The following is a 230,686-nucleotide window of genomic DNA, read 5'->3' on the forward strand; positions in this document are numbered from 1 at the left end:
GCCGAGATTAAAAAAAAGCATGATATTCAGGCAGTTATTCTCAATGGTGAAAACTGTGCTGGTGACGGCCGCGGGATTACGCCTCGTAGTATGAAATTTTTTAAACACATTGGCGTTGATGTTGTTACGAGCGGTAATCATATTTTTCAAAAGAAAGATATTTACTCATATTTAACTGAGCATAAGGATCTTGTGCGGCCGCTTAATTTTCCAAGCGGTTGTCCTGGTTCTGGCGTCACAACATTTTCAGTTGATGGCGTTACGGTAGGGGTTATTAACGTTCAAGGCCGTGTTTTTATGCGTGAGTTGGTGAGCTGTCCATTTCGTGCAGTAGAATCAGCGCTGACTTTTTTACAATCGCGTACTAAAGTTATTCTTATTGATATGCATGCAGAAGCTACATCGGAAAAGCTTGGCCTTGCGTATTTTGTCGAAGGCAAAGTAAGTGCTGTTGTAGGTACGCATACCCATGTTCAAACAGCAGATGAACGTATTTTACCTGGTGGAACGGCGTATATTAGTGACCTTGGTATGTCCGGCGCTCTGCATTCTATGATTGGCATGAAGCGAGAAATCGTTATTCGACAAATGCTGACCCAGATGCCTGCAAAGTTTGAAGTTGAGACGGAAGGGCCTATGTGCATGACCGGCGCCATTATTGATATTGATTCAGAAACCGGCAAAGCGATACATATAGAACGCCTCAAAGTTATCGATGAAAATCTCAAAATCGACCACCAAGACTTAGGCGATAAGTAAATTATTTTAGGGGTGTAAATTCTGCACCCCTAACCTTTAAGCACGCACCCACTCGTAAAGCGGTGTATCGAAGGGCTTGGAGCCGCTGAATTATACTTTTTAACTTTTTTCTTTATTAATTAATTTAATTACTGATATAATTTTAATCATAAGAAGGGGAATCTCTATGAAATTATATTGTGTACTTGCTTTGGGGTTGTGTGTATTAATTAATAATCTGAGTGCTCAGGATGTAGTACATCGGCAGCTACAAGAGTCGCTTATTTCTGCGATACAAAAAAATGATAGCGCAGCTGTTTTGCAGCTTATTCAAAGTCGACTAGTATCTGTTAATGAACCTGACATAGTCATAATAGATGGTTATAAGTTGCAAGAGAAGCGGGTTACAATGCCGCTTATTTTTGCTATTAGGAAAGGCAATTCCGCTCTCGTTAAGATCCTACTTGACCACGGAGCTGATATTAATGGTATAAGCTATGAAGAAACGACGAAAAAAGGTCACAGTGAGCCAAGTTATCATAAAGAATTACATGCGTTTGAAGAAGCAAAAAAAATTGGCAATCAAGATATTATTAATCTGATTGCCAATAAACTTAATTGAGTTTTACCGACAAAATCACTTTTTTATTGGGTTTATATCAATTTCAAAGCCAACGGCATGCAAGACCGTTTTTAATGAAGCAAAGCGCGGGTTGCCTTTTTTAGAAAGCATTCGGTAAAGATTTTGTTTGTTTAAATGGGTCTCTTTTGATAAATCAGTGATGTTGCCTCCACGGGCCTCTAAGACATCACGCAGGGCCAATAAAAAAACACGTTCATCTTCATCGGTGAGTGCTGCTTTAAGATACGCAGCTGCTTCCTGGGGATCCTGAAGATTTTCTAATAAAAATTCTTGAAAGTCTCTATAGGTTACTTTTTTTCTTGTCATTTCACTGACTCCTTATAATTAAGCCAATACCGTTGAGCTTTAACTATGTCCTTATCTTGGGTCCTTTTATCTCCCCCGACTAATAAAACTATTATCGTATTGCCCTGTTTTCCAAAATATATTCGATAGCCGGAGCCATAATCAATTCTTAATTCCCAGACACCATCTGCCTGCTTGAGTAATTTACTGTCACCAAAATTTCCCAAACTAACTCGCTTTAATCTGGTGATAACAATTGATCTTGTCATCTTATCCAAATCAAGTAGCCATCGGGTAAACGGTTCTTTTCCAGTATTTGTTTTGTAGATAATGATTTTTGTTAAGCTCATATTATAATTTTAGCTTATAAGCTACTAAAATTCAAGATAGCCTTAAATTATTTAAAAAATTACACGCGCTGGAAGAAGCAAAAAAAATTGGCAACCAAGATATTATTAATCTGATTGCCAATAAAAATTAATTAAACAATATTATTGTTTTCTAAAAATGTGTAAAAATTCGTCATATGATATAGTGATTTTTTTTGAAGAAGTAACATATGTCGTAACTTCTTCTTCTAGTGGATCAAAATGTGCTATTAGTTCCGGTTTCTGTTTATTACGATGAAAATAATAAGCGTGATACTCGCCACTTGTGGTCACTTGCTTCAAAGGGTCGTGCGGCCAACCAGTATATAGTTGTTTATCCCAGCTTATTTGTTCACGTAACGGGTGATTGAGCCACCGTTGCTTGATTAAAAGATATTTTTCTTCTTTTTTTTCCAGCGCTTTTATTTTTTCTGGGAGCTGTTTTTTTATAGCTATTGCCGCGCTTTCATACATGCTTAATATGTTTACTGGCATTAATAATAATAAAAAAATATTTTTTGATTTTTTTGACATGGGATATCCTGTTAGATTTATTGATTTATATAATACTTGTTGTTAGTGTACATTTTTTATAGAAATAATCTCTGTTTTTATTATATTTCTGTAGAGTTTTTTGACGCTCTATCTGAATGCACTAAAAAACAAAGGCCACTTGATATCAGGTGGCCTTTGTTTTTTATATTTATATTCTATTTACTAAATTATTATTTTCTAAAAATAGCTAAAAACTCTTCGTAAGATGTACTCAATGCAGGTTGGTCATCGATATAAGTTATAACTGTTTTGGTTGTTGGTTCAAAGTGGGCTATTAATTTCGGTGCTCGGTTATCTTTTGGATGGTAATTTAAGTAATAATCACGAGACTCTGTGCTTACCATAATTATTTTTAATGGGTCATGCGTAAAGCCGGTAAGTAGTTGTTGTTGCCAGGCTTGTCTTATTGCTTCATTTGGATGATTAAACCAAATTGCCTTGATTGCTTGTTGTGTCTTTTGTTTTTCAAGTTTTTCTGCTTTTTTTTCATTGTTTGTATTTTTACGAGATGTTGGTGAATTTTTTGGCGACAGAGACACCAGAAAATTTTTAAAATTTTCCATGCAGATTATGTGCACTGGTATCAATAATAGAAATAAAAACTTTTTTAACATGATATATCCTATCGTTCGTGTAGATCAATAATATTCTTGTTATTATTGTACATTTTTTGTAAAAATAATCTCTGTTTTTTTAATTTCTTTTTTGTTATTTTTATTATTGGATAACAAACATGTGGGAATATATGGAATATGAATTACAACATTTAGAAAATCAACAACTCAAGCAAAGTCTAACAGCGCTGATAGAGAAATTTATTGCGTCACTTGACGTTGCGCCGAGCTCACGTATGACGTATCGCCGTTCATTGCATCAGTTTTTTATATGGTTTACGGCAAAAAAAATAAAAAGCCCTACGCGGGAGACTATTCTTGCCTATAAAGAGGCGCTTGATGCAAAAGGCCTCAGGCCGCCCACACGCTCTAGTTATCTGGTAGCTGTACGTAAGTTTTTTGAGTGGACAGAAGGCTTGATGCTCTATCCCAATATTGCGCGTGGTATTAAAGGCGCAAAGCGATCAACAAAAAGCCATCACAAAGACTCATTTTCACTTGATCAGGTGCAACGCATTTTTAATGCGATAGATATTTCGACGTTACAAGGTAAAAGAGATTTTGCCTTAATTAATCTTCTCGTAAGAACAGGGTTACGACTCATCGAAATATCTCGCGCTGATATTATTGATTTAGTGATAGAGGGTGACGAGGCGGTATTGTGGGTGCGCGGCAAGGGGCGTGACGGCAAAGATGATTTTGTGGTGTTAACACAGGAGACGCTTGATCCATTACTGATATACCTGCGTACACGAAAAGCAGGTAGCAAAAAAGATCCACTTTTTGGATCAGTGAGTGATAGAAATAATGGCAAGAGAATTACTACGTTTTCTTTATCTCGTTTAATAAAGCAGTATTTAAGAAAATCTGGACTTAATAGCAGGCGCTTAACTGCACACAGTTTACGCCACACGTTTGGCGTTTTATCTATTACTGCTGGGGCATCACTATACGAAGTGCAGTTGGCCATGCGACATAACGCTGCGGCCACGACAGAGCTATATCTTGGTGATATCGAAAGATCTAAGCGTATGGAAGCGGCTCCTGAACGAATGTTGAGCGCTTTGCTGCATGAAAAGGGTATAAAATAGTGCGCGCTCTATGTAACATGTGTGTATTACTTTGTTTTTCACACGCGCTATTTTTTGCGCAAGAAAAAATAGCGCAGCAAGAGCTGCAAACTATTGCGCGCGCTATTTGGCGCAATGAGTCAGGTTGTGATACAAAAAAATTATTGTGGTGGAATAAAGGTGAAGACTTTCTGTCCCTTGGGATTGGACATTTTATTTGGTACCCGCAAATGCACGTAACACATTTTAAAGAAATATTTCCTGAATTTATTGCCTATATGCGCAAAAAAAAGAGCAAGTTACCTGGCAAGATACAAGAACAAGCATGTCCATGGTCGTCTCGAGAAGAGTTCTTACGCGCACAGGTGGATGGTGCAACGCAAGAGTTACATGATTTTATTTATAGCACTATATCTGAACAAGCTGATTTTATGCTGATACAATTGCAAAAAACGCTTATAGATATACAAAAGCATGTTAATAAAAAACAAAAAAAAATAATACAAAAAAAAATAGATAGTCTTATGCTTATTCCCGCAGGCCGTTATGCGTTGCTCGATTATCTTAATTTTAAAGGGTCTGGCCTTGATAAACATGAGCAGTATGCTGGACAGGGATGGGGATTGTTGCAGGTGCTTATTGCTATGGATTCAAATGTGCACGATCCGGTGCAAGCTTTTTCTGCGGCGGCTCAGGAACGTTTACGGCTGCGCGTAGCCAATGCCCCGCGAGAACGGCATGAAGAGCGTTGGCTGAAGGGCTGGCTTAATAGAATTGCAACGTATAAGAATTTTATGTGAGGATCAAATCAAAATGTTGAAAATAGATAAAAACTTGATAAATGCGGCATTACATGCTCGTAATAATGCTCAATCACCATATTCAAAATACTCCGTTGGTGCTGCTGTTCAAAGTAAAAGCGGCGCAATATATGCCGGCTGCAATGTCGAACGTTGCAGCTATACTCAGACAACCCATGCAGAGCAAAATGCCATAGACAACATGATTGCTGCTGAAGGATCAGTAAAAATAGAACGCATTGTTATTGTTGCCGCTCCAGCGGATGTGCGATGTGCTCTTTCTGATTTTGAAAACTCAATAATTAATACCATTATGACCGGCGGGTGCTGCGGCCACTGCCTGCAAATTATCTGGGAAAATTGTTATAATGATACAGCTGTCGAAATATATTTTCTACGACAAGACGCAACAATTACCGCAACCACAATTGGCACATTATTGCCATACCCATTCGGCCCCTCAGACTTGGGTATTTATTACGGAGAGATTATATAAACAGTGAATATTATTCGAGGGGTTTATTATTGCGCTGCAATTTGTAATTTTTTGTGAACTAATAAGATTATCATTGATATTTTTATTAAAACAATTACTATTAAACAACGTTAAGTTAAAAGTCTTCTAGTCCAAATTTTAGAGATTAATAACATGCATAAAATAATGTGTACTATATTTTTATTTGTTTCGCATATAGCAAAACCGATGCATGAGCCCGACGAATATCTTAAAATAGTTGGTTTGTGTACGGGCGCTGCTGTTACGTATGGGATAACGGCCTGCCAAATAAGCATTCGTGTTTCGGTTGAACAATTTCATGATCAAGTTAATAAGCAAGCATTAAATCCTTCAGCCAAGAACTTGTTACGTTCTCTATCACCAACAAACGCCGGCATTCTATGGGGATTAGATACCTCATGGTGGATGGGGATTGTATTGGGAGCGCCTCTTGCTTTCACAGCTCGTTATGGTAGTTGGCCGCAAATTGGGGCATCGCAACTTATTATGCCTCTTGGCGTTGCCGTGGGAACTGTGGCAACGGTATCAGCTCTATCGGGCTGTGCAGCATTTGGACTTAAATCTTTTGCAAGCGCTGCTGAAAGGCAACCGCATGATACACAAGCACGCAATATGAATAAATCGATCGCAGTTGATAGGGCACACTCGATGGCCTATAAGACAGCAGTGGTTACTGGGATTGGGTTGTGTGGGTACGCTCTATATAAGCGTCATGCAATGTGTTAATTAATAAAATAAAATGAATAGAATAAAAATGCATAAAATAATTCTTACGACATGTTTGTTGGCTTCGCAGATGGCAAAACCGATGCATGAGTCAGGCGAATATCTTAAAATAGTTGGTTTATGTACGGGCGCTGCTGTTACGTATGGGATAACGGCAAATCAAATAGGTATTCGTGTTTCAGGTAAACAATTTCATGATCAAGTTAATAAGCGAGTATCAGATTTTTCACTCAAGAACTTGTTGCTTTTTGCATCACCAACAAAAACTGGCATTATGTGTGGGATGGGGCTTGCATTGGGCGCACCACTTGCTGTGGTATCTCGTTATGGTAGTTGGCCGCACATTGGAACATCGCAACTTGTTATGCCTCTTAGTCTGTCTTTTTTAACTATCGCAAGTATTGCCACACTTACCGGATTTTGCGTTGACGTCGATGATAGTATTAAACGCAGTTATGCTAGTAACAGGGTTGCTAATGGGCAGCTTCTGGTGCAGCAACGAACAAGCGAGGCACAAAAAGGGGCTCAATGTAAAAAATCTAATCAGGAGTTAAGCAAGTTTGAAGAAGAACGGCGCCAGCAGGGCTATAAGAAAGTCATTAATTCTGTTTATGACGCTTCTTTTATAACAGCTATTCCTGTGGTGCTAGGCTTATATGGATATGTCGCATACAAGCGTTATACAATGTGTTAATAAATTGACAATAAGAGCTCGATAAAACGCTTTTTAATAAGATGATTGTGCTTCATGCCGACATGGACGCAGTTGTCGCTCAAAGCGTGATTTAATGAGCCATCTTGATTTGCATAAATATCATGCGTCTGCAGGAATGGTATATTATAGAGCAAGCAAGCGGCGCGTAGCCTTTTATTAAGTAGACGTGTAATCGCAATTCTATCTTCTAGCGTTCCATAAAACGGCGTTTGTATATTATTGCATCTATCTGTTGGGGGTATAACTTCCATGACCATACAATAAATATTTTTATAAAGCGCTCTATTTTGATTGATTGTTTCTAGATAACGCATAATAAGCAGATCAATAATGTCATTGAGATCTCTCTTTTGTTCATCTCTCTGTTTGCCAATGTGACAACGAGCATCTATTTCTCCAAAAGTAAAAAGTGCAACGTCATTTTCTTGAACGCCATACTTACGGAGATTGAGTATTTGCAGTCCATCTTTGCCAACCCCATGCATTGTTTTGCCAATAATCCAATGTACTGAAAAGGGTATCTGTAGGTTATTGTAATCAAGTACGTATTCTCGTTGTCCATTATTACTAAAACACCAATTGGCATGGCTATCGCCAAAAACGTGTATATGTGGCATGTATGTACATGTGAATATGCTATGTAATAATAAATTAATATATAATAATTTTTTCATGAAAACTCCCACGTTATTACCCCTTTATTATATGATAGAGCAGTATGATACTCTACAGTATATATGTGTAATAGTTATAAAATAAAGAGATTTATGAGCGTACGCATCTTTTTGGTAGTATGCGCAATTGTGTTTTTTCTAAATGTTCACCGGCAAAGTCTATCTCTAGAGCATAGTTTTTTGCCGGGTTGCTTTTAATATTGATCGTGTCTTTTGCTAAGATATGATTTTTTTCGTGCGATATGGGGGTAGTTAGTTTGCAAGTAATAATATTATTATGGGTGTCACAAGCAATCGTTTTAAAATATACATCTTTGAGATGTGTGTTTATTTTAAGTTGTAAATTATGCGTTAATGGTACATAAAATTTTTTATATTGGCCGGCTTTAAGCCATGAAAACGGCCGTTGAAAGGTATATGCGGCGCTAAAAGGGGCTTTGTAGAGTAAAATTTTATTGGGAGTATTATTGGTTATATTTTTGAGAATTACGTGTGCATCTATTCTATTAAATACGCAGCTGAGTGATATTACAAAAATATATTTTTTCATATTTTTTTGCTTTCTTGTATATAGGCAATGATCGCATCGGCAATAATTTGAGCGAGCTTTTGTTTGTAAGCTGTCGATAGAAAATTTTTTTCAACTTCAGAATGAGTTATATAATCAAGTTCTATAAGTACAGCAGGGCAAGACAGGTTTCTTAAAACATTAAATCGGGCTTGTCGTATGCCGCGGTCTCGGATATTAAGATTACCCATGGTGCCCAACCAGTCCTGTTCTGTGTTATGGGCAAGCGCCTGATGAATGTATGCAGCTAAGATGTATGATCGTGTGGAAAACTTTTTTTCAAAGGGGATAAAAAGCTCAAAGCCTCGCATTGCTTTACTTCCAGAATTTGCATGAAGTGAAATTACTATATCAGGCTTCTGGTCTTTTATAATTTTAGATCGTTCTGTAAGATCTGTAGTGAGATGATGTGTATAAAAAACTTTTTCTTGAGCATCAGTTATAGCATCAGGATTAAAATGAGTGTTTTTATCAAGTTGCTTATTAAAATGCCGGTCTGTCGTTCGCGAATAAACAGGCGTTATGTTTCGCTTCTTCAGTAACGCACCTATGCGATGGGCAATATCAAGCGTTATGTCTTTTTCTAATAATTTTTTACTAAAACTGACGCATCCGTCGAATGCCCCGCCGTGACCAGGGTCCAATAAGACAGTAACGCCATAGCAATAGTTACTTATTATAAAAAATAAAAATATTTTACGCATATCTGCCCCTAGGTATACGTTACGCATGGTTATTTATTTAATTTAATAATAGCAATTATTTATATATTTTAACAAGAAAATAATTAATTTTTCTCACCAGCTCATCGGGGTGCCGTCGTAATTATAAAAAAATTGCTTAAGCGAAGATATCGTCTTTGAGGCGCTCTTTTCTATAACATTAATCATGCCTGACACGCTGGTATTTACTTCTATTTCAGCGTTTGGACCACCCATGGCTGTTTTAACATGACCAGGATGAAATAATAATGTCTTTACGCCGCCGTCATGTGTTTCTAAGGCAATCTTACTCATAATAATATTAAGGGCTGCTTTGCCGGCGCTATAAGCAAAAGTACTTTCCAGCTCTTTTCCCGTTGATAATATATAAGAAATGCTGCCCCGGCGGCTACTGATAGCCACCAACGTTTTTAAAGAACTGCTTGCTACATGATTCATAAAATGCTTGGTAACTAATAATGGACCGATAGCGTTAACAGTAAAGACTGCAATCATGGTATCAGCAGTAATATGTTCTAAGTCTTGATCGCTCCCAAAGATACCGGCGTTATTAATAAGAATATCAATTTTTTCATTAATGAGTTGCTGGGCAACTTGGGCAATATTATTCTCTTGAGTTATATCCATAGGAATACGTTTGATGTTTGGATAATTTTGAGCAAGCTCTTCGAGTTCGTGAGTATCTCCACCAGGGAGATAGGTAGCAAAAACCTTATACTTTTTATGAGCGTATTGTCGTACAAATTCTAAGCCAATACCTCTATTTGCTCCCGTAATCAACACTGAATATACCATGAAAAACCCCTTATTCTTAAGCATAATCGTTTTCTATGTCAACAATTCCTAATTTATTGACATAGAAAATATCAATTCCAATATTATAATGTCTGATAATTTTTGAAAGCTTCAATTTAAACAAAACACTTATATTTTGACATAAGAAACATCTTAGTTTTAAAGTTAATATTATATCAATAATCACTTTTTTCTTTCTTCTATACCTATAAATCTTTATGCATCATTTTTCTACACGCTTCAAAAAATACTCTAATATAATTTTATAATTTTTTAGTTAAAAAAATCAACACTATTAAGAATAATGCATTAAATTAAAAAGTCTGATAATTATAAAATTTATAAAAATACACATAAAAAACAAATTTAACTATAAATGGTGGTGAGTTGTTGTATCGATTAAAATATCAAGACATGACAAAAAGATTTGGCAAAACTCATTCTTGTTATCGTTTTTTTAAAAAAATTTTGATCAAAAATATTGAAAAAACGACCGCAAAAGTATTATTATATAATAGTCATCAATAAGTATTTTTGATCTAGGGGAAATATGAAAATTAGAATAATAATTTTATTGTCGCCAATCATGATCAATGCAAGTACGCTGCGCATAACTAATTTGGCAAAAACGCCAATAATCTTCGACTATCAAAGCGCAGGAAAAAAAGAGCTCAAGCCATTAGAAATTGGATCCAAGCAAGCAAGAAAAATTCGTCCGAGGCCCCACGGTATCAATACCGTTTCTTGGTCATATAAAATGCAAGCAAACAAAAATAACGCTACAACATATAGCGTCCCATTAGAAGTCTCGCCGATTAGAACGGGAGGCCGTTTGATTATATATGATGATGGTAAATATTATTATTCGATTGATAAAAAATATATGCAAGCAAGTTCTTTTTAAACCGTACCTAGAAAGGGGAATTCTATGTATAAACGTACTATACTATACAGCATCTTACTGATTGCACTGCAGATGCACGCACTACAAGTGCCATTTGCCGACGGAGCAATCATCATAACTCCTATTACTACTGCATCATGGGGAAGCGGATTTCAGGGAGAGATACAGATCGTTAATAATTCTTCTGCGTCTTGGAATAATTGGGGTTTTAGTTTTACACTCAATAATCAACTGACTAGTTTATGGGGTGCAAGTTTTTCTGTGCAACCAAATAATGTATACCTGGTCACCGCACCTTCTTGGCAAAGCACATTAATGGCGGGTGGCCAAACAAGTGTCGGCTTTGTAGCAACCGGTGCGTTGCACACACCACAAAATTTTATACTTACTGGAATTACTAATCCAACCGGCCCAACAGGCGCTACTGGAGTAACAGGTGCAACGGGCATAACCGGATCTACTGGCATAACTGGTGTTACCGGGTCTACTGGAGTCACCGGGCCTACCGGCAGCACCGGCGTAACAGGAAGTACGGGTGTGACTGGTACTACTGGCACAACAAGCGGGGCTTTTAAAGTTGTTGGTTATTTTCCAAACTGGGCAATATATAGAACACCGTCGGCGTTTAAACCTATTAATGTTAACGTACAATTGCTCACTCACTTAAATTATGCCTTTGGTAATTATGATACCAATGGGAATATTCTTCTTTTTGACTCATGGGCAGACACGGGATATACCGATGCATACACGTCATCGTCTCAGCCGTATGCGGGCAACTTTGGTCAACTATACAATATTAAACAGCAGCATCCACATCTAAAAACTATTCTCTCTGTCGGCGGCTGGACATTATCAAATAATTTTTCACCTATGGCGGCCAACCCACAAGCGCGCGCAAACTTTGTGCATAATTGTATAAAATTCTGCGAGCAATATTCATTTGATGGGATAGATATTGACTGGGAATATCCTGCGTACGCGCCACAAGGGGGCAATCCTCAGGATACCCAAAACTTTACGTCATTAATGCAAGAATTGGGAACTGCATTTAAAGCACATTCACCGCAACTTATTCTTACCTTTGCTGCACCTGCAGGCCCTTGGAATTATACAAATATTGAATTATCAAAAATTCATCCTTATGTTGATTGGATCAATATAATGGCGTACGATTATCATGGCCCTTGGGGAGACCCTACAACCGGCTTACTCTCACCACTCTATGCGCCAGACTCTGCTGATGCACTCTTAAATGGCGATAGCTGTATTAATTATTATCTGTCGCAGGGGGTGCCGGCATCAAAACTTGTTCTGGGGATGCCATTGTACGGAAGATCGTACGCTGGTGCCAACTCAACTCCGGACGGTCTCTTTAGTACGTATACAGGAGCTGGTCATGGAACGGTAGTGCAACTTCCAAATACATCAGAAGCCGGTGTTGTTTTCTTCTCTGATATAAAACAGCATTTACTTTCGACGTATAATCAATACTGGAACGCACTTGGCCAAGTGCCCTATCTTCATAATCCAGCAAATGCTGAGTTTATCAGTTATGAAAATGAAACATCATTGGGCATTAAGGCACAATATATAAAACAAAAAGGTCTTGGCGGCGCTATGGTCTGGGATTTGAGTAATGACACTATCCCTGCATTTGACGCCCTCACCGCTATTAATAATAATTTAAAGTAACTAAACACAAAGGGGAGCCGGAGGCTCCCCTTGCACTCATAATTTATATAGTTTTAAAAATCAATAATCGAAAACTTTAATCCAGGCTTACTCCCGGGTGTTTCATCGTGCATGGTATACGCAAAAATATCCGCGTCTTGATGATGATGGATTTTAAAGCCAAAAGGATGCTCAGGAATTGTATCAATATCGAGTACTTTTCCCAAAATTGATCCTGATCCAACAACTTTTACATGGGTAAGAACGGTACTACCGCTACTCGGAATAATCTCAAATTTTTTTGGCGGAATATTCATATGTACCGTTGTCGTCGCATCATCTCTGACAATAGTACAAACGGCATCAATAGAGTCAGACGTGTTATTATGAATATATGCAAAGACAGCAACGGCCCGCTGTACGCACAACAACAAATATAGTATTAACAATTTTTTCATGCTTACTCCCAATTATAACGTTTTGTTTTTTAACGTCGTTAATTATAGATTAATCACAAAAATATACCAACCATTAAAAATTAATTATTTTTATAATTATGATCTTGCCGCTTGAAACGTATCAACAAGTCAAAGACGCTTTGCAATAAAGAGAGAGTTGGCATTCACCAACTCTCTCTTCTGTAAAACAAGTACAAATATCTTTTTATTTTGCTTTTAAGTTTTCCAAATATTTTTTAAAATTCAAGAAATATTTTTTTTCGTTATGAAACTCAGGATCTGATTCTTCACGGAAACGAATCGAGTCTTCGATGCTCCCGTCAACATCATGAGAAAATTGGACGATTCCAACCTGACTTTCGTCTGTTTCAGCAGAGTATAAAATCAAGACTTTGTTGGTGCTGGCGGGAAGCGCAAGGTATTTATAATATATTTTATTATCTTCGTAATGCTTAAATGCCAATAGTGCAAAACAAAAATCTCCTATTTTCGACAAATGAAATTCTCTTGCGGGCAATTCCATCTCGTCACAATCATGATTAAATTCTACAAATGGTTGTTCTGACCTAGGAATGGATTTAAAATATTCAGAAATAAATTTCCGCTTAATAAACTCATAACGGGAAACATCATCAGAGTTATATTTATGATTTAAAATTGCTGGTACCCATTTTCCATAATTAGATTCAGGCAAAGCATTTTCTTCGCACAACTTCATTTCTTTTTCATTAACCAAATAAAATTTTTTAGCGGTCCGATTATAAAAAGTAACTTTTACCGTTTCTTCTTCTGTACAAGCCGAAATACTACTTAATAATAACGCTGATAATGTAGCCGTTTTTAAAATTAACTTTTTCATAATTTATAACCTTTTTTTAATATTCTAACTATTATACTTATATACTCTATGTTATATTTTTTCAAAAAATTGTCAAACTGCACTTTGCTAGGCTAGTGCATCCCTTGAAATGTTTTTACAGCCTTCCTGATACTCAGGGCGCTTAATGCGCCAATACCGGCATACATCCCAATCTTATAAGATGTTATAAATTTTCCAGAAATACATTTTTGCATCAATGTATTATCACTAGTATCATCCTTAGGATCTGCTTCAAAAAATAAATTTCCAGTTGGGCGCATATCGCGGAGGTGGTTAAGAGCTTCTAAACCACTCGTTACACATATTCCAAAAGATGCCCACTTTGTTAAAAAACTCGCCTGAGGAGAAATCGCAAAAGATTGCGCTGCGGACTGAAGAGTATAACAAAAAGCAAAGCCCGCTAAAGGACCCGCTGTCGTTACTAAAAAATCTTTCTTGACCGGCGTCCTTTGAGACTGTCCTGCAAATGTTGTATCACCATCAAGCAGTACTGGTTTTAAAATTTCACCCAGATATACTTCAACAGGGCCTATTGAGAGTTTTGCAGCTGATGATTTTCCAACTTCTGGCTCACCAATTGATATTTTTTCAACTTTTTTTCCAAATAAAAAACCGATTGAAACGTGTCCAAATTCATGAGCAAGTAAACCGAATGTACCAAGGACTCTGGCCCCCACGTATACACATCCCATCGCCAATAAAGCTTGAGGTATATTATTATAATCAACGCTCGCGTACGTTTGATTGCCAGCAAAAGAAAACATTGTTAGTAAAATAATTTTTTTCACAATTTCACCATTAATTTTTATATATTGTTTAACATTAATTATAATCGATTAATTCTATTTGCCAAATAGCTTATTATAATGCTCTACATAAGGCTGCATGGATGAATCGATAGCGTTTTCAGCGATACCTTTGCTCTTTAAAAACTCTTGTATATACATAATAGTGTCGGGAACTGATGGATGCTCGCTAGCGGCAGCCTTTTCAGGGGTTTCAAAGCCACGACTATGGCAAACTTGTAAGTACGCTAGACGTTCATAAATACCATCTGTTTTGTTGAGATTGTGCAGCAAAGAACAGGCTAGCAAATCAGCTTCTTTTTCTTGCACTCGCAATTCTTCCAGAGAAAGAGGCTTTTCATTTTTTATGGTCCAATGCTTAAGCGCAATATGAGAGCATTCATGAGCAAGTGCAAAAGACTTGCAACCTTGGTGTTGATCTTCATTAATCCATATATGCCATGCAGTGGCACACGTATTTTCTGATGCCTTTACTCGTATCAACCAGCGCAATGGAACATCCAATGTGTCTAAAAACTCCTGAGCAAGCATAGTTGCTTCTTCAGAAGCTGACGCCGTGCCTGATTTTTCTACTAGAGTAATGTAACTTTTATTAAAAATCATGTTAAAATACGGCATGTATTTTTGAATATTATCTTCTATAATTTGATCAGAAAGCCCTTTGTTCTTCAAAAATTCTTTCATATACTCAACGTTTTCTTGCAACGATGGATGATCATCAAGAGCCGCTTTTTCAGAGGTTTCCCAATTATTATCAACGCCAAATTGCAAATTGGCTATTCTTTGATAAATAGTTTCTATCTTATCTAAGTTATATAGTACGGTACACGCTAAAAGATCAGCTTCTTTTTCTTGTTCTCGTAACTGTTCTATAGAAAGCTCGTTACTATCATCATTTCTCTTATTATAATGATCTGCTGCAACGTGACCGGATTCATGCGCTACAACAAATTCTAATGGACCCAATATTCTATGATTAGTATTAATAAAAATGTCTTTATCAGTAGCATAACTCACGTCGTCAGTAAGCTGTACACTAACTTCTTGCCAGGCTGGATGATCAAGCTGTTGCAAAAACGTATGTACAGATGCCGTACAGGACTCTATAGTGTGAGGCGTAGCATGATAATAAGCGCTCTTTTTTTGATGAGTATACCAATGAGCACCTAAAGCCAAGCCTGTTAAACCGACCAGCACACCTAATAATATTTTTCTAGAATAATTATAAGAAATAACCATAGTAACTCTCCATTTTTTAATTTTTATTTGTATTTAATAACAAGTATATTACAATGAGAAATATTGTCAATTGAGGGCAAAATATATTGTGTAATATGGCAATACTCGTATACTAAATAAGACAGATAGAGAGATATATTTTCAGGGTTGCACAGTAAAGGTTATATGATTCTCGTTATTCTCATCAATGCACTTTTTTCATTAGTATTCCCATTAGGACAGATTGCCTTGCGCTCCTGTCCTCCTTTTTTTATCATCGGTTTGCGCATGCTCTTAGGAGGCACGCTTTTGCTTGGCTATTGGCTCCTGAGGGGCGAAAAACAAGCATTTACCAAAAGTTTTATATGGCATGTTTTTCTGCTCGGTGTTTTTAATATTTATCTCACTAATGCCTTTGAGTTTTGGGGCTTACAGTATATGACGAGCGCAAAAACCTGTTTTTTATATAACTTATCCCCCTTCTTTTCAGCATTCTTTGCCTATCTCCATTTTGGCGAAAGAATGACCTACAAAAAGTGGTTAGGTCTTGGCCTAAGCTTTGCAGGTTTTATTCCTATTATGCTCACACCATCCTGCGGAGAGCTCGATCTAACACGCGTAGGTTTTATATCAACCGCTGAACTTGCGCTCATTATAGCGACTATGGCAAGCGTGTATGGCTGGATCATTATGCAGGACATTGTTCGTCATAAGCAATGGGATAGTACCCTGGCCAATGGCCTCAGTATGGTCCTGGGCGGCTTATTATCGTATGGGCATTCTTTATTGAGCGAAGCCTGGAATCCCACTCCTGTACTCAGCTGGTGGCCATTTTTAGGGATCGTTATAGTCATAACCCTCATATCAAATATTTTCTGTTATAGCGCCTATGCCTACTCATTAAGGCGGTATACGGCAACCTTTATGGCCTTTAGCGGCCTCATGGGCCCATTCTTTGCGGCGTTATATGATTGGTTGTTCTTTGGCATCGCTGTTTCTGGTCATTTTTATATAGCAACTGTATTGGTAGCCGCCGGTGTTTATCTGTTTTACCATGAAGAATTACGACAAGGATACATGATTTCATGATACTCATATTACTCTTATACGCGCTCTGCGCCTCTACATTTACGATCTGTAAAGCCGTATTAATGTTTAGTAAGCCTATTTTTTACGTAGCGATACGCATGTTGATCGGCGGCTCCCTGCTCTATGGCTATTACATAGCTACTAATAGAAAAAAGCTAACTATCGATCCGCGCGATTGGGGGCTCTTTTTGCAGGTTATTATCTTCCATATTTATATTATTTATGTGTTAGATTTATGGGCTTTACAGTATATGACCAGTATAACGTCAGCATTTATCTATAATTTAACCCCCTTTATATCAGCTCTTTTTTCTTATTTTTGGTTTAATGAAAAAATTACCGGCAAAAAAGCTCTGGGATTAGCTCTGGGAGCCATTTCCCTGATACCTATCTTTTATCAATGCTCATGTTCAGCAGGGGCTTTGAGCTCCTATGGCTACTTTCCGTATATAGCAATGTTACTTGCGGCATCTTCAGGGGCTTATGGCTGGATTTTACTGAGAGAATTGATCAAAAACAGGCACTATTCCCCTATTATGGTCAATGGCCTTGGCATGCTCGGTGGCGGTGCCGCCGCCCTCTTTACCTCCTGGGGCTTTGAGCACTGGGATACCGTTGCCCCGGTCAGCAACCTATGGCCTTTCCTGCAACTCACCCTACTTATAGTAATCACCGGTAATATCTTCTTCTATAACCTCTATGGATACCTCTTAAAACGCTATACAGCAACGTTTTTAGCCTTTGCCGGCTTTACGTGCCCCCTCTTTGCCGCCCTCTTTGGCTGGCTGTTTTTAGGGGAGTCCATGAGCCTCGACCTGGCTTATTCAGGGATTTTGGTCTTTATCGGCCTCTATCTCTTCTATCAAGACGAGCTCTAAAAGCCGTATTTTAATTGACAAATAGAATATATATGATAAAATTATAATATATATTAAAAAAGCTTATTCTTGGGGGGTTTTATGAAGAAAAAGAATCTATTTTTAAATACACTCGCATTCTTAAGCCTTGCGGCCTATTCAACACAATCTTATGGCATGAATAATCAAGAGCTCTTGGCAACTATAGGCAAAGCAACGGCTTCTGTTGGCTTGGCTGGACTAGCTTATGCAAGTTTCGAGGTAGTCCATGAATTTGGACATGCTATTGCAAATAAAGCTCTTTTTAAAGAGCCATTAAATATTACATTATTTGATAATGGATCAACAAAACCGATAGCGAAAATAGGGGGAGTAAAATTACAATCGCTCAATATTCTTTCTTCTAAAAGTTACAACGAGCTCCGCATTGAGCATTCTGGGTATAAAGAAGGCATTGTAAGCTTGGCTGGACCCCTTTTTGGTATAGCATATGCAATGGCAATCTTTAAGTATTCGCAAGGTTCTATGATAAAACTGCCATTAGCTATTGCCGCGTTAGCATCTATAGGCGGCGAGATAATGAGCTTGTTGCCAATAACTATTGACGGAAATAGTCTTGACGGCCACAAGGCTGCACACAATATTTTTGGAATTTCTCATCAAACATTACATAAAATTTCTCATTATAAAAGGATATTACAAATAACAGCTACAATTGGCTTAGGCGTAGCGAGCTTCAAACCAGTAATTAATCTACTTGATCAATTAGATTAAGCCACAAAAACTAAATACCCTATCCCCTCTTTGCCGCCTCAGCCCCCATCTCTTCTATCAAGACCAGATTTTATTAAAATAATTCAAATTGACATAATTATAAAAATCTATACACTATATTATATAAGTAAAAATACATAATATTACTAAAAAAGAGGTTATAGATTATGAAGACAATACAAAAAACAATACTGGGTGCGCTTTTTATGGTACTTTGCGCTCCACAGACGAGCAGATCAATTGATATATCACCAGCAGAACTAGAAATTATAAAAATAGGTCTATGCGCTGGGAGTATTGCTTGCACCTATGGGTATTATCACTACGCAAACAAAATGCATGCAATGGAAGCGCTACAAGCTCCATTGGAAAGCAGTGTAAAATTTGAAAACCTTAAAAGAGACATCCCGACGCTCATAAAAATACTTCAAGATTGCTTTAATAATCCTTCGAAATACATATTACCCGCCTCACAACAGGATATTATTGTTGTGAAAGAAAAGACAATTTATGAACGTATTACGAGCTATTTTAAAAGCAATAATCAGCCTATAATAACCCCACAAACAATAATCCCTCAAGGCATTCTGCTTCACGGCGAACCAGGGACGGGTAAAACTGAACTTGTACGCGCCTTGGCCGGAGAAGGAATCCCTGTGTTTTATATGCCTGCAGCAGCACTTGCTGATAAATACATAGGAGAAACTGAAGCAAATCTGCGCAATCTCTATAAAAATGCAGAAAATTATGCCATAAATAACGGAATGCCATTTAGTATCGTCGTATTAGACGAAATAGATACCTATGGAAGACCTCGAGAAAATAATTCACAATCAAAGCATCAAAATGCGGTCATTAATCAACTGCTTACCCTTATGGACGGAGCGGGAATAGAAAAACGACGCGTAGTAACTATTGGTATTACTAACGTAGACCCCAAGGAACTGGATGAAGCGTTAACAAGACCAGGAAGATTTACGTATCATGTTAAACTTGAAAATCCTACTCAAGAAGAAAAAACAGAAATTTTGATGACAGCCTTAGAAAAAACGGGGTTTAAGTGTTCGGACGCATGCAATAAAGACCTAGCTGAACTTGAAATACAAGATTTATCAACGGCTACTTTTCCCGCAATCGCCCACACTGCAAACCTACTCACACGCTATCACGATAAAGATGTGATTTCTTCAACAATCTTTCAACAAGCGCTCGAGTTACACAGAATTGGGTCTTAAAAAAGTATAAATTACAATAAATAAGCGCAGGTTTTCACCTGCGCTTATTTATTATCTTCGCCTGCAGCCCTCTTCGGCCGGCTATCTATAATTTTAATTGACAATTGGTAATTTTATGCGATATTCTTATATAATGTATATGCTGATAAAATTAAACAGAGGTCGCTATGAAGAAAATAATATATAGTTTTGTTGGTTGTCTTTTGTTGTCATGTAATTATAGCGAATCGAGCTGGTGGAGCCCATCAACATGGTTTAGTTCTTCATCTGATAAGCTAGCCGCTGGAACAAGTATTGGCGTGGTTGGCCTACTTGCATTGGCTACGAAATTATATATTCAAAATCTTGCACTTCAAGAGCGACTTTCTGGTGAGGATTACATAATAGATACATTACAAGATTTCTTAAAAAACGAGTCTGTATTTGTATATATTAGACCTACTCAGCTTATGAATCAAAAAGACACGATGAACCACACGAGTATTTTAATGATTGAAAATTTAAAAGGTGGCGGCGTAATAAAAAGAGAAGAACCTGCTAATATTGATCCTAAAACGTTAAACGCTAGCGACTTTTTTCAATTTAAACTTAAAAATGAAAAAACATACAACTAAATTCTTGCTTAAGCGCAGATAAACTTCAATCGGCTTTACCCGCCCCTTATTTGCCGCCCTCTTTGGCTGGCTGTTTTTGGAGGAAGCCATGAGCCTCGACCTGACTTATTCAGGGGTTTGGTCTTTGTCGACCTGTACCCATTCTATCAAGACGAGTTATAAAATAGCCTTAACATTAACCATTTATCTGACAATAATTCAGTTTGACGATGTATGCAACCCATGTATTATATATACTATATGTATAAAAATTATAATTAATTAACAGCGGTTATAAATTATGAAGAATAGATTAAAACACACACTTTCAGCAATACTCGTGTCAGTAGCAATCATGCCATTACAAGCCACTGAAAACATTGGACAAAATTTGTTAAGCTGGGCTGACAGCTTTGCCTGGGACGCAATTTCCAATAGATTTAACGAAGCGCCATATAAAACAGTCATAGGCATCGCTTTATTGTGTGTCGGAGCAGGCTGTGCCATAAAATCAGGTACAATTCGCCAAAAAACGACTACAGAGATCAATTCGATTGATGAAATCATTAACACTACCAGTATCACGGCAAACCAAGCAACAACAGCTAGACAAAGGCAAAACGCTTCGTCACTCATTAACCAAGAGAATCTTAAATCATCTCCATTGAGAAAAAAGCTAGATGACATAATGACATCAGGATCAATATACGATTGGGTAGCTTTATTAGTAATACCGTCTGGGCTACAGCTCGCAACTGGACGCTCCATACCGCCCAATTTAACGCTCATGATGGGATACCCTTATCAATTCAGATCATAATAATAAGATTGTAGATACAGAATTGAGCATTGGTTTATTAAAAATACAGGTTGCTATTTTTCAAATATTTTGTAGCCTATTATAGATATAAAAAAATACTTGAAAAATTTACAAATTTTACATCCATGAAAAAAATAATAACAATCTTTCTCTTATTGACTTTATGTGTTCCGCGTGTGACTAAAACAATAGGCGCACTATCTACCTTAGAAAATTTTATTGCTAGCCATAAAGAAACAATTTCTCTCGGCATAAGCCTTACGATGCTCACTCTGAGTGGCATGGTAGCCTACAAAACGCTGTGGAAACCAGAGGTAAAAATCAAAACGCGCGTCATCAAACCTTTAGAAAGCGACAGAACATTTGAGAGTCTTAATAGAACGATTCCTCAAGAAATTAAGGATCTTCTTGATAACTTTAAAAATCCATTACTATATACCGATACCACAGGCAATAAATTGCTTCCTGAAAATTGTCTTCTTTACGGTGAACCAGGGACTGGTAAAACTGAACTTGTACGCGCCTTGGCCGGGGAAGGGGTGCCTGTATTTTATAAGCCTTTTGTAGAACTTTCAAACGAAAAAGTAGGAAGAACAGAAGAATATCTGCGCGAGCTCTATAAAGCCGCAGAAAATCATGCTATTAAAAACAAGCTCCCTTTTTGCGTGGTTGCGCTTGATGAAATAGATGTTTACGGACTGAGCCGAGACCATTTTTCTGGATCAGATGGACATCACTACGACACCCTCACTCAACTTCTTACACTGTTAGACGGAGCAATAAAGCAAAGATACGTGGTGACTATTGGAATTACGAACAGGTTACCTCGTCAATTGGATCCCGCTTTGATACGATCGGGAAGACTTGGAAATCATATTAAAATAAAGGCGGCCAGCTCAAGTGATAATGTAAAAATTTTGGAAGAACGGCTTAAAGCTAAAGGGCTTAAGCGCACCCAATCAGCCATTGATCTTTTAGAGCAATTTAAAAACGAAACGCCTGAACGTGGTCTAGGAAAACGCATAACAAGTATGACGGCTGCCGATATAAACTCTTTCTGTAATAGGCTGCATCTACGAACAATTGCGAGTCGTTCCGAAACGATTTCTTCGTCAATTATGGGAGAAGTACTCTCTCAATATGATAAAGGTTTTAAGGATCCTGAATAGCGTATTTTTTAACTCATTGACTTATTATTGAATATTTATACTCTTAAGTACGCGTTATACATATTTAATAAAATTTTCAGAAAGTCACGGCATAAAAATGCTAAAAAGAATACTGCTAATAATAGTACTATCAGGAGCGATTGCGCCAGCGCACACAACTCAGCCCGTAGATTTTATTGTAGCATGCGGCATGTCATTTGCTTTAATAGGATTGATAAATATTGCGGACTTAACCTCGTTGTGTTTTTATAAAGAAGAAATGAATTTGTATAAAAAATGGTATAAAACACTTCATAAAGAAGCTCTTATAATTGATCAAGAAATAAACAGATTAAGAGCGCAGGCAGGTGATCCCCAAATAAACAACGCTATTACCGCATGCGCCTCACAATCAGAACAAAATAACAATTTATACAATGCTATATTGAAATTATATAATCCCGAACTTACCGCTTTAACATTTAAAGCAGCAAGCTATGATTGGGAAAACAGTGTTAATTATGCTCAATCTAAAACATTGCATATTGCAGCAAGCAATATAAAAAAATTGGCAAAAGATTTGCATAAGACTCAGTACAAGCATATTGATGATGATTACGCTTGGTATATCATGATTCCAAGCAGATGCTGGCGCTCAAGGATACGCAAAATTGATAAAAAAATAAATAAGCTGCATGAAAATAAAAACAAAATATCTCAAGATATAGAAAAAGCAAAAGAGGATAATAGACAAAAAATAGAAGATAATAATATAGCGAAAACAGAATTTTTTAATAAACATAAAGCTGACAATATACCATATCCTATCTTTATATCTAGTTTAACTCTAGACGCAAACGCAATGCACTTTAAATCAAACGAGATAACAAAGCGCACAAAACATATAGATATGCATATGCAGTTTCTTCAAGAGCACAAACAATTTCTGCGTAAAAAGCAGCGTTTTGATTTTGCATGCACAATAATATTTGTGCCCAGCTGCGCACTTTTATTAAGTATGCTTTCTAATTGACTTATTATTGAATATTTATACCATTAAGTGTGATTATGCATATTTAAAAAAAACTTTCAGAAAGTCACGGCATAAAAATGCTAAAAAGAATACTGTTAATAATAGTACTATCAGGAGCGATTGCGCCAGCGCATGCAACTCAGCCCGTAGATTTTATTATAGCATGCGGCAGGTCATTTGCTTTAATAGGATTGATAAATATTGCGGACTTAACCTCGTTGTGTTTTTATAAAGAAGAAATGAATTTGTATAAAAAATGGTATAAAACACTTCATAAAGAAGCTCTTATAATTGATCAAGAAATAAACAGATTAAGAGCGCAGGCAGGTGATCCCCAAATAAACAACGCTATTACCGCATGCGCCTCACAATCAGAACAAAATAACAATTTATACAATGCTATATTGAAATTATATAATCCCGAACTTACCGCTTTAACATTTAAAGCAGCAAGCTATGATTGGGAAAACAGTGTTAATTATGCTCAATCTAAAACATTGCATATTGCAGCAAGCAATATAAAAAAATTGGCAAAAGATTTGCATAAGACTCAGTACAAGCATATTGATGATGATTACGCTTGGTATATCATGATTCCAAGCAGATGCTGGCGCTCAAGGATACGCAAAATTGATAAAAAAATAAATAAACTGCATAAAAATAAAAACAAAATATCTCAAGATATAGAAGAAGCAAAAGAAGATAATAATATAGCGAAAACAGAATTTTTTAATGAACATGCAGCTGACAATATATCTAATTTAACTCTAGACGCAAACGCAACACACTTTGGATCAAACGAGATAACAAAGCGCACAAAACATATAGATATGCATATGCAGTTTCTTCAAGAGCGCAAACAATTTCTGTGTAAAAAGCAGCGTTTTGATTTTGTAGGCACAATAATATTTGTGCCCAGCTGCGCACTTTTATTAAGCATGCTTTCTAATTGACTTATTATTGAACATTTATACCATTAAGCGTGTATTTATACATATTTAAAAAAACTTTCAAAAAATCAAAGCGAAAATGCTAAAAAAAATACTGCTAATAATAGTACTATCAGGAGTGATTGCGCCAGCGCATGCAACTCATGGGACAAGAACAAGCTGGCTGGCCACTGCAGGCAATTTCTGGAATAAACTACCACCATCAACAAAAGATTCGTATATTTTAGGTATGCGCATAGGATCAGGCTCAGGAATAATCATAGGAGCGTTATGCATTGGAGGTTATTACGCGATTACATGTACCGAAAGATTTGATATTATAGCAGATGCAAGCGCGGCATGCGTCATGACTTCGCCATTATTAATAATCCCAAGTGTAATTACGCCATTGTTTTTTTATAAACAAGACAAAACTTTCTATGAAAATCGATACAAACAGATTCACCAAGAAGCTCAATGCATTGATGCAAAAATACGTGAATTGCAAACAACCATGCATCATCAACCTCAACCGCATATAAAAATAATTACTGATCGCAGCACTACACCTGACATAGATAAATTATATACCGAGTTAATTTCATTGTGGACCACTGCAGCTTCTTTACGTATGGATATAAAATACTCTCAAACGGCATCAGAATATGCGTTGCTTGAAAAAACAAAAACTTTGTGCATTGCTGCAGAAAACAATATAAACGCTGTAAAAAATTTATATCACGATGATTATTATAATAAGAGCATACTTAATGCTAGCTTTACATGGCGCCTAAAGACACGATCAATCGAAAAAGATATACGCGATAATAATGAAAAAACAAGAAAATATTCTGAAAAAATTAATCAAATGCGTGCAAATTACGCTGGAATTATCAGAGCTCAAGGCATCAAAGCATGTGATAACCTCGCATGTGATAACCTCATACGCACTTCTCAAGCAAATGCACGTCATCTAAGAACAGAAGCGTTAGCTGGGCGTACAGATTCTTTAAAAAGTAACGCAGATTATCTACAAGAGCAAAAAAAACTGCTCCATAAAAAAGCGAATTTTAGCTTTGGATGTGAACTTGTCGCAACCGCAACAATGGCCTACTGCGGCTATGCGATTTTTTTGGGGGGTCATGGAAAACATAGCTACATGCCGATCGTAGCCTGTAGGATATATAAAAGCTTGCATATACCCTATAAAGATGCTTTACTGAATAATAAAATAAAATAAATAAGACTAACCTAGATTTTTAATGAAGGGGTGCAGATGATACTTCTTTTTATTATAAATCTTCTGAGCGCATTAAACTTTTCTCTCAGCAAATACGCACTTGCATATATCGATCCCGTGCTCTTTTTCATAGTAAGAACGGTGACAGGGGGAGCGCTCTGCGCCCTGTACTATTATTATATGAGCACAGAAAAAGCAATTATGACAAAATATCTTGTTGGAATGCTGGTCATGATCGGTGCTTTGAACGTTTACGCGGCCAATTTATTACAATTGCAGTCACTAACAACCATACCATCGTCACGGGCATGCTTACTTTTTAATACAGCGCCGTTTATTGTTGTTGTTCTTAACTATTTTTTATTGGGCACCAAAATATCATATATGAAAATAATGGGGCTTGTATGCGGCTGGATTGGTTTATTGATTACCGTTGGTGGGGACTTTGCCGTAAGCCAAACCATATGCGCAGGAGACTGGTTTATTCTGGCTGCAGCACTTGCAACATCGATTAGCGCATTAATTATGGAAAGAGCACTCACGACTCATCCCATCTCTACAGCATATTTTAACGCCTTTATTTTTTTATGTGGCGGCTCTTTTGCTGTTATGTATCCCGGGCTTTCTCTTTCAACGTGCATATCAATAAAAAGCATGTCTTTTTATATATTATTGGTGATTGCTCTTGTCATGGGCACCACTATAACCACTGCATTACTCTATACACATCTTTTACGTAAATATAGCGCGGCGTTTGTTTTGTTTACCGGCTTTACAGCGCCCTTATTCGCGGCGCTCTTTGATTGGAGCTTTTTCGGTCATACCGTAGCGTATACATTCCCAATCTCGTTATTATGCATTGCTATCGGGTTATATCTTTTTTATAAAGCAGATTCTTGATTTTTTAGCATAACAATATAGAAACTGATATCTATACAAAGATATCAGGAGAATTTTATGTGTTTTTCGGCAAGTGCAAGCTTTACGGCGGCAACGCTCTTAGGAGCAATTGGATATATTTCTTATACGCTGATAAAAAAACGCAGTCATAGTATGCTTGCAAGCGTACCGGTATTATTTTCTTTACAACAAGCAATAGAGGGCTTTATTTGGCTCAACCCAAACAATACATTGTTGCCATATGCGTATTTATTTTTTGCATTTGCGATATGGCCAACCTGGATACCACTCTGCTTTTTTGTTTTCCCACCACCGCGCGCAACAAAAAAGATTATCCAATGGCTTGTTTATGCCGGTATTATGCTATCTTGTTTATTGGCCTATTTATTGTACGTATACGGAGCACATGCACACATAATAGGCAATCATATTCATTATGTTGAAGCCTACCCCAAAAGCTACATTACTGAATTGGCGATAGATTCTTGGTATTTAGCGGTGACCGTTCTTCCATTTTTCTTAATGCACAATATATATATTGCTTGTATGGGAGGGTTAGTTTTGACATCGTGCATGATAACGGTACTAGCGTGGCATTTTCATTTTGCATCATTGTGGTGTTTTTATGCAGCCCTGATAAGCTCATGCGTACCCATAATACTTATTAAAAAACATAACACAAGAGCATAACATGATTAAAAAAACTCTTTTATATATGATATTATTTATTCTTAATACTTCTTATGCAATGGAATGGACCGAAACAAAAAAGATCGTTTCATTTTTATGGCCATGGGAAACCAACTACACAAAAAAAAGCATCTTGGATCTTATTGGCCATAATACTGTCCATTGTATTCATTTAAGTGAAAAGAAAAAATTAATTTACGCAGTTAAAACACACAACATGACTATAACAGCCGAATTTAGTCCGCATCCCAAGCCTGACATTTCAGGATATATAAAATACCATCATGATGATAATATCATATGGCATAGGATATCAAATTCCATAAAATTATGGACGCTGCTTGACAAGCTGTATAAGAACCAAAATACAAATACGCGTATTCACGTGGTAGAATCACAAAAATGCTTATACCACGTTACCGGAGATGATACAATAACAATGAAGTTACCTGAATAATAGCGATGTAGTATAAAGTTTGTTACAATGTAACCATAGATATTTTGTTAAAAGAAAGAATTTTATGAATACATTGCCAAATATCCACACACAATTTTCAGAATGGTACTTAGAAGTTATCAGCAAAGCAGAATTATCTGACAATGCCCCCGTCAAAGGCTGCATTGTTATACGCCCCTATGGCTATGCTCTCTGGGAAAATATCCAAAAAGTTCTCGACAAAAAAATAAAAGACACCGGACATTCTAATGCTGCGTTCCCCTTATTAATTCCTCAGTCATTTTTACAAAAAGAAGCACAACACGTAGCAGGATTTTCTCCAGAGCTTGCGGTTGTTACGCACGCTGGCGGCAAAGAACTTGAAGAGCCACTAGTAGTACGACCAACATCAGAAACTATCATCCATTATATGTTTGCAAAATGGCTGCGCTCATGGAGAGACCTCCCTATAAAAATCAATCAATGGTGCAGTGTTGTACGCTGGGAAATGCGCACTCGCCCATTCTTAAGAACAACAGAATTTTGGTGGCAAGAAGGCCATACCGCTCATGAAACAGCAGAAGAAGCGCGGGAAGAAGTCGCTACCATGCTGAATGCGTATGTTGATCTTGTTGAAAATTATTTAGCAATTCCTGTGGTAGCCGGAACAAAATCAGACACCGAGCGTTTTGCAGGCGCAGATCTAACATGCACCATCGAAGGACTTATGCAAGACGGAAAAGCTTTGCAAATGGGGACTTCTCATATGATATCTCAAAGTTTTGCAAAGGCGTTTGATATGAAATTTCAGGATAGACAAGGTAATCAAGCTTATCCTTATTTAACCAGCTGGGGCGTAACAACGCGTTTGATTGGCGCTATTATCATGGTGCACGGCGACCAAAAAGGGCTTGTATTACCACCAGCCATTGCTCCTCTACAAATAGTTATTATTCCTATTATAAAAGCAGCAACAAAAGAATTGGTGTTGCAAAAAGTACAGCAACTATATCAAGAACTTTCTCAAGAATTTCGTGTCATTATTGATGCAGATGAATCAGAAACTCCCGGTGCAAAGTTTTACCGTTGGGAGTTGAAAGGCGTTCCATTAAGAATAGAAATTGGGGCTCGTGATATCGAACAACAACAAGTCGTTATAAGTTCACGTGTGCATGGCACAAAGTCTATGTGTAAAAATAATGTGCTACAAGAATTTATACGTGAACAGCTTTCCACTATTCAAAAAGATATGTTAGAAAAGGCACGTGAGCGCCGGGCTTCGATGTGGCATATTCGTGAAAAGCTTGAAGACTTTAAAGATTTATTAGAGCAGCATGGTGGATTTTATCAAACCGGCTGGTGCAGAAGCATTGAATGTGAAGATGCGATTAAGTCACATAAGGCTACGATCCGTTGCGTTCTTACGGTTCACACACAGAAACACTGTTGCAATTGCAATCAAGAAAGTCCTGGCGATATTTTGATTGCCAAAGCTTATTAATAAAAATAAGAAAGAAAATCATGAAAAAATTAGTACTACTCACAGCATTATTAACAATATCTTTCTATAATGCATGCATGGAAAACACAAACAATTCATATATTTGTTACAAAACAGAATTAATGCGTATTGCTGTACAAAATACTACCACAACTCGCAACTATCTTGCTCATGGAACTTTAACGCTTGATGATGTTGATAAAGACAATAAAAACCTTCTTGACCTTGCGCTTCAATATAGAAATAATAAGTTGTCAGAAATTCTTTCCAATTACAACATGGTGACGCAAGAAACTAAAGACATAAGAAATAGATTACTTCATGAAGCAGCGCAAGATGTTAATCGTTTAAAAGAATGTATTGCTCATGAAACTATAAATTTTGATAGTGTTGATCTTAACAACGACAACCTATTGCATCTTGCAGTTCAGTACAAGAAAATCGAGATCATAAATTATATGAAAAGAAATGTGCCCACCCAAGAATTTGAGCGCATAAAAGCACAAGTAAATAATCAAGGTATGACCGCGCGCGATCTTATTATTACGGATAGCAGTAAAGAGCAATTATGAAAAAAATATTAATACTGGCAACAGTGATAGCTATCTGTTGCACGCAAAAAAATCATTCGATGAATCTTGAAACAAAAGAAGATGCAATTAATTTTGTTTTAAGCAACAATCCCGCTCTCACCGACCAGTCAACGATGGTAACCGATGAAGAATTAATCGCCACACTGCGGGTCATGGAATTGAAAAATATGCGTGCAATCGCGCAAGACGCGTCATTATTATCGAGTTATTTCGACAATCAAACGGTGAGCTTATTTAAAAGTCGCGATGATAATGGTAATTCAATTTTGCACTTAGCATTGCAATGTGAAAACGTACTCGGTGTTGCAAAAATAGGACAAATATTACGCAATGGATGGGCTCGCGCACCAGAAAGATATAAAAAACTTGTTCGCGAAAGCATTGTCCGTCTTATACAAGCAAAAAATAAACAAAATGATATGTTTTCATCACCAGAAATAGTTAAAGAATATGAAAGCGCTATAAGAAAAGTATAATTTCTGGTATATTCTTTTCTGTTATACTAAGAAAATAGAGATCGTGTACTAATATTTTTACGGATGTGTTGCATGGAAAAAAAATTTTATATCGAGCAAAAATCATTATTAGGCCTTTTAGCATCAATGCAGCCAATTTGCGCCAAAAGAACAACTCTTGATGCAACAACATACATACTTTTTCATATTGGACATCGTGAATTAATTCTTAAAAGCACCGATCTTGAAATCAGTTTACAGGCAAATTGTTCGTTGGAAAACAGCACGCTCACAGAACCAGAATCTTTTTTAGTAGGCGGAAAACGCATCTTTGATATCGTAAAAGAACTTGATGGTATTATAGAATGCACACTTAATAATAATCAGCTTTTATTGCGTTCCGGAGCTGTAGCGCTCGATCTTAATATAAAAGACGATAGCGAGTTTCCTCCATTTCCAGAACGAATAGAAAATATCATGGATCTTAATGCTTTACAATTAAAAAACATGCTCGACAGCGTTGCATTTTTAATTCCAAGCAATAATACAAATCCGGCCCTTAATGCTTTACTTATGGAAATAGCTCCTTCTGTGCTGACGATGACCACCACTGATGGCCATTGCCTCGCCCAGGCTCGATTAAACCAAGATACGGTTACTCAAAATCAACAATGGCTTCTTCCCAAAAGAGCAATTTTTGAATTAAAAAAGATTCTAGAATCAGCCAATGATTCTGTCGTATTCTTAGGAACATGTGGAAGACAACTTGTTTTTTCTGGCGATTTTTTTAATTTTTTTACAAAACTTGTCAGCGATCCATTTCCCCAATACGCCAGCATATTAGACAAGACATCGTTTATACCTGCAACAATCGATAAAACACAATTTACAAAAACATTAAGACGATCGACCTGTTTATTGTCTGGAAATTTTTTGGCTACTAATTTTGGTTTTTCTCATAATGCTTTACGCGTGTCTATTAATAACAAAGAAGTAGGAAAGCTTGATGAAGAAATTCCAATGATTGGATTTGATACAGAGCCTCTTACTATGAGATTTTATGCGCCGTATCTTCTCAATGGAATACAAGCGTTTAATCAAGAAAAAATAACATTTTTTCTTAAAAATGGAACAAAGCCGATTATTTTCGAATCATCTGCGGATGCTATTTCTCTAACATATATCGTTATGCCCGTATCATCACAAACAACGTAATATCGTGCTTTTAAAGTCTGTTTTTCTCAAAAACTTTCGTTGCTTTACAGCGTATCAAATTGCACTCGAAAGCCCATTTATCCTTTTGTCGGGAAAAAATGGATCAGGCAAAACGTCAGTTATAGAAGCATTGCATTACGCTTGCTATTTAACCTCGTTTAGGACGCATCAACCCAAAGATATGATAGCCTTTGGCGAGGAGACCTGTTTTATAAAAATTGAAGGCATATCAGAAGAATATGATTGGACCATTCAGGCTGGTTTTGATAAAAAAAAAAGATCCATAAAAGTAAATAATACAGCCGCAACTTCATATAAAGATCTTATAGATACCTACCGGGTTATTAGCATTATGGAAGATGATTTGCAATTTATTCATGGGTCCCCCGACTATCGACGACAACTCATTAACCAGCTCCTCATACTACTGGACCCTTCTTTATATAGTGTGTTAAAGAAATATCGCACTATTTTGGAACAAAGAAACGCTGCATTAGAATCAGGCATGCAAGATCCTATTTTATATGATGTGTGGACAATGCAACTGTGGGAATTGACAAAAACTCTTCATGAGCACCGAATACATCTAATCGATAAACTCCAATTAATAATGCAGGATTTTGTAGGTTGCTTTTTCGATGATAGGTATTTATTTTCTCTGCATTATATTACCAAACGCTACAAAATAACATCATCTTACAACAATTTTTTAGAAGAAAATAAAGCACTATTACAACAGGAGCGTCTCTATAAAAGGTCACTTTTTGGAGCACATCTTGACGATATAACCCTTCTTTTTCACGATAAAATTTCTAAGCAGTTCGCATCTCGCGGTCAACAAAAACTGTTGGTAGTACTCCTCAAGCTTGCTCATCACAAGATAATTAACAAGAGCTCTCTGATCCTGGTAGACGATTTCATAACTGATTTTGACGACACAACAATCGCTCTACTCTTACAGCTTTTCACCTCCCTCAAAAGCCAGCTCATCATTACCACGCCTTCACTATCAAAGGCAGAAAGCATCATAAAAACCTACAATCCCCTACAAATCAACCTTTCAAATACTTCTCATGGTAATTAATAGCTCCAAAACATACAAAAATAAGCTATTTTTATAGGGATAAAATTTGACTTTTATTAAATTTCATTCATACTGATTATCAGTTAGTTAAATTTTGGCAATTAATACAGCATATCAGTAGATAACATTTTATACAGATATTCAGATTGCAACTATTTTCTAGCAATTTTACACAGGCTTCATTACTACTCTCCTTTTTTCCATCGCATTGACTTCGGTCAATGCGATGGTTATTTTTTTATTACCCTTTTTATTTCTTTAAAATTTAAACCTGCGGGGTGTTGACCTTCCGTAGTCCCGAGCAGCGCGAGGGGCAAGGCAAGAAAAACACCCCGCAGGTAATAACAAAACAGCCAGGACCGTGCAATTATGCGACACTTGATATAGGAGAGCAAATTTTATACTATTTTCGCTTGCCATGCGCCGCATAGGGCAATTGCTACAGCATCGGTTAAATCAAGATTTTTACCTACAACAAGCGATGGAAAAAGCGCCGCAACAACGCGAGCGACCTGTGCCTTATCTGCACCGCCATACCCCGTTAACGCCAATTTAACCTGGCATGGCGCAAATTCATGCAGCTGCATGCCAAACTGGGCGCTCAATAAATAAACAATACCGCGCAAATATCCCAATTTGAGAAAATTTTGAGCATTTTTACCCAAAAAAGGAGTCTCCAATGCGATATGCGTAACACCACAAGAAGTAATTTTCTCGGTAAAAAAAGCATGAAATAATAAAATACGCTCATGCACAGGAAGAGAAGAAGACATTTTAAGGACCCCGGCATCAATAAGCTTCAAACGATGGTGCGCATGCTCCACAAGCCCGAAACCAGAAACAGCTAGCCCAGGATCAATCCCCAAAACAATCATAAACAACACTACTCATCAAAATCTTCAAATAACGTAAGCTCTCTTTGGAAATTAAGAAAAACCGTTCCCGTTGGACCATTACGCTGCTTACCAATAATAAGCTCCGCCAAAGAAGGATTTTCAACATCAGGATTATACACTACATCACGATACAAAAACATTATAAGATCGGCGTCCTGCTCAATAGCTCCGGATTCACGCAAATCAGACAAGAGCGGCCGCTTGTCAAAACGACCATCAACCGCACGAGATAACTGAGAAAGAGCCACAATAGGAATGCCTAACTCTTTAGCCAAAGCCTTTAAAGATCGAGAAATTTCAGAAACTTCCTGATGCCTATTTTCATGCCTATTATGCGAATGAATAAGCTGTAAATAATCGATCACCAAAAATTGAAGGTTATGCTCAACCTTTAATTTACGCGCCTTGGCACGTATATCCATAATGCTCTGCATAGCACTATCATCGATAAAAAGCTTCAACTCTGCTAAATAGCCAGCAACTCGCGTAAGCTCAAGCCACTCATCAGAATTAATAGTCGCATTTCTAATATTTTGATGATTTACCCGCGATTGCGTAGATAACAATCGCAACATGAGCTGCTCTCCACCCATTTCTAATGAAAAAAAACCAACAGTCATCCCGTTCTGGGCTGCATGTTGTGCAATATTAAGCGCAAGCCCCGTTTTACCCATAGACGGCCGAGCCGCCAAAACAATCAAATCGCCCTTTTGAAATCCACTCGTCATTTCATCAAGCTTCTTATAACCAGAAGGAATACCCGTAATGCCACGACTATGACTTTTTATTTCAGAAAGGTGTTGGAATGTTTTTTTAAGCCAAATAGTTAACTGAACAAAAGACTGTTGCGTTCTCTTCTGGGAAATCTGCAAAATCGTCTTTTCAGCCTCATCAAGAACTGCCTCAACCTCACGCTCATCCTGACTGTAACACCGAGTTATAATATGCATCGCAGAACCAATAAGTTCACGCAGAACAGATTTTTCTTTAATAATCTGCGCATGCTGCTCAATCATACCAATAACGGCTATGTCTTCCTGCAACGACAGTAAATATACAAGCCCACCAATCTCATTAAGAAGGTCCCGCTTAATAAGCTCATCTTGAACAGTAATAATATCAACACGCTTACTACTGCGAACCAATGCAATAAACGCTTCGAAAATATATTGATGCGCTGGACTATAAAAATCATGCGGAACAAGAAGCTCCGCAACTACACCAATGTGCGCATCGTTAAGCAATAACGAGCCCAACACCGCGCGCTCAGCATCATTATTAAAAGGTAAGTTTTTGCCCAGAACATGCTCAGAATCAACATGCTGCCGAGGATAATTATGCTGTTTTTTATACATGATGTTATAAAATTATTCTCCAACAATCTTAACTTTTACGGTCGGCCTCAATTGTGAGGAAAGTTTTATAACTACCTCGTGCACACCTTGTGATTTGATAGATTTATCAAACTCAACCTGACTTTTAGAAATAGAAACTCCCTTTTGAGCGAGAAGATCAACAATTTCATGAGCACTGATAGCACCATAAAGCTTGTTATTATCATGAAGCTTTTTTTTCAAAATAAGATCCAATGATCTTATTTTTTCAGCAAGCATCGAGGTCTTTGTGGCAATCACTTCGTTGCGTTTTTCGACAACCTTAATTCTATTGGCGAAAGACGATTCATTCTCAGCTGTTACAACAACGGCCAGTTTCCTAGGAAACAAAAAATTTGCCGCGTAACCATCAGAAACATTAATAATCTCTCCGGCAATGCCAACTTTTTCAACATCTTTAAGTAAAAAAACTTTCATACATCAATCCCGATAAAGCATTTTATATATATTTCATTGATAAGTGTAAAACAAATTAAAAAAATCTTCCAGAAGAACCCCTAATCTGTTACAGTATAGTTACACTCCTAAATAATCCAACTGCCAACAAATCCATTAATAAAAACAAATACCTATGAACATAATTTGGCAAGAATTTCTTAAAATCGTACGCGAAGAAGCTGGAAGCAGAGTTGTAGAAACATGGTTCAAGGCTGTTTCCCTATTAAAATGGGACGAACACAAAAAAACCGTGTATCTTATTGCGCCCAACAATTATGTTCAGCAATGGATCAAAAATCATTATCTAGAACTCATAAAAAAACATCTTGGACGCTTGCTTAACGAAAACACCATAACAATAGTATTTACCGAGTCTCTACAGCCAGCTATTATGAGTCCCGCAAGTGAACAGCCGGAAACACTCATCTATAAGCCAGCTCAATCACTTATGGTAAAGCAGCCGTATAGTAGCAACACGCATACAACTAGTCTCAAAACAATAAAACCTCGATCATTATCTATTAACTCTATCTATCTCTTTGATACATTTATTGTGGGACCAAATAACACCCTAGCATTTTCAGCTGCGCATGCTGTTGCAGAAAAACCGGGCAAATTATATAATCCACTTTTTATTTATGGCGCATCTGGTTTAGGCAAAACGCACCTATTGCACGCAATAGGCAATCACATACAAAAATCATTTAAAAAAATAAACATTCTCTACCAATCTGCCGATAGATTTGTTCATGAATTTATTAACGCGATACGATTTGATAAAATAAATCACTTCGAAGCAAAATACAAAGATCTTGATTTACTGTTGGTTGACGACATTCAATTTATTTCCAACAAAGAACAAACGCAGGAAGCTTTTTTTCATATTTTCAACATGCTCCATCAAGCGCAAAAACAAATCGTATTTACCAGCGACACATTGCCATGCGATATTGCCGGCCTGGCTGAGCGCATGAAATCACGCCTTGAAGGTGGCCTTATAGCCGACATACAAATTCCACAGTACGAAACAAAAATAGCGATTCTCAAACAAAAAGCAGAAAAAAATAACGAGTGCCTATCAGATGAAGTAGCGCATTACATAGCAACCTACCCCTTTTATAACATTAGGGAACTTGAAGGAGCACTTATTCGCATCAGCGCCTATGCATCATTAACGCATCAACCAATAACAAAAGATCTTGCGCATAAAGTGCTCATAAAAAAACAGGACGACAAAAAAAGTATCGATTTACAAAAAATCATGCACCATATCGCTCGCCATTTTAACTACACACAACAAGAACTAAAATCTGCAAAACGCAATAAAGATCTTGTCATGGCGCGCCACATCGCGATGTATTTCATGAAAAAACTCACGCATCATTCACTCAAAGAAATCAGCGCATTCTTAGACCGCTCTGACCACTCAACCGTCATCCACGCTTTTGACAAAATAGAAAGCTGCCGACAAGTCGACAACAATCTCTGCCAAACCCTCACGCAGATAGAAAAAGAAATAGTCACATAAATTACTAAGATTTCTTTTTCTTATACTCTGCCAATTCTTTTTCTACATCTTTTACTACGGCATTCATGCTTTTTATGCCAAGCTTTTTTAAATAATTTACATTTTCTTGCATAGAAAGCTCTTTATGGAGAGCAATAAGCATATCCGCATATAATTCACCAAATTTATCAAAGCTTAACTTTTCAGCAAAAGGCTTAAACAATGGGTGATGCTTTACAAAATAAGCGTTATTAATATTTCTAAACCAACATTCAATCAAGTACATGCATTTCAGTGAATTTTCTATGCCTTCTTTTTTTGTTTTTGGCGTATCTTCAGGATGCTCTTTTCCCCGCCTTTCTGTTTTTTCAAAATCTTTTTTATAGTCTGGTAATTGATCAATGTTATGTTTTTTTATCCATGATTCGATAGCTTTTCTTTCCCATAACTACTCATAAAGCCCCTGCACCTGGTCCGCATATTTTTCAGCCGATGCTTTTTCTTTTATTACAGGTAAGAATTCTTCAAATTCAGATATTTTCAATACAGGCTTACCTTCGATTACAAGAAGGACGTCATCAAATGGAATCATCATGTATTCTTTTTTATCGCTATTGCATCCGGCTAACATAAGAATCATCAGCACTATTATCACACTACTAGCTTTATTAATCTTCATTCGCATCTCCTATTTTAATAAAAATATATGCAAGCCGTTTTTATAGACGTGCAATTAAGCAGCATATTATGATCTCTGTATGCTATACAAAAAAAGAAAATATATCTTATTACTTGTATACTTCTGTTTTAGTTGGCAAGAGCTGCGCAATATGCAGGCTGCGCCGCTGGTCATTTCTGCATTACCGCAGATTACGCGCGTTATTATCGCCGCACTTGCCTACTATAAACTACACAATACGCCAACCCAATACCCACTACACGCACAACAAACTACCCACCCTTCTATCAACCCAAGTTGTAGCGCTGCGCCCACACTCACAAAAACACCAGAAATCTGTTTTAACACAGCAGTAAACAATTCTAGCAAAACTGCGCCAGCACCCTCTTATAACCCACAAACCATATTAGGCGGGTTGGTAAGCAGCATAAATTTTTCATCCCATATTAATAACCCACATCCCACGCATGCCCGTATGGGCACACCCTACTACGCACGCGTGAATATTAATACTGTTGATGCGTACGAACACAACCAACTGCGCATTAACCAGCAACAAACCCGCATCATACGCTTATACAAATCTGCTGGGCAATTAGATTATCTGCAGCAACAAGCAATCGACATATGCAATAACCTGTTATTACTCACAAGTTCTAGCGTAGATGGCATACAAGCGCGCCTTGCGCTACCACACCTTCGCCTTATATTACCCATTGACGACAACAACCTACATGATGCACAAGAAAAAATAGCCTATTTTGCTTGCCATAAAGACGGCAGCTTGCGAGCACAGCTTTCAGACAAACAAGCTTATTACATAGCACGCGCTATCATTAAATTTGTAGAAACAACATACGGCAAACAAGCGGCCGATTATTATCTTAATCAAGCGATTGCACATACTATTCCCGGCTTTGATTATGTTGCGCACCCACAAAAATACACCAACACCCTGCGTAAAAAAATATCACATATGACGCATGTTATCGCGCCCCGCCGCCGCATTTATCAAGACATTATACGCAATGCATTCAATCAAGATCTTCAACAAATTATACAACTCTGCGCCGAACAAAATTTCACCGCCGCCCATGCGCATGTTCAAAAATATTCAAAAAATCAGCCCCATCAATTTAACGTAGCGCAATCAATCTATCGGTATCATGCGCCACAGGCCCTCACCGCTGGAGGTGATCCAAAAAATCACAAAAGCAATGCGTTTTACAATAAAGAAATAGAACACGAGAACCAGAAAAGATTTTCTATTATCAAAAGATATGCGCAATTTCCTGATACAACAATATTAGACGGTCTTGATGATGAATCAATAACACTCGCACAAACATTACAAAAATATTACTCACAAGCTCTACAAGAAGACAATAAAGAAAAACAACAGGAAATAGAATCAATACTCGATACTCTACAAGAGATCGTTCATGGTTTTAGTGATGAAATTGCGCAGCAAGGCATAAGTGCAATACAAAATCTACCTCAGAATATGGCTGCCGGTTGCGTTCTTAATGCAGTCGCCACGGTAATTGCGCCGCAATTTTCTGTCATAGCGCGAATCGCTGTTAATAGCGGCATAATGCTTTCTCATGGTAAAAATTTTATTGAAGATATTATCATGCTGGGCTATGCAGCAATTAATCATCAACCATATCAAGTTGGCAGAGCTCTTGCTTATGCGACCATCGATGGCGGAGAAACGTTACGAGCATTCAATGGCTTGCACACACTTAAAAAAGCACATTATTCAGACAATTCTGGCCATAAAAATGGTGGTTCTTCAAAGCCTAAATCACAAAATACAAACCCCACAACCATTCAATGGACCAATCATAAGCACAAACATTCCCCTCAGAAAAACTTAAACTGGAAAGAAATAGTGCAGTATACAAAATATGGTGATGCAAAATATAAACATGAAGTAAATATTGAAGCTACAGAAAGATTTGCCTGGGAAAAGGGCGTGACAGTTAATAATGGCAAAACATGGAAAGTAATGAAATTTGATCATACCATTGGAGCAAAAAATGGCATTGAGACTCCCTATATGCGAGTAGAAATAAGTGCAAATACAATCCATGGACATCCAATTACACCAGCAGAATACAAGGATCTTACAAAATGAATCGATTTAATAGTGATTTTTTAAAAGATATTGACCTGAAAAAATATAAGGTCACCTACGATGATTTTTACATAGATCCTATACGATCTTTTGAACAGCAAAAATGGTCATTCAAAGAAGATATTTTGCAGTTGGAATTTGATGATTATACGATTGATGTTGGCTGGTATCCAGAATTTAACCCCAATGGATATTTTAAAATTAGAGTGATAAAAGATTATGATTGGGACAATCCGCTCTATAATAAAAAGACTCACAGCTTAAAAACAATGAAGAAGTACCTGCAAGAAGCTATAGATTTTACAAATAATATAACAATGGCTTAAAAAAATTTTTCAGTTTTTAATGCTCCTTAAAGTGACCAATAAGAATCTCAATAATTTTGAACAAGTGAATGACATGAAGAATGAGTCGATAAAAAACAATACTACTCAAAACCAAGATTTTTTATTTGAAGAAATTAACAAACTTTTTTCCAAAATAAAAATTTGTTTACATTATAAAGATGCAGATATTTATTTTGACCAGTTACTAGCAATACAAGAAATGCTGGGATCATTAGTATTTAAATATGATATAAAAATATTACCGTCTTTAAGAAAATTTGTAAGAGATTGTGAACGATTAGATGATGACGATGTACGCAAATGGCTTTTTAATGAGCTAAAAAGCAATCAATATTCTTTAAAATAAGCTCAAAGTCAGATACAACTATATCCAGCAGCTTATTATCAAGGACAGGCATGTATATACTGAAGCTAGGCAAAGTAAAACCAACTCTATGTTCTTACAAAGTAATATATTCAAATTTTCATAATTTAGACCTACTATTCTTATTTCTGGAAGACTTTGGGCATCCATCAGGATTAGAACACGTTAGTGATTTTTTACATGATTCATCTAAAGACTCATTGACAGGCAATTCCTGTACAGCTGATAAAACAAAAAAAAATACATTACGTATCTCTTTTTCATTTGATAATAATAATGATGATGACGATGCATATTTGGAAATCGAGCCTCATGCCTTACTCAAAATAATTGATTTATATATCAAAACTATAAAAATGTGCCCCAAAGAAATTATTATAACATTTAACAGTTCCCAAAATGATACAACTGTCGAGAGCATTCAATAGCCCTAAATGAGGTACATAAAGATAAAAAATGAATACAGCAATATGGACAAAATCAACAACAAATTCTTACTTTACAAAAAAATTATCAGACCTATCTGACTTATATGGCAAATTAGATTTGTTGAGAATTTTTTTGAATGATATTAATTCAATGGGCTGCGATTTTGATTTTTTTAAAAATATCATTTTAAAAGAACAAAGAATAACGCTCAATGTATGTTCATTAGATCATGAAAATAAAATGATACTAATTACGTATATTTATTCAAAAGGCCCAAACAATAAATTCTATATCCATGAACAGGAGCTCACAAAAGTTGTCAATGAATGGATGATTTTATCTGACAAAGAAGTTGAAGAAATCATGGCGACCGAAGATCATGGCATTTTTACGTTACAAGAAAATACTCAGGGTTAATACATGCATAAATGCGCAATTCTCCCAGAAGTTGCTCAACTGATACAAGAAAGCAGTGAAAAGAATTCGTGTGCACCTTTGGAAAAAGCCGAAAAAATAATCGAAAATTATCTTAAAGATAATCAGCACGATACAGACATGTGGTTTAACCTAGCCCTTGTAGTCAACAAGACACCCCTTGCAGATTTCTTGGAAACAATCGATTGCGTAAAAATGATTCTTTCATATGATCCGCAGAATGCGTATGCCGCGCTCCTACTCACCGCCATGAAAAAGCATCATATGGCTGTCGATGATGAATGTCTAAAAATATTAAATGCAATTAAAACAAACGATCTTGAATTATTAGCTATGATAGAATTTGCCAAATCATGGTGTTATGAATTTAATAACAACGATAATTATTGGAAACATATCAAAATATCCATTGATTTGTGGAAAAAACACACTGCACATTTTTTATCAAACATTTCATGCAATAATAAAGAACAAAATCTTAGCGAACGAATAAAAGCTAATTTATACGTTATTTGTGACAATATAACGTATCCCTATGACCCACTAAGTGTCGAATATTTCTTAACCGAGTTCATAAGAATCCCCATCAATAAGTTTTTATAAATGCATAATTACAAAACTTCCCAATCAACATTATTATGATAAGCTATTCACCCATGTAACAACAAAGCGCAGGAGATGGGATATGCAACACGCAATTATCAAAAAAGCTTTTTACTTTATGAGGCATGGCACTACCGAATGGAATATTAAAAAAATTTGCCAAGGGCAAGCAGACGTTCCACTACATGCCATAGGCGTAGAAGAAGCTCATAACGCCATCATCACTCAGCATGACATAACCGATGTTTTCTATAGCCCCTTACAAAGAACAGTTGAAACAACAAGAATTGTGACACAGCATATGACCTGTCCAAAAAGGGAGATGATCGATATTAAAGCACGACATTTTGGAGACTTAGAAGGCAAACCGTGGGTAATAAGTAGCGAAGAACTTGCCAAAACATATAAAACATTTGAACCGACTAACGGAGAGCTGTGGCTGCAATTTTCTACCAGAGTATTACAAGGCATCAATGCCGGACTTGCTCGCAGCGAATGCCCGCTTTTCATTGCGCACAGCGAAGTATTCAGAGCCATCGTAGATGCATTAGACATTGAATACTGCTCTATTAATAATTGCGACTTAATAAAGTTTATTCCAACGAATACCCTGAATAACAGCTGGAAAGCGATACACCATAAGAAGGATTTTGAATAGCAGGTTGATACTCATCAATAAGTCTTTGTATCCGATCTAACGTTGCTAAAGCATATCCTCCTTCGTCATCAAACTGGATCGATATATTTTTTTCAGCATGCAAACGAGATTAAGTTAAGACCTATATTATTTTTTTGATTTTTTATCAAAGCTATAGAGAGCTGAGTATAGCAAATCATATTCATTTTCTATTTCCTCGGCATTCAGATTAATTTCTTTTGCTACCCCTATCATATGATGATGAAAAAACCAACTATCGTTTGGAATTTTAGGTTTGATTTGATGGCAATAGTCATTAAGCGCCTTGTTAGTTCTATCAATTTCACTCGATCTGTTTTTATAAATATTCATACAATAAAAGCGCGTATTTAATGCTTTGCAATGGCGCGCCAACTCGTTATGTGGACTATCTGTTGCAGAAAGGCATGCCTGTCTAACTTTGCTATTAACGGTCAGAATGGACAGATGTTTAGTTTCAATTTTTCTATAACTTTGTTTTTGCTGTGCGAACGACGTAGAGTTGGTTTCTTCACTATTGGATAACAACGTCGAACTTACACTTATTATAATTACAAGAATTATTGTTTTTATCATATCAGTTACCTCAATTTTGAAAATTATTTTATGTTTTTTGCGACCACTAAAAATTCTAAAACAAGCATTAAGTAAAATCAATCCTTATACACGTGCGGAACAAATTAGTTAGCACATTGCAATATCGGGAATTGGACATTTGTGAACGGCGCGGCGATCGCGCTTGCTGCGCCCATAACAATCTTTCAAAAATTTTCGTGTTAACTTACAATACCACGAAAAGTAACTATCGAACGCAAGTTTATCTTTAAGCCCAACCATCGTGGGAAAATGTTCCGTATCAACAAGCACAATCTTTTTTGTGTCATATTCGATCATAAAATTATCAATGTGCGGATCAACCCTATTACCTAAAAATTGCGACAACTGTATTCCCAACCTACGATTTGCTTTATTAATAAGTCGTAACGATCCGTCACTTTTAATCTCATCACATACTATAGCGTACACGGATGGCAATGAAATTTTTTGATAATCACAGGCTCCAATATTTTTCCCCTCTATCGTAAACCAACGATTATTGACCGGTTGCCAAAACCACTTTCTTGGCGTATCAATATGCTCTGACCAATAAGGATCACTTTTTATATGACAACGAATAATTTCCAAATTTTTAACACGCGTAAAGCCGGACATATAACGATTAATACCACCACCCATGATAAAAAAAAACACCGGCTCAATGCCTTTGGAAAATGGCTGCACAAATGATGATGGAGATTCTATAAAAAGTTTTACCACGAAAGGATATTTCTTAAATTTCAAAACAATAAGGCCGCAATTAAGCTCAAAATTAAAATCACGGCGCTTTAATATAATAAAATCATCAAACGTTGCCCGAGTTACTCGATTTTTTTCTAAATCTTTAATCAATTTTTCAAGAAGATCTTTTAAAACAGAACCTGCAACCATTTCATGATTTTTATTACGAAATGCAATGGTGGCATCTGGCAACATATGATCCAAAAAAAAATCTTTTTCAAATTTTTTAAAAAGAGCAACTTCTTCTAAATGAGAACTTTTCAAAACATACCGCTCATACCCATCAACCCAGGAAACAGTAATTTCTGGTAAAAACATATCAATCGGTCGATGCGGACTCCGACCCATTAGCTCAAAACATACAGAAAAAAATAAACATATCATATGCTTCAGATACATACCCCTACTCTCCTCAACTAATTTTGATATATACTACCCAAACAAATAAAAATCAAGATTGATTTTTATTTGTTTTCTTTGTTAGTATTGAAAAGGGCGGGATGTTTTAAACCAAAAAGGGTTGAGTAATGAAAAAAAACACTATATCTCATCGCCATAACCAATTATTGCAATGCCTAACATGCCTGCCAAGAAGAATGCTATCTGTTCATGGTAATGAAAATACCACAGAATTTGTTCTTCATGATCTTTGCAATAAAGATTGCTTAAACATAAAAAAGGCTGCCTATTTTGTAGATAATCCAGATTTCAACTGCTTCAAAGGAGTTGCAGGATTTAACGAAGCTGAATCATATCCAGACAACAAAAGCTGGGACAAACCAGAACATTTTACACAATTTATGAAACAATGCCCCTTCAACCAATCAGTGAGAAATATCAATGGCACCAGCCCACACCTAACAGCAACCGACAAACAAGAGTTCATGAATAATCTTGCTCAGAAACTATCATTCTCACAACCACACTATTTTACCTGGGATATGAAACATAACAATCATGGCATGCTTATTTTTGAATCTAATAACCCTGAAGAAGAGATAGAAGAAGATTTTGTACAAACATTCTGCATTTTAGGTTTTTGCCCTATTTTTTAAGAAAACTCTTGAAAATAGCCCTTATTTTATGCTACTTTTGTAGATATAAACACTATTAGCAATAAAATAAAAGGGGCGGGTAATTATATGAAATTACAAAAAAAACAGGCTAAAAAGCACTCAAAAAAAGAACATCTTCAGGATCACGAAAAAAATGATAATTTTGCCGATCATAATACTCGTGACAAGAAGATACAAGAGCAAAAACTGACCAAGGGTAAATTTTTCGGTAAAAGATGGTTTCCTTTCGGAAATGGCTAATACTCTATACCTGTAATAAAGCCTCTAAACCTGGCATCGGCGATTTACCGATATAGGCAAGTGTTGAGCCACCGCCTGTGGAGCAGTAACTTACCGTATTTTGCAAGCCAAAATGAGCAAGTGCCGCAACAGAATCCCCGCCTGATACGATTGAGCGCGGCGCGTCCTGCATGGCAATAAATATTTTTTTGAGCGGTTCAAGCGTTTCTTGACGGGCAATGTCGCCCACCATTCCATTATAAAACACTGTTTTTGCCTGTCGTATATACGCAACAAATAATGCACACGTACGGGGGCCTATAGTTATTGGACGCATATCGGCGTCAAATATATAATCTTCTGGTAAAACAATGGCAATGTTTTTTTGTTGCGCGGCATGCATAATTACTTCAGCTTCTTCCGAAACAGCCGGACACAGTAACAATGTTGATACGTTACCCTGCATAATCAAATTTTTTATATACACTATTTTTTCTTGCCCTTTACCGCCACCGATAATAACTACAAAAGGCTGTTCTGGCTTATCTCTTAAAGATTCAAGAGCTGCAAGTTCTTGCCCAACAAGAAGACCAAATACTTTTTTTTCCGGTGCAAAAAATTGAGGCACGAGTGTTAATGAGCTATCACTACGATGCAAGGCTCCCCAAGCGTCATTTACATAATATTCTATTGTATTAACAAGCAGTTGCGCAAAATGATAATCACCCGAACGCTCACCGGCATAAAATCTCAAATTTTCTAACATAAGTAATGTACGGCCATCCTGTCTCACCAATGGGTAATTGCCAATTTCTGTAACAAAATGAACAGTATAGGAACGATCTCTGAACCACTGGGCAACAATATCCATAGAATAAGCAGCATCATAGCCGTGAGGCCTTCCGCGATGGGACGCGATGACGGGAACTGCATTACGTTTCAGCAAATAGTCTATAGTTGGCAACAAGCGTGTTATACGAAAATCATTAATAATTTTTTTATCAGCTACAGGAACGTTAAGATCTGCACGTACAAATACAAGTTTATTTGCAATAATATCATGCTCAAACATTTAGATCTCCTGCTTAAAAATATCCGCTATTGAAATAGTCCTAATTCTACGCAGGGGCAATACTACTGCTATAAACCCAACAACAATAATAGTCGTAAAAATCAAGACAACATCCCCCATATCAATATGAGCAGGAACATAACTTACATAATAAATATCGGGCAATGCAATAAGTTTATACGTATCAATTAAATAGCTCACCATCCAGGCCACTGCAACACCAACAACACTAGAAATAATGCAAATCCCCATGCCAATCATCATAAATACCGCATGAATATCGTTATCCGCCATACCCATACTCTTAAGAATAGCTATATCAATTTTCTTGTACGTAACGTACATAAAAAGTAACGCGACAATAGTCATGCTCGCAATTAACATAATTAATACGAGAATAATAAACATGGCATATTTTTCCAAAACAAGTGCCGCCAAAAGCGCTGGGTATAAGTCTTTCCATGAAAAAACATTCAAATCAGTACGTTGTTTCAAGAAATCAATAACACGAACGGCGTCAGCACCCTTTTTAAGCTTAATTCCACACGTGCTTACGCCCGCTTCTGGGAACATGCGCTTAAACAGATCGAATGAACAATAGATTAATCGAGCATCAAGCTCTTCTATTCCTGTTGTAAAAATGCCCCCAATAGCACTATTAATTTTTTCAAAATTTTTACCGGTTTCACTATCAGATGGATGATACATAATCGTTACAACATCATGCTCTCCAACCCCGAGCTCCTGTGCCTGCAATTTACCGATAAGAATGCGATTATCTTGTAATAAACTTTCAAATGATACCGCTGATTGCTTATGCATAATCATATTTTTTAAATCTGTAACATGCATTTCCGATGACGGATCAATTGCCGTCACAAGACATGGAGAAGAAATGTCTTGCACTTCTGATTGTAAAAGAGCATGAGCTGTCGCATACGGAGTTATTGCTTGAATAGATTCACCAAATTCTTGCAGAGCCATGGTCGACAATTTTGCAAAATCTATTTCAACTGATGCTGGCGCACGAATAGTAATATCAGGATGAATGCCCTGCATTCTTCGCTGCGTTTCATATTCAAACCCATTCATGATTGCCATAATTAACGCGAGTGCACCACTTGCCACAAAGATACTCACGCAGCACATTATTATCATGAGCGAGATGGTCTTCTCCTGAGCTCGTAACCGCAAAAAAGAAATAGCTAATAACAGAGAAACTTTTTTCATTATATGTTATTCGTATTGGTGATTATGTAGTGTATATATAGACATAGTATATAGAAGTCACAAAAAATATAGTAGGGATTGCCCATGAAAAACATTACTCTTGCCATAGGATCTGATCATAGAGGTTTTCTTCTCAAAAATTTTTTATTACAACAAGGGCATTTTGAAAATTATACAATTACCTGGATTGATTATGGGTGCACTTCACTCGAACGAACAGATTACCCAATTTATGCCAAAAAAGTATGCGAAGCTATAATTTCTCAAACAGCAGACTTAGGCATTTTACTATGCGGCAATGGCGTTGGAATGACCATTGCCGCAAATCGTTATAAAAAAATATACGCTGCTCTTGTATGGAACTCGTTGATTGCTGTCACATCGAAAGAAGATGACAACAGCAATATTATCTGCATGCCCAGCGACTACATCACGGAGCATGAGGCATGCACGATCATACATGCCTGGCTCAACGCATCGTTCAAACAAGGCCGATATTTAGAAAGGCTCAAGCTCATCGATTAATTAACGCTATAATTACCAAAGGTAATATCAACTGATAATTGTTGCAATTTTTCGATATTTTTTTGCAAGAAAGTTTTTATTTCTTGAGAACATATGCTCACAATATCCCACGCTTCGCGCATTTTTTCTTCTTTCATTTTTTTAGTCAGTGAATCAACTGACGCACCATTACAAGCAATAGCGAAAGCAATGTCAAATGCGCGTTGCTTACCTTTTTGTAAAACATCATAAGAATATGTTCTGATAACAAGTTCTTGAGCAACAGAAGCCGCGCAAGCAATTTTACACTGCGCAAAAAGCATATCACGGGTTACTACTTTTTGTTCATCATGTTCATTATACGTAAAAATTTTATACGTCGTATCATCTATACCAGCCCATATAACTTTTTTGCCCGCAGCTTCACATGCAAGCAACTCACCCGCACATGCACTGGCAAGAAAAATGATATCTTCTTGTGAGATATCAGACTTACAACCGGACAAATGACGTACTGTTCGGTTAATTATTTTTTCAACGTGATCTTTAGAAAATGGTTCATGTGATGCTTGTGCCAACTGCGCCGCATCTTTTAACAATGTATATATATCTAATTCTGTTAAACCCGATGTTGCTCCTGCGATATAATCACACAAAACATCATCATGCATTTTTTTAGTATTTTTTAGCAGCTCTTGTATAAGAGACAAGCGCTGTGTATACGACAATTTTTTTGCGGGAAAATGGCACACACCAGAACAATGCATAGCCGAATCTTTTTTTGCCACCAGCTTTCCGCAATACGCATATATATCTTGAACGTCACGCTTTATAAACGGCAACAACAACGTCATGGGTGATATTTTGAATAATGTGTCTTCAAAATCAATTTTTACTATACCTTCAGCATATTTTAACGGCGTAGCAATAAGCCCATCATTAAATTTTGTCTTTTTCTTGCCTAATGCAACAATAACGGCACTTTCATCATCGCTCGGCTTAGGAAACTCTTTATTCTTGACGCCACCAATTACTGAACGAATTTTTTTAGCAGTAGTTTTAAGACCAGGAATAGATATTTTTTCTACGTCTTCATCGGTTTTAATATAAATCCAGTACGTAAAAGCAGCCGCGTAGGGCAATGCTCTTTTGACAACAGCATCAACATGATAATCATGCAGCACGTTGCGTGCGTCAGAAAAATATCTCGCGAGCATGTTAGGTTGCTGATTAACAGAATCATTAACAAGCTCAACACGCCTATTGATATACATCAACATGTCGTATGCTATAGGCAATGTCATAACGCCCGTACCGTCTATACGTACATTTTCAAGAGACTCAACAAAAAGCGTGCCGCGCCCATCAACACTTTTTGCAACAGCTTCTACAACGCAATACGCACAATTAACAAAATAGAAAAGAGATTTTTCATCATATTCATCACGCACATTCTCAAAAACATCCGTAAGCACCGTCCGCATCATAGCAAGATGACACTTGGCACAATCATGAACCACATCAGAAACAGCTACCTTTGCTATCACATTGTGCAGTAATGCATCAATAGAACGAGCTTGCCTTTCAGCAAGCTCGACAACATCCTCAAATTCATAATTTTCTACGGCAAAACAAGGTACCGCAAATAAAACAGTCATAAGCACAGAAGAAAGTAATTTCATAAAAGCTCCTCATAAATTTAAAATTATGAAGAACATGATACTGTGCTTATTTCCGATGGTCAATAGATATTACGCAATAAGCGCTTTAATCTCATCAACACGCAACATCGTCTTTTCTTCCAGCGCTACAACAATACGCTTAAGCACTTCTTTTTTCTGTGTGAAAAGCTTAATCATATCGCGTTCACACGCACGCACCATTTCTAGTGCCTGATCTTTAATAATATCTTTTTGTTTATCAGAAAGATCCGCAAAATTAAGACCCTGTAGCAAAATATTTTGCGCAAGCAACAATGCCCGTTGCCTATCTTTTTTCTTATATGCAGAAACAGAACCATTAAGCACCTGCTGCGCAGCAAAACCTGCTACCAATATTTTGCACAGATTTTTCTTCTCTTCTATAGTTTCCGCAGCAACTACTTCATAGTTTTTCCACGTGAAGATCGCGCCAAATCTCGGCTTATACTGTCTTTTAATATCTTTATTTTCTGTCTTTACCTGCCAATCATACACTTCACGCGGTGCAGTTGTATATCCCTGAAGAGTGACCGACTCTAAATTAACTGACGTTGCAAAAAGTGAATAAGCCAGTGCCTTACCACCCTGATATGTAGCAACAATATTTTTTTCCACATCCATTACAGGAACATCTTTTTTAAGCTTTCTCACCACTTCATTAAGTGCTTGGTACAGATGTTCAAAGGTAACGCCTTCGCCCTGATTTTTTGCCACAAATGCAGCACGCTCAAACAATTTATTAAGAGAGCTAAATGAGCAACCTTCTGTTAAATGCGCAAGAAGCTCAAAATCAATCCCAGTAGTGTTGATAGCTGATTTTTTACACAATTCTTCAAGCAAGTTTCTTCGCTGTTCAAATGTCGGATTATGAAATTGAACTACTTCAAATCTTCCATCACGCATTAATGCAGGATCAAGAAGATCTGGCCTGTTCGTTGCACCCAGAATAAATATTTGATGATCGGGATCATTGTCTTTATCAAGCTTATCAAGCTCCATGAGAAACTCTGATAGTCGCTTGGTATTACCCTGTACTTGTAATTGAAGCAAGTGAAATTCATCAATATATACAACACATGGCGCATTAAAACGTGCATAATACATAATAAATTCAACAGGATTTTCTTGACCTTGTAGCATAAAGTGAGAAATTTCTAAAAACTTAACTTTCTTCTGTTCATTATTTTCAGAAATTTCATTTACTGACCCGGCAAATGCCTTCGCAAAAAAGCTTTTACCCGTACCTGATGGACCCGTTAACAACAAAGCCTTATTCATTTTCATGCCGGAAAACACAAACTTTTTAGGATCCATAACAAAGGTCAAAATATTATTAAATTTATTGAGCTGACTATCAAACCCTTTAAAAAAGCCGTCTTTCAAGGTTACATCATCTATAACACGCCCAACAACTCCGTCATACCCTAACGGCGCGCCTTTTAAAAAGCTATGCACTTTATTTTGAGCACGTGTTAATTTTTCGCTAATTTGCGGCCACGGCCAATATTTATTTGATTGATGCCATACATCTTGAGCTTTTAAATACGCTAACCATGCAGATCCTGCGAGAACCAAACGATCAAAATTACCACCTAATTCTGATGCAAAATATTTATGCGGATCAACAGGTTCTAATACTTTAATTTTAACAGGCTCTTTATTAATTATTTCATCAACATAATTGCCATCGAACATCATATACGGCTTCTTGCTAACGACCTTACTAAAAGTATCGATCATAGTGTCTTGCGCGCCACCAAGACCAACGGTTTCTAAAGCAGAACGTGGGGTTACATAGAGTAATGTAGCGGCGCCAAAACCAACAAGAGCGGCATTGCCAACCCAAGAGCCAAATTTATACCGACTATTAAGAGAGCTTACCGTGTTAAACGTTTTGTTAATAAAATTTTGACCAATACCATTAGCAGCATTTTGAAGCTCGCCCAATGCTCTATCAACATGCCCAATATACTCAAACATCATTTCTTCCGAAATTTCATCAGGAACATAGCGCGCCTTAAGCGTTTCTCGAGACATATCAGGCAGCTCGTTCAAATTTGATGCAATAACAAACGTCAGTCGTTGGGCAAATTGCTTAGTTTCAGCAAAAATTTCTACAAGCTTCACGTCTGTTAAGGGCGAATACGGGGAATTTTTGATTTCGGTTAATACCTCAGAACAATGCTTAAGCCATGCACGAGCAGCTTGTCCATCTTGCGGCTTAAGTTTATTATTATTGATTAATTGCGCACAGTGTTGAACAATCGCCTGAGTCTGATCCAATTTTTGCATAGCAATAGCGTACAGTTCATTAAGCCGTGATGTCGTAGAAAGAAGCTCAGTACTTGAAGCACCAGCTTTCTCAGCGCTCAGAGCCAGTGAAAACGTGCCGCTTATAGCAAAAAAGAGAGCAATGCTCATATATTTACGTAAAAAAATCATATAAAACCCCACAGAAATAATATTTCAAAAAAAATAATTTATACTCATAGTACTTATGACTTGATAAAGTATAGTATAAATTATTAAGCTAATTTGTCAAAAAAAATAATCTGTCTATTCAAATTGAAATAATACAGGGTGAGATCTCACAATAGTTGTATAAGAAGATGTTCTTAGTTATAATCGTGTAAAAAGATACACATTTTTACCCAAATGGCATTACTATGTATAATAAAAACATTATTTTAACAGCACTGATCGCATGCACTACTCTTATCATTGGCTATATTGGTATAACCATACATCGCAGGCAATCGGGGCATACTTCTACCCCGGCACATTATTCCCTCAAAACATTGGCTACCCATAACAACATTATTCCCCTTGCAATTATAGGTTCCGGCCCCGCAGGATTATCGGCAGCCCTCTACGGAGCACGCGGAAAGATCCATACCATCGTATTTGAAGGCAAACAACCTGGTGGTCAGCTCACGACTACATCATACGTCGAAAACTGGCCTGGAATCTCAAAAACCCTCGGAACCGACATTATTAAAGGGTTGCGCAAGCAGGCTCAAGAATGCGGCGCTTTATGCGTACCGGAGACCATCAAACAGGTAAATTTTTCAAGCTGGCCATTTGTCCTCACCCTAGAAGACAAGAGCACCGTACATGCAGCCACTGTTGTTATTGCAACGGGAGCAACGCCAAAAAAACTCGGGGTTCCTGGAGAACAAGAATACTGGGGTAAAGGAGTAACAACCTGCGCTATTTGCGACGCACCGTTCTTCAAAAACAACAATGTCATCGTTGTCGGCGGCGGAGACTCTGCCATAGAAGAAGCCCTTCAACTTGCCCCATATGTCAAACAAGCCACAATCTTTGTCAGATCATCGCAGATGCGAGCATCTGCTGCTATGCAAGAACATCTTAAAGATGCTGCCAATATCAACATACGATATAACGTTAAAATAACCGCCATAAAAGGTGACGATAAATTTGTCCATAGCGTAGATATAGAAGAGAATGGCACAGCATCAACGATGCCGATCGATGGCGTATTTTTAGCAATCGGACATGAACCTAATACAACGCTCTTCACGCCATATATAGCCGTTGATACCAATGGGTACATTACACTGAGCACCGCAACACAAGCAACATCGATTCCTGGTATTTTTGCAGCCGGAGACGTTGCAGATCATCGCTATCGACAAGCGGGCGTTGCCAGCGGAGATGGTATTAAAGCGGCCCTTGATGCAAGCGAATTCTTGCGCGCTTTGGGATATAATGCTGATTTTGAAAAAGAGTATCTCAATAAATTTTACACACCACTCAGTCTTAATACCAAAAAATTACAAAAAATAGGTACTAACGATGAATTCACCAAAGAAGTCACAGAATCACCGCTGCCGGTCGTTTTAGATTTTTATACCGACTACTGCCCTTCTTGCCTACAAATGCTCCCCACCGTGGAAGCTATCGCGCAAGAGCTTGAGGGCAAGATAAAATTTCTTAAAGTAAACGCGCTCGAATTTAATGAACTTGCGGAAAAGCTTGAGGTCCCGACCGTTCCAACATTAGTCGTTATGAGCAAAGGGGCCATTGTAGGCAGAACGCATGATGTTATGAATAAACAAGAATTATTACACTTCGTGAATCAATTTATACAAGCATAATTAACAATATTATTTCAATTTGAATAACAAATAAGTTATACTCGGGGTAAGAGATATTTTTTGATTACCCTGAGGGCTTATGAAAAACATAGCTTATATATATATAATTATTCAGGTCTGCGCGCTGCATGCACAACCAGAGCAATGGACGCATCAGGATTATCTAAAATACAGATCTAACCCTCAAGTAAAGGCTTTTTTAGATACTATTGCTTACGCAGAGGGCACGCTTAACGAACATGGGTATAATGCACGATACCCCGGCCTCTCTTTTGCGTCATTTAAGGATCATCCCAGAATCGTTAGTTGTGCGCCGTACAAAGGCAAAGATCTGTGCGCCACGGCAGCAGGCCGCTATATGATTTTAGCAAGAACCTGGGATAGAATAGCCCCTATTATTAAGGCAACACATTTTAGCCCCCTTAATCAAGACAAGGCGGCGCTAGAACTTATTCGAGAAGCTCATGCACTTCAAGATATTATTCGGGGGAATTTTAATAGAGCGGTTCAAAAACTTAATAAAATATGGGCGACGTTCCCCGGAGCTCCCTATGGGCAGCCAACAAAAGCACTCAGCGATCTCAAAAAAATCTATTACAATCGACTCAAACAGTATTTGCCATAATTTTTATTGCAAATAAGAATTTATTTTTTGTACAATTAATAGTGTAAATATTCTCAAAAAAAATTATCATCGAGCTAACATTATGCTACGCACCCTATTAACAGCATTTATTATTATCACGTACACAACACTACAGGGACATGTAATACTTCCTAATTTTACTCTTGCCGCTCAAAAAACAGATATTAATCAAGAAAACAGCAAGTCGACCAGCAAATATATTAAGGGGATAGAAAAACATATTACATTTACAGCGCACAAAGACGGTAATAGCACATCAACCATATTACGCAATGGCATATTGATCATTAAGCCAGGAGCAAAAGCTACCATTCTTATGTGTCATGGCTTTATGTGTGATAAAACAGACACGCAATTTTTAAGAAATATATTTGAACAATACAATACCATGACCTTTGATTTTAGAGGGCACGGTGAAAACACGCAAGGGCAATGTTGTTCCTTAGGCAGAGATGAAGCCTATGACGTTATAGGCGCCGTGCGCTTTATAAAATCACAACCAGGATTAACGCACCTACCGCTCATCGTATATGGATTTTCTATGGGATCAGCCGCTTCTATACGAGCGCAATCATTAGACAAAACGTTATTTGATGGAGCGATTTTAGATTGCCCCTTTGACTCGACTGAAAATGTACTTGCCCGCAGCATAGAAAAGTTAAAAATATCATTTTTTGGCCACGAAATAACATTACCGGCACGCGTACAATCATTTTTTCATAAATATGCATACAACCACTACGTTCAATCCATGTTGAAATTTTTATTAAAGGCTGTCGCGCATATGGATGCAACACCCATCAATACGTGTATCAAGCACGTTGACCCACATGAAGATATCAAAAAAATCACCGTCCCCGTTTTAATTATCGGATGTATTAATGATGACAAAGTCCCCCAGGAGGCTGTTGAATCTGTTTATGCGGGAGCTGCTGGCTATAAAAGGTTATGGATAACTAACGGACGCCATCATTTTGATTCCTACTTTTTTAACCCAGAAAAATATACCTACAAAGTTCAAAAATTTATAGAAAATATTATTACCAAACAATATCAACAAAAAATTCAACAAAAAATCCTCAAAGACCCTAACTTGTCAGGAACGGCATGAAAAAAATAATAAAAATACTCTATATCCTATGCGCGCTTGCTCTCCCGACACACATTTTCGCAAAAAAATGCTGTAAAAAAGAACAAAAAAAACGTACTGACTGCTTGTATATACGACCACATCACGTCTATCAAAGCAATTACTTCGGGCAACGATTTCCTGGATATTATGATCCATTTTGGTATTCATGGCCTGGATATTATGAGCATGGATATCCATATTATGGCAGAGGCGGCGTTGGATTTGGATTTGCCGTAGGCGTATAATTTTTAATTATCATAATGTATGCTAAAATAAACCGCATAAACATATTATTATAAGGGAAAGCACATACTATTATGATAACTATAAAAATTTCGGCAAAGCCGTTATACGACATAGACACTCAGGGATATATTATTCCTCGCGAGCACAATTTTGACAGTACACATGACAAGCTCATTCAATCACTCAAAACTTTTTTTCCACCGCTCGAAGAAGTACTTTCTCAGCGAGGATTTACCGGCGCTGCAGGAGCAACCTGTGCACTCGCCATTAATCACAACAATAGACCTGTTTATCTTATATTTGTTGGATTAGGCTCTTCAAAAAAATCACATGAAGACAAAATTGAACAGTATCGGAGGGCCCTTGGCCAGGCACAACGCGCTGCAGAGGGTCTTAAAATAACAGAACTAGCACTCGACATGCCCGATAGTCATTGGTTTAATATTACCAATTACACACTGGCCAAAGAAACCATTATTACGCTTACTATGGCAAGCTACCATTTTGATGAGTTTATCACCGATGAGTCACGCAAGCTTCCGGAAAATTATACGGTAACACTCGTAGCTCCAGAACTACTGCATGATGAAATTAAAATCGGTATAGAACACGGAACGCGCATTGGATTTGCAGTTAATCAGGCCCGCTATTGGTGTGACCTGCCGCCGGTCGTTTTAACACCAACTGCACTCGCCAATCATGCTGCACGTGTAGCAAAAGCACACAATCTCAAGATCACCATTTTTACTGAAGATGAAATTATTAAACAAGGCATGGGCGGCATAGAAGCTGTTGCAAAAGGCTCTGACCAAGAAGCCCGCATGGTTGTTATAGAATACACAACTGATCATCCTAACGCGCCAACCATTGGTCTTGTGGGCAAAGGGATAACCTTCGACTCAGGCGGTTTAAGCATTAAGCCTGCAGCTGGTATGGAAACCATGAAAGATGACATGGCCGGTGCCGCAGCTGTCATATCAACTATGGAAGCCCTTGCGCACTTAAAGCCTCAAGTTAATATTATAGCCGTTGCCCCTATTACCGAAAACTTAATAAGTGGGCATGCTACCAAACCTGGCGATATTATACGCTTTTATAATGGCAAAACAGCAGAAGTTAAAAATACCGATGCCGAAGGTCGACTTATTTTGGCCGACGCTTTATCGTATGCAGTTAAGCATTATAAACTCGATGCCATCATTAATATTGCAACCTTAACTGGTTCATGCGCGTACGCGCTTGGCCCTTTCTTTGCGGGACTCATGAGTCAGCATCCAGATTTGGCACATAAGCTCTTGGAATCATCACGTCGCTCTGGAGATCGTCTCTGGGAATTGCCGTTCCATGATGATTATAAGATTGCTGTAAGATCTGACGTTGCTGATTTGTGCAATCAGGGCAGCAACAAATATCGTGCTGGCGCTATCACTGCAGGATTTTTCTTGCAGAATTTTGTTGGTGATGTGCCTTGGGCCCATCTTGACGTTGCCGGCACTTCATTTGACGTACCTGATAGAAGCTACTTCCGCCACGGCGCAACCGGTTTTGGCGTCCGCTTATTTATCGATTTAGTTATGAATTGGAACGCATAACACTCTAAACATGTAATTAGATTATTATCAGGGAGAGCACACGCTCTCCCTTCTGTGTATCTTTTATTTAAAAAACAAGCTATCTGAAAAACTTTATATATATTAAAATATATATGCGTTAAAAATATTTTTTCAAAATATCAACATAGACACACATCATGAATTCTATAAGAAAAAAAAGCATTACACTCTTAGTAACGTTATCGATCACCTTACCAAATTATGCCGCCAGCGACTTTTTTAGCAGCTGGGCATCAAGTCTTTACACAAACCTTTATCAACCAGTTTCTATGGACTCCCATACGCTTGGAACATTTATTGATATATGCATCATTGGAATACCAGTAGTCATTAGCATCCCGCTCATAGGATGCGTAATTTGGCAACATCGTAGGATAAATAAGTTAGACAAAGCGTTGCAAGAGCAAAATAAAATACAATCTACCATACTTGAAACTAATACAGAGATAATCGCAACGCTCAAATCATTCAAGGAAAACATAGACCCAATTGATACTTTTGAACACAGCGACACTTCCACTATGTTTCAAGAATTAAGAAAACAACGCCTTGCCGATGATCAAGATTTTGAAACTAAAATGAAAGAGCTTCTGGCTACAAGTAATAGCTCTAGCAAAAAATTAATCGCATTAGAAGAAAATCATAAAAAATTAGAATTACAGCTTAATACGTCGACATCATATTTTCATCAAGAATCAAATAACGCCAAAAAAATTTATAACGGCCTTATCATCCCAAGCTTAGACATAGTAGAGCAGTTAACTGAGCGTTGCAACGCTATCGAGCAATATTGCGAAAACTTCAATAAACAATTAAAAATTATTGAAAAAACTTTAATAAACGAGCAAGAAGCATTACGTACAATGCAAAAAATACTAAAACTGACGTAGTGAACAAGTCATAATTTTTAAAATATTTTTACAAAAAACGAATTATATATCATGAAACTATTATCTTTTGCAAAATACAAATACTTATCACTGCTTCTTACAATCCCATGCTATTCGATGGATTATAGCAATAAATTACATGAAATAATAACAAGAATATCACCAATAATCGCTGTAGAATTGATAAGTTTCTATATATTACCATATGCTCTTCAGCATTTTACTCCTATAAAAAATAAGCTATTTTCAATGAGCACTCCGTCGACAAACAACAACTCAGATCCACAAGAAGATAAAAAAATTTTAGAAAATTTTATACAGGAATTGAGTCCAATACTTCCTATTCCCATTGAGAAGATCACCATACAACCAATCGATGATCCGATGAATAGTAAGTGTCAAACATTAGCGAATGATACCGCAATACTTTATTTATCCCCGCTAAGCACAAAAAACGATAACGATTTTGTCATATATCATGAAATTGGGCATCTAAGAAAAAATTTTGCTAATTTAGAAGCGACCCGCAGATTTAAAAAATACAAAGATAGACAATATCGCATACGCATGAACCTTTTGGGCATCAGCGCAAGCCTACTGTTTCTTGACAAACCCATGCTATCATGCGCCACAACATTACTAGCATTTTATATAAAATACGCTCACGCACATGCTAATCAGTTATTAGAAATTGATGCAGATTTATTTGCCTGCTCGCATGTACTAAACTTAAAAGATGGGCAGCAAAAAATACAAAATTGTTGCAATATGTTAAAAAAACCTCTCGAAATAGGACCGGTAAGCCATCCGCCATGTGACTATCGTATTAAATATATACAAGAACATACAAACAACCCTACCCACATTCCACAACCAAAAATTACCTTAAAGGCTTTAATAGCTTCTACTTATTAAATATCGCTTTTTTGTGAGCGGGCGCAGTTGATAATAACACCGACCATGCACAAATTGGCAATAAGGGCAGATTTGCCGTAGCTAATAAATGGCAAGCCGAGCCCTTTGGTCGGCAAAAGCCCACTCGCAACAGAAATATTGATGCCCGCCTGCAGCGTAATTAATACCACAAAACCAAGTATCACATAACAAGCAAAAAGATCTTTAACCGACATTGCTAGACGAAAGCCCGTGTACAAAAAAGCGAGATATAAGAATATAATAGAAAAGGCCCCGAAAAATCCTGTTTCTTCAGCTATAATAGAAAAAATAAAATCCGTATGCTGCATCGGTAAATAAAAAAACTTTTGCTTAGACTGCGCAATACCAACACCCCAAAAGCCTCCGGATCCTATGGCAATCAATGATTGAATAATCTGAAAGCCAGCACCCTGCGGGTCATTCCATGGATTTAGAAAAGTAACAATTCTCTTAAATCTGTATGGCTTAATATAAATTAACAGCGCAGTAATCGGCACGGCAGGCAAGACGGTCGCAGCCAAGTACGCCCATTTAATACGCGCAATAACAAAGATGATACACGTCGTTGCACACAACGTAACCATTTGACCAAAATCCGGTTGTAATAATAATACAAGCGCTGAGCATGCAAGCATAATAATAATAGGTAAATAACCGTACACAAAAGAATGTAACGTATATTCTTTTTTTGTCAGATATGATGCTAAATATATAATAAAACCACATTTTAAAAGTTCACTCGGCTGAAACAAAAAACCACACAGGTGTAACCAACGGCTTGACCCATGGATACGCACAGAAAAAAAAGAAACAAATGTTAATGCTGTTAGACCAAGCGTGCACAAAAAAAACAAGAACGCGTAGCGTTCTATATAATCACACGGTATGCGCATGCATACAAGCAGACCAATAATCCCCAAAAATAATCCTACGATCTGCTTTTTCAAAAAATAATCCGCGCTGCCACATTTTTCTAAAGCAAACGCGGAACTAGAAGAATAAATAAATACGAGGCCAATAATAATCAGAATTGCGATAATACTCACAAAAACATAGACAATTTTTTCTTGCTTCATGTTTTCCATTTTTATGATGTAAAAAACTAATATACACCGTAAAAAATAGAGCACACAACCGTCAATGATTACTCATATCAAAAGAATTAACTAATCGCTTAAAAGCATTACCGCGCTCTACATAATTTTTATATAAATCAAAGCTTGCTCCGCCGGGAGAAAAGAGAACATTAACGCGTTGTTGCTTGCAAGAACGAATATAATCAAAAACAGATTCGAGCGTAGAAAAGCTGCGCGCTCGTATATGTGCAGCTTGTGCTGCAGCGTACAATATATCAGCTTCCCCACCGTAACAAATAATCTCAGTAACATGTGGCGCAAACCATGACATAAATACCCTTCTATCTAATCCCTCACTGACACCACCAAGAATAAGTAGTATAGGCACTGCAGGCTCAAGCTGCTTAAGCTTGGCAACTGCCGCTTGCGTAGCAACCATCATGGTTGATTTTGAATCATTATAAAAAGTAATATCACATGATTGAGCAACATATTCTAATCTGTGCGACGGCAATGCTATCGCTTGAGCATGAGAAAGTATTGCATCAAGCTTATATCCCAAAACATCTAATGCGGCTGCCATAATAAGCCAGTTAATACGATATGACGTAGTGGGCACCTGCGCCGCAGATAAGACAATACTATATGTGTTATGTACACGGCGCATTATAGAGCCTGACTCATCAAAAAAATACAGCGTATCTTCAGGGCGCACGTCTTGAGCAGCAAGCTCTGCTTCAGAAAAAAATGAAAGTTTTTGCACAGGATTCTTCGCATAAACCTGCGGCGCATACTCAGCGGGTAACAACGCATGTTGATGAGACTTTTGATGAGCAAATAAGTTATATTTCGCTGCAAAATATTGTTCCAGCGTATCATGCCGATCAAGATGCTTAGGGTACAGATTTGTCAAAATGGCAAGATCGGGCGCAAAAAGTATTGAACGTTCAAGTTGAAAGCTAGAAAGTTCAAGAACTATCACATCAAGCGCAGACAAGTGGGTTACAACGTCCAACAGAGCATCGCCAATATTGCCTGCTGCGCACGCACGTCTATCTGATTTTTTTAACAACTCTGTTATGCAATGGGTTATCGTTGTTTTGCCTAACGTGCCGGTGATGCCTATTAATTGGGGCGTACTTGACGCTTCGCTGCAAGCACGCACAAAAAGATCCAACTCGGCAACAAACTTATATTGATAATGGACATAATTTCTGAGGTCTATACCAGGACTTGGAATAATATAATCGCATTCCTGCAAAAATTGCTCCAAGGGCAAAAAACAAACCGCATTTTCCTCTAAATAATCTTGATCAGGCAGACTTAATTGTTTACCGTCAGTAACTAAAAAGGACCATGGTGCTACACCCTTTATAGTCAAAAGATAACGCAGCACAGATTTGCCCACAACACCAAATCCCCATACGCCGATTTTTTTATTTTTTTGCATATACACTCTATAATTCTATATACTAGTAACATTAATAAGTATAATAATTGGCCCTATAAAGTCGAGCGCACATGCCTGATACACACAAAGAACAGACCACTATCAGTTACAAAGATACACTCAATCTGCCGCACACGGATTTCCCCCTGCGCCCTGCTTCGGCATCCGATGACCCGCTCTTACTAGAACGTTGGAAGTCAGACAATCTGTATGACCAAGCAATGGTACATAATCAGGGCAAAGAAAAGTTTATTTTGCACGACGGCCCTCCTTATGCCAATGGTCACATTCACTTAGGACATGCTTATAATAAAATCTTGAAAGATATTACGACAAAATCTCGCAGAATGCTCGGCTACCATGTCCCCGTAACACCAGGCTGGGACTGCCATGGATTACCTATCGAACATAAAGTATCTCAAGAAAATCCAGGCGCAACTCCCTATGAGCTCAAAAAAAAATGTAGGACGTACGCACAGCAGTGGGTAGACATTCAACGAGAAGATTTTAAAAAACTCGGCGTCATTATGGACTGGGAACACCCATACATAACCATGGCACCCACCTATGAAGCAAAAACAGTAGAAGCTTTTGGCGTACTGGTTCAAAAAAATACGATAGAACGCAAAAATAAAACCGTCGCTTGGTGTCCGTCCTGCGCAACAACGCTTGCTTCCGCAGAAATTGAATATCAAGATCGCAAAGATCCATCACTCTACGTTCTTTTTAAAATGCAAGAAGCAGATGCTCGCAAACTTTTTCCGACTATTGCAGAACCTCTGTATTTTGTCGTTTGGACAACAACTCCTTGGACGCTCCCACTCAACAGAGCGCTCATGATCAAGCCGGGAGCTGATTATGTTGTAGCAGATATGAATGGCAAACATATTATTGTCGCTGCTGCGCGTATTGATGCTATAGTCCAGCAATTAAAAACTGAAAAAAAAGTTATACAAACTTTTTCAGCAGAAACACTTACGCAATCACACGCCGAACATCCATTTATAGAAAAGCTTATTGTACCTATTATTACCGATGATTCAGTAGGGCTTGAAGATGGTACCGCCATTGTGCATTGTGCACCCGGCTGCGGACCAATCGATTATGAAGTTGGCGTTAAGCACAATCTCGAAATTTTTTCTCCGGTCAGCCCACAGGGCGCATACACTCACGGTATCATGCCACAAGAATTAATAAACATGCCGGTGAGCGATGGACAAATTTGGGTAATAAAAAAATTACACGAGTTGGGTAACCTTTTTTACAAAACCTCCATTAATCACAGTTATCCACACTGCTGGAGATGCCACAATGGTCTTATTTTTAGAGCAACACGGCAATGGTTCTTCAATTTACAACAAGATAACATCAAACAAAAAGCACTTGACGCGGTTAATACTATTACTTTTATTCCGGAACATGGAAAAAGTTTTCTAAAGGCAACGTTAGAAAATAGGTGGGAATGGTGCCTCTCGCGCCAACGCTCATGGGGTGTGCCAATTCCTGCATTACTTTGCATGCATTGTGATTATACCTATACCAATCAAGATTTTATTAATAACGTCGCCCAGCATATTGCACAAGAAGGCATAGAATATTGGGATCGCGTTACGCTTGAAGAATTAGCACCGAAAGACCTCACCTGCCCTACATGCGAGCTTAATGAATTCAGAAAAGAAACTGATATTTTAGATGTATGGTTCGACTCCGGCATTAGCCATTATGCGGTACTATATAATAATAGCGCACAACAATTTCCTGCAGATTTATATCTTGAAGGTATTGATCAACACCGAGGTTGGTTCCAAAGTTCATTACTCACTGCTATGGTTCTTGAACAACAACCACCTATGAAAACAATCATGACTCATGGTTTTACCGTTGATGAAAAAGGACAAAAAATGTCCAAATCATTAGGTAACGTTGTTGCACCACAAGATATTATTAAAACATTGGGAACTGACGGTTTGCGTATGTGGGTTGCAAGTATTGGCCATCAAGGGGACGCTGTTGTATCTGATACGCTCATTAAAAATGTAGGTGAAGTATATAGAAAAATACGCAATACCTGTCGAGCAATGCTCATGAACTTGTACGATTATGATCACACACAAGATGCAATCGCTTATGATAAGCTTTCACCAATAGATGCGTATGCCGTATTTATGGTAGAACAACTAGAACGCACCGTTATCGAACAATACAAACAAAATAATTTTACGGGTGTTTTTCATGAACTTGCAGATTATTGCACAACACACGTCAGCGCTTTGTACGTGGAAGTAACAAAAGATAGATTATATTGCGATACAGCAGATAGCCACACTCGCAGATCAACGCAAACAGCTCTGTGGTACATGCTCGATACGCTGACGCATTTAGTAGCACCGATTATGTCATTTACCGCTGAATTTATTTCAGATTTTTACCAAAAAAATAAAACAAGTTCTATACACTTACAAAGCTTTGCACAGTGTCAATTATCAAGCGCAATTCCAGACAAACAAGTATATATAACTACATGGGAAACATTGCTCGCTATACGCTCTGCGGTGTTAAAAGCAATAGAACCACATCGAGCACAGGGTCTTATCAAGCAATCGCTTGAGGCACGCGTGGACATATCTGTTGATGATTCTCTTGTTAACTACGAATTAATTAAAAATTTTATTAATCAGCTTACGCCTGATCAGCAACAAGAGTTTTGGAAAGACTTTTTTGTTGTCTCTCAGGTTAATCTTGCATTAACAAAAAATAATGTTCTTTCTGAATCAGGGCTTGCAGGGGTATCAATCAATGTCAGTCATGCAGAAGGCGTTAAATGCCCTCGCTGCTGGCGATGGGAAAAAACAGAAAACGCAGCCGGCCTCTGCCAACGCTGCGCACAAATTGTAGAGCAGTTATAAAACACCCTTCGATACAAAATTTCTTCGAAATTTCACTCAGGGCGAGCGGCATCGACAGCTTCTCGCTCATGGTGAGTGCCGCTCGCAGAGCGGTGTATCGAACCATGCGATTACATTATTTTATTTCGTTGCATACTATGCACGGCTTGCCATTATGATCAAGATACAATGTATTAAGTAATGCTTTATCATACTCTTTTGAAAGCAATACATTATGCGCATGAGGTTTGGCTCGTAATGTATTGCGACACAATCGATAATAATCACCCACACTATTTTGATTTTGTATATCAGAAGCTACAATAACATCTGGGTAACTTATATTATTACGCGTTATATAATCACAATAACTGGTAACGGTATCATGCACAGTCACCGCAATATGAGCGAATGGAAAAATTTTTTTCACATAGCGCACAAATTGCTGTGTAGCAAGTTCCATCTGCGCACAAGAGAGTTCTATTGCTCTTTGATTTTCAACACTATAATCACATGTCGGGTTAACAAGTTTCAATCTATCTATAAGCGTATTCATATCAACTGCACGCTCTGGACATATTTCACGCGTATAGCCCAATAAATCATGTAAAACCGTAACACAATCTTTAAATTGTATATCAATAAGATGCACCTCAATATGCGCATTTGGTTTTTTATAGAGAGCTTTAGTCAAAATTACTAAATCTTGAAATAAACCAGCACCGGCATACCTTACATATCGGGCAACCTCTTGCTCTGATAATCTTTTTGAAAGTGCGCAAATAGCATTGTTTTCAAACGCAATTCGATCTTTTGATCGATAGAATTTATGCAATTCACACTCATTTAATAAAAAAGCAGGACACTCTTTTTCAAAATTTTTAATATTTTTTTGAATAGCCTCAGCAATACTTTCTGTCTGCGTACGCACTATGATGACATTTTTTTTATAACGCTCATATACCACACGAATATCTTCTAACGCTTGACATGGATCATACAGTACTTTTTTAAAAAACCTTTGCTCCTGGCTCTCATACAGAGCATGTGCCACTTTTAATTTTTTGCTGTTATAAATTGCCTGTGGAATAATAGCCCGTTGCGCATTACTAATAAGAGAGCACTTTATAAGCTCGACATAAGAAGAATTGCGCTCCATTGCCGTCAGTGAAAAAAACAGCAGAAAAAGAATATGCGACACTACAGATATTTTCATACACCAACCTCTTTTTATACCAAAAACCGTACATGATCATCACACATTAGCCATGTTCACCGCTTTTTTCAAGACAAAAAAAGGCCTGCTCATCTCTGAACAGACCTACAAATATAATGCTAATATCAATCAAACAGGCAATCTATTTATTTATTATATGAGATAATTCCCGGACCTTACCATTTTTTATACAGACAGACTCAATCAAGGCGTTGCTATCATTTTTGGTAAAAGCACAATTATACATTTCTGGCTTACACGTTACAAGATGCTTACACAGACTGACAAACTCAACACCCTCTTCTCCGCCCGTATCACCAGCAACAAATACATCGGGAAGTTGTAATTTATTTCTTACACCATATATACAATAATTTAATGCGGAACTGTGAACACTCAAAGAAAGAGTTGCCTGAGGAAATGTTGTTCTTAGATAACGCAAAAATTGATGAATCCCCGACTCTATCGATGAAATAGTTTCTTCAATATTTAGTGTATCTTTTTGCTGTATTTGCCTAACGCTCATTTTTCGATAAAACTCAACACAATCAATATAATCATTTAATTGTATTTTTGGTGATTTTCGAAGAATCGTGCGAATTTTTTCATAAGACTCAAATAACGGATCAATAGCATCTATATGTATACGAGCGTCTGGTTTTTTATCCAAAGCTTGACACAAAATTACTAAATCTTGAAAGAACAGACTAGGGCCATACATCGCGTATCGCACAGAACGTTTTGGTGATATTTTTTTTACAAGAGCATTAGATACACACTTTGCATAATAAGTTCGATACTCGGGATTAATACTTCTCGTCAAAAAACATGTTACATTTTCGCATTCTCTTAAAAAGAAAAGCGGCGATTTTTCTTCAAATTCTTTTATTAATTTCCGTGCATCATTAATAAACTCGTCAGGATTGCACTGCGTCATTAATGACGCAGCGTTAAAAAACTGGTCACGTGTTTCTGAGATATTTTTTAATACAATTTTCTGATCAGACAATAAGTCATTCAATATGCGCTTATTTCGCTGATTATCATTCATTGCCATGAGTGAAGAAATTGAAAAAATGATTGTCAATAAGGGCATATACATTTTCATATTTTTGGCCTCTTGCTAGATGTATATTTAAAAAAATTAATAATTCCGTTAAAATATACAGTATTCGCAAAAATTTTCAATTGTAAAAATTAAACATAAACAACAGATAGGCCTGCTCATCTCTGAACAGGCCTATCTATTTATAAATTTATGAAATAACTTATTTTATTTCTTCAGAATGTACCGACAACTTACCATTGCTTATGGATAACGTATCAAGAGAAGCTTTATCTGATGCTTTTTTAGAGAGCAAAAGATTATACGCATGGGGCTTAATTCTCAACATATTGAAACATAATTTATTATAATCATTATAACCACTGTCCGAATCTATGTCAGCAGCAAAAATCATATCAGGAGCTTCCCTACGCATCGTCTTTGCATATTGATTACAATAATTCACTATAGAACTGTGCACACTGACTGAAATAGCAGCTTGTGAAAAATTATTTTTCAATTGACGCGTAAATTGTTCAATAAAAAGAGTACCTATACGAGGATTATGAGAGAATTCTTCCTCATGTACAGCTCCCAATAGCTCTGGTTTAAAGAGCGTATCGATAAGATCTATTTTAAGCTGAGCACACGGCTTTTTAGATAAAGCTTTTGATAAAATTCTGAAATCAGAAAGTAAACCGCCGCTACCATAACTCAGACATCGAATTAATGTATCGTTTGATAGTTTATCTGAAAGCGCATTAGCTACACGATCTTCAAAAGCAGCTCTATATCGCGGGTTGTTCGATCTTCTCAAGAGACATGATTCAGCAGCACATTCTGTTAATAAAAAAAAGGTACACTCTTTTTCAAAATCTTGAACAACCTGTCGGTGCGTAGTTTCATTAAAATCAGCTCCATACTTACTCATTTCAGCTGAAAAATTCTTACGTATCTGCTTCATCTCTGCTAATAACCCCTGCGGATCCTCTAACAATCGAGCCAAATTTTTTTCAGCTTGAAGCTTATGTGCAGTATTATCTTCTAAGCTCTGAATGCCCCCACTATTCATAGGACATTCTGCAAGCGCAGAATCATTTTCCATCGCTATGAGCGAAGAAATAGAAAAAATAACACTTAATAACAGTATGCTTACTTTCATGCGACAACCTTTAAATCGATTTATATTTAAAAAAATCTATAATAACTTATATATATTACCATATTAGTATAAAATTTCAATTGTGAAAATTAAACACATACAAAGAAAGCCTACTCATCTCTGAACAGGCCTGTAGAATAATTTATAAATCTATATATGTTATTTTATTTCTTCGGATGATATCTCAAGCGTATTATTATGTATACGTAGGGTATTAAGCATCGCTTTATTATTACTTCTCACAAGTATTTTATTATACAAATTCGGCTTAGCTATTAACCCTTCACGACACAATTGATAATAATCACCAATACTGTTTTGATCAGGATTAGACTCATCTTGTATATCAGCACCAACAATAACATCAGGACTATCAAGACGCTTTCGTGAAACATAATCGCAATACGTAGCTACAGTCCCATGCACATTAACTGCAAGGCGCGCACGTGGAAACGTTGTTTTCAATTGACGTACAAATTGTTTAATGAAAGGCTCTATACGCACAATATCGGCCGCTATTATTTTTCGAGCGCGAGAAGTCTCCTGAAATTCAGGATTAACCTCTTTCAACACACGCATAAAATTATTCGGATCAATACTATAATCCAATTTTACTTCACGTGTATTATCCAAAACATCTCGCATTGACATATAAGGCATAAATTTTGCATCAATAAGATGTATATCAATCTGCGCATCTGGTTTTTCATGCAATGCTTTGGACAAAACAACCAAATCTTGGAACAAGCCTCCACTGGCACAACTTGCATACTGAGTCAGCTTATTTGCTGATAATATTTTTAAGAGAGCACCAACTACATGCTTTTCATAAGCAGCTCTATTCTTTGGTTCATGAGATCTACTCAATATACAACCTCGCGAAGAATCTTCTTGATCACATTCCCCTAAGAAAAAAATAGGGCATTCTTTTTCAAACTGTGTAATAATTTTTTGCATGAGTTCACTAACATTATTATTTTTGGCATCACTCGTATGCAATTCATTACAACATTGATGATATACTTTATACGCATACTGTAACGCAACCTGCGGATTAGTCAGTAACGCATGTAATATCTTTTCTTCTTGAGTTTTTTGAAGCACAATCAACGCTTCTGCGTTTGGAATATTACGAGCTTCATGAAAAATCACACCCCGCTGTAGCTTATTACCCATTGCACAACATTTTGCCAGCGCAGTATAGGCAGTATTACGCTCCATCGCAGTGAGCGAAAAAATCGAAAAAACAACACTCAATAACAATACATTTATTTTCATACATAAGCTTTCTGTACATTGTATATCTAAAAAAATATTATATAGACCTATAACCGTATCATATTCATCCGATCTTTCAATTGTGAAAATTAAAAAATTTTATTACGATAATGTGATATAGTAAATTTTTCATTAATGAAAGTATGTTTTATGAACACAATTAATAAGCTTATTTTGGCAATTTTTTTTATGAGCATAATCACGCACAATGACACCAAGTGCGATACGCCTACTACCGAAAAAGATATCAAAGAAATTGAAAATATGAGCACAGAAGAACTCAAAGAATTATGTGCTACAGAATTCTGGGAAAAATATGAAGCTATGCTTTTCAAACTATCACGAGAAGCGTGCGAACGAGAAAAGCAACGGCACATGCGCAAAGCACAGGAGCGTGAAGATTATTGGATGGCACACGCTCTTCAAAAAGAAGAAGACGCGCTAGCCAATGCCAATAACGGCACCACCCCTATCTCATTCCCGCCACCAAGCCTATAAAGTTTTATAAGTTCTTGGACAAAAAGATAAGATCTGCATCAAGAGTGATTAAGCTTTTTTGCAATGGCATACTTGTTCTCGTTGCGCCCCCAAAAAAACGGGAGACCCGTTTTTTGAGATTTGTAAACCAACTTAATGATTTTTGATGCTCTTGCACTAACGCAATACTTTCTGGAGCGCTGGTTTTCTGCTGCTGTAAACAATTTAAAACTGATTGGTTTTTATTATTTTTCACAAAGCTATTTGCACCAGATTTTAATAATAATTTAACTATTTCAGGATATTGTCCCGCATAAAACAATGCCGTTTGCCCAAGGTTATCACGAGCATTAACCCGAGCCCCATGCTTGAGTAAAAATTCCGTCGATTCCAAAAACCCCTTACGAGCAGCGGCACTTAAAAGAGTTTGATTATGAACATCAGAAACCCAATCAATAAAATTGCAAAATGTTTTATCAGCCTTTTTAAAAAACGCAGCGAAATGTTCGAGCATTTCTGTGTCTGAATTATAATCCCATAACAATTTAAATTCCCGCAGTATATCTGATTCAGGTGCTATAATGTTGATTAATTGCTTTCTCCATTTCTCATAACACTCCAATGAAGTCTTAGAACTTTCTATAAGAGACTTTATGCGTAATTAAATTTACTTGAAATAGCCTCTGGAAAAAAACGTGCGCAAAGTCGCTCATGGTGAGTGATTTGTTTTTTTATTTCGCCAGGAACCTTCGATACATCCGATCCTATGGGATCGCCACTGAGGGCGAGCGAAATTATAAAATTTTCTTTGACGATCTTTTTGCAGCATCTTTAGTGAAAAAATGAATATCGTATATAAAATCTACGCATTTTTTGATAGTTTTCTTATCATCTTCGAGTAGCACAAACCGCTGAAAGTGATAAGAATGCGTCATCGATAAACTCGCGTAACAATACAAGATTATACATATAATACGCTTCATACAGATACCCCGCGGTTACGCAATCTCTATTAACTACATTAAACTCTGCATCAAAAGAGACAATTCTGCGTTTAATCTGCTAAGATCTTTTTCAAAAGATGTTGCAACTTTTTGCTCAATTAAAATGATGCTTTTGGGATCAGTATATTGTGATTGCTTGAAATGTTCTAAAACTGATACATTGTTATCATCTCGTGCAGAACGATCTGCGCCAAATTGAAGCAGCAACTCGACTATTTTAGGATGGGGACCGGCAAAAAAAAGTGGTGTCTGTCCAGAAAGATTACGTACATTAACGCGTGCACCATGCTCAAGTAAAAATTTTGTTGATTCAGCAAGCCTCCTAATAACGGTTAAAACTAAAAGAGAAAAACTATCATTTATAGGCTGTTCAATAAAATTGGCAAATGTTTTATCCGTCTTCTTAAAAAACGTACGCAGTTTTTCAACGACCGCTTCATCTGAACCCGTGGTAATATCGGTAAAAAATGCTGCATATTCCTTCATTATATCGGAGTCAGGCAATACAAGGTTAATAAAAGGCTTATTTCCCGCCTTGTTATACCGATTCAGCGATACGCTTGGCTTTTCTACAAAGTAATTCCATGCTCTAGGTAATAATTGAAGAGACATTGCAGACCCAGACTCTGATCCTATGTCAGTTAAAAGCGTATATTCAAAATAATCTATCAAACGGCTGGAGACTTTTTCGCAATGAGCTCCTCCGGCATATACAATACTATGTTCTTTTGATGTGCTCAGTATATTAATAAGAAATTCAAAATCGGTTAAACGTACCCTCAAAGGCAGAAGCACCCGCTCAACATCAAAACCTTCATATGGAGGAAATTTATTTAAATGCTCCACAAGATCACGAACAATACACGATGGTTGACATGATGGCAAAACAGTATTCAAGAGAGGCCTAATTTTTGTTTTATAATCATGTAAAATAAAAGCAGACCAATAATCTCTTATCTCAATCCGATGTGTTTTATTAGAAATTTTTTGTATACGACAATAAGGATGATCAGAATCACTACTACAAGGAGACGTTGTGCCAAAAAGTTCATCTAACGATGCTATAACATCTACTATTTTATTAACATAAGTCTTATCCATAAAATCACTAAAATATTTTCTTCTATAGGTATCAGAGTTAGTAAAAGTCAGCCAATGAACACCCTCTTGAAGCTCTTGTAAAAACGTCTTCCCACCATAATCTATAAATTGAGCTTCAATATTAGGAATCGATTCAAAAAATGTGGCGTGTTCCCATAAAAGATCAACAGGCTCACCCGCTTCCCTATCCAACGTTCTTAATGCGCCAAGCAGCGTCCGCTCTCCTGTTGATAATAATGCTTGTTCTTCTGGCTTCAGCACGCCCTTTTTGACCATCTTTTTTGAGGGCCTTTTCGCAGAATCTTTTGTAAATGCATGATAATCATAAATAAAATCCACACAATGTTTGATAGTTTTTTTATCATTTTCAAGCCGCACAAGCCGCTGAAAGCGATAGGGAAATGGCATAAGAGTACAAGAAAACAACAGGATACTAATAACGCAAAAAAACTGCTTCACGACTACTCTCCCCTGCATATATTTCACTAGAGAAGACTCTTATTAATCAATGTAAGGGCGTCCCAGGATGGACGGATGTCGCCGCCGAGCTCCCAGAGCATAGCGCCGCCGAGCTTATTTTTTTTGATATAGTCTGTTTTTATAGCGAGAGATTTATTATTATCATAGCTGACAAATTCTTTACTCACCGGGTCATGCAAGTACGGCACCTGAGCAAGAACATCCCAATATGATGTATATTTTTTTGCCAAATTTTGTTCAATATCATAATAAAAATAAACACCTGCTTCTGCCGTTGTCCCTTTGCCCGGACCAGAAAAAGTACTATTAAGCCCATCTGGTGTTGAATTTGCTTGAGCAAATGATCTGCCATACAATGCAAGTCCTAAAACTAACTTTTGAGCAGGCACACCATGACTTAGATAATAAGAAATTATCGCATCGACCGTAAGTGTATCTGCAGCAACTCCATACAATGGCGCGTTATGCCCTGTTTTTTTATCCCATGGACCATGAAAATCGTAAGCCATAACATTAATCCAATCAACATAGTTATGAATTCTTTCAATCTCCATATTCACCAAGTGTTGCGTGCTTGCCGGTGCCGCAATGGTAACCAATAGTTGCGGACTATGCGCCTTGGCCGCAGTATATAATTCTTGCAGCAGTAAGGTATAATTTTGCTTATCAATAGCCCGCCCTTGATGTTCGGCAAAACCTGGAAATTCCCAATCAATATCGACACCATCAAAGTTATACGTATCGCAAAAAGCTATACAACTTTTTACAAAATTGGAACGAGTCTGTGCATTTTCTGCCATGACAGAAAAATTATTAGATAATGACCAACCGCCTACTGAAAAAAGCGTTTTGATATGCGGATTTTTTGTTTTAAGCTCAAAAAGCTCTCTAAAATTGCCATAATACGGCTGCTGAATGTTCCAATTTGATCGATAATCCGTGTCCGCCCAAGAATCAAAAAGCTTAAGCGCGCCGGATATATCATAATTAACGAATGCATAATTAATGTGTGTCAGCAAGCTTGCATTAATATCATGAGGCTTAAACGCTGGATTTCTGTACATTGCCCAATTTGGATAATAACCAACTATTTTATACTGCGCTTGCATAGTGCCGATAAGGCATAAAATAGACAGCAAATAGAATATATTATGCTTCATACCAAGACCCCTAATAATAAATATAATTTTATAATTATATAACTATTATAGAATAATAAATTTAGATACGCTTTATCAATATTTTATTTATTTTTCAATGAGTCAAACTAGTGGATTACCTGTCTTTCATTTAAATATGCTTATATTTTGATTGTCTCTGTAAAAGCAATTCAGCTTCTTGTTTTATCTCGGTACGATCTAGATCAGTTAATGTCAAGCCTTTAGGATCATCAAACTCAAAAATTTTATTTTGCTCAACTTGTGATAAAAAAAATCTAAGATCTTTAATCATATTGCCATCACCAATAAATTGTAATACAGCTCGACCATTATTTCTGATTATTTGTATAGCCATGCAAGAACTCTCCTGTAGAAAAATTATATTGTGCTATTAATTTTTTTTAGATTATTAACGGTATAATAGTTAAAATAATTCCCACGCTTGAAAAAAAATAAAATAAAACATTGTCCCAATATTCAGGCCACGAATTACCGCTCCATGTTTGACAACCCCACCCCAATTTGCCATATAAAGCAGTCGCCTCAAAAACAATACCAAAAATTTGCATAATCTTTAGCGCTTTTTCTGAAAAATAAATTTGTCCATTTAATAACATTACAGTTATATAAATTATACTAATCAAAACAATTGCCCATATAAATGCTTTTAAATATGACCAAAATACCTTATAGTACATAATATCCCTATAGTTTATTAATCTAAAATATTCATACAATCAACACTTTTCAACACAACCTGATTAATCTCCCTCTCAGATTTTGACGCTTTAATAAAAGTAAATTTACCTCTTTCATCTATACGTCCTACATCAAAACCTAATCGATCAAGTATCTCTTTGAAGAGATTAATATCTTTTATTCTAGCAGTTGGTTCGCAAATCCAAAGATGCCCATCCAGTTTTAAGCAACGTTTAGCTTCTTTTAGATAATCAACAAAATTTGTACCCATTAATGATAATGAGAAAATTGCCGCATCTAAAGATAAATCCCCAAGTGGAACTTGTTTCATATCACATGCAATAACATTTTCATTAATAGCTATATGATCAAAAGAATGAACTTGATTTGTAAGTTCTTGCGCTAAAAAAGCTTTTCCGCAACCAAAGTCACCTATTACAAGATGGGGACGGGCTTTGCACCACTTTATAGCCTCTTTATATGGAATCACTTCCCATTCTTTTCTAGCTTCCCCATATTTTTCATGATATTCGTACCATGCTTGAGGATTATTCATGAATCTTTTATTCGTATCTTGACTTGTTTCTTTGTTTATCTGCTGATTCATTCTGATAATATCACCAATTTTTCTTATTGCATTTTTTTGCAAATCACTTGAAAATGTAGTTGAAATCTGTTGGCGTTCTACTTCATGAATCTCTCCACGCTGTAACCGTTCAATCCATTTTTTATAATCTTGTAGCGCCTGTTCTTTTGTTCTTAAATGACCTTCAGATATTCCGCCATCAATTGCGGCGTCAGCAATTGATTTTTTAAATAGTATGCGCTTCCATCTTGATTCACACCACGAGCGTTTTGTATTATTGTCAACTACATAAGGCAATGGGATAATTACATCAACAGTATCTTTTTTTTGCCCCTGCCTATAAATTCTACCAATTAATTGTTTATATTCAGCACTAGTCCACGGCAAAGAATTAATAATTAATCTATTGCAAACATCTTGAAGCCCATCAACACCCGTGCCTATGCAGCTTGAAGCAATTAAAATATCGGCATCCCCCTTTATGAATTTATCTAAGTCATCTTTAATATCACCAGTAAATATGGCAACTCTCCAGCCATATTTTTCAATCGCTGTTTGCAAAATATGTAAAATATTTTGAATATAGTGCGTATAAACAATAGTTTTTGGTTGTAAGTTTTTAAGAATAAAGGGAATTTTTAATTTGGTAAAAAATTCCTCATGATCAACTATTGAGTGCAATGAACTTTGTTTTATTTCTTTGCTACAATCTATAGGTTCTAATCTCTCATTGAGTTTATATGAATAATTAGGAACCATTCGGATGCCATGAGTAATAAATTTTTGATATAACGATATACAATTTGAAGGCGTTGCTCTTGTATCCAAATCATTATATTGAACGCCTGTAACCAATTCAATTAGTGTTTTACCCTCATATAGATTATTAAGAACTGGAGTCGCCGACATTCCTAAAACACATATATCCATATTTTTTATTACAGCTTCAGATAAGAATGCTGCGATTCTTTGCTTCCTCCAAGATTGACTCCTTTCCTCTCTTTGTTTGGCATAGTGAATTTCATCAATAATTACAAAATCAATCTTATTTTTTTCCAAAAAATCTTCTAATTTTTGTTTAGAAGTAGCCTGTTGGAAGAATTCATAATTTAAAATTAAATATTTATTATCACTGTTAACTGCAGAATCTTTAATCTTTGTATCTTTAACAAAAATAACACTGTCAGGATATGCCATTTTAATATTTTTTATCCATGTATCAATAACATTGTTTGGACAACAAATTACTGTCAATTTTGCATCGATTACTCTACTTGCCAAAATAGCAGCTATTGTTTTGCCAGTACCGGTTTCAGACCAATTACCAATTCTCTTTCTAGTTTTTACAAGATATGCCGTATAGCGCTGCATAAGATCGGGGGCATAAGTAAAGCCATATCCCGACGGAATAATTAAATTCTTTGTGACCTTATAACTATTTTTGAATAATTTTGTAACTTCTTGAGCGTATAGATTATCACTATTATAATGCTGCGCTAATTGCCTAATAGCTTCAGCTTCATCAATAAAGGCATGTTGCCAAATTTTTGCATTAGCACTTTTAATAAAAAAATCCACTGCTTCACTATCAAGATTCGCATAAATTTTACCATTTAAAGTCGCCAAAACATCTTTGGTCTCAATAATGCGCAATTCATTACAACGAACATCAATATCATTTTCAGATAATACATATGCAGCATTTAGCAAATAACCATCTTCACTCTCTAATGTTACCATTGGGTCATTAATAAATTTATTAACTAATGAATCTTCATGGTTAACAAATTTTTCTAATTCTTCTTTAGGAAACCTTCCGGTCTTAAGAGCTTGAACAAAAGAACGCCCCTTATTACTACTTCCAATTTCAAGTAATCCATTTTGTTGAAAAAGAACATATAGCTCAGCCTCTGTAAAGGTTTCTATATAAGGCAAAATAGCAGCAACAAATAATCGAATATTCTCAATGGTCCAACCACTACTGCAAAATGGACAATTTGTCCCTCCAACTCTATGGGAAATTGCTGTTTTCCAACGGTGCTCTTTATTTTTTGCACACGCCCACCAGGCTTTTTTGTTAGAAAATGGAGTAAAATCATAAGGGCTTGTTGTATTTTTTGCATAATCCCATTCAGAATTTAAGTTTTCATATAAATCCCCTAAAGATTTTCCATTACTTACCTTACCACCTCTGTTTGTACAATATGGGCACCCATTACCTTTATTACGGTTATCAACGGTAGATTGCCACTCATGAGCAGAATCAATTGAGCAAATCCACCAAACTATTTGCCTTGCTGAAGCATGAATTTTAGTCGGATCTAAAGCACCGTTTTTCGTAGGATGAAATTCTTTGCTTAAATCTGGTCGCTTGCAAGCAAGTGACCGCTCTTTTGATAATTTTTTCCCATAACAATAAGGACAACGACTGCCTGAAATGGTACGATGATATATTTTGGTTTCATACTCATGTCCTTTTTCGCAAAGCCACCAGGCATATTTATTTGAACCATAGGTAATTCGTTCTAACGTTAAAATATTTTTTGTCGGATGCCATTCTAAAACTAGTTCTGGGTGAGATTTTACCAAATAAATTCTTTTATTCATTTGCTTTCATTCTCATACATAAAGGACATGCTTGTTTTAATTGAGCGGAAAATTCTTCTTCTGTGTATCTCTTATACTTTAAAAAATTAATTTTGAATTCTTTTATCATACTTAAAGCAGAGGCTTCCCATTCATGACTTTCAACTTTTGAACACTTCCACCAAACTTTTTTCCTACTGGTAGGAGTTATATCATTGGGTACCATGGGGCTATTTTTAATAGCATGCCACTGCTCTGCAAGTGTTGGATTAGTTGTAGCGATAGAATTAAGTCGTAGAGGCTTCTCGCATTTTAACTCGGGTAAAAGACTGCGCCGAAGAGGCACAATCTCCATTTGGAACCCCAAGTTATTTAAAATTGTCAAAAATACATCAAGATGTGGATTACCATGAGGCGCTAAAATTTTATACAAACTTTCGCGATTAAGCCCAGTTTTTCCTGCTAATTGCGCAAGCCCACCCTGTGCTATGGCAACGTTGTAAAGGGCAAAAAGAAAATCTTCTTGTCCAAGCGCTACCGTAGAATTAAGATATTCTAATGCCTCTTGTTGATCACGAAGCGATTCAATAGTTTCATACATAAAATCTCCTTATTAGTTTTAAGCAATGCGTAAAAAAACATAAACGAAATTGTATATTATTTTTTGACAATGTCAATGTGTAGCAAGTTGGCTACAAAATAATATGCGACTCGTTTTTTTATTTCGCCACTACCCTTCGATACATCGATCCTATCGGATCGCCACTCAGGATGAGCGAAATTATAAAATTTTCTTTTGCTCGTTATGCATAAGATCGCCAATGCTTTTCTCAGGTTGCCCGCCATTTAAGAACAAGATATACTAATAAAATACCGACAAATTATCTTAAAGGATTCTATCCATGGAACATACACCAAAGAATGCTGTTACGCTCGAAAAAATTGTTGCCCTCTGCAAACGCCGAGGATTCATTTTCCCCTCCAATGAAATTTATGGCGGGCTGAATGGCGTGTACGATATTGGACATTTGGGCACTGCGCTCAAAAATAAAATACGTGCCGCTTGGACAAAAAACATAGAATCATTTGCTTCATCATATCAATCAGAAATTCTTTTTTTAGAAGGCGCACTGTTAGGCACAGAAGCGTTATGGGAAGCTTCTGGACACGTCAGTAATTTTCATGACCCTATGGTCGACTGCCTCACCTGTAAACACCGCTATCGTTCAGACGATATCAATTTAAATGGCGCCTGTCCTCATTGCGGTAACAAAACATGGAGTGCGGTTCGCGAATTTAACATGATGTTCAAAACAGAACTGGGAGCTACAGCTGGCTTATCATCAACAGCTTATTTACGACCAGAAACAGCGCAATCGATTTTTATTAATTTCAAAAATATTTATTCAAGCAGTCGCATAAAAATACCCTGCGGCATCGCCCAAATTGGTAAAGCATTTAGAAATGAGATTACCCCGAAACAGTTCATATTTAGAATGCGGGAATTTGAACAAATGGAAATAGAATGGTTTTGCCAGGAACAAGACGCTCAAAGATTTTTTGAGGCATGGTGCGATCAACGCTGTGCATTTTATAAAACCATAGGTATTAATCCTGATAATATTCGCGTACGCGCACATGAAAAAGAAGAACTTTCGCACTATTCTCGTGGAACATCTGATGTGGAATATCGTTTTCCTTTTGGCTGGAAAGAGCTCGAAGGCATTGCCAACCGAGGCAACTTTGATTTAGCACAACACAGTACTTTTTCAGGCAAAGACCTTTCCGTTTTTGATGAAGCATCAAAAACATCTTATATTCCTCATGTTGTAGAATGTTCGGTGGGCGTTGATCGTCTTTTTTTAACTATATTATGCGATGCATATGCCGAAGAAGAAGTCGATGGAGAAGTACGAACAGTATTACGCCTCAAGCCTTCATTAGCACCGGTTCCTGCGGCATTTTTTCCGCTTACTAAGCAACAAGAAGAACCTATGAAAAAAATCTATGCTGCATTACGCGCAAAAAATTATGCCTATGCATATGATGTATCAGGATCAATAGGTAAACGTTATCGCAGATTTGACGAGATTGGTACGCCAGTTTGCTTCACCTATGATTTTGACAGCGCTCAAGATAATTGCGTAACGGCACGTCATCGTGATACCATGGTTCAAGAACGTATTTCTATAGATAATATAGAAAAATATATTATTGATATCCTCCAAAAATAAGTACTTATGAAAAAATTATATAATTGGGCCGGCAAACAGGTATCTTCTCCCTACGCTACGTGGATTTTTGCACTTCTCGTGTTCACTGAGGGCTTTTTTTTCATGCCCGTAAATACACTTCTCGTGCTTTTTTGTTTAGAAAAAAGAAACAAAGCCTTGCTCTATGCACTACTTGCAACAATAGCATCCATACTTGGCGGACTGTTCGGCTATTATATTGGATCACTGTTATGGAGTACACTCGGCGCCCGTATTGTTTCTTTTCTGATTTCTGAAGATGCATTCAACAAAGCACTCGCTCAATACAAGTCCTATCATTTATGGGGAATTATTGTTTCAAGTTTTTTACCCATACCCTATAAACTCATAACGTTAACGTCAGGTTTTTGCCGTTTACCCCTTGGTGTTTTTACTTTAGGAATCACCATTGGCAGAACGGTACGTTTTTTTCTTATAGGAACAGCGTTGTACATTTGGGGTGATTATATAAAAGAGATTATTGATCGCTATTTTTATTTCATACTAGCCCTCGGACTGCTTATACTTTTTGTAAGCTGGTGGGCTATTCATTAAAGGCTTATGCAACAGGAGATATTATGCCATTGCGTCGCTCTTTTTTTACATCACCGGGCCGGATATTGTTAAGCTCAATTCTTATAACGATATCCACGGGAGCAGCATTGTTGGCATTGCCTTGGGCCCAAAAAACATCACATAATCTGATCGATCTTATTTTTACAGCAACTTCCGCAACGTGTGTCACAGGATTACTGACGATCCCTATCCATGAATTTACCCTTTTTGGGCATGCAATTATTTTAGTGCTTATGCAAATCGGAGGATTAGGACTTGTCACCATTGCCGTTTTTTTTATATCTTTATTTGTTGACATCGGATTAAATACGCAGAATATTACCGGTCAAATTTTAGAAATAGACTCTTGGAAACGAAGTAAAAAAACCTTATTTTTTATTATCACATTTACTCTTGTTGTCGAATTTTTGGCAACTATTATTATTTATTACACACTTGATACTACCTATGATCATCCACTGTTTTTATCATTTTTTCATGCAGTTTCCGCATTCTGCAGCGCAGGATTTACCATTTTCCCGCATCCCTTTACTCAATTTTCGACACATATGCCATTTTTATCAATCACCATACTACTTATGTTGATTGGTGAAGTGGGATTTATTACGTGGCAAGAGCTTTTGACTTATGCACAAGCATTAAAAAACAAGCGCTATTTTAAAATCAGCTTACACACAAGACTGGTCCTCATAACAACAACGCTCATTATTATTATTTCGACATCAATTCTCGCACTCACTGAATATGGTATATTTTCGAGCGGATCGGTCATACATGATGGGATCAATAGTATTTTTAATGCACTTTCTTATAGAAGCACTGGATTTTCAACGCTCAATATACTTCAAGTTGGTAATGCAACGTTATTACTTATTATCGCTTTATCATTTATTGGCTCATCACCTGGATCAACGGGAAGTGGTATAAAAACAACCACGTTTGCGCTTCTTATTGCTGCAATAAAAACAGTTATATTAGGTCGGCACGTCGTTGATATTAAAGGCCGTCAAATACCAAATGATCAAATCTTTAAAGCTATGTCTATATTCTCACTAGGAATCGGCCTTATTGGCTGCTCTGCATTTTGCCTTTTTTTGACGGATAATAGCTGGAGTTTTATTGAAATTTTTTTTGAATCAAGTTCCGCGTTCACCAATCTTGGACTTTCATTGGGCATAACCCCACATCTTTCTGTTATAGGAAAAATTATTCTGATAATCAGTATGATAATGGGACGAATTGGAACTCTCACGCTCATACTAGCATTACGGTGGCGACAGGATAAAGTACAATTTAATTATCCTGAAGAACGCGTCATGATCGGATAACATATTCAGTAAAAAGTAATTATAGAGGTACAAATATGAAATTTTGTGTTATTGGAGTAGGTCGTTTGGGATATCATGTTGCTACAACACTTGCAGATCACGGCATGGACGTACTTGCTATTGATAGTAATGAGGCAATTATTGCATCGATAAAAGATAAAGTTACACAAGCAATTTGTTTACGTATTAATGATGAAGAATCACTGCGTAGCGTTGGCATAGAATATATAGACACCGTTATTGTCGCCATGGGTGAAAATTTTGCTCAATCAATTTTGGTTACGGCATTACTCAAACAAAATCTCAAAATACCTACGGTCATTGCACGCTCAATCAGCGAAATTCATAAAGATATTTTGACTTTGATCGGCGCAGACCAAGTACTTTTGCCAGAAAAAGAAATGGGAATACGCCTTGCCGATAGCCTCAGTCTCCCGTTTAGCACTTTACGCAGAATAACACCTCAATTTTCTATCAGCCAAATAAAAGCGCCCAAAAAATTTGCAGGCAAAACTATTAAAGAAATTTCTCTACAAAAAAATTATCACGTCATGTGCATAGGTCAAAAAATAGACGATGAGATCAAAGAAATAACCCAGGACTATATTTTTAATGAAAAAGATATTCTACTCTTTTCCGGCAACAACGCCGCTTTAGAAAAAATCTCAAAATTATAAAAGCGCCTACGATGTTATCATCAAAATATTCCTCGTTTTTCTAAATGCGCTTCACCGTCATAAGCTACCTGTATTTCAATAGTAGTTATATTACTATCAACTTCTACAGATGATATATGATTATTTTTTGCAAAATGAGCATATAAAACAGGATCTTTTGATCGAGAAAACGGATTATGCGGTGTAAAAATAACCGATCCTATACGATCTATACTACTATCAAAATAATAGTGATCCCTGGGCTTCAAATCAATTTTTTTTGGCTCATAGCCCCGATATTTTAGGTAAACAGTCGCCGTCACCGGATAATCTGTATTATTATACAGCCGCATAGTAGCGGCACTCAAATATCCACCAAAAAAAATTACCAGCAACAACAATATCGCTTTCATTTTTACTCCTTTCAAAATACTCAATTAACATATATTAATTCTAATATATATATTATTTAAATAGCAAATAAATTATATCTAAATAATTTAATAATAATAATTACAACCTAACACAACCTCTCATGAAAATATTGCTATTTTTCAATTTAATATATATAATTATAAATAATAATATATATTATAATTTATTAAAAAGCAGGGGCTCATATTATGAATAAATATCAAAAAAAAATTATAGCAATATTTTTTGTACAAATAATTTATTCGATGGAACAAGGGCAATTACAGATCCCTTCGCTTAAGAACATATCTCTCCAATCTATTGCTCGCCAAATTATAAGCAACAAATCATATTTGACAGCACATGATTATAAAACAATACCAGCATCATTTAATCTGCCAATGCAACTTCAAGATGAATTGCGAGAAACGCTCTTTATCGCAACAAATAAAGCTCATATATCTCCAGAAAAGCTTGATATATTCCTATCTACTATTTCTGATAACGGAATTAGTAATAATTTTGCATCTTATGTAATACAAAAAACCCAAGACAATCTCTTTTATATTGATTTTACTGAACTGACACGTGTTTTGAATAAATATTCTAATATGTCAGCAGCCTTACATAATGGATTTTTAAAATTTATTGAATCACAAAGCGATAATGAGCTATTTAAAAAAACTGTTGGTAAAGATACAAGCTTGTTTAAGCAACTTCCTTTTAATTATTTGGTGGCAATTGCTTCAAGTATGAGCGCAGAAAATATTCTGAATACGAAATTACTATATAAAGCTGAATTTGATGGAATAAATTATCGATACTTCTTCAGGAACACTATAAGTAACCATACGTTGGATAATACTAACAAAACATTGTTTCGACTTAATCAATTTATCGAGAACCTTACAACCGACGCCGTTCCTAAAGAACTTAAGTCTTTATTATTAAAATATCATGCAGAATTAGTAGATAAATATAACGGCACAGTTCGTGCGTTTATACATGAAACGAACAGACGATCTATTTCTTAAAGACAGTAGTGGTTATTAAAAACATCGAGGCTTATTTGAAAAAAATAGAGAGAGGCGATTTTTTGAACCGCCTCTCTCTGCAAGATTTTTATAGAAAAACTAGATTTTTTCTATACGAACAATCGTCTTTTGTTGACGGTGTCCCTTTTTACGACGTACTTTTTTACGGCGTTTAAACATAAACGCTATAATTTTTGGTCCTCGCATATGTTTAACGATAGACGCTTTAATAGGCGTATCGAGAAACGGAGTACCTATTTCTACGTTGCTTGGATCTAATTTTCTTAAAAGAACATCGGTGAAGATAATCTCAGACCCAACGTCTCCTACAAGCTTTTCCAACTCAACTGTTTTACCTTCTATAGCTTGGTATTGCTTGCCACCGCTTTGAAAAATGGCATAACGGTCAAATACAATATCATGTTTCATGAAAAAAAATCCTTAAAAAGGTATGCTATTTTATTAAATACGAATATTTTCAATAGTAACAAAACATACGTTTTTGTCTAGGCCTCGTATTAATTTGCCCAAAAATGATCTTTTTGGCACACTTATAGGTATAGAAAAGGTATATACTCTTAAAATTCAAGGAATATTATGGCAAAGATCAGCCTAGAACTCATACAACAACTCCGTGAAAAGACCGGCGTCGGCATGATGGATTGCAAAAAAGCACTCGAAGAAGCCAACGGCGATATCGAAACAGCCATTGACCTTTTACGTAAAAAAGGTGCTGCGGTAGCCGAAAAACGCTCCGGCAATGTCACTGCTGAAGGTCTCGTTCACGCCTACATACACCCAGGCGCACGCGTTGGGGTTATGTTAGAAATCAACTGCGAAACGGACTTTGTTGCCCGCACCCCAGCAGTTCAGCAATTTGCACAAGATATTTGCATGCATATCGCAGCCTTTAGTCCAAAATATATCAAGCCTGATGAAGTTGATCCTCAACTCATAGAACGAGAAAAAGCTATTTTTATAGAACAAATGGCCGCAGCCAATAAGCCTGCTGCTGTTATCGAACAAATCCTTAAGGGCAAAATTGAAAAATTATATGATGAAGTGTGTCTTATGAGACAAGCCTTTGTCAAAAACGACAAGCTCAAAGTTGATGATATTCTCAAAGAGCTTATTGCAAAAATGGGCGAAAATATCAAAATAAAACGTTTTGTCCGCTTTGAAATTGGTGCATAAGCAATGTCCCTTACCATAATATTACTGAAATTATCAGGCCAGGCATGCGCATCTGGCGATCTTATTCGCTCGCTTGCTCGTCAGATAAAAGCTCTCTCAAGCACACACCTTTTTGGCGTTGTAGTAGGAGGCGGTAATTTTTTTAGAGGGTCTCGCGACGGCAAGCAATTGGGCATGACCACGCAAGCAAGCCATCAAACCGGTATGCTAGCAACCATGGTCAATGGGCTTATCATTGATGATTTATGGACACAAGAAGGTGTTGCAACGCATCTCTTGTGCGCCATCGACTGTCCAGTAGCCGGAGACCCAATTGAGCATCGCAAAATTAGGAACGCTCTCGATAATAATACATGCATAATATTCACCGGCGGTACAGGAAACCCCTACTTTACTACAGATACTAACGCGGTTATTAGGGCCTTACAAATAAATGCCCATGAATTATGGAAAATAACGCTCGTGGATGGCATTTACGATAAAGACCCTGCTATCTATTCTGACGCGCGATTTTTACCACAAGTTGACTATCGTTATGCTTTAGATCATAACTTGGGTATTGTAGATGCTACGGCATTGGTGATGGCACAAGAGCATGAACTACCTATTCGTGTTTTTTCGATGAACGAACCTGACGCATTACTACAAGCGGCAACGAATGTACAATTTGGCAGTATACTAACTCACAAGGAATTATAATGATAAAATTTGATTATGTAGAAGGCTCAAATACAAAAGGCTTTGAAAAAAGCATTGAAACCGAAATGTCTACACATATAGCACACTTTGAAAAAGAACTTATCAAAATTCGCACAGGGCGATCTCACACATCAATGATCGAAGATATCAAAGTATCCTGTTACGGCAATATGATGCCTCTCAAAGATCTTGCTGCATTAACAGCGCCTGACGTTCAATTGCTGGTTATTCAGCCATGGGACAAATCCATTATGCCTGAAATCGAAAAAGCTATATCGCTCTCAGATTTAGGCGTTACGCCACTTAATGACGGTAATGTTATTAGAATTCAGTTGCCACGCATGAGCAGCAATCGTCGTGATGAACTTGCAAAAATGTTGCACAAAAAGCTTGAAGAATGTAAAATAAGCATCCGTAATGTTCGTAAAGAATTTCACAATCTTATTCGCGATGCAGAAAAAGGCAAAAGGGTTTCAGAAGACTCAAGCCGACGTCTACAAGACATCCTGCAAAAGATTACAGACAAATTTATTGAAAATTCTGATAAATTAAGCATAAAAAAAGAGGAAGAAATAAAATCTTTGTGATATACTTACATGTATAAAGATTTTATTGATATGAACTTTGACATTCCTTAATGGGCTGCTAGCTTAATGGTAGAGCAACAGACTCTTAATCTGCAGGTTCTTGGTTCGACTCCAAGGCAGCCCACCACCAAAATAGTTGCAAGAGTGGCGAAACTGGCAGACGCGCTGGACTTAGGATCCAGTCCCGAAAGGGGTGGGGGTTCGAGTCCCTTCTCTTGCACCATATATAACAAAAAAAGGAATGTCGTATGGTTCATACCGAAAATAATCTTACCTTTTCTCTCACAACTCAACCGCATCCAAGCATCGAAATTATCATACCGCAGCAACGTGTTGCCGCGATGTACCAAAAAATGCTCTATGATCAACAGGTCACTGCGCGAACCGCCGGATTCACTCAAGGCACAGTGCCCATCGCCTATGTTGAATGCACCTTCAAACACCATATTATAGAATATCTTAAAGAATTTTTCTTTTACTACAGCATCTCCAATTTTTTATTCAAACAAAGAATAGATCAAAAACTAATTCTAGCAGGAGAACCGATTCTAAAAAGTATCACATTAGACCCACATACGGATGCGTCTTTTGTCTTTGATATCATTTTAGTTAATCCACAAGCAAAAAATGATTGGAAAAAATTATTATTCAAGGCACCTGAAAGAAAAAATTATAAAGATCTTGATCGCCAAGTAGAATCTTTTATCAAAGAAGAAACCGAAAAATCACATAAAAACGTTTCGACCGAGGTACAAATTGGTGATTGGGTATGCATAGCATTTCACATTGTAAATGAACAAAACGTCCTCTTGATACCATCAGAAGATCATTTTATGTGGGTTAAAGTAGGAGATGAAGAATCAGATGAAGAAATTCATGCATTATTATTACATAAAAATGTTGGGGATACTTTTCTTACCAATAATGAATTACTCCAAAATTATATAAGTCCACATCTTGATACTACGTACACATTTTCTCTCACAATTATCCAAATTATACCAGCACTATTTTTTTCATTCGATCATTTTAAGCGTCATTTTAAGATAAAAAACAATAAAGAAATGCATTTAAAATTAATAGAAGTATTTTCATGTCGCAATGACATCACCCAACGGCGAGAAACGGTCGAATCTGCACTCAAATTATTGCTTAATAATTATCATATTCCGCTTGAAGAGGCTTCGATCGAAAAGCAAAAAGAACAAGTCTTAGACCTTGTTCATCTTAATCCTGATTATCATGTATACAAAGCCCAACCTGATTTCAAAAATAAAATATGGCAACTTGCAGTCAAGCAACTTAAAGAAGCGATTATTATAGACTATCTTGCCCAACAAGAACAGATAATGGTTACTGAAGATGACGTTGCAAGTTACCTTAATTTAATTAAAAAACCAAGAACAAAAGAGTTTGTTTATTTTGATATAACTCCATGGAAAATGGGTGGCAAAGACAGGATTATAGCGCACGATGTGTTACGCCAGCTCTGTTTACGAGAAAAAACATTAAATCACGTGTTGCATCATTTAACAAAAAAGTAATACATCTATACACTTAATATAAAAATTATATATAAAATTACTTTATATTAAGGCGTACTTGTATGAAAACAACAGAAAATCTTATTATTATTGGTTCCGGCCCAGCAGCTCTTACCGCAGCAATTTACGCATCACGATCAGCGCTTAGCCCGATCATTATTGAAGGACAAAACCCTGGAGGGCAACTGATGGGAACATCATTTGTAGAAAATTGGCCCGGAAATGTAAAGATTTATGGACCGGAACTCATGAATAATTTAAGACAGCATGCTACAGCCTTTGGCACACGTTTTGTAGCTGGTATGGTTACCAACGTACATTTCGAAAAAAACATGCATACGTTAACGCTCCATAACGGCTCAACATATACAACAAAGGCACTCATTATTGCAACTGGTGCGACACCAAAACGTTTGGGGTGCCTAGGAGAAGCAGAATACTGGGGCAGAGGCGTAACAACCTGTGCAGTATGTGACGGGGCATTTTACAAAGACAAACCGGTGCTTATTATTGGTGGCGGAGACACTGCACTTGAAGACGCATCATTCATGACCAACTATACCAACGATATTACCATTGTTCATATTCTTGATCAGCTAACCGGGTCTCACGCCATGCAACAACGGGTGCTCAATAATCCTGCAATAAAAATCATATATTCAAGTACCGTTACCGGCTTTGAAGGTGATGGTAATCACGTAACGCATGCCCTTATTACTGATAAAAAAACGAATACAACAAACAAACACGCCTTCAGCGCCGCTTTTGTGGCAATCGGGCTTCAGCCAAACACAGGGATTTTTAAAGATAAACTAGAACTTGATAAATACGGCTATATTATTCATAAAGAACATACTCAGACATCCGTTTCTGGTGTTTTTGCCGCGGGCGATGTTGTGGATTATCGCTACCGCCAAGCTATAACCTCCGCTGGCTCCGGCTGCATGGCCGCCCTCGACGCCGAGCGATACTTAAAAAGCCAGGAATGACGCCGAAAAATTGCATATTGCAATATAAAAATATACAATAATATTATTACAATTAAATATATTATTTCTCGGGAATAATTTTTTGAAAATATTTACATCGTACAAAATTATAATTCTGCTCATATTCACCCTCTGCGCAGCTGAGGCTCAAGCATTCAGCTTCAATCCATTTCATTACATTGGTTTATGGTGGAAGCCGATTATAAAACAACAAAAAGGCTATACTTTCACAACAACGTCTGAGGGTAAAATTGATATAGCAAGATCATTAGAAAATAATGAAAGTTTTCATACGGCAGAGTTTAATACAGAAGTACAAGGTATTCCTTTTCAAGGTTTTATAAGCGCAATAGGTGCGTACGAAGAAATACAAAAAACACAAGTAGCAAGCGAGTGGGATGAAAAAAAACATGGCCTTGCCGAAATTATACAAGAAAGTAAGCAATCCAAATTACCGACAGAAGCACGATGGTATTTTAGCCCTCACGGCACAATGGCACGTTATTACGCTCAACATCTTCCTGTAAACATTGCAACCCAATTGAAAAGCTGGAGTTTTTTCTTTAAATCAAGCAGGCCATTCCAATCAAATGCTCGAAAAAATCTATACATTATGGATGCATTACAAAACGCCTTTACGGCTACAGACAATGAATTCACAAAAAAGCACCTGATTGACGTTAAAAAAAGGCTGGATTCAGCATTCCCATTAGTTAGTGCCTCCCCACCAAAATACAAACTGGGGATAAGACACTTTGCATTAATATTTATATACCAAAATAATGTTGTATACTCCGCATATGGAAAAAACATAGATACAAAAGTTATAGATGAAAATAATAACATTTTATGCGATTCAGTAGAATCTGATGAGGCTGGGCGTAAAATGCGAATACAATTTATACCAAAAAACAAACTACCACGCGTGGTATTTCATAATATTCCAGGCGACGAGATGAGGAAAAATACTATATCAAATTTATACTTAAATAAAGAATTATATACGCAAGATCAGGTACAAGAATTTGAAAAAACCTTTGAGGCTTTTTCAAGCGATCAAAAAGTTTTTTTTTCAACGGCGGTTATTCAAAAAAAATAAGGCGGCTTACAAAATGATGGTATCACATAAAACCATAATCATGCTCATGCTCACCCTCGGCGCGGCCGAGTCTGAAGCATTCAGCTTCAACCCGTTTCCATATATTTATGGTCTTTTAACGTCATTAAGAAGCAAAAAGGAAACATATATCTTGATCAACCCACAAGAGAACCCAAACGGCCAGGCTGACTTTTTTAGCCATGACGACACCTTCAGCAGTCATTACAGTTTTTCTACGCCAAGAGGTGATTTCACAGGATTTGTTATCACCACCGCACAAAAAAATGTATATAATAATAGGCTCAATGCTATCAACTGGAAAACTGACTCAACAAATCCTGATGTCGTATTTATTACAGACCAACAAAAAATAGACACCGGCAAAACCATGGCGCAATTAATAGGAAACAATTTGCCGAATGATATGCTATCAGAATTACATAGTTGGCGAGCCTATCTGCCATTCACTTCAATGGACGGCCATGTTAAGCGAGCTGCTATAAAAAACGTATCTCAGGCGAAAGACGATATGGAAAAAATTTTTAATAAATTAAAAGTTCAATCAATCTACAGTTCGACAGGTGCAAAACTACCGGAAGTTTGTACTGCTGGCCTCATGTTCACTCATAAAGATAAACTTATATGCGCAATAATATATCTCAGGGCAAAGAATTTGCTCAAGGAGCCTAATTTCTTTAATACCGATGGTAATAACAACAACTTAAGCCTTGATCCCCTTGTAAAAAAAATAGACGACGAGTATGAAATGAAAATTCTATCATTGCCTCAAAAAAGCACACCGAGAATAATAATACATAATTTCCAATCTTCGAAATTCGAGCCCGCCATGCAACAAAATAGCATAGCTGATACTATAGAAGCCTATGCAACCAAGTATTACAACAGACAAATGAGCGAGCGCACAGTCGGCCTCAGTAGTATATTGAGTGATGAGTTCAAAAAAAGCTATGCGGATCAGTACTTTGTCTTTGCAACGCAATTGATCAAAAAGCCAACAAACTCCCTAAAATAATGTTCATACCTTATAAAACTATAATTGGGCTCATGTTCACCCTCTGTGCAGCTGAGTCCAATGCCGTGAGCTATAACCCATTTACCTATATCTACAGCTTATTGACTTACTTTCGAACAAAAAAAGAAACGTATGTGTTCGTTAACCCAGAACAAACGCAAGAATCTACTGCTCCATTTTATGACATTATGAGCAATAATGGTCATAACGCTTATGGCTTTACAGCAAACACAATGTCCGCTCAAGGTTTTTTTGTCACTGATCGAAATGTAACACCAATAGTCAATCAGGCAACAGCTTCACAATGGAATTCTACAAAACATGGGATTGCCGAATTCGTGCAAGAAGCGTCAATTGCGAGCCCTGATCGCCTATGCTATAAACTCAATGCTGATAAAACTATGGCGCGATATATGGCAACACATTTACCACACAATGTAGCAGCAGAATTACGCAGCTGGAGGGCATTTTTTTGGCCAACTCCTATACGTGAACATATCCAAAAAGCCTTTATCAAAACAAAAAAAGATACAGAGAACCACCTGAAAAGAGTTGGCCGTTTATTAGATGATACGTTAGATACAAATAATACTATTATGCCACAACTATATGCTGCAGGATTAATCTTTTCCTACAAAAATCAATGCGTGTGCACAACTCATACTTTTGCCTCTAACAAGATCTCTCTTAATGTATCTTGCACCGGGAACAAGAATATAAGCCGTAAAGAACAATCATGTTTATTAATACCTCAAGACAGCGAACCTGCTTTAAAAATAGCGGTTACGCTTGCACAACAAACCCTAGACCAAGAGCCAAGTCCGTTCTTTGTCTTTGCAACGCACCTGGTCAAAAAAAAGACAACAATTCCCTAAAATAATAGGGTAGTTGGCAAAAAGTTAAATTTGGCTTAAACTATATAAAGTTAACGTATTTTATCCCAGTAAGGATGCATCATGTCAGTAACTTTCAAATTAAAAAGAAAAAAACGTAATAGAAAACACGGTTTTTTAGCAAGAATGGCTACCAAAGACGGTAGAGCTATCATCAACCGTCGTCGTGCTAAAGGCAGAAAAAAACTGACCGTCAGCGAAGAATAAATACAATGCCCCGTATAGTAAGGCGCATGACGCTCTGGTCCAAGAGAGAAATTCAGAAACTTTTTAGGACCTCCAAGCGGCTGCTACACCATCCGGGGCTTGATATTAAAATAGCCCCTCGTTCAGGCGATATCGGCAGACTCTTAGTAGTCATCTCCAGGAAAGTTGGATCCGCGCCGCAAAGAAACCTTATCAGAAGACGAATAAAAGCCATTTTTTATGAAAATAAGTTATTTGAAAAAGGGTTCGATTGGATATTTTTTACAAAGCCTGCGGCCACTGCGCTGACCTATTCCGATATGCACGGTCTTATAGATCACATTCTCACGCAGTTGCCCACCTCATCATCGCCCTTATAAAAACCCTCAGACCCCTCATCGGCCCCGCCGGCTGCTGCCGTTACCCCATTACATGTACGGCGTTTGCACAGCAGGAACTTATCAATAAATCTTTTTTTATCGCACTTTATAACATAACAGTTCGGCTTCTCAGCTGCAGCCCCCTACCAGAAATGCTACTCATTGCACGATACAGCGTAAGCGTATGCCTGAGAATCAAGCCGTGAAAGTTTTTCTATAAAGCTTCTTTTTTGATCAGGAGTGGCACATTGTATTGCGCGCCCTAAATACTTCTGAACCATATTGTAATCAGTAAGATGATATGACAATAAACGCTCAACCCCTCTTTCAAATAACAGATGCTGCTCTTCTAGAGAAAAAGTATAGGCAGTTGAAAGAAGGAAATCATGTAATTTTTGCAGATCACCATAGTCTGAAAAAGTATCAAAAAAATAAACTATTTTTTGTAAAAAATTATGATAATTATTAATAGAATTGTATAAATCAAGTAATTTTAAACAACAGTCGGCTGTAGAATTAAGTGTCATAACATGCTCAAGAACACCTATCGCCTCAATAAAACGATCCTTCTTTTGATAGGTATCTGCCGCACGCATATAGCATTCAACTGATTTGGTGTCATGAAAAGCCTGCAACAAGTCCCCCTCAAGCTGTGCGGAAAAAGCCTCATCCGGAAAAGAATGAGCCAAAAGGCGATACATATACAAAGCGCGTTCTTTTTCTTTACGAACAACAAACTCTGCTAATTTAAACCATGCAACATTATATTTTTCTGATGAAAACTGCGTCATTATCTACCTTTATATCATAGTGCCAAGAACACAAAAAAATTATCTGTATTTCAACATTAATATAACCTAAAAATAATTAAAAGATTTAGTTTTTTTAAGACAGGTATAAAATCAAGATAAGAAAAAGATGGTGCCGGGAGACGGAATTGAACCATCGACACAAAGCTCTTCAGGCTTCTGCTCTACCACTGAGCTACCCCGGCGTAATAACATGGAAATAGACTAAACTTTTATAATATTTTGTCAATAAAAACCCGCAATATTTTGCATAAATCTGGTTGCTAATACGAAGAGTGTTTGATAATATGAAGCTGTATGCATCTGCTTATCATTATACAAGAGCGCTTCATGAATAATTTAGAAGAATTACTACACAGTATTACACATGACTACTTTATTGAGCTAGAAAAGGCTCAAACAATGGAACAGTTAGAATTAGTACGAGTGTCCTATCTGGGACGCCAGGGTAAAATAGCCGCACTTATGGGTCTTTTAAAGAATATCCCCGCGGAACAAAAAAGCGTATTCGGGCCGCTCTGTAACAAGCTTAAACAGGACGCGCTCAATGGTTACACTGTAAAACAAGAAACATTTCTTAACCAAGAAATAGCACAACAACAACAACGACAAGAACATTTTGACGTTACGGCGTATTATCCTCATACACAGGGATCTTTACATCCATATACTCATATTATCGAAGAAATAGAAACTATTTTTATGTCTATGGGATTTGAAATAGCAACGGGTCCAGAAGTAGAAACTGATAGCATTAATTTTGAAGCACTTAATATTCCTAAAGATCATCCGGCGCGTGACATGCACGATACTTTTTGGTTTGACGTCCCTCATATGCTTTTACGAACACATACATCAACGGTACAGGTGCATGCGATGCTTAACAAACGTCCCCCTTTAGCTTTAATAGCTCCGGGAAGATGTTATAGACATGAAGCGACTGATGCATCCCATGATATTATGTTTATGCAATGCGAAGGACTGCTTATCGATAAAAATATATCACTTGCTCACCTACTCAGTACTACAAAATCATTTTTACAGGCTATTTTTAATAAAAAAGATCTAAAAACTCGCTACAGACCAGGATTCTTCCCATTTGTTGAACCCGGATTAGAAATCGATATGTCCTGCCCATTTTGTACGCATGGCTGTTCAACGTGCAAAAAAACGGGTTGGATCGAAATTTGCGGCGCGGGACTCATTCATCCAAATGTACTACAATATTGCAACATAGACCCAGAACATTATAGCGGATTCGCCTTTGGATTTGGGTTAACACGCTTAGTAATGCTCAAGTATGGGATTAATGACATTCGCCTTTTACATTCGGCAGAGCTCGAATTTCTTAAGCAATTTTGAAATCTCGTATAAGCAAATTTTTTTAAAAAAAGGAGATATTCATGGACATAATCAAAGCAATTATTCCCGCAGCTGGATGCGGTCGACGATTTTTACCATATACAAAATCTGTCCCTAAAGAAATGTTGCCCCTCATAGATAAACCAGCAATTCAACATAGTATAGAAGAAGGCATTGCATCTGAAATTTTAAATTTTATTATTATTACCTCTCGCGGCAAAGAAACGCTTGCAAATCATTTTGACAACTATCCAGAACTTGAGAACATCATCAAGACTGCTGGAAAAAATTCTTCCCTCCATAGTCTTGATCGTATTTCTCGGACAGCAAACTTTAGCTATGTACGCCAACCAGAACCACTTGGTTTGGGTCACGCGGTTCTTATGGCAAAGCATTCCATTGCTAAAGAACACTTTGGCATTATGTTGCCGGATGATATTATTATCGGTAAAAATCCTGGCCTCGGACAACTTATTCGCATTGCACGACAAGAAAAAGCCAGTGTCGTTGCTGTACAAGAGGTGCCGCGCGAATGCATATCTTCATATGGCGTTATTGGTATTAAAAAACAGATTACACCAAATTTATTTCAGGTATCTCACATTGTTGAAAAGCCTCAACAAAAAGACGCTCCATCTAATCTTGCCGTCATTGGTCGCTACGTTTTGTCACACAAAATTTTTGCATCACTTGAAGAGATTAATACCTATAATAATCAAGAATTACAGCTAAGTGATGGAATAAGCCATATGATTCATAACAATGAACGCGTTTTTGCCTATAAAATACAAGGGACACGTTATGATATCGGGACGCCAATTGGTTGGTTAAAAGCTGTGATAGGATACTCGCTGCAGGACCCTACGTACGCACCCCATATACAAAAATTTTTAAACGAATTATCGACGACAGACTCGTTTTTGTATAATCCTGCAAAAACCATCGAACACATTCTTTAAATATTTTTCAAATAAAAATTATATTGTTTTTTAAAAAAATAATATATTACACTATATGTATAACTGGGAGCATTATGAAATATGGTGGCATAATTATTTTTTTAATCAGCTCATATATGTATGGCGCTGTCGGGTGCAAAGATATTAGCAAGCATGGATATCGCTGCAATGACGGTGACGAAATATGCTGCAATGCCTACGATTATAAAATGTTGCACTTTGTTCCATGCCCATGCCCTTGCAACAATTATACAGCTATGTATACCCGCGGCCGCTGCTCTAACTGCCTACATTATAATGTCCCGGAAGAACTCGTCATTCAATGGGAAATATGAAAAAGATACTTTTTATTATTTTTGCTTATAGCAGCTATAATTTTACTTTTATTGATAATTTTACTGTTCTTGAAAAAAACCTACAAGATTTAACTGCTAACTTGCAAGCGTATCCAACTTTTGCAGCCTGGAAGTATGTCTGTGACAACAACAAATACCCCGCAACACCACTTAACTTTGAAGAATTCAAAAAAACTATCACAGATTTTTGTGAATTACAAAACAAAATGCTTAACGCAGGACCATGGCTTGATACACAACCAACTTTCTTAGAAATTAAGCACACTGTAACGGGATTTCACCCATGGATAGAAAAAAAAGTTCTTCCAGCCGGCGTGCAATTACTTTTTCATGCTGATATCCATGGCGATAGTGTATCTTTGCTGAAATATTTGCTTGTATACGTTGATCTTGAAAGCGATTTTAAATTGAGTAACCCCAACCAGTACTTTATCTTTTTAGGCGACTATAGTGATCGCGGTATGGCGGGAGCAGAAGTATTATATACCCTATTGCGTCTCAAATTAGCAAATCCTGATCACGTCATACTCTTGCGCGGCAATCATGAAGATGTTGCAATAAATGAAAGCTATGGATTTTTAGATGAGCTCAAAGAAAAATTTAAAGCTATAAAGCTGAGAGATTTTTCAAAAGTACTTAACACCTGTTATTCCTACATGCCCGTAGCACTTTTTCTTGGGATAAAAAATACAAACGCAAACTATATAAACTACCTGCTCTGCTGCCACGGCGGCCTCGAGATCGGCTACCAACCACAAAAATTGCTAGAATCACCAAATAAAAACAGCTATCAATTAATTACATCACTTAGTCCCATTGCAACGATACAACAAATACCAGAACTGATTAAAGCCCCTGGTGAATATTTTTCCCAAAATTTTTACGAAAGTGATCCTGCAACAGAAAATAGTATACAAAAACTCACACAAACACTACCCAAAAAAGATAAACTTAAAGAGCCCGCAGACATTGGTTTCTTGTGGTCAGACTTTGAAGTCGATCAAAAAAAACCTCTTTTATATAGCAGTAAACGCGGCGCGGGGCTGATATACGGCAAAAATATTACCGAAGCATTGCTCGAATCTTACGGAAGCGCAGACTATTCTGTTGTCGGTATCATGCGAGGCCACCAACAATCGGGAAGCCAAACACCCATGATGCACAGTATCTTGGCAAATAAAGGGGTGAGCACATTATGGCAAAACCAAAATCCCAAAGCCCTCCCCAAGATTAACTTGTATAAAAATATTGTCTGCACATTTAACGTCACTCCAGAAATATACGGCGCGGGACGCTTTGATTACGATACTCACGGCATAGTAATCACATCAAACGAGCCCTTCGCTCAATGGAAATTTGAAATCAAAAATTTAAAACGCTAAAAATTTATTTTTTATCAGCTATGCGCAATAAAAATGGGATAATAGCGTCGGCATTGAGCGATAAAGAATCTATTTTTTCATCTATCAAAAACTGTGCCATTTCGGGATAATCGGACGGAGCCTGTCCACAAATTCCGATTGGTTTATGCGCCTCATGTGCGCCGGCAATTGCCCATTGTATCATTTTTTTTACCGCGGGATCACGTTCATCAAAAAGCTGGACTAAAGATGTAGAATCACGATCAACGCCTAACGTGAGCTGCGTAAGATCATTAGAGCCTATCGAAAATCCATCGAACAAAGCAGAAAATTCTTTGATCAAAATAACATTCGATGGGATCTCGACCATCATATATAATTCAAGATTATTAACACCACGTGAAAGGCCATAGGATGCCATCTTATCTATCACGCGTTCAGCCTCAGAAACTGTTCTGACAAAAGGGATCATGATTTTAATATTGTCAAAACCCATTATTGTTCGTGCGTGTACCAATGCAGCACATTCAAGCTCAAAGGCCGGAGCATACGCCGCATCGGTGTATCGAGCAGCACCGCGCATACCAAGCATTGGGTTCTCTTCTACATGTTCAAAAAAAGACCCGCCAATAAAATTACGATATTCATTAGTTTTAAAATCACTTAAACGAACAATAACCTGCCGCGGATAAAATGCTGATGCAATCATGCCAAGAGCTTGAGATAATCGTTCAATAAAAAATGCACGATTACTTGCGTAACCTGCGGTCATAGTACTGATAGTTTGTCTTGTTTTATTATCAAGTTTTTCTGGTTGTATAAGAGCCATGGGATGTATCCCGATCATGTGGGTAATAATAAACTCTAATCGCGCAAGCCCAACGCCCTGAGTCGGTAAAAATGATGTTTTGAAAGCACTATCAGGATCAGCAAGATTAACCAATAATGGCATTTGTGATCTCAGCCCCTTATAAGAAACAGTATCTGTATGATATACAAGTACACCATCATAAATACTGCCTACAGAACCGTTACTACAATCAAGTGTAATTTTTTGGCCATTTTTAATAGTACTTGTGCCATGCTCCGTACCAACAACTGCCGTCAGCCCAAGCTCTCTGCTGACAATAGCAGCATGACATGTCCTACCTCCAAAATCTGTCACGATACCCACTGCCTTTTTCATATACGGTACCCAATCGGGATTGGTCATCGTCGTAACCAAAATATCACCAGCCTGCAGCATACTCACATCAGAAAAATTTTTTATAACCCGTGCCGTTCCGGTGACAATTTTTTGTCCAATCGCCTGACCAGACACCAGCAATTTTGCCGTATGATCATCCAAAGTATAATAAGCAATATCTGCGCCACCCTGCTCATGAACATGTACGGTTTCTGGGCGCGCTTGTACAATATATAATTTATTATCACGACCATCTAACGCCCACTCTATATCCAGTGGGGTCCACGCACCATGCATGTCAGAAAAGTATTTTTCAAGAATAATTGCCTGTCGGGCAAGTTCAAAAACTTGTTCATCTGACAACGAATACGTGTTTTGTAATGCTACTGGCGTAACTTCTTGCACAACACCACCATTATGACCATACACCATTCGCGTTGCTTTTGATCCAAGCGTTTTTTTAATTAAAGGCTTATATCCCTTACTCAACATGCGCTTATCAATACAAAATTCATCAGGATTAACAGCACCACTGACCACGCTCTCCCCCAAGCCATACGATGCATTAATGAGAACAACGTCTTTAAAACCTGTTTCTGTATCCAGCGTAAACATAACACCGGATGATCCGAGATCAGACCGAACCATTTTTTGCACACCAACAGATATGCCAATTTCATATTCGTTAATTTTTTTTTCGATTCTATAAGCAATGGAACGATCAGTAAAAAGTGATATACATGCTTTATGATAGGCATCCACAACTGCCTGAGCACCAACAATGTTAACAAATGTTTCTTGTTGTCCTGCAAATGAAGCTGATGCGGAATCTTCTGCAGTAGCAGAAGATCTTACAGCCACATCACAACTATCTACGCCATATTTTTGAGAAAGCTCCTGATAGGCCTGAAAAATTTCTTGCATCAACTCATGCGGTATCTGTGCCTGCGCAACAAGAGTTCTTATTTTTGTTCCCACCTCATGAACGTGATCAAGATTCTTGTGAACACTGTTAATAAGATTATGAATTTCCATCGTAAGATTGTTTTTTTCAAGAAGCAACCGATATCCATCAACGGTAATAGCAAAACCATCTGGAATGCACATGGATGATGGCACGTACTGAATCATCTGTCCCAATGCCGCATTTTTTCCGCCAACAATTTTGACATCTTTTAATGAAATTTGATTGAAAAATTTTATATACATCATATATAGTTTACTCTATAAAAAACGTGGTAAAGAACATAACTCAAGGATACCTATGTATACTACCCTACAAAAAAACGTATTATTGTCCACAATACTTTGCCTCTTATGTCTCCACGGCAACATTTTTCTTCAAGAACCAGATACGACAGAAAAAAATAACATTAAAAAGTATATTCCAAAAAAATTCGATTTTTCGCCACTTACATTTTTAAGCGAACAACAAAAGCAAGAGCATTATGTTTTATACACAAAATATGTCGAAAAGCTTAATGAAATAAGAAGTAAATTGCCACAAGCGCAACGTGCACCGGGGCCAACATATTCAGAATTTCGCTCACTCAAAATAGCAGAAACATTCGCGCTCAATGGCGCTCTCCTGCACGAACTTTATTTTGAAAATATTATTGGCAAAAAAAACAAAAAAATAAATAGTAACCTAAAGCGCCTTATTCTCGAAAACTTTGACTCCATAGAAGAATATCTTAAAGATCTCAAAGACTGCGCTGCCTGTACGCGAGGTTGGGCGATTACAGGATTTTCACTCCACGAAAATGCGATTTATAACTTTGTTTTAGATGCCCACAACGAAACCGTTCCCGCCATGACCATTCCGCTCGTTGTGATCGACGCCTATGAACACGCTTACATGATAGATTTTGGCATTGATCGAGCAACCTATCTCAATGAAGTATTTGCACATTTACAATGGGACATTATAGAAAAACGTATCAGTAATTATTCAAGATTAACAATATCATTAAAAGACTGATCGTCTTCTTCTTCTTTGACTTCTTCAGGAACAAAATCTTGCTCCTGCTGCTGCAATGATGCATCAAAAAATTCTTTAATCGCATCACAAATATCCCTGGGCAAACCAACCATATAGGTTACGTCATACGACACATACTCTCCTATTATTTCTGATAAGGCATTATTATTTGGATTATATGCGATAACAACTAACACATCCCCATCATGCTCATATGGAATAAAAATATTCCGGAGCATAACATCTTTTGGAAACATTTTTACAATATTATGGTCAAAAAAAAGACCAACGACGTCTATCGCTGGCACCTGGTATAATTCAGAAAGCGCTTCGAGCAAATGCTCCTTTGAAATAAGCGATTCTTCTAATAAAAAATCTTCAAAGGCAATTTCAGATTGCGCCTCAAAATTTTTCTTCAAAACACTAATTTCTGAACTCTTAAATAGATTGTTCTTTTCAAAAATAGCGCACAATGCGTCCACAGTATTGGTAAATGCTTTCATAATCAAACTCTCCTCTTTGCATGATTATAAAATACTTCTTTACGTAATGAGAATAGTTGTATAAAATTTGTAGGATTTTTTATTTTTATTATAGGTAACAAAAATGATACTTTTTATTATATGTTTTTTTATCGCACCATACTCATACATAAACGCCATGCAAGAAGTCCATGTCTTGCACATCACATTCCCTGGACAAGAACCTATGAAAACTCAACTCTTTAGTTCGCAAAAAACAAAAGAAGTCTTTTTATGTCCATTTGACGATTCATGTTCAGACAAAACACAGCATAATAAAGAAGCATTATTACAACACATAAAGAAAGTGCATAAATTCGATGCTCAATTTCTAAAAAAATCAATAAATTTCTAATCAACCAACCCAAAAGCCCTGATAAAATTAAGCACGGAGATAAGATAATTTAACTATATAATGGCTGTTTTTTACGTTCTTGCTGTTCATGTTCACGCAGGGCATCAAGAATATCATCAAGATTTCCTTCCATAATCATGTCCAACTTTTTCAGAGTAAGCTCAACCGTATGATCGGTAACGCGATTTTGAGGGAAATTATACGTACGAACTTTTTCGGAACGCATACCGGTACCAACAAGCTGTTTTCTCTTTTGACTCATCTCCGATTCATGCTTTTCTTTTTGAGCAGAAACTAATCGGGAAAGTAATACCTTTAATGCTTTTTCTTTATTTTTGTGTTGCGACCGTTCATCCTGACATGTCACCACAAGTCCCGTCGGAAGATGGGTAATACGAACGGCAGAATCGGTTGTATTGACGTGCTGCCCACCAGCACCACCTGCACGATAAACGTCAATACGCAAATCAGCTGGAGAGACAGTAGCCGCTTCAATGTCATCGGCCTCGGGCAACACAGCAATGGTGGCCGTAGAAGTATGGATTCGACCAGCGGTTTCTGTAGCAGGAACCCGCTGCACCCGATGAACGCCCGACTCAAATTTGAGATTGCCGTATACATTATTACCCTGAATATGAATAACAACTTCGCGAAACCCCCCAAGATCAGTCCCACTGGAACTCATGATAGTTGTCTTCCAGTTTTTCTTAAGAGCACACAGGGTGTACATCCTCAGCAAATCACCTACAAACAACGCCGCCTCTTGGCCTCCCGTTCCAGCCCTTATTTCAACAAGTGCGTCACGTTTATCAAGAGGATCCGGCGGATACATCAATATATCCAACGACTGACGGGCATAAGCAAGCTCTTTATCTAACGTTGCCAGCTCTTCATTGAATAACGTGGTCATTTCAGGATCTATGTTAAGAGCCGCTTGCTCTCGCAACACAGAGTAGTGCCCCTCAAGCCGCACAATTTCCTGATGCTTATTAAGTAATGTCGAAAGCGTTGAAAGCTCTTTTTGCACCACATGGCGTTGAGACGCTTCAATCGATGTTGAAATAAGCTGTTCATTCAGCTCATCATAACGCTTTTGTAATGAACTCCATAAAGAATCAGTCACGCGTGCCACTCAATACTTTTAAGCTTTGTTGCCTTTTTTATACTTCTTTTCAAACTTTTCAATACGACCAGCCGTATCAACAAATTTGGTTGCGCCGGTAAAAAACGGGTGACAATTCGAACATAGAGTCACGCGTATATCTGGACGGGTTGATTCAGTGGTGAATTCCTTGCCACAAGCGCAATGTGCGTTAATAGCATACACTTCTGGTTGAAGATTTTTTTTCATCTTTTTTATCCTTACATAAAATTTTATTCTATTTAAATATACATGAAAATGAGTAATCAGTAAAGGCCGTTCGCCTACTTTTCGAGGGCAAGCGCTCGCAATTCTCGATTTAGGAAATAACTCAGAATAATTCTGATAACCACGAGAATAACCAAAATGCCCACATTATAATAATCTGGCCTCAAGACCGAGCCTATAATATCAGCTCCCACCAAAAATTCTAGGCCAAGTATAATACTATTGCCAAACTGTAATCTAATTTGATTTAACGTGTATAAACCTTTACCAAACAACAAGAGCACGAAGTGGTATATCCCATAGAAAGCTCCTTCAGTGATAACAGCAACGCCCATGAGAGTAATAACTTCGCGAATAAAGAGTAACCAAGAATCAATCAACATAGATATCTCCAGTAAAAATATTTACTTTTTGACTATATCATAAAATATTGGTTATTTTCAAAGATTTTAGCAATCCCGATCAATAAAATTGACATATATTGAAGAGAAAATTTAAAATACCATTAATTATTGACTATCTTGTTAAAATACCTAGGGGTGATATATGAGATATATTATGGCGCTACTATGCTTTATGTCATTAATTACCCATAAGGCGGCCAATTCTATGAGCACCATAGAAGAACCTGGCCCGATTACCGGTATTCTCATGATAAATTCTTATGAAAAAAGAATGTGCTACGCTGGTGAGTTTTTCGCTCAGCCCATCGAACAAGCGCTCAACATACATATTGCACCGTCAGAGCCGGTTGTAGAGATCATAGCTATGAGTAAAAAAACAGAAATTAATACTCTTGATTATGCTGCTCGCTGGACAGGAAATAAACACTTTCAATCATTCGGCAACCTGCCGCATTTGCTACCGCTATCAATAATAGATAAAAAAGAAGGGGAAGTTATTAAAATTATTGTTTGGGGGAAGGCTGTAGAGCTCATGTGCCAGCAAAAAAGTTTTCAAAAACAAGACACCTTTGAAAACGCGCTCGATAATTTAAAGGAACTTTTTATGCACCAACCAAGTTTTCATATGCAGGACAAAAAATTACTGATCGATGCACGTATTATTGTAAAAGATAACAATATATACAGCAATGGTCCCAATGGGTACAAAATAACAAACAGGGAGACCAATACATGAACTACTCAAGAATAGTATATTTTCTCGTGATTACGCATAACACAGTCTACACTATGGACACGCCTGAGGAACCAACGATCCCTCACCCAATTAGCGGAATCATCATGATTAATAGTTACAAAAAAAATATTCACTATGCAGGAAAAGATTTTGCTCAATCTATCAAAGAAATCTTCAATATTGACATCCCACCCACAGAAGCAATTGTCGATGTTATTATTGTTAATAAAAAAACAGAAGACACGCCACTTAATTATGCAACCCATTGGGCAGCCGTCAAAAACCCTCTTTTGCAAAAACGTTTACCATCATGGCTACCAATTTCCATGATAGATACAAAAGAAGGAGACATTATACGGCTTACCGCATGGGGTAAAACTATCGAGCTGACGTGCCAACAACAATGCTTCGAACTACCAAATAATTTTGAAACGGAAATCGAAAATTTCAAAAAACGATGTAATCAAATAATGTAATTATTTTAAAGCATCTTGCTCTATGCTATCTATGGAAAGTTCATCATCATACATTATAGGGGCGGTATTGACTTTAATCTGCTGCGCAAGATATCTTTTAATCATAACAGACTCATCACTGATGTTATTTTTTGCAAGCTCACACGCCCAATTGAAAATAATAATTTTGTGATCCTGTTTAACATCTTTCAACCCATTAATATGCCGAGCGCATGCTATAACAGGAGCGAATTTACATTGCGCACTTGTCATATATAACGCATCAATGCTTTTTTGAGACGATTCCCCTTTTAAAAAAAGACTTATTTTTCCAGCATGTGAAGTTTTAATAATATTTTGATCATCTACGGACATAACCCTATGTTCATCGTACAAAACAAGCACCGGACGCGTATTGCCCTTACCCGTTTCCATGCCATGACAGGTAGTCATTACCAACAACATAACCAACGCCACAGTTTTTTTTGCATAAGCCATTATAATTCTTTCAATTTATTGTAAATACATTACACGTGAAATGCATACCTGAACTACCCGCCACCAAAAAAGCAAAGGCTATTTTAACCGCGCTATTTTTTTTCATTGCATAAAACCCTGTAATATATTTTATTAATTTGCATGACAATGGTATCAAATTTTATTTCACGTGGCAAAGCATTTTAATAATAATAAAAGCATTGCAATACATAGATGAGTAGCGTAAAATGCATATTAACTAAAAAATTTAATCTTTATTCTATTGGAGAGTGCGTGAAGCAAACTCAGCATGGTACTATAATACTGCTTAATGGCGTTTCGTCTTCTGGAAAATCTGCGATTATACATGCATTACACGCATCACATAAAAATATAAAAATTCTTAAAGTTGATGATTGGTTTCCTGATATTTTAAAAAATGTAGCTCAAGAGCATGGCTGGCAAGAAAATTCAAACATTTGCCCGTGGCTCTATTTACATACAGCAACAACAGAGCAAACCGGGAAATATTATTTTGATGTAGAATTACGAGAAAAATTATTTAATAATTCTCACAAACTTTACGAGCAGGCAAAAAATTTTGCCTCAGAAGGACAGAATGTCATTATGGATACGGTTCTAGAATATGAAAAAGAATACACGCGGTTTGATAATTTTTTTCGCAACGAAAAAGTAATAAAAATATTGGTGTACTGCCCATTAGATATTTTGTTACAACGGGTAGAACAACGTAATGCATGTGGCATAGTCTCAGAACAAAGAACTGCGTTTCAATCTTTTGAACAATTCCCAGCGCTTTTCAAATTGCAAGAACATGCGCATGAACCTGTTCTCGACATCGTAAAAAGCACCGTAATAAAACAGGCTCTAGAAAAAGCTATCCAAGATTTAATAAAAAATACTATCGCAGCCCCCTATTTACCAAAACTGGACGAATTCAGAAAAAAATTCTCACAACAATTTAAACTTGATGAACAAGAAACAATTACATTGGTTCCAAGACACGCCTACAATCTTATTCTCAATAGCTATCACAACTCCCCCCAACAATCCGCGCAAAAAATATTGGAAATAGTTGATTTAAAAAACAACTTTTAAATAATAACGGCCCGACAATTAATAACTTCTATTTTATGGATAACAACGCCTGAAATATTTTTATTAATTTACAAGATTCTTGCGCATTCAATGCGTCAAAAAAAAGCGTATCGGCCTGTTCAACTGCGGGCAATGCCAACGTTAATTTTTCAAATCCACCTGGCGTTAATAACGGGCTTTTGCTTCTTTCATTTAATGAACGCACGCGCTTAATGAGTTTTTTTGCTTCCAAACCACGTAATACTTGCGATGTTGTATTAGGATCTAAGCCAGCAGATCTACTAATATCTATTTGAGCAACACGTTCATTATTTTTTGTTAACCAACCAGTGGTAGCCAAAACAACAAACTGCGGATGCGTTAGGTCAAAAACTTTTAACGTCTCTTCTATTTTACTCCGCCAGTGCATACTCACCCTCCATAGCAAATATCCTGGGCTTTGCTCCGGAGCCTCATATATAGTTAATTTTTCCATACCAACTTTATTTTTCAATATTTACTCCCATGTTAGCAGCAAGTAACAAAAAATCATGCTCAGGAATTTCAAACAATCCATATCTAAAAACAAACCCCCAATGACTCTTGTTTTTAATAAAAGAAAGTGTATCGATTAAAGGCTCTATTGCAACATCCCGCGCCGGCACAAAATCAACATCACGCCGCCACGGGATAAAATCATCACTCATTTTAAATAGATACGGTTCTTTATCTTTAATCTTACCTATCGCTGTAAACGCACGACAAGGCTGCTTCTCGCCAAAAATCTCTGTCGGCGAATAATATATAATCCAATCACCCGACTTCATTCTTTTCAACGGCGCCTGCTTGCCGTGACACACCTGTGCAATACCCGATTGTATGCCTTTTTTAACATGTTCTCTACTTGCAACACCGACCCAATATTTTGTCATTATTTCCTCACACCGCATAACATTTTAATTAATCATACGTATAAGTATAATATGCATACGTATAATTTCAAGCTATTTTGATATTAATTGACAAATTTAAATATAATTGTATAATTATACTTACTTATATAATTAAAAATTAAATTACAGGACTAGCAGTATGAAATATCTAGCTTTTTTAATAACACTCTTTACTCTTCAATTTCCATGCCTAGTGCTAGCTACTGCAAGCGATATTGGCTTTGCTGAAGCACAGGGCCGCAGACCGACCATGGAAGACGCTCATTGCGTTGCCATACAGACTCATATTGCCTTTTTTGGCCTCTATGATGGACATGGCGGTAGAAACGTGGCTGATTTTGCCGCACAGCACCTGCATAAAAATATGTTTGCGGCGTTACAAGCTGGAAATCACATGCATAATGCACTCGAAGCTGGTTTTGTAAAAACACATAAAGATCTTGATGCGGCATCATTTAACTCGCGAACACAGGGATGTACCGCAATTGCCGCGGTTCTTACTGATGGAAAAATATATGTAGCCAATGCAGGCGACTCACGAGCAATCATATGCAGAGCCGGTAAAGCTATTGCTCTTTCAGATGACCACAAGCCCAACAGACCTGATGAGCAAGCACGCATTCAAAAACTTGGGGGAAAAGTAATCGTAAAGGGCGTTCCGCGCGTAAATGGAAGACTTGCCATTTCGCGAGCATTGGGAGATAAAGCTCTGAATCCGTATGTTATACCCAATCCAGAAATTCGTGAACAAATAATAACGACTGACGATGATTTTTTACTTATCGCATGTGATGGCGTATGGGACGTTCTTGATAATCAAGCGGCTATTACTATCACAAAAACAGCTCTCAATAATAACCCAGGCGATTTCAACAGAGCTGCCGATACGTTAAAAAATGAGGCTTTACGTCGCGGCAGCACTGATAATGTGAGCGTAATGGTTATTAACCTAAAAAATTATCGCCCCTATTCTTCGTAATATTCGCCGTCATAATAATTATCATCGTAATCACCATCATAATAGTCATAACCATCACGAGCAAGAGCCGCGCCGCCCATAACACCCAGCCCAACACCAAGTCCTAGACCGGCACCATAACCGCCATAGCCATATCCGCCGCGACCATAGCCACCATGCCCATAACCGCCATGACCGTATCCACCGTGACCACCACCATGACCGCCGCCATGGCCACCACCACCGCGTGCCGATACGTATGATACAGAAAGCACTATCGCTATGCATAGTAAGATTTTTTTCATATCCATCTCCCTTATTATTATTTATATATTCTATTATTTATTATTTTACCGAGAAATCGGCTTAAAAAGCAAGATTTAATTGTGATTTAAAATTAAACATTAGTATACTTATAAGGTATAGTGATACAATAAAAAAGAGATTCCCAATGAAAAAATTATTACCCATTATCTTAACCAGCCTTTGTCTATACACACATATTGATAGCTATAACTTACATGATAAACAAGCATTTGATTATCTTATAAAAAGGCCAACTTATTTTTCAAAAGCAAAAATAGAAATCCCAGTAGATTTATCTTTTGACAGCCTAAAAACATGGATCGCTAAAAATTAATATGAAAAAATTATCACAGGATTTTATTGCGAATATGAGCGGCCCGGCATTAGACAAAGTTAAAGTCACATTTGCAGATGTAATTGATGTTAACAAGTACCCTTTTTCTCTACCGATCATTAAGAATTTACAAGAAATAGAATTTCCCACACAAGTTACTTTTTTCATTGGAGAAAACGGCTCTGGCAAATCAACCATACTTGAAGCAATCGCCTATAAGGCTGGTTTTGGTATCGAAGGTGGCAGTAAAAACATCAACTTTGCCACAACACATCAAAACGCTTACAACGGTACACAAAATCTTGCTGATGCCTTTACGCTTTCGTGGCGCAGCAAACCCGCCAATCAAAATGGTTATTTTTTTAGGGCCGAAAGCTTTTTTAATATAGCCAATTATATTGATGAACTAGCCAAAGAAGATTTTAAAGCTTACGCCTCATATGGCGGAAAATCATTACACGCCCAATCACATGGCGAAAGTTTTCTGGCATTTTTTAATAACCGTCTTGGTGACGGTGGTTTTTTTATTTTGGATGAACCGGAAGCAGCCTTATCACCCCAACGGCAATTATCATTGCTTGCCATCATGCATAAAATCTGCAAAAATCCCCATTCTCAATTTATTATCGCAACACACTCACCGATACTGTTGGCATACCCCAATGCAACCATTTATTCTTGCGATTCAGATACGTTAACCAAAATTGCATATACTGATGCGCAACATTATAAAATTACAAAACAGTTCTTAGATAATCCAGACCGCTATTTACATCATTTATTTGAAGATTAGCCTATAACATAGGCACCTCTACTACTTTTCAACTTTTTTTATTGCTTCAACTTAAATCAAACCTATATCATAAAAAATATGTAAAAATTTTTTTACGCTTTTTTAGGGAAAAATAATGATGTACATCAAAAAAATACTCTATTTTTTATCACTACATTTCATATTTTTTTGCCATATGATCGCCGCGCCTCGTGTATACATAATTGGAGATAGTCATTCCAATTGGGGTTTTAGCAATATGGGGCAAACAGAATACATTTTTACTTATAATGACGTAACAAAAATACCATTTTCTATTCATTGGACAGCATCAAAAACTATACGCGACGTTATAACTCAAGGATTGGATATCACTCAATATGGGGCTCGAGAAAATGATATCGCTCTCTTTACTTTTGGTGAAGTAGATGTGCGACACTACAGCATTGACAAAGAAAGAGAAAATAAAAATTTTGATAAAGTTCTTGATTCTCTTGTTGCAAACTATATTGCAATAATTAATCAGAATAAAAAACGTTATAACAACTTTCACTGCATCATAATGGAAGTCATGCCGCCAGTATCTAACCCCGGTTTTTATGGACCACTTGCAGATAGAATTTCAATAACACATGCATTAAACAAAAAATTAAGCGAAGCTTGCAGGATACACGATATACTCTTTTTGCGGCTACATGATCTTTATGCAAATCCAGATGGCTCACTCAATTCTGCCCTATCCGACGGCTGCGTTCATATTAATATGAATCACAATTTACCCCTCAGACGCCGTTTAATAGAATTGTTATTAGAATCAAAAATTAACGTACACTGATCTATTTATGCCATGTATTATAAGCAAGCACGCCACCAACAGCCGCAGCGCTTATGATGCCCAAACCTATTGCACATTTTTGCTGAGACTGACCAGATTTACCATACGCCTCAATGTCTTGCTCCACCTTTGGTATTACCTTGTCCGAAAAATAAGTAATTTGCTCTGTAAATATTTTTAACTCTGGCCCTTGAAAACCTTCATCAGAACCCTGCGAGCAAGACGCAATTTTATAGGGGCTTTTACCCGTACCATATGCATGGCTTGCAACTGTTTTTAAAATCCTCATGCGACTTTCTGAGCTAACATGAGAAATTTTTGATCCAAGAAAATAGATCAGATCAATATAATTTAATATTGTTTTATCGTTTATCTTCGTAAAAACACCTGATAAAATAGACACATCAACCGCCTCACAATTTTTTCTCAAATCGCTTATGAATATCGGCTTGTACAAATCCAATTGGAGTAGGTCAGTACCTCGATCGCCTAAATTTTTTTTTAAGTCCAATACGGATATTTTATCTTCGTTGAAAATTGCTACTTTCGCAGTACCGGAAGACCACAAATACCCACTCACTCCCAGCCCAATAGTGCCCAAAAATAACGCGCCAGTTTGCATGGGAGAAAAGGGCATGTCATGAAACCAAGATTGCCCAAAAGATGGACAGGGCACGCTTAAAAAAATAAATAGTGCAATTTTATAGGTACGCATATTGTTCCAATACAATTAATGTTAATACAATCTATCATAAGCAAGCACGCCACCAACAGCTGCAGCACTTATGGCGCCCAAACCTAGCGCCCAATTCTGTTGAGAAAAACCCGCTTTACGACAGGCTTTAATATCTTGCTCAACCTTTGGTATTACTTTGTCCGAAAAATGAGTAATTTGCTCCTTAAAGCTTTTGAACTCTAACTTTTGAAAACCGCTATCAGAACTCCGTGAGCAAGACGCAATTTCATAGGGATTGCTATATGTGACATAATATGTATGTGACGCCATCGCTCGCGCAACCCTAACACGAGCCTCTTTTTTGTATTTTTCGACCAGCCTTGATTCAAGAAAAAGCATTGTCTCGCCCCAAGATAATGTTTCATTTTTTTTAATTTTTTCTTCAATAGTCTTATCCGCCAGCCAAGCCTTGCTCAGTATCCCATAAATAAACCTATGAAAGAGCTCTTTTGAACATTTTTTCTTAATTTTTTCTAATTGAGGCGCATAAGTGTTATCATGAACAATATCAACTAATTTCAGATCAGACTTTAAATCGCTCAGCAAATCTTCATCCATCACATCTGCATCATAGTCGGTACAACTGTTTATTTTTTCAGCACCGGAAGACCACAAATACCCACTCACTCCCAGCCCAATAGTGCCCAAAAATAACGCGCCAGTTTGCATGGGAGAAAAGGGCATGTCATGAAACCAAGATTGCCCAAAAGATGGGCTCGGCACGCTTAACAAAATAGATAATGCTATTGTATATGTACGCATATTGTTCCAAGTAAAAAATGTGTGTATTAAATAAAAAAACTGGCTCGCGCCAGCTGTAATTATACTATTCAGTATAAAGATTTTTTTGAAATTGCGCCCGCCAGGCGTAGTTCGAAGAACGAAGCGTGGCGGGAATGATGGGACTCGAACCCACGACCTTCCGCGTGACAGGCGGACGCTCTAACCAGCTGAGCTACATCCCCAAAAATTTTTCTTCTGACTACTTCTCTGCCTGGGTGACAGAAAAATATGGCTCTGTGAAATAGCCGCCGAGTCGACACGCTTTGCTCAGGACGAGCGCGGCGCCGAAACTTGGCTCCTCGGGCAGGATTCGAACCTGCGACCTAACGATTAACAGTCGTGTGCTCTACCGCTGAGCTACCGAGGAATACTTGGTGGGCGGTGCAGGATTCGAACCTGCGACCCCCAGTTTGTAAGACTGATGCTCTGCCAGCTGAGCTAACCGCCCCCCTGTAAACTAATTACAAGATGCTTAAATTGTAATTAAAGCTTCACAAAATGTCAAAAAATTTATGATAGGTTACTATCTTTTTATAAATAAAGATATACTTAACTCTGTAAAACAGACTTACGCTATAACCCTGGAGTCATAAAGCATGGCAAAAATAGCTGATTACCTCAAAAATATTTTCTACCTGCTGATCATAGTTCAATTAGTCCCTCTTCTTTTTATGGTTATAAAAAAGCAATATAACAACGTTATGAACCCCAAAACAAAAGTTGCTGTTATCACAATAAAAGGGACCGTCGACAATGCGAGCCAATATACAAAGCATTTACAAAAATATTTTAAAGATAAAGAAATAAAAGCACTCTTATTAAAAATAGATTCACCAGGAGGAACAGCAGGAACAGCTCAAACTATTTTTAATGAAATAAAAGAGCTTAAAAAAGAATTCCCCAAGCCAATTGTCAGCCTGGTTGAAAATAGCTGCGCCTCAGGAGCATATTATATCGCCTGCGCCACCGACACCATTATTGCACCGGCATCATCATTTATCGGCAGCATTGGGGTCTATATTACACAACCAAATTTTAAAGAGTTTATAGAACAATTTAAAATTCATTATAGCGTTACTCAAAGCGGCATGTATAAAACAGTTGGAGATCCCCTTTTAGCACCAACCACTGAAGGCCAAGCGTTATTACAAGAACTCACTCATGATACGTATCAACAATTTATTAGTGATGTAGCAGAATGCAGGCATATACCGTTGCAATCCAACAAAGAATGGGCTGATGGTAAAATATTTACTGGAAGACAAGCACTTGGACTCAAGCTCATAGACAAACTAGGATGTTTTTCAACAACAGAAAAAATAATTAAAGAAAAAGCATGCATAACAACTGAGATAGAATGGATTAAACCATCAAAGCCGTCTCCACTCACAACGCTTTTCGGCGGAGATGATCAAGATGGTCAATCATATCTCGAGACTACATTAAATACCGTATATAGTTGGGTTACCAGCAAACTAGATATTGCAATAGTATAAAAATTAAGGGGGCAAAGCCCCCTTAGTTAATTACTTTTTTTCACAGATGGCGCATGGTTATTAAGATGCGCATACAATGGCCACCGTTTTTTATCTTTACTCAACATGTGTCGCTTTAAAATATACCCAACTTCAGGGTCTATATCTTTAAATTGCATACAAAGACATGTTGCTACGTGTGGATGAGCAGTAGTATCAACCATAGCCTTAAGCGACTGATGCACAAGAAGCATTAAAAAACTACACAATAAAATATATGCCTTCATACAAGCGATCCTCATTTTTTATATACAAGCGAACAAACTGAAATTGAACGAACATCAATCAGGGGCTCAATTTCAACAACATAACTAAATTCATTAAGTTTATACGATTTAATACGACCAAGCCCAAAGCCATGGGGGAAAATAAGACCGTCTCCTTTAGAAATTATCATATCTCCAACTTCAAGATTATTAAGATGGCTTACAAAAGTAAATGCAGTTGCATTAAATTCATGCAGGCCTTCATGAATTCCCTGAGCATGAGTTTTGGCGCACACGGCAGCAATCTTACAACTTGGATCAGTAATCAAAATTATTTTACAATAGTAGGGATACACCTCAACTACGCGCCCGAGCAAACAATTATTGTGAACAGCCACCATGTCAACCTTAACGCCTGCATGGTGCCCCTTATCAAGCAGCAAATAATGCATATTTTGAGAAAAATTTTGTACGATAACATGCGCCTGTACAACATTTTCTTGGGAATATCGCTGCTCATATTCATACAATTCTTTATAATCTTCTAAATAAAGAGCAGTTGACACCAAGGCTATATTTTCTGCTAATAAAGCAGAATTGTCCTGACGATACTTATCAATAATTGTTGTTAACTCATCTATTGTTTTACGATTTTCAAGCATTTTTTTAATAGGTTTAATAACATGATGCTCACACATAATAACGGGGAATAAGATATATGAAGTTACATGCTCGACAGTTCCTGGTCTCAGGACAAACAATCTGCTCGCAGCAAAAAAAATAATACTACCGATAAGAAACATACGTAAAGAAATTAAAGAGTTTTGTTGATAAGCCATTACAATTCTTTTCTGAGTAAAAATAAAAAAATAGTTTAATTATAATACCACAGACCACTAAAAATCCATAGCAACTCGTACACCACAAGAACCAAGATCATGAACAATGTCGCATGAAAATCGACTATCCATAAATGATTGAGTAACGCGTAAAGCGGAAACGCCATAAATAATACCCAATCCAGCACCTGCAATAAGTTGCGAAGTAAAATGACGATTAGCTGATGCAAAATTAACAAAAATGCCTCCAGCAAAAATCCCTAAAGGAATCCCCCACGATAATCCCATAGATAAACCGAACAAAGTTGCAGCATATGCGGCTTCCATCATATGTCCTGAAGGGCATCCGCCATACGCCTTTTTAGAAGGGTCAAAATATTGATTTCTTGGTCGCAAGCAAGCATTTGTTTTAAATAATTTAAGAACTTTTTTACCAACCCATGTAAGCGGTAAAGAAATTGCAAACACTTGTGCTGTTGTTTGTAATTTCTTATTACAAGGATAAAAACTCAATGCAGAAAGCGCTATAAGCTCTACGGTTAATCCATGATTAGCGCAATGATAACACCATCGCGGCAATTGCTTTACATTATAATGATGTCGCGGACAATAAAAACAACGGTGCACTTTTTTATCAACAACCCGCCCAATAATATACGGTGGTGCAAGCGCCGCCATAATTTTAAGCGTGTCTTTAGTAAAAATATCAATCGTAAAATCAAGCATCGTTGAGGGTATTTTTTGCAAAGGCATGCAGATGGAAGGCTCCGAGCCCTCAAGCAAAAAACAATACATTACACAAAATGTCCAAAAATAAAGCAGTTTTTTACGTACGTCCATACCCCTGCCCCCTATAGTTCCCCCCTAGAGCATACTTAATTACGCAAAATAGATGCAATATTTGAATATTATTTTTAATAATTTTAGAATAATATTTCTAGATTTTTATTAATTAAAAAAAGCGTGACCACCAAATACATGTCTCATGAGAGCAATCAATTTAGTGGCAAAAGAGCCACCTGTTTTTAGTGAATCTTCTCGAATTTTAACCGCCTGCGCAATAAGAGAAGCTGCAATGTGCCGTTCTTGCGCTTCTTCGACAGTCCATTTTCCGGTACCATGTTGACCAACCTTACCTGAAACAGATATAAGATATTGATCTTTGTTAAGCTCTTGAGATATAAGCGATAGAAGATATGAACGAATAAGAGCCCCATGCATCCACGCGTCACTAATGTGAGCGATATCAAGATTATTATAATAACCATTGCGCAAAATATCGAAGCCTTCGCCATAGGCCTGCAAAAGAGCGTATTCTATCCCATTATGTACCATCTTTACATAATGACCAGCGCCCGATGGACCGCAATATACATAGCCATCTTGAGCAGCTAGTGCTGCAAAAATAGGCAGACAATACGTAAAACTATCTAATTGACCACCAACCATAAGAGAAAAGCCTTCTTCGCATCCTAATTGGCCGCCAGAAACACCACAATCTACAAATTGTATACGTTGTTTCTGCAAGTACTCGTATCTTCTTATAGAATCTTTATAGTGGCTATTGCCACCATCAATAATAATAGTATTATGCAACCCAAGAGCTATAACCTGTCCCACTATTACATCAACCGCTTCTCCGGCAGGGAGCATTAACCAGATTATATCTACGTTATTTTTAATCATCTCTTCAAATGAAATTACCTGTTTAAAATGCTTCACAAATTCAGGTATTTCGACACGTGTGGGAGCAATATCATAACCAACAACATCATAACCCGCACGTAACAAACGTGTTGATAAAAGCTTCCCCATCGTACCCAACCCGACCATACCAATGCGTGATATTTTTTTCATATATGATCTTTCATCATGTCATAGGCAGCTACAGGGCCTAGAGAACCCTTTTTATATGTGTGTAGGGGCAATTGCATTCGCTTAACTTCATCGATAATATTCCATTGATATTCGATTTCATTAAAACTCACCGTGCTAGAACGATCTCCCCGTAATACCTTATCAAGTAAAAGCTCATAAGCTTGCGGCGTATACGGGCCAAATAAGCACGTATAACAAAATTCTAAAGGAACGCGTACCGTCTCATCATTTATACCAGGCTTTTTCGCATTAACTGTTAACACAAAACCTTCATCAGGAAAAATACGAATAGTAAGAACATTAGGCATACACAACTGGTTACTATTAAATAAACAGGCATGTTGTTCTTTGAAAAATATATTAATCTCGGTTTCTTTACGCGTAAGGCACTTGCCGGTGACAAGATACACAGGAACTTTTTGCCAAATACTGGTATCTATCACTATCTTAAGCGCCGCAAACGTTTCTGTTGTTGAATGCGCGTGTACATCTTGCTCATCCAAATACCCGTCATATTGACCTATAACCGCCTGCACCACACGCATATTTTGTAATATTTTCGTTTTATACGCATGCAATGTTGCACTATCAAGATTTTCAGGTTTTTCCATAGTGATAAGCGCAGCAAGCTGTAATAAATGATTTTGCATAACATCTTTTAATGCACCGTATCGATCATAATACTTACCACGATGTTCAATCGAAGCGGACTCATTAAGTGTTACTACAATACGATGTATATAATTATTATTCCACAATGGCTCAAAAATAGCATTTGCAGAACGCAAAACAAGAATATTATTCACTAATTCTCGTGTTAAATAATGATCGATATAATAAATTTGCTCTGCACTCAAAAAAGCCGTTATACCGTCATTTATTGCCCGGGCGGACACTACATCCCATCCCAATGGTTTTTCAAAAACAACCCGATGCAATATATTTTTTGAGCAAATTAAACGAGCATGAACACTGTTTTTAACAATAGAACAAAAAAGATCTGAAGGCGTGGCGCAATACACAACTCTTTGTTGATCGCAACCAAAAATATGTTCACACTGATCAACAAATTGAGATAACTGCGCGTACGTATCACTACTTGCAATATCACACTGATAATAGAAAAAACTTCTTACAAGTTCATCAAATGTTACTTGATGAAGCTCTTTTATATAAGCTCGAGCGTGAGACAAAATTTCTATTGCTGTGGTTTTTTGATCAGCAACGCCAATAATCAATAATTTTTTCTTTTTTTTAATAAGTTCATATACTGCAGGCAATAAGAGCCTCACTGACAAATCGCCCGTTACACCAAAAACAATAATAGTTTGAACAGCCATAAGCATCTTTCTGATAAAGATATACTTATGAAACCTATCAATAGGTTACCTCTTTTTACAAGAATTTATTAAGAACGCCGGTGCCGGTTATCTACATGAAGAGGCATTTCATTATTTTCTACAGAATGATCGTAAAAATCACGTAAATCCTGCGCTAATTCTGGATACGCCTTCTCAATAGTCATTACTTTACGACAATAACGAACATCGATCATTTTTCGCTTCCGTTCGTCTATAAGATGCCAATTATTATCACCACCATCTAAGACACCACGACAAAAAGCCTGTGTTAAAACAGCGGATCGCAATTCGTGATTAGCATAAGCTTTTTTATTTTTTTTCAAATAATCCCTCACCCAATAAATACCAGGCCCTCGTATATTCGCAGCAATATATAGACTAACATGAGGCTGATTATCAAAAAATTTTTGAGCCAATATATCGATCATATTGATCAAAAATTTTGATTGCGACATGCCAAATTTTTGCTCCATAAGTACTTGCGCAATTACATTATGCTTTTTGCTAGTCGCACCAAAATGCATAATATCTGTACATATATCAATTTTTTTTGGCGTACCACTTTGTGATGGAACATCTCCCACAAAATATGTTTTACCATTCTTATTATCTACCGAAATTTGCAATAAATTCCCTGCAATAAGATAGATAATTTCTGATGGCAATGCATCAAAATCGCTCATACCAAATAAACAGTTTCCAGAAAAACAACAGACTATGATTAGTTTTCTTATCACAACAACCATCCTTTAATTAAAATTATTTCACAATTATTTAAATGGTACTTATGTTTTGATACTAAACAAAAAACATCAGTTGTCAATTATTATGGCAACCTTTTATATCATTATACAACTGTTGCAATTCTGTAAATATTTTTTTTGAGCGATCATCCTTCATGCGCTTCAGGCACCAATTACCATCAACACGCGACTCTATAACATGATACACTTCTATCCCTTTTTTCATGCGCCATAATCCGGCCTGCAAGCGAGACGTATTATCGAAATAAAGATTATAGATACAATAATTTTCACGATCAGTTACCTGAGCAATAGAAACCGGCTTACGCTGATTCATACAAAAGACGCTCGCTGTATGACCACTACATAACAGAAAAAAAATATTTAACATTACTTTCATGATAAACCTCTACTTTTTAATCAACAAGACGCGCTAAACCCTTTGCTCTACTTTTTTCAAACATATATCTGAAAAAATACAATGCCGCTACAAGATAGATACTATTCAATATCATTGCCTGTGCAAAAAAAGTCCATACTATTGTCCCATCAATGACAAAAACCCTTAACATCTTGAACGTATATGCCATAGGCAAGCACAAGGCAATTTTTTGCATAATCATGGGCAAAATATCAAGGCTATACGTAACGCCACTCAATGGCATAAATAAAAATCCCATCATATATACAAGCGTCTGTATGCGTGCGCCATAATACACTAAAATAGCAGCCGCCAAAAATCCCATCGCAAGACCAGAAGCAAACAAAGAAATAATGAGTGGTACAAGCACCCACCCCAAATTAAAAAGTACAAATGAATTCACCAACCACGCGAAACAACCAACATAACCCACCACAAAAATTGTCATGACAAATGCCAAAACTACACTTGATGACATCCATTCTGCCAAGGTAACAGGACTTGCAAACAAATTATTCATATTGTGCGACCAAATTTCTTCCAGCATACTGCCAGAAATTTCTAAATTAACTCTCACAATAATTTGCCACAAAACTATACCGGCAATAACGACCGTTTCGAGCTCAGCTGTCATGACGCCAATATTTTTTAACCATACTGATGTAAAGCCAAATATGACAAGATCTATAAGCGGCCAATAAAATATATTACTCAATTTTCCAAAGTCTCGTGGAATCTGCATTAAATGCCGCAATACAATAGCGCTGATACGATACCATTCCATAATAACTAAACCTTTTTAACAATATGTAAAAAATAATCTTCTAATGTCGGCTTTTCTATCGCAATATGTTCATAGGCGATACCATTATGAGCCAAATGCATTAACAACTGAGCAATCTTGTGCTCATCAACAAAGATTTCAACAATGGTATCAGTAATAATATGCGCCCAATTATTTTCTTGCATAGTAGCCACGACTCGCTGCATATCACCAGCAATAATCAATCGAACTCGTGCTTGAGAAATCGTTGATGCAAGCTTTTCTGGTGTATCCTGTGCAATAATAGCGCCATTTTTTAGCACAAGCACTCGGTCGCACATTTCTGTCACCTCATCCATATTATGAGAGGTTAATAAAACAGAAATGCCATGTTCTTTTTGCTGTTCTAGAATAAATTTTCTTACATCAATTGCAATATCGGGGTCTAATGCAGCCGTTGGCTCATCAAGTAACACTATTTTAGGCTGGGTTACAAAAGCCTTGACCAACATAACGCGCGTTATTTGCCCCGCAGATAATGCACCCATTTCACGATGCCGAATATCCCACATACCAAACAACGTTAACAATTTTTTGCAGCCATCATATCGCTGTGCATAAGACAGCCCATATAATCTTCCATAAATATCAAGATTTTCCCATATGGTTAAACGAGGTGGCAATTTAACATACGTACTCGCATAAGAAACATACTTTAAAATTTCTGATCTATGCATAAAAAAATCTTTACCAAAATAAAAAATACGACCACTTGTTGGCGTAAGCGTACTCAGCAACATAGTAATAATAGTAGTCTTGCCGGCGCCATTGGGCCCTAATAAACCTAATATCTCGCCTGATTTTATATCAAACGAGATATTATTCACCGCTATAAACCCGTCGGCATATTTTTTTGTCAAACCCTGCACTGTCAATAAACTCATAGTATTCCCTAAAAAACAACAAAAAAAATGCCACGATAAATTTTATCATGGCACTACAATATAGACAAATTAACCATCAAAAAGCTTACGCAATCAAAGCTGGACCTGCTGGCGTAAGTCCCAGCAATATCACAGGAAGATTTGCCAACAAGTACCCTCCTGCAGGAATAGATGCAATACCACCTATTATTTCAAATGCTAGCTGAGTTTTCCTAAGCGCTTTGCTCGCCGAATTATATACATGAATAGCGTGCGGACTATCATATATAACACTGGATTGGATATCTGACCATTCGATATCAGGATTAACCCCGGCAACAAGTTTTACCCCATCAGAACCAACTTCAGAAAAAGTAAGTAGATATATACCACGAAATCCTGTATTAAAATCGTCATCCTTATCTGGATACAGCGTCATCGACTTTTTAACTTTATACAAATTCAATAATTCTGCACCAGGAATACCCTGTTTATACTTCAGCACCAACTGCTTAATTTTCTCTTTGGCTTCGTCATTAAGCGTATCCTCTCTCAATTCAACCTTAATAACACCCTTAGAGTTATTTTTTATATTTAACTTTGCCGACTCAAGTAAATGTGTGCAACAACACATTATTATGAGCAGAATAACATGTATCATTTAAAGCTTTTTACGCACTGCAAGGTCCAACATAACACCCGGCAAAGCAACAGGAAAGACGGCTCCGCCTATGATTTCCAGCGCAACACCGGCTTTTCTCAAAGCTTTGGTCGCCGAATTATATACCTTAATAGACGTCGGACTATTATATATAACGCTTGACTGAACATCAGACCATTCAATATCAGGGTTAATGCCGGCAACAAGCTTTACTACAGGGGTATCAATTTTTTCACCCCTGGCAATTTTATTGATTCTATCCGTATCAACTTCAGAAAAAGTAAGTAAATATATACCACGAAATCCTGTATTAAAATCGTCATCCTTACCTGGATACAGCGTCATCGACTGTTTAACTTTATACAAACTCAATAATTCCTCACTAGGAATCCCTCTTGTATACGCCAGCACCAACTGCTTAATTTTCTCTTTTGCTTCGTCATTAAGCGTATCCTCTCTCAATTCAACCTTAATGACACCCTTGGAGTTATTTTTTATATTTAACTTTGCCGACTCAAGTAGGCTTGCCCATAGACTAAACCCGATTAACAATAACAAAATCTTCTTATTCATACACTTCTCCACGATTATACAGTTACTACCTATAATTAATATTAATTTATATCTGCAATAAAAGTCAATAAAAAGACGGGGCTAGCTATTATCTTTGGTGAGCAATGCCTGTAGTTTTTCATACAGTTCAAAATATTTTAAATGTATGGTAAATAAAGTACACCCAAACGCATTTTTAGCAATTAATGACGCATTATCATACGCCCATGATAATTGGTGTATCTCAAAAATTGCTTCTTCACAAAAATTTTTTATGACAACAATGGTTTGCATCTTTTCTATATCAACTATATATAGGTTACAACCTTCATCGTTTGTACCATATGCTACATATTTGCTACAAGGAGAAAATGCCGCATACCTAATTTTTTTTTCAGACTCAATTACAGCAAAAGATTTTAAAAGATCTTGCTTAATACTATAAAGAGCAAGCCCATTTTTAGTAGCGCAAGCAATAAGATTTTTTTTATCACTGACAAAAAACTCCATATCAATATTCAAAGAAAATGAACGTTTTTTTCCATCGTTATCAATAACAATCAAACAATTATCTGTCCAACTGGCAAAAGAACGTTCTATAAAACCAATCCCACCAGCTAAAGAAACAATATTATCCATAAAATAACTACCTTCTGCGTGTTTATGCAGCATATTAGTTATGGATGAATCTATATTATACTTTTCAACCATTGCAGGATTCATAAAAAAGCAATCGCGTCCATTAATCATAGTTGCTTTACAATGCTTGTCATATTTAAAAATACGATTTCCACTATGACGATCTATAACATGACCCATGACGCCTGAACCGTCAACATACGTCACATATCTATTATCACTTGATACACAACTTTCCGGTATACTATAGTTATCGTCATAAATAATCTTTGGATAATGATGTGAATTTTTAACATAACAACATTTTCTACTAATCGGCAATTGAAATTGCTCGCATTGTATATATCCCAACATTGCGATTGATAATTTTTCGATAATATGCGCAGGTAGGACCTTAAGCTCATCTAGATAATTTTGAGTTTCTGCACTATGCACATTAAGAACATTATCATTGACTAACTCAAGATCACCTATTATGTTATGCGCCACGGCAGCTATAGATACATCAAAAAGAGATTTCGGTTGAAAACTGCCACATTCAACTATGTGTATTGTCGCTAATAAAAAGCATGTTAGTATCATCATTTTACCATCAACGCCAGCATTTTTTTATACAATTTTAAATCTATGGTAAAAATCTTTCTTAGCCCATCTTCAACAATTAATGATGCATTATCATTCGCCCATGATAACCGAACTATAGGAAAAGTATTTTTTTTACAGACTGTTATAACAGCAATAGTTTGCTTACTTTTTATATCAACAATATATACATTACCATCAGTCTTATCTGTACCATATGCTACATAGTTGCTACAGGGCGAAAAAGTAATTGATGCAATACTTTTATTCGGCACAATAGTTGCCACAGGCTGCAAAAGATCTTGTGTAAGCTTATAAACAGAAAGCACACCATTGGCAACCAAGGCAATGAGATTTTTCTTATCACTTATAAATAAATCATCATCAACAGCTACATGAAATGCTTTCGCACTTCCATCTTTATCGACAATAATCAAACTATTATTATTTGTATAATAGTGAAAAGAACGCTCTATAATGCCAATCCCATCGCCTACAGAAATAATTTTATCTCTAAAAAAACTAGTTTTTGCCTGCTCATATACGGTATTACGTATGCGTGAGTCTATATTATACTTTTCAACAGTTTTAAAATTCATAAAAAAGCAATCGTGGCCATTAATCATAACTGCTTTACAAGCGTCGTACGTAAAAATATAATCTCCGCTCATCAGATCTATCACATAACCTTTATCGCAATTACCCCGAAAAATAAAGTACTTATGATCATTCGACATACAACCATCATAGATAGTATGAGCTTTTAGCGCACTTATTATTTTATCATTTTTAATTTTTATATCATAAGCAGAAATACTTTTACTGTAGAGATCTCTAAATAAATCATCACAAACAAGCGCCTTGTTATCGAGAGTTATTACACGGCAAAGCTCTTTGGGCGACAATTGTCCCAACGCTGCAATTGATAATTTTCTGATAATATCTGCAGGTAATATCTTGAGCCCATCTATATATTCTTGAGCTTCTGTACTATCCAGATCAAGAACATTATTATTAGCTCGCTCAAGATCTCTTATTATTTTTTGTGTCGCAGGACGCAAACACATATCAACAAGAGATTTCGGTTGAAAACTGCCACAATTAACTATATTTACTGACAATACCAGTACAATAAAACGCATTCCAAACCCCTGAAAATTATTCAGCAAACTGTTCTGGATATTTGGTATGCCATGACGCGCTTTGTTCGTAAGCATGAGCAGTCTGATATATCAAACTTTCAGAAAAATCTGGGCCGATCAATTGAAACCCTAATGGCATATTATTAATAAATCCACAGGGCAACGATATAGCTGGCATGCCAACAAGATTCACCGGTGCGGTAAAATAATCCTGAAGATCCATTTGTAACCTATTTTCATTAAAAGCTCCAAACTTAAATGCCGTAGTAGGAGTTGTTGGCGCAAAGAGAAGATCAACATTCTTAAATGCTTCAACAAATTCTGCCCGCATAATACACTGCACTTTTTTGGCACTTTGGTAATATTGATCAGCATGACCTGCCGATAACACATAGTTGCCAATAAAAATTCGTCGTTTTACCTCGGAGCCAAAACCTTGCTGGCGCGTCAACGCATACACATCAGAAAGAGAATCCGCTTCAGGCGAACGATACCCATAGCGCACCCCATCAAATCGAGATAAATTTGAAGCGGCTTCAGCCCTACTCAACATAAAATACACCGCCGCACCATAATCCATAGTCGGTAATGACAGATGTACTATCTCAGCACCAAGCTGTTCAAACTGCTTGAGCGTATTATTAAAAAGAATAAGAGCTTCCGGATCTATACCCTCTGCATTAAGTGCGTTATCAATAACGCCAATTTTTAGATTTTTTTTAAGAGCTCCCGTTAACATACCAGTACGATATATATCAACAGGATCTTTATGCGACGTTGCGTCTAATGAATCATGTCCCGCTATAGCGGAAAGAACAATCGCATTGTCCTCAACCGTTCGCGTCATAACACCAATTTGGTCAATCGAAGAACAATACGCCACAAGCCCATATCGTGAGAGTAACCCGTATGTAGGTTTCATACCCACAATACCACAAAATGCCGCTGGCTGACGAACAGACCCACCTGTTTCTGACCCCAATGCCCACGGAATAAGCCCCGCAGCAACTGCAGCGGCAGAACCGCCACTCGAACCACCGGGGACACAATCAGAATTCCATGGATTAACCGTTTTTTTGAAAGCTGATGTTTCGGTTGAGCTGCCCATTGCAAACTCATCCATATTAGCACGCCCCATTAATACAGCGCCGTGCTCTTTAAGTTTTTTAACAACCGTAGCATCATAAGGAGCAACAAAATTTTCCAAAATTTTAGACGCACAGGTCAACTTTCTACCCTGCTGACAAATATTATCTTTGATCAAGCCCGGCACCCCCGACAAAATACTATCAGTATGTATCGTTGGCATTACTGTTTCTTTATCAAAAAGCTCCAATGCCGACCCAACTTTGCTATCATATTTTTCAAATCGAGCATAGAAAAAATCTCTCAACTCTATAAAAGAAATTTCTTTTTTTACCAATTTTTCATGTAATGTCTTTAAAGGTGAAAATGCGAGTTTCATAAAAAAAGCGTCCTATTATTTAATAATTTTTGGAACTACGAAAAAATTTTCTTCAGAGAGGGGAGCCTGTTCAATCAAAACATGCGATTCATAAGCCACGACACTATCAGGTCGAGTAACATTTTTAGTTTTGTTATCAAGTGCACATTCTCCATACGAGTGCGCAATTGCTTGCAAGCCTGAAGCATATGTTAACACTGAATCGAGATCATGAATTAGTTGACCCACTTCAGCATCAGACAGATTTATTTGTGATGTCTGTGCTAATTTTAAAATTTCTTCCCTTGTAATTTTTGACATGCCCTATTCCAGATTCTTTGATATGTAACTGATATTTCCATGCTTGTCCGCTCAGTCGATAATAATAAATAATGCTCATGATCCCATTATTAAGGTAAAATGATCCATAAATAAGAACAAACTTAAGCATTCCATGTAACGGCAGAAGAGAAATTGCGTATGAAACAGGAAAGAAAAACCCCAAACACACAACAAGCCTAACTACCATTACCGTCTTTACATCACCCGCACCGCGCAATGCGGCGGACAGAATTAATTGTAGCAAATCGCAAAAAACAAGTACACTCACCAGAGGAAAGGCTTGTGATGCAAAGGCAGTAAATACGCCTTTTTTATCAAAACATTGTATAACGCACGATGGCCACAGGCAAAAGATAAGCATAATCGCAAACATCATAAGAATAGAGATAATTATTATTTTTTTTATATTGGCGATAATACCCTGCCAATTTTTCTTACTATAATCATTGCTTACCAAAAACGTGATAATTTGAGCACACGCAATAGCAGGAACAAATGCTAACTGCTCCATATCTTTTATAACAGTAAAACTTGCCAAAATCATCTTTCCCATAGGCGCTATCAACATCGCTAACCATATTTTTGCCGCTGCTAACGTAGCCTTATCAATAATAACCGGCCAACTGAGATATATAATATTCACAGCCAATGCCATATCGAGCGATTCATATAGGCCTATACTATATTTTCTCATATCTTTATCCCAAACGATATACGCCACTGCAGAACACAGCATAACCGCATACTGAATAATAGAAGCACAGGCTGATCCCTGTAATTTCATTTCAGGAAATCCCCAAGCTCCAAAGATCAAAACATAATCAAAAAAAATAAATATGCCGCTCCCAAACAAGAAAAGCATCATAGGAACACGCGTATTCTTAATGCCACGCATAAACCCGATAAGAGCAAAATACATAAATGCAAAAAAGATACTGACCGCACGAAGCCTCAAAAAGGATGCTCCATGACGCATGATTTTTTCAGGAACATTATACAACCCATATATCTGGTATGCCGAAAAATAAATAACCAACGATATACAAGCACCCAAAAAAAAAGTAACCCATAATGCCGTGATGACAGTCCGGCCCACTGCACGATAATCCTGTAATCCATTATAATGACCTGAGATAACTAAGGTCCCAACAGAAAGCCCCTCTGCTATCTTGATGATAAAATGCATCAGCGTACTCGTTATTCCCTGTGTCGCATACAAAGAGGTCGACTGTAAATGAGCAATAAATGTTGCATCAATAAAATTAAGGAGAGAAGAAAACAATAATGCTGTTACAAATTCAGGAATAAAATAACGTAAAAGCGTACTATAGGATTCACCAAAAGATATCCGATCATTATTCATAAACCACGCAACTTCCGTTAATTTTTAAAAATAACATGCAAACAGCTTATCCTATAGTAATTTATTTACAATAGTTAAAGCATTACTTGTTTATAAAAAAAATAAACTTTCTATGTTTATTTTTTATCGTATATGATACTTCTTTTTCAAAAAAAGGCTTCTCCACGGGCCCCAATTCATAATGAGTAGACGCCCAATACGCCAATCGAGCATTTTTGTATACGCATGACGGTTTAAACATTCTTACCAATTCATCCGGATGCAATGATGCTCGAGAACAAAACAATTGTGCATCATAGTGAGTTTTTCTCAAAAAAGTACGCCAGTCATCCATAGATGTTTCACACTTATCAAGCGACAAGCTCGCAATAACATCCTGCAAAAAGCCAATCTTTTTCTGAGAAACTTCGATCAAAACGAGCGACAGATGCGGATATTTAATTTTCAAGGGAATTCCAGGAAATCCAGCACCCGTTCCAACATCAACAATCGTGTGTAATGCGTGCATATCAATTGCGCTACCAATCATCAAAGAATCGGTAAAATGGTACGCAATAACCGAGGAAAGTTCTGTTATTGCGGTAATATTAAAAAGCTCATGGACGGACATAATCTTTTCATAATATATTTTGAATTGATTAAGTTGTTCGTGCGATAAATTATGTGCTTGACGAAAACTTTCCCATATAGACATAGCGCCCCTTCTCGAGCATTCTAAGGTTCATTTTTTTTGAATTATAGCTCTCTCAATAGTATATATGTTAAAATGTGGAGCATCAAAGATGTCGCATTACTCAGAGGTTTTTTGCCATGAAACACATTAACGCTCTATCACCCACAATCATATTTTTAATTTTTTTTTACATACACGGTTCACAAGATATACAAAAAACAATCACCCCTCACATTATAACAATATTTATAAAACCATCAGACACCATGCCAACTAACACACCCGTTGATAAAAAACTTAATAAACCAGGCACCATCAACCGCACTATTATTAAACATCATTTAAAAACATTCCATAACAAAGGAGTATACGCAACATATGCAGGATTCGTTACCCATTCTGATAACAATGGCCAAATTATTTTTCCACGAAAACATGAAAAAAATGAGATGATCTATGTACTTACCCAAAAAATCAAACCCGTTATACTCCAAGGAAACACCGTGAACTATTTTATCGCCACTCCTCAAGCGGATGTCGCGTATTTTAAAGCAGAACAATTATTTGATGAACATAAAAAAATATATTATTGGCATGTAGCGCAACAGCCAGTTCCAGACAATAGAATAATTCCACCACTATCTCTTCATTTTTTTGTCAAACCTGAACATATGGTTATCCCTGAAGGAGATTTTGTTGCCGACAACAATCCAAACCTGTTATTACCAACAGTATATACCACAAAAGATATAACCATAGGAACAAATAGCCTGCTCTTTTTAAAAATAAGCAAGTTTTTTTCTCCTATAAAATTCGCCTATAATTACACTACAGAAAGATATGCGTTACGTATAAGGTCATAAGAATAAGAGCATTATACTTTGCATGGCCAAAAATGGTGGTATACTCATAAAATACATTGGTTTTTCTAATTTTTTGAAAAGGATATTGCGATATGAAATTACAAATCGCTTTTGACTTGCTAGAACTTGATAAAGCCCTTCTTATAGCTCATGAAATAGAAGACTATACAGATATTCTTGAAGTCGGCTCACTCCTTATTTACAAATATGGTGATACAGCAGTCAAACAGTTCAGACAGTCATTTCCCAACAAAATTATTCTCGCTGACGCAAAAATTGCTGATCGAGGTAAGGAAGTTGTAACTATTTTTGCACAAGCCGGAGCGGATTGGGTAACGGTTATGGCAGGTACAGGAAGAAATGTTATACATACAGCATGCGCAACAGCACATGATCTCGGAAAAAAGGTAATGCTCGATCTTTTAGACACAAGCTCTCTCGGACAATCAGCATTAGAAGCAAAAAGTCTTGGAGTCGATGCGCTTCTTTTTCACAAGCCTTCCGACGATGACGCACAGCTCACCTTCCTTGATCGATGGGACATGGTACGAGAAAATACACAGTTGCCTATTTTTATTTCGGCACCTATAACACGTGAAAATATTCACGAACTTATTGCCATTAATCCCACAGGAATCATCATCAGCAAAGCGATAACCAATGCTGATAATCCACAAGAAGAGGCTCGTTATTTTCACAAACTAATTGTTTAAATTATTTTTTTTGTTGTTCAAATAAAGTAAAAATTTCCTGAACAGATGTAGTTTCCTCAGGCGACTTATCAGACCGATAACCGATAAACCGAGGAAACCGCAATGCAAAGCCCAAATTTTGACCGCTCTTTCCAGCAGTATGTACAGGTGAAATAGTAATTTCATCTGCGCGAACAACACACACCAGGCTCGGCGCTACCCAAACATCGGGAGCAAGGTGCGGATCGCATACAACATTATGCAGCTGAGCTTTAAGCGCAATCTTATCACATTTTGCTTTTAACTCATGCCAATCGACGTCTTTCATACCAGTTCCGACTTTTGCAAGCGTCTCAAAACAGTCCTTATGTTTATTATAAACACCAACCAAAAATGCTCCTATACCAAACGCTGATCGCTTACCACTGCCATAATAGTATCCCAAAACAACCACATCTATGGTGTCTAAAAGAGTTCGCGATGCATGATATTTTAACTTTATCCAATTAAAGTTACGTTTTCCTGGCTGATAATGTGATGATGGTTTTTTTACAACAACACCCTCAAGCCCTGCGTTAATATTTTCTAAAAAATATTTTTCAAGCGCATCGGCAGACTCAACAGAACGCTCCGAAATAACACTGATTACTTCAGAAAATTGCGAAGAGACAATATGCAACATAGTATCACGACGCGTTGTATGCGCCTTATTCAACAAAGACTCGCCATCATGATACAAAATATCAAATAAAAAAAGCTTAAGTGGTAGTTGTTGCGCAACTTCTTCTACATCATGTTTTCTTTTTCGCTTAACCGTTTCTTGAAACGGCACAAAGCTTTGCGTATTTTCGTCATACACAATAGCCTCTCCCTCAACGATTAACGTTTGCACATTAATTTTATCAAAAGCTGCTACCAAATCAGGAAACATGTCTGACATATCACTCAAATTGCGTGAATAAAACCATCGTTTTTTACTGCCATTTCTATTATCACAATGAATTTGCAATCTAAATCCATCCAGTTTTGGCTGTACGGCACATGGTCCAATTTTCTCGAAAATATCTTGAGCAGTTGGGAGGCGCTCCGCCGCCGCTGGGCGTATAGGAATGCCAATAATAATAGACACATCATCTAATGCCGCTGCCCCCTTTTCTTTGAGAAGAGCGGTGATAAGACCAATATCTGCGCATACATTATACGCATGCTCAATACGCTCATGCAGTGACTTGCTTCCCGTAAGCATCCATGATAACGCATCAATAATGGTCATGTCAGAAAAGCCAAGCCGCAAATTGCCTAAGACAACGCGCACAATATATTGGGCAGAAAGTGCATCAACTGATGCCAAGAGCGTATATAAAAATTCTGATTTTTCTTCTTGGGATCCCGCTCCACCCATATTTTCTAAGAGCTCTAAATTATTATAGACAGATAAGAGGGTTGCGCTATGTTCATGCTCATGCTGATAATAGTGACCAACTACGGTTCCAAGATCACCACTTTTTTGCATAAGCTCATCAATATAGGCAACATCAGATGTTAATAAACGCGCAATGACACGGGTAACCAACTTATCAGCCATATTAAATTGATTGCCCTTATACGGTGCACGCAACAGACCAAGCGACAAATAACTAATAATCTGCGCCTCATGCGCCGTTGCTTTATCAAAAAGCTCCGCTAATAACTTTGTTATCGCCGTACGAGAAGACTCTGCATTAATACGTTCAAAATAATCTGCTACTGTTTTAAATTTCATATCGCCACGCCCGTTATTTTAAAAAAAACAAATATCTTTATAACGTAGCAAAGATTACTCAAAATGCAGAGCGCTTTTTTATGGCGTTGTTGTTTTTTTGCACGCTAATTTATGCTGCGACCAGTCAGTTTTTTGGCAAGCAACGGAGCAATAATACGCTCTTTTACACACCGTGCATTTTTTTGTTGACGTTGCACCACAACCAGAGCACATGGTAAAAAATTCATAAATAGGCGCTACAAATGTTGGCGAAATGTTTTTTGGATATTCAATATGAGCTAAATCATCAACCTTAAGACCTGCTTTTAAATTTCTGCTTACAAAAACATCTTTAAAACCCATGGTCATTAGATTGGTTTCTAACTTCTGAGCGTGCAAACCACCAGCATACACTATCACATTATCAGTAGCCGAGCTGTTCTTAATAACTTTATCCAATAAAGTTAGATCAAGCATAACGCTTTGCGCCGCTGTAAGAGTAACGAACATATCTGTTTTTTCTTGCAAAAACATATTCCCAACAATATCAAGAAAATGTGTTGCTGTAGAAAATTTAGGTTTTTTAACGATATGTGCAAGCATGTTTTTTGCCACATCATAGACTTTTAATTGTTCAGTAAAATCTTTTTGAAGGCTGTCATCAAAATGCGTAATTATTTGTTGTGATTCCTGCATTTTACTATCAAGATTTTTAAGATAATTATCAACAGTAACATCATAAAAAGATGCTGGGAAATTATATTTTTGCGCTACAGCATCTTGAAATTGTTGTGTTTGCAAAACAATATCACGTATCCAAAAATCAGCATCGGTACGCTTATCAAATGTTTGATATTCTGTAAAATTTTGCTGCCAATTGTAAGCAAGAGCTTTTTTTATAGGTATATGAATAGTATCATTCCCCGCTACTCCAAAAATAGGAGAGTTTACCGGGTGCTCAACATAAAATGTTTTTTCCGGTCCATTTTTCTGCAACCGCTCTAATAACGTTTCTATTTCTTTACCATGAGCACGAGTAATACCATCTTCTTGTTCCATATCATGCTTATCAAACATGATAGCAACTTTCTTGGAGCCATTTTCAAGACCCGTAAAACCAACCACCACGCAACATGTCGGTGTTGTTACCACTAAAAAACAATACAAACCTACAATAGAAAATATTTTAGTTATCATCGCCATAAACAAGCTTTCGTATAATTTTTAGTAAAATGCTATTACAGTGTAATAACATACCAGAAATAATTTTCCTGACCATTTTATTGCCTTGTAATTACCAAAAAATTTAAACTTACTTGTGCAATTGTATTATTTTGAGAAAAGGGGAAATATGTACAAGAAAAATATATTCTATTGTCTCATGCTTGCAGCAGTGCAAGCACAAGCGGCGCAGCTGCCGTTTGCTGACGGATCAATCGCACTCACCTATACAATGACATCATCGTGGGGGAGTGGATTTCAGGGACAAATACAAGTCACTAATAATTCTTCTAGCGCGTGGAATAACTGGAGCTTGAGTTTTACACTTAACGACCAGATCACGAGCCTGTGGAATGCAAATTATACCGCACAAGCCAACAATACCTATATTATTACTGCACCTTCTTGGCAAACGACATTAGCTGCAGGCGCTCAAGTCACCATAGGTTTTGTAGCAAACGGCGCTCTTAATACACCGCAAAATTTTGCACTTATCGGCGCAACCGGCCCTACCGGCAGCACGGGTGTAACGGGTCCTACCGGCGCGACCGGTGTTACCGGAACCACGGGCACCACAGGAACAACTGGAGTTACCGGGCCAACGGGCAACACGGGGGCAACAGGCGCCGCACAAAATGCACCGGCAATGCCCTCGGTTTCTGTACAACAAGATTGGAGTACATCAGCAGGCAAAAATTACATTGTATCCTGGAACATTTATTACGGAATAAAAGCAACGCAATGGCAACTGAGTGAAAATGGGGTTGTTATTTATTCTGCGCCAATTACAGCAGGAGATACCAGCTCGCAACAAACAGCATCTTATACGGTTACCAATAGAATGTATGGTATTTACACATATACAGTAACCGTAAGCAATAGCGCAGGATCAACCATAAGTGCTCCCGTGAGTTATGTTGCCGGCGGCGCAAGTAAAATTGCCATCACAGAATTAGATCACAACCAACAGGCATATCAAGCAACTATTAATCAAACAGCAGCAACAACATTTACGCTCAATACCGTTGGTACAAGCAGTCCATCATATACCTTGGCAACAAATAATCCCAATATTATTTCTTACCAGCTTACGACCCCAACAACCATCAGCGTTACTGGATTAAAAGCCGGAAGAGCATGCTTACGCATTACAGAAAATGCAACCGGACAAGTGCGTTATCTTGGCGTTCGGGTACGCAATGCAAATGGAACACTTCCAGGCCTTCCATCATATCTTTCTGTCGGTTCCGTCAGCGAAGATACCCCTGCTGCTTTAACATTTTGGCAAACCTTTGGAACAGGCGCTACCAATAGATACGCTGACATACGCTATATTTATATCAACGGTGGACCGTATATTGGCTGGAGGACATGGACGTCGGTCGATGGCGGACGAGCAATCGATTACATTAATAACAGTAAAAAACTAGGAATTATACCATTCTTTGTATACTACAATATTCCCGCTGGCGGAGAAAGTTATTACACCGACCTACAAAATGTTCAAGATGCAACCTACATGCAAGACTATTTTAAAGATCTGCAATTTTTCTTGAATATTGTAAAAACGCAAGGCGGCGATGAAACCGTTGGCATTGTGCTAGAACCAGACTTTATTGGCTATCTCATGCAAAACTCCAACGGAAATAACCCAACTCCAACATCACAGATTATGGCACACACTGATTCCGCATACACCAGCGGCGTCCTGAATGCATCAGTCGACCCGGCATTCCCCAATACGGTACAAGGGCTTGTGCAAGCAATCAACTATACCATCAAAAAATATGCGCCGAATGCTCTTTTTGGATGGGAAGTAAGTTTATGGGCATCACCAGGACTCACAACAAGCATAGGCTCTATGGGACTCATACGTATAACCGATACACTCGGCTATCAAGCGGGCAGAACAGCAATAGCTTCAGAAACAAACGCCATTGCGCAATATTATCAGAATAGCGGTATAAGTTCATACGGTGCATCATTTGTGGTGATGGACAAATATGGGCTCGATGCAGGATCAAGCTCTCCTGCCAATCCGGCACAATCAACCTGGTTCTGGAACGCTGATCACTGGCAGAATTACATACTTTTTGCAAACACGATGCACAATTTCTTCTCATTGCCCATGGTACTCTGGCAAATACCCGTAGGCCATATTAATACAACGCAACAATCTGATCCCTACAACGCAGGCGGCTATCCAGTACTTAATAACACCAGCACGCATTATGAAGACTCTGCACCAACCTTTATGCTGGGTGATACATTTAATCCAGGCGCAACACGTTTAAATTATTTTGCAACAAACCAATATGGCGACCCATTGATAACAACATCAGGAAGTAATATAACCTGGGGGCCACACATGCAAGAATTAGCGCAAAATGGAGTAGCGTCTGTACTCTTTGGAGCAGGAGTAGGCGATAGCACCCAAGGCTGCGCCAATCCTCCAACAGACGGCTACTGGTGGATTGCTCAAGTGCAAAAATATTTGCAAGCACCAGCACCACTGGCATCGTAAAAGCACAACATACAGCAAATAGGGCGGGTTTCCCCGCCCTTATTAATTAAATTTCTTCTCAGCAAAATATTTTTGAGGATTTTGTAGTTGCGTCTGCATATCTAATGCCTTATCATCAGGCTCATCTGATGATTCTACACTATACCTACCATCGGCGGCACTCGTAATCTTAAACTTTAATTTCAGCTTAGGAACAAACGTATAAGAAATGTCTTTACTCCATACATCTTCTTCAATCTGCTCAGGAGATAATTTATAACAATCTTGTGCAATATATTCTTTATATTCTTGTGGCTCATATTTCTTAAAAAGAGTAATATTTTGTTTCGCAAATAGCGCCTCCTGATACTTTTTTTGTACTACGTCAACGCACGCCATCTCATCCGCTTTAATCTTTCCCCGCACATTAAACCTAGTAGTAAAAAGCACATGATCGTAATAGAAATACTTATTCCCATTTAATTTTTGATAATATGACCCATCATTAATATACATATATAACTGTATTCTATCTGGATGTTTTTCTTTACATGCATTATAAACACGCATAACATGATGCGCATCCGTAGGACCCACGCAATTATTCATCATAATAACACCGCCACCGTTAACAACCTTTTGTAGATAGCTCGAAAGGCCTGCGTTATTTTCCGGCTTAATTTTTTCTCCAACAGTTGCAAACGTTACTTGCTCTTTTATACCATTCTTAATGGCCTTACCAAAAGTGGTATATTCAATGCCCTGCGTTATGTTTTTATAAAACGGATCAATATTAATACATTTGCATTCCCCTGGATACGTTTCTGCAAAATTTTTCATAAATGTTGGATACGCTTGCCAATCATCATGGCGGCTATGTGACCCAATACCCATGTAAACAATTTTTTCACCCTTATACGTCAGCGCTTCAGAAAGGCTCATAAGCCCCCTTTTGCGAAGCTGGGATCGTGCAAAAGAAGCCTTTACTCCTTCGCCTAACATACCTATGCCGCAACCAAGCATCAGAACAGTTATTAATTTTGCCGCCACGTTATTATCGTCATTGGCGCGAATCATGGGCGAAAACGTAACGCAAAAAACAATCAAACTCATCATTAAGTATTTAATATTCATAAAAACCCCACCCTTAAGTTATAACTATATAGTATATATTTTATAATATATTTTCAATTTGTCAAATATAAGAGGTGGGCATGAACGTGAAAATGGGTGGCGATGGGCGACTACTCGTGCATTACTCATGCTCAGGAGCAGCTTCAATCAAACGCTAAAACTATCTTGAGCGCATTGTCGATTGCAGCAAGCGTATCTTTTTCACAGGTGCCAATTTTGCCGACAAGCCTGGATTTATCAATGGTTCTTATTTGATCGACAAGAATTTTACCTTGTTTATCTTTGACGGTTATGGCGACTTCGAAAGGAAATATCCGCGATACGCTGCTCGTAATAGGCACAACAATAACTCTACTCGAAGCTTCATTGCCCGCGTTATTAGAAATAATAACTGCCGGCCGAGTCTTTGCTATTTCTGATCCGGCAACCAGGTCCAATGCAACCCAATAAATATCACCCCTTTTTGGAAATTTACTCATTCCCAACCCTCTATGTCCAACGACTGCCAATCATCGATAGTTTTTGAACGATCAGGGTCCTTTTCTGCCTGGGCATAGGCTTTTTTGAGGGCATGCGTCTTTTCTTCTAAGGCCTTCTGTAAAGTGGCGGAAACAAAGGCGCTTAATTGCTTTCTACCAACGAGCGCATGCAATAGCTCGTTGACTTCCACCGGTATCGAAAACGTTACGTTTACTTTTTTCATATGGTACTCCTCTATCTTTAATACTATCAAAAGCCAATACCTATTGTCTATTGTGCCAATAACTATTGCCCACCGCCTCCGATTGACTTTTATTCAATTACTAGTATAATTAACATTAGAAATAAAATACTATTTTAAAGATTATAAAAATGGGGATAAAAACATGAAAAAAAATCTTATAAAATTACTCGCCGTTATAGTAATCGCGGGCCAAGCGCAGACGACGCTATCTTATGATTGGGGCATGTTCGGGCAGGGAACTGCGCATTTTTTCTCAAAAGCCTATAATAATACCATTGGCGACCTATCAGGCTATCAACAAGCGGGTATTGCTGCAGGTATCGCAACTATTTTGGTAGGCGGCTGCGGCTTTTTTATCTATAAAAAAGCACTATCCTCAAATAATTACCAATCGGAAAAAGAAGCAAAAAATCAAGCCTCACAAGACTGCGAGAATTTAAAAATTGAAACCGGAAAATCAAAAAACCCAAGAATATGGGGATTAACAAATAACTATAATTACACCAACGAAAACAATCAGCGCGAATATTATCAGCTAAAAGCCTATAGACTCAGGAACGAACTTGCTACACATATCTCGCTCGACCAATACCTTCACGACAAACCCATGAAAAAAATATCACGCTACACTTTTTATCATGACACTAGAGCCATGTTTTATAACTAACAAAACAGCTATTATAAATAGGATAAAAAATGAAAAAAAACCTTATAAAATTACTCGCCGTTATAGTAATCGCAGGCCAAGCACAGACGACGCTATCTTATGATTGGGGCGATTATATCAAACCATTAGGCATTGCCACTGCAATGTTATTAACTAGTGGCGTTAACGTATACGGTTTCATAAAATCTAAGAGCGTCATGGAATCTAAAAATGCCGCCTATCTGGAGGCAACAAACCATTATAAGGCGTCTATGGAGAATATTGCAAATGGCACTATTGACCTTGACAAGCCTGGCGAGGATCCCTCTCAATATCAAAAAAGGTTTAATTATTCGGGTCTATTTTCAACCAAATATTTTCTTGTAAAATCAGCTCTATACCAGCATGAAGGGGAAAAAAAAGTCGCCCGACAGTTTTTTTAGACGAAAATAACGTTCATAAAAATGAAGAATATTATTGCGACAACCAATGGAAAAAAATTATGACATCGGAGGCCGATGCAGAAAAACTAGCTAGTTTAGAGTACTGTCATTTGAAAAGTAAAATTGAAAACTTAGATAAATCAATAGAAACGTCCTCGAAAACGCAGTATTATTACATCAACGAAAATAATCAGACTGAACGTTACGAGATAGACTGCGAAGGATTCAAGAACCTTAATATCACTTCGATTAAGCTCCTACAACACGATTCCAACAAATATACCTATTACAAAAAACTAGAGTTCTTTGAGCATGCAACTGATAAAAAACGATGGACTGAGTTTCGAAACAACTAATAAAAATAGCTTATAAATAGGATAAAAAATGAAAAAGAATCTTATAAAATTACTCGCCGTTATAGTAATTGCGGGCCAAGCACAGACGACGTTACCTTATGACTGGGGCATGTTCGGACAGGGAACTGCGCATTTTTTCTCAAGGGCCTATCATAATACCATTGGCGACTTACCGGGCTATCAACAAGCGGGCATTACTGCAGGTATCGCAACTATTTTGGTAGGCGGCTGCGGCTTTTTTATCTATAAAAGAGTACTATCCTCAAATCATTACCGATCGGAAACAGAAGCAAAAACTCAAGCCGCTACAAGCACGCCCGTTACCAAAAAAACATCGAAAGCAGAGGCAGAAGCTGCAGCTCAGAAAAAGTATGATAATTTGAAAGGTGAAATTCAAAAATTAGATGAACCAATAGAAAAAAACTTGAACCCGAGATATGATTACACCAACGAAAATAATCAGACCGAATATTATGAGGTAGCAGCCATAGGATTAAAGAAAAGTAATTGGACCATGATCTCGCTCTTCCAACGCTATTCCGAAGAATCTATCAATAGCATAAAACAAAACACCTTTAACCATGCAACTAAACTATGGTCAAATGGTAAAGATAATTAACAAAAACAGCTATTAAAAAGAGATAAAACAAACATGAATAAAAATCTTATAAAATTACTCGCCGTTATAGTAATAGCAGGCCAAGCGCAGACGACGCTATCTTATGATTGGGGCATGTTCGGACAGGGAACTGCTCATTTTTTCTCAAGGTCCTATGGTAATACCTTTGGCGACCTATCAGGCTATCAAATAGCGAGTATTATTGGCGTTGCCGTTTTCACGGTAACAACAGGAGACATGTTTTCTAGAGCCTGGTCATCTGCAAAGGAAAAAGCAAAAAATGAACAACAAAATCCTGCTCCATCGATACCATCAGAAGAGCAAACACCACAGACAAGCTCATGGTCAATCACAGAAGAAAAAGCTAAAAAAACAGCTGAAACACGTCTTGCTACACTAAGGATGAATGGTATTGGATCAGACGATTCCATGACGATAGACTTTCCATTTGGAAAAAAAATGGAAAAAGCGCCATATGGTCATTTTACAATTATAAGAAAAAAAACAGGCGACAATATAGAACTATCTTTAGAGCGCCACGACGGCAACCAGTCGTTCATCGAAAAACAATATTAATAGCAAAAGAAAGCTATTCTACTTCAACTAAAGTTTGGAGTGATGCTATACCAGAGAAAAAGAACTAAAATTCTCAATACTATTTACCCAGGATAAAAACATGAATAAAAACCTTATAAAATTACTCGCCGTTATAATAATCGCTGGCCAAGCGCAGACGACGCTATCTTATGATTGGAGCATGTTCGGGCAGGGAACTGCGCATTTTTTCTCAAGAGCCTATAATAATACCATTGGCAGCTTATCCGTTAATCAACAAATATTAAGCGTCGCCACTATTGTTATTGGAATAACTGGAGCCGTTATAATCAATGAAAAATTTAAAACGCTAGAACAACGCGTTAGCAATGTTGAAGATAAAGAAGCGTGTAGAAAAGGGAAGAAAAAATTTCATGCATTAATTACAAAAAACCTGGAGAAGACCACTGCAGAGGCGTGGCTTGAATTATCCAAAAAATTTAATAAGACACATCCGGTATATACAATGGAAGTAGTAGAAACAACAGAATACAAAGAAAAAATAACGACTTCAAATTACTCAAGCCTAGCGGTGGACTTGTATAAAAAACAGCCAGAAAAAACATGGGTAGCCGGTTATTTTTATAGTGGTACACAGAGTACATGGAAAAAAACTGAAAAAAAATAAACGTAAAATAATTTTTAATTAGGCGCGGGCTTTTATAAGGCATATGGTATATGAATCCTATCAACATCGCATTAGCAATCTATACATTAGAAAAAGAATTAGAACGTGAGCTGCAATTCCGCAACATTTCTTTTGAAAAACACGACAGATTATATTTTTTAAACACCAATTACTGTCCGTTGTTTGCTCAAGTAACATGGATCAATTGCCAAACACTATCTATTACATCTATTGGCGATGGCATCAAAAAGCTAAAAGCGCTTGGCAAAAACTGGTCCCTTTTCAGCATTGATCATCACAGGCGAGCGCAGCTTATTCAAGATGGGTTATATAAGATCAAAAACACGCCCACTGCATTTTTAGAAGCCGAACCAAAGCATTCTATGGGCGGCTGGACACTGCTTAATGCCAATACTATTATATGCTCCTCTCACACAACATCACGTTATCCGTTAGGAAAAATAGAATTCATAGAAAATAAAAAAGTACCACCATCACGAGCATACTTAAAATTATGGGAATTTTTTACAGTACACTGCCCGCCACCGGCTCCGCATACAAAGGTTATTGATATGGGCGCGTGCCCCGGCGGCTGGAGCTGGGTACTTTCTCAATTAAACCTTGATGTTGTAAGCGTCGATAAGGCGCCACTTGATGCTAACATTGCACAAGCATCAAATATAACGTTCTTACAAGAAAGCGCATTTGGCCTTGATCCTAAAAAAATTGAACATGCGGAATGGTTATTTTCTGATATCATTTGTTATCCTGAACGCTTGCTTGCATTAATTAACAAATGGAGAAAAGAGAGTACTGTACAACATTTTGTATGCACTATTAAATTTCAAAACGAAGCAGATTTTAAAATTATTGATGAATTTTTAAAAATACCACAGAGCAAAATGGTCCATTTATACCATAATAAGCATGAAGTCATGTGGTGGCTATCTCATTAAAATTAACTTTGCCCATTACTCTACCTTGATCAGAAAAACCCCTCTCATTGACTAATTACAAAATAACGTCATAATTATTATTAGAAATAAAAGCCAATACGATATATATTTTAAGCAGGATAAAAATGAAAAAAAATCTCACAAAGCTACTTATCGTTATATTGATAGCAGGACAAGCACAGACAGCACTGCCCTACAATTGGGACATGTTCAACCAATCAACTTCTCATCTTCTTTCAAATACCTATAATATACTGAGCAATCCATTCGCTCAAAAAATATGTATTTGCCTAGCGGGAGCCAGTCTTGCTGTTCATTCTTATAACATGCAACAAGAGCTAAACTCTTTGAAGACGGCGACGGATAAGCAAAAGCAAGAAGAAAGCGCCCAAAAAGAAAATGTTGAAGAAAAGTTTAAAGCGATGAAAAAAAAAATTAAGGTACTTGAAAAATTTAAAGCAAAAATTAAATTTGAGCGCTTGATCTCTTATTTTATGAAGCAATCCATTGAGCAAACAGAAGATTCTATGAAAAATAATGCAAAAATAAACAATTTTAATACAAACAACCCAGGCTTCATAATACAGCCACAGCAAAGCAATCTAATGGTCTTCACGGATGGTAAGAAGAATATTCCGGGGCTCCAGGTAGCATTATACGAAAAGAGCGAACACAATCCCAGCGGTAGATCCGATAACCATATAATGGCCTATGTCGTCCTAAACAAAGGAACAAACGAATGGTCAAAGATTAAAAGAGTCAAAAATTAGGAATCAAAATGAAAAAAAATCTCACAAGACTACTTATTATTGTATTGATAGCAGGACAAGCACAGATAGCCTTGCCCTACAATTGGGACATGTTCAGCCAATCAACTTCTCATTTTTTTTCAAATATCTATGGCAACTTATCAATGACTCAACAAATAGGCGTTCTAGTGTTTTTAGGAGGCTTTGGAGTCGCAGGAGGAGGGGCGGCAAGAAGGTTTATATACCAAAAAATAACCCGTAAAAATGCTCCTCAAACGCAAACATCAAACCAACAGCCCGTTTATCAAAAAAATCAAGAAGAAACCGTAAACACAAAAGCAGAAATTCCGGTCGAAAACACCAACTTTAATACAGACGCCCCGCTCGTTCCTCAAGAAATTCAAACACAAACGCCGGTCAGAAACATTTCTTCTCTTATAGATACAGAGAATCTTTCTACTCAAACGCAAACATCAACCTCACCGAGCGTTTTTGAAGAAAATCAAGAACGCTCGCAATTACTCAAGCAGAAAAGCAGTTCGACACAATTTTTTTCCCAGGAAATACATTCCAAGAAACGCAAATTTGAACAAACCATAGAAGCAAAAACACCGATAGATACGGGGAATCTTTCTCAAGAAACTCAATTTGAAATCACAGAAGCAGAAATGCTGAACAGAGCTCAAAAGTGCTACGCTACATTAAAAAATACTCTGGGAGAACCAGACTTCAACGCAAGCGAATTCGTTTTTCCTTTTGGATTACGCAAGGGGTATGCATATTTTGATCATTTTATAGTTTCAGCAGCGAAGGTCCCTTTGGAACCAAAAGCTATAACCGATAGCAAAGATATATTTAAACGATGGATATCGTTAATCATGTATACTCCGACACGGAATGAGGCTGAGCACCCCGTACAAGCTGGTTATACAAAACCCTCCACGACGATTGTTTATGAAAGTTATGACATGAGCTCTAAAACATGGGAGCGTATTGAGCAAAAAACAAAATAAAGTTCTTCATAATAAAAAGAAGCCAACAGGATCAACATGAAAAAAAATATCACAAGACTAGTTATTATTGTATTAATAGCTGGACAAGTACAGACAGCATTGCCCTACGATTGGGACATATTCAGCCAATCAGCTTCTCATCTTCTTTCAAATACCTATAATATACTGAGCAATCCATTCGCTCAAAAAATATGTATCTGCCTGGCGGGAGTCGGTCTTGTTGCTCATTCTTATAAAATGCAAAAAGAGCTAAACTCTTTGAAGACGGCGACGGCGCCTCAACCAAAGCCCCAAGAAAGCACCCCTGGCGTTAATAGTGATCAAATAGAAGCGTTACAAAGCAATATTAAAGAGCTTCGGACTATTACAGCTACCTTGAAAAAATCTCAAGAAGAATCTGAGGCTCGCCTACAAACGCATCAAGAACAACTTGGACAACAATTTACTCAGAAAAAAGATTATGACAATAAAATAGAAGCGCTACAAAGCAATATTAAAGAGCTTCTTCAGGCTACTGCAACTACCTTGCAAAAATCTCAGGAAGAATCTGAGGCTCGCCTACAAAACCGTCAAGAGCAACTTAAACAATCGCTACCAGAGGAGCTACAAAAAATTAATGCTGCGGCGTTGGTCGCACAGAACACCTTGCAAGTATTGCAAGATATTCAGTCTGCTACAGATGCCAAAACTAACGAAGAAGGTCCGCAGAATCTTAAAAAAAAGGTTGAACAATTAACTCAGGACCTGGTTGCTTTCCAAAAAGGAAACCTAGATACATTTCAACGCTACCAAGAAAACTTACAACAATTTATATCTACTACAAATGAGCAAATTAGAACATTAATACAACGGACTGAGAACAATCAAAAGAATATTGAAGACAACGGCAAAAGGATTATGGTCCTTGAAAAATTTAAAGCAAAAATTGAATTGAGGTCCTATATTTCTCATTTTCAGAATAATCCCACGGAAATAAAAACGCTTATTGAAAATAATGAAAAAATAAATAAATTCAATAATAAGAACCCTCGCTTTATACTACTATCAAGTCAAAATAATCAAGTCACCTTAAATAATCCGATTATTCAAGGTGTTTCGTTAGCATTGTACGAAAGAAACGAGCACAATCCCAGCGGTAGGTCCGATGACTATATAATGTCCTATATCGTTCTAAACACAGAAACAAACAAGCAAGAATGGTCAAGGGTTAAAATAAACAAAAATAAGAAATCAACATGAAAAAAAATATCACAAGACTAGTTATTATTGTATTAATAGCTGGACAAGTACAGACAGCCCTCTCCTACAATTATTGGGCCATAACGCATACGACGTTCTCGTGTGCTTACCAAAAGGCATTTGGCAGTTGGTCAAATGAACAGATAGCCCTCGGCGTTGTAGTGGCGGTCTCTTGTTGCGGATTTTATCGTCTTCAAAAGCAGATTAAGACATTAACACAAAAAATCCAAGCTCAAGAAGAAAATATTTCGCAAGCAAATTTGGATATCGAGGATCTTAAAGCCCTCAATCATCTTGGCATTTGCATTAAGACATCGCTTGATAAGTCTCTAGAATCTGTCTTCGAGACATTTAAAAAGACTTACGGCGAAACTCACAGTGTTAGCAGAGGAATGGATGATTCTTATTATATTTTCAATTTAATAAGAACCGTTCCTGCCGTTACTACAGGTGATCCCACTAGAGCATCTTACTATACCAAAAAGAATTCATGAAAAAGAGCGCGGCGGGCTTTGAAAGCCCGCCGCGCTACAATAAATCAGAAATTGTCAGCAACACGCACGAGCAAAGCGACGATAATAATCCCATGCGGATATAAACGTAAAAAAAAGCGCTAATATTAAAAGAGCAAGCTCTATACGATTCCATCCATCGGCAAGTCCATAGTGCTGATAGGGATTAAGAATAATAAAAAAAATAAGCATCATCTGAACGGCCGTTTTTATTTTACCCAAGTATGATACCGGCACAGAAAAATTATGAGATAAGGCAATTTCACGCAAGCTCATCACAAAAAACTCACGACCAATAATAATAATCACCCACAAAAAATATATCTTGTGAACAACCACCAACGCAATTAACGTAGAAAAAACTAAAAACTTATCCGCAAGCGGATCCAAAAGCCGTCCCCACATCGTCTCCAACTGATACCGACGCGCCAAATACCCGTCAAAAAAATCAGTGATACTAAAAACAAAAAAAGCTGCCGCCAACAGTATGTTAATAAAAAAAACATTGCTTGGAAGAAAGGCAACTAATAAAATCGGTAAAAAAAGTGGTGCGACAATGAGTCTAACAAGAGTAAGTAATAATGGAATATGCATTACGACTCGATATATGTGTTTGATATGGTGGCGACGCAGGGATTCGAACCCCGGACCTACGGATTATGATTCCGCCGCTCTAACCAACTGAGCTACGTCGCCTAATATAATTTCAATTAAATTTTTAATGTACGAATGTTGAGATTATTAATCATAAAACTAAAAATTGTTTTCAGCAATATTAATCCCGTGATCAATGTAGATATTATACCAATTATCATAGTAACTGCAAATCCTTGAATGGGACCTGCCCCCAATTTATACAACACAACAGCAACAATAAAGTGTGTAATATTCGCATCAAGAATAACAGCAGTCGCCCCTGAGAAACCAGTATCTACCGCTTTGCGCAACGAAGCGCCACTCGCTAATTCTTCACGAATTCTTTCATAAATAAGGATCGAAGCATCGATAGCCATACCAATAGTCAAAATGATACCAGCAATTCCGGGCAATGTTAACGTGGCGCCCAACATTGCGAGCATAAATAATATCAAAAGAAGATTGTATATTAAAACGATAAACGCGAATAATCCTGCAACTTTGTATACAAGAACGCTGAATGCCAGCAAGAGCGTTAATGCAACTACACACGCCATTAAACCCTGCTTGATAGATTCTTGACCCAATGATGGACCAATATGACGCTCTTCTTCAAAAGTAACGGGAGCAACAAAAGCACCTGATTTTAATAACATCGCAAGTTCTTGAGCCTCTGCGGGAGTAAAATCTCCAGTAATTTCACCCTGCGTACTAATAGCAGATTGCAGAGTAGGAGCAGTAATAACAAGCCCATCAACAATAATTGCGACACGTCGACCCAAATTATTACTCGAAAGTTCATAAAATTTTTCTCCACCTTCTGGCTTGAAGACAAATTTTACAACAGGCTCCGTACCAAAACGCCCGCCGGCTGGATCCATTTGAGCATCTTTTAATAATCTACCAGTCAAATCAGTGTATTGAGGAACAAGGTACACTTCTCCACGATTTCCACGCTTAGAAGCACCACGAACAACGGTAAAACCATCCGGAATCATACCACTATGGCGCGCTAATAAATGCTCTTCGCTATCTGCCGCATCTTCCACAAGTTTTAATTCAAGCAACGCAGCTTTTCCTATCATTGCTTTTGCTTGCTGAGGATTATGAACGTTAGGCAATTCTACAATGATGGAAGATTCACCTTGCGCAGCAATAGTAATTTCTCCAACCCCAAATTTGTCCAAACGTGTGCGTAAAACATTAATATTTCCTTGAACAGCATCATGCTTAAGAGTAGTGATCGCCTGAGAAGACAATTGAACCGTGACAGCAAGACCATTTCTTGAAACTTCTAATCTACTGTCATAAGCCATTATTGCAGCCTCAACGTCACGCGCTTGAGCCTCTGACAAGCAAGAAATAAAGGCCGAACTATCTACTATTTTATAAACAGGAAGCTCGCTATAATTTTTTTTGATTTGTGTAAAAACAGCCTGAACTTTTTCGGCCAATTCATTTTCAATGGCCTTGTCGATTTTTACTTCAAGAGTAATGTAGGTACCACCTACTAAATCTATACCGAAATTGATAAACTTTTTAAGATGTACAATAAAGTAAATGCCAAGAATGCTAATCAAAAACCATACCGACAAACTTGAAAAAAGAAAACGCCTTAATGATGATGTCATTGCCAATTTCCCTGTATTTTTAATTTTTTTTACTACGCTCTTACATGATAATTTATTTGGTGCGGAAGAAGGGACTCGAACCCCCACGGGATTTCTCCCACAGCCACCTCAAGGCTGCGTGTCTACCAGTTTCACCACCCCCGCACATCGTCTAAGATAGGCATCATAATATCATATAGATCTATCTTTATCAAATTTATTTCAATATATTTTATTTTTTAAAAAGACCCCAAACATACATAATTGCTTCATATATTTTATGAAAGGGAATAGTTATATAGGTAACAAAAGTTGCCCACCAAGAATATTTTTGCGCAACAGGCTCTTGAGGAGCAATCTTACCAGTTGATGCAGCTTCCTGTTTTTTTGCTTGCTCTTCTTGCGTCTCGATGATAATCAAAACACCTTTATCTGATAAAGCTTTAACTGATTGCGATATCTTCTCTTTATACTCTGCAACAATCTTTTCAATGCTTGAAAGATACTGAGAAAAATCACGAGTAATATACAAAATAATTGCATCGATATTATTATTATGCCCCTGCATTTCAAAAAACAATTTTTCTGCTAATGCGTCATTTAAAACTTCAGCAATTTCATCATAATTATTCCATGCTTTCTGACCAAAAGAAGTACAAAGATCCATTTGTTCGGATGCTATAGACAAAGCCTTATCAAGAGACACATCAAGCTCCTGTATAAATGCTATGTCTGCTTGCAAATCTTCAAGGATCTTTTTTAATTCTTTGTAGCTATCAAGCTCTTTCTTTTGCTCAATCAAAATATCCTTTTTAGACTCAAGTTGCACAATTTTATCGACATATTCTGCAATTCTTGAGGCAATAAGATTATCTGATAGGCGAAGTTCATGTAAAAAAGAATTAATATTTTTGTCTAAATCTGTCCGCTGAGCAACAACTTTTTTAAATGCCTGAGTTGCATGATCAACTTTTTCACGAATTGCCTCATGCAATGGTCCAGCCTCTTTAAGAATTTGTCGTTTAAAGTACCAATTACCGCGTTGATCACTCACCGTAGTAGTAACGCCTTCATCTTCCAGTAATTGACTTTGCCTCTCCCACTGCAAAGCGCCATCAGTAGGCGCAATCGCCACAGCAGAAAGATTATCTTGCTGCTGTGGAACATCAAGCCCCGTATACGTTGTTATGTTATATGAAAAAAAGCACACTGCACCAACTCTAAGAAAAAAAGTTCGTTTCATAACATCCTTTTATACATCACAATATAACTGAAAGCTCTTTAAGCTCATCCATTAAAGCCATTGAAAGCTCTTTTGCTTCTGGAGAAACATAACTCCACCTAACACCTGAATCAACATGAATTAATGCAGAACGATCAACATTAATATCAATAATATCTATTCTCACAACATTCATTAATGGATGCACATTTGAAGGAGCTCGCACAACGCCCGCTCTACCCAAAATACTGTATGCCACATTATTTTCATCCAAAAAACACAGCATGACTTTCTTTTGCCATACCATGTTATGATATCCGGTATAGTCTTTATGTATAGATATCAAAATACTTTCAACGCCCTTAGGATAAACCCATTGCAACGGCGTTGTATGAGGAAGACCTTTTTCAGAAAAGGTTGCCAATACTGCAACAGTTTTTTCAGCTTCCAAAACAGCTATTAAATCTTCTGGTAATTTTATTCCAACATGTTTTGCCATGTATTTATTCCTTTGCTCATAAATTGTATTATAAAACCATTGAAAGTCTCAATATGACTTCATTTTCAACTGCTAAACCTGCCATCGTTAATTGCGCATAACCATCTATATAGCGCAATAATGACATGTCATATAAAACCGCTAGTGCATCACTACACTTATTTTGTTGGTCCACCGTAAATTCTTCAAATAATGAATTAATACAAACACCCCTTTTTTGCCGAAGTCCCAACATTAACTTTTCCAACGTACGTTGCTTATTCGTTAGTGTTTCATAGAATAAGGTAATATCATTACCTTGTTCAATACTCTGACAATAATTCATTAAATTTTTTTGATTTTGAAACCTTGAAGTTCCATCAAAAGAACAGGCTCCAAGGCCAAATCCCTTATATGGTTTATAATTCCAATACTGTTGATTATGAATAGATTCGTGCCCTGGCCGAGCAAAATTTGAAACCTCATACTGATAAAATCCACTATCTTGCAAATAATTAATTGTCCACATATATAATTCAACAACAGCTTCATCTGAAGGGAGCGAAACATGATTTTGATGGACCTTAAAATATAAAGGCGTATCCTCATGAATCGTTAAAAAATAAATAGAAATATGTTGAATAGGCCACGCAACAACACACGACAACATATTTTTCCATTCATCGGCACTGACATCTGGCAACCCCAAAATCATATCTATGGAAATACGAGAAAACAATGGACTTGCCATATCGAGAAGCTGCTCAACGTCAGCAAGCGACTGATGTCTATTTAATTTTTTAAGAACATCATCTTTAAGACTTTGAACTCCTATACTCAAACGATTGACCCCACACTGCTTCCACGCCTGCAACTTTTCTAACGTTACCGTTCCAGGATTTACCTCCATGCTAATTTCTGCCTGAGGCGACACAATAAACTCTTTATTAAGGCGATCAAACAAGTCAAGCAGCAAAGGTACGGGATACGTACTAGGAGTACCGCCGCCCAAAAAAATGGTATTGATAGTATTCTTTATTGCATGCTCATCGCTAAATTTTTCAATTTCTCTACACAGCACATCATGATAACGTTCCATAAAGTGATCATGCGATGCAAGCGCAACAAACGGACAAAAATGACACTTATAAGGACAAAACGGCCAATGAATATACAACGACTCTATCGGCAATACATTATTAAAATTCACACATTTTCCATAGTTATAGAGAAGGTATAGTTACCTGAATAAGACAAAGAGCTCGCTCGACATCCTTTGCAATATCACACGACACGTATTCATCAGAACTAACACCACCCCCAAATTTAACCGCAACAGCATTATCAATAAGAAAGCGCGCCTCACTCATAACAGCGTCCTCTTTAACAAGAAAAGACAAATAGAGAAAAAGCTCAGATTCTGTTTTATTGTAAACATCTTTGTTATACCGAATAGAAACATATTTTTTAAGAATATTTATTAATTCTTCATAACATTTTTTCTTGTCATGAATAATATATAATCGTTTTAATTGTTTACTCGCAACAATCCAGGGACGATTATAATACCTTTTATACCACATATATCCAATTATACCTATAATAATAACAGTGGCTATAGACAATCCAATAATTACAAAAAAGGTACTGTTGGTTTCCGGACGCCAAACATCAAAAATATCATCATAGTTCATACGCATTACCCTTAATAAGCCCTGTGTCGCAAAAAATACACCAATCGCTCCCAAGAATATGTTGTAGAGACAGCATCGAAACAGGCAATGCCATGTCTTTTAAAAAAAAGATCTTGTTCGCCATACAAAGCTGCTATATGTTCAGCAACCCGTATCCCCTCACGCTGGGTCATTGATGGAATAGTTACATCCAGCTCAGAATCCACAAGATCTATACATGCATCCATATGAAAAAATTTTTCTTTAACATCGCCTATACGAACAGCAACCACTTCATGAAACCGCGACAGCGTTGCTAAGGCGCTTTGATAAGATTCATCTAAAAAATCAGAAACAATAATGACCAGACTATCATTTTTTTGAATCGCCATAGAATGTTTAACAACTTTATCAAGCGAAGCCGATAGTTTATAATGGACACGATAATTAAACAGAATATTCAATAGGAACGGTAGGTGAGATCCGTGAGAACGAGGCCTAATTACAACAGGCTCATCATCCCTATAAATAATTAAACCAACGGCATCGTTGTTATAAACGGCCGAAGCTGCAATAATACCTGCAACCTGTGCTGCAATATTATATTTAAGAAAACCATGCGAACCATAAAAAAGCGATGCCGATCCATCGACAAGCACCAAGACCGTTCTATTAAAATCTTCTCTGTATTTTTTAACCAAAATAGAATCTGTCCTCACAGAACTATTCCAATCAATAGCCCGAACATCATCCCCAACCTGATATTCACGTAATTCATCAAATTCAAGGCCAGAACCATGTCGACGATTAACATAACCGCCCAATTGATTACCGCACAATAATCGGCGGGCAAAAAGCTCAAAGCGCGCAACAGAACAAATTTGACCTATCGGCAACATAGCTAAATTCCACATGTAACAGAACGTAAAACCTCCGGCAATGCGATTGTACCGTCAGCTTGTTGATACGTCTCCATCAAGGCAACCATTAATCGCGGCAAGGCTAATGATGATGCATTCAGCGTGTGTACTAATTGTGTTTTATCTTGCGCATGCGGCCGATACCTTATTGCACTACGACGAGCCTGAAAATCGGTACAGTTACTCGCAGAAGAGACTTCCTTATATTCATTTTGACCGGGCATCCACACTTCAATATCGTATGTTTTTGCCGAAGAAAATGAGCAATCTTGGGCGGCCAAAAGACTTACGCGATAATGTAATCCCAATTTTTTAAGAATAGTCTCAGCGCAATCAATCATATAATCAAGCTCATTCATCGAATTTTCTGGCGTTGTAATAGAATATAGTTCAAGTTTTTCAAATTGATGCACTCGAATAAGACCACGTTCGGTTGATCCATACCCACCAGCCTCACGTCTAAAGCAACTGGTCCAAGCAGTCATTCTCGCTGGCAAATCCTGCGACGCGAAAATAGTATCACGATGCAAATAAGCGAGATTAACTTCCGCTGTCGGCGTTAAATAAAGATTATCAGCAGTAACAGAATACACTTCATCTTTAAAGCGCGGAAAATTCCCCGCACCCGCTAATACTTCTTCTTTAACAAGATAGGGCGGCAAAACAGGTTTAAAGCCAAAACTCATATTATTATTAAACATAAACATAGACAGAGCATACATGAGCCGAACAGCATCGTTCTTATAAACAACAAAATTTGAGCCGCTCATGTGAGCAGCCTTATCAAAATCAAACCAGCCTAACGCCTCACCTAATTCAACATGATTTTTCACTGCAAAATTAAAATGCGGCTTTTCGCCACTCGTTCTCACTACCAGATTTGATTCTTTCCCACCCTCAGGAATAGAACTATCAATCAAATTTGCACATCGCAGATATAAGTGCTTAAATTCTTCTTCGGCGACCTTTAATCCTGCCTCACATTCTTTAAGTTGTTCACCTATAAGCTTTGACTGATCGCGCAATTCTTGCGTAACACCAGCACTTGCCTTACGAGCAAGTTCATTTTTTTCAGACCTAAGCTGGTCAACCTGCAATTTAAATTTTCTCACATGAGCATCAAGCTCTGCAAGCCTCTTGCCATCAAACGATGGATCTTTTTTATGTATACATGCAATAACAGCTTGAGTATCTTCTCTTAATAATGCAAGATCGATCATGCCCAGCTCCACAAAAAATAATTTTAAGAATAATTTTAATACTATACTTTGTAAGTATATCAAAAAAACAATGAAGGCCAATGCTACAGTATGGTATATTGTCAAAAATAATAGTTAAAAAACAAGATATAGGAATAATATGAAGCGTCTAATTTCTCTACTGGCTCTCTTACTATCAATAACTATAATTGGCATGGAGCATACCCCCCCAAAAAATTACACAATCACACTCAACTCTGCAGAAAACGAAAAAACCATTGTGGTACAAAAAGAACACTTAGAACAGATACCCGTTTTTGAAGAAATGCTCAAAGATTTACCTGCTCACAATAATCACATAAACATAGAAAATGCTGTTTCTGAAACTGAATTACTCACGCTCGTGCATTATCTAGAACAAACATCGTCCTACAATAAACATATAAACGAACTACATGATGACGCGCACGTTCTCCATAAATTCGAACTCACAGAACCATTAAATACTGTCGTAAATTATATTGCACGACGCATAGCAAAAAAGAAAAGACTGCCGACACATGGTCTGCATTGTTACGCAACTTTTCAAGACAATTCTCGTATCAACATACTCATTGCTGGGGCGCTGCACAACAACCATCTCCCCGCTTTCAAAGACCACATAACTCAACAAAGCCCATTAACGCAATTAACACATGTGAGCGACCTTATCTTTACATCACTTGCAACAACGTCCGATGCGTCACAAATTCTGTGCACAACTTACGCCCCACACAAACCGCCCTGCATACTATTCAAAAACAAACAATTCACCTATGGCGGCAATATACAGAGCAACAGCGTCGCGGTTCTACAAGACAATAAATTTACATTCGCCCGAGGCAATAAAATATACGTATATAATGAGCAAGAACTACCACAACTATTATACGCCATAGACGACGCCGTTTTCATAGACAAAATAATTACCACGCCAAATAAAGAAACAATAATCGCAAAAGGAAATAATGTTGGCAGCTTCAACATCTATGACGTTAATGCAAAAAAAGAGTGTACTATTTTTTCCAATGAAGCAGTAAATAATATAACCGCCTCAAACACCGTGATAGCAACATGCAATCTAAATACAATAACTTTACGAAATACAGCATCAGGATTTCTTCAAAAAAAAATCATATGGAAAAATATACATGCACTTGTTTTGAATGATAACAACAAACTTGTTATTGCGGGAGCAGAGGGGCTAATTAACACATTAGATATACAGTCAGGACGCACAATTTCTTCTTTTGGCAAAGAACAGGGGCCATTTACACGTTTATTATTAACGCCTGATGATAAAAAACTGATCGCTCTTGCAAGCAACAATACTGTTCATGTATTTGATTCCCAGGCAGGCAAGCTTATATGCACCATGCCCAATATCGAGCAGCGCATTAAAGACTTTGCATGGGCAGATAATGCCCATGAGTTAATCTTGATGTCAGATAATAGAATACATGCATGGGATCTGTCCGCAATAAAAAAAATTGCTACAGCATCTTTGCCTGATCTCGTAAAAAATATGAAAAATACGGAGAACTCATGAAGCTCATAACACTAATGCTTAGCATCACTCCCATGGCCATTTATACCATGAAAAAACCCGAAGAGCATCAAACAATTATCGTACATATTACTGATGGACCTCATCAAAAAAAATATTTTTTCAATAAAAAAGATTTAGAAAAATCAGAAGTGTTTAATAATTTACTCAGCGATACACATTCAGAAAATGCAACCATAGCACTGGATAATAGTGTTACACCTTTTGAAATGGAAATACTAAAACAATACTTAAATGATCATGAAAAAAAATATAAAAATATAATAGAATACGTTAAATCTCTTATTGTTTTTGATAAATTTGGATTATCTAACATACATGAAGAGTGCGCTATTTTAACACAATTAATATTATCAACACTGGAACTCAAAAAAAAGCATAGGTTTATAAAAAAAAGCGAACAAACTAAAATTCTTTATAATTTACTCACACAACAGAACGAGATCACTGCACTCATCGAAGACAATCTCAGGAAAAATTTTCGCCCCTCATTCATAGATTACATGTCACATAACATAGCGACTCCCGCATCACACATATCAATAACACCAGACACTTCGGTAGACGCATCCAATCAGCTTTTATTTACCAATACAAGTATTTACGCACTTAATAAATATTTAACTAAAAAACAAGATTTACATTATCTCAATTGCGTCCTATGTAAACTTATGAACGATAAAAAATCTTTAATTATTGTAAGATCACATAACCAATCAAGACAACATTCAATCAGCGAGCTCAAAAAAATCACTCAGTACGCTCATTATTGTAAAACAAAACACCTATCTTTTCTCAATCAACGGCCTACTCAACTCGCACTTACATCCTACGACAACCCCCTCATCAACTATGGGGATCGATTAGAACTGCACAATAGAACGACAAATGATATTATTGAAACAAAAATGCTCACCGGCTCTCCAATCTCGATGGTATCACCCTTAGAAAATAACGCCTGTATAATAACGGCGGACAATGCCCTATATAAAATAAATTTTAACAATAAAAAAACAACATACATCGACAATGCGCACAATATGACCATGTTTACAACAACATCTCACGGGAAGAAAATTATTGGAGCAAGCCCTTCTTTGATAACAATATGGCATCTTAAAAAATTTCGCCCACCAGTACATATCACTCCACGCAACAAAATATACAGTATTGCTACAACACCTAATAATAAAAAATTACTTATCGGAACAGAAGAAACTATTGAAATTTATAATTTAAAAACGGCAGAACTTCTCACAACTCTTAATCACGGTCCAACACAATCTTATATTAAAGACATTATAATTACCCCAAATGGGCAAAAAATTATTTCACTCACTGAGCATACATTGTATGTATGGGACGTTATTACATGTGCAAAAGAAGGAATATTCAAAAAATTTACCGAACAAATATCGTATGCTTAATACGCAAAAAAAGCCGCCGAGGCGGCTTTTAGGTAAAAGCTTTTAAAAGATCATCTATGTTATGATTTAACGAGGCGAATCATTTCTTTAAGATTTTTACCAGGTTTAAATTTTGGCACGTGAGTTTCTGGAAGATCGATACGTTCTTTGGTTGCAGGATTAATCCCTTTACGTGCAGGACGATGCGCTACAGTAAAAGTGCCAAATCCGGACCATTGAAGTTTATCACCTTTTTTTAATGCTCTCACAACAATTCGTGTAAGCGCATCTAAAACACGGGTAATATCTTTCTTGCTAAACGTTGTCTCTTCGCTGAGCGAGTTAATCAACTCAGTTTTATTCATAAAATACTCCTTAAAAAAATTGGTATATTGATTGTACACTGCTTGATCATATTAATATTGCAATTAATCGTATGACCTGTACAATATACTAATTTTATTTATTAGTTTGTCAAATTTTTGTTGCAAAAAAATAACATACAAAAGGATTTTTAATGTTCATAGATACACACTGTCACATCAATATTATAATCAAAAAAGATTTTGATACGTACATTACATCGGAAGATTTTCAAAAATCAAAAAAAATTATAGAAGAAGCTGAAAAAAAATCGGTGGCAAAAATTATTAACGTTGCAACCAGTCTCATAGAAAGTTTAAACTCCATACACCTTGCAGTTGCCTACCCTCAAATATACGCAACTGTCGGCATCCACCCAAACGATTGCACCGAAAATTGGCAACAAGATTTTAATGAAATTAAAAAATTAGTACAAGAAAAAGAAAAAAATAAAATTCATGGTATAGGAGAATGCGGGCTCGATTTTCATTATCCAGATTATACTATTCAACGACAAAAAGATGCATTTAAGGCTCATATCGAATTGGCACTTGAACATAATCTTGCACTCGTTGTGCACACACGCGATGCAGGCGAAGAAACGTTGCGCAGTCTTGAAGAGTTTAAAAACTCTCCACTCAGAGGCGTCATACACTGTTTTTCAGAAACATTATTATTTGCAGAATATGCCATTAATAATAATTTTTTATTAGGTATCGGCGGAACAGTAACGTATCCCAAAAACAATACTCTACGTGAAGTTGTTAAAGCGGTAGACGTTAACAATATAGTACTAGAAACAGACGCGCCATTCTTACCACCGCAATCACTCCGTGGCAAACAAAATCACCCGCAAAATATCCCATTAATCGCAGAATATATAGCGCAGTTATGCAACACAAGCTTAGAAAACGTCGCGCGCACAACAACTGATAATGCAATCAAGCTCTTTAATCTGCCTGGATAACTAGTTTATGAATTATATTCATCAAAAAGTTTTTTCTTTTGTTGATCAAATAATGTTACATATTGTTTGGTAAGTGTAGAATTAAGCGCAATTGGCTTAAAATAATCTATGGTGAGCCGATAACCCTTATCGCCAACCATGTAAAATAATTCTGATGTTTTTTGAAAAGAATATTTAGCGGGGGTAGAACTATTTGCAAATACCATAACATCATGCGCACCAACTGGATTATATACATTATTAACATGATCAATTAAAAATACTTTTGAGGACTCAAGTTCAAAAATCCTATTAAAATATCCAAACAATCTACTCATAAAATCATCGACATTTTCCTTTTCATCGGTCAATAAGACCCCTTTAATATAATGCCACTGTTTTGGAATGCTCGATGCAATAATATGATTTAAACCTGAAAAACTAAGCGTTTTATTTATGAATGGCTTATCAACTACAAATGCCTCTGATGCTACTTTTATTGCGTCTATAGATTTTTTGCCTAGTTTTTCTTGTTGTAATGTTTGCGTAGCGAGCTCAATCAAATTTTCTATTTTCATAACATTAAATCGAGTATCACCGGGCCATCGTATTTGTAATATGTTATTTGGTGAAAGTATTTTATATGTTTTATCAGTCGTGTTAAATGCAAGGGCTTGCAGCATAACACCGGCGCTCAAACCTAGTTGATTACGTGATGTAGTGCACAATGGCATAGTTCTCATATTTTCAAAAAAATCATATATGATTTCAGAAGATGGAATACCATGAAATGGAGTGTCTGTAATGCCTGCAAGTATAATAGGAAAGCTGTACATATCAGGATTCCCATTCGTTTCATATGCCTTTAGAAGCCATTCACTGCCAGCGTAGCATGTTGAATATAACAAAATATTTGTTGTTACTTCTTTTTCTAAAAATTGTAACAACTTTTTAAATTCAACATACGGCATACCAGCAATAATACTTAAGGAGCAAAATCCCTCAGGCCCACCTCCATGGCCATTAACCACAATATTCCATGCATAATCAGCATTCAAAAGCGTTTTTAATAGGGTTACCAAAGATGAATATATATTAAACTTTCCAAAAATGCCTTTAGCAATGCCTTTTACTGGGTCTAGGTAACCTGGTTGCAAAATAAGAGGATCAATAATTTTGGCGCCATTCTTGATATTGAAGCCAAGAGTTTTGTCATCAATATTGAATTGTTTTTTCCATTTTTCAGGAATACACAGAAGATAGTTTCCAAATTGATAATATTGAAAATCAAGCGCATTAAACCAATTTTTTAACGCCTGATCTTGGCGCTTAAAAAGCCGCTTCCAAATCGATAATTCAACCAAAAATGGCACAGATTCTGCGCTTAAGATACGCCTTAAATAAGTTATTTGGAACTCATTAGCCTCTATAAATCCAAACAATTCGACTGATTCATTGCCATGAATATCAGGAAGAATAATTAAATCGCGTTGGTTTTTTGCTGGTTGCAGACACTCTTGTGCAGACAGGCTACACACTATGAAAACCGTAAAGAAGTATAAAAAAAATTTTTTATACATATAGTCTCCAGCATAAATTATACTAATTTAAAATATAAATATATATTAGAATATCTTTACAGATAAAATCAATATTGTTTAATCTGCCTGGATAAAAGTGAGCGCGGACTCCCAATCAGTTTGAGCGATTTCGAGTGATTTTTTAATTTCTAAAAGGCGTGCGACGGCTTTATTGTATTCTTCCGTTCCGTACGTTGCCGCAGAAAGCTTATCTTGAATACGCCGCTCATCGTGCTCATATTTATTAATAGCACGTTCAAGATCAACAACTTTTTTTCGCATAGCAATTTTATCTGCTGATTCACCACAAGGCGATGTCTTTTTTAATGGCGTAGTACTTGTAGATGTGCGTTCTTGAGAAAGTTGCATACGCTGGGCTGCGCAAAATTCTTCATACGTACCCAAATAACTACGAGCTCCTGTTGGTGTTAATTCAACAATACGCGTCGCAAGCCTGTTTACAAAGTGGGCATCGTGCGAGACAAACAATATCGTCCCCTGATAGGCCAAAAGCGCCTGACACAAAATGTCTTTAATATATAAATCAAGGTGATTTGTTGGTTCATCTAATATAAAAAAATTTGCATTCTTCAGGAGCATTTTGGTCATGGCAACGCGGTTTTTTTCACCACCACTTAAAACATCAATTTTTTTATGCACATCGTCACCACTAAATAAAAAAGATCCTAACATTTTTCTTATTTCAGACTCTTTTTGCAAAGGGCATGCATCAGACACTTCTTGTAAAATAGTTTTTTTAGGGTTAAGAACATCTGCCTGATTCTGTTCAAAAAAAGCTTGTTGCACATTATGTCCAAATTGTATCGTACCAGCTGTCGGCTTATAAGTTCCCATAAAACAATTAAGTAATGTAGTTTTCCCAACGCCATTTGCAGCAACGAGCGCCACCCGTTCACCACGCTGAATTTCTCCAGAAACAGAATTGAAAAGTTCTTTTTCATTAAATCCATAAGCAATATTATTAAACGTCAAAATAACTGCTCCTGGTCGTTGTGGCACCAAAAACTGGAAGTTAACAACCGGCAACGGCGGCTCAACTTCGACTAAAGTAATACGTTCTACTTGCTTTATTAACGCCTGAGCTTGGCGAGCGCGAGTACCCGCCCTAAATTGCTCAATCGTTGCTTGCTTTTGAGCAATTTCTCGTTCTTGCCGAGCTCTCGTTGAACAGGCAATGTCCTGTTGATTCTTTTTTTCTTGCAGATACGCCTGCAAATTACCTCGATAATATTTACCCCGGCCCCGCTCTATTTCAAAAATAGTGGTACATGCTTTTTCAAGATACATCCTGTCGTGACTCACGAGCAAAAAACCCTGCCTCATAGAATGCAATTTGCGCAAAAACCATTGCTGCGTCACAATATCAAGGTGGTTGGTCGGTTCATCAAACAGAAACATATCCGCATCAGTCAATAATAATTTTGCCAATGCAAGCCGCATCTTCCAACCAGTACTGAGCTCAGACACTGATTTTTCAATCATATTGGGTGTAAACCCAAGCCCCGTCAGTACGGCATTAGTTTCTTTAACTGCTGCCGGCTGATCGAATTCTTGGGCCTTTAATTGTAGATCAGAATAATCATCTAATAATTCAGGAGTACATTCCTGCCGAGTAATCAATTCTTCTATATGCTGTATTTTTTTATGTATCTCAGAAATATCGGCAAATGCAGAAAATGCTTCGTCAAAGACATTAAGGGTTGATGCAAGAATCTCTTCTTGTGGTAAATAGGCTATACGCGCACCCTTTTCGATGCTTATTCGTCCTTCTGTCGGCTTAATAACCCCGGCGATAACCTTAAGCAACGTCGACTTCCCAGCGCCATTGCGCCCTATGACTCCAACTTTATCCCCCGCCTGGAACACGCAATTCACGTCTTCAAAGATCTTAGCAATGCCCAAATCGAGCGTAATATTTTGTAACTGTATCATTAAATTCTCTCGTAAAAATCATATAAAATTATACGCTTAGTATAATTGATATCACCAAAATTGTCTATTATGATTTAACCACGTATATTTTTTAAATACGTAGTAATAGGCTATTTATACGTCAAGAGCGATTTGTTTGATTTAAAGGTTAATCTAATGCTTCCATCGAGTTACTTATTTCGGTTTTTGATGAGATCTTGTATCGACAATCAACATAAGCCTCCACTATTTTATGCAACAGGGTTGCAGCGGAAGACATGTGAAATGAAGAGGGGTCTTTTTGTGTCCAATCAAAAATCGGATACCGCATAACTAAGCGATCATCAAAATAATCTGAATTAGCCAAGGGAACGATAAGGTTCGAAATAGCTTCTTGATCAATAAAACGAAGAATCTCTGTACTGCCCGGAAGGCGTTTACTATATGGTTGAGATACTAAAAAATTAAAGTCTTTAGGGAAATGACTTTTGGCCACTTCCTCAAAAGAAAGCATACTATTAGCATGATGTGGAAATTCCAAAATGAAAGTATGCGTTTTTTTAGATACAGGGGTATTTTTTTTCCAACCTAGGGTCTTTGAAAGTATGCGTTTCTTAGATTCGTTGGAAGTATCTTTTTTCAAATCTAAATCTAATGTATCAAGATATTTTTTGTAGATGTTTACTTCTTCAAGAGATGGGGTTTTCCATCTCTTGAAACGATCATGCTGGAGATCGTACTCAAAAAAGCCTGATGAAAATGCTATAAAATCATACTGAGTGTCATGCACTCCTTGCACCTCATCTATTAATTTCATCATCGCCACAAGCCACGCTGGTGACTGACCTAAAGAAAAAACTTTATACTTATCACTTGGATGTTTTTCTTTCATATATGATTTGGTTTTTATAGCAATATCAAATAATGTATCCAACGCACACTCTGACAACAAGGGATGGATTTCTTGATCAGATATTACTAATGCACTTTTATATATTTCAGAAGCAAATTCTTTAAGTATTTTGGTTGCACATGATGAACACTGAGGAACTGGCAACTGCGACATGGCAAATACAGAATAATGTAAGCAAGTCGTCATTACTATTAATAAGTATTTCATATAAGAATTTTTAATAAACATAGATAGTCCTAAAATTTAATCATAATTATCACTAATAATACCGTATGAGTAATAAAACAGTCAATATTTATAGAAATAAAAAACCCCCTTAATTTTCAGAAGAAGATAAGGGGGATTTTGGTGTTTTTTTAAAAAAACTAGTTATTGTTTTTTATTTGTTCTTCGAGCTCTTTAATTTTCTGATCGTATGCGCTCAAATTTTTCTTAGACCCTTCTAGAAAAGCATGCATTTCTTGGCAATTATTAATCGATTTTTTAAAAAATATTTTTCGCAAAAAAGGATATTCACCATCCGTACGACACCCATTGGCGAAATAATGTACCAAGATCACAACCTGCACTTTTTCTTGTACCTGTCTTTCAGCCTTGAGATCAGATAATGCTTTTTCCTGAGGGTTATTCGAATAACTGGCTTGCTGCATAGCATGGCCGTAACCTACGGCTATTATTGTCATAAGACTTAAAATAATTACTTTTTTCATGATAGCCCCATTTTTTTAGTTAAACATGCTTAGACAAAGCATTTGTTTATTAAATTTATCTTGAGTTTTCTCAACTTCAAGCTCTTTAGTTTTCTGATCATACGTGCGTAAATTTTTCTTAGCTTCGAGCTTACCTTCGAGCGCTTTAATCCGCTGCTCGACTTCGCATAAATCTTCCTTATTCTTTTCACGCTCTTGTTGGAACGCTTCTTTATTGTAGTGGTACCAATAGAAACAGGAGGAGCCAATGCAATTGGTATCTAAGGATGTACGGGCTAAAAGTAAACGGCGTCTCAGTTTTTGCATTTCTAATTCATGCTCCAAAAAAGACTCTGTTTCTATTTTTTCGCTTGCTTCTTTAATCGCAATCTGATCCGCCTTTATTGAGCAATGACATTTCTTTACATCCCGAGATCTCGATTCATTCTTCTTTTTTTCATGTAAAAATATTTGCATCGTAAGATCCATTGCGCCGACGTGTGAAAATTGGCTCAATAACAGTATAATTGACAATATTGATATACTTTTTTTCATAGTTTTTACCTTGTTTTTATATTTTTATCAGCTACTAATATTAGTTTATCAGACTAATAATAATTGTCAATCAGAAATTTAATGTCACTTGCTAGCCAAAATGCCCTAAAAATGGCCCAATGCGCTCGATTTTTATTGATAAGCTGTGTGGCGTTTCTAGCAAAATTGATTAAAGGGGCTAAAAACAGCGTTTTTATGCTTATTTACTCCATTTTTCAGTAGATCAATTTTCATCGATAAAATCTATATTACGAAATTGTCGACACGCAAGTGCATTGTAAACCACTTGATAGCCAGATACTGGATGAACATACGAAAAATAAGGAGCAGGAGGCCAACTTTGATGCGTCTGTGCAAATAAATTCGGAAGCAAATAAGGCTCAGAATCTCTCACGACATCAGAATTATCAGTTTCAAGAATAGTCTTTAAAAGGTATAAATCATGCTTTCGATCATTTTCTAATTTTTTAACAAGCTCTGCAGACATACTTTGCACCTCAATAAAGGCTTTTTCTATTGCGATTATTCCTGCTGCAAAAATACACAATTGCGTTGTGCCATAACTAACAAATTTTGTATTTGAATGATAATGCATAACATTCACCACACCATCTCCATAATGAACACTATTTGCAATAGTAATAACATTTGTATGCGTAAGAATCTGGCTCAAAAAATGATTAAGAATATTTACACCTATGAGCTCCCCGACACGGCTTTGCAACAACATCAATCTTCCTTTTTTAGACCTAAAAAGAAAATCATGACAATAATCAACAAAATACTTATCAATAAATTGCCTAAAAATACCGTTAGTGGAATCTTCCATAGAAACTGAAGGGATGAAAATAAGTATCAAAAATAAACCAATAAAACTTTTTTTACTCAACATGCGACTACTCAACTCTTTTAAACTTAATTTAACGCATCATTTTTTTAAAACCAAAATCGAGCCAGATGTGACTTATTGCACCAACCAAAAAGAAAAATGCATCTTTAATCACAGCATCGACTAAATGTGGGGAAAAAAGCGCCGTCCCAATAATAATAGAACCCAAAACTGCAACTACAAACGTAATATTGTGCGTTAACCCTCGATGCTTAACCATAAGCGGAACGCATGAAAAGAGTGCTAATAACGCAAGAATATAAAATTTTTTTTGAGCAATAACAAAACACACCATCACAAATAAAATGCGATAAAAAATTTTCTGCCCTTTACTTTTTATATCTATATCAGGGAACAAGCCACCAAGAATAGTACAGAGTAACCACTCTGCATGATATGATAACGGTAAATAACAGAGCGAAAATATAAAAATGGTAATAGTATACGCGCAGAAAGATCCTAATAAATGGCCTTTATATGACGGCATATCTTATACCTCAAGCTTCATCCATGAAATACCGGGATAATAAAAACGCAAAATACCTTTATAATCCCAACCTTCAGCAACCATCGTACGCGCACCCCATTGGCACATGCCCAAATGATGCCCATACCCCTTGCCAGAAATAACAATCTTGTGCGACTTTTTTGAAATAGAAAAACACAAACTTTTTATTTCACCAAACAATGAGTATATTTTTTTTCCCGAAAGATTAATCGATACAGCAGGCGCGGTCGTAATAACTATATTTTGAACAATTCCCGCTTTGTCTTTTGCATTAATAACAACATCTTTTATGGTAATTTTTTTCTGTGGCTCAATACGCTCGCCAAAAACTTTTGCGGTATACTCAACTCGCCAAGAATATAATTTAGAATTTTTACAATACGTACATGGATATGAACGCGCAAGATACGGCGCTCCCACAAAGTCAATCCCATGTAACCCAGCCGGAATCACACCACCACAACACGCATCATACATCGCTACAATGGGTTTTTTCTTATAGGTCATAATGATGCCACACGTCTCAGTAACAGCTTGACGGACGTGATGACACGTGTGCGTACCTTTATAAGTTTGATGTATGTTGGTATTTTTTATATCATACCAACGCTTAACACGTGATTTTTTATGAGCAGAACGCGCCTCTATAACCTTTGCCACAACGTACGTTCTGCACGTGATTGCAAATGCTTTATTAACTTCAATAGGCCAACCTGGCCAGCTTTCCCATCGTAACACTGAATAAACATAATCCTCTATATGGAGCGAATTAATGAGATAACAGTCTTTTTGATCTTTAATAATAATAAATGACCCATCATACGTATTATCTTCAAACGTTATGTGGCCCTCTAATGGGCTCAAAATAACACCGCTACGTGATAATTTTTTATTATTAATATAGATATTATTGGCATCAATTTTTATAGTAATAATAGAAGAAGCTATTTCCATTTTTACAGAACGATCTAAATCGGTAATTAAAAAACCACTCGGTGATGTAAGCTGAAAAATATTTCCCGAACAATTTTTATATTCTGCTAACAAAACACGTACTTTTCCATCAAAAGAATATAGAGAAAAACTACTATACAGTAAAAGTATCGTAAAAAAACGTATCATAAAAAACTTATTCATAAGATTCTGCCGAACAAAGTGTATAAAATTCTTGAGGTACAGGTAATTTTTTATCAATTCCCAAATTTGCCAATTTATCAGCAACGCCATTATCCTTCCTCATAACATGCCGTACTGCATAATTAATACCTTCCAATCTGGCTTTTACACACGTATACAACTTAAAAAGGCTTTCATTTTTAATTTTATACTCCCCAATCAACTGCTTAACCATAAGCTCAGAATCAGCATTAATTAAAAGTATGTCATCAGGCCCCATATGTCGCTGTGCAAAAAAAACACCCAATAAAAGAGCAAAATATTCCGCTTGATTATTTGTTTTAATGCCCAAAAAAAAGCCCTGCTTAACAACAGGAACATCATTCTTTAATAAATAAACTCCAGCACCAGACAAACCTGGATTATGGCGGGATGCTCCATCAACATACAGATGCCACCGATGCGACTGTTTTTTTATTGTCATAATTCGTCATTCATAGTGTATATAAAAACCTAAAACAATCTTTGCACTGAATTAATTTGTGCCGCTTTATTGCAGCAACATCATTGAGAGGTACTTTGTAAAAACAGCCACTACAACTATTATTATCAAGATCAAGAGGAACAACAGGATTTTCAACTTTTAACTTCATCGCATCATATTTTTCACGCCATTCTAAGGGAACGCGCGCTTCATATGTAACGCGTTGTGACATAAGCGATTGTGCTTCTTGATCAAGAAGCACAATGTCGCTATTTTTTTCATGCACTAATAAAGAAAAATTAATCTGATCATGCTCAAATTTATTTTTACATTCGTCGTATTCGCTCTCTGCCTGTTCATAAATAGATACAAGCTTGAGCAGTTCATCTTCAATATGATCTATTTTTTTTGTTATATCATCAAGCTGCGCGCAAGCCGCCATATATTCACGTGGATTTGAAACGTGCTCAAGCGACGCCCTCTTCACACGTTCTTTATCGCGCAAGCTAGAAATTTCTGATTCTTTAGAATCCATGTCTCTTTTTAATGCGAAATAGCGGGCACGTGCCGCTTCAAGTTTTTCTTTTTTTTCATCAAAAGCATGTTGCGCCAGGCGCAGATCGTCATTTAGCTTATCGCGCTTAACAACCAACGTATGTACCGCCTGATCGAGCTTAATTAAATCGATAAATAAAAAAAAAGGGTTTCCCTCTTTCATAGATAAGCTTTCTTCAATGACCATGTCTTCTCCTCAAGTATGGTGGGCCCACCAGGATTTGAACCTGGGACCTCTCGGTTATGAGCCGATTGCTCTGACCAGCTGAGCTATGGGCCCTTACTGTAAAAGAAATAACATGCAACAATAGTAAATAAATTTTATTAAATTGTCTAGCCAATCAACATTTTTTATCACAACAACATAAAAATTATATAAAAATACAAAATAGATATACATATCTACCAGTTATTACTATTAATGCTATTATTATACTAAAATTACCAACTATTATAATAATGAGACTTACATGACTTATCGCTCGCTCATATATATTTTTATAATCACTCACATTGCAAGCATTTTTTGCTACATCCCCTTCAATCCCATTTTGACACTTGGAGGGGCAGGCTATGAATGGAAAGGGGCGAGGCCGGGTATTGTTGGATGGCTCGAAGTACCGGGCTATGAACCAAAATATGTATTGACAATACAACGCACATCAGGAGAATATGAGTACGTACACCCACATAATTTCGATGAACAGTTGCCCCAAGGCCTCTTTGTTTGGCACGATGACTGGAAAAAACTGAATACATTACCAGAATTTGAAAAGCTCCCGCTGGGTGATTTAGATAATTTTACATGTGATGCAGCAATTTTAAGGGACTGTAACCCAAGTTTTTTTTCACATTTACCGGCTCAAATAAACAGCAAAAAGGCAACATTTACGTTGACTTATGATGAAGCAACCAAGGAAACAATGTGGATTAAAAAAAATTCTTTTTTGGATGATATATTCCACAAAGAAAATATATTATTCAAACCTAGGAACGATGCGCATCCCTCTACAGAGGTCAAAAATTTGTTTACATGGCACCAAGAGGATGCAGAACAGGGACGCCTCTTCCGCCCTGGTGCTTTTCACAAGCTGATGGGCTGCACTGAGCCATACTTTAAGAAAATAACCCGGGGAAAGCTCCCTCACTCATTATTCCCGATGCACTGGGAGATAGCTGATCCAGAAAAAAAGGCGGAGCTACTCAAACAATTTCCAGGCAGAGTTGCTATACCGAAGCCAGAAACCTTTAAAATTATTATATTAAAAGAGCTGTATGAACAATATGAGTCACAATTAACATCAAAGAAACAAGGTTCAATCAGCATCATTGACGGATATGATATCCTTAAAGCCGACCCAAGCAATATAGAATCAAGAAAACAAACTGACATACGTTTTTTGCAAGCAACACATCCCAATGCCGCATATCAATACGCTTCAAACCTTAATGGTCTTGAAGGTGGAGTCGGGGATCCTACTCATTACATTGAGTCTATGATGTATCGTCCTGCGCAAGGAGAAGAAGGATGCATTGCGACCATAGGATCAGCATTTACGCGCAAGTATTTAATTCACAATAAAGAGCATATCAATATCTTAAAACACGTCGTCGATAAAGATGGAAAACAGAAAGTTGATGTAAATAGCGTTGGACGCATTACAAAAATAACAACCCCTCTTACAGAGGACGACATACCCAATATAGGGATCGGATGGCACGAAAATGTTATGGTAACAAGCGGATATGCTCATGGCTACACACTCAAAATGGCCGACACTCCCTATTCAAAACATGCATTTGCTGGATTTGAACAAATAGATTCACAGGATCCGCGCGTACAATATTTGTACGGCACCGGCAGCGTTGCGCCCGATCGAGACCCACTTTATATATATAATAGCGTAATCAAAGAGCCAATTATCATCAATCAAGTATTAACCGCTGCGCTTGACGTAAATCAGCGAAACATAGACTCAATGAAGAGTAACAACGACATTGCACAAAATATTGCAAAATTATTACAAATAAGCGCCTATCAAGGCACAATTTTAAAAGCTATTGTTAATCATGAGAAAAATCTCTTCTTAACATTAGTCGGCGCTGGAGCATTTCAAAATAAACTTGAATGGATAAATGAGGCACTAGAATCATCATTTACGGTCAATGGCAAAAAATTTCGCCTTATTGATGCCATTCACCAGTCTGGACTTAATGTAAAGGTCGTCATACATCATGACCCACGATCTGATCGCACCAAAGGCGACGATGAAATCAACAAATTTATTGCACGAGTAACTGCGCTAGAAGGCCCTCTGGTAAAGCTTGGAGGAACCGCACGGCATTATAGCAGGCTACAAGCCAAACTCCCTATCCCCTATACCCCCTATAAAAATAGCTTTATAAGCCCACAAGAAAGCATTATTCATCAAATCGCACAAGAAGAGAGCGTATGCACCCATGAAGAAGAAGTACAGGGACGCCACCAACAGGCGCTTCTTACTTTATTCAAAAAATTCGAACCTAGAGGCCTCTTAAGCCAAATTCACCTTACTAAACCTTGAAGTATCTTAGCGTCCCTTAATTATAATAAATCATTGCTATTTGAAATAATAATATGCGATACTTAATAGTGTAAGTACTTACAAAATGTAAAATTAAGTTACAAACATTAATTAAGGAGACTTTTTATGAAAAAGTTATTATTTACACTCGTTATTGGTGCTGCTGGTTTGGTTGCGGTAAGTGAACTTTCAGCTAATCGTTGCGGTAGATGTCCAAGAGAAAAAACAGTTTGTGGTCCTAAGGTATGTAATACCAAGTACATTAACCACCCGATCCCTACTTTGAAGTGCGTTAAGGAAGTAGAAGTTGCAGCTCCATGTAGCTTAGAAAAGATTGTTGAGACATCTTATATAGCTAAATGTGACGGCGATTACCACGAAAAAGCTGAGTAATCTGTCTGTAAGTTAAGTTATACTTATCTTACAAGCAATCAATTTACTCGATTGTTAGTATAAAGTTACACCCTCAACCTTACACGTTGAGGGTGTACAATAAAAAGTCTTTTATGCGCTGGGAGTAGCCCCATTCGTTATCGTACCAGGCGAGTATTTTGCCAGAATTATTATTAACGTGCACAAGCGCAGTATCTATGATAAGTGATGAGGGATTACCACGATAATCACAAGAAACGAGCTCTTCATCTGAAAGCGTAAGTATATTTTTAAACTTACCTTCAGAAGCTGTGTTAAATACGCTTAAAAGCTCTGCTTGGGAGCTTTTTTTGTGTGAATAATAGATAAGGTCAAGTAACGATACATCGGCCACAGGAACACGAATAGATACCCCAGAAACTTTATTTTTAAGCCCAGGTAAAACGACGCCGATCATTTCTGAAGCACCCGTTGAACTTGGAATCATATTAAGCCCGGCCGCTCGCGATGAGCGTATATTTTTTGCCTGCGCATCAACATCAAGTAAATGCTGAGAGTTGGTGTAAGCGTGCACCGCAGTAAAATACGCTTGTTCTATCGTTACATAATCATCGATAATTTTAAGAAGCGGCAAAAGAGCGTTGCTGGTACAGCTTCCCAAAGAAACAATTACCTGATTTTTATATTCCTGCTCATTTACCCCCATAATGATAGAAATATCAGCATCAGAAGACGGCGCCGTAATTAATACTTTTTTAGCCCCACTCGTAATATGCTCTACAGCTTTTTCACGGCACGCATAATGCCCCGAAGCTTCTATAACCCAATCGACTTTTAACGCAGCCCAGGGCAATTTTTGGGCATCTAATTCAGAAAAAAGCGTTATCTCGTGCCCATCAATGATTAATGTGTTTTCACGGCACTCAACAGAACCCTGATACGTCCCCATAATAGTGTCATATTTGACCATATACGCCATGGTTTTTATATCTGCCTTGCCAATATTAATAGCGATAATTTTTATTTTATTATCAAGACGACCCGGCTGAATAAGTGTTCTCAAAAAGCTTTTCCCAATACGACCAAAGCCATTAATTGCTATGCGCAACATACCCATCTCCTGTATTAAAAAATGCTGCATATAAAACATCCTGATCAAGCGACCCCTTAAGGGCCTCACAGACATCATACTTTATTTGTTCTAATAAATCAGGATGGCGTGACTCACAACGAATACTTATAACAGCTTGGGTATTGGATGGCCTAATAATACTCCATCCACAAGGAGTCACTATTCTAATACCATCAATAAATGAAAGCTCTGCATCTTTTTTAGCCTGATAATATCGTTCGCATGCTTCAATAACGACATGCTTTTGATCTTCTGGGCAGGATACACGTATTTCATCGGTAGCATATATTGCTGGGAATTCACTCACCATCTCATCAAGCGATAGACCTGTCGAATGCATGATATCAATAAGTCTCAGGGCAGCATATATACCATCGTCGTAACCAAAATAACGATCATTAAAAAAGAAATGCCCACTCAACTCACCGGCAAGAAGCGCTTTATATTTTTGCATGCCCTTCTTTATAAGCGAATGGCCCGATGGTGAAACATAGGGAATACCACCCCACTGTATCAATAAGTCCGGAACAATTTGTGAGCATTTTATATCATACACAACAGCTGCATTATTATAATATTTTAATACATCTTTACTAAAAACAGCCAAAAGAATATCCCCCAAAATCAATTTACCAGAAGCGGTTATAGCAGCCATTCTATCGCAATCACCATCAAACCCGATACCCAATTCAAGCTTATGTATGACAACATGCTGCCGCAGGTCACGCATATTCTCTTCTATAACCGGATCTGCCGGATGCACGGGAACAGCTACAACATCTTCGTACAAGCGATGAGTTCCATGCCAGCCAAATGCACTGATAAGATCGGGCACTATTGCACCAGCCGTACCATTCGCACAATCGAAAGCTACTGATATAGTAATATTTTTAAGATGAGCAAAATGTTCTACAAGCCAATTAACATACAACCCATTGGCATCAATAACACTAACAACGCCTGCAATATTACTTATTATTTTACTTTGATTAAGATATAGCCGGTATATGTCTTGAAGGGCTTCTTCAGATAAAGACTCTTTCCCCAAGCATATTTTTAAGCCGTTATACTCCGGTCCATTATGAGATGCCGTGATCATAATACCCGCATCATACGCCTGAGTGTGCATCATAAAGTACATAACAGGCGTTGGACTGACCCCGATAAAAACAACATCCAAACCGCTATCGGACAATGCCTGAATAAGATGATTTTTAATAATCTCTGAATGAGAACGACCATCCATACCAACTACTACTTTTTTACAGATGGGAAGCTGCTGCAAAAAATAAAGGGCAATTGATTGCCCGAGCGCATACGCCTCTTCTAGTATAAAATCTTCGTTTATCTTACCTCTAATGTCATATTTTCTAAATATTGAACTTTTCATACCACCCTCTCTTTTCTCAATAAAATTGATACCTGTTTTTTAAAACATATATCTACAAAATGCAAGATTTTTATATTTTTTATATAAACATTGAAATTTACATAAAATAACTGGTATTATTTAATTGTAATTTGAAATATTTTATTATATGGCGTTCATGATGAAAAAAAATTTTTTTATTATTACAATACCCCTCATGGCTGTAATAGCATTACATTTTATATGCACACATGGTCAATTTAATCTACTATCAAGCTATAAAAAAACGATACGCATTTCTAATCAATCACCCGATCAGGTATTTATTGCTATTAAAACGCGCGGGTCATGTGAAAACGTATGCAGGAGCGGTAAAAGCGGTCCTCCATGCTACATTCCAACGGGATGCTGCGACACCACCGTCATTCCAGCTGGTAGAACAAAGTCACTCCCAAAATATCAAGACGATGCCGTTATCCTGCTAGCATTTCCACAGGTCGGAGGTGCATATTTCGCAAATACCAGCGAATCTTCTATCACATTTCCTGATGATTTTGAACAAACACAGAGCGCCATGGAATGCTCCGGTGACTGGGCAGGCTGGACGAGCTAAACAGCTGTTTGTAAAAAAATAAAAAAGTAGCTACAGTAATAATACTATGATTCCACTAAAAATTAGTATTAAAAATTTCTTGAGCTACGGATACCCAGCGCAAACGATCGATTTCGAACCATATCAACTCATGTGTTTATCCGGTAAAAATGGCCACGGCAAATCGGCACTTTTAGATGCAATAACCTGGGCATTATGGGGACAAGCACGCAAAATTTCTGGCACCGTTAAAGCTGACGAAGGGCTTGTTCGACTAGGACAAAACAACATGTCCGTCACACTTGATTTTATCTGCAACAATACAACCTATCGCGCCAAGCGAGAATTTACTTTAAGTACTAATAAGTCTTACACCAATGTTGAATTTGGCATATTAGACGCATCGGGAACATATAAATCACTGACTGATAAAACTATTCGGACCACACAAGAAAAAATTGAAAAAATTATCGGCCTTAATTTTGAAACATTTGTTAATTCTATTTTTTTACGACAAGGCCAATCACACGAATTTTCAAAAAAATCACCCAAAGAGCGCAAAGATATATTATGCTCAATTTTAGGACTAGAACAGTTTGAATCAATCAAAAGACGCATTTTAGATGCAACAAAAATATATACGCATGAAAAAGAATACTTGGATAAGACAAATACCAGAATTATTCAAGAAATTGAGCATGCCCCAAGTATCACCGCGTCCTATCAAACAACATGTGATACGCTCGCGATAATTATTACTCATGAACATACGAGCAATAAACAACTTGAGCTGTTAGATCAAGAGAAAAAAAAGCTTGACCAAGAATATTCTCAACATCAGTTATTAATTGCACAACACGCATCACTTCTCAAACAAGTACACGAAATAAAAAAATATATATCCCAAGAAAGTACGCATTGGCGGCGCTTGCATCACAAAAAAATAACCGCTCAAGGCTATTCCGCCGATACACTTTTTTTGCTTGAAAAAGAATTTTATGCATTGCAAGAACAATATGCGCAACGCATTAGCCTGCAAGCACAAGTAATGCATACACAGCAGGCACTTAATAAACTTACTACTGAGTTGAATACACTACATATGCGTACAATAGCAAGCATAGAAAACACTATTTCTGGCCATAAATTAAATGCAAATACGCTTGCACAAAAGAGCACTGATTATCAAGAAAAATACGCACAACTGTGCCAGCAAGAAACCGAATATGCACAAAAAAAAGCAATACTAGAAAATGCACTTAAAAATTCTGTTGCCCATCAACAGAAGCTTATTATCGAAGAACAACAATACGAAAAAAGAAAAAATTATTATCACAAATTTACGACCAAGTTGACGTCTTTACGCGAACAAGTGACAACGCAAAATACTCAAAAACACAGCATCAACCAACAATCGAACTGTCCTCTCTGCACACAAGAACTTAACCCATTACTACAGCAAACCGTACTTAATCATTTTGCACAACAGGAAGCGCTTTCACATCATCACATAACACGCCTATCGAGCATATTAACGCACTTAAAAGAGTTACTACTCGAACAACGCACACGCATAGAAGCACTCAAAAAAGAACAGCATAATCATATTGCCTATACAACCCAATATACTGCGCTGCTAGAACAAATAGCGCTACTTGCTGAACAAAAAAAGAACACCCACAAAAATATACAAGAACTATTGACCAAAATAGCAGATACTCAAAAACAGCTGCAAGACGCTATCACGCTCACAACAACAACAGAATCACAATATGAGCACACAACAAAAAATAACCCCGACTATCAAAAATTAGCGCTTGCAATAAGCGAGCTCGAACAAAAAATAACCGCGCTCAGTTTTGATCAAGTTCACTACGAACATATAAAAGTGCAATACGACAAAGCGAATATTTATCGCACAGAATATAATAACTTACAAAAAGAATTACACGGGCAAGAGCATAGACGCATCGCGATTCGCGCATCAATAGAACAATGCAAAATGCATGCATTAGAATTAAAAAAATTAGCCCAACTTATTAGCAATTCGACAATACAAGAGCGCATGACGCACATAGAAGACTTGTGCGCAGAACACAAACGAACACTCAATAAGCTCAGCGAACAAAAAAATGGCGTTCTCCAGCAAAAAGGCAGACTCGAACAACAGCAAGCAATAATCGCAAAATATCAAGAAGAATTAGGCATTAATCAAAAGCGTCTATTAGAACTTGAGCAACAATTAGATAATCTGCAGGTATTGGCACAAGCTGTTGGAAAAGAAGGCATTCAAGCGCTTTTAATAGAAAATGCTCTTCCAGAACTTGAACATGATGCCAACGCATTACTCAGCAAATTAACCGAAAATCAAGCACAAATACACATCGAGTCACTTAAAGATTTAAAAAATGGTGGCATCAAAGAAACCCTCATTATCAATATATCTGACGCTATGGGCATTCGCCCCTATGAACTTTTTTCTGGGGGAGAAGCCTTTAGAATAGACTTTGCCCTGCGCATCGCGCTTTCTCAACTGCTCGCCCGCAGAGCTGGCACTTCATTACAAACACTCATTATTGATGAAGGCTTTGGCTCACAAGATGAAGAAGGCCTCGCCCACATCATGGACGCCCTGCATAAAATCCAAGATAATTTTTCAAAAATTATTATTGTCTCCCACCTCGCTTCTATGAAAGACCAATTCCCTACGCAGTTCTTTGTCCACAAAGGCCCCCACGGCAGCACCGTTAATGTTATTCACCAGGGATAACAACAACCCCCAAATATATATTTGACAATGTATACACATTGTATATACTAGATTAAGTATTTTATTATAATTCTGTATAATCCTGGGGGGATTTATGTTAAAAAAACTCGTTAAATACGGTAATAGCAATGCTCTTGTTTTCGATAAGGCAATTTTGGAATTGCTCAATATTAGTGAAGGCTCAGTACTCAAAATAAGAACCGATGGTGTATCACTCATACTGACGCCGCATGTTCAGCAAAAAAATATCGAAGAAAAAATCAGTCCAACCATCACACATATAGACGCAGTGCAGGATAGCGTCATCGATTGCATAATAAAACAGTATAATTTATCGCCCCAAAATAGAGACGCGCTCATCAAAGAATTAAAAGAGTTATACGCACAAAGAAAAGCGCTCATTGAAAAAACATGGCCAGCCTATCGTGATTTTGCACAAAAAAAAGAAGCTTTGTTGCAAAAATATAATGTGACCTACTCACCAGAATTTCATGAAGAATGTGTTACATTACAAAATAGTCTTATCCCAGAAATAGCAAAAATCGAAGATCAACTCCTCAATTTTGAAAAAAATCATAATTTAAATAACGCACAAGCAATCATGCGCCCAGATATGACGCTTAAACAAACGATACATGCTGAATCTATGGAAAAATTAAAAGGTGCCTACGCCGATCTTGCCAAAAAGCATGCTGAAGCAAGAACGCAACTTGCATCAATGGCAGAAAATCCTGATGCTATCCATGAACTCCAATTGATGACTGAAAAATCTGGCGGCAACCTCAACGTAGGAACACTAGAATACGCCACAGCCTATAATGAGATACGCTATAAATATGCGCCGAAAGCACGCGCTATGGATGAAGAAATGACACGTGTCGCCAAAGAAATATTATGTGGAAAATCTGCATAATTTCTATATAATAAGTATTAAAATGCAAAAAACAGCTGTGGAGGAAACCGTGAAAATATTTAAATCTATTTCTATTTTACACATATTACTAGTAAGTTTTAGCATATCGGCTATGGGCCCGATTATTGAAAGATACAATAAAGCACGTGATGGCGAAGCAATACAAAAAATATTGAAAGATAATTACGAGACATTAACCTATGAATTCCTCGGTCAGCCTGAAGGCACAACAAACAAATACTTAGAAAGCTCTAAATTTATAACTGACGTTATACGCATTGATGGTAAAACTATTGGCTTTGTTAATTATATCGCCTACAACGGCACTTTCTGCACGTTTCATATAGGACGATATGGCATGATACATCTTATTGGTATTGATACAGATTATCAGCATAATGGCTATGGAGAAATGCTGCTTGATCATGCCCTTGCAACGCTTAAACAAGAAAATACGCCTATCATATTTCTCGCCGTTAAAACCGACAATGTTAAAGCTCGAAGTTTATATGAAAAGAAAAATTTTTCGTGCAATCTACCGCCAGCGGCTCAAAGCCATACGCCACAACTCTTCTATAGCCTTACAGTCGAGGTTCCGGCTGATCAACTTCCTCAAGGGAATTTTGTTCAACGTTATCCAAAAACATGCCTAGGCATTACAATAATTGGAATAGGAGCTTATATGTATGCAACCCATTGGCTCAAAAGCGCGCTCCATGTTTAAACAATTAGTATTAATCGCAGCGATCACTCATACATGCATGAGCGCACATTCTCCGCTTATGCAAGCAGTAGAAGATCAAGATTTTAAAAAAATAGAAGCATTATCAAAAAATACAATACTTACTGCAACAGAAAAGGCACAACTCATACAAAAAGCGCAAGCGATTGCAGAAGATTGTGAGCATAATGCATGGTTATCAAGCGAGTCAAAAAAAGCTTTATTAGCAGTAGCCTGCGTCTGCCTCATTGGTATTGGCCTTGCATTCCTAGGACAGGGCAGCCAGATAATAATGCTCTATGATCGAATAAAAGAAATATCTTTCTGGCAAGAAATAATAAAGCTCTCAACTGAATACAAATATTACTTTGCAGCATGCTTTTTAGGAGCAGGGGTGAGTTTTGCCGCGGCGATAGTATGTGGCGCAGAAAACATGTCTGGTTACTACACCGATCGACATAATTATATAAGAAATTATATAAGAAACTTATAAACAGAAAATATAGTAAGAAATTGCTTAATTGTGCATAGCTGTCATAATTATGCGCTAGATAGCATTATATCAAAAACTAAATCACGGGAGAGACCATGATCATCTCAAAAAAACTAGTAACAGCGCTTTTTATCGCGATAGCAGCTGCACATACTCATGCAGCAGATCCGGTAGTGGCCGATTACAGCTCCGGCAAAAATAAAATCACAAGTATTATGTCTCATGAAGAAACGGGCGTATCAGCATATAACAAAGAACATATTGCATATGCCGATACAGAAAATATTTCAAACGACTTAAATATTCCAGAAATAGCCAACTTTTTTGACTGCAAAACATTAATTGGGCAATCTTTTATAGCAGAAACGCTTAAACATCCTGTTAGCCCCCAAGACAAAAACTCTGTCCTTGCCAACAGACAAAATGCTATCAGAGCTTTAGTAGAAAATCCTGAGTTGAAAAAAGAAGTCGAACAACTTATCGAAGCTGCTTATCAAGAAGAACAAGAAGTTGTTAAATTGATGTCTGATTTTTTCAAGGGCCAAACGTGTCCTGAGTTACAACAACTAGAAGTGATCAAAAAACAAACTCCAAAAATGTACCCTATCTATGAATTTTTCTATTTAAATCCCACGGGCAACATAATAGGAACAGCTTACAACTTAACAAATTTCACAGGATATTTTATTGGAACCTGTTTGGCGGGTAAAACAATCTATCAATCTGCCAGGGCAGGCATTGACTATTTTGAACCAGCAAAAGGCGTACTCGGTTGTGGATTAGTGAGCAGCTTATTCGCATATAACTTGCATAAAGATTATTCGTTAGCATCAGGCAAGCGCGTAAAAATGCATGCGCTTAATTGCATGATCGCGATAGCAGAAAAATTGGACGCCCTCTGCGTAAAGCACAATATCAAGAATCAATTTACCGTAAGCGCAATCAAAGATCCAAACGCGCTGGAATTAATGCAAGCATTAAAGCATCCAAGATATCAAAATAAAAAAGCACTCTTGTTCATGACGCCAATGGTGCATACATTTCTGTATAAAGTGTACCAACAAGAAAAGCATCTTGCAGGCGTGCTCGCTTCTATTGCAGAAATGGACGCTTATAATGCAATAGCAACCAAAATCATAGAATCTAACACAACAAACAATAAACTATGCTTTGTTACTTTTGTAGACGATGCACAACCAGTTGTACGCGCTCAAAAATTCTGGAATCTTTTGGTCAAAAATGCAGTTCCAAATAATATCTCAGAACAAAAAAACATAATTTTGACCGGGCCAAATGCTGGTGGTAAAACGACAGCAATTAGAGCAATACTACAAAATATTGTACTTGGCCAAACATTTGGTGTAGCCGCCGCAGAAACATTCGAAGCAACTATGTTTGACGTCGTACATTCTTACCTCAATATTTCTGATAATATTTTGAACGGGCTTTCATTATTTGCATCAGAAGTAAAACGAGCACAGGATATTTTGCAAACTATCAAAACATTGCAACCAGATACAAAATTTTTCTTTGCACTTGACGAACTCTTTACCGGCACCGTCGCCGAAGATGGCGAAGCATGCGCATATGAATTTGTAAAAAGAATAGCAGCTCTTGATAACGTTCAATTTATCTATGCAACGCACTTTAATAAGCTCAAAGAATTGGGCAAAGCCAGCCCATTGTGCGCTAACTACAAAGTTGATGCCCCTATAAAGAATGCTGACGACAAACTGGTATATCCATTTACGCTCAGTCCGGGCGCAAGCAATGCCAGAGTCGCCTTAGACATTGCGCGAGAAGCTCAGTTATTTGCTTAAATTACTCCTGGGGGCCGATTTTGGCCCCCAGTTTCTTGTTTTTATTGAAAAATATACTATTTGTGATATAATTCAATATTGATAGAAAAAAATAAGTATTTTTATAAAAAATACAGTTTGAAAAATTTAAATTTTTGGGAGATTGTTATGAAAACAAACAAAATCATTCTTATCGCAGCTATGCTTGGCTACGCAACAGCAGCCCAATCATCATATACAACAACTGTGACAACTATAGTTGGCGCAACTCCCATGAGCGACTCGACTCTTCATTGGGGCGTGAGCTTATTCCCATCGATAGCAACTATCATGGCAACATTTTCGATGGATAGCCTCATACGCAGCATCCATGGCGCCGCACCAGTTAAACCAGAAACGCAAGCGCTTTTTGATGCTCAAGCACAAAAATTAGGCCTTACCTGCACCGTATATCGCTTCAGGCAAGACATGGCGGAGGCGATTTTGAATCGATCTGGAATAACACACCTCAACGTTCGCGATTGTATATGGATTAACGAAGCATACTTTGATGCAACAAGTGCTGATGAAAAAAATATGGTCATCGCCCTAACTATCGCACATGCTAAAAATAAAAAAACTATTCAAACCGTATGTGCAGCGATTATAGCACCGATTATTACAGAATTAGTAAGTGAAAAACTTGGCGAATTTTGCAATAAAAATATTAACCATGTCGCATACTATGCTGCTACCTGGTGCGTTACAAAAGCCACTGCAAATATGCTCATGCTTATGTTTTTTTCTCATCAAACTCAAAAAAGTATCGTTACTGATGCCGCTAAAATATTGGGCGACACCAAGCTTTTAAAAGAGTATTACCAAAAGCTTTATGACCAATCTGGCTTAAGCGTGTACAAAAAAGCTCTGTCAACACTTGATGCTATCGCACAAACAACATCTACAGCACAGGCATAAAAACTTATTGACGGTGGGCTTTATCAAGAATATGATTCTTGCGTAAAAATTCCACCGCTTCAAATCCTGCTTGAGCAGCGGTACCTGTTGCCGTACTCACTTGCCTAAATTTACTATCAGCAACATCTCCTGCGGCGAAAACGCCTGGAACTGATGTTTGCTGACTACGCGTACCAAGATAAATATAACCGTCATGAGCTAACTGTATATGATCTTTAAAAAGTTCTGAATTAGGGTTATGTCCGATAGCGACAAAAACGCCATCGCAGGGGAAGAATGAAATGTCGCCCGTTGCACCGTCTTTAATCTCTAGACCCGTAACATTTTGTCCGTCGCCAATAATTTTAAGCACCTCTTTATTATATTCTATGCTCACATTGTCATACCCGCGTATACGTTCTTGCATATGATGCATTGCACGCATACGACTTTTACGAACAAAAATAGTAATATGCTGAGCGTAAGGAATATTGAGAGCGTGTTCAATGGCGGAGTCCCCACCACCAATAATCGCAACTTTTTTATCTGTGTACAAAAAACCATCACATACTGCGCATGAAGAAACACCCATACCCCAATAATGTGATTCACCGGGAATACCAAGTCTGCGCGGCGCTGATCCGGTTGCAATGATCACAGAATAAGCCTGTATTTTTTTATCGAAATCTAATGTGAGCACAAATGGCCAACTAGAAAAATCCATATCGGTAACCGATCCCTCTAAAAATTCCGCCCCTGCAGACCGTGCCTGTTCCTCCATTTTTTTGATAATATCTATGCCTGGCAACACATCAACTGCCGGAACATTTTCTACAGCGCTTGCACCCGTCAACTGCCCTCCGGGCTTTGGTCCTGCTACAATCAATGTTTCATACCCCAATCGCGCCGCCTGTATAGCCGCCGTCAAACCAGCTGGGCCGGAACCGATAACGACTATGGGTATAACGGCCTGTTCTTGCACAGCCGCATGCGCAGAAAGTATGTTGATAAAGATAACAGCTACAAGCAATAAATAATTTTTCATAAGAGCACTTCTTTCCTGGTAAGTAGATATATAATTATTATAGCGATAACACACAACAAAAAACAATTCCAAAATATAGCACCCAGAAAAAACTATCTATAGACAAATGTTGATTATTTTTTTTAACATATTTTATACTTGAAATAAATAAAGCCTAGGATATACAAGGGGGTGCTATGTCAAAATATTTTTTTATACTTGCCTATTTAGGCAGCGCAATGCATCTTTTTTCCATGGACAACCTAGAAAAACAATTTTTTAAATGGGCTAAAAATGGAAAACCTGACGATCTAGAAACGTTTATTGATAGGGTTGATATTAACAGTAGAAAACCAGGAACTCACGAAACTCCTTTAATTGTTGCAGCGTATAATGGACACGAACAAAATGTAAAAAAATTACTAGAAATACCAGAAACAGAAGTTGATGCGCAGGATGTATTTGGAGACACAGCACTTCACAATGCAGTCAATTGGCATTATATTCGTCATCAAAAAACGATGCTCCGATTATTAGGAGCCGGCATAGATTTTTCTATAAAAAATAACAATAGAAAAACGGCGTTCGAGACACTTTTAGCACAACCACAAATATATCAAAAATTATTTAATCTCACCCGCGAGGATTATAGGCAGATGGTCAATGTCTTCGAAAGATATCTTTCTGCAGAAAGCATGTGCTATCGCTGTTGTGTCTGCGGAGAAAATATAGATGATTCAACCCGCTTTCAACTACTGTGCGGCCACAATCAATTTCATACTCATTGCATAACGCATATGAATGATGCCGCAAAATGCCCCATCTGCGACGAATTCAATCTCTCCCTCAACCCATAAATTCACTTATTCAAGCACTAATTTTGATAATTGTTATACTGAAAAAATTACTTTATTTTCAAAATTCAATACACACACAGGTAATGACTATGACACGACAAAAATTTCCGAGAGTTGGAGTTGGGGTCTTGGTAATACAAGACAACAAGCTCCTGCTCGCCAAGCGTAAAAATGCTCATGGTGTAGGCACATGGTCGCCGCCGGGTGGGCATCTAGAATTTGGAGAAACCGTAGAGCACTGCGCAGCGCGGGAACTGTTTGAAGAAACTGGATTAATAGCCGATAGCATAGAGACATTGTCCTGGGTGAACACTATTTTCGAGCAAGAACAGAAGCATTACATTACTATTTTTACACTTGTGACGCAGTTTTCCGGCTCGCCGGAAATTAAAGAACCGGACAAGGCTGAATTCTGGAAATGGTTTGATATTAATCAATTACCAGAACCATTATTTGCCCCCGTCGCAACATTCTTCGAACAGAAAAAAATTAACAATCTACAAGCATATAAATAATATAAAAAAAATAATTACGTACAATCAAATTAGACACTGCAATGTATTCCTGTTAGAATAGCAAAAAAAATAAAACAAATAACAAAGACAGGATTGCTATGTGTAAAAATACTCTACATATGTATTTAATTTCAGTTTTATATTCGTCATCTTTCTACGCATTATATTCGATGGAAGAAAAAAAATATTTTAATAATGCCGTCGAATCAGCCCTCCAGATAAGTACAATTACTCACGATATAGATGATAAAATAAAAAATATTACCAAGCTTAAAAACATTAATGATAATATTAAGCTTGATGAATTTAATCATATTTACACATTAGAACTTAAATCGAAAGTTGCCGATATCATCAGCGCGCAAACTGGATTTATTATTAATGATTCTTCAGACGCTTTTCTCATGCATCAACTGTCGCATTGTCTCATAACGTCGCAAAATAAAGTTACCGCACTTACTCAATGGCAAAAAATTAAAGGTACGCATAAGAATTATCACAATACTATACATGCCATTTTAGCATTGCCACATGAGTACATACACAACATGTACAACCACACACAAGATTTTTGTAAAGGTTCAGAAATAAGCATCATCAATGATGTAATTTCTAGAATATACAGTAATTATGGACATACATGGAATGATGATTACGAAATAAAGCAAACGGCTCATCCATCAAGATCTTTACATGCATTGCGAACCAAAGGATTACGGATCACACTAGATACAAGTAAAATACCGGCAATAAAAAAAATAGCCCAAATCAATCCTTTTTGCCCCATCTTGGAACAAATAAAAAATGAAAGATGTATAACAATCAATGGCTTTAAAAATTCAAAAGCATCTTTACCCATTCATGATAGCTTTGACCATTTTTGGACCTATGATTTATTAGAAAAAAATGGAATTTTAAAAAAATATGCCGATTTTTTACAAAAAGTGGGCAATCCGCACACTACCGATATGTTTAGCAGAGAAGGTGAATTAATCGCGTCTGCTGCTTATGAATATAGATTTTCTTATTTGGCGCAATCATATCATTCTATTATTAATTATGATCAATTAATTGAATTATTTAAAAATAATAACAATTTAACAAATAATCAAAAAGAAGCGTACGCTACGCTCATGTATAACAAAAATAATGAAAATTTTACTCAATATTTATCAAAAGTTATCAGTGGAATACACATTGAACTCATGGAACAACGCAGAAAACATGGCTTTATAAAAATATTAGATAAAAATTTTAAGCCGATTGATATTTTGCAAACACTCGATCTTGAATATATATCACTCATAATAGATATACATAAAGCGCTCAATAATGAAAAAAATAACGCATTTTATGCTTTATATAGTATAATGCTTATTTTTGAAGAATATCTGCATCAAGTAACTCATGCTGCAGCGGATAAAGACTTGATAATAACGCTCAAAGACATAGAAAAATATGATATTAAAAAAAGTAGCTTATCGCGTGAAAAAATATCATGGTTAAAAGAAAATATTGGATCACTTGCAACGAGAAAAACGATGTGCAACCAAAAATTTCACAATGAAAGAACACTGGCACATGAACATAGAATATGAACTACGTTACTACGCTATAAATAAACAAGAGATCATTAAACGATTACAAGAAATTTCGGCAGAATTGTATGAAACTGAATTTCTTATGAAAAGAAAAGTATACCATCTAGCTCCAGGCAAATGGCTACGGGTACGTGAAGAGCATGATGCGATAACAATCACCTTAAAACAAATAACTGATTCTGCCGCCATTGATGGAACGCAAGAAATAGAAATTGATATACACGACAAAGCACATACAGATATTAAGCAAGTCTTTTATCTGTTCGATAATATGGGTTTTGCATCATCGTGTTATCAAGAAAATTATAGAGAAACCTGGAAGCTGGACAGAGTCAAAGTAACCATAGATAGATGGCCGGGACTCGATACGCTAGTAGAAATAGAAGGCCCCAACGCAGAAAGCGTCCATGATGTGTCAGTTGCTTTGCAATTAGAAGAAAAAAGCACCTGTAATACTACAGATGGTGCCATAAAAAATAATTTTAAAGGCAGCATTGCAGATATATATCAACACGTCTATAACATATCGCTAGAACAATTTCATGAGATTAAGCATGTATCCTTCGACGCAGTAGACAAGCTTTTTTTGTAGCCGTTCCATAACAGCGTATGAAAACTATTATGCCCTGCATCATGCCCCAATGTAACGGTAGTAACTCCTGTATTCGCCTTACGCAACCGCTCAATAAATAAAGCGTCGTCACGATTACTCAAAATCTCATCGGGCACTTGAAAATGAAGAAAAATAGTAAGATGCATATCTTGTAAATCTTTCAGCACATCGATAGGGCGCATATTATTAAGAACATATCGCTCAGCAATAATAGAAAAATCTCGTGAAACGCCACGCAGTGCCATAACCTCTTCCCAAGATTTTAATGGGCAATCAAGAATAACATGCCCTGCTTCCACCGCTGTTAATATTTTTTTCTTAATTTCAGTAACAATGCCAATATTCTGTAACTCTTGATTATACTTTGTCCCATATAATATACTCAACAAATTAATAATCGCTCCACCGCCAGCAGAAAAGCCATACAGATTAACGGATGGTACCTGCGCATCAATAACGCATAATTTAAGTATATATAGGAGTGGGAGAATTTCTTGTATACTGCCAAACGTACTCTTTTTGGGATCATACGGCCGAGCATGTAGATTGTAATCAGGAAAGTTAAAACTCATAATATGATCAGACAGTACATGATATGAATTAATAGAACGCCCTATTTGATTACTGGCGCCGTACCCATGACAACAAATCGTCACCCCTGCTGTGTCTTTTTTACTTGGAATCAGCATAACGCCTAAGTCATAAGAAAAGATTTTTTCTCTTTTAGCCTGCTGCACAACCTTTTCCAAAACGTCTCTACGCACCTGCCCACTATTCGCCATCACCAAAAACACCCCAACAATACTACATTTTTTTATATTCATACTTTTCTCTTGCAATACGTACAAAAATAATAGCGCCGAAGTATTATTATAAATTTTTTTTGATAACAAACGCACTACTTTTCATTCACAATTTGGTTAATACAATTAAGCCAGTCATTCCAAGCGGCTGGATCAGCCGTCCTGTTATCCTGTAATAACTGCAAGTCGCCAAGTAATGCCCCTATATCATCCGACAAAGTTTTTTCATAATAATTTTCCAAAAATTTTCTCATAACATTAAAAGCTTGCAACTTTGTTAATTCACAATCCATAATTTTCCTACAAACTACTGAGACCAGTTATATTATTAAACACTCGCGGACTATCATTCAATCCACCATTTCTAATTAAATTACTTCTTACTGATGACCATACCTGTTTACCATCAGGCAAAGTTTTTGCAAACCATTCATTTCCATACTTGTCAATGCCAAGTAAATTTTTTGCATCAGATGTTATACTAATTAATAATTTTCTATTTTCATATGTATCTGCCAAATGACCGGAAGCATTTCTAAAAATATGTTTCGCGTTTTTTTCAAAAATTGTAGGCGCTGACAATGATTCTGATAAAAGTTTGGACACTTCTTTGCCAACACTTGTGCCGATAGCTTTGGATTTCTGAAAAAATTCTACATCTTTTTGGGCACATGTTATCACTTCTTTTATCAGCTGGGGGTCTTTGCCAATGCTGTTTAACGTAATATCAACAATTTCTCGGGCGAGAGCTGCTTCTGGATTTTTAAAAATATTGCCTAATAACGTAGCCTCGATGGCAATCGGCTTTGCTACCGCTTGCAAAAGCAAGCCCGAAAGCTTACTCGATGTATAACATTCTGAAAAAAATCTAAAAATCGATTTAACTTTTTGATGACGGGGTGTTTCTCTGTTCCACTGCGCAAAGGCATCGCACCCCTGGCATGCCAGCGTGCTGATATATGCTTCTAATTTTTTAAGTGCTACATCATCATGTTTTCTTAACAAGCGATACTCTATGGCAAGCCGAGCAACCGCCACAACAGCTGTATTAAATGCATCATGTATTTTATCAAGTGTTTCTTCAGGATACGTTGCCGCATCCAGCGCGGCTTTGCCTACAACACCCAGTGCTAAAAAATTGTCTTTTATACCATTAATAGCACCTTCACAAAGACCCTCTCCTGCAACAAGCACATACTTGGCAACGGTTCTTGCATAGTCAGTCACCGCATCACATGCCATTTTTGCAAAAACTGCCTGAGCAATATTATGCTTTTTATTATGATCGCGACCAATACTATTTAATGCAACGGCATAATGCAATACCCGCGTGATAGGTTCATGTGCCTGCGGCACCGTGCCAATTTTATATAACGAATACATCAAATGCGCATGCATATATTGCTGAATGTAATCGCCCGTGCACTGCGCAATATCAGCAGCTACCAGATCAACGCCTAATTTTTTTAAGTTATTATGCGTGTCAACATGCAACTCATACCTATTATCATAGAACCTACCGCCATCTGCATGCGTTTGCGCAAGCGCACGGCTCAATCTCAGTGTCATTAAAATCGCCACTCACAGAACATGCTTGTGGCTGAAAAGTAGTATTATGAGCCGCGTTGCACACGCCATAACACTGTTCATTATTCAGCCATACATTGCTGTTGTGGCTATGCATAACCATCTGACTATGCGCCTGCCACTGTAGATATCTATCGTAAGAATTATTATGATGAGGGCCGGCATCAAACGATGCACCCGAAAGATTTGTGATACTAATAACTGCTAATAACCACAAATATACAAATAAAGACTTCAATAAAACACCCTCATACAAAAGAGCTTTACAATTATGTCTCCATTCTAACTATTTTATTTTAATAAAGTAAAATACCCTCAATAACAATTAAAGCCTGATGTGATATAATTCAGCATTCAGGCTTTAACATAACTATAAATATTTGCTTATTTGTATTCGAGTGTTTTAATTAATTCAATTTTATCAGGAATACGGGACTTAGATTCTTCAAAACCAAGATCTTTATATATCTCAATGAGATCATTTTCATCAGATGGCAATCTACGAATTATGCGAATCACGTCTAAATTTTGAGTTTTTTCTAATAATTGCATAATTAATTCTTTTTCAGATGCGTTACTATCAAAGTCAGATTTTACCAAAACAAGCACAATATTAAGAGTGTCATCCTGGATGGTGTACATAGCCCAGGCTGCCTGGCGGCCATTTTTAACCAAAAACTCGTTCTGAGTTATACCAGTTTGATTTTTAATAAGCGCTATCACCGCTTTTTCTGCCCTGCGCATCATATCATTTTGTGCTTGAACACCGCACATCACTGATAGCAAACCCGATAAAACCAACGTGAGAAATAATTTTTCTCTATATATCTTCACGAATCTCCTATTTACACATATAAAAAAAGCCTGATATAATCAGGCTTTTAATATAACTATAAAATTCTTATTGTTAATTATCTGCGACGACTTCTTTCACTTCAGGGACTTCTGAAATGAGGCGTTCTTGAATGCCCAATTTCAGCGTATAAAATGACATCGCACAATGAGTACATGCGCCATGCAATTTGAGATGTACAATTCCATCAACGAAAGATACAAATGTTATATCTCCGCCATCTTTAAGAATGTATGGGCGCATGTCATTAAGAACTTGTTCTATTTTTACAACTATTTCAGTATTCATACAAATACTACAGCACCCATTCTAATTTAGCCATGGTAGCTGTATCACTCATACGTTTTCCCAATGGTATAATGCGTGTATAGCCACCTGGACGTTGCACATAACGTGGAGCAATTTCAGTAAACAATTTTACCAAAACTTCTTCTTTGTACGGCAATAAAGCTTTTGCTCTACGACGTGCGTTAAAAGTATTACCTTCACGCGCAAGAGTAACAAGCTTTTCAGCAAAGCGTCGTACTTCTTTAATACGAGCCTTTGTTGACGTCAATGTACCATGCGTAATTAAAATCATAGCCTGATTACGCATCAATGAACGCTTATGGGCAGGATTTAGATTTAATTTTTTTCTACCGTTTTGATGATTCATGTTCTGTTCTTTCGTGTAATTTTTTCAAATCAGCTTCCTTAATGTTCATACCTAAGGAAAGACCGAATGCCTTCATGCCCTCTATGACTTCATCAAAAGATTTTGACCCAAAATTTTTAATGTTCAAAAGCTTGTCTTCGCTGAGGTTAACAAGATCAATAATGCGCTTAATACCAGCATTTATAAGACAATTATGTGCTCTTACAGAAAATTCTAAAACATCTATTGGTTTTAGCAAAATATCAACAGCAACACCTTTTAAGCCTAACTCATGATCTTCATCAAGCGCCTCATTTTTCTCTTCTACAGGCACTGCTGAAATTTCATTAAAAGGAATTTCTGGATTAATTAAAAAATGCTCTAATTGCGTACGCATAACAGAAACGGCATAATGCAACACTTCGGTTGGGGTTTCTGTTCCATCGGTATGAATCGATAAAATTAATTTATCATAATCGATTTCTTTACCGACACGAGTTTTTTCAACATCGTACGTAACTTTTCTCACAGGAGAAAACATCGCATCAAGATATATTTTCCCATCTTCTTGTAGAGCTTGACCAAGAGGCCATTGAGCAGGCTGATACCCTCTTCCATTATCAACAAAAAATTCGATATGAAGGGACCCACCTTGAGCAATATGAGCAATAATAAGATCCTTATTAATAAGCTCGAGATGCTCATCACACTCAATATCTGCAACCGTAGCCACATCTTTATGCGTGATATTCAAAACCATCTTACCAGACTTACCGGTCTTATTTCTTACAACAATTTCTTTAATATTGAGAAGAACCTGCATAGTATCTTCTACAATGCCCGGCAACGCGGAAAATTCATTATTAATACCCTTAATAATGACTGCAGTAACTGCTGATCCTTCAACACCCCCCAAAAGCAATCGGCGTAACGCATTGCCAAATGTAATCCCAAACCCGGGCTCCAATGGCTGCGCCGTAAGCTCACCAAACGTGCGCGTAAGCGTTTCTTTATTCCAACTGAGTCGTGGTATTGTTAAGGAGCGATACTCTTTTCTATGCATAAAATCTCCTGAAACCTTAATTCTTAGATAACCGTATCACCATTAACTAAACTTATTTAGAATACAACTCTACAATGAGATAATCATCGATGGCAGTTTGAATGTCATTTTTAACAGGATAGCGAAGAACTCGTCCCTTGCGTCCCTTTTTATCCAACTCTAACCACTCAGGAACCTTAATCCCTGTATTAAGTCGCTTGTCTACAACCTGCTCCAATAAACCAACTTTGTTATGAACTAATGGAGCCAAACCTATTTCATCATTAATAGATGTAAGGAATGAAGGAGAATAAACTCTAATTCCATTGACATAAATATGTCCGTGTACAACAATTTGACGAGCCTGTGCACGCGTTGCAGAAAGCTTTAAACGAAATACAACGTTATCAAGTCTACGTTCTAACAAACTTAATAATGTATCCCCAGTTGCCTCTTGGCTTCTGGTCGCCTGTGCAAAAAAACGTCTAAATTGTCGCTCACGCATACCATACATATGCTTAACTTTTTGTTTTTCTTCTAATTGACGACCATACTCAGTAAGTTTACGAGCACGCTTTGTTGAACGTTCTTTTTTCTCAGAGCGATCAGTCATACCAGTTGTTTTCTTTTCCATTATTATTTATTTCTCTCTATAAAAAGATTCCGATTTATAACCTAAACTCTTCGCTTCTTTGCAGGACGACAACCATTATGAGGCAATGGAGTTACGTCTCTTAACACAGAAACTTCAAATCCTGAAGATTGTAATGCTCGAACAAGAGAATCTCTTCCCGATCCCGGACCATTCAAATTAACTTCAAGACTTTTTATACCAAGCGCCGACATATCTTTTGCAAGCGATGTGCCAATCTGAGAAGCCGCAAATGGCGTCCCTTTACGAGCACCCTTAAATCCAAGTCTACCCGCACTACCTCTCAATACAACATCGCCCTCAAGCGTTGTTATAGAAACTATTGTATTGTTAAAACTTGACTTAACATGCACAACAGCCGACTCAATATTGCGCTTGCTTTTTTTAGATTTTTTCTTATAAGACATAGGTCCTCATGTATTATTTCTTAGTTACTTTACGCTTTAATGCTACAGCAGATCCAGCCTTACGAGGCCCTTTTCTTGTTCTAGCATTTGTCTTAGTTCTTTGGCCTCTAGTAGGCAAAGATTTTTTATGCCTAAGCCCTCGATACGAACCAATATCCTGCAATCGCTTGATATTCAGTTTAATCTCCTTACGAAGATCACCTTCTGTTATATAATGGCTACTTACTTCTTTTTGTATTGCAGCAACTTCACTATCAACAAGGTTTTTAACACGCGTATCAAAATTAATGTTTAATTTAGTCAAAATCTTACGAGAATTTACAAGCCCCAAACCAAAAACGTAAGGAAGCGCGTATTCAATTCTTTTTTCACGAGGAAGATTGACACCTTCAATTCTAGCCATAATAACCCTTATTATCCTTGACGTTGTTTATGCCGTGGATTCACTTTACAAATAACGCGCACAACGCCTTCACGATTTATAATACGACAATCCCGACAAATTTTTTTTACCGATGTTCTAACTTTCATTGATTAATTACCTCATAAAACTATTTAAGATCGTTCATTTTTATATCGTAAAACTATTCTGCCCCTAGTTAAATCGTAAGGAGATAGTTCTAACGCAACTTTATCACCGGGCAAAATACGAATATAATTCATACGCATTTTTCCGGAAACATGCCCCAAAATAATGTGGCCGCCTTCTATTTCAACTCGAAACATGGCATTCGGTAATGTTTCCTTAACGATTCCGTCAACACGAATTACATCATCTTTTTGTTTATTTTTCATGAAATTCTCATACTCATAATCTTGTAATCACGGACGGCCCATGCTCTGTAATCAATACAGTATCCTCAACATGCGCAGCAAAACTTTTATCAACAGTCTTTACCGTCCATCCATCATCCATAACAAAAACTTCATAGTTACCCAAAGTAATCATTGGCTCAAGCGCAAAGGCCATTCCATTTTGTATCAGTGGCCCCTTGCCAGGAGCACCATAATTTAAAATCTCTGGATCCTCATGCATTTTTTTACCAATTCCATGACCAGCAAAGTCTCGCACGACACCAAAGCCATACTGCTCAACGGTTAGCTGTATGGCTGCTGAAATATCAGATAAATGATTAGTTGAAATTGATTTTGCAATTCCATGATCCAAAGAAGACATAGCAACATCAATAAGCTTCTTAACATGCTCGTCATTGCCAAAATAAAAACAACGAGCCATATCAGCGCAATAACCATTCCATGATGCACAAACATCTACCTTGACCAAATCATCAGGCTGAATATATCTCGCTTCATGCGGAATTCCATGTACAACCTCATCATTAATAGATATGCAGCTAACATATTTATATCCCATATATCCTCGCATTGCCGACATTAAATTTTTATTTTTTAATTGTCGACCAATCCAAAGGTCAATCGAAAATGTTGTCATCCCAGGTTTAATGTATGACTGCAAGTCAAAAAAAACTTCGGCAAGAAGCCTTCCAGCCTCTATCATATTTTTTTGCGCATATTTATTTTTGATGCTAATCATAAATTATTACAACCTATTAATTCCTGAAACTGCCCGAATACTTCATCCAAGGGCTGCTCAACGAGAAGCTCTTTTATAAACTTACCATTACTAGAATAATAATTGATAAGCTCATGAGAATGCTTATGATATGCCACCAATCGTTGCTCAACCGTTACATGAGTATCATCAATACGACGAATCAAAATCGACGAACAATCATCACATGCATCGCCCGTCGAATAAACCCTTTGGCATTCACTATTTTGACATATCAGGCGATTCATCAATCTATTAATGACAGTTTTGTCCGCCAATATCATATTAATAACTCTTACAAAAAACGACCCTGAACTCGCATTCTCAAGTAATTCATCAAGCGCCTTGGCTTGGACAACCGTCCTTGGAAATCCATCCAAAATACAAGAATTAGCATGATTTTGCTTATCCAAGAGCCATTCTTTTACCATTTCAATCATTAAGGTATCTGGAATTAATTTACCAGATTTTATAAAAAAATCTATTTCTTTACCTATTTCTGTTTGCATAACAATATGATATCGGCATAAATTTCCCGTTGAAAGCTGTTTCCAACCCAATCGCTTAGTGCACAATTGAGCCAACGATCCTTTTCCAGCTCCAGGCGGTCCCATGAAAATATAGATATCTCGATTCATAATTATCGCACAGCCCCTTTTATGCGCTTACCTGATGCTAGAAATCCTTCATATTTATTATCAAAAAGATATGACTCTATTTGTGCCGATGTTTCTAATGCAACACCAACTACGATTAATAATGAAGTTCCACCCAAATAAAAAGGCATCGAAACAAGAGCCATAAGAATATTTGGCAATAATGCCAATGTACCTAAATAGATCGCTCCAACAAGCCCTATTCTCGTTAAAATATAATCAAGAAAATCTGCCGTTTGCTTGCCTGGCCTTATGCCTGGGATAAAACCGCCATTTTTCTTCATACTATCTGCGAGCTCAACTGGATTAAAAACAAGCGCAGTATAAAAAAAAGTGAAGAAAACAATTAAACCAAAAGTAAACACGTTGTATAAAAAACCATTAACTTTAAGCACATCCGTTATAACTTTAAGTATTTCAAATTTCTGAGAAAGCATTGTAATGGGAAAAACAAATACATTTAAAACAGATGAAGCAAAAATAACCGGCATAACACCCGCGGTATTAATTTTAAAGGGTATATAAGTACTTTGACCACCATATACTCGTTGTCCAATTATTCTACGAGCATATTGCACCGGAATCTTACGATCGCCCTTTTCTAAAAATACAATACAAGCTGTTAAAACAATAAAAAATATTGCTATACCAAGAGCAATAAAAATATTCATATTACCAATCTGTACCGCATGAATAGTTCTAACAACATATTCAGGAAATCTAGCTACAATACCGGCAAATATTATCATAGAACTGCCATTACCAAGCCCCATCAATGAAATTTGCTCTCCAAGCCACATAACAAACAAAGCACCAACTGTTAAAGACATCACAAATAATGCCTTAAATGCAAGCCCAGGAGAAATAACAAGATTAACACTTTCTAAATATGTAGCATAACCAAAGCTATAACCAATACTCAAAATAAATGCTAAGTATCTTGTATATTGATTAATAACTTTACGTCCGTATTCACCTTCTTTAGCTAATTGTTCTAAATATGGCACCGTCATGCTTAACATCTGCATCATAATAGAAGCAGTAATGTACGGACCAACACCTAAAGCAAAAAGCGTGCATTGTTGTAATGCACCCCCTGAAAATAAATCTAAATAACTTAAAAGTCCCCCAACTGCATCAAGGCGATTCATATGTTCGGCCAAAAGAGCAACATTTATACCAATTACTGGTATAAATGTACCTATTCGATAAACAATCAAAACACCCAGAGTGAATAAAAGTTTTTTAGTTAATTCCGGAATAAAAAAAATATTTTTAAAGTTTTTGAGCAAAACCACAACCTTACATCTCCTTAATTACGTGTATCTCTCCACCACAATTTTTAATAGCCTCTTCAGCACTTTTGCTCCACGCATGTGCATGAATAAACAATTTTTTACTCAAAGCGCCCCTACCCAAAACCTTGAGAGGTTGCTTATCGCTTTTTTTAATTATTCTCTTTTCTACTAATTTTTCAATCGAAACTTGATCACCATCATTAAATAATTTATTTAACAAATCAAGATTTACTATAGTAAATTCTTTTCTGAAGGCCGCATTATTAAAGCCATACTTTGGCAAACGACGAGTCAAAGGCATTTGACCGCCCTCATAAGCAACACCAACACTACCACCAGAACGAGATCCCTGTCCTTGATGGCCTCGACCAGAAGTTCCGCCGCGACTACCGCCTCGGCCTATACGTTTTCTTTTTTTCCCAGAAGAAACAAGATTATTAAGAGTTAACATGGTTGCCCTTGGTTATTTCTGTTACTGATTTTCCACGCAAATACGCCAACCGCTCAGCCGACCGACACTTGGACAATGCATTCAGTGTTGCCTTCACAAGATTTTGACCACAGCGAGACGGTCCTATTGATTTTGCCAATACATCTTTAACGCCAATAGCATTCATTACAGCTCGGACAGCACCACCAGCGATAAGCCCTGTTCCTTTATATGCCGAACGAATAATAACATTGGTAGCGCCATGACGACCTTGAACATCAAATGGTACCGTTGTCCCTCTTATTGTTACTTGAATCATACTCTTACGAGCACGAGCAGTTGCCTTTGCAATCGCAGAAGACACTTCTCGACTTTTTCCTAAACCAATTCCAACTTTTCCTTGCTGATCACCGGACACGACAAAGGCTGAAAATTGAAATCTCTTTCCACCCTTGGTAACCTTTGTTACGCGATTTACGCTCACTACCGTATCAACAAAATCTTTTTCTGATCTTTCAGCCATTTTTTTAATCATCCCCAACAAAATTTAGATGGTAATTCCGCCTTCTTTAAGCCCTTCTGCGAGAGACTTAATGCGGCCATGATATAACTTATTTCCTCGGTCAAAAGCAACAACGTTAACGCCATTCTTTAAAGCACGTAGAGCCAGTTCAAGCCCAACTGCACGCGCCTTTGATGTCTTATCTTTTGCTGATAATACATTTTCTAATTCTAACGAAGAACAGCTAACTATTGTCTTATGAAGGTTATCATCTATAACCTGAGCATAAATATGATTAAGACTTCTGAATACACTTACTCTCGGCAAACGACCATCAAATCGATTGCGCACTCTGAGAACGCGTCGCTCAGCTCTTTTTTTAATTTTTCGTTGTACTGACATTGTTATATCTCTATCTTTTATGAAGCTTTAGCTTTTCCAGTCTTACGAATAATGACCTCGCCAACATATTGAATACCAGTTCCCTTATAAGGCTCAGGAGATCTCAATGCGCGAATTTTGCTACATACTAAACCCAAAATATTTTTATCATAAGACTTAAATGTCAACAACTGACCCGTCTTATCTATTTCAACAGCTACTTCTTCAGCTAATGGAAAATCAATTTTATGACTATACCCTAAGGAAAATTGCAATTGATTACCTTTTGCTATGGCCTTAAACCCTAAACCAATAATGCGAAGCTGTTTTTCAAAACCCACATCAGCTCCGATAATCGCATTTGCCAATAAAGCTCTATGCAATCCCCACACCTTATTGGTCTCGTTTGTCTTTCTTTGAGGAGTCAATACAATATTTTTTTCTATAAGACGCACCACCAAAATATCGGGAAGAATATGAACACCGGAGGATTTTTTACCCTTATAATGAACTTCTTGCCCCTTAATTTCTACTGCTACGTTACCTATATTAATAGGCTTTCTGCCAATCTTTGACATATATTACCTTTTTACCATACCGTGCAAATTACTTCGCCGCCCACACCTAGTTGGCGCGCCTGCCTGTGAGTAATAACACCTTTATTAGTTGTTAATATTGATATTCCAAGCCCACCAATTACAGGGTCCAAATTATTTATACCCTTATAAACACGGCGGCTCAATTTACTTACACGATCTATACAATGAAGCGCGCATTCGCCATCAACATATTTGAGCGTAATTTTTATATTTTTTTTGCTATTATCTACATTAATAATATCAATACTCTTAATAAACCCTTCATTATGAAGTATTTCAGCAATAGTATGCTTAATACGGGAATACGGAGCAATTACATGAGGCTTAGAGCTCATAATACCATTACGTAGTATAGTCAAAAAATTTCCAATTGCATCAATGGACATTATAACCCTTTATTCTTTACCAACTTGTTTTCTTAACGCCTGGCAATACACCATTAGACGCAAAATTTCTAAAGCAAAGTCTACACATTTGAAAAAGACGAATAAACGCACGCGGCCTACCGCACAATTTGCATCTATTTCTTTGTCGCACGGAAAACTTTGGCACTTTGAGCGATTTTTCTATTAAAGCTTTTCTAGCCATTATTTACCTCATTTACCCTTACGGAATGGCATTCCAAAGGTTTTTAATAATTCAAATCCATGTACATCATTAAGCGCAGTAGTATGAAACGTAATATTTAAACCATATGATTTTTCAGCAACACCCGTAGATTCTGCTTCTGGAAAAATATTCCATTCTTTAATACCAAGATTATAATTTCCTCGACCATCTAATTTTACAGGAGTGCCTTGGAAATCACGAACCTTAGGAAGCCCTAAATTAATGAGCTTATACAAAAATTCATACATTTTTTTACCACGCAATGTAACCATAGCGCCTATGTTCATCCCTTCGCGGATTTTAAAACCAGCTATAGATTTACGCGCTGCCGTCTTAACAGCCACCTGACCCGAGATATCAGTTAAAACTTTAATCACTTGAGCAAGAGCTTTACTGTCAGCAACAGCCTCTTTAACGCCAACATTTAAGACAATCTTAGAAAGCTTAGGTACTTCCATGATATTTGAAAGCTTAAGATGTTCTTTCAAAGCTGGCTTAAACTTTGATGTATACAAATTTTCTAGATAAGGCTTTGCCATACGCGCTTTATCAGTCTTGTTCATGCCTAATCCTAATTACAATTATGATACAAGCATTACATTGGATATATCAATGTAGCTTTCTTCTTTTTTAATTACCGAGGCTTCACCTTGCTTACGCGCCTTAACATGGCGAGTAGCAATTGCAACACCCTTAACCATTACTTTGCCTTTTTTAAGCAAAATATCAATAATGGTACCCTTTTTACCTTTATCTTTTCCTGTTAATACAACAACCATATCATTTTTTTTTACATGTGCCATAATTGTTGTCCTTTACAATACTTCGGGGGCTAAAGAAATAATCTTTGAATATCCAAGCGCACGCAACTCGCGGGCAATTGGACCAAACATACGAGACGCAACGGGAGTTTTATCGTCAACCGACTTAATAATAACCGCAGCGTTATCGCCGAACCTGACATAACTACCATCTTCACGACGATATTCTTTTCTTGTTCTAACAATAACAGCATCGACCTTATCACCCTTTTTAAACTGCCCACCAGGCGTCGCCTTCTTAACAGAACACTTTATGACATCGCCAATAACAGCATCTTTTTTACCTGTGCTACCATGAACGTGAAAACACATAAGATCTACTGCACCGGAATTATCAGCTGCTTTTAAATAGCTTTGTTTTTGTATAGCCATATAACACCTATTTAATAATCCTATCTAAATACATATATTTTGTCTTAGACACCGGACGACCTTCATATACCTCAACAATGTCACCAGTATGCGCTTGCTGATCATGGTCGTGAACTTTATATTTTTTGGTAACACGCATAACTTTTTTAAGCAATGGATGTATATATGTTCTTTCAACTTCAACAACAATCGTTTGTTTCATTTTATCAGAAACAACTTTTCCAACAAGTAAGCGTCGGGACTTAATACTATTTTCAGTCATTTTTTTGCCTCATATATGTCAATGCGCATGCAATTGTTTTTTTTAATTGCTTTTGGATTGAAGAAAAAGACTTAATGTGTCTTGTTGCAGAACCGATGCGAACATTAAGAAGCTCTTGACGCATCAAATTAATTCTAGCGGCAAGCTGCTCTACAGACATATTTTTTAATTCTTCTTTAACTTTTAACTTAATCATGCTTATCCAACACTTCGCTGCTTTCAACAGATCGCTTAACAACTCTTGTCTTCATAGGCAATTTATACGCCGCAGAACGCAAAACTTCCTTTGCAGTTATTTCATCAAGACCTGAAACTTCACATATAACGCGCTGACGCTTGACAACGGCAACCCATAGCTCAGGATTCCCTTTACCTTTACCCATTCGAGTTTCAGCAGGCTTTTTTGAAACAGGCTTGTCTGGAAATACGCGCAAAAAGAATTTGCCTACTTTTTTCAATTTACGAGAAACAGTTACACGCATCGCCTCAATTTGTTGAGCAGTCAACCAAACCGGCTCAAGCGCCTGTAAACCATAATCACCAAACGACACATCGCGGGCACCCTTAGAAAGGCCTGCCCTTGTGCCTCGCTGGACTTTGCGATATTTAACTTTTTTTGGCATTAACATAGTTATCTCTTAACGTTGTTCTAAGTTATAATCACCTTTGCAAATCCAAACCTTAACACCTATTATTCCATAGGTTGTCTTTGCTTGAGCAAAGCCATAGTCAATATTAGATCTTAAGGTATGCAAGGGAGTAGAACCAATTCTAATCCATTCATCACGAGCAATTTCAGCCCCATCAAGCCTTCCTGCAACGCGAATCTTCACGCCTTTTGCGCCAGCTCTTATTGCAGAATTTGCCGCTTTTTTCATCACTTTTTTAAAGCTTGATCTCTTTACTAGTTGATCGGCAATATTTTTAGCAACAATAGTGGCAGATAATTCTGGATTTTTTACTTCTTGAACAGAAACTTCGACATTTGCTCGTTTAATTAGCAAACCTAACTGCCTGCGCAAATAATCAATAGTCTTACCGCCCTTACCTATAACCGAACCAGGATTTGCTGTAAAAATAATAACCTTGATAGTATCACCAGTTTTTTCAATCTCGATACGATCAACATCAATACTTGATACATTGGCTTCGATATATTTTCTAATTTTCAAATCTTCAAAAAAAAGATCTGCGTAAGAATCGCGAGCAAACCACTTCGAATCCCAATCTCTATAAACGCCGATTCTAAACCCTATTGGGTTAACTTTTTGTCCCACATTAAGCCTCTTTACCTTGAGATTCAACAATAACACTGATATGACAAAGACGCTTACGTTGAATCATTGCGCGTCCTTGAGCTCCAGGTTTAAAATAACGATGAATTGGTCCCTGATCTATAAATATTGTCTTTATTATAAGCTCTTCAGGCTTAATATTATTTAAATGCTTAGCATTAGCTACAGCAGATTCAAGGACTTTTTTAATGGAGACAGCGCGTTTGGTTTTATACGTAGCAAGCCATCGCAATGCATATGCAGCGTTTTTGCCACGTATAACATCCGCAACCGGTCTCAACTTATATGGCGAATACCAAACATAAGAAGCATGCGCCTCAAAGTGCTTACTAGAAGCACCTTCAGAGACATGAAGCGTATCTGTTTTTTTGTGAACCATTTTTTTATAAAACCTCAATCAATTAGGTGTGTATTTAATATAGTGTACTAGAATTATTTCTCTCCGGCAACTCCGGATTTACGTTGACCACTATGCAATCTAAATGTTCTCGTTGGAGCAAATTCACCAAACTTGTGTCCAACCATATTTTCATTGACATACACAGATACATGTTTTCTTCCATCGTGAACAGCAAATGTTAAACCAACAAAATCAGGAATAATCATACTTCTTCGCGACCATGTTTTAATAACTTCTCTTCTGGAACCAGCTTTTGAATCAGCCGCCTTTTTCAGCAAGCATTCATCAACAAATGGTCCCTTTTTAGCGGATCGAGCCATAATTTATCAACTTTCTCTATTGTTATGGTTTTCTTCTTTTTAAAATAAGAGGATTCTTACGTTTTCTTGTTCTTGTCCCCTTACATCCCTTACCCCAAGGCGTCATAGGGTGAGATCCTGACTTAGAACGACCTTCACCACCACCATGTGGGTGATCGATTGGGTTCATAGCCATACCTCTAACAGAAGGCCTGAATCCTAAATAACGCGTACGTCCAGCCTTACCAATGGAAAGATTTTTATGATCAGCGTTACCCAATGTACCAATAGTAGCCCAGCAACTACTATTAACCATTCTGATTTCTCCAGATGGCATACGAAGGGTTACATGATCGCCCTCTTTAGCAACCAATTGAACCGAAGTTCCAGCACTACGAGCAAATTTGCCACCAGAGCCTGGAGTAATTTCAACATTATGAACGGTAAAACCAACAGGAATATTTTTTAATGGTAAGCAATTGCCAATTTTTGCCTCAACTGTTTGTCCCGCTTCAACAACAGAGCCAACAGGCAGCTTATCCGGCATTAACATATATCTCTTAACACCATTTCCAAAAACAACAAGACCTATACGAGTATTGCGATTTGGATCATATTCTATACTTGTTATTTTACCAGGAATGTCTCGTTCAACACGCGCAAAATCAATTAAACGATATTTTTTGGCAGCGCCACCACCTCTGTGTCGAACCGTAATTCTACCATAGGCATTTCGTCCGCCTCTCCTGCGCAAGCCTTTTACTAAACTTCGCTCAGGAGCTTTTTTTGTTAAATCCGCAGTATCGATGAAGGTTTGAAATCTCAACGATGGATTCTGCGGTTTTCTATTTCTTATAGCCATAATAACCTTTTATACTGCCGATGCAGATTGTTCTGGCACTTGAGACGACTGTTTCCATCCAGTTAAATCAAGCGAATGTCCCTTTTTCAAAACAATAATCGCTTTTTTTCTTAATGGTCCATGAAAAACATGTCGGCCAGAACGCCTCGTTTTACCTTTAGATACAATAATTCGTATCTTATCAACTTCTACATTAAATAAACGCTTTAAAGCTTTCGCTATTTCAGGCTTATTAGCCATAGGATGAACATCTACAACGATTTGATTATATCGCTGATTAAGCGTATATGCTTTTGTTGTAATGTGGGGCTTTTTAATAATTTCGTAAATATTTAAATCCATGTTTTCACCATTTCTTTAAAGGAATTTCCATCTTTTTGTAAAAACACCCAACAATCTGCATGAATTAAAGCATATGCATTCGGCTGATCAAATAACATCATACGAACATTATTTAAATTATTAAGTGAAGCATGCACATTATAGTCTTCTTGCATTACAAAAAAGGCTATTTTCTTATCATGCATATTGTGCTGTTTAAGAATGGCGTATGCTTCAGATGTCTTAGGCTTATTCAATAAAGTCCAATCCAATGAAACAACAGATCCAGCGTTCAACTTCTGGACAAACAAAGCATTGAAAACATTGGTTCTTAAAGCTTTAGATGTTTTTAAAGTACGAGTTCTTTCTTGTGGGCCAAAAGTGACACCGCCACCCCGCCACAATGGCGAACGAGCGGATCCTGCTCGAGCACGACCAGTTCCCTTTTGCTTCCATGGCTTTTTATTAGATCGGGAAATGACTTCACCTCGATCTTTACAGGCAACAGTACCCTGACGCCAATTCTGCATAAGAGCCCTAATATAATTAGAAAAGCTCACCGGAGAAATGGAAACTTCCGCATTCGCGACATCAAAGTCTTGAATTTTCATTACCTGAACAGCAGCTGTATTATTATCAACCATGATTACCCACGCTTACGTACAAAAACTAACGAACCGCTTTTACCAGGCACAGATCCTTTTACAAAAATAACTTTTGCTTCTGGTTGAACCTTGATAATTTTTAAATTCTTCATAACACGTTTGTCAGTCCCCATATGACCAGCCATTCTTTGACCCTTTATAACGCGACCTTGGCTACGCATAAAACTCAAAGAACCTGGACCACGGCCCAATTTACTGCCATGACTAGCAACACCGCCAGTAAATCCATGGCGCTTAACGCCACCCTGAAAACCGCGGCCTATGGTTATACCAAAAACGTCAACATAATCACCTTGGCCAACAACCAAACTAATATCAGCGGGTTGCCCTAACGAAGGTGTTTCTGATTCATCAATATGAACTTCTTTAAAAACACTAAAATATTTTCTCGGAGATCTTAACCACTCAGATGAAAAAGGTTTGTCGGAAAACTGTTTTTTGACACATCCTAATTGGATTGCATCATAACCGTCGCGTTCTTTGGTTTTAATTTGAGTAACAAACCAATCAGCAACGTCTATCACGGTAACAGGTACCACCTTATTATCTTGCGCAAAGACCTGGGTCATTCCGATTTTTTTACCCCAGAGACCATTAGCCATTTAATGACCTTTCTTTTTTACTTAATTTCAACGTCAACGCCAGAGGATATATTTAATTTCATAAGCGCATCCATTGTTGAATCTGAAGGTGCCACGATATACACAATACGCCTATGCGTTGTTAACTCAAACTGTTCTCTTGATTTTTTATCAATATGCGGAGAACGTAAAACAGTAAAGCATTTTTTATTATTTGGGAGAGGAACGGGTCCAACAACTTCGGACCCGGTTCTCTTAACCGTCAAAACAATTTGCTTTACAGCTTTATCTAATAACTGATGATCGTAAGACTTTAACGTCAAACGAATTTTTTGTTTTTTCATTCATCAACCCAAAAAATTAGTCTAGAATTTCTGTAATAACACCAGAACCAACGGTTCTTCCACCTTCACGAATAGCAAATCTTCCATCTTTTTCCATTGCTATTGGAGAAATTAATTCGACAGACAACATAACATCGTCGCCTGGCATAACCATTTCACGTCCCTGAGGCAATGTAACAACACCAGTAACGTCTGTTGTTCTAAAATAGAACTGCGGTCTATATCCGTTAAAGAATGGGCTATGTCTTCCGCCTTCATCTTTAGAAAGTACATACACCTGACACTTAAACTTTGTATGCGGTGTGACAGTTCCTGACTTAGCCAAGACCATCCCGCGTTCAATTTCTTCTTTTTTAGTACCACGGAGCAAGATTCCAACGTTGTCACCAGCTTCACCTTCATTAAGAGTTTTTCTAAACATCTCAATTCCAGTAACAGTTGTTTTTGAACGTTGTCCCAATCCAATAATTTCGATTTCATCGCCAATTTTGATGCGACCACGCTCAATACGCCCTGTTGCAACCGTACCACGACCAGAAATAGTGAAAACACCTTCAATAGCCATCAAGAACGGTTTATCAACTTCACGCTGAGGAGCTGGAATATATTCATCAAGAGCATCCATTAATTTCATAATAGCTTGAGCACCAAGTTCACCTTGATCACCATTAAGAGCCTTGAGAGCTGATCCACGAACAACTGGAATTTTATCGCCAGGGAATCCATACTTGGAAAGAAGATCACGAATTTCTTCTTCAACCATATCAACCATATCGGCATCATCAACCATATCAACTTTATTAAGAAATACGACTAATGTTGGAACGCCAACGTTTTTCGCGAGCAAAATGTGCTCACGCGTTTGAGGCATTGCACCATCGGCTGCGGATACAACAAGAATCCCGCCATCCATCTGAGCGGCGCCTGTTATCATGTTTTTAACATAGTCAGCATGACCAGGACAGTCTATATGCGCATAGTGACGCTTTGCTGTTTCATATTCAACGTGCGAAATCGCAATAGTAATACCACGAGCTTTTTCTTCTGGAGCCTTGTCAATCTGATCAAACTTAAGTGATTCAGCAAGACCCTTGTCAGCAAGCACCTTAGTGATGGCTGCCGTTAAAGTCGTCTTACCATGATCAACGTGACCAATTGTTCCCACGTTTACGTGAGGTTTTTTACGCTCAAAAATCCCTTTTGCCATTGTCATTCTCCCGACAAAATTTGTTTTTTTAACATTAACTAAAAACTTACGCTGCCTTTACACTCAAAAGTTGATCTTGTGTGTATTTTGGAACTTCACGATAACACTCAAATTCCATGGAATAACTTGCGCGTCCCTTAGTCATAGAACGCAGTTGCGTTGCATAACCGAACATTTCCGCAAGCGGCACTTCCGACATAATAATTTGATTGCCAATTCTAGAATCAGTACTGAGTATGCGTCCACGACGAGAGCTTAAATCACCCATAACGTCACCCATATATTCCTCAGGCGTTTCCACTTCAACTTTCATGATAGGCTCCAAAAGACACGCGTCTCCTTTTGCCATACCTTCCTTAAGCGCAAGTGAAGCAGCAACTTGGAATGCCAACTCAGATGAATCAACATCATGGTATGAACCATCATACACTGTTGCTCTAAAATCAACAATCGGATAGCCTCCTAAAATCCCGGTATTTTTGGCTTCTTCAAGCCCTTTTTGAATTCCAGGTATATATTCACGAGGAATCGTCCCGCCAACAATACCATTTACAAATTCAAAACCTTTTCCGCGTTCTAGAGGTTCAAACTTAATCCACACGTGACCATACTGACCACGACCACCACTTTGCTTAATGTATTTACCTTCAGCATCAGATGTTTTTTGGATAGTTTCTTTAAATGCAACCTGCAACTTACCTTGACTTACCTCAACCTTATGTTCGCGCTTCAATCGATCAACAATAATTTCAAGATGAAGCTCGCCCATTCCCTTTATAACCGTTTGTCCAGTTTCCTTATCAAACGAAAAGTGAAATGAAGGATCTTCTTGCATGAGCTTACGTAAACCAATAGCCATTTTTTCATAATCGGCTTTATTTTTAGGCTCAACAGACGTTGAGATAACAGGAGCTGGAATATCTATTTTTTCTAATAATATTGGCCTGTTTTCGTCACAAATAGTGTCGCCAGTGGCAGCATCTTTGAGACCAACAACCGCTCCAATATCGCCGGCATGCAATTCTTCAATTTCTTCACGTTTGTTTGCATGAAGCTTAACCAATCGACTGATGCGCTCCTTAGTGCCTCTTGTTGCATTATATATATATGAACCGGCTTTAAGCGTTCCCGAATAAACCCGAACAAAACATAAAACACCCACAAACGGATCTGTCATAATTTTAAAAACCAATGCAGAAAATGGTCCTTGAGACTCAGGCAGGCGCTCTTCCTGCTCACCAGTACGAGGAACTTCACCCATAACTGGTGGAATATCAAGCGGGCAAGGCAAAAAATCTATAACACCGTCAAGCATAAGCTGAACACCTTTATTTTTAAAAGCAGTTCCACAAAATGCTGGGGTTATAGTTCTTTCCAATACACCTTTTCTTAATGCCACTTTAATTTCGGCATCAGTAATTTCTTCTTCATTAAGAAATTTTTCACCCAAGCGCTCATCAACATCGCAAACTTTTTCAATAAGCACCGTTCTTAGCTCTTTGACCTTATCTTCATATTCAGCAGGAACAGGAGCCCATGTAATAGTCAAACCTTTATCATCACCAAACGTTGCCATGCGCTGAGTCAAAATATCAATAACTCCATAAAATGCTTCTGATGCACCTACGGGAATTTGCATCGCAACAGCATTGGCATGCAATTTAGTATTAACATCATTCAAGACTTTAAAGTAATCAGCGCCAATACGATCAAGCTTATTAACAAAAATAATGCGCGGCACCTTATAACGATTAGCCTGACGCCATACTGTTTCTGATTGAGGCTGAACGCCACCAACGCCACAGAAAACGGCAACAACGCCATCAAGCACACGCAAAGAACGACCAACTTCTATAGTAAAGTCGACGTGTCCAGGAGTATCGATAATATTAATCTGATAACCCTTCCACGCGCAAGTAATTGCGGCCGCAGTAATAGTAATACCGCGCTCTTTTTCTTGCTCCATCCAATCAGTAGTTGCAGCACCCTCATGCACCTCACCCATTTTATGAGTTGCTCCAGTGTAAAAGAGAATGCGCTCAGTCACCGTTGTCTTACCAGCATCAATGTGAGCAGCGATGCCTATATTTCTATATTTTTCTAAGGGATTACTCATCTTACATGCACCTTCTTTATTTACCAAGCAAAATGGGCAAAGGCACGATTTGAATCAGCCATTTTATGAACATCAAGTTTTTTCTTAAACGCGTTACCCGTTCCTTCATAGGCATCAAGAAGTTCATACGCCAAACGCAACCCCATAGTTTTATCTTTTCGGGTTGCAGCACATGAAATTAGCCATCTTAAAGCCAATGAGCGACCGCGATGCTCTCCTACTTCCATAGGAATCTGATAAACACTGCCACCAACTCGGCGAGGCTTCACCTCTACAACAGGAGTAATTTGTTCAAGCGCTTTTGAAAAAATTTTCAAAGCCTTATCTTCATCACCCTGAGCCTTTTTGATCAAAACATCAAAGGCTTCATAAATTATGGTACGTGCGACGGATTTTTTACCGCGCCACATCACCACATTAATCAATTTTTGGACAGATTCTGAACCAAATCGAGGATCAACCCCTACATTTCTAATGAAATTAACAGACTTACGCCTTGCCATGCTTTACCTTTACTCTATTTTTTAGATCGTTTAGCGCCGTATAGAGAACGACCTTGTTTTCTATTTTCAACACCGGCAGTATCAAGCGCGCCACGAACAATATGATACTTAACACCAGGCAAATCCTTTACTCTGCCTCCGCGCACCAATACCACTGAGTGTTCTTGCAAATTATGGCCTTCTCCGCCAATATAAGCCGTCACTTCAATGCCGGTCGACAACTTAACACGAGCCACTTTACGTAATGCTGAGTTAGGTTTTTTAGGTGTTTGAGTAAATACACGAGTACATACCCCGCGAGCTTGAGGGTTGCCCTTCAATGCAGCGCTTTTTGATTTATAATGAGACTTGCTTCGTGCTTTACGAGCAAGTTGATTAATTGTGGGCATCGTCAAAATCCCTACGTTTATACGTTATAACTATTACTAAAGACTTAATGTTGCTTTTGGCTACAACTTTCATTCAACCTTAGATAAGATTATTATTAGTTTATCTTTTTAGATAATTTTTTCAAGTGGAATGAAAAAAGTTATTAAGATCTTTTTATATTTAGGCTAGTCAAGCATAACGATCATGATTATAATAGATGCTCTGGCAGTACAATTACCCCTAGGAGGCATACATGTTATTAGATATATTAAAAAACTTATTTTTTATCGTGGCGGGCAGCGCTGGAATAGGATTTCTTATAGGATTTCATGAATTAGGTCATTTTATATTTTGTAAACTATTCAAAATACGCACCCCCTCTTTTTCAATTGGATTTGGCCCACGCCTCTTTGAAAGAAAAATAGGCGACACTGTTTTTGCCCTTTCAGCCATACCTTTAGGTGGTTACGTAGAAATTGCAGGAGCCGCAGAAGTGGGACAAGGCGAACAGGCTGAAGCTCACAGTAATGACCAGTACTCATTCGCGCAAAAGCCCTATTATCAAAAAATGCTCGTTATGGCCGGCGGCATTCTTTTTAATCTTATGTTTGCCTACGTCACCATGATTATTCTTTTTGCCACAGGCATCCCAAAATCGCCTCTCTTATATCCAAAAAATGGCACAACTATTATTGAAACGATTGCCCCAAAAAGCGCTGCCGAAAACGCACAATTATTGCCCGGAGACAACATTATTGCGGTCAACAATCAACCCATCAATAACAATATAGAAGAATTACTTAATATTATAGAACCACTCGCAGATACAGAAGCTACTGTTACTATAGAAAGAGCTTCAGAAACATTGCACATGCCTATTACCTTTGCAAGCAGAACCGTCGGCTCAAGAAAAATAGGCGTTTTCGGCGTTGGATTTGTTCTACAAGACATACCCGCTGTTTCTTTTAAAGATGCATTTAACGAAGGCGTTCATACCGTAAACACCCTCATAAAAAATACTTTTTTTATGTTCAAATCAATGTGCGTCAAAAAGAATATTAATGGTGTTGGCGGACCGCTCATGGTTATTTCTGAAACCATTAAGGGTGCTGCAAAAGGCGCAAAAATCTTTTTCCTCTTATTAGCATTTATTAGCGTCAATCTTGCCGTATTAAACATGCTGCCATTACCTATCATGGATGGTGGGCAAGCATTATTTTATACGATTGAAGCTATTATTCGCCGTCCATTACCAGAAAATGTACGTTTATATATTCATTATGTCTGCTGGGTCGCTATTGTAATTCTCGCTGTTTATTTGAGCATTAAAGATATTGGTACCATAGCAACATCACTTCTTGCTAAATAATTTTTATTACGTAACTTTTTATCGAGGCATGCTCAAAACATGCCTCGATTTAATTTTACATATAACATTTACTTCGCCAAAAACTCATTACTATAATATCTCTATTGATCAAGCTTATTAATGGAGTATTATGAAAATAATGTTATTTTTTATCGTATATTCAGCAATTTTTGTTGTAACGCAAACAAAAGCTGTTATTCGGTTCACTCGAGAAAATGCTATTGATACAAAAACTTGGTATGCACTGCCCCGTGCGAGCACAACTACTATTATCGCGGCAGGAATTATGCCTGATGGAGAAACTATTGTTATAGCAAATTCTCATCAAGCGATTTATTCTTACAATATAAAAAACCGCCCCCCTTTTTTTCTATTCGATTATTTACCGGGAGTTGGTATCACTGCTACCGTAAAAAACTTTATCATTACGCCCGACAAAAAGTACATTGGCGTTTGTGCAGAAGAAGACGAACCGCTTATCGGAAAATTGATGACAATAGCCGTTTGGGATGTCGCAAATAAACAAATCGTGCAGCCAAGTTTTCTTGAAAAATTAATAGAACAACAACAAACAATGCAGACTCTAGGAATAACTGCATGCGGTTTTCATCACGAAAACAAATTTATTGCGAGCCTTAAAAATAGAACTCTATTACTTATAACCTATGATAACGTTACAACTATCAAATCTCCAAACAACTCAATCATAAAAAAAATAGAAATCAGTCCATCAGATAAACATATTCTAGCAGCATCAGATAATAACAAAGTTTTCTTAAGCAATTCCGATCAACCATTCGCTCCTGATAAATTTATTCAATTGCCCTTTAACAAACAAATACGCAATACCTGCTTAACCAACTCAGCAATAATAATTGATTTTCAAGATAACACGCTAGAAATATGGTCCTACCAAGGCACGCTACTCCATACTTTCAACAATGTCCCGCATCAAATAAATACTTTGGCAGTCATGCCAAATGATACATATGTTGTAGCTGGAAATGCCGATGGATATATACATGTTATAGACACAGCAAATTTTACTATATATTCGCCTACTGATGCACAAAAAAGTCATCAAGGTGCAATAACCTCAATTCTCTTTACGCCCGACAATCAAAAAGTGATAACAACAGGAGTCGATGGAAAAATAATTATATCAAATATTACAGAAACCAACTCAAAAGAACCCAATAATCAATTGCAAAAACTTCTTGAAAATTTATCTTCAGATCTTTTATATCTAACGCAACTGATAAGCTAAAACAAGCTCTCAGCCTTGCTTTATACAGCATAAATTACTATACTTACCCATATTTTTTATAGATTATATAATTTTTATGGGGACTTTTATGCGACATTTTTCAACTTTTTTATTTTTACATACGTTTATTTTTGCGCCTATTATCAACATGCAAGAAAACACGTTTATTCTTGCACTTACCAATCTCTCTGATCGATGCATTACTATTGCCCTGCGGGACAGTGATAATAATTTCTTAAGTACTGTCGATACTGATCGCAATGTAATAAAAAATAAGCTTGATGGTTTCCCAGCATATACACTCCCGGCACACGCACAAATAAGCACTTTTTATATACGTGCAATCAACAAAGCACAAATGCCACTCACGCTCTATGCCTATAAAGCTCGAGACTCTTTTAAACCATCACAAAAACTTATTTTGGGATATAATGACACACAAAAAAAACAGTACTTTGATATCGATGAAATACCCATACAAAAACCAAAAGATTCAGGTTACATTTTAATGTTTACAGAAACGAACAAACCATCTTTCTCAAAACTATCTGGTATATGCACCAATCAAACACAAACCGATACGCCACAATCCAACCTAACGATAGGACATCTTCAAGAGGTTGCATCGCGACTGGACTTTCATATAGAGCTCATATTAGAGCGCATCAACTATGATCCTATTAGTATTGGGATCGAGCAATACTGGAATCGCGATATTATTAAGAAAAAATTGCTCAAAAAGAAAAACAAATAGATTTATCTCAAAAATCTTATAGACCAGAGACAAGATCGGTAAGTTCACGCGTGATGAGGGCTTGCCGAAGCTTATTATAATCAAGCTTCATAGCGTTCAAAACGTCTTCGGCGTTGCGCGTGGCGGCGTCCATAGATATAAAACGTGCAGCCTGTTCAGCTAACAGAGATTCAAAAAGCACATTTTGCAAAGAAACGCCCAGCGTCAACTTATAAATATATTCCTGTAATGCATCAAGATCTTCAGCTTCGTACTTATAATCGGGCTTCACATCTCCAGAAAAAATATCAGTATCTTGAGGATGATCAAACGGTAAAATACGTGTTTTTTGACACATTTGTAAAAAAAACGTTTTTGGATGATTGCTATACGCATACACATCGGTGTACTTTTCAGCCTCTATCAAAGCCGTTAGCTGTGCAGAAAGTTCTACAAAATTAGCGATCGTAAAATCATCAAAGCGCTTAAAACTACGTGAACCAACAACCTTATGCGCATAATCGACCATATGCCTGCCAATAACAATAATATCAGGCGTAGTCATATGTAATAACCCATCTTTGCCAATAAAAGTAATAAGATTGTTATTAAACGTCCCACACAAGCCTTTTTGCGAACCAATAATGAGCACCAGAGTTTTTTGCTGAGGCGCTGCAAGATCATCACTATTCGTGGCTACAACAGGGCGAACATCCCGTAAAACATGTGCAAATTGTTTAATTTCTTGCTGATACCGTTCTAAATGAGTTTTTTTTTGACGTAAACGGGCATGCGAAGAAATGGAAATAAGCCTCATAGCATTAGTTGTTTGCTGGATAGTTTCTATCGCATTAATTCTCTGCCGTAAGTAAATAAGATGTGACATAAGCAAAAACCTTACAATATATGCGCGTAAAAGGTATAGTTTTATTAATAAATGTACGGCCCATTATCATCTTTGGCAATAGTTATTATGATTTTAATTATAGATGCATATAATATTCTTAAAAATATTTTTCATAATGTTCTGATTTCTGAAAAACAACGAAGAGCGTTTATCGACCTTATAACAAAATATGCTCATACAAAAAAACATACTATATATATTGTTTTTGACGGAAACTCTTCAGACGTAAACCAATCCCATAACCATAGCGTTTCTATTATATATTCAGGATACAACAAAAGCGCCGATCAGGTGATTATATCCCTTGTCGAAAAATTACCTGAAAAAGACAATATTTTACTCATAAGTTCCGACAACAATCTTAAAAAAACCGCACGCACCCATGCTGTTGCATCATGCGATTCAGTTGAATTTTATAAATACATCACGCAGGACGTAACTCACAAACAACTACAAAAAAACAAAAGCCCTCATACACATAAATACACCCATCATGCCAGCAGTACAGAGCTCGACGAGCTCATGCATACAAGCATAGTCGTACATAAAGACGAAACACCCATAGCAAAGCCAACAAAAAACGCCTATACTGCTTCAAAAGAAGAAAGAAAACTTAATAAGATTATTAAAAAGTTATAACAAAATAGGCCTAGCATGAAAACCCATGAGCTCATTTACACGCTTGACACTATCGACGATATCGCAAGAGATTTATGTGAATTACTGGATGAATACCCCGTCTTTACTTTTACCGGAAATCTTGGTGCTGGCAAAACAACATTAATTCAGGCCATTTTTAATCGTTGCGGCATTCATGAAGAGATTCAAAGCCCCACCTTCACCTATTTATCTACCTATGCGAATGCCAACGGCCAAACGTTTTATCATTTTGATTTATATAGGCTCAAAAATACACACGATTTTACTACCATGGGCTTTGACGAATATCTCTATAACCCTTTAAGCTGGTGCTTTATTGAATGGCCAGAAATCATCATGCCTCTGCTCACCAAAAAAGTTTGTCATATAACCATCGACTATCACGGCTACGATCGCCGGCGCCTTCGATACATTGTTATATAAAAACTCATATTTTAAATAAACCCCTCCTATTTCTTATGCTAAATACTTGGATTTGCCAAGCTCTTGGGTAATGTTATTAACCTGCAACCTAAAATCTACTAATGCATCTTCGACGGCACTGAAACCTGTTTTGGCAGCTATGTTAAGCTCTTTCATTAACTCCAAATATTTCAACGCTCTTGCAAGTTCTTTGTCAATAGGATCGGCTTTTATTAGTTCTTCTAAGAAAGCTTTCGCGCCTTGCATACGATCATCAAAGTATTCTTTTTCACTCAGCTTTTTAAGATTTTGATAACTGGCAATAAAAGGAAGATCTGGCTCATTTAGGTTCGTATTTTTAAGCCACACAAGCTGTTCAGGCTTATTTGGATATGCGGCATATATCCGTATTTTTGTGAGATCATCATTTTTCATGGTAAAGTATCGCAACATCTGATCATCCAACTCTCCACGCAAATCCATCGCAATACATCTATAACATGTGACTGGTTTAGCGAGAAACGCAATAAGCTTATTAAGATCTGATAAAAATTTATCTTTCAGACGTTGCTTGATCAATGGATTAAGATCTTTAAAATTTTCGCCATTTTTACCGTATGATTGACCATATTGATACATTTTATACAAGTCATTAAGAAACGGAACAAAGCACATAGACTCGCTACCTTTATGCATACCACAGAGTAAACGCCGAGGTTCTTTTTCGGTAATTTCTTGATAATCTTCAATGGTAGGCAGCACAACAGTCCCAGAACATTTGTTGCGAATGTTATTCCAGTCAGCCTCTTTCATCAAACTAATAACTTGTGCTCGACGCGTCTCTACGTCCTTCTTAAATGCGTTAAATGCCTCGCCCGTTCCGGTTGATTTTTCTATAAAATTTTTGAGTAATAGAGGATAATTTGTAACATAATCAAGATCTTGACAAAGTCCCTGATATGTCCTTCCTGCCTTTAAATCCGCAATATAAATCTCCATAATTTTTTTTGCCCAGTCATAGATAGTTAATAAAAAAGCATAAACATCATACTGCTTACCAGTAATCGTAACGGGGGCAATTTTTTCAAAAATATCAAATGCTGATGGTTTATTGGGCTCATCAAACATAATTGCAAGAGGGTACTTATACAGTATCTTTGCCAAGATCCATACAATACCAACTTTATCTTGATCAGACAACTTGTTATCACTTATATATTTAAAGATTGTTGCTAACAATTCGGTACTTACTTGAACGATCTGATCTGATTGCGCCGCCTTATCGCGTGTCGCAAGCCACGCCTTTATATTAATTTTAATGGCACCGCTACTTGCAACATCATCAATAGACAAGGGGAGGCCGAATTCAGCAACAAGAGAATACTCAGTTTCTCGAGTGACCGCTTGAGAACCAATATTTTCTTTTTTCCCGCCCTTGCCACCAGGTTTTTTTTGAGCCAATCCTGCCTGTAAAGCGTTTAAGTTATTATCAAGTGCAACATAATATCCAATATAATCATCCATCGAAAACACAGAAAAAACACAAGAGCCTGACATAATCACGCCCATGTATAACATTATTTTTTTAAGCATAGCGTCCACACCATTTTATGAAATACATAGAGATATCTACCCAATAATTTACGTAAAAAGCGTATACGCAAGCAAGACTTTTAGTTTCTGAGCTTGTCAGCCCGTACCTCTTTAAGTTATAATGAGAAATATTATTACCCTTACAAGCACGTAAAAACAAATGGAAGTCAATGGGAAAAGTCTTACTTTTTTATAAATATGTTACTATTTCAGATCCTGAAAAAATAAAAAACTGGTTGTTACATCTTTGTCGTTCGCTCAATATAACAGGTCGCATTATTATTGCTCATGAAGGGATTAATGCAACAGTAGCTGGATCAATAGAAGCAACAGAAACGTTTAGACAGGAATTTGAACAACACGAACTTTTTGATAATATCGATTTTAAAGAAAGTGCTGGAGATGCCGATTGTTTTCCCAAATTACGCGTTGTAGTCAAAGAAGAAATCGTTAAATTAGGCGTTTCCCCGACCCTTATTACAGCAGAAAACGGTGGGCAACATTTAACACCGCAAGAAACTCATGAACTTTTAAATAATAAGCCGGACGATCTTGTCATTCTCGATACCCGCAATATATATGAATCTAACATTGGTCGATTTGAAGAAGCAATTTTAGCACCTATAGACAATTTTAGAGATCTGCCACAATATCTTGATGACAACCAAGATCTTTTTAAAGATAAAGACGTGCTGATGTACTGCACGGGTGGCATAAGATGTGAACGTGCAACTGCGTACTTGAAATCAAAGAACATAGCTCGCAATGTCTACCAAATTGCTGGCGGCATTCACCGATACGCCGAAGCGTTCCCTGATGGTCATTTTAGAGGCAAAAATTACGTATTTGATGCTCGCATTGCTTTACCAGTCACAAGCGACATTCTCAGCTCCTGTGCTTTTTGTACAAAGCCCTGCGATGATTACACAAATTGCATCAACGCACAATGCAACAAGCAAATTATCGTTTGTCCGTCATGCATAGATCATTATCATAATACCTGTAGCGCTTATTGCCAAAATCTTGTCGATAATAATATGGTCAATGTACGAATACTACCCAAAAAAGTCTTAGTCTCTCAACATTGCTCGTTATAATATGATCGAAACAACGCACAGATATATTGCATTAAATAATACAGTGCTACTACAAGAAAACGTGCCACTTGCTGACAAAAGCTGGTTTAAAACTGGCGGCAATGCACGTTACTACGCAGAACCGACAACAATAGAAGAATTTCAAGAAGCTATTATGTGGGCACACCATCATGCATTACCCATATTTATTCTTGGCGAAGGTGCAAACATTCTCATAGCAGATACGGGATTTCATGGTCTTGTCATCAAACCAATTATCACAACAATCTACGCAACAGCTTTTAATGCAACACATAGCCTTGTAACGGCAGGCGCGGGCTGCTCATTCCCTTCTCTTATTAACTATTGTCTCGAAAACAATTATACCGGCTTAGAAGAATTTAGCGGTATTCCGGGAACTGTTGGCGGATCAGTGTATATCAATATTCACTATTTTGAATTTCTATTGGCACAATTTTTGCATTCAGCGACCGTCATCAACCGAAATACAGGAGCAATTTTAATCGTTGATAATGCATGGTTCAATTTTGGCTATAATGCATCGAAGCTACAGGAAAAAGAATATTTTATCATCGATGCAACATTTATAGTTAAAAACGCATCTATCATTGAGACGGCATATGCCTGTGGTAGAAAAGATGAGATGATACGGCATCGCACAAGCCGCTATCCAACAAGCAGGACCTGTGGTAGTTTTTTTAGAAATTTTCTTAATCATGAAGTGACGTTAATAAGTAACGGTAAAAAAATGATGTATGTTGCTTATTATCTTGATAAAATTGGAGTAAAAGGCCAACTTTCTATCGGCGGAGCATCAGTATCATATCAGCATGCAAATATGCTCGTGAGTAGCGCAACGGCAACATCATCTGATATTGTTTTATTAGCTCGTGCTATGCAAGAAAAAGTGTTACAACAATTTGGTATTATTCCTCAGCCAGAGTGCATACTGGTCGGTTTTGACGTGTACCCATTACTCTAACATCATTCGGATATGCTTGCCAAATAACACTAATCATTCTACGATTTTTACTTTTCATCGCAATATTCAGCGCAGTTTCACGTGCGTTATTAGATGCTAAAATATTAACTTTTTTTTCTAATAACAGCTGCACAATTCCAAACTTATCATACGCCACTGCCAAATGAATCGGAGCCATACCAATCATATTTTTAGCATTAATATCGGCACCAAAATTTATCAATAATCGCGCAACATCCGTTGATCCTGCAAGTGCAGCATCATGTAATGGGGTAGAATGTATTTCATCAATTTCTCTAATAAGCCACGCGTTTTTACTCTGTGCAAGAACGCTTCCTGTCCATCTAATCGAATTAAATCGTGCAGCAATATGCATTTTTGTCTTATAATTTTTTGCAAACAAACTCAATATTTTATAATGATTAATAAATTCTATTTTTCCAATCATATTAAATTGCTTACACACCAATAAAAAATTTTTACAATTCTCAAAAAGTGTCGCTTCATCAGAAACGTTTACCAATTGATGTGCAATTTCACCAATCATATCTTTAGATACATCGTAAACATAATTTCTTCCAACAAGGCGCCAATAAGCGTATTCCATTGCAGATGCTGGCAATATAAAAACACAGATAAATACATATAGCATCACGATATTTTTTTTCATCATTATTCTTTTGTTTCTTTTGCAATGGCAATTGCCTGTTCAAGCAAATGAATTATTTGTGCATTGCCTCGTTGTTTTGCATAACTTAATACACCAGCAGCCCATTGATTTGAATTAATATCTGCACCCTTATCCAATAACAATTTAACCATCAAAGGATTATTTACACATATTGCATAATGAAGCGCCTGGACTTTATTTTTATCTTCTGCATGAACATTTGCGCCTAAATCAAGCAACAATGATGCGGCACCATATGCATTATATATGACAGCATAATACAGCGGTGTTTTCGATTCGCTATTTTTCGCATCAATCAAATGCATATTATCTGTATCGTTAAAGAAATTTTCTAACCACCTCACTGCATTAAAACTCGCGGCAATATGCGCTTTGTTATTAGAGAGCCCATGAGCATTAGTTTTTTCGCAAGTCTGATGTATAAATTCTGCTTCCCCAATCTCGTTAAATCGTTTACACGTCAATGAAAATGACCGAAAATCATTCATCAATGCCGTTCGATCAATAACCCTATCAACAACATTAATGGACTGATATACAACCTCAGAAATTATCTCATCCGGAACTTGAACAAAATAATCACGTACATCAATCTGAGCACAATCATCTTTCATCCCGTAAACTGGTAAGACAAAACCACATACAAGCGCATAGAGCGCGATACTATTTTTCATCATTATTCTTTTGTTTTTTAGTAATAGCCAACTCAAGTGCTTTGATTATCTCTGTGTTGCCACGCTTTTTTGCATAAGCTAATAAACCGGTATTTTCTGGACCAACATGCGCACGCTTATTCAATAACAATGTAACCATTGATAGATTATTGTTACATATTGCATAATGAAGTGGTTGCAGTTTTTTTCCATCTTCTACACCTACATCTGCGCCCGAATCAATTAATAGTGATGCGGCGTCATATGCATTATATGCAACAGCCATATGTAATGGAGTCAACGTTTCAGCATTGTGCTGATTAATCAAATTCTTATTCTTGCCATTCTCTAATAACTCTTTCAACAACTCTGTCGAATTAAAAAGTGCAGCAATATGCGCCTTATTATTATTAAGCTGATAAAAATTAGTTTTTATCAAAGCGTGATTTATAAATTCTGTTTTTCCAATTCTATTAAATCGTTTATCGGTTAATAAAAACGATTGACTATCTTTAAGCAACGCCTCGTTCTCAAAAACATCTATCAACTGATATATAACTTCAGAAATCACTTCATCCGATAGCGCCTCAAAATAATTATTCTGCACAAGCGGCCCACAACCTTCTTCCATTGCATGCGTTGGCACTGCAAATAAACACACAAGCGCATAGAGCGCGATACTATTTTTCATAATTGTCCCCAAAAAATTTCTATAATAATTTGTTAATCAGGTTGTATAGCATACAGCTATATATTAAAGTTTCAACTTTATTTTCAATTAAAACACAGATGCGATACTAATTATTTTTGTTCTACTTCTTAATACACTCACAGAGATTCATTCTGATTATGACGCTCTATTAGCCAATGCTTGTTGCAGCAAACCAATTATTTCATTATTGCCTATTTTTTTTGCACAATCCAATAACGATTCTGACTTAATCCACTGCTCTTTATAATCTGCAGCAACATCCGCATCATTATTCAATAACAACTGAACCATTGAGACATGACTCTTTTCTACCGCATACCACAGAGGCCCCTTACCACATAGATTCCGAGCATTAACATTCGCGCCCAACTCAATTAATAATAATGCTGCACCATATGTGTTATTATATGCGGCGCAATGCAATGGCGTTGACCACAAACTATTTGCCACATTAATCAACTGTTTATTTTCTTCATCCCCAAAGAATGCTGTTAGCCATCTTGTTGAATTCAAGCTCGCAGCAATATGCACTTTAGAGTATTACAACGCCAATCATCTTTGTTAAAAAGAGCATTTATAAATTCTGATTGCCCAATCATATCAAGGCGCTTACACGTCAATAAAAATGACCGACGGCTCTCTGGTGATGTTTTTTTATCGTCCGCCAAACAACCTATAATTTTAGAAATTATTTCATCAGGTAATACATCAAAATAATTATGCCGAACAATCGGCCCGGAGCCTTCTTCCATTGCAGATATTGGTAACATACAAATACATACAAGCGCATATAACGCGATAAAATTTTTCATAATTATATTCCCGTCTTCTTTGCTAATTCCCGCTCAATCAACGTAATTATTTCCGGATTGCCCCATTGTTTTGCATGGGACAATACACCATCAACGTCGTTAGGTCGTGACCCAATACTTACGCCATGACCTAATAATAATTTAACCATTGATGTGTTTTCAAAAAATACCGCCGTATGGATATAATTATGTTCATTCCACGGAATAGTAGTATTCGCACCCGAATCAAGCAGCAACTGCGACATCCTTAATCTATTGCATATAACTGCATAATGCAGGGGCGTTTGATTTTTCAAATCTTGAGCATCAACCGACGCCTTCATTTCAATTAATAACTGTGCGGCATCATGAGCACCAGCATTTGCTGCACAATGTAATGGTGTTAATCCAGTACTATTCTTCCCATGAATTAAATGCTTATAATTATCATTATCCTTAAAGAAATTCTTTAACCATGTTATCGAATTTAAACTTGCAGCGATGTGTATTTTGCTATCCGTATTAGAATATCCGAGACAATATTTTTTAAAAAGATAATTTATAAATGCCGGTTCACCAATCTCATTAAATCGCTTGCATGTCAATAAAACCGACCGCCGACTAATCAATAACCATATATGTGAAAAAAGGCAACCATCTATAAATTTATCCATGATATTAACCATTACTTCATTCGGCAATACATCAAAATAATTATGCTGCGCTACCAACTCAGAGCCCTCTTCCATTGCAGATATTGGTAACATAAAAATACATACAAGCGCATGCAGCGCGATAATACTTTTCATAATTGTCTCCAAAAATTCTATAATAATTTGTTAATTAGGTTGTATAGCATACGGCATGAGATTAAAATTTCCATTTCATTTCGATCTCAGCGCCGATGTCGCCACGCTCGTCCTTCATAGCGTGAACAGCTACATCATCAGAAATGGCATAGTCAACTTCGACATACACATCTTCGGTCAGACTAAAGTTTTTTTGAATCAATGCTTTTAGTCGATCATTTACATCAATTTCTAATCGCGCACGCAGTCCGCCACGGCCGGTATGATCGGTCAAACTAGGAACAATCCGTATATTTTTTACCGGAGGCAAAAAACTTTTTATATATGCTTGAGCAGCATAAGCTTTGCCTTGAGGTGCAAAAATAAAATCTTCAAGATATCGCGTAACACCCCGCGGAACAGCAAAAGCAAGTGACCCGTCAGCCACACCACCTAACAACAATGCAACAATGTGCGACTCAGAAAGCGCTGGTTGCGCATCAAGTTTTATAACCGGATCACTCAGAGTACCAGAAATATCCATATTGATTTTATATTGTTTAACCGAACTTGATGCCGCAATATCAAGCATAAGCTCATTATTCGGCATACAATATATTTTCCCTTTTTGTATAACAAGCGGCTCATACGGAAAAGCAACTACCCCTTGATGCAATGCAATAACGCCGCTTAATTCAGGCTTACCAAAGGTTCCATGACAATGCATGCAACCATATGCTTGTGCTTCAACAAAAGGGAGCTTAATTTGAGCTAATTGACCTGTTTTAATTAAAATATTCAATAAAACATCGTCAATAAAAGTTGTTGTTTTTTTTAGTTCTTTTTGCGTTGTAAATGGCACATTGCAAATACGTGATTTATCAATAACAAGGGTACCGTCAAACGTTGATTTTTTATGACGATCATATGTAAAAAGCAAAGATCCTGAACACACTGCAAAAATATTTTTATTCCAATGAAAGCAACATTTTTGTAGCAACAAGGGACAGTATGCATATTCTATGCCTGAAACACTATAATCAATAAGAGCCCTTGGTATCTTAATAACTCCATGCGGCAACGCACAAGAAGCGTCCTGTACAACTATGCAAGAACTGCCTCCATCCAACAATACGCGCGCACGTAATCCAGAAATTTTTGTACCAACAGAAGCGCCTGTAATAAAAAATGGATCACAGCTGACACGTAACCTAATATGTGGTAATGCTTGATAATCTACATTAATAGTTAATGCACCCCGACTCGGCAACGTTATCCCTGCAATCTGCATATAATTACGTAAGACAGTAAATGGAATAGAACATACACCCATACACGTATTATCACCCTGAAAAGTGCAACATGTATTTTTATTATTATACAACGTACATGCGACTACATGCGGACGCGGATACAATTGAGCATCAATATCCATATGATAATTATCATAGTGTGCACAAGCAGTAACCCGACCATCATATATCTGCATCTGCGTAGAAAGATCAATACACGGCTGCAGCAATTTACCGTCATGAGTTGCTTTACCCGTTAACAAATCGACTACAAAAGAGCCTTCGTATTCTAACATATTATTGCGCATCCATTGACATGTACCATTTACTACAGACATAAGACTCGTCCCCAATAGAGTAATTTTGTGAGTAAGATTATGACATGCCGCTGAAATTGCACCATCATCAACACTAACCTCACCATACCAATAATCATCTACCCGACTATGTTGAGCATGGATCCCTTTAATGGCACAATATAGTTTTGATCCACTATACGTAATTTCACCCGAACATTTTTTAAAAATACAGCCACTTCCCACATATACACACCCGCCATTCAGCATGCACGCAATAGACCCTGCAGAAGTAAAATCAACATACGTACTAAAATGTAATATTCCTGAATATGCGTCAGAAATATCATGCACTGTACACGTACCTGACGTTATTACGCATGATTTGAGCATAAATGGTGGCTTTGCTGGAGCCTTAAGAAGATTTTTAATATGTTCAAAAATACCAATAGAAGTGCCCTGTATATCCGATGTTACTGAAAGATTATCAACTGTAAATGCTATCGCACAGTTGTTACGTAGAAACAAATACAACCACGATAATTCAACGACCACATGTTGCGCTGACCACGACCAGACAACACCGTTCAATGATTTTGCTTCAAGATTTTTAAGATCAATACGCCCTGTAAAAAAATTAATATAATCAATATCTGCAGAAAAAGAACAGTCAAAATTATCGCTATAAAAACGACTACATTGTTGTGCAATTTTTTTTTTAACCCAAGCATCATCTTGCGCAATAATAAGTATAATAAGACATGCGCATAGCCATGCACTCATAAGACTAAAAAACAATCTCCAATAACTCATGAAAGTAGCAACCATCCTTGATCATATGCATACATACGCACATAAGAGACGGCTGCTACGGGACACGTTAACGCATAAGAAACATCTCGGGCGGCATTCGTTAAATAAATTGAGCCGGATTGAATTTTGCCATCGGGGTAAAAAATACAAACATGTTTATCAAACATAATAGCATCTCTAATTTCATGCGCAGGTGATGATGGTGGGCCCAAAACACCCTTTTGCACGCCAAAGCAAACTCCGCGCCCGCACGTACGAATAACATTATCATATCGATAGCTATTAGTCTTATCGTCAAAATAAAGACACTGCTCCCTGTTATGCAAGAGTGCTCGCTGCTGTAACATAGCATACAAAGAATACAGTGCATCAAGCTCCATTCGCACCAGCAACCGATCAAAAAAAGAACAATAATGCATACTCAATGTCATCATGCCTAAACATATTGCCATGACTATGCATGTCTCAAAAAGAGTGAATCCTTTTTTACTCAATATCATGCGCAGTCGCAACGGATAATACCTCTTCAATAGTTGTCAAACCTAATGTGATTTTTCTGATACCATCTTGAATTAATAGCGTCATGCCATCTTTTTGGGCTTGTTGTTGTATAAGTGCAGTATCAGTACGATTAATAGTCATACGGGCAATCTGGTGAGTCATCACCATAATTTCAAAAATAGCAAGCCGCCCCTTATAACCAGTTTGTAAACACTCATTACAACCGCGTGCGTCATAAAATGTAATATGCGCAGCTGCTTCAGAAGACAATGAAAGCCTTTTGAGCGTCTCAGCCGTTGGCGTATAGATTACCTTACAAGCACTACACAATTTTCTTACCAATCGCTGTGCAACAACAGAGACAATCGTTGATGCAATTAAAAATGGCTCTATGCCCATATCTATAAGACGAGTAATAGTTGCGGCGGCGCTATTAGTGTGAACAGTACTCAAAACAAGATGGCCTGTTAGAGCTGCCTGAATAGCAATCTGCGCAGTCTCCTGATCACGAGTTTCTCCAATCATAACAATATCAGGATCTTGGCGAAGAATTGATCGCAACGCCGCTGCGAATGTCAATCCTATTTTTTCACGTACTTGAACTTGGCCAACGCCAGCCATTTGGTATTCAACTGGATCCTCAACCGTCACAATATTAACATCCGGCGCATTGAGTTCACTTAAAATAGAATACAATGTTGACGTTTTACCAGATCCAGTTGGACCAGTTATAAGCAAAATACCATTAGGCTCTTTAATGCTCTGCTCGATAACACCATAATCGCGCTCACTAAAGCCAAGATTTTTTAACTTACCAAATGTTTTCGTTTTATCCAATAATCGCATAACAATACGCTCTCCATGCGTTACAGGCAATATGGAAACACGAATATCAATTGCTTTATCGGCTATTTTTATTTGAATACGACCATCCTGAGGCTGTCTTTTTTCCGCAATATTCAAATTTGCCATAATTTTCAAACGAGAGGCTAATGCGCCTTGTATTCGCTTAGGAGGAGTCATTGTTGTATATAAAACACCATCAATTCTATAACGGATTCTCAATTCTTTTTCAAAGGGCTCAATATGAATGTCAGACGCGTCTCGCTTAATAGCTTGATACAAAATATGGTTAACCAACTTAATAATGGGAGCTTCGGTCGCCATTCCCAAAATATCTTCCTCTTGAATTGCTTCAAAATCCATGGCGCCAGACAAAGCTGTTTCTTCTTGCAATTCTGCTATCATTTCCTGAGTACCCTCAAGAGGATAATAACGATTGATGCCCTCGATAATGACTGCAGGCATTGCAACACCCAACAACGTGTCACCACCAAACAACACATTAAGCTCATCTATTGGCTGAAAATCAAAAGGATTAGCAGTAACAATCATAATTTTATTATCATGCCATTGTATCGGAATCACGACCTGTTCACGTAAAAACTTAAGAGGTATTTTTGCTAGTATTTCAGGCGATGCCATTTCTTGAGATATAACCTCAAGAAACGGGACTTCAAACTTAGACGCATACGCCTGCGCAATATCAAGCGCAGGTATTTTATTCTGTTCAACAATATAATGCTCGAACGTTTGTCCAACCGCAGAACTTTCTGAATGCAATTGGTGCGCTTCCTGAGCTGTTATTTTTTTTTGATCAATAAGTATTTCACTTATACTTTTTTTTAGCATATAGTCTCCATCAATAAGCTTCTTATATTTTAAGAATAGCATGGTCGCAATAATCTTTATAGAATCATACCACTTGCCGTTATAAAATGGGTATGATACCTTATTTATATACCTAGCTATGATAATTAAATGCCGGAGCTACAGCGACATGTTATCTCATAAATTATATATATTTTTATGCATCAGTATAATTATTACATCGGGATGCTTAAAAAAAACCTCACAAGATACACCAAAAAAAAATATAAAAGATATGAATATTGAAGAAGCTCAACATGCACGTGATTATTACCAAAAAACGGGACATCCCGATCTTGTTGCGCGAGCACTCGAACGGATTATAACCCTTTCTTCTGATCACGCAATTTCTGCCGATGCCCTTATCAAATTAGCGGATATTCAGCTAGAAATGAATAAATACGAAGAAGCTCAAAAAAATTATAAAGAATTCAAAACATTATATCCCGGAAATATATTAATCGCGCACGCTGCTTATAAAGAACTTTTAGCCCATCAAAAAGAAATTAAACCGGTATATCGTGACCAACAAAAAACAAGAGAAGTAATCGACTTAGCAGAACTTTTTTTGGAAGAATTTCCTGACGACCACAAAAAAGATGAAGTGATCGGTATTCTTGATGAGTGCTATAAATTGCTTCTCGAGCATGATATTATGATAGTTCAATTTTATATAACAAAATATCATTTAGAAAACAATATCAAATCACTTATTTCAGCAATAAAACGACTGGAATATGTAAAAAAAAGAATCATTCCGCATATATCAAATAAACAGCCTTATGAATCAGCAATATCAACCATCAATGCGATGCTTGATACATATGATGCGCAAAATCCAACACAACAATTACATACCGTTGTTGAACTTGTCGAAAAATCGCTGGCACAACTTTTTGAAAAAATATACGGTCCTCCAACCATAACAACCTATTTAAGCAGTCAATTATAACATGTCACACCAACGTATTCAGCTTGGAAAAAAGGGCGAAGGACTTGTCGCGACGTACCTACAACAACAAGATTTTTCTTCTATTGTCATGAATTTTTCATGCCGCCAGGGAGAAATTGATATTATTGCACATAAAAAAAAACTGATTGCTTTTGTAGAAGTAAAAGTCAGAAATAATCATTATTGCAATCTTTCAGAAATCATTGTTCCTTCTAAGCAAAAAAAAATTATTACAACAGCGCATCAATATCTCTTAAAGTACGGCTATTCTCCCGATGAACATATTATTAGATTTGATGTTGCATTATTAGAACCATGCGGGGCAGATTATTCTATAACTTACATTCCCAACGCCTTCACCCAGCAAGGATTTTAGACATGATCGTTGCGCGAATTATTACTGGAATTATTATTCTTATACTGCTCTTTTTATTGTTTTTTTATATGCCATATATATCTCTCAACCTATTTTTCATACTGCTATTATTATATATTTTGCGCTTTGAATGGCCTCAATTTAAACAACCGCAACTCACTATTTTCTATCCAGTGGTTCCATTTTGTGCGCTCATATTGCTTAATACGTATCATCGCGATTATCTTCTCCTGCTTTTTACATCACTCTTTATTCATGACAGTTGTGCGTATGCGATAGGCAAGTTATGGGGTCGGCACAAAATTGCTCCCCACATCAGTCCTGGAAAAACTTGGGAGGGGTTCTTGGGAGCAACGGGTATATCATGCGGCGTCACCAAATTCTTGTTCTCTGATTATTCGATTTTTTTAATACTAGCTCTTAATATATGTGCCCTTGCAGGAGATTTATTTGAATCATGGCTTAAGAGAAAAGTGCATCTTAAAGATTCTGGGACTCTGCTTCCTGGACATGGAGGCATTTTAGATAGATTTGATAGCATCATGTTTGGAGCATTTTTTCTTATAATTATCACATTTTTTCAATACTATGGTAGTATAATAAAACTATGATAAACGAATTACTCTTTTTTTTATATCTTGGAACAGTCGCCATTTTCTTGGCCATTATTAGTTTTTTTGGGGTATCGGCACTCACTGCTTATATGAGCATACTTGCCATTTTTTCCAATATATTTGTCCTAAAACAAATAACATTATTTGGATTCAATGCAACGGCGTCAGATGCCTTAGCCGTTGGTGGAACGATTACCCTGAATATTATTCAGCAAAGATACATGGCAAACAGCGCCCAAAAAGCAATTATAGTCAGTTTTTTATGTTTACTTTTTTATACTATTATTACAAGTTTACATAACATGTATATTCCAACAACGACAGATTGGAGCGCTTTTCATTATCAAGCCATTTTTTCTCCAGCTTGGCGCATCACAACTGCTTCATTATTTGTGTATTATTGCTCTCAACAAATAGATTATTTTATATATCAAAGTCTTACAAAACGCTATAACCACCTATCACCTGTAAAAAAAAGTTTTGTTTCATTGAGCATCAGTCAATTAATAGATACCGCTTTATTTACTATATTGGGCCTTTATGGCCTTATCGACCACATCGTATACGTGATTGCTATAAGTTATTTTATAAAAGTCTTAACATTCACCAGCACCTTATGCATTCTTCCTTTTTTGATGCACTACATAGAAAGCAAGCATGACGTTTTTTGAAATAATTCATACATCAAAAAAATCACGTGCCCGAGTTGGCCGTATCCATACACCGCATGGCATAATTGAAACACCAAATTTTGTTCCTGTTGGAACACATGCAGCACTTAAAGCTATTGAAACAACTCAAGCAAATGATCTTGGCATAGATCTTATGTTTTGCAATACATATCATCTTCTTGTTCATCCGGGCACAGAAGTTGTTGCAGCAGCTGGTGGATTACACCGCTTTATGAATAGAAAAGGGGCTCTGATAACAGATTCGGGCGGTTTTCAAGTTTTTAGCCTTGCATATGGTGGAGTTGCGCAAGAGCTTAAAAGTAAAGGCACCAAAAAACATGAAGGTTCTGTCATAAAAATTTCTGAAGAAGGCGTGCTATTTAGATCATATAGAGACGGAACGCCAATTTTGTTAACACCAGAATCATCTATTCAAGCACAAAAACAATTAGGTGCTGATATTATTATACCGCTTGATGAATTACCGCCGTATCATATTAATCAAGAAAAATTAAAAAAATCATTTGATCGTACGCATCGATGGGAAAAACGCTCACTCGATGAACACTTACAGCATACAAATAATCAAGCAATATACGCCGTTATTCATGGCGGTATTGATAACGAATTAAGAAAAAAAAGTGCGTTAATCCTACAAAATTTACCTTTCAATGGTTTTGCAATAGGCGGAAGCCTTGGAAAAACGAGGGATGAAATGTTTCTCATGCTTAACGACCTTATGCCACATATGCGACCTGAAGCCCCTTGCCATCTTTTGGGCATTGGCGACTTAGAATCATTAGAAACGGGAATTCGTCACGGAATTGATACTTTTGACAGTTCTCATCCAACAAAATGTGCCCGACATGGCTTATTATTCACCTCTCGCGGCATGGTAAAAATTGCTCAGGGAATATACAAAACAGACATGCGCCCCGTGGACGAACAATGCACCTGCATACTATGCACACACTACACGGCTGCCTATCTACACCATCTTTTTAAATCGCACGAAATGACTGGAATGATACTCGCATCAATCCATAACATAACGTATATGATAAAGCTTATGAAACACTACCGACAAGCAATTTTAAATGATGCTTTATAAGTTATTCTTTTCAGGATCAAATAATACTGCCAAAAAATCCAACATATCGTATATTTTATTAAAAGAGATAATGTAGTTGCTCATATTAATACGCTTTGATTCAGGCAACAATTTTGAGTGAGCGATAGTCATCAAAAAACCAGGTTCTATTGTATTAACAATTTTATTATTCTGCGAGCTAGAAATAACTTTGCCCAATAAATTGTCTGATAATGGACTAAGCGTAGTTGATATTTTGCGCAATGTTTGGGCAATGCATTTTTTTTTAGCCACATTTTGGCTATTTTTTATGCAATCAAACATATTTTGCAGGTCATGCATATTTTTAACAAAAGCATTTTTAAAATAAGGAACAAGATTTTCTACAGCAAAAGCTATCTGTGCACCATCTTTAAGAGATTCCGAAAAAAGAACAACCTTTGGCCGATAATCATTAGGAAAAAGGCCCGTTAATGAGCCCGATACTCCCGCAACTGTTGCCATCGTTGAAGCAACCGGACCGGTATATATTTGTTGCAATAAACATAATAAAATAATAGATGTACTAGTATGTATCAAAAATTTCATTATACATCCCCTGCTACAATCATGTCGTCGACTATATCAATAAAATGCAATATTTGCTCTAGAACATTAATCACAGAAATAAGCTCATGTTTGAGCTGAGGCTCATTGATAATATCCAAGGCATCAAAAACAATACCCTGCTTTATAACACCCTGAGACACATAACCAAGAAAAATATCATTAATAAATGGCTTTAAAATCATTTTCATTTCACTAATACCCCTTTTTATACAAGAAGTATGATCGAGACATCCAAGGCTTCTGCATATTGCGGCATTAGGGGAATTACCTCTAAGTGCTTCATTACTTGCCTTATTACACGACATTATTTTTGGCATATTTTGCACCGCCTCCACAGCATTTTGTATATCAGTGCCTATAACATCAATATCGCTTAACAAAGCTCCTATTTTTTCCAATGGCCCTAAAATGCTCTCAATGTCTTGCGCACTACTTTCATGCGAACGTCGCAAAAAACTCTCTATTTCGGGAGCATACTCAAGCGCTTGGCCTATTTGACCTGAAAACTCGGGTCGCACCTCACGAACTATCGCTGGGTAAGATCTATGGAGATAGGTTAAATACACAGCTTGTAAAAATACGGGGATTATAAAAAACATCACGCATACTTTAAAAAAAATATTCATAATTATTACGATCTTCCAATAACAAAATTAATCATATTTTTAGCTATTTTTTGAGCACTCTCTATAGGATTCTTAAAATCAAATGAAACTTTAATAGAATGTTTTCTTTTAAAAATATCAGTAAACTCTATAGTCAGAGATGGCATTACACCGTGTACTATTTTACGAGCATCTCCCTTAAATCTTACATGATCAACCCGTATTAATCCCATAAAACTGCTTACTGCATACCCACCAACTTTTTTACCAACTTGAGCAGCATCCTGCAATGCTGTTAAAAATGCATCTGATGCCTTTTGAGCGCCAAGTAATGATTCTCGTTCAATTGTTTTTGCCGCAATATCTATTTTTGTTGGTACCTCTGTCAAACTTTTAGTTATTTCTTGTTTTTCTAACAATGCTTTAAGGGCAACTATCTGAGCACCGATATCAACAGCATGAGAAATTTTTTCTGCAACAGAAAATCCGTCCCATTGTTTTTCTAGGGCACCTATTTTATTGCGTAAATCAGCAGAAGTTTTTTCATCATCCGAATCTGTTGAGCGAGCAAAATTCTTTTGTTTATTTTCAATACTCTTGGCAACATCATCCGCCGCTTCTTTTAATATCACAAGCTCATTTTTTGCAGCATCAAGACGACGATGAGCTGATTGCTCCATATCATTCAAAACACCGTCAATCGTATTTTGTAAAAAAGAGGTAAATTCCTGCTTAAAATCTATGGTCAATGTAAAATTAGGATTACGAGAAAATGGAGCAACTCCCTTAATGGACGCAGAATAAAGATTATTAATCTTACCTTCTGTATTAAAATAAAACTCATGCAAAGACATATGCAATTGGGCTTTACTGTGAAAAACATCACCTAATTCTAGCAACCCATCAAGATATATTTCACCATTAAGTCTTGGCGGCATTGGTAAATTAATGATTAATGTCGGTCCTGCATTCTTATTTTTTGCTCGATCAGTACCCGTAATACGCAATGGCCCCCATATGATAGGGGTGCAGACGCCACGAGCTATAATACCAGTCTGACTAATCGAACATTGCCCCTCCGCTACAATGTCAAAAATTTTCATAGTCGCCGCTATATTAAGACCCGGCGAAAACGTTAATTCTCCAATAGTTACATCTTTTTGCACAAGGTATACAGTCAGGTCATTCATTTCAACAACTGGTATATTTTTATCATCAATACGACGACCAAACATATCAAAACCAAGATCTATAAGATCTTTTAACGATAATTCATTTAATTTACCTGCAAGCATAATATCTTCACTGTTTGTTGCAGAAAAATTACCCGCAAGAGAAACGCTTTTCTTTCCAATAGATAAAGTCGCCGCCATACCAAATGAATCTGGCAGCCCGGACTCAAAAAAAACTTTATAATTAATACCAGCCTCAACCGCAACATCTTTTAATGAAATATTTTTAATACCTAATGGATCATTCCATCGGCCTTGCATAGTACCAGAAATCACGGCCGTTTCATCGCTAACATCAATTTTTGCTGTGCCGACAATACTTTCATCTTTTGGAGTTGGCTTTACGGTGATCGCGCCCTTAAGCGTAGCCTTTGGCGGAATGCCTCCAATTTGCAACAATAAGGAATCGAGTAATAATTGATCTTTTTTAAAGCTAATATTTACAGGAATTTGCACAGTCAATACTGATTTCAATGGATCAAGTGGAACAGATAGCATCATGCGCAGGTGCGCGTTTTCAGAACCATGAATAATGTGATTTATAGGAGAAAGTAGGCCTTTAAGCGTAACATCACCGTATAGATTTATACCGTGCTTAAATAACAATTGCCGTTGGGTATCACTATAATCAGCAGTCGATATAACAACACGAACATCCTTACAAATAACATCCTCAAATAAGGTGTTTTTTAATGGGGGAATCACCTGAGCAATTGTTTTATCTGCCGGCAAAAACGCCTCAAAAACAATAATACTATTTCCCGCTTGATCATGTCTAAAATTAACCTGGCCACCCACAGATGCACCAAAAAAATCGACTTGTGCTTTAATTTTAACTTCGGCTTCTGAAATTTTTTGTGCATTATTCAATGAAAAGGAAAGAACTGAAGAGGAAAGTTTAACTTTCGCTAAAGGAGTGAGCGTCAACGGCGGTATCAGAGTGCTCATAAAAACGCTCGGCACTGAAAGCGCAACCGTATACTTATTTTTTTCAATAGAAATACTTATCTTTGTTTGAATTTTTCCAATTTCGGTATCAGCGCTCACAATGACTGGTTTATCTTGTTCTAAGTCTATATTTACACTGTTCAAAGCGCACAATACTCCAGGAATAATCTCTAAAAAGACGCTTTCGCTAAAAGTTATACCCAGTTTCATTTTTGAAACATTAAAAGGCTTGCCCTCAATAAGCTTACTTTCAGTTTCTAGCTCTTTGATTCCCGCATGAAATTTTTTTCCAAACAATATTCCCTGTAACACATATGAAAAAGTGCCGTCAATAAGCAGCATTTTACCTTCAGAAAACTCCAAAGGGCCAAGTGCTATATTTTTTGAAATGGAAGGCAAATACGCCATCAATCCAGGATGTGGTTCCAAAACAGGCATCATTTCTACAGAACCTATATGGGGAATTGTTACAACGAGTGAATGTGGTTTAATTCCCGGAGATGCAACGAC

266 protein-coding genes and 9 tRNA genes (2 of these 275 cut by a window edge) are annotated in these 230,686 nt (G+C 37.1%); 120 read left to right on the top strand and 155 right to left on the bottom strand.

Features of this window, described 5'->3' with window-relative positions:
- A protein-coding gene (locus tag WC707_02170) for a TIGR00282 family metallophosphoesterase (GenBank protein MFA6065965.1) crosses the window boundary here: on the top strand, positions 1-759 show its 3' portion. It extends 72 nt beyond the left edge of the window; the window shows 759 of its 831 coding nt (coding positions 73-831); its start codon lies beyond the left edge, outside the window; the stop codon is at positions 757-759.
- Between the two features lie 166 nt (positions 760-925).
- A complete protein-coding gene (locus tag WC707_02175; protein ID MFA6065966.1) occupies positions 926-1,360 on the top strand; it encodes a hypothetical protein in 435 nt (144 codons plus the stop codon).
- Between the two features lie 15 nt (positions 1,361-1,375).
- Here WC707_02175 and WC707_02180 read toward each other — a convergent pair whose 3' ends face one another.
- The 4 genes from WC707_02180 to WC707_02195 form a co-directional block, all read right to left on the bottom strand.
- A complete protein-coding gene (locus WC707_02180) occupies positions 1,376-1,687 on the bottom strand; it encodes an addiction module antidote protein (protein ID MFA6065967.1) in 312 nt (103 codons plus the stop codon).
- Positions 1,684-2,016 (bottom strand): type II toxin-antitoxin system RelE/ParE family toxin, encoded by a 333-nt coding sequence (locus tag WC707_02185; GenBank protein MFA6065968.1) that lies wholly within the window; start codon positions 2,014-2,016, stop codon positions 1,684-1,686. Before WC707_02185 ends, WC707_02180 begins: the two co-directional genes overlap by 4 nt.
- Positions 2,017-2,157: 141 nt before the next feature.
- Positions 2,158-2,568 carry a hypothetical protein gene (locus WC707_02190; GenBank protein MFA6065969.1) on the bottom strand — a complete coding sequence of 137 codons (411 nt, stop codon included), beginning with the start codon at positions 2,566-2,568 and terminating at the stop codon, positions 2,158-2,160.
- A 191-nt stretch (positions 2,569-2,759) separates the two neighbouring features.
- Positions 2,760-3,203, bottom strand: a complete 444-nt coding sequence (locus WC707_02195) for a hypothetical protein (protein MFA6065970.1) — start codon at positions 3,201-3,203, stop codon at positions 2,760-2,762.
- Positions 3,204-3,334: 131 nt separating this feature from the next.
- Between WC707_02195 and WC707_02200 the strand changes: the two genes are divergently transcribed.
- The 5 genes from WC707_02200 to WC707_02220 all read left to right on the top strand — a co-directional run bounded on the left by WC707_02200 (position 3,335) and on the right by WC707_02220 (position 7,010).
- A complete protein-coding gene (locus tag WC707_02200) occupies positions 3,335-4,294 on the top strand; it encodes a tyrosine-type recombinase/integrase (GenBank protein MFA6065971.1) in 960 nt (319 codons plus the stop codon).
- 17 nt (positions 4,295-4,311) lie between these two features.
- Positions 4,312-5,073: a hypothetical protein gene (locus tag WC707_02205; GenBank protein MFA6065972.1), complete on the top strand. Its 762-nt coding sequence runs from the start codon at positions 4,312-4,314 to the stop codon at positions 5,071-5,073.
- 13 nt (positions 5,074-5,086) lie between these two features.
- On the top strand, positions 5,087-5,569 hold the full coding sequence (locus WC707_02210) for a hypothetical protein (protein ID MFA6065973.1): 483 nt from the start codon (positions 5,087-5,089) through the stop codon (positions 5,567-5,569).
- A 153-nt stretch (positions 5,570-5,722) separates the two neighbouring features.
- A complete protein-coding gene (locus WC707_02215) occupies positions 5,723-6,316 on the top strand; it encodes a hypothetical protein (protein MFA6065974.1) in 594 nt (197 codons plus the stop codon).
- A 28-nt stretch (positions 6,317-6,344) separates the two neighbouring features.
- Positions 6,345-7,010, top strand: a complete 666-nt coding sequence (locus tag WC707_02220; GenBank protein ID MFA6065975.1) for a hypothetical protein — start codon at positions 6,345-6,347, stop codon at positions 7,008-7,010.
- Here WC707_02220 and WC707_02225 read toward each other — a convergent pair.
- The 4 genes from WC707_02225 to WC707_02240 form a co-directional block, all read right to left on the bottom strand.
- Positions 7,007-7,705 (bottom strand): SGNH/GDSL hydrolase family protein, encoded by a 699-nt coding sequence (locus WC707_02225; GenBank protein ID MFA6065976.1) that lies wholly within the window; start codon positions 7,703-7,705, stop codon positions 7,007-7,009. The two genes, WC707_02220 and WC707_02225, sit on opposite strands and share 4 nt — an antisense overlap.
- Before the next feature lie 91 nt (positions 7,706-7,796).
- Positions 7,797-8,255, bottom strand: a complete 459-nt coding sequence (locus WC707_02230; GenBank protein ID MFA6065977.1) for a hypothetical protein — start codon at positions 8,253-8,255, stop codon at positions 7,797-7,799.
- Positions 8,252-8,977, bottom strand: a complete 726-nt coding sequence (locus WC707_02235) for an N-acetylmuramoyl-L-alanine amidase (GenBank protein ID MFA6065978.1) — start codon at positions 8,975-8,977, stop codon at positions 8,252-8,254. Before WC707_02235 ends, WC707_02230 begins: the two co-directional genes overlap by 4 nt.
- Before the next feature lie 93 nt (positions 8,978-9,070).
- Positions 9,071-9,790 carry an SDR family oxidoreductase gene (locus WC707_02240; GenBank protein ID MFA6065979.1) on the bottom strand — a complete coding sequence of 240 codons (720 nt, stop codon included), beginning with the start codon at positions 9,788-9,790 and terminating at the stop codon, positions 9,071-9,073.
- A gap of 550 nt (positions 9,791-10,340) precedes the next feature.
- Here WC707_02240 and WC707_02245 point away from each other — a divergent pair.
- Complete coding sequence (locus tag WC707_02245; GenBank protein ID MFA6065980.1) at positions 10,341-10,694, top strand: hypothetical protein; 354 nt, start codon at positions 10,341-10,343, stop codon at positions 10,692-10,694.
- Between the two features lie 24 nt (positions 10,695-10,718).
- On the top strand, positions 10,719-12,389 hold the full coding sequence (locus WC707_02250) for a glycosyl hydrolase family 18 protein (GenBank protein MFA6065981.1): 1,671 nt from the start codon (positions 10,719-10,721) through the stop codon (positions 12,387-12,389).
- Positions 12,390-12,442: 53 nt separating this feature from the next.
- Here the strand turns inward: WC707_02250 and WC707_02255 are convergent, their stop codons facing one another.
- The 4 genes from WC707_02255 to WC707_02270 all read right to left on the bottom strand — a co-directional run bounded on the left by WC707_02255 (position 12,443) and on the right by WC707_02270 (position 15,751).
- A complete protein-coding gene (locus tag WC707_02255; protein MFA6065982.1) occupies positions 12,443-12,826 on the bottom strand; it encodes a hypothetical protein in 384 nt (127 codons plus the stop codon).
- A gap of 205 nt (positions 12,827-13,031) precedes the next feature.
- Positions 13,032-13,685: a hypothetical protein gene (locus WC707_02260; GenBank protein MFA6065983.1), complete on the bottom strand. Its 654-nt coding sequence runs from the start codon at positions 13,683-13,685 to the stop codon at positions 13,032-13,034.
- Positions 13,686-13,777: 92 nt separating this feature from the next.
- Positions 13,778-14,494, bottom strand: a complete 717-nt coding sequence (locus WC707_02265) for a site-2 protease family protein (GenBank protein ID MFA6065984.1) — start codon at positions 14,492-14,494, stop codon at positions 13,778-13,780.
- Positions 14,495-14,548: 54 nt separating this feature from the next.
- Positions 14,549-15,751 (bottom strand): ImmA/IrrE family metallo-endopeptidase, encoded by a 1,203-nt coding sequence (locus tag WC707_02270; protein ID MFA6065985.1) that lies wholly within the window; start codon positions 15,749-15,751, stop codon positions 14,549-14,551.
- A gap of 165 nt (positions 15,752-15,916) precedes the next feature.
- On the opposite strand from WC707_02270, the gene WC707_02275 reads away from it, so the two are divergent.
- From WC707_02275 to recF, 18 genes are all read left to right on the top strand, one after another.
- Positions 15,917-16,819 carry a DMT family transporter gene (locus WC707_02275; GenBank protein MFA6065986.1) on the top strand — a complete coding sequence of 301 codons (903 nt, stop codon included), beginning with the start codon at positions 15,917-15,919 and terminating at the stop codon, positions 16,817-16,819.
- On the top strand, positions 16,816-17,697 hold the full coding sequence (locus WC707_02280; protein MFA6065987.1) for a DMT family transporter: 882 nt from the start codon (positions 16,816-16,818) through the stop codon (positions 17,695-17,697). The genes WC707_02275 and WC707_02280 overlap by 4 nt, the downstream gene beginning before the upstream one ends.
- Positions 17,698-17,778: 81 nt before the next feature.
- Positions 17,779-18,450 (top strand): hypothetical protein, encoded by a 672-nt coding sequence (locus tag WC707_02285; GenBank protein MFA6065988.1) that lies wholly within the window; start codon positions 17,779-17,781, stop codon positions 18,448-18,450.
- A 167-nt stretch (positions 18,451-18,617) separates the two neighbouring features.
- Entirely contained in the window at positions 18,618-19,685 is a 1,068-nt protein-coding gene (locus WC707_02290) for an ATP-binding protein (GenBank protein ID MFA6065989.1), read from the top strand.
- A gap of 167 nt (positions 19,686-19,852) precedes the next feature.
- Entirely contained in the window at positions 19,853-20,299 is a 447-nt protein-coding gene (locus tag WC707_02295) for a hypothetical protein (GenBank protein ID MFA6065990.1), read from the top strand.
- Positions 20,300-20,579: 280 nt separating this feature from the next.
- Positions 20,580-21,098, top strand: coding sequence for a hypothetical protein (locus WC707_02300; protein MFA6065991.1), 519 nt, complete (start codon positions 20,580-20,582; stop codon positions 21,096-21,098).
- A 125-nt stretch (positions 21,099-21,223) separates the two neighbouring features.
- The gene (locus tag WC707_02305) at positions 21,224-22,267 is read left to right on the top strand and encodes an ATP-binding protein (GenBank protein MFA6065992.1); all 1,044 of its coding nucleotides are present in this window, start codon (positions 21,224-21,226) and stop codon (positions 22,265-22,267) included.
- A 97-nt stretch (positions 22,268-22,364) separates the two neighbouring features.
- Positions 22,365-23,279, top strand: coding sequence for a hypothetical protein (locus WC707_02310; protein MFA6065993.1), 915 nt, complete (start codon positions 22,365-22,367; stop codon positions 23,277-23,279).
- A gap of 77 nt (positions 23,280-23,356) precedes the next feature.
- A complete protein-coding gene (locus WC707_02315) occupies positions 23,357-24,232 on the top strand; it encodes a hypothetical protein (protein MFA6065994.1) in 876 nt (291 codons plus the stop codon).
- A gap of 76 nt (positions 24,233-24,308) precedes the next feature.
- Positions 24,309-25,448, top strand: coding sequence for a hypothetical protein (locus WC707_02320; protein MFA6065995.1), 1,140 nt, complete (start codon positions 24,309-24,311; stop codon positions 25,446-25,448).
- A gap of 36 nt (positions 25,449-25,484) precedes the next feature.
- The gene (locus WC707_02325; GenBank protein ID MFA6065996.1) at positions 25,485-26,348 is read left to right on the top strand and encodes a DMT family transporter; all 864 of its coding nucleotides are present in this window, start codon (positions 25,485-25,487) and stop codon (positions 26,346-26,348) included.
- Positions 26,349-26,405: 57 nt separating this feature from the next.
- A complete protein-coding gene (locus WC707_02330; GenBank protein MFA6065997.1) occupies positions 26,406-27,038 on the top strand; it encodes a DUF6629 family protein in 633 nt (210 codons plus the stop codon).
- 1 nt (position 27,039) lies between these two features.
- The gene (locus tag WC707_02335; protein ID MFA6065998.1) at positions 27,040-27,495 is read left to right on the top strand and encodes a hypothetical protein; all 456 of its coding nucleotides are present in this window, start codon (positions 27,040-27,042) and stop codon (positions 27,493-27,495) included.
- Between the two features lie 64 nt (positions 27,496-27,559).
- Positions 27,560-28,975: a proline--tRNA ligase gene (proS, locus tag WC707_02340; GenBank protein MFA6065999.1), complete on the top strand. Its 1,416-nt coding sequence runs from the start codon at positions 27,560-27,562 to the stop codon at positions 28,973-28,975.
- A gap of 20 nt (positions 28,976-28,995) precedes the next feature.
- The gene (locus tag WC707_02345; GenBank protein ID MFA6066000.1) at positions 28,996-29,547 is read left to right on the top strand and encodes a hypothetical protein; all 552 of its coding nucleotides are present in this window, start codon (positions 28,996-28,998) and stop codon (positions 29,545-29,547) included.
- The gene (locus tag WC707_02350) at positions 29,544-30,044 is read left to right on the top strand and encodes a hypothetical protein (protein MFA6066001.1); all 501 of its coding nucleotides are present in this window, start codon (positions 29,544-29,546) and stop codon (positions 30,042-30,044) included. The genes WC707_02345 and WC707_02350 overlap by 4 nt, the downstream gene beginning before the upstream one ends.
- A 72-nt stretch (positions 30,045-30,116) precedes the next feature.
- Positions 30,117-31,238 (top strand): DNA polymerase III subunit beta, encoded by a 1,122-nt coding sequence (gene dnaN / locus WC707_02355; GenBank protein ID MFA6066002.1) that lies wholly within the window; start codon positions 30,117-30,119, stop codon positions 31,236-31,238.
- A gap of 4 nt (positions 31,239-31,242) precedes the next feature.
- Complete coding sequence (gene recF / locus WC707_02360; protein MFA6066003.1) at positions 31,243-32,322, top strand: DNA replication and repair protein RecF; 1,080 nt, start codon at positions 31,243-31,245, stop codon at positions 32,320-32,322.
- 398 nt (positions 32,323-32,720) lie between these two features.
- Here recF and WC707_02365 read toward each other — a convergent pair whose 3' ends face one another.
- The 3 genes from WC707_02365 to rplI are packed head-to-tail and all read right to left on the bottom strand — an operon-like array spanning position 32,721 to position 35,029.
- On the bottom strand, positions 32,721-33,197 hold the full coding sequence (locus tag WC707_02365) for a crossover junction endodeoxyribonuclease RuvC (GenBank protein ID MFA6066004.1): 477 nt from the start codon (positions 33,195-33,197) through the stop codon (positions 32,721-32,723).
- An 8-nt stretch (positions 33,198-33,205) separates the two neighbouring features.
- A complete protein-coding gene (gene dnaB, locus WC707_02370; GenBank protein MFA6066005.1) occupies positions 33,206-34,573 on the bottom strand; it encodes a replicative DNA helicase in 1,368 nt (455 codons plus the stop codon).
- A 12-nt stretch (positions 34,574-34,585) separates the two neighbouring features.
- Positions 34,586-35,029: a 50S ribosomal protein L9 gene (gene rplI / locus WC707_02375; GenBank protein MFA6066006.1), complete on the bottom strand. Its 444-nt coding sequence runs from the start codon at positions 35,027-35,029 to the stop codon at positions 34,586-34,588.
- Positions 35,030-35,183: 154 nt separating this feature from the next.
- Between rplI and dnaA the strand changes: the two genes are divergently transcribed.
- Positions 35,184-36,578 (top strand): chromosomal replication initiator protein DnaA, encoded by a 1,395-nt coding sequence (gene dnaA / locus WC707_02380; GenBank protein ID MFA6066007.1) that lies wholly within the window; start codon positions 35,184-35,186, stop codon positions 36,576-36,578.
- 4 nt (positions 36,579-36,582) lie between these two features.
- Here dnaA and WC707_02385 read toward each other — a convergent pair whose 3' ends face one another.
- Both WC707_02385 and WC707_02390 read right to left on the bottom strand, forming a co-directional pair.
- A complete protein-coding gene (locus WC707_02385) occupies positions 36,583-36,843 on the bottom strand; it encodes a hypothetical protein (GenBank protein MFA6066008.1) in 261 nt (86 codons plus the stop codon).
- A 162-nt stretch (positions 36,844-37,005) separates the two neighbouring features.
- Positions 37,006-37,197 carry a hypothetical protein gene (locus WC707_02390; GenBank protein ID MFA6066009.1) on the bottom strand — a complete coding sequence of 64 codons (192 nt, stop codon included), beginning with the start codon at positions 37,195-37,197 and terminating at the stop codon, positions 37,006-37,008.
- A gap of 118 nt (positions 37,198-37,315) precedes the next feature.
- On the opposite strand from WC707_02390, the gene WC707_02395 reads away from it, so the two are divergent.
- The 7 genes from WC707_02395 to WC707_02425 all read left to right on the top strand — a co-directional run bounded on the left by WC707_02395 (position 37,316) and on the right by WC707_02425 (position 42,212).
- Positions 37,316-39,376, top strand: coding sequence for a hypothetical protein (locus WC707_02395; protein MFA6066010.1), 2,061 nt, complete (start codon positions 37,316-37,318; stop codon positions 39,374-39,376).
- Positions 39,373-39,702, top strand: a complete 330-nt coding sequence (locus WC707_02400; protein ID MFA6066011.1) for a hypothetical protein — start codon at positions 39,373-39,375, stop codon at positions 39,700-39,702. Before WC707_02395 ends, WC707_02400 begins: the two co-directional genes overlap by 4 nt.
- A 73-nt stretch (positions 39,703-39,775) precedes the next feature.
- On the top strand, positions 39,776-40,069 hold the full coding sequence (locus WC707_02405) for a hypothetical protein (protein MFA6066012.1): 294 nt from the start codon (positions 39,776-39,778) through the stop codon (positions 40,067-40,069).
- A 50-nt stretch (positions 40,070-40,119) separates the two neighbouring features.
- Entirely contained in the window at positions 40,120-40,515 is a 396-nt protein-coding gene (locus WC707_02410) for a hypothetical protein (protein ID MFA6066013.1), read from the top strand.
- A gap of 28 nt (positions 40,516-40,543) precedes the next feature.
- Positions 40,544-40,933 carry a hypothetical protein gene (locus WC707_02415; GenBank protein MFA6066014.1) on the top strand — a complete coding sequence of 130 codons (390 nt, stop codon included), beginning with the start codon at positions 40,544-40,546 and terminating at the stop codon, positions 40,931-40,933.
- A 3-nt stretch (positions 40,934-40,936) separates the two neighbouring features.
- Positions 40,937-41,554, top strand: coding sequence for a hypothetical protein (locus WC707_02420; GenBank protein ID MFA6066015.1), 618 nt, complete (start codon positions 40,937-40,939; stop codon positions 41,552-41,554).
- A gap of 82 nt (positions 41,555-41,636) precedes the next feature.
- A complete protein-coding gene (locus tag WC707_02425) occupies positions 41,637-42,212 on the top strand; it encodes a histidine phosphatase family protein (protein ID MFA6066016.1) in 576 nt (191 codons plus the stop codon).
- Between the two features lie 126 nt (positions 42,213-42,338).
- Here the strand turns inward: WC707_02425 and WC707_02430 are convergent, their stop codons facing one another.
- Together WC707_02430 and WC707_02435 are read right to left on the bottom strand one after the other, a co-directional pair.
- Complete coding sequence (locus tag WC707_02430) at positions 42,339-42,806, bottom strand: hypothetical protein (protein ID MFA6066017.1); 468 nt, start codon at positions 42,804-42,806, stop codon at positions 42,339-42,341.
- 108 nt (positions 42,807-42,914) lie between these two features.
- Positions 42,915-43,967, bottom strand: a complete 1,053-nt coding sequence (locus WC707_02435) for a hypothetical protein (protein ID MFA6066018.1) — start codon at positions 43,965-43,967, stop codon at positions 42,915-42,917.
- 128 nt (positions 43,968-44,095) lie between these two features.
- On the opposite strand from WC707_02435, the gene WC707_02440 reads away from it, so the two are divergent.
- Together WC707_02440 and WC707_02445 are read left to right on the top strand one after the other, a co-directional pair.
- Complete coding sequence (locus tag WC707_02440; protein MFA6066019.1) at positions 44,096-44,623, top strand: hypothetical protein; 528 nt, start codon at positions 44,096-44,098, stop codon at positions 44,621-44,623.
- Between the two features lie 87 nt (positions 44,624-44,710).
- Positions 44,711-44,884 carry a hypothetical protein gene (locus WC707_02445; GenBank protein ID MFA6066020.1) on the top strand — a complete coding sequence of 58 codons (174 nt, stop codon included), beginning with the start codon at positions 44,711-44,713 and terminating at the stop codon, positions 44,882-44,884.
- Positions 44,885-44,888: 4 nt separating this feature from the next.
- Here WC707_02445 and WC707_02450 read toward each other — a convergent pair whose 3' ends face one another.
- Together WC707_02450 and WC707_02455 are read right to left on the bottom strand one after the other, a co-directional pair.
- Complete coding sequence (locus WC707_02450; protein MFA6066021.1) at positions 44,889-45,935, bottom strand: phosphoglycerate kinase; 1,047 nt, start codon at positions 45,933-45,935, stop codon at positions 44,889-44,891.
- Positions 45,936-47,165, bottom strand: coding sequence for an FtsX-like permease family protein (locus WC707_02455; GenBank protein MFA6066022.1), 1,230 nt, complete (start codon positions 47,163-47,165; stop codon positions 45,936-45,938). It lies immediately after the preceding gene.
- Positions 47,166-47,249: 84 nt separating this feature from the next.
- On the opposite strand from WC707_02455, the gene WC707_02460 reads away from it, so the two are divergent.
- Entirely contained in the window at positions 47,250-47,690 is a 441-nt protein-coding gene (locus tag WC707_02460; GenBank protein MFA6066023.1) for an RpiB/LacA/LacB family sugar-phosphate isomerase, read from the top strand.
- On the opposite strand, the gene WC707_02465 is transcribed toward WC707_02460, so the two are convergent.
- A complete protein-coding gene (locus WC707_02465) occupies positions 47,687-49,351 on the bottom strand; it encodes a hypothetical protein (protein ID MFA6066024.1) in 1,665 nt (554 codons plus the stop codon). The two genes, WC707_02460 and WC707_02465, sit on opposite strands and share 4 nt — an antisense overlap.
- Before the next feature lie 69 nt (positions 49,352-49,420).
- Positions 49,421-51,811: an AAA family ATPase gene (locus WC707_02470; GenBank protein ID MFA6066025.1), complete on the bottom strand. Its 2,391-nt coding sequence runs from the start codon at positions 51,809-51,811 to the stop codon at positions 49,421-49,423.
- 224 nt (positions 51,812-52,035) lie between these two features.
- Between WC707_02470 and WC707_02475 the strand changes: the two genes are divergently transcribed.
- From WC707_02475 to WC707_02505, 7 genes are all read left to right on the top strand, one after another.
- Positions 52,036-53,490: an FAD-dependent oxidoreductase gene (locus WC707_02475; GenBank protein ID MFA6066026.1), complete on the top strand. Its 1,455-nt coding sequence runs from the start codon at positions 52,036-52,038 to the stop codon at positions 53,488-53,490.
- Between the two features lie 79 nt (positions 53,491-53,569).
- Complete coding sequence (locus WC707_02480) at positions 53,570-54,115, top strand: glycoside hydrolase family 104 protein (GenBank protein MFA6066027.1); 546 nt, start codon at positions 53,570-53,572, stop codon at positions 54,113-54,115.
- Positions 54,116-54,197: 82 nt separating this feature from the next.
- Positions 54,198-55,247, top strand: a complete 1,050-nt coding sequence (locus WC707_02485) for an alpha/beta hydrolase (protein ID MFA6066028.1) — start codon at positions 54,198-54,200, stop codon at positions 55,245-55,247.
- Positions 55,244-55,513, top strand: coding sequence for a hypothetical protein (locus tag WC707_02490; protein ID MFA6066029.1), 270 nt, complete (start codon positions 55,244-55,246; stop codon positions 55,511-55,513). Before WC707_02485 ends, WC707_02490 begins: the two co-directional genes overlap by 4 nt.
- Before the next feature lie 72 nt (positions 55,514-55,585).
- Entirely contained in the window at positions 55,586-57,106 is a 1,521-nt protein-coding gene (locus tag WC707_02495; protein ID MFA6066030.1) for a leucyl aminopeptidase, read from the top strand.
- Positions 57,107-57,264: 158 nt separating this feature from the next.
- On the top strand, positions 57,265-58,017 hold the full coding sequence (locus tag WC707_02500; protein MFA6066031.1) for a hypothetical protein: 753 nt from the start codon (positions 57,265-57,267) through the stop codon (positions 58,015-58,017).
- A 51-nt stretch (positions 58,018-58,068) separates the two neighbouring features.
- The gene (locus tag WC707_02505; GenBank protein ID MFA6066032.1) at positions 58,069-58,932 is read left to right on the top strand and encodes an ImmA/IrrE family metallo-endopeptidase; all 864 of its coding nucleotides are present in this window, start codon (positions 58,069-58,071) and stop codon (positions 58,930-58,932) included.
- Here the strand turns inward: WC707_02505 and ftsW are convergent.
- Together ftsW and murD are read right to left on the bottom strand one after the other, a co-directional pair.
- The gene (gene ftsW / locus WC707_02510; protein MFA6066033.1) at positions 58,929-60,029 is read right to left on the bottom strand and encodes a putative lipid II flippase FtsW; all 1,101 of its coding nucleotides are present in this window, start codon (positions 60,027-60,029) and stop codon (positions 58,929-58,931) included. The two genes, WC707_02505 and ftsW, sit on opposite strands and share 4 nt — an antisense overlap.
- A gap of 61 nt (positions 60,030-60,090) precedes the next feature.
- Positions 60,091-61,479, bottom strand: a complete 1,389-nt coding sequence (gene murD / locus WC707_02515) for a UDP-N-acetylmuramoyl-L-alanine--D-glutamate ligase (protein ID MFA6066034.1) — start codon at positions 61,477-61,479, stop codon at positions 60,091-60,093.
- Positions 61,480-61,550: 71 nt separating this feature from the next.
- Between murD and ileS the strand changes: the two genes are divergently transcribed.
- Entirely contained in the window at positions 61,551-64,385 is a 2,835-nt protein-coding gene (gene ileS, locus WC707_02520) for an isoleucine--tRNA ligase (GenBank protein ID MFA6066035.1), read from the top strand.
- Positions 64,386-64,500: 115 nt separating this feature from the next.
- Here ileS and WC707_02525 read toward each other — a convergent pair whose 3' ends face one another.
- The 4 genes from WC707_02525 to WC707_02540 form a co-directional block, all read right to left on the bottom strand.
- Entirely contained in the window at positions 64,501-65,580 is a 1,080-nt protein-coding gene (locus WC707_02525) for a hypothetical protein (GenBank protein ID MFA6066036.1), read from the bottom strand.
- Between the two features lie 142 nt (positions 65,581-65,722).
- Positions 65,723-66,688 carry a hypothetical protein gene (locus tag WC707_02530; GenBank protein ID MFA6066037.1) on the bottom strand — a complete coding sequence of 322 codons (966 nt, stop codon included), beginning with the start codon at positions 66,686-66,688 and terminating at the stop codon, positions 65,723-65,725.
- Between the two features lie 160 nt (positions 66,689-66,848).
- Complete coding sequence (locus WC707_02535) at positions 66,849-67,787, bottom strand: hypothetical protein (protein ID MFA6066038.1); 939 nt, start codon at positions 67,785-67,787, stop codon at positions 66,849-66,851.
- A 159-nt stretch (positions 67,788-67,946) separates the two neighbouring features.
- On the bottom strand, positions 67,947-69,065 hold the full coding sequence (locus tag WC707_02540) for a hypothetical protein (protein MFA6066039.1): 1,119 nt from the start codon (positions 69,063-69,065) through the stop codon (positions 67,947-67,949).
- A gap of 150 nt (positions 69,066-69,215) precedes the next feature.
- Between WC707_02540 and WC707_02545 the strand changes: the two genes are divergently transcribed.
- Positions 69,216-69,563 (top strand): hypothetical protein, encoded by a 348-nt coding sequence (locus WC707_02545; GenBank protein ID MFA6066040.1) that lies wholly within the window; start codon positions 69,216-69,218, stop codon positions 69,561-69,563.
- A 4-nt stretch (positions 69,564-69,567) separates the two neighbouring features.
- Here the strand turns inward: WC707_02545 and WC707_02550 are convergent, their stop codons facing one another.
- The 7 genes from WC707_02550 to WC707_02580 form a co-directional block, all read right to left on the bottom strand.
- The gene (locus tag WC707_02550) at positions 69,568-70,056 is read right to left on the bottom strand and encodes an ankyrin repeat domain-containing protein (protein ID MFA6066041.1); all 489 of its coding nucleotides are present in this window, start codon (positions 70,054-70,056) and stop codon (positions 69,568-69,570) included.
- 280 nt (positions 70,057-70,336) lie between these two features.
- On the bottom strand, positions 70,337-70,525 hold the full coding sequence (locus tag WC707_02555) for a hypothetical protein (protein ID MFA6066042.1): 189 nt from the start codon (positions 70,523-70,525) through the stop codon (positions 70,337-70,339).
- 33 nt (positions 70,526-70,558) lie between these two features.
- The gene (locus WC707_02560; GenBank protein ID MFA6066043.1) at positions 70,559-72,106 is read right to left on the bottom strand and encodes a hypothetical protein; all 1,548 of its coding nucleotides are present in this window, start codon (positions 72,104-72,106) and stop codon (positions 70,559-70,561) included.
- A gap of 26 nt (positions 72,107-72,132) precedes the next feature.
- The gene (locus tag WC707_02565; protein ID MFA6066044.1) at positions 72,133-73,287 is read right to left on the bottom strand and encodes a glycoside hydrolase family 18 protein; all 1,155 of its coding nucleotides are present in this window, start codon (positions 73,285-73,287) and stop codon (positions 72,133-72,135) included.
- 130 nt (positions 73,288-73,417) lie between these two features.
- On the bottom strand, positions 73,418-73,642 hold the full coding sequence (locus WC707_02570; protein ID MFA6066045.1) for a hypothetical protein: 225 nt from the start codon (positions 73,640-73,642) through the stop codon (positions 73,418-73,420).
- 360 nt (positions 73,643-74,002) lie between these two features.
- On the bottom strand, positions 74,003-77,179 hold the full coding sequence (locus WC707_02575; protein MFA6066046.1) for a zinc-ribbon domain-containing protein: 3,177 nt from the start codon (positions 77,177-77,179) through the stop codon (positions 74,003-74,005).
- Entirely contained in the window at positions 77,172-77,759 is a 588-nt protein-coding gene (locus WC707_02580; protein ID MFA6066047.1) for a zinc-ribbon domain-containing protein, read from the bottom strand. The genes WC707_02575 and WC707_02580 overlap by 8 nt, the downstream gene beginning before the upstream one ends.
- A gap of 301 nt (positions 77,760-78,060) precedes the next feature.
- On the opposite strand from WC707_02580, the gene WC707_02585 reads away from it, so the two are divergent.
- From WC707_02585 to WC707_02600, 4 genes are read left to right on the top strand one after another with little or no spacing between them, the layout of a single operon-like run.
- Entirely contained in the window at positions 78,061-79,392 is a 1,332-nt protein-coding gene (locus WC707_02585) for a glycine--tRNA ligase (protein ID MFA6066048.1), read from the top strand.
- 6 nt (positions 79,393-79,398) lie between these two features.
- Entirely contained in the window at positions 79,399-79,965 is a 567-nt protein-coding gene (locus WC707_02590) for a VTT domain-containing protein (protein MFA6066049.1), read from the top strand.
- 23 nt (positions 79,966-79,988) lie between these two features.
- A complete protein-coding gene (locus WC707_02595) occupies positions 79,989-81,314 on the top strand; it encodes a potassium transporter TrkG (protein ID MFA6066050.1) in 1,326 nt (441 codons plus the stop codon).
- 35 nt (positions 81,315-81,349) lie between these two features.
- Positions 81,350-81,991, top strand: a complete 642-nt coding sequence (locus WC707_02600; protein ID MFA6066051.1) for a TrkA family potassium uptake protein — start codon at positions 81,350-81,352, stop codon at positions 81,989-81,991.
- A 20-nt stretch (positions 81,992-82,011) separates the two neighbouring features.
- Here WC707_02600 and WC707_02605 read toward each other — a convergent pair whose 3' ends face one another.
- Entirely contained in the window at positions 82,012-82,383 is a 372-nt protein-coding gene (locus WC707_02605) for a hypothetical protein (protein ID MFA6066052.1), read from the bottom strand.
- A 210-nt stretch (positions 82,384-82,593) separates the two neighbouring features.
- On the opposite strand from WC707_02605, the gene WC707_02610 reads away from it, so the two are divergent.
- Entirely contained in the window at positions 82,594-83,418 is an 825-nt protein-coding gene (locus WC707_02610) for a hypothetical protein (GenBank protein ID MFA6066053.1), read from the top strand.
- A 99-nt stretch (positions 83,419-83,517) separates the two neighbouring features.
- Here the strand turns inward: WC707_02610 and rplU are convergent, their stop codons facing one another.
- On the bottom strand, positions 83,518-83,847 hold the full coding sequence (gene rplU / locus WC707_02615) for a 50S ribosomal protein L21 (protein MFA6066054.1): 330 nt from the start codon (positions 83,845-83,847) through the stop codon (positions 83,518-83,520).
- A 168-nt stretch (positions 83,848-84,015) separates the two neighbouring features.
- Between rplU and tsf the strand changes: the two genes are divergently transcribed.
- The 12 genes from tsf to rnpA all read left to right on the top strand — a co-directional run bounded on the left by tsf (position 84,016) and on the right by rnpA (position 92,022).
- Positions 84,016-84,612 carry a translation elongation factor Ts gene (gene tsf / locus WC707_02620; protein ID MFA6066055.1) on the top strand — a complete coding sequence of 199 codons (597 nt, stop codon included), beginning with the start codon at positions 84,016-84,018 and terminating at the stop codon, positions 84,610-84,612.
- Positions 84,613-84,615: 3 nt separating this feature from the next.
- On the top strand, positions 84,616-85,311 hold the full coding sequence (locus WC707_02625; protein ID MFA6066056.1) for a hypothetical protein: 696 nt from the start codon (positions 84,616-84,618) through the stop codon (positions 85,309-85,311).
- On the top strand, positions 85,311-85,898 hold the full coding sequence (gene frr, locus WC707_02630) for a ribosome recycling factor (GenBank protein ID MFA6066057.1): 588 nt from the start codon (positions 85,311-85,313) through the stop codon (positions 85,896-85,898). The genes WC707_02625 and frr overlap by 1 nt, the downstream gene beginning before the upstream one ends.
- A 52-nt stretch (positions 85,899-85,950) precedes the next feature.
- Positions 85,951-86,025 (top strand) — tRNA-Lys (locus WC707_02635).
- Positions 86,026-86,036: 11 nt separating this feature from the next.
- Positions 86,037-86,121: transfer RNA gene (locus WC707_02640), tRNA-Leu, on the top strand.
- A 25-nt stretch (positions 86,122-86,146) separates the two neighbouring features.
- Positions 86,147-87,442, top strand: a complete 1,296-nt coding sequence (locus WC707_02645) for a trigger factor (protein MFA6066058.1) — start codon at positions 86,147-86,149, stop codon at positions 87,440-87,442.
- 62 nt (positions 87,443-87,504) lie between these two features.
- The gene (gene trxB / locus WC707_02650; GenBank protein MFA6066059.1) at positions 87,505-88,431 is read left to right on the top strand and encodes a thioredoxin-disulfide reductase; all 927 of its coding nucleotides are present in this window, start codon (positions 87,505-87,507) and stop codon (positions 88,429-88,431) included.
- A gap of 82 nt (positions 88,432-88,513) precedes the next feature.
- Positions 88,514-89,530: a hypothetical protein gene (locus WC707_02655; GenBank protein ID MFA6066060.1), complete on the top strand. Its 1,017-nt coding sequence runs from the start codon at positions 88,514-88,516 to the stop codon at positions 89,528-89,530.
- Between the two features lie 13 nt (positions 89,531-89,543).
- Entirely contained in the window at positions 89,544-90,563 is a 1,020-nt protein-coding gene (locus WC707_02660; protein MFA6066061.1) for a hypothetical protein, read from the top strand.
- Positions 90,564-90,595: 32 nt separating this feature from the next.
- Positions 90,596-91,438, top strand: a complete 843-nt coding sequence (locus WC707_02665) for a hypothetical protein (protein MFA6066062.1) — start codon at positions 90,596-90,598, stop codon at positions 91,436-91,438.
- 81 nt (positions 91,439-91,519) lie between these two features.
- The gene (gene rpmH, locus WC707_02670) at positions 91,520-91,663 is read left to right on the top strand and encodes a 50S ribosomal protein L34 (GenBank protein ID MFA6066063.1); all 144 of its coding nucleotides are present in this window, start codon (positions 91,520-91,522) and stop codon (positions 91,661-91,663) included.
- Between the two features lie 26 nt (positions 91,664-91,689).
- Positions 91,690-92,022, top strand: a complete 333-nt coding sequence (rnpA, locus tag WC707_02675; protein ID MFA6066064.1) for a ribonuclease P protein component — start codon at positions 91,690-91,692, stop codon at positions 92,020-92,022.
- Positions 92,023-92,177: 155 nt separating this feature from the next.
- Here rnpA and WC707_02680 read toward each other — a convergent pair whose 3' ends face one another.
- Entirely contained in the window at positions 92,178-92,813 is a 636-nt protein-coding gene (locus WC707_02680) for a hypothetical protein (protein ID MFA6066065.1), read from the bottom strand.
- Positions 92,814-92,941: 128 nt separating this feature from the next.
- A tRNA-Phe gene (locus WC707_02685) sits at positions 92,942-93,016 on the bottom strand.
- A gap of 145 nt (positions 93,017-93,161) precedes the next feature.
- Here WC707_02685 and WC707_02690 point away from each other — a divergent pair.
- The 4 genes from WC707_02690 (at position 93,162) to WC707_02705 (ending at position 96,890) form a co-directional block, all read left to right on the top strand.
- Positions 93,162-94,193 carry a phenylalanine--tRNA ligase subunit alpha gene (locus WC707_02690; GenBank protein MFA6066066.1) on the top strand — a complete coding sequence of 344 codons (1,032 nt, stop codon included), beginning with the start codon at positions 93,162-93,164 and terminating at the stop codon, positions 94,191-94,193.
- 41 nt (positions 94,194-94,234) lie between these two features.
- Positions 94,235-95,152, top strand: a complete 918-nt coding sequence (locus WC707_02695) for a UTP--glucose-1-phosphate uridylyltransferase (protein ID MFA6066067.1) — start codon at positions 94,235-94,237, stop codon at positions 95,150-95,152.
- Between the two features lie 74 nt (positions 95,153-95,226).
- Positions 95,227-95,487 carry a hypothetical protein gene (locus WC707_02700; protein ID MFA6066068.1) on the top strand — a complete coding sequence of 87 codons (261 nt, stop codon included), beginning with the start codon at positions 95,227-95,229 and terminating at the stop codon, positions 95,485-95,487.
- A complete protein-coding gene (locus WC707_02705) occupies positions 95,484-96,890 on the top strand; it encodes a metallophosphoesterase (protein MFA6066069.1) in 1,407 nt (468 codons plus the stop codon). The genes WC707_02700 and WC707_02705 overlap by 4 nt, the downstream gene beginning before the upstream one ends.
- Before the next feature lie 4 nt (positions 96,891-96,894).
- Here WC707_02705 and ppsA read toward each other — a convergent pair whose 3' ends face one another.
- Complete coding sequence (gene ppsA / locus WC707_02710; GenBank protein ID MFA6066070.1) at positions 96,895-99,267, bottom strand: phosphoenolpyruvate synthase; 2,373 nt, start codon at positions 99,265-99,267, stop codon at positions 96,895-96,897.
- Between the two features lie 52 nt (positions 99,268-99,319).
- Here ppsA and WC707_02715 point away from each other — a divergent pair, with 52 nt between their 5' ends.
- Positions 99,320-100,036, top strand: a complete 717-nt coding sequence (locus tag WC707_02715) for a Fe-Mn family superoxide dismutase (GenBank protein ID MFA6066071.1) — start codon at positions 99,320-99,322, stop codon at positions 100,034-100,036.
- On the opposite strand, the gene WC707_02720 is transcribed toward WC707_02715, so the two are convergent.
- Complete coding sequence (locus tag WC707_02720; protein MFA6066072.1) at positions 100,003-100,539, bottom strand: hypothetical protein; 537 nt, start codon at positions 100,537-100,539, stop codon at positions 100,003-100,005. The genes WC707_02715 and WC707_02720 overlap by 34 nt on opposite strands.
- A 103-nt stretch (positions 100,540-100,642) precedes the next feature.
- Here WC707_02720 and WC707_02725 point away from each other — a divergent pair, with 103 nt between their 5' ends.
- The gene (locus tag WC707_02725) at positions 100,643-100,912 is read left to right on the top strand and encodes a hypothetical protein (protein MFA6066073.1); all 270 of its coding nucleotides are present in this window, start codon (positions 100,643-100,645) and stop codon (positions 100,910-100,912) included.
- A 49-nt stretch (positions 100,913-100,961) separates the two neighbouring features.
- Here the strand turns inward: WC707_02725 and prfA are convergent, their stop codons facing one another.
- The 3 genes from prfA to WC707_02740 form a co-directional block, all read right to left on the bottom strand.
- Positions 100,962-102,035, bottom strand: coding sequence for a peptide chain release factor 1 (gene prfA, locus WC707_02730; GenBank protein ID MFA6066074.1), 1,074 nt, complete (start codon positions 102,033-102,035; stop codon positions 100,962-100,964).
- An 18-nt stretch (positions 102,036-102,053) separates the two neighbouring features.
- Positions 102,054-102,263, bottom strand: a complete 210-nt coding sequence (gene rpmE, locus WC707_02735; protein MFA6066075.1) for a 50S ribosomal protein L31 — start codon at positions 102,261-102,263, stop codon at positions 102,054-102,056.
- A 74-nt stretch (positions 102,264-102,337) separates the two neighbouring features.
- Positions 102,338-102,664 (bottom strand): DUF1622 domain-containing protein, encoded by a 327-nt coding sequence (locus tag WC707_02740; protein MFA6066076.1) that lies wholly within the window; start codon positions 102,662-102,664, stop codon positions 102,338-102,340.
- Positions 102,665-102,827: 163 nt separating this feature from the next.
- Between WC707_02740 and WC707_02745 the strand changes: the two genes are divergently transcribed.
- Both WC707_02745 and WC707_02750 read left to right on the top strand, forming a co-directional pair.
- A complete protein-coding gene (locus tag WC707_02745) occupies positions 102,828-103,421 on the top strand; it encodes a hypothetical protein (GenBank protein MFA6066077.1) in 594 nt (197 codons plus the stop codon).
- Entirely contained in the window at positions 103,418-103,897 is a 480-nt protein-coding gene (locus WC707_02750) for a hypothetical protein (GenBank protein ID MFA6066078.1), read from the top strand. The genes WC707_02745 and WC707_02750 overlap by 4 nt, the downstream gene beginning before the upstream one ends.
- Here the strand turns inward: WC707_02750 and WC707_02755 are convergent, their stop codons facing one another.
- A complete protein-coding gene (locus tag WC707_02755; protein ID MFA6066079.1) occupies positions 103,898-104,374 on the bottom strand; it encodes a hypothetical protein in 477 nt (158 codons plus the stop codon).
- Positions 104,375-104,647: 273 nt separating this feature from the next.
- Between WC707_02755 and WC707_02760 the strand changes: the two genes are divergently transcribed.
- On the top strand, positions 104,648-105,472 hold the full coding sequence (locus WC707_02760; protein ID MFA6066080.1) for an AAA family ATPase: 825 nt from the start codon (positions 104,648-104,650) through the stop codon (positions 105,470-105,472).
- A gap of 28 nt (positions 105,473-105,500) precedes the next feature.
- Here the strand turns inward: WC707_02760 and WC707_02765 are convergent, their stop codons facing one another.
- Both WC707_02765 and WC707_02770 read right to left on the bottom strand, forming a co-directional pair.
- The gene (locus WC707_02765; GenBank protein ID MFA6066081.1) at positions 105,501-105,965 is read right to left on the bottom strand and encodes a MarR family transcriptional regulator; all 465 of its coding nucleotides are present in this window, start codon (positions 105,963-105,965) and stop codon (positions 105,501-105,503) included.
- Positions 105,955-106,383 carry an EVE domain-containing protein gene (locus tag WC707_02770; protein MFA6066082.1) on the bottom strand — a complete coding sequence of 143 codons (429 nt, stop codon included), beginning with the start codon at positions 106,381-106,383 and terminating at the stop codon, positions 105,955-105,957. Before WC707_02770 ends, WC707_02765 begins: the two co-directional genes overlap by 11 nt.
- 160 nt (positions 106,384-106,543) lie before the next feature.
- Here WC707_02770 and WC707_02775 point away from each other — a divergent pair, with 160 nt between their 5' ends.
- Positions 106,544-107,383, top strand: coding sequence for a PP2C family protein-serine/threonine phosphatase (locus WC707_02775; GenBank protein MFA6066083.1), 840 nt, complete (start codon positions 106,544-106,546; stop codon positions 107,381-107,383).
- Here WC707_02775 and WC707_02780 read toward each other — a convergent pair.
- The gene (locus WC707_02780; protein ID MFA6066084.1) at positions 107,371-107,667 is read right to left on the bottom strand and encodes a hypothetical protein; all 297 of its coding nucleotides are present in this window, start codon (positions 107,665-107,667) and stop codon (positions 107,371-107,373) included. The genes WC707_02775 and WC707_02780 overlap by 13 nt on opposite strands.
- A gap of 146 nt (positions 107,668-107,813) precedes the next feature.
- Here WC707_02780 and WC707_02785 point away from each other — a divergent pair, with 146 nt between their 5' ends.
- From WC707_02785 to WC707_02795, 3 genes are all read left to right on the top strand, one after another.
- Entirely contained in the window at positions 107,814-108,002 is a 189-nt protein-coding gene (locus tag WC707_02785; GenBank protein MFA6066085.1) for a hypothetical protein, read from the top strand.
- A 1-nt stretch (position 108,003) separates the two neighbouring features.
- Positions 108,004-108,795: an AAA family ATPase gene (locus WC707_02790; protein MFA6066086.1), complete on the top strand. Its 792-nt coding sequence runs from the start codon at positions 108,004-108,006 to the stop codon at positions 108,793-108,795.
- 238 nt (positions 108,796-109,033) lie between these two features.
- Positions 109,034-109,609 carry an SGNH/GDSL hydrolase family protein gene (locus WC707_02795; GenBank protein ID MFA6066087.1) on the top strand — a complete coding sequence of 192 codons (576 nt, stop codon included), beginning with the start codon at positions 109,034-109,036 and terminating at the stop codon, positions 109,607-109,609.
- Between the two features lies 1 nt (position 109,610).
- Here WC707_02795 and WC707_02800 read toward each other — a convergent pair whose 3' ends face one another.
- The 5 genes from WC707_02800 to WC707_02820 all read right to left on the bottom strand — a co-directional run bounded on the left by WC707_02800 (position 109,611) and on the right by WC707_02820 (position 111,576).
- Entirely contained in the window at positions 109,611-110,324 is a 714-nt protein-coding gene (locus WC707_02800) for a hypothetical protein (GenBank protein ID MFA6066088.1), read from the bottom strand.
- A 21-nt stretch (positions 110,325-110,345) separates the two neighbouring features.
- Entirely contained in the window at positions 110,346-111,107 is a 762-nt protein-coding gene (locus WC707_02805; GenBank protein MFA6066089.1) for a hypothetical protein, read from the bottom strand.
- Between the two features lie 126 nt (positions 111,108-111,233).
- Positions 111,234-111,310: transfer RNA gene (locus WC707_02810), tRNA-Asp, on the bottom strand.
- A gap of 110 nt (positions 111,311-111,420) precedes the next feature.
- Positions 111,421-111,495 (bottom strand) — tRNA-Asn (locus WC707_02815).
- A 5-nt stretch (positions 111,496-111,500) separates the two neighbouring features.
- Positions 111,501-111,576: transfer RNA gene (locus tag WC707_02820), tRNA-Val, on the bottom strand.
- 148 nt (positions 111,577-111,724) lie between these two features.
- Between WC707_02820 and sppA the strand changes: the two genes are divergently transcribed.
- A complete protein-coding gene (gene sppA, locus WC707_02825) occupies positions 111,725-112,624 on the top strand; it encodes a signal peptide peptidase SppA (protein MFA6066090.1) in 900 nt (299 codons plus the stop codon).
- A gap of 26 nt (positions 112,625-112,650) precedes the next feature.
- Here sppA and WC707_02830 read toward each other — a convergent pair whose 3' ends face one another.
- From WC707_02830 to WC707_02910, 17 genes are all read right to left on the bottom strand, one after another.
- Complete coding sequence (locus WC707_02830; protein ID MFA6066091.1) at positions 112,651-112,890, bottom strand: hypothetical protein; 240 nt, start codon at positions 112,888-112,890, stop codon at positions 112,651-112,653.
- 11 nt (positions 112,891-112,901) lie between these two features.
- Positions 112,902-113,708: a rod shape-determining protein MreC gene (gene mreC / locus WC707_02835; protein MFA6066092.1), complete on the bottom strand. Its 807-nt coding sequence runs from the start codon at positions 113,706-113,708 to the stop codon at positions 112,902-112,904.
- A 57-nt stretch (positions 113,709-113,765) separates the two neighbouring features.
- Positions 113,766-114,548 carry a hypothetical protein gene (locus WC707_02840; protein MFA6066093.1) on the bottom strand — a complete coding sequence of 261 codons (783 nt, stop codon included), beginning with the start codon at positions 114,546-114,548 and terminating at the stop codon, positions 113,766-113,768.
- 108 nt (positions 114,549-114,656) lie between these two features.
- Positions 114,657-115,565, bottom strand: coding sequence for an NADP-dependent phosphogluconate dehydrogenase (locus WC707_02845; GenBank protein ID MFA6066094.1), 909 nt, complete (start codon positions 115,563-115,565; stop codon positions 114,657-114,659).
- On the bottom strand, positions 115,562-116,926 hold the full coding sequence (gene zwf / locus WC707_02850; GenBank protein MFA6066095.1) for a glucose-6-phosphate dehydrogenase: 1,365 nt from the start codon (positions 116,924-116,926) through the stop codon (positions 115,562-115,564). The genes WC707_02845 and zwf overlap by 4 nt, the downstream gene beginning before the upstream one ends.
- 68 nt (positions 116,927-116,994) lie before the next feature.
- A complete protein-coding gene (locus WC707_02855) occupies positions 116,995-117,684 on the bottom strand; it encodes a hypothetical protein (GenBank protein MFA6066096.1) in 690 nt (229 codons plus the stop codon).
- Between the two features lie 82 nt (positions 117,685-117,766).
- Positions 117,767-118,090 carry a hypothetical protein gene (locus WC707_02860; protein MFA6066097.1) on the bottom strand — a complete coding sequence of 108 codons (324 nt, stop codon included), beginning with the start codon at positions 118,088-118,090 and terminating at the stop codon, positions 117,767-117,769.
- A gap of 16 nt (positions 118,091-118,106) precedes the next feature.
- Entirely contained in the window at positions 118,107-118,895 is a 789-nt protein-coding gene (locus tag WC707_02865; GenBank protein ID MFA6066098.1) for an ABC transporter permease, read from the bottom strand.
- A 5-nt stretch (positions 118,896-118,900) separates the two neighbouring features.
- Positions 118,901-119,818, bottom strand: coding sequence for an ABC transporter ATP-binding protein (locus WC707_02870; protein ID MFA6066099.1), 918 nt, complete (start codon positions 119,816-119,818; stop codon positions 118,901-118,903).
- Positions 119,819-119,903: 85 nt separating this feature from the next.
- Positions 119,904-120,458, bottom strand: coding sequence for a hypothetical protein (locus WC707_02875; protein ID MFA6066100.1), 555 nt, complete (start codon positions 120,456-120,458; stop codon positions 119,904-119,906).
- Positions 120,459-121,031, bottom strand: coding sequence for a hypothetical protein (locus tag WC707_02880; protein ID MFA6066101.1), 573 nt, complete (start codon positions 121,029-121,031; stop codon positions 120,459-120,461). It lies immediately after the preceding gene.
- A gap of 81 nt (positions 121,032-121,112) precedes the next feature.
- Positions 121,113-122,234 (bottom strand): hypothetical protein, encoded by a 1,122-nt coding sequence (locus tag WC707_02885; GenBank protein ID MFA6066102.1) that lies wholly within the window; start codon positions 122,232-122,234, stop codon positions 121,113-121,115.
- Positions 122,231-123,373, bottom strand: coding sequence for a WD40 repeat domain-containing protein (locus WC707_02890; protein ID MFA6066103.1), 1,143 nt, complete (start codon positions 123,371-123,373; stop codon positions 122,231-122,233). The genes WC707_02885 and WC707_02890 overlap by 4 nt, the downstream gene beginning before the upstream one ends.
- A gap of 16 nt (positions 123,374-123,389) precedes the next feature.
- On the bottom strand, positions 123,390-124,838 hold the full coding sequence (gene gatA, locus WC707_02895) for an Asp-tRNA(Asn)/Glu-tRNA(Gln) amidotransferase subunit GatA (GenBank protein MFA6066104.1): 1,449 nt from the start codon (positions 124,836-124,838) through the stop codon (positions 123,390-123,392).
- 15 nt (positions 124,839-124,853) lie between these two features.
- Positions 124,854-125,138 (bottom strand): Asp-tRNA(Asn)/Glu-tRNA(Gln) amidotransferase subunit GatC, encoded by a 285-nt coding sequence (locus WC707_02900; protein MFA6066105.1) that lies wholly within the window; start codon positions 125,136-125,138, stop codon positions 124,854-124,856.
- A complete protein-coding gene (locus WC707_02905; GenBank protein ID MFA6066106.1) occupies positions 125,074-126,522 on the bottom strand; it encodes an MATE family efflux transporter in 1,449 nt (482 codons plus the stop codon). Before WC707_02905 ends, WC707_02900 begins: the two co-directional genes overlap by 65 nt.
- Before the next feature lie 82 nt (positions 126,523-126,604).
- The gene (locus WC707_02910; protein MFA6066107.1) at positions 126,605-127,216 is read right to left on the bottom strand and encodes an RsmG family class I SAM-dependent methyltransferase; all 612 of its coding nucleotides are present in this window, start codon (positions 127,214-127,216) and stop codon (positions 126,605-126,607) included.
- A 116-nt stretch (positions 127,217-127,332) separates the two neighbouring features.
- Between WC707_02910 and WC707_02915 the strand changes: the two genes are divergently transcribed.
- Entirely contained in the window at positions 127,333-128,058 is a 726-nt protein-coding gene (locus tag WC707_02915; GenBank protein MFA6066108.1) for a hypothetical protein, read from the top strand.
- A gap of 92 nt (positions 128,059-128,150) precedes the next feature.
- Positions 128,151-128,771 carry an orotidine 5'-phosphate decarboxylase / HUMPS family protein gene (locus WC707_02920; GenBank protein MFA6066109.1) on the top strand — a complete coding sequence of 207 codons (621 nt, stop codon included), beginning with the start codon at positions 128,151-128,153 and terminating at the stop codon, positions 128,769-128,771.
- Position 128,772: 1 nt separating this feature from the next.
- Here WC707_02920 and WC707_02925 read toward each other — a convergent pair whose 3' ends face one another.
- Together WC707_02925 and WC707_02930 are read right to left on the bottom strand one after the other, a co-directional pair.
- Positions 128,773-130,512, bottom strand: coding sequence for an ATP-dependent DNA ligase (locus tag WC707_02925; protein ID MFA6066110.1), 1,740 nt, complete (start codon positions 130,510-130,512; stop codon positions 128,773-128,775).
- Positions 130,513-130,590: 78 nt separating this feature from the next.
- A complete protein-coding gene (locus WC707_02930; GenBank protein ID MFA6066111.1) occupies positions 130,591-131,688 on the bottom strand; it encodes a zinc finger MYND domain-containing protein in 1,098 nt (365 codons plus the stop codon).
- Between the two features lie 154 nt (positions 131,689-131,842).
- Between WC707_02930 and WC707_02935 the strand changes: the two genes are divergently transcribed.
- A complete protein-coding gene (locus WC707_02935; GenBank protein ID MFA6066112.1) occupies positions 131,843-134,236 on the top strand; it encodes a cellulose binding domain-containing protein in 2,394 nt (797 codons plus the stop codon).
- 42 nt (positions 134,237-134,278) lie between these two features.
- On the opposite strand, the gene WC707_02940 is transcribed toward WC707_02935, so the two are convergent.
- The 3 genes from WC707_02940 to WC707_02950 form a co-directional block, all read right to left on the bottom strand.
- A complete protein-coding gene (locus WC707_02940) occupies positions 134,279-135,349 on the bottom strand; it encodes a hypothetical protein (GenBank protein MFA6066113.1) in 1,071 nt (356 codons plus the stop codon).
- 143 nt (positions 135,350-135,492) lie between these two features.
- Positions 135,493-135,828: a type II toxin-antitoxin system PemK/MazF family toxin gene (locus WC707_02945; protein ID MFA6066114.1), complete on the bottom strand. Its 336-nt coding sequence runs from the start codon at positions 135,826-135,828 to the stop codon at positions 135,493-135,495.
- Positions 135,825-136,052, bottom strand: a complete 228-nt coding sequence (locus WC707_02950) for a hypothetical protein (GenBank protein MFA6066115.1) — start codon at positions 136,050-136,052, stop codon at positions 135,825-135,827. The genes WC707_02945 and WC707_02950 overlap by 4 nt, the downstream gene beginning before the upstream one ends.
- A 163-nt stretch (positions 136,053-136,215) precedes the next feature.
- On the opposite strand from WC707_02950, the gene WC707_02955 reads away from it, so the two are divergent.
- The 11 genes from WC707_02955 (at position 136,216) to WC707_03005 (ending at position 143,810) form a co-directional block, all read left to right on the top strand.
- Positions 136,216-136,740 (top strand): hypothetical protein, encoded by a 525-nt coding sequence (locus WC707_02955; protein ID MFA6066116.1) that lies wholly within the window; start codon positions 136,216-136,218, stop codon positions 136,738-136,740.
- Between the two features lie 29 nt (positions 136,741-136,769).
- The gene (locus WC707_02960) at positions 136,770-137,162 is read left to right on the top strand and encodes a hypothetical protein (protein ID MFA6066117.1); all 393 of its coding nucleotides are present in this window, start codon (positions 136,770-136,772) and stop codon (positions 137,160-137,162) included.
- Between the two features lie 59 nt (positions 137,163-137,221).
- On the top strand, positions 137,222-137,518 hold the full coding sequence (locus WC707_02965; GenBank protein ID MFA6066118.1) for a hypothetical protein: 297 nt from the start codon (positions 137,222-137,224) through the stop codon (positions 137,516-137,518).
- A gap of 28 nt (positions 137,519-137,546) precedes the next feature.
- Positions 137,547-138,137 (top strand): hypothetical protein, encoded by a 591-nt coding sequence (locus tag WC707_02970; protein ID MFA6066119.1) that lies wholly within the window; start codon positions 137,547-137,549, stop codon positions 138,135-138,137.
- A 33-nt stretch (positions 138,138-138,170) separates the two neighbouring features.
- On the top strand, positions 138,171-138,713 hold the full coding sequence (locus WC707_02975) for a hypothetical protein (GenBank protein ID MFA6066120.1): 543 nt from the start codon (positions 138,171-138,173) through the stop codon (positions 138,711-138,713).
- Positions 138,714-138,813: 100 nt separating this feature from the next.
- Positions 138,814-139,359: a hypothetical protein gene (locus WC707_02980; GenBank protein ID MFA6066121.1), complete on the top strand. Its 546-nt coding sequence runs from the start codon at positions 138,814-138,816 to the stop codon at positions 139,357-139,359.
- A gap of 50 nt (positions 139,360-139,409) precedes the next feature.
- Positions 139,410-140,315 carry an SAM-dependent methyltransferase gene (locus WC707_02985; GenBank protein MFA6066122.1) on the top strand — a complete coding sequence of 302 codons (906 nt, stop codon included), beginning with the start codon at positions 139,410-139,412 and terminating at the stop codon, positions 140,313-140,315.
- A gap of 125 nt (positions 140,316-140,440) precedes the next feature.
- Positions 140,441-141,085, top strand: a complete 645-nt coding sequence (locus WC707_02990) for a hypothetical protein (protein ID MFA6066123.1) — start codon at positions 140,441-140,443, stop codon at positions 141,083-141,085.
- An 8-nt stretch (positions 141,086-141,093) separates the two neighbouring features.
- Positions 141,094-142,077: a hypothetical protein gene (locus WC707_02995; GenBank protein ID MFA6066124.1), complete on the top strand. Its 984-nt coding sequence runs from the start codon at positions 141,094-141,096 to the stop codon at positions 142,075-142,077.
- A gap of 36 nt (positions 142,078-142,113) precedes the next feature.
- Positions 142,114-143,316, top strand: coding sequence for a hypothetical protein (locus WC707_03000; GenBank protein ID MFA6066125.1), 1,203 nt, complete (start codon positions 142,114-142,116; stop codon positions 143,314-143,316).
- Entirely contained in the window at positions 143,313-143,810 is a 498-nt protein-coding gene (locus WC707_03005) for a hypothetical protein (protein ID MFA6066126.1), read from the top strand. The genes WC707_03000 and WC707_03005 overlap by 4 nt, the downstream gene beginning before the upstream one ends.
- A gap of 54 nt (positions 143,811-143,864) precedes the next feature.
- On the opposite strand, the gene pgsA is transcribed toward WC707_03005, so the two are convergent.
- The 10 genes from pgsA to serS form a co-directional block, all read right to left on the bottom strand.
- A complete protein-coding gene (gene pgsA, locus WC707_03010) occupies positions 143,865-144,422 on the bottom strand; it encodes a CDP-diacylglycerol--glycerol-3-phosphate 3-phosphatidyltransferase (protein MFA6066127.1) in 558 nt (185 codons plus the stop codon).
- 25 nt (positions 144,423-144,447) lie between these two features.
- A tRNA-Met gene (locus WC707_03015) sits at positions 144,448-144,524 on the bottom strand.
- Between the two features lie 14 nt (positions 144,525-144,538).
- A complete protein-coding gene (gene secD, locus WC707_03020) occupies positions 144,539-146,182 on the bottom strand; it encodes a protein translocase subunit SecD (GenBank protein ID MFA6066128.1) in 1,644 nt (547 codons plus the stop codon).
- Positions 146,153-146,239, bottom strand: a tRNA-Leu gene (locus WC707_03025). The genes secD and WC707_03025 overlap by 30 nt, the downstream gene beginning before the upstream one ends.
- 67 nt (positions 146,240-146,306) lie before the next feature.
- The gene (locus WC707_03030) at positions 146,307-147,317 is read right to left on the bottom strand and encodes a hypothetical protein (protein ID MFA6066129.1); all 1,011 of its coding nucleotides are present in this window, start codon (positions 147,315-147,317) and stop codon (positions 146,307-146,309) included.
- A gap of 16 nt (positions 147,318-147,333) precedes the next feature.
- Positions 147,334-147,795 carry a pyridoxamine 5'-phosphate oxidase family protein gene (locus tag WC707_03035; GenBank protein ID MFA6066130.1) on the bottom strand — a complete coding sequence of 154 codons (462 nt, stop codon included), beginning with the start codon at positions 147,793-147,795 and terminating at the stop codon, positions 147,334-147,336.
- Between the two features lie 28 nt (positions 147,796-147,823).
- Complete coding sequence (hemW, locus tag WC707_03040; GenBank protein ID MFA6066131.1) at positions 147,824-148,984, bottom strand: radical SAM family heme chaperone HemW; 1,161 nt, start codon at positions 148,982-148,984, stop codon at positions 147,824-147,826.
- A gap of 13 nt (positions 148,985-148,997) precedes the next feature.
- Complete coding sequence (locus tag WC707_03045) at positions 148,998-149,468, bottom strand: hypothetical protein (protein ID MFA6066132.1); 471 nt, start codon at positions 149,466-149,468, stop codon at positions 148,998-149,000.
- Between the two features lie 11 nt (positions 149,469-149,479).
- Positions 149,480-150,361 carry a DUF58 domain-containing protein gene (locus WC707_03050; protein ID MFA6066133.1) on the bottom strand — a complete coding sequence of 294 codons (882 nt, stop codon included), beginning with the start codon at positions 150,359-150,361 and terminating at the stop codon, positions 149,480-149,482.
- A complete protein-coding gene (gene serS, locus WC707_03055) occupies positions 150,349-151,587 on the bottom strand; it encodes a serine--tRNA ligase (protein MFA6066134.1) in 1,239 nt (412 codons plus the stop codon). The genes WC707_03050 and serS overlap by 13 nt, the downstream gene beginning before the upstream one ends.
- Before the next feature lie 139 nt (positions 151,588-151,726).
- Between serS and WC707_03060 the strand changes: the two genes are divergently transcribed.
- Both WC707_03060 and WC707_03065 read left to right on the top strand, forming a co-directional pair.
- Positions 151,727-153,154 carry a WD40 repeat domain-containing protein gene (locus tag WC707_03060; GenBank protein ID MFA6066135.1) on the top strand — a complete coding sequence of 476 codons (1,428 nt, stop codon included), beginning with the start codon at positions 151,727-151,729 and terminating at the stop codon, positions 153,152-153,154.
- Positions 153,151-154,599: a WD40 repeat domain-containing protein gene (locus tag WC707_03065; protein MFA6066136.1), complete on the top strand. Its 1,449-nt coding sequence runs from the start codon at positions 153,151-153,153 to the stop codon at positions 154,597-154,599. The genes WC707_03060 and WC707_03065 overlap by 4 nt, the downstream gene beginning before the upstream one ends.
- Before the next feature lie 59 nt (positions 154,600-154,658).
- On the opposite strand, the gene WC707_03070 is transcribed toward WC707_03065, so the two are convergent.
- Positions 154,659-154,982: an HU family DNA-binding protein gene (locus tag WC707_03070; protein ID MFA6066137.1), complete on the bottom strand. Its 324-nt coding sequence runs from the start codon at positions 154,980-154,982 to the stop codon at positions 154,659-154,661.
- Between the two features lie 113 nt (positions 154,983-155,095).
- Here WC707_03070 and WC707_03075 point away from each other — a divergent pair, with 113 nt between their 5' ends.
- Positions 155,096-155,908 carry a TatD family hydrolase gene (locus WC707_03075; GenBank protein MFA6066138.1) on the top strand — a complete coding sequence of 271 codons (813 nt, stop codon included), beginning with the start codon at positions 155,096-155,098 and terminating at the stop codon, positions 155,906-155,908.
- A 5-nt stretch (positions 155,909-155,913) separates the two neighbouring features.
- Here WC707_03075 and WC707_03080 read toward each other — a convergent pair whose 3' ends face one another.
- The 11 genes from WC707_03080 to WC707_03130 all read right to left on the bottom strand — a co-directional run bounded on the left by WC707_03080 (position 155,914) and on the right by WC707_03130 (position 165,388).
- The gene (locus WC707_03080) at positions 155,914-157,467 is read right to left on the bottom strand and encodes a hypothetical protein (protein MFA6066139.1); all 1,554 of its coding nucleotides are present in this window, start codon (positions 157,465-157,467) and stop codon (positions 155,914-155,916) included.
- Positions 157,468-157,545: 78 nt separating this feature from the next.
- Positions 157,546-159,420, bottom strand: coding sequence for an ABC-F family ATP-binding cassette domain-containing protein (locus WC707_03085; GenBank protein MFA6066140.1), 1,875 nt, complete (start codon positions 159,418-159,420; stop codon positions 157,546-157,548).
- Positions 159,421-159,568: 148 nt separating this feature from the next.
- Complete coding sequence (locus tag WC707_03090; protein ID MFA6066141.1) at positions 159,569-160,465, bottom strand: hypothetical protein; 897 nt, start codon at positions 160,463-160,465, stop codon at positions 159,569-159,571.
- Between the two features lie 212 nt (positions 160,466-160,677).
- On the bottom strand, positions 160,678-161,022 hold the full coding sequence (locus WC707_03095) for a hypothetical protein (protein MFA6066142.1): 345 nt from the start codon (positions 161,020-161,022) through the stop codon (positions 160,678-160,680).
- A 15-nt stretch (positions 161,023-161,037) separates the two neighbouring features.
- On the bottom strand, positions 161,038-161,556 hold the full coding sequence (locus WC707_03100) for a hypothetical protein (GenBank protein ID MFA6066143.1): 519 nt from the start codon (positions 161,554-161,556) through the stop codon (positions 161,038-161,040).
- Between the two features lie 223 nt (positions 161,557-161,779).
- Positions 161,780-162,448, bottom strand: coding sequence for a hypothetical protein (locus WC707_03105; protein MFA6066144.1), 669 nt, complete (start codon positions 162,446-162,448; stop codon positions 161,780-161,782).
- Between the two features lie 28 nt (positions 162,449-162,476).
- Positions 162,477-162,932, bottom strand: coding sequence for a metal-dependent hydrolase (locus tag WC707_03110; GenBank protein ID MFA6066145.1), 456 nt, complete (start codon positions 162,930-162,932; stop codon positions 162,477-162,479).
- 3 nt (positions 162,933-162,935) lie between these two features.
- The gene (locus WC707_03115; protein MFA6066146.1) at positions 162,936-164,090 is read right to left on the bottom strand and encodes a SpoIID/LytB domain-containing protein; all 1,155 of its coding nucleotides are present in this window, start codon (positions 164,088-164,090) and stop codon (positions 162,936-162,938) included.
- Positions 164,083-164,553: a ribonuclease HI family protein gene (locus tag WC707_03120; protein ID MFA6066147.1), complete on the bottom strand. Its 471-nt coding sequence runs from the start codon at positions 164,551-164,553 to the stop codon at positions 164,083-164,085. Before WC707_03120 ends, WC707_03115 begins: the two co-directional genes overlap by 8 nt.
- 10 nt (positions 164,554-164,563) lie before the next feature.
- On the bottom strand, positions 164,564-165,295 hold the full coding sequence (locus tag WC707_03125; protein ID MFA6066148.1) for a hypothetical protein: 732 nt from the start codon (positions 165,293-165,295) through the stop codon (positions 164,564-164,566).
- Between the two features lie 16 nt (positions 165,296-165,311).
- Positions 165,312-165,388 (bottom strand) — tRNA-Ile (locus WC707_03130).
- Positions 165,389-165,578: 190 nt separating this feature from the next.
- On the opposite strand from WC707_03130, the gene WC707_03135 reads away from it, so the two are divergent.
- A complete protein-coding gene (locus WC707_03135; GenBank protein MFA6066149.1) occupies positions 165,579-167,672 on the top strand; it encodes a hypothetical protein in 2,094 nt (697 codons plus the stop codon).
- Positions 167,673-167,798: 126 nt separating this feature from the next.
- Entirely contained in the window at positions 167,799-168,065 is a 267-nt protein-coding gene (locus WC707_03140) for a hypothetical protein (GenBank protein MFA6066150.1), read from the top strand.
- Between the two features lie 79 nt (positions 168,066-168,144).
- Here WC707_03140 and WC707_03145 read toward each other — a convergent pair whose 3' ends face one another.
- On the bottom strand, positions 168,145-169,155 hold the full coding sequence (locus tag WC707_03145) for a glyceraldehyde 3-phosphate dehydrogenase NAD-binding domain-containing protein (protein ID MFA6066151.1): 1,011 nt from the start codon (positions 169,153-169,155) through the stop codon (positions 168,145-168,147).
- Positions 169,136-170,566 carry a phosphomannomutase/phosphoglucomutase gene (locus WC707_03150; protein MFA6066152.1) on the bottom strand — a complete coding sequence of 477 codons (1,431 nt, stop codon included), beginning with the start codon at positions 170,564-170,566 and terminating at the stop codon, positions 169,136-169,138. Before WC707_03150 ends, WC707_03145 begins: the two co-directional genes overlap by 20 nt.
- A 160-nt stretch (positions 170,567-170,726) precedes the next feature.
- On the opposite strand from WC707_03150, the gene WC707_03155 reads away from it, so the two are divergent.
- From WC707_03155 to WC707_03185, 7 genes are all read left to right on the top strand, one after another.
- A complete protein-coding gene (locus WC707_03155; protein MFA6066153.1) occupies positions 170,727-171,158 on the top strand; it encodes a hypothetical protein in 432 nt (143 codons plus the stop codon).
- Between the two features lie 46 nt (positions 171,159-171,204).
- Positions 171,205-173,907 carry an SMC family ATPase gene (locus WC707_03160; protein MFA6066154.1) on the top strand — a complete coding sequence of 901 codons (2,703 nt, stop codon included), beginning with the start codon at positions 171,205-171,207 and terminating at the stop codon, positions 173,905-173,907.
- A 94-nt stretch (positions 173,908-174,001) separates the two neighbouring features.
- Positions 174,002-174,820 (top strand): AbrB/MazE/SpoVT family DNA-binding domain-containing protein, encoded by an 819-nt coding sequence (locus tag WC707_03165; protein MFA6066155.1) that lies wholly within the window; start codon positions 174,002-174,004, stop codon positions 174,818-174,820.
- Between the two features lie 49 nt (positions 174,821-174,869).
- Positions 174,870-175,544 (top strand): GNAT family N-acetyltransferase, encoded by a 675-nt coding sequence (locus WC707_03170; GenBank protein ID MFA6066156.1) that lies wholly within the window; start codon positions 174,870-174,872, stop codon positions 175,542-175,544.
- Positions 175,537-176,034 (top strand): hypothetical protein, encoded by a 498-nt coding sequence (locus WC707_03175; protein ID MFA6066157.1) that lies wholly within the window; start codon positions 175,537-175,539, stop codon positions 176,032-176,034. The genes WC707_03170 and WC707_03175 overlap by 8 nt, the downstream gene beginning before the upstream one ends.
- A 95-nt stretch (positions 176,035-176,129) precedes the next feature.
- A complete protein-coding gene (locus WC707_03180) occupies positions 176,130-177,854 on the top strand; it encodes a hypothetical protein (protein ID MFA6066158.1) in 1,725 nt (574 codons plus the stop codon).
- A 147-nt stretch (positions 177,855-178,001) separates the two neighbouring features.
- Positions 178,002-178,790 (top strand): hypothetical protein, encoded by a 789-nt coding sequence (locus tag WC707_03185; GenBank protein MFA6066159.1) that lies wholly within the window; start codon positions 178,002-178,004, stop codon positions 178,788-178,790.
- Between the two features lie 4 nt (positions 178,791-178,794).
- On the opposite strand, the gene WC707_03190 is transcribed toward WC707_03185, so the two are convergent.
- On the bottom strand, positions 178,795-179,814 hold the full coding sequence (locus tag WC707_03190) for an FAD-dependent oxidoreductase (GenBank protein MFA6066160.1): 1,020 nt from the start codon (positions 179,812-179,814) through the stop codon (positions 178,795-178,797).
- A 176-nt stretch (positions 179,815-179,990) separates the two neighbouring features.
- On the opposite strand from WC707_03190, the gene WC707_03195 reads away from it, so the two are divergent.
- The 4 genes from WC707_03195 (at position 179,991) to WC707_03210 (ending at position 183,358) form a co-directional block, all read left to right on the top strand.
- Positions 179,991-180,650 carry an ankyrin repeat domain-containing protein gene (locus WC707_03195; GenBank protein ID MFA6066161.1) on the top strand — a complete coding sequence of 220 codons (660 nt, stop codon included), beginning with the start codon at positions 179,991-179,993 and terminating at the stop codon, positions 180,648-180,650.
- Between the two features lie 89 nt (positions 180,651-180,739).
- Positions 180,740-181,165 (top strand): NUDIX hydrolase, encoded by a 426-nt coding sequence (locus WC707_03200; protein MFA6066162.1) that lies wholly within the window; start codon positions 180,740-180,742, stop codon positions 181,163-181,165.
- 98 nt (positions 181,166-181,263) lie between these two features.
- Entirely contained in the window at positions 181,264-182,763 is a 1,500-nt protein-coding gene (locus WC707_03205; GenBank protein ID MFA6066163.1) for a hypothetical protein, read from the top strand.
- Positions 182,747-183,358, top strand: a complete 612-nt coding sequence (locus WC707_03210) for a CYTH domain-containing protein (GenBank protein MFA6066164.1) — start codon at positions 182,747-182,749, stop codon at positions 183,356-183,358. The genes WC707_03205 and WC707_03210 overlap by 17 nt, the downstream gene beginning before the upstream one ends.
- Here the strand turns inward: WC707_03210 and WC707_03215 are convergent.
- From WC707_03215 to rpsL, 40 genes are all read right to left on the bottom strand, one after another.
- Positions 183,307-184,203 carry a hypothetical protein gene (locus WC707_03215; protein MFA6066165.1) on the bottom strand — a complete coding sequence of 299 codons (897 nt, stop codon included), beginning with the start codon at positions 184,201-184,203 and terminating at the stop codon, positions 183,307-183,309. The genes WC707_03210 and WC707_03215 overlap by 52 nt on opposite strands.
- A gap of 74 nt (positions 184,204-184,277) precedes the next feature.
- Entirely contained in the window at positions 184,278-184,475 is a 198-nt protein-coding gene (locus tag WC707_03220) for a hypothetical protein (GenBank protein ID MFA6066166.1), read from the bottom strand.
- A gap of 7 nt (positions 184,476-184,482) precedes the next feature.
- On the bottom strand, positions 184,483-185,751 hold the full coding sequence (locus WC707_03225) for a hypothetical protein (protein MFA6066167.1): 1,269 nt from the start codon (positions 185,749-185,751) through the stop codon (positions 184,483-184,485).
- Complete coding sequence (locus tag WC707_03230; protein MFA6066168.1) at positions 185,699-186,007, bottom strand: hypothetical protein; 309 nt, start codon at positions 186,005-186,007, stop codon at positions 185,699-185,701. Before WC707_03230 ends, WC707_03225 begins: the two co-directional genes overlap by 53 nt.
- Before the next feature lie 146 nt (positions 186,008-186,153).
- A complete protein-coding gene (locus WC707_03235) occupies positions 186,154-186,603 on the bottom strand; it encodes a hypothetical protein (GenBank protein MFA6066169.1) in 450 nt (149 codons plus the stop codon).
- Between the two features lie 73 nt (positions 186,604-186,676).
- Positions 186,677-186,910, bottom strand: coding sequence for a NifU family protein (locus WC707_03240; protein ID MFA6066170.1), 234 nt, complete (start codon positions 186,908-186,910; stop codon positions 186,677-186,679).
- A gap of 7 nt (positions 186,911-186,917) precedes the next feature.
- A complete protein-coding gene (gene rplQ / locus WC707_03245) occupies positions 186,918-187,277 on the bottom strand; it encodes a 50S ribosomal protein L17 (GenBank protein ID MFA6066171.1) in 360 nt (119 codons plus the stop codon).
- The gene (locus WC707_03250; protein MFA6066172.1) at positions 187,258-188,319 is read right to left on the bottom strand and encodes a DNA-directed RNA polymerase subunit alpha; all 1,062 of its coding nucleotides are present in this window, start codon (positions 188,317-188,319) and stop codon (positions 187,258-187,260) included. The genes rplQ and WC707_03250 overlap by 20 nt, the downstream gene beginning before the upstream one ends.
- A 52-nt stretch (positions 188,320-188,371) precedes the next feature.
- Positions 188,372-188,932, bottom strand: coding sequence for a 30S ribosomal protein S4 (gene rpsD, locus WC707_03255; GenBank protein ID MFA6066173.1), 561 nt, complete (start codon positions 188,930-188,932; stop codon positions 188,372-188,374).
- A gap of 41 nt (positions 188,933-188,973) precedes the next feature.
- Complete coding sequence (rpsK, locus tag WC707_03260) at positions 188,974-189,357, bottom strand: 30S ribosomal protein S11 (protein MFA6066174.1); 384 nt, start codon at positions 189,355-189,357, stop codon at positions 188,974-188,976.
- Positions 189,358-189,370: 13 nt separating this feature from the next.
- Positions 189,371-189,760 carry a 30S ribosomal protein S13 gene (gene rpsM, locus WC707_03265; protein ID MFA6066175.1) on the bottom strand — a complete coding sequence of 130 codons (390 nt, stop codon included), beginning with the start codon at positions 189,758-189,760 and terminating at the stop codon, positions 189,371-189,373.
- An 11-nt stretch (positions 189,761-189,771) separates the two neighbouring features.
- Complete coding sequence (gene rpmJ / locus WC707_03270; GenBank protein ID MFA6066176.1) at positions 189,772-189,888, bottom strand: 50S ribosomal protein L36; 117 nt, start codon at positions 189,886-189,888, stop codon at positions 189,772-189,774.
- A gap of 24 nt (positions 189,889-189,912) precedes the next feature.
- Complete coding sequence (gene infA, locus WC707_03275) at positions 189,913-190,152, bottom strand: translation initiation factor IF-1 (protein ID MFA6066177.1); 240 nt, start codon at positions 190,150-190,152, stop codon at positions 189,913-189,915.
- Between the two features lie 13 nt (positions 190,153-190,165).
- Positions 190,166-190,912 (bottom strand): type I methionyl aminopeptidase, encoded by a 747-nt coding sequence (gene map / locus WC707_03280; protein MFA6066178.1) that lies wholly within the window; start codon positions 190,910-190,912, stop codon positions 190,166-190,168.
- Entirely contained in the window at positions 190,909-191,568 is a 660-nt protein-coding gene (locus tag WC707_03285) for a nucleoside monophosphate kinase (GenBank protein MFA6066179.1), read from the bottom strand. The genes map and WC707_03285 overlap by 4 nt, the downstream gene beginning before the upstream one ends.
- A gap of 2 nt (positions 191,569-191,570) precedes the next feature.
- Entirely contained in the window at positions 191,571-192,884 is a 1,314-nt protein-coding gene (gene secY / locus WC707_03290) for a preprotein translocase subunit SecY (GenBank protein ID MFA6066180.1), read from the bottom strand.
- 4 nt (positions 192,885-192,888) lie between these two features.
- Complete coding sequence (rplO, locus tag WC707_03295) at positions 192,889-193,335, bottom strand: 50S ribosomal protein L15 (protein MFA6066181.1); 447 nt, start codon at positions 193,333-193,335, stop codon at positions 192,889-192,891.
- Positions 193,322-193,849, bottom strand: coding sequence for a 30S ribosomal protein S5 (gene rpsE / locus WC707_03300; GenBank protein MFA6066182.1), 528 nt, complete (start codon positions 193,847-193,849; stop codon positions 193,322-193,324). The genes rplO and rpsE overlap by 14 nt, the downstream gene beginning before the upstream one ends.
- 12 nt (positions 193,850-193,861) lie before the next feature.
- Entirely contained in the window at positions 193,862-194,218 is a 357-nt protein-coding gene (gene rplR, locus WC707_03305) for a 50S ribosomal protein L18 (GenBank protein MFA6066183.1), read from the bottom strand.
- A gap of 17 nt (positions 194,219-194,235) precedes the next feature.
- Positions 194,236-194,775, bottom strand: coding sequence for a 50S ribosomal protein L6 (gene rplF / locus WC707_03310; protein MFA6066184.1), 540 nt, complete (start codon positions 194,773-194,775; stop codon positions 194,236-194,238).
- A gap of 11 nt (positions 194,776-194,786) precedes the next feature.
- Positions 194,787-195,182 (bottom strand): 30S ribosomal protein S8, encoded by a 396-nt coding sequence (gene rpsH, locus WC707_03315; GenBank protein MFA6066185.1) that lies wholly within the window; start codon positions 195,180-195,182, stop codon positions 194,787-194,789.
- A 16-nt stretch (positions 195,183-195,198) separates the two neighbouring features.
- The gene (locus tag WC707_03320; protein ID MFA6066186.1) at positions 195,199-195,384 is read right to left on the bottom strand and encodes a type Z 30S ribosomal protein S14; all 186 of its coding nucleotides are present in this window, start codon (positions 195,382-195,384) and stop codon (positions 195,199-195,201) included.
- A gap of 8 nt (positions 195,385-195,392) precedes the next feature.
- Positions 195,393-195,968 carry a 50S ribosomal protein L5 gene (rplE, locus tag WC707_03325; GenBank protein MFA6066187.1) on the bottom strand — a complete coding sequence of 192 codons (576 nt, stop codon included), beginning with the start codon at positions 195,966-195,968 and terminating at the stop codon, positions 195,393-195,395.
- 18 nt (positions 195,969-195,986) lie between these two features.
- Positions 195,987-196,208, bottom strand: a complete 222-nt coding sequence (gene rplX, locus WC707_03330; protein ID MFA6066188.1) for a 50S ribosomal protein L24 — start codon at positions 196,206-196,208, stop codon at positions 195,987-195,989.
- 12 nt (positions 196,209-196,220) lie between these two features.
- A complete protein-coding gene (rplN, locus tag WC707_03335) occupies positions 196,221-196,598 on the bottom strand; it encodes a 50S ribosomal protein L14 (GenBank protein MFA6066189.1) in 378 nt (125 codons plus the stop codon).
- Between the two features lie 7 nt (positions 196,599-196,605).
- The gene (gene rpsQ, locus WC707_03340; protein MFA6066190.1) at positions 196,606-196,860 is read right to left on the bottom strand and encodes a 30S ribosomal protein S17; all 255 of its coding nucleotides are present in this window, start codon (positions 196,858-196,860) and stop codon (positions 196,606-196,608) included.
- Positions 196,853-197,056, bottom strand: a complete 204-nt coding sequence (rpmC, locus tag WC707_03345) for a 50S ribosomal protein L29 (GenBank protein MFA6066191.1) — start codon at positions 197,054-197,056, stop codon at positions 196,853-196,855. Before rpmC ends, rpsQ begins: the two co-directional genes overlap by 8 nt.
- A complete protein-coding gene (gene rplP, locus WC707_03350) occupies positions 197,049-197,489 on the bottom strand; it encodes a 50S ribosomal protein L16 (GenBank protein MFA6066192.1) in 441 nt (146 codons plus the stop codon). Before rplP ends, rpmC begins: the two co-directional genes overlap by 8 nt.
- A 9-nt stretch (positions 197,490-197,498) precedes the next feature.
- Complete coding sequence (rpsC, locus tag WC707_03355) at positions 197,499-198,137, bottom strand: 30S ribosomal protein S3 (protein MFA6066193.1); 639 nt, start codon at positions 198,135-198,137, stop codon at positions 197,499-197,501.
- Between the two features lies 1 nt (position 198,138).
- Entirely contained in the window at positions 198,139-198,534 is a 396-nt protein-coding gene (rplV, locus tag WC707_03360; protein MFA6066194.1) for a 50S ribosomal protein L22, read from the bottom strand.
- A gap of 53 nt (positions 198,535-198,587) precedes the next feature.
- Complete coding sequence (rpsS, locus tag WC707_03365) at positions 198,588-198,875, bottom strand: 30S ribosomal protein S19 (protein MFA6066195.1); 288 nt, start codon at positions 198,873-198,875, stop codon at positions 198,588-198,590.
- Between the two features lie 22 nt (positions 198,876-198,897).
- Positions 198,898-199,716 (bottom strand): 50S ribosomal protein L2, encoded by an 819-nt coding sequence (rplB, locus tag WC707_03370; protein MFA6066196.1) that lies wholly within the window; start codon positions 199,714-199,716, stop codon positions 198,898-198,900.
- A 9-nt stretch (positions 199,717-199,725) separates the two neighbouring features.
- Positions 199,726-200,058, bottom strand: a complete 333-nt coding sequence (gene rplW / locus WC707_03375) for a 50S ribosomal protein L23 (protein MFA6066197.1) — start codon at positions 200,056-200,058, stop codon at positions 199,726-199,728.
- Positions 200,049-200,681 (bottom strand): 50S ribosomal protein L4, encoded by a 633-nt coding sequence (gene rplD / locus WC707_03380; GenBank protein ID MFA6066198.1) that lies wholly within the window; start codon positions 200,679-200,681, stop codon positions 200,049-200,051. The genes rplW and rplD overlap by 10 nt, the downstream gene beginning before the upstream one ends.
- 2 nt (positions 200,682-200,683) lie before the next feature.
- Entirely contained in the window at positions 200,684-201,304 is a 621-nt protein-coding gene (gene rplC / locus WC707_03385; protein ID MFA6066199.1) for a 50S ribosomal protein L3, read from the bottom strand.
- Positions 201,305-201,321: 17 nt separating this feature from the next.
- Entirely contained in the window at positions 201,322-201,627 is a 306-nt protein-coding gene (gene rpsJ / locus WC707_03390; GenBank protein ID MFA6066200.1) for a 30S ribosomal protein S10, read from the bottom strand.
- 16 nt (positions 201,628-201,643) lie between these two features.
- On the bottom strand, positions 201,644-202,834 hold the full coding sequence (gene tuf, locus WC707_03395) for an elongation factor Tu (GenBank protein MFA6066201.1): 1,191 nt from the start codon (positions 202,832-202,834) through the stop codon (positions 201,644-201,646).
- A 46-nt stretch (positions 202,835-202,880) separates the two neighbouring features.
- On the bottom strand, positions 202,881-204,950 hold the full coding sequence (gene fusA, locus WC707_03400) for an elongation factor G (GenBank protein MFA6066202.1): 2,070 nt from the start codon (positions 204,948-204,950) through the stop codon (positions 202,881-202,883).
- 20 nt (positions 204,951-204,970) lie between these two features.
- Positions 204,971-205,453 carry a 30S ribosomal protein S7 gene (rpsG, locus tag WC707_03405; GenBank protein ID MFA6066203.1) on the bottom strand — a complete coding sequence of 161 codons (483 nt, stop codon included), beginning with the start codon at positions 205,451-205,453 and terminating at the stop codon, positions 204,971-204,973.
- Positions 205,454-205,467: 14 nt separating this feature from the next.
- On the bottom strand, positions 205,468-205,842 hold the full coding sequence (rpsL, locus tag WC707_03410) for a 30S ribosomal protein S12 (GenBank protein ID MFA6066204.1): 375 nt from the start codon (positions 205,840-205,842) through the stop codon (positions 205,468-205,470).
- 233 nt (positions 205,843-206,075) lie between these two features.
- Between rpsL and WC707_03415 the strand changes: the two genes are divergently transcribed.
- The 3 genes from WC707_03415 to WC707_03425 all read left to right on the top strand — a co-directional run bounded on the left by WC707_03415 (position 206,076) and on the right by WC707_03425 (position 209,212).
- A complete protein-coding gene (locus tag WC707_03415; GenBank protein ID MFA6066205.1) occupies positions 206,076-207,191 on the top strand; it encodes a M50 family metallopeptidase in 1,116 nt (371 codons plus the stop codon).
- Positions 207,192-207,321: 130 nt separating this feature from the next.
- The gene (locus WC707_03420) at positions 207,322-208,458 is read left to right on the top strand and encodes a hypothetical protein (protein ID MFA6066206.1); all 1,137 of its coding nucleotides are present in this window, start codon (positions 207,322-207,324) and stop codon (positions 208,456-208,458) included.
- Between the two features lie 88 nt (positions 208,459-208,546).
- Positions 208,547-209,212 carry a hypothetical protein gene (locus WC707_03425; protein ID MFA6066207.1) on the top strand — a complete coding sequence of 222 codons (666 nt, stop codon included), beginning with the start codon at positions 208,547-208,549 and terminating at the stop codon, positions 209,210-209,212.
- A gap of 16 nt (positions 209,213-209,228) precedes the next feature.
- Here WC707_03425 and WC707_03430 read toward each other — a convergent pair whose 3' ends face one another.
- Positions 209,229-210,077, bottom strand: a complete 849-nt coding sequence (locus WC707_03430; protein MFA6066208.1) for a FoF1 ATP synthase subunit gamma — start codon at positions 210,075-210,077, stop codon at positions 209,229-209,231.
- A gap of 87 nt (positions 210,078-210,164) precedes the next feature.
- On the opposite strand from WC707_03430, the gene WC707_03435 reads away from it, so the two are divergent.
- Both WC707_03435 and tsaE read left to right on the top strand, forming a co-directional pair.
- The gene (locus WC707_03435; GenBank protein MFA6066209.1) at positions 210,165-210,737 is read left to right on the top strand and encodes an NYN domain-containing protein; all 573 of its coding nucleotides are present in this window, start codon (positions 210,165-210,167) and stop codon (positions 210,735-210,737) included.
- A gap of 15 nt (positions 210,738-210,752) precedes the next feature.
- Positions 210,753-211,181 carry a tRNA (adenosine(37)-N6)-threonylcarbamoyltransferase complex ATPase subunit type 1 TsaE gene (gene tsaE / locus WC707_03440; GenBank protein ID MFA6066210.1) on the top strand — a complete coding sequence of 143 codons (429 nt, stop codon included), beginning with the start codon at positions 210,753-210,755 and terminating at the stop codon, positions 211,179-211,181.
- 33 nt (positions 211,182-211,214) lie between these two features.
- Here the strand turns inward: tsaE and WC707_03445 are convergent, their stop codons facing one another.
- Positions 211,215-212,753, bottom strand: a complete 1,539-nt coding sequence (locus WC707_03445) for a hypothetical protein (GenBank protein ID MFA6066211.1) — start codon at positions 212,751-212,753, stop codon at positions 211,215-211,217.
- A 170-nt stretch (positions 212,754-212,923) separates the two neighbouring features.
- Here WC707_03445 and WC707_03450 point away from each other — a divergent pair, with 170 nt between their 5' ends.
- Both WC707_03450 and murB read left to right on the top strand, forming a co-directional pair.
- On the top strand, positions 212,924-213,850 hold the full coding sequence (locus WC707_03450) for a rhodanese-related sulfurtransferase (GenBank protein ID MFA6066212.1): 927 nt from the start codon (positions 212,924-212,926) through the stop codon (positions 213,848-213,850).
- A 1-nt stretch (position 213,851) separates the two neighbouring features.
- Positions 213,852-214,832 (top strand): UDP-N-acetylmuramate dehydrogenase, encoded by a 981-nt coding sequence (gene murB, locus WC707_03455; GenBank protein MFA6066213.1) that lies wholly within the window; start codon positions 213,852-213,854, stop codon positions 214,830-214,832.
- Here the strand turns inward: murB and WC707_03460 are convergent.
- From WC707_03460 to gspE, 9 genes are all read right to left on the bottom strand, one after another.
- A complete protein-coding gene (locus tag WC707_03460; GenBank protein MFA6066214.1) occupies positions 214,777-215,502 on the bottom strand; it encodes an ankyrin repeat domain-containing protein in 726 nt (241 codons plus the stop codon). The two genes, murB and WC707_03460, sit on opposite strands and share 56 nt — an antisense overlap.
- A 2-nt stretch (positions 215,503-215,504) precedes the next feature.
- A complete protein-coding gene (locus tag WC707_03465; GenBank protein MFA6066215.1) occupies positions 215,505-216,197 on the bottom strand; it encodes an ankyrin repeat domain-containing protein in 693 nt (230 codons plus the stop codon).
- On the bottom strand, positions 216,187-216,867 hold the full coding sequence (locus tag WC707_03470; protein ID MFA6066216.1) for an ankyrin repeat domain-containing protein: 681 nt from the start codon (positions 216,865-216,867) through the stop codon (positions 216,187-216,189). The genes WC707_03465 and WC707_03470 overlap by 11 nt, the downstream gene beginning before the upstream one ends.
- 156 nt (positions 216,868-217,023) lie before the next feature.
- Positions 217,024-217,401, bottom strand: a complete 378-nt coding sequence (locus WC707_03475; GenBank protein ID MFA6066217.1) for an ankyrin repeat domain-containing protein — start codon at positions 217,399-217,401, stop codon at positions 217,024-217,026.
- Positions 217,398-217,700 (bottom strand): hypothetical protein, encoded by a 303-nt coding sequence (locus WC707_03480; protein MFA6066218.1) that lies wholly within the window; start codon positions 217,698-217,700, stop codon positions 217,398-217,400. The genes WC707_03475 and WC707_03480 overlap by 4 nt, the downstream gene beginning before the upstream one ends.
- Before the next feature lie 2 nt (positions 217,701-217,702).
- Positions 217,703-218,488 (bottom strand): ankyrin repeat domain-containing protein, encoded by a 786-nt coding sequence (locus WC707_03485; protein MFA6066219.1) that lies wholly within the window; start codon positions 218,486-218,488, stop codon positions 217,703-217,705.
- 61 nt (positions 218,489-218,549) lie between these two features.
- On the bottom strand, positions 218,550-220,868 hold the full coding sequence (locus WC707_03490; protein ID MFA6066220.1) for a translocation/assembly module TamB domain-containing protein: 2,319 nt from the start codon (positions 220,866-220,868) through the stop codon (positions 218,550-218,552).
- Positions 220,865-221,320 carry a hypothetical protein gene (locus tag WC707_03495; GenBank protein MFA6066221.1) on the bottom strand — a complete coding sequence of 152 codons (456 nt, stop codon included), beginning with the start codon at positions 221,318-221,320 and terminating at the stop codon, positions 220,865-220,867. The genes WC707_03490 and WC707_03495 overlap by 4 nt, the downstream gene beginning before the upstream one ends.
- Before the next feature lie 34 nt (positions 221,321-221,354).
- A complete protein-coding gene (gspE, locus tag WC707_03500; GenBank protein MFA6066222.1) occupies positions 221,355-223,061 on the bottom strand; it encodes a type II secretion system ATPase GspE in 1,707 nt (568 codons plus the stop codon).
- 148 nt (positions 223,062-223,209) lie between these two features.
- Between gspE and bamD the strand changes: the two genes are divergently transcribed.
- The 5 genes from bamD to tgt are packed head-to-tail and all read left to right on the top strand — an operon-like array spanning position 223,210 to position 226,803.
- Complete coding sequence (gene bamD, locus WC707_03505; protein ID MFA6066223.1) at positions 223,210-224,031, top strand: outer membrane protein assembly factor BamD; 822 nt, start codon at positions 223,210-223,212, stop codon at positions 224,029-224,031.
- A 1-nt stretch (position 224,032) separates the two neighbouring features.
- Entirely contained in the window at positions 224,033-224,407 is a 375-nt protein-coding gene (locus WC707_03510) for a YraN family protein (protein MFA6066224.1), read from the top strand.
- A 2-nt stretch (positions 224,408-224,409) separates the two neighbouring features.
- The gene (locus WC707_03515) at positions 224,410-225,018 is read left to right on the top strand and encodes a phosphatidate cytidylyltransferase (protein MFA6066225.1); all 609 of its coding nucleotides are present in this window, start codon (positions 224,410-224,412) and stop codon (positions 225,016-225,018) included.
- Complete coding sequence (locus WC707_03520; protein ID MFA6066226.1) at positions 225,015-225,692, top strand: queuosine precursor transporter; 678 nt, start codon at positions 225,015-225,017, stop codon at positions 225,690-225,692. Before WC707_03515 ends, WC707_03520 begins: the two co-directional genes overlap by 4 nt.
- Positions 225,679-226,803 carry a tRNA guanosine(34) transglycosylase Tgt gene (gene tgt, locus WC707_03525; GenBank protein MFA6066227.1) on the top strand — a complete coding sequence of 375 codons (1,125 nt, stop codon included), beginning with the start codon at positions 225,679-225,681 and terminating at the stop codon, positions 226,801-226,803. The genes WC707_03520 and tgt overlap by 14 nt, the downstream gene beginning before the upstream one ends.
- Here tgt and WC707_03530 read toward each other — a convergent pair.
- The 3 genes in view from WC707_03530 to WC707_03540 are tightly spaced (at most 32 nt apart) and all read right to left on the bottom strand, a layout consistent with a single transcriptional unit that may run on beyond the window.
- The gene (locus WC707_03530) at positions 226,798-227,370 is read right to left on the bottom strand and encodes a hypothetical protein (protein MFA6066228.1); all 573 of its coding nucleotides are present in this window, start codon (positions 227,368-227,370) and stop codon (positions 226,798-226,800) included. The two genes, tgt and WC707_03530, sit on opposite strands and share 6 nt — an antisense overlap.
- Positions 227,370-227,990, bottom strand: coding sequence for a hypothetical protein (locus WC707_03535; protein MFA6066229.1), 621 nt, complete (start codon positions 227,988-227,990; stop codon positions 227,370-227,372). Before WC707_03535 ends, WC707_03530 begins: the two co-directional genes overlap by 1 nt.
- A 32-nt stretch (positions 227,991-228,022) precedes the next feature.
- A protein-coding gene (locus WC707_03540; GenBank protein ID MFA6066230.1) for a hypothetical protein crosses the window boundary here: on the bottom strand, positions 228,023-230,686 show its 3' portion. The gene runs 96 nt beyond the window's last position; 2,664 of the gene's 2,760 nt are visible here — the last part of the coding sequence; its start codon lies beyond the right edge, outside the window; it ends in the stop codon at positions 228,023-228,025.

The organism is Candidatus Babeliaceae bacterium (assembly GCA_041660765.1).
In the GTDB taxonomy this organism is placed as follows: domain Bacteria; phylum Babelota; class Babeliae; order Babelales; family Babelaceae; genus JBAZVR01.

Coding starts and splice junctions, on each gene's coding strand:
- WC707_02175 (MFA6065966.1), top strand. CDS start 926: ATGAAATTATATTGTGTACTTGCTTTGGGGTTGTGTGTATTAATTAAT.
- WC707_02180 (MFA6065967.1), bottom strand. CDS start 1,687: ATGACAAGAAAAAAAGTAACCTATAGAGACTTTCAAGAATTTTTATTA.
- WC707_02185 (MFA6065968.1), bottom strand. CDS start 2,016: ATGAGCTTAACAAAAATCATTATCTACAAAACAAATACTGGAAAAGAA.
- WC707_02190 (MFA6065969.1), bottom strand. CDS start 2,568: ATGTCAAAAAAATCAAAAAATATTTTTTTATTATTATTAATGCCAGTA.
- WC707_02195 (MFA6065970.1), bottom strand. CDS start 3,203: ATGTTAAAAAAGTTTTTATTTCTATTATTGATACCAGTGCACATAATC.
- WC707_02200 (MFA6065971.1), top strand. CDS start 3,335: ATGGAATATGAATTACAACATTTAGAAAATCAACAACTCAAGCAAAGT.
- WC707_02205 (MFA6065972.1), top strand. CDS start 4,312: ATGTGTGTATTACTTTGTTTTTCACACGCGCTATTTTTTGCGCAAGAA.
- WC707_02210 (MFA6065973.1), top strand. CDS start 5,087: ATGTTGAAAATAGATAAAAACTTGATAAATGCGGCATTACATGCTCGT.
- WC707_02215 (MFA6065974.1), top strand. CDS start 5,723: ATGCATAAAATAATGTGTACTATATTTTTATTTGTTTCGCATATAGCA.
- WC707_02220 (MFA6065975.1), top strand. CDS start 6,345: ATGCATAAAATAATTCTTACGACATGTTTGTTGGCTTCGCAGATGGCA.
- WC707_02225 (MFA6065976.1), bottom strand. CDS start 7,705: ATGAAAAAATTATTATATATTAATTTATTATTACATAGCATATTCACA.
- WC707_02230 (MFA6065977.1), bottom strand. CDS start 8,255: ATGAAAAAATATATTTTTGTAATATCACTCAGCTGCGTATTTAATAGA.
- WC707_02235 (MFA6065978.1), bottom strand. CDS start 8,977: ATGCGTAAAATATTTTTATTTTTTATAATAAGTAACTATTGCTATGGC.
- WC707_02240 (MFA6065979.1), bottom strand. CDS start 9,790: ATGGTATATTCAGTGTTGATTACGGGAGCAAATAGAGGTATTGGCTTA.
- WC707_02245 (MFA6065980.1), top strand. CDS start 10,341: ATGAAAATTAGAATAATAATTTTATTGTCGCCAATCATGATCAATGCA.
- WC707_02250 (MFA6065981.1), top strand. CDS start 10,719: ATGTATAAACGTACTATACTATACAGCATCTTACTGATTGCACTGCAG.
- WC707_02255 (MFA6065982.1), bottom strand. CDS start 12,826: ATGAAAAAATTGTTAATACTATATTTGTTGTTGTGCGTACAGCGGGCC.
- WC707_02260 (MFA6065983.1), bottom strand. CDS start 13,685: ATGAAAAAGTTAATTTTAAAAACGGCTACATTATCAGCGTTATTATTA.
- WC707_02270 (MFA6065985.1), bottom strand. CDS start 15,751: ATGGTTATTTCTTATAATTATTCTAGAAAAATATTATTAGGTGTGCTG.
- WC707_02275 (MFA6065986.1), top strand. CDS start 15,917: ATGATTCTCGTTATTCTCATCAATGCACTTTTTTCATTAGTATTCCCA.
- WC707_02280 (MFA6065987.1), top strand. CDS start 16,816: ATGATACTCATATTACTCTTATACGCGCTCTGCGCCTCTACATTTACG.
- WC707_02285 (MFA6065988.1), top strand. CDS start 17,779: ATGAAGAAAAAGAATCTATTTTTAAATACACTCGCATTCTTAAGCCTT.
- WC707_02290 (MFA6065989.1), top strand. CDS start 18,618: ATGAAGACAATACAAAAAACAATACTGGGTGCGCTTTTTATGGTACTT.
- WC707_02295 (MFA6065990.1), top strand. CDS start 19,853: ATGAAGAAAATAATATATAGTTTTGTTGGTTGTCTTTTGTTGTCATGT.
- WC707_02300 (MFA6065991.1), top strand. CDS start 20,580: ATGAAGAATAGATTAAAACACACACTTTCAGCAATACTCGTGTCAGTA.
- WC707_02305 (MFA6065992.1), top strand. CDS start 21,224: ATGAAAAAAATAATAACAATCTTTCTCTTATTGACTTTATGTGTTCCG.
- WC707_02310 (MFA6065993.1), top strand. CDS start 22,365: ATGCTAAAAAGAATACTGCTAATAATAGTACTATCAGGAGCGATTGCG.
- WC707_02315 (MFA6065994.1), top strand. CDS start 23,357: ATGCTAAAAAGAATACTGTTAATAATAGTACTATCAGGAGCGATTGCG.
- WC707_02320 (MFA6065995.1), top strand. CDS start 24,309: ATGCTAAAAAAAATACTGCTAATAATAGTACTATCAGGAGTGATTGCG.
- WC707_02325 (MFA6065996.1), top strand. CDS start 25,485: ATGATACTTCTTTTTATTATAAATCTTCTGAGCGCATTAAACTTTTCT.
- WC707_02330 (MFA6065997.1), top strand. CDS start 26,406: ATGTGTTTTTCGGCAAGTGCAAGCTTTACGGCGGCAACGCTCTTAGGA.
- WC707_02335 (MFA6065998.1), top strand. CDS start 27,040: ATGATTAAAAAAACTCTTTTATATATGATATTATTTATTCTTAATACT.
- proS (MFA6065999.1), top strand. CDS start 27,560: ATGAATACATTGCCAAATATCCACACACAATTTTCAGAATGGTACTTA.
- WC707_02345 (MFA6066000.1), top strand. CDS start 28,996: ATGAAAAAATTAGTACTACTCACAGCATTATTAACAATATCTTTCTAT.
- WC707_02350 (MFA6066001.1), top strand. CDS start 29,544: ATGAAAAAAATATTAATACTGGCAACAGTGATAGCTATCTGTTGCACG.
- dnaN (MFA6066002.1), top strand. CDS start 30,117: ATGGAAAAAAAATTTTATATCGAGCAAAAATCATTATTAGGCCTTTTA.
- WC707_02365 (MFA6066004.1), bottom strand. CDS start 33,197: ATGATTGTTTTGGGGATTGATCCTGGGCTAGCTGTTTCTGGTTTCGGG.
- dnaB (MFA6066005.1), bottom strand. CDS start 34,573: ATGTATAAAAAACAGCATAATTATCCTCGGCAGCATGTTGATTCTGAG.
- rplI (MFA6066006.1), bottom strand. CDS start 35,029: ATGAAAGTTTTTTTACTTAAAGATGTTGAAAAAGTTGGCATTGCCGGA.
- dnaA (MFA6066007.1), top strand. CDS start 35,184: ATGAACATAATTTGGCAAGAATTTCTTAAAATCGTACGCGAAGAAGCT.
- WC707_02385 (MFA6066008.1), bottom strand. CDS start 36,843: ATGTACTTGATTGAATGTTGGTTTAGAAATATTAATAACGCTTATTTT.
- WC707_02390 (MFA6066009.1), bottom strand. CDS start 37,197: ATGATTCTTATGTTAGCCGGATGCAATAGCGATAAAAAAGAATACATG.
- WC707_02395 (MFA6066010.1), top strand. CDS start 37,316: ATGCTATACAAAAAAAGAAAATATATCTTATTACTTGTATACTTCTGT.
- WC707_02400 (MFA6066011.1), top strand. CDS start 39,373: ATGAATCGATTTAATAGTGATTTTTTAAAAGATATTGACCTGAAAAAA.
- WC707_02405 (MFA6066012.1), top strand. CDS start 39,776: ATGAAGAATGAGTCGATAAAAAACAATACTACTCAAAACCAAGATTTT.
- WC707_02410 (MFA6066013.1), top strand. CDS start 40,120: ATGTATATACTGAAGCTAGGCAAAGTAAAACCAACTCTATGTTCTTAC.
- WC707_02415 (MFA6066014.1), top strand. CDS start 40,544: ATGAATACAGCAATATGGACAAAATCAACAACAAATTCTTACTTTACA.
- WC707_02420 (MFA6066015.1), top strand. CDS start 40,937: ATGCATAAATGCGCAATTCTCCCAGAAGTTGCTCAACTGATACAAGAA.
- WC707_02425 (MFA6066016.1), top strand. CDS start 41,637: ATGCAACACGCAATTATCAAAAAAGCTTTTTACTTTATGAGGCATGGC.
- WC707_02430 (MFA6066017.1), bottom strand. CDS start 42,806: ATGATAAAAACAATAATTCTTGTAATTATAATAAGTGTAAGTTCGACG.
- WC707_02435 (MFA6066018.1), bottom strand. CDS start 43,967: ATGTATCTGAAGCATATGATATGTTTATTTTTTTCTGTATGTTTTGAG.
- WC707_02440 (MFA6066019.1), top strand. CDS start 44,096: ATGAAAAAAAACACTATATCTCATCGCCATAACCAATTATTGCAATGC.
- WC707_02445 (MFA6066020.1), top strand. CDS start 44,711: ATGAAATTACAAAAAAAACAGGCTAAAAAGCACTCAAAAAAAGAACAT.
- WC707_02450 (MFA6066021.1), bottom strand. CDS start 45,935: ATGTTTGAGCATGATATTATTGCAAATAAACTTGTATTTGTACGTGCA.
- WC707_02455 (MFA6066022.1), bottom strand. CDS start 47,165: ATGAAAAAAGTTTCTCTGTTATTAGCTATTTCTTTTTTGCGGTTACGA.
- WC707_02460 (MFA6066023.1), top strand. CDS start 47,250: ATGAAAAACATTACTCTTGCCATAGGATCTGATCATAGAGGTTTTCTT.
- WC707_02465 (MFA6066024.1), bottom strand. CDS start 49,351: ATGAAATTACTTTCTTCTGTGCTTATGACTGTTTTATTTGCGGTACCT.
- WC707_02470 (MFA6066025.1), bottom strand. CDS start 51,811: ATGATTTTTTTACGTAAATATATGAGCATTGCTCTCTTTTTTGCTATA.
- WC707_02475 (MFA6066026.1), top strand. CDS start 52,036: ATGTATAATAAAAACATTATTTTAACAGCACTGATCGCATGCACTACT.
- WC707_02480 (MFA6066027.1), top strand. CDS start 53,570: ATGAAAAACATAGCTTATATATATATAATTATTCAGGTCTGCGCGCTG.
- WC707_02485 (MFA6066028.1), top strand. CDS start 54,198: ATGCTACGCACCCTATTAACAGCATTTATTATTATCACGTACACAACA.
- WC707_02490 (MFA6066029.1), top strand. CDS start 55,244: ATGAAAAAAATAATAAAAATACTCTATATCCTATGCGCGCTTGCTCTC.
- WC707_02495 (MFA6066030.1), top strand. CDS start 55,586: ATGATAACTATAAAAATTTCGGCAAAGCCGTTATACGACATAGACACT.
- WC707_02500 (MFA6066031.1), top strand. CDS start 57,265: ATGAATTCTATAAGAAAAAAAAGCATTACACTCTTAGTAACGTTATCG.
- WC707_02505 (MFA6066032.1), top strand. CDS start 58,069: ATGAAACTATTATCTTTTGCAAAATACAAATACTTATCACTGCTTCTT.
- ftsW (MFA6066033.1), bottom strand. CDS start 60,029: ATGAAGCAAGAAAAAATTGTCTATGTTTTTGTGAGTATTATCGCAATT.
- murD (MFA6066034.1), bottom strand. CDS start 61,479: ATGCAAAAAAATAAAAAAATCGGCGTATGGGGATTTGGTGTTGTGGGC.
- ileS (MFA6066035.1), top strand. CDS start 61,551: ATGCCTGATACACACAAAGAACAGACCACTATCAGTTACAAAGATACA.
- WC707_02525 (MFA6066036.1), bottom strand. CDS start 65,580: ATGAAAATATCTGTAGTGTCGCATATTCTTTTTCTGCTGTTTTTTTCA.
- WC707_02530 (MFA6066037.1), bottom strand. CDS start 66,688: ATGAAAATGTATATGCCCTTATTGACAATCATTTTTTCAATTTCTTCA.
- WC707_02535 (MFA6066038.1), bottom strand. CDS start 67,787: ATGAAAGTAAGCATACTGTTATTAAGTGTTATTTTTTCTATTTCTTCG.
- WC707_02540 (MFA6066039.1), bottom strand. CDS start 69,065: ATGAAAATAAATGTATTGTTATTGAGTGTTGTTTTTTCGATTTTTTCG.
- WC707_02545 (MFA6066040.1), top strand. CDS start 69,216: ATGAACACAATTAATAAGCTTATTTTGGCAATTTTTTTTATGAGCATA.
- WC707_02550 (MFA6066041.1), bottom strand. CDS start 70,056: ATGCTCGAACATTTCGCTGCGTTTTTTAAAAAGGCTGATAAAACATTT.
- WC707_02555 (MFA6066042.1), bottom strand. CDS start 70,525: ATGAAGCGTATTATATGTATAATCTTGTATTGTTACGCGAGTTTATCG.
- WC707_02565 (MFA6066044.1), bottom strand. CDS start 73,287: ATGAAGCATAATATATTCTATTTGCTGTCTATTTTATGCCTTATCGGC.
- WC707_02570 (MFA6066045.1), bottom strand. CDS start 73,642: ATGGCTATACAAATAATCAGAAATAATGGTCGAGCTGTATTACAATTT.
- WC707_02575 (MFA6066046.1), bottom strand. CDS start 77,179: ATGAATAAAAGAATTTATTTGGTAAAATCTCACCCAGAACTAGTTTTA.
- WC707_02580 (MFA6066047.1), bottom strand. CDS start 77,759: ATGTATGAAACTATTGAATCGCTTCGTGATCAACAAGAGGCATTAGAA.
- WC707_02585 (MFA6066048.1), top strand. CDS start 78,061: ATGGAACATACACCAAAGAATGCTGTTACGCTCGAAAAAATTGTTGCC.
- WC707_02590 (MFA6066049.1), top strand. CDS start 79,399: ATGAAAAAATTATATAATTGGGCCGGCAAACAGGTATCTTCTCCCTAC.
- WC707_02595 (MFA6066050.1), top strand. CDS start 79,989: ATGCCATTGCGTCGCTCTTTTTTTACATCACCGGGCCGGATATTGTTA.
- WC707_02600 (MFA6066051.1), top strand. CDS start 81,350: ATGAAATTTTGTGTTATTGGAGTAGGTCGTTTGGGATATCATGTTGCT.
- WC707_02605 (MFA6066052.1), bottom strand. CDS start 82,383: ATGAAAGCGATATTGTTGTTGCTGGTAATTTTTTTTGGTGGATATTTG.
- WC707_02610 (MFA6066053.1), top strand. CDS start 82,594: ATGAATAAATATCAAAAAAAAATTATAGCAATATTTTTTGTACAAATA.
- rplU (MFA6066054.1), bottom strand. CDS start 83,847: ATGAAACATGATATTGTATTTGACCGTTATGCCATTTTTCAAAGCGGT.
- tsf (MFA6066055.1), top strand. CDS start 84,016: ATGGCAAAGATCAGCCTAGAACTCATACAACAACTCCGTGAAAAGACC.
- WC707_02625 (MFA6066056.1), top strand. CDS start 84,616: ATGTCCCTTACCATAATATTACTGAAATTATCAGGCCAGGCATGCGCA.
- frr (MFA6066057.1), top strand. CDS start 85,311: ATGATAAAATTTGATTATGTAGAAGGCTCAAATACAAAAGGCTTTGAA.
- WC707_02645 (MFA6066058.1), top strand. CDS start 86,147: ATGGTTCATACCGAAAATAATCTTACCTTTTCTCTCACAACTCAACCG.
- trxB (MFA6066059.1), top strand. CDS start 87,505: ATGAAAACAACAGAAAATCTTATTATTATTGGTTCCGGCCCAGCAGCT.
- WC707_02660 (MFA6066061.1), top strand. CDS start 89,544: ATGATGGTATCACATAAAACCATAATCATGCTCATGCTCACCCTCGGC.
- WC707_02665 (MFA6066062.1), top strand. CDS start 90,596: ATGTTCACCCTCTGTGCAGCTGAGTCCAATGCCGTGAGCTATAACCCA.
- rpmH (MFA6066063.1), top strand. CDS start 91,520: ATGTCAGTAACTTTCAAATTAAAAAGAAAAAAACGTAATAGAAAACAC.
- rnpA (MFA6066064.1), top strand. CDS start 91,690: ATGACGCTCTGGTCCAAGAGAGAAATTCAGAAACTTTTTAGGACCTCC.
- WC707_02680 (MFA6066065.1), bottom strand. CDS start 92,813: ATGACGCAGTTTTCATCAGAAAAATATAATGTTGCATGGTTTAAATTA.
- WC707_02690 (MFA6066066.1), top strand. CDS start 93,162: ATGAATAATTTAGAAGAATTACTACACAGTATTACACATGACTACTTT.
- WC707_02695 (MFA6066067.1), top strand. CDS start 94,235: ATGGACATAATCAAAGCAATTATTCCCGCAGCTGGATGCGGTCGACGA.
- WC707_02700 (MFA6066068.1), top strand. CDS start 95,227: ATGAAATATGGTGGCATAATTATTTTTTTAATCAGCTCATATATGTAT.
- WC707_02705 (MFA6066069.1), top strand. CDS start 95,484: ATGAAAAAGATACTTTTTATTATTTTTGCTTATAGCAGCTATAATTTT.
- ppsA (MFA6066070.1), bottom strand. CDS start 99,267: ATGATGTATATAAAATTTTTCAATCAAATTTCATTAAAAGATGTCAAA.
- WC707_02715 (MFA6066071.1), top strand. CDS start 99,320: ATGTATACTACCCTACAAAAAAACGTATTATTGTCCACAATACTTTGC.
- WC707_02720 (MFA6066072.1), bottom strand. CDS start 100,539: ATGAAAGCATTTACCAATACTGTGGACGCATTGTGCGCTATTTTTGAA.
- WC707_02725 (MFA6066073.1), top strand. CDS start 100,643: ATGATACTTTTTATTATATGTTTTTTTATCGCACCATACTCATACATA.
- rpmE (MFA6066075.1), bottom strand. CDS start 102,263: ATGAAAAAAAATCTTCAACCAGAAGTGTATGCTATTAACGCACATTGC.
- WC707_02740 (MFA6066076.1), bottom strand. CDS start 102,664: ATGTTGATTGATTCTTGGTTACTCTTTATTCGCGAAGTTATTACTCTC.
- WC707_02745 (MFA6066077.1), top strand. CDS start 102,828: ATGAGATATATTATGGCGCTACTATGCTTTATGTCATTAATTACCCAT.
- WC707_02750 (MFA6066078.1), top strand. CDS start 103,418: ATGAACTACTCAAGAATAGTATATTTTCTCGTGATTACGCATAACACA.
- WC707_02755 (MFA6066079.1), bottom strand. CDS start 104,374: ATGGCTTATGCAAAAAAAACTGTGGCGTTGGTTATGTTGTTGGTAATG.
- WC707_02770 (MFA6066082.1), bottom strand. CDS start 106,383: ATGACAAAATATTGGGTCGGTGTTGCAAGTAGAGAACATGTTAAAAAA.
- WC707_02775 (MFA6066083.1), top strand. CDS start 106,544: ATGAAATATCTAGCTTTTTTAATAACACTCTTTACTCTTCAATTTCCA.
- WC707_02780 (MFA6066084.1), bottom strand. CDS start 107,667: ATGAAAAAAATCTTACTATGCATAGCGATAGTGCTTTCTGTATCATAC.
- WC707_02785 (MFA6066085.1), top strand. CDS start 107,814: ATGAAAAAATTATTACCCATTATCTTAACCAGCCTTTGTCTATACACA.
- WC707_02790 (MFA6066086.1), top strand. CDS start 108,004: ATGAAAAAATTATCACAGGATTTTATTGCGAATATGAGCGGCCCGGCA.
- WC707_02795 (MFA6066087.1), top strand. CDS start 109,034: ATGGGGCAAACAGAATACATTTTTACTTATAATGACGTAACAAAAATA.
- WC707_02800 (MFA6066088.1), bottom strand. CDS start 110,324: ATGCGTACCTATAAAATTGCACTATTTATTTTTTTAAGCGTGCCCTGT.
- WC707_02805 (MFA6066089.1), bottom strand. CDS start 111,107: ATGCGTACATATACAATAGCATTATCTATTTTGTTAAGCGTGCCGAGC.
- sppA (MFA6066090.1), top strand. CDS start 111,725: ATGGCAAAAATAGCTGATTACCTCAAAAATATTTTCTACCTGCTGATC.
- WC707_02830 (MFA6066091.1), bottom strand. CDS start 112,890: ATGAAGGCATATATTTTATTGTGTAGTTTTTTAATGCTTCTTGTGCAT.
- mreC (MFA6066092.1), bottom strand. CDS start 113,708: ATGGCTTATCAACAAAACTCTTTAATTTCTTTACGTATGTTTCTTATC.
- WC707_02840 (MFA6066093.1), bottom strand. CDS start 114,548: ATGGACGTACGTAAAAAACTGCTTTATTTTTGGACATTTTGTGTAATG.
- WC707_02845 (MFA6066094.1), bottom strand. CDS start 115,565: ATGAAAAAAATATCACGCATTGGTATGGTCGGGTTGGGTACGATGGGG.
- zwf (MFA6066095.1), bottom strand. CDS start 116,926: ATGGCTGTTCAAACTATTATTGTTTTTGGTGTAACGGGCGATTTGTCA.
- WC707_02860 (MFA6066097.1), bottom strand. CDS start 118,090: ATGAAAGTAATGTTAAATATTTTTTTTCTGTTATGTAGTGGTCATACA.
- WC707_02865 (MFA6066098.1), bottom strand. CDS start 118,895: ATGGAATGGTATCGTATCAGCGCTATTGTATTGCGGCATTTAATGCAG.
- WC707_02870 (MFA6066099.1), bottom strand. CDS start 119,818: ATGAGTTTATTGACAGTGCAGGGTTTGACAAAAAAATATGCCGACGGG.
- WC707_02875 (MFA6066100.1), bottom strand. CDS start 120,458: ATGATACATGTTATTCTGCTCATAATAATGTGTTGTTGCACACATTTA.
- WC707_02880 (MFA6066101.1), bottom strand. CDS start 121,031: ATGAATAAGAAGATTTTGTTATTGTTAATCGGGTTTAGTCTATGGGCA.
- WC707_02885 (MFA6066102.1), bottom strand. CDS start 122,234: ATGATGATACTAACATGCTTTTTATTAGCGACAATACACATAGTTGAA.
- WC707_02890 (MFA6066103.1), bottom strand. CDS start 123,373: ATGCGTTTTATTGTACTGGTATTGTCAGTAAATATAGTTAATTGTGGC.
- gatA (MFA6066104.1), bottom strand. CDS start 124,838: ATGAAACTCGCATTTTCACCTTTAAAGACATTACATGAAAAATTGGTA.
- WC707_02900 (MFA6066105.1), bottom strand. CDS start 125,138: ATGTCAAAAATTACAAGGGAAGAAATTTTAAAATTAGCACAGACATCA.
- WC707_02905 (MFA6066106.1), bottom strand. CDS start 126,522: ATGAATAATGATCGGATATCTTTTGGTGAATCCTATAGTACGCTTTTA.
- WC707_02910 (MFA6066107.1), bottom strand. CDS start 127,216: ATGTCTATATGGGAAAGTTTTCGTCAAGCACATAATTTATCGCACGAA.
- WC707_02915 (MFA6066108.1), top strand. CDS start 127,333: ATGAAACACATTAACGCTCTATCACCCACAATCATATTTTTAATTTTT.
- WC707_02920 (MFA6066109.1), top strand. CDS start 128,151: ATGAAATTACAAATCGCTTTTGACTTGCTAGAACTTGATAAAGCCCTT.
- WC707_02925 (MFA6066110.1), bottom strand. CDS start 130,512: ATGAAATTTAAAACAGTAGCAGATTATTTTGAACGTATTAATGCAGAG.
- WC707_02930 (MFA6066111.1), bottom strand. CDS start 131,688: ATGATAACTAAAATATTTTCTATTGTAGGTTTGTATTGTTTTTTAGTG.
- WC707_02935 (MFA6066112.1), top strand. CDS start 131,843: ATGTACAAGAAAAATATATTCTATTGTCTCATGCTTGCAGCAGTGCAA.
- WC707_02940 (MFA6066113.1), bottom strand. CDS start 135,349: ATGAATATTAAATACTTAATGATGAGTTTGATTGTTTTTTGCGTTACG.
- WC707_02945 (MFA6066114.1), bottom strand. CDS start 135,828: ATGAGTAAATTTCCAAAAAGGGGTGATATTTATTGGGTTGCATTGGAC.
- WC707_02950 (MFA6066115.1), bottom strand. CDS start 136,052: ATGAAAAAAGTAAACGTAACGTTTTCGATACCGGTGGAAGTCAACGAG.
- WC707_02955 (MFA6066116.1), top strand. CDS start 136,216: ATGAAAAAAAATCTTATAAAATTACTCGCCGTTATAGTAATCGCGGGC.
- WC707_02960 (MFA6066117.1), top strand. CDS start 136,770: ATGAAAAAAAACCTTATAAAATTACTCGCCGTTATAGTAATCGCAGGC.
- WC707_02965 (MFA6066118.1), top strand. CDS start 137,222: ATGACATCGGAGGCCGATGCAGAAAAACTAGCTAGTTTAGAGTACTGT.
- WC707_02970 (MFA6066119.1), top strand. CDS start 137,547: ATGAAAAAGAATCTTATAAAATTACTCGCCGTTATAGTAATTGCGGGC.
- WC707_02975 (MFA6066120.1), top strand. CDS start 138,171: ATGAATAAAAATCTTATAAAATTACTCGCCGTTATAGTAATAGCAGGC.
- WC707_02980 (MFA6066121.1), top strand. CDS start 138,814: ATGAATAAAAACCTTATAAAATTACTCGCCGTTATAATAATCGCTGGC.
- WC707_02985 (MFA6066122.1), top strand. CDS start 139,410: ATGAATCCTATCAACATCGCATTAGCAATCTATACATTAGAAAAAGAA.
- WC707_02990 (MFA6066123.1), top strand. CDS start 140,441: ATGAAAAAAAATCTCACAAAGCTACTTATCGTTATATTGATAGCAGGA.
- WC707_02995 (MFA6066124.1), top strand. CDS start 141,094: ATGAAAAAAAATCTCACAAGACTACTTATTATTGTATTGATAGCAGGA.
- WC707_03000 (MFA6066125.1), top strand. CDS start 142,114: ATGAAAAAAAATATCACAAGACTAGTTATTATTGTATTAATAGCTGGA.
- WC707_03005 (MFA6066126.1), top strand. CDS start 143,313: ATGAAAAAAAATATCACAAGACTAGTTATTATTGTATTAATAGCTGGA.
- pgsA (MFA6066127.1), bottom strand. CDS start 144,422: ATGCATATTCCATTATTACTTACTCTTGTTAGACTCATTGTCGCACCA.
- WC707_03030 (MFA6066129.1), bottom strand. CDS start 147,317: ATGAAACGAACTTTTTTTCTTAGAGTTGGTGCAGTGTGCTTTTTTTCA.
- WC707_03035 (MFA6066130.1), bottom strand. CDS start 147,795: ATGGCAAAACATGTTGGAATAAAATTACCAGAAGATTTAATAGCTGTT.
- WC707_03045 (MFA6066132.1), bottom strand. CDS start 149,468: ATGAACTATGATGATATTTTTGATGTTTGGCGTCCGGAAACCAACAGT.
- WC707_03050 (MFA6066133.1), bottom strand. CDS start 150,361: ATGTGGAATTTAGCTATGTTGCCGATAGGTCAAATTTGTTCTGTTGCG.
- serS (MFA6066134.1), bottom strand. CDS start 151,587: ATGATCGATCTTGCATTATTAAGAGAAGATACTCAAGCTGTTATTGCA.
- WC707_03060 (MFA6066135.1), top strand. CDS start 151,727: ATGAAGCGTCTAATTTCTCTACTGGCTCTCTTACTATCAATAACTATA.
- WC707_03065 (MFA6066136.1), top strand. CDS start 153,151: ATGAAGCTCATAACACTAATGCTTAGCATCACTCCCATGGCCATTTAT.
- WC707_03075 (MFA6066138.1), top strand. CDS start 155,096: ATGTTCATAGATACACACTGTCACATCAATATTATAATCAAAAAAGAT.
- WC707_03080 (MFA6066139.1), bottom strand. CDS start 157,467: ATGTATAAAAAATTTTTTTTATACTTCTTTACGGTTTTCATAGTGTGT.
- WC707_03085 (MFA6066140.1), bottom strand. CDS start 159,420: ATGATACAGTTACAAAATATTACGCTCGATTTGGGCATTGCTAAGATC.
- WC707_03090 (MFA6066141.1), bottom strand. CDS start 160,465: ATGTCGCAGTTGCCAGTTCCTCAGTGTTCATCATGTGCAACCAAAATA.
- WC707_03095 (MFA6066142.1), bottom strand. CDS start 161,022: ATGAAAAAAGTAATTATTTTAAGTCTTATGACAATAATAGCCGTAGGT.
- WC707_03100 (MFA6066143.1), bottom strand. CDS start 161,556: ATGAAAAAAAGTATATCAATATTGTCAATTATACTGTTATTGAGCCAA.
- WC707_03105 (MFA6066144.1), bottom strand. CDS start 162,448: ATGTTGAGTAAAAAAAGTTTTATTGGTTTATTTTTGATACTTATTTTC.
- WC707_03110 (MFA6066145.1), bottom strand. CDS start 162,932: ATGCCGTCATATAAAGGCCATTTATTAGGATCTTTCTGCGCGTATACT.
- WC707_03115 (MFA6066146.1), bottom strand. CDS start 164,090: ATGAATAAGTTTTTTATGATACGTTTTTTTACGATACTTTTACTGTAT.
- WC707_03120 (MFA6066147.1), bottom strand. CDS start 164,553: ATGACAATAAAAAAACAGTCGCATCGGTGGCATCTGTATGTTGATGGA.
- WC707_03125 (MFA6066148.1), bottom strand. CDS start 165,295: ATGGTCATTGAAGAAAGCTTATCTATGAAAGAGGGAAACCCTTTTTTT.
- WC707_03135 (MFA6066149.1), top strand. CDS start 165,579: ATGACTTATCGCTCGCTCATATATATTTTTATAATCACTCACATTGCA.
- WC707_03140 (MFA6066150.1), top strand. CDS start 167,799: ATGAAAAAGTTATTATTTACACTCGTTATTGGTGCTGCTGGTTTGGTT.
- WC707_03145 (MFA6066151.1), bottom strand. CDS start 169,155: ATGTTGCGCATAGCAATTAATGGCTTTGGTCGTATTGGGAAAAGCTTT.
- WC707_03150 (MFA6066152.1), bottom strand. CDS start 170,566: ATGAAAAGTTCAATATTTAGAAAATATGACATTAGAGGTAAGATAAAC.
- WC707_03155 (MFA6066153.1), top strand. CDS start 170,727: ATGAAAAAAAATTTTTTTATTATTACAATACCCCTCATGGCTGTAATA.
- WC707_03160 (MFA6066154.1), top strand. CDS start 171,205: ATGATTCCACTAAAAATTAGTATTAAAAATTTCTTGAGCTACGGATAC.
- WC707_03165 (MFA6066155.1), top strand. CDS start 174,002: ATGTTAAAAAAACTCGTTAAATACGGTAATAGCAATGCTCTTGTTTTC.
- WC707_03175 (MFA6066157.1), top strand. CDS start 175,537: ATGTTTAAACAATTAGTATTAATCGCAGCGATCACTCATACATGCATG.
- WC707_03180 (MFA6066158.1), top strand. CDS start 176,130: ATGATCATCTCAAAAAAACTAGTAACAGCGCTTTTTATCGCGATAGCA.
- WC707_03185 (MFA6066159.1), top strand. CDS start 178,002: ATGAAAACAAACAAAATCATTCTTATCGCAGCTATGCTTGGCTACGCA.
- WC707_03190 (MFA6066160.1), bottom strand. CDS start 179,814: ATGAAAAATTATTTATTGCTTGTAGCTGTTATCTTTATCAACATACTT.
- WC707_03195 (MFA6066161.1), top strand. CDS start 179,991: ATGTCAAAATATTTTTTTATACTTGCCTATTTAGGCAGCGCAATGCAT.
- WC707_03200 (MFA6066162.1), top strand. CDS start 180,740: ATGACACGACAAAAATTTCCGAGAGTTGGAGTTGGGGTCTTGGTAATA.
- WC707_03205 (MFA6066163.1), top strand. CDS start 181,264: ATGTGTAAAAATACTCTACATATGTATTTAATTTCAGTTTTATATTCG.
- WC707_03210 (MFA6066164.1), top strand. CDS start 182,747: ATGAACATAGAATATGAACTACGTTACTACGCTATAAATAAACAAGAG.
- WC707_03215 (MFA6066165.1), bottom strand. CDS start 184,203: ATGAATATAAAAAAATGTAGTATTGTTGGGGTGTTTTTGGTGATGGCG.
- WC707_03220 (MFA6066166.1), bottom strand. CDS start 184,475: ATGGATTGTGAATTAACAAAGTTGCAAGCTTTTAATGTTATGAGAAAA.
- WC707_03225 (MFA6066167.1), bottom strand. CDS start 185,751: ATGACACTGAGATTGAGCCGTGCGCTTGCGCAAACGCATGCAGATGGC.
- WC707_03240 (MFA6066170.1), bottom strand. CDS start 186,910: ATGAATACTGAAATAGTTGTAAAAATAGAACAAGTTCTTAATGACATG.
- rplQ (MFA6066171.1), bottom strand. CDS start 187,277: ATGAATCATCAAAACGGTAGAAAAAAATTAAATCTAAATCCTGCCCAT.
- WC707_03250 (MFA6066172.1), bottom strand. CDS start 188,319: ATGCATAGAAAAGAGTATCGCTCCTTAACAATACCACGACTCAGTTGG.
- rpsD (MFA6066173.1), bottom strand. CDS start 188,932: ATGGAAAAGAAAACAACTGGTATGACTGATCGCTCTGAGAAAAAAGAA.
- rpsK (MFA6066174.1), bottom strand. CDS start 189,357: ATGTCTTATAAGAAAAAATCTAAAAAAAGCAAGCGCAATATTGAGTCG.
- rpsM (MFA6066175.1), bottom strand. CDS start 189,760: ATGGCTAGAATTGAAGGTGTCAATCTTCCTCGTGAAAAAAGAATTGAA.
- rpmJ (MFA6066176.1), bottom strand. CDS start 189,888: ATGAAAGTTAGAACATCGGTAAAAAAAATTTGTCGGGATTGTCGTATT.
- infA (MFA6066177.1), bottom strand. CDS start 190,152: ATGAAAAATAAACAAAAAGATGATGTAATTCGTGTTGACGGAATCGTT.
- map (MFA6066178.1), bottom strand. CDS start 190,912: ATGATTAGCATCAAAAATAAATATGCGCAAAAAAATATGATAGAGGCT.
- WC707_03285 (MFA6066179.1), bottom strand. CDS start 191,568: ATGAATCGAGATATCTATATTTTCATGGGACCGCCTGGAGCTGGAAAA.
- rplO (MFA6066181.1), bottom strand. CDS start 193,335: ATGTTAACTCTTAATAATCTTGTTTCTTCTGGGAAAAAAAGAAAACGT.
- rpsE (MFA6066182.1), bottom strand. CDS start 193,849: ATGATTAAAAAAATGGCTGAAAGATCAGAAAAAGATTTTGTTGATACG.
- rplR (MFA6066183.1), bottom strand. CDS start 194,218: ATGTCAGTACAACGAAAAATTAAAAAAAGAGCTGAGCGACGCGTTCTC.
- rplF (MFA6066184.1), bottom strand. CDS start 194,775: ATGTCAAAGATTGGCAGAAAGCCTATTAATATAGGTAACGTAGCAGTA.
- rpsH (MFA6066185.1), bottom strand. CDS start 195,182: ATGTCCATTGATGCAATTGGAAATTTTTTGACTATACTACGTAATGGT.
- WC707_03320 (MFA6066186.1), bottom strand. CDS start 195,384: ATGGCTAGAAAAGCTTTAATAGAAAAATCGCTCAAAGTGCCAAAGTTT.
- rplE (MFA6066187.1), bottom strand. CDS start 195,968: ATGAACAAGACTGATAAAGCGCGTATGGCAAAGCCTTATCTAGAAAAT.
- rplX (MFA6066188.1), bottom strand. CDS start 196,208: ATGGCACATGTAAAAAAAAATGATATGGTTGTTGTATTAACAGGAAAA.
- rplN (MFA6066189.1), bottom strand. CDS start 196,598: ATGGCTATACAAAAACAAAGCTATTTAAAAGCAGCTGATAATTCCGGT.
- rpsQ (MFA6066190.1), bottom strand. CDS start 196,860: ATGACTGAAAATAGTATTAAGTCCCGACGCTTACTTGTTGGAAAAGTT.
- rpmC (MFA6066191.1), bottom strand. CDS start 197,056: ATGATTAAGTTAAAAGTTAAAGAAGAATTAAAAAATATGTCTGTAGAG.
- rplP (MFA6066192.1), bottom strand. CDS start 197,489: ATGTTAATGCCAAAAAAAGTTAAATATCGCAAAGTCCAGCGAGGCACA.
- rplV (MFA6066194.1), bottom strand. CDS start 198,534: ATGGTTCACAAAAAAACAGATACGCTTCATGTCTCTGAAGGTGCTTCT.
- rpsS (MFA6066195.1), bottom strand. CDS start 198,875: ATGGCTCGATCCGCTAAAAAGGGACCATTTGTTGATGAATGCTTGCTG.
- rplB (MFA6066196.1), bottom strand. CDS start 199,716: ATGGCTATAAGAAATAGAAAACCGCAGAATCCATCGTTGAGATTTCAA.
- rplW (MFA6066197.1), bottom strand. CDS start 200,058: ATGGATTTAAATATTTACGAAATTATTAAAAAGCCCCACATTACAACA.
- rplD (MFA6066198.1), bottom strand. CDS start 200,681: ATGGTTGATAATAATACAGCTGCTGTTCAGGTAATGAAAATTCAAGAC.
- rplC (MFA6066199.1), bottom strand. CDS start 201,304: ATGGCTAATGGTCTCTGGGGTAAAAAAATCGGAATGACCCAGGTCTTT.
- rpsJ (MFA6066200.1), bottom strand. CDS start 201,627: ATGAAAAAACAAAAAATTCGTTTGACGTTAAAGTCTTACGATCATCAG.
- tuf (MFA6066201.1), bottom strand. CDS start 202,834: ATGGCAAAAGGGATTTTTGAGCGTAAAAAACCTCACGTAAACGTGGGA.
- fusA (MFA6066202.1), bottom strand. CDS start 204,950: ATGAGTAATCCCTTAGAAAAATATAGAAATATAGGCATCGCTGCTCAC.
- rpsG (MFA6066203.1), bottom strand. CDS start 205,453: ATGGCAAGGCGTAAGTCTGTTAATTTCATTAGAAATGTAGGGGTTGAT.
- rpsL (MFA6066204.1), bottom strand. CDS start 205,842: ATGCCCACAATTAATCAACTTGCTCGTAAAGCACGAAGCAAGTCTCAT.
- WC707_03415 (MFA6066205.1), top strand. CDS start 206,076: ATGTTATTAGATATATTAAAAAACTTATTTTTTATCGTGGCGGGCAGC.
- WC707_03420 (MFA6066206.1), top strand. CDS start 207,322: ATGAAAATAATGTTATTTTTTATCGTATATTCAGCAATTTTTGTTGTA.
- WC707_03425 (MFA6066207.1), top strand. CDS start 208,547: ATGCGACATTTTTCAACTTTTTTATTTTTACATACGTTTATTTTTGCG.
- WC707_03430 (MFA6066208.1), bottom strand. CDS start 210,077: ATGTCACATCTTATTTACTTACGGCAGAGAATTAATGCGATAGAAACT.
- WC707_03435 (MFA6066209.1), top strand. CDS start 210,165: ATGATTTTAATTATAGATGCATATAATATTCTTAAAAATATTTTTCAT.
- tsaE (MFA6066210.1), top strand. CDS start 210,753: ATGAAAACCCATGAGCTCATTTACACGCTTGACACTATCGACGATATC.
- WC707_03445 (MFA6066211.1), bottom strand. CDS start 212,753: ATGCTTAAAAAAATAATGTTATACATGGGCGTGATTATGTCAGGCTCT.
- WC707_03450 (MFA6066212.1), top strand. CDS start 212,924: ATGGGAAAAGTCTTACTTTTTTATAAATATGTTACTATTTCAGATCCT.
- murB (MFA6066213.1), top strand. CDS start 213,852: ATGATCGAAACAACGCACAGATATATTGCATTAAATAATACAGTGCTA.
- WC707_03460 (MFA6066214.1), bottom strand. CDS start 215,502: ATGAAAAAAAATATCGTGATGCTATATGTATTTATCTGTGTTTTTATA.
- WC707_03465 (MFA6066215.1), bottom strand. CDS start 216,197: ATGAAAAATAGTATCGCGCTCTATGCGCTTGTATGTGGTTTTGTCTTA.
- WC707_03470 (MFA6066216.1), bottom strand. CDS start 216,867: ATGAAAAATAGTATCGCGCTCTATGCGCTTGTGTGTTTATTTGCAGTG.
- WC707_03480 (MFA6066218.1), bottom strand. CDS start 217,700: ATGAAAAATTTTATCGCGTTATATGCGCTTGTATGTATTTGTATGTTA.
- WC707_03485 (MFA6066219.1), bottom strand. CDS start 218,488: ATGAAAAGTATTATCGCGCTGCATGCGCTTGTATGTATTTTTATGTTA.
- WC707_03490 (MFA6066220.1), bottom strand. CDS start 220,868: ATGAGTTATTGGAGATTGTTTTTTAGTCTTATGAGTGCATGGCTATGC.
- WC707_03495 (MFA6066221.1), bottom strand. CDS start 221,320: ATGGCAATATGTTTAGGCATGATGACATTGAGTATGCATTATTGTTCT.
- gspE (MFA6066222.1), bottom strand. CDS start 223,061: ATGCTAAAAAAAAGTATAAGTGAAATACTTATTGATCAAAAAAAAATA.
- bamD (MFA6066223.1), top strand. CDS start 223,210: ATGTTATCTCATAAATTATATATATTTTTATGCATCAGTATAATTATT.
- WC707_03510 (MFA6066224.1), top strand. CDS start 224,033: ATGTCACACCAACGTATTCAGCTTGGAAAAAAGGGCGAAGGACTTGTC.
- WC707_03515 (MFA6066225.1), top strand. CDS start 224,410: ATGATCGTTGCGCGAATTATTACTGGAATTATTATTCTTATACTGCTC.
- WC707_03520 (MFA6066226.1), top strand. CDS start 225,015: ATGATAAACGAATTACTCTTTTTTTTATATCTTGGAACAGTCGCCATT.
- tgt (MFA6066227.1), top strand. CDS start 225,679: ATGACGTTTTTTGAAATAATTCATACATCAAAAAAATCACGTGCCCGA.
- WC707_03530 (MFA6066228.1), bottom strand. CDS start 227,370: ATGAAATTTTTGATACATACTAGTACATCTATTATTTTATTATGTTTA.
- WC707_03535 (MFA6066229.1), bottom strand. CDS start 227,990: ATGTTTTTTATAATCCCCGTATTTTTACAAGCTGTGTATTTAACCTAT.